The organism is Arthrobacter sp. SLBN-112, from assembly GCF_006715225.1.
In the GTDB taxonomy this organism is placed as follows: domain Bacteria; phylum Actinomycetota; class Actinomycetes; order Actinomycetales; family Micrococcaceae; genus Arthrobacter.
Window position 1 is genome coordinate 341948 of sequence record NZ_VFMU01000001.1, and the last position, 227706, is coordinate 569653.

The following is a 227706-nucleotide window of genomic DNA, read 5'->3' on the forward strand; positions in this document are numbered from 1 at the left end:
AGAGCTGCGCCACGCTGTTTCCCAGTCGGCACCGATGGCGAGGGCCGAGACCACAGGCCGCAGGGAGTCCCTGTATTGGGGCACGGCTGAGGCAGCCACCAGTTCCAGCGAACGCCCGATGCCGGCGCCGGCGTCGAGCATCGCCGCGACGAGTTCGAGCATCATGGCTGTATCTTTCAGTCCGCTGCCGGGCTCAACGGCCGGCCCCTCAGCGGCGGTCTGCTGCGCTCCCGCTCCGGCATGAACCAGGCGGCGGAGCCGGTGACGCGACCGGTCGGGCCCGGTACCCGCAAGCCAGACACCAGCGCCGAGCAGCAGGAACAACGCCAGGCCCGGGGCCCAACCCGGCGTCATGGCACTCCTGCCCCTGCAGCCGCAGAAACAAGCCGGGCGGACCACGCCCTCCCGGCTGCGGTAAGCAGCACGCCGCCGAACAGCGCGGCCAGCCCCAGGGGTGTTCCCAGCAGGGTGGCCAGCGGATCCACGCCCAAGGCGGCGCCCAGCCCAAGACCCATCGCCGGAAGCCAGGTCAGGAGGCGGACTGTGGCTTTGGGGCCGGCGAGAGCGGTCTGCCTGGCCGCGTCCGCATCGTCCTCCGCTTCCAGCTGGGCAGCGAACCGGGTCAGCACGTCGGCGAGCGGGCATCCGCTGGCTTCGGCGATGTCGAAGCAGGCAGCCAGCTCCGACCATGTCTTGGCTTCCCTGTCCCGGCGCGGGAACGCCATGGAAACCGCACGCCGGATGGCCTCCGAAACAGGGGCTCCGGTTGCCGCAGCCGCGCGTGCGGACGCCAGGACTGCAAGTGAACCCCCGGACAGCACCGGGGACGGGAGTGCGAGGTGCTGCCTCTGCCCATCCTCAGCGGTCCCGTACACGGTCCACAGTTCGTCCCACAGCCGCCCCGGTGTTCGTCCGCCCTTGAGCAGCGCCGCCAACTGCTGAACCACCAGGGTCAGGCCGGGTCCCCGCATCCTTGCGGTACCCCTGCCGGCCGGGCTGCCCCAGGGCAGTACCGGGTGTTTCCGGCCGCCGGGCGCCTTCGGGCTTTTGCCGCCGGCTGCGCGCAACCTGGACGCGGCATTCAGGGGCGGCTTGAGGAGCAGCACCACAGCGGCGACCAGGAGCACACAGAGGATGACCGTCACAGGATGTACCCCGGTTCCATCCCCAAACGGGCTGCCAGCGCAGGCCAGCCGGGACCCGGCACACCTGATTCTTCAACAGCCGGCACCACCGTCAAACCCTGGGTGCCGTCATGGATGAGTCCGATGCACACGACTTCCCTTCCCCGCGGCATCCTGCCCACATGGATGACAACGTCCAGGGCGCTGGCCGCTTGGAGCCGTACGGCCTCGGGTCCCAGCCCTGCGAGCGCCCCGAGGGCATTGAGCCTGGCGGGGACTGCCGCCGCCGTATTGGCGTGGATGGTGCCTCCGCCACCGCTGTGCCCTGTGTTCATCGCGGTGAGGAGCTCACGGACTTCCGCGCCCCGGCACTCGCCCACCACCAGTCTGTCCGGGCGCATGCGCAGTGCCTGCCGGACGAGTTCACCCAGATCCACTGCACCGCCGCCTTCAAGGTTTCCGTGACGTGATTCCAGGGCGACCACGTGGGGGTGGACGGGATTCAGTTCGGATGCGTCCTCGATCAGGACCAGCCGTTCCTCCGCCGAACACAGGCCCAGCAAGGTGGACAGCAGCGTGGTCTTCCCGGAACCCGTGGCCCCGCTGATCAGGAAGCTCAACCTCCTGTCCACTATTTTCTCCAGCACCCCCTGCACTCCCGGGCCGAACATTCCGCCGGACCGCAGCTCTTCCATGCTGAAGACCCGCTCCCTGCGGATCCGCACGCTCAGCAGCGTCCCGGACGTGGAAACCGGCGGCAACACGGCGTGGACACGGTAGCCGCCGGCAAGCCTGACATCGACACAGGGTGAACCGTCATCCAGGCGGCGCCCGCCTGCAGCGACAAGCCTGCAGGCCAGGGCCCGCAGCTGCCCCTCGCCGTCGAACAGGACGGGAACCCGCTCGATGCCGCGGCCACGGTCCACCCAGACGGAGCCGGGGGCGTTGACGAAGATGTCCGTGACGGCGGGGTCCCGGGTAAGCTCCTGCAACGGCCCCAGTCCGTTGAGTTCGGCGCTGATCCGCTCCACCGCGGCGAGGGAACCAGCGGTGCCCAACAGCTTGCCGGTGGCCTGGACTGCCGCCGCAACGCGTGAAGGCGTCACGGCTCCCGCCTCAGCCATCATGGACTCCCGTACGGATTCCAGGAGCCCGGAATCGACTGACCTGGCGCCGGATGTTTCCCTGCTGCGCACCGGGCGGCCGGTCTGGCCCGCTTCCAGGATGCGGGCGCTGCGCCGTGAACCCAGGCCTCCAGCCCCCGCTGCGCTGCCCATTTCCCTGGCCGGTGCCGGCGGACTTCCCGGCGCCCGCCTCATGCCATGTCTCCCACCGTCAGGTCCTCGCCAAGCCAATCAAGCACAGAGGCAGCAAAGCTCCGGATATTCCGGCGCTTCCCCAGGTCCAGCAGGCGCCCAGATTCCATGGCTCCCGCAACGGCGCGCAGTTCAGGTATCCGGCCCTGCACCGGCAGCCCTACTGCATCAGCGATCAGGGCACTGTCCAGGGCAGAGCCGGGCCGGCCCCGGACCAGCAGGGCCGCCTCCACCGGCGGAAGCTCCTGGAGCAGGCGCACCGCCGCCACTGCCGCCTTCAGCTGTGCGGGCACCACCATCAGGATCCGGTCGCAGTCCCACGCCACCGTATGGAGCGGCTCTGCACCCCTTCCCACGTCGAGCAGGACCAGTTCATAGCCACGGCGGGCAGCGTCAAGCACACCGGCTGCTGCGGCGGCGGCGACAGGAAGGGGTTGCTCCCGCGTGGCAGGCCAGGACAGGAAGGAAAAGCCTCCCGCGACCGGCAGGGAATCCGAGAGCTGGAGGGGGTCGATGCTTCCCCTGGCCTCAGCGAGGTCCGGCCATCGGAGCCCGGGGTTTTCCTCGGCGGCCAGTGCCAGCTCCAGGCCCCCTCCCCATGGGTCGCCATCAACGAGCAGGACCCGCACCCCCAGCCCTGCTGCCGCCTGCGCTATCCAGATGGCGGCAGTGGTGGCCCCGGCTCCGCCGCAACCGCCCGTGATGCCAAGGACCAGAGCGCCCGGGCCCGGCGACCGCGACCTACTCAGGTGGTCGGCCAGCCAGGCAGCAGCATCCGGCAGCACGGCAACACGTTCCGCCCCCAAGGCAGCCGCGAGGTGCCAAAGGCTGTCCCCCTCACCATCGAGGCCCACCATGACCGCAGGTGTGTGCCGCCGCGGCGGCAGTTCGCGCACGTCGCTGCCCACCAGGACGGCGGACGCCGCTTCCCAATAACGTCCAGCCTCCACGGCATCGGGCACAACGCGCAGGTGCGCACCGGCGGCTGCCACAATACGCTCGACTTCGGCCCGGAGGACGCCGGAGGAGGTCACCAACAGCACCTCGCCCGAACCGCCAGGCAAGGAATCATCAGGTTTTGCGTCGCCCGGCAGCCAGGCCGCGCTCGATGACACCCCGTCCGTTGGCCGCCAGGAAGAGCCGGGGGCCTGTCCCGGTCCGGATAGGGATGCGTTCAGCTGGTGCCTGCTCATGGAGCCACTCTGCCGCGGACACGCAATCCGGTTAAGGGAACCAACCCCGTATGTGGACAACCTGCACCAAGGACACCGCTGACCACACCACCTCAAAGGCAAAGCACACCGAACGGCAGGGCAGAATGGAAGCATGTACCTGCTGCTCGCCGCCCACCCCCATGGCGCGGCGCTCCAGGAACTGACCCAGGCGGGCCACGCCCAGCCGGCCAACCCTGAACCCCGCACCGTGGCACTCACCGACCTTGCCGCCGTCGTGCGCGATCTGGAAGTCCGGCGCCCCGGCGGCCAGCCGCCCCGCTGGATCTGGCACCGGACCCAGGACTGGTACCCCGCGCTGCTCGCGTCCGGGGTGGAGGTGGAACGCTGCTATGACCTCACCCTTTGCGGCAACATCCTGGCCTTCTCCCAGTTCAGCGCCCACACTGACTATGCCCGGAACACGGACAGGGCACCGGTGGAGGATCCGGTGCTTCCGCCAAAGGCGCTGCAGCCACCACGTCCCCCAGCGGACCAGGGCGCACTGTTCGACAACCCCGCAGCGGCACCGTCATCCGGCTGGACGCTTGAGGAGCTCCGGGCTGAATACGCGGCCCAGCAGGCTGCGCTGGCTGGCGTGGGCACGGCGGAAAACCGTCGGAACAGACTCCAGCTGCTGCTCGCGGCGGAATCCGCGGCCGCCATCGTGGCCGCGGAAATGCAGCATGCCGGCGTCCCATGGCGCGAGGACCTGCACGAACAGATCCTGGCCAGCCACCTGGGTCCCCGCCCGCCCGTAAGCCAACGCCCGGTAAAGCTGGAGGCGCTGGCTGCGGAGCTGCGCACCCTGCTCAACTCACCCGGGCTGAACCCGGATTCCCCGCAGGACCTGATGCGTGCCCTGCACCGCAACGGGATCGAGGTCAAAAGCACCCGGAAGTGGGAGCTGAGGGAGTCCAGCCATCCGGCCATCGAGCCGCTGCTGGAGTACAAGAAGCTTTCCCGCCTCCATACCGCGAACGGCTGGGCCTGGCTGGATGCGTGGGTGGACGGCGGGAGGTTCCGCCCGGAATACGTGGTGGGCGGCGTGGTGTCGGGGCGCTGGGCGTCCCGGGGTGGCGGCGCGCTGCAGATCCCCCGCCAGGTCCGCGGCGCGGTGCACGCAGACCCTGGCCACAAGCTCATCGTTGCGGATGCCTCGCAGCTGGAACCGCGCGTCCTGGCGGCCCTCGCGCAGGACTCGTCCATGGCTGAGGCGGCGCGGGACCAGGACCTGTATGCCGGGATTGCCGCCAAGGGCTTTGGCGGGGACCGCGCCAAGGCGAAGATGGCCCTGCTGGGGGCCATGTACGGGGCCACGTCCGGCGAGGCGGGGCGTCTGATGCCGCAGCTGGCACGCATCTATCCGCGCGCCGTGGACTTTGTGGAACGCGCGGCACGGACCGGTGAGGCGGGCGGGACGGTGACCACCAGGCTGGGCCGCAGCAGCCCTCCGCCGTCCGGGCAGTGGTTCCTGAGCCAGCGCTCGGCCACGGCGGAGGAGCAGCGGCGGGCAGAGTCGATCGCCCGGTCCCGCGGGCGCTTCACCCGGAACTTCGTGGTCCAGGGCTCGGCAGCGGACTGGGCGGCCTGCTGGCTTGCAGAATTACGACGGCGGCTGCGCGCCTTGCGGACGGCAGGAACCGGTGGCAGCGGCGGGGGTGTGCGGGCCGAGCTTGCCTTCTTCCTGCATGACGAGGTGATGGTGCATGCGCCGGCGGAGGGCGTCGGGGCCTGCATTGCGGCCATCGAGGAATCAGCGAAGGCTGCGAAGGAGTTGCTGTTCGGCCCCATCCCTGTGGAGTTCCCGGTGAGCATGGCCGTCGTCGACTCCTACGACCTCGCTAAATAGCAGGGCGGGGGCCAGCCATGGTTGTCTGCAACAATGCAAAGTACCCCTGGCGACGCAAAAGTAACCTACCCGGTGGTAGCTATACTCCCCCGGTGACGGACGTTACAGTCGAAGCGGCGACTGAAGCAGACCGGTCCACACGCTGATGCAACGACGCATACCAGGGAGGTCCCCGTCCATGGCGGGAAGATTTGAAATACACCGTGCAGGCGACGAGTCGTACCGGTTGAGGCTCACCGACGCCGAGGGCAACATCGTTGCGGTGTCCCCAACCTTCAAATCCCTCAGCATGCTCCGCGACGGGATCAAGGCCATGCGCGAGAATGCCGCCACCGGAATCGTGGTGGATTTGCGCCAGCAGCAGGCCTGAAAACTAGACCCCTATCGGGTGCAGCCTGGTGCGGTCCCACGGGACGGACCAGCCGAGCTGGTCGAAGAGGCCGCTCAGCACGATGCCGGTAAATCCCCACACCACCACGCCGTTGACGGTGAAGGCAGGGCTGTCGAACGTGCGGCCCGCCCGGTGGACGGTGGCCATGACCCTGTTGTCCGGGTCCAGGAGGTCCCTGACCGGGACGCGGAACACCTGGGCGGATTCGCCGTAGTCCACCACCCGGACCGGCGACGGCGAATGCCACCACCCGAGCACGGGCGTCACCAGGAAGTTGCTGTGGGCCAGGCCCAGGTCCTGGAGCGTGCCCAGGACTTCCACCCCTCCTGCGTCCAGCCCGGTTTCCTCCTCTGCTTCCCGCAGCGCAGCCGCCACCGGCGTTTCGCCCCGGTCGATGCTGCCGCCCGGGAACGCCACTTGCCCGGGATGCGAGCCCAGGGTGTGGGCGCGCTCCAGGAGCAGGACGTCCAGGTCCGCCGGCGCCAGCGGCTTTCCCGACGCCGCCGGGACATCATCAAGCACGCCGAAGAGCATCAGGACAGCGGCCCTGCGGGCACGCTCGGCGTCCACGGTCAGCGCGGCCCAGCGCGGATCAGGCGGCCCGGCCGTTCCGGATTCCGCCCGCCGGACCAGCCGGGCCAGGTCTTCGCGTGCGCTCACGGAGCCCTCGTCTGGGAAGCCATCCGGATCTCCGCGGCCCGGTGCTGTTCCGACAGGTACTGCTCCAGCAGTGCCTCGCTGCCGGGAGCAAGTTCATACTTGAGGAGCTTGGCCGCTTTGACGGGGTCGGTCTCCCCCAGCCCGTAACTGGGGCACCAGGTGGCCACGGGACAGGCCCCGCAGGCCGGCTTCCGGGCGTGGCAGACGCGGCGGCCGTGGAAGATCACGCGGTGGGACAGCATGGTCCAGTCCCTGCGCTCAAACAGCTCCGCCACGTCCTGTTCGATCTGCACCGGGTCCTCGGACTGGGTCCAGCCAAACCGCTTCGCGAGCCGGGCGAAATGCGTGTCCACGGAGATGCCCGGAACGCCGAAGGCGTTGGCGAGCACCACGTTGGCGGTCTTGCGGCCAACTCCGGGCAAGGTGACCAGATCCTCCATCCGCCCCGGGACTTCGCCATCAAAGTCGTCCACCAGGCGCGTACACAGCGCACGGACGTTACTCGCCTTGGCGCGGAAGAACCCGGTGGGCCTGAGGATAGTTTCCAGCTCCGTGGGGTCCGCCTCAGCCAGGGCCCGGGCATTGGGCCAACGCGCAAACAGCACCTTGGTGACCTGGTTGACCGTGACGTCGGTGGTCTGGGCGGACAACACGGTGGCCACCAGCAGTTCGAACGGGTTGCGGAAGTCCAGTTCCGCATGGGCGTACGGATACTTCTCGGCCAGGGCCCGGTGGATGCGCCGTGCCCGCCGCTTCAGCGCCAGGACGGATTCGGACGAGACCACGGGCATTCCCGCGGCCTGCCCGGGTTTGCTGCGGGGCCCTGCCACCGGCGTCAGCCGCGCTCGATGTTGCTGAGGTCGCGCAGGACGCCCAACCGCCCGTCCGTGTGCTGGACCAGGAATTCGTGGCCCCGGTCCTCAAGTGCCAGCACCCAACCGCCGGGTTCGATCACAAAAGCAGGCGCACCCGTCCGGGGATCATAGGCCGTGCGGTGCTGGGCGACGGCGAACCAGAATGCCTCATGGATCGGCTGTCCGTCAGCTTCGTCGTGGCGGCTGGACGGATCCACCGTTGCCCCGATCGGCTGCTCGGCCCGGACCTGCTGGTGCACGGCGGTGGCGGCCGGCGGCTCCCACGCCGCCTGTGGAGCGCCGGCTGCCGGTGCTGCTGCCTGCTGCTGCTCCTCCGCTGCCGGGGTTGGGTCAGGGCGGACGACGTCGGCTGCCTGGGTGGGCGGGCCAGCGTCCGCATGCGGTGTGCCGGCTTCCTGGTCGGAGACTTCGGGGGCCGTTGATACGGGAGCGGTTGGCGCAGGGGCGGAGGCGCCCGCTCCCGCAGCGGCCGCGCCGGCGGTGGCGGTGCCGGTGCCGGTGCCGGCAGCCGCTGCAGTGGCACCCCCGGGACCCGTCACGGGGACGGCAGCGGTAGCGGGCATGTGGGCCGAACGCGCCGGCTCATGGTTGGGGCCGGAAGATCCCGGCTGGACAGCGGAGGAACCTGCACCGGCGCCACCGAACAGGGCGCCGCCTTTGAAGCCGCCCTTTGACTGGTTGGAGCCGGCCTGGTTGGAACCGGACTCCGGCTTGGGAGCTTTGGGGGTCCGCGGCTTCCGCGCCGGGACCGCGGCCTCGCGTGCCACGATGTGGGCCGGCGATTCGGGCCGGTCCTTGAAGTCAGCCGAGAGGTACGGCAGGAAGCGGCCCAGCACGGTGGCGGCGAAAAGGATAAGCGCGCCGATCAGGCCCACCAGCAGGCTGGTGGCATACCCGCCTGCAACCGACAGGAAGAAGAAGGCAAGGGCGAAGGAGGCCACCACGGAGGCGAACTGGTCGATCGAGAGCGAACCCACCCGGATCCTGGTGGCCGGTGCCAGGCGGCGGGCGGCGAACAGTGCGCTGGCAATCAGCGGCAGGATGATGCCCAGTCCCAGGAAGAACAGGTTGTTCAGGTTCCACAGGTTGTACCTGGCGCCGAAGAGGGGAAGCAGGGACGCGACGAACAGGACCAGGGTGGCGGCGAAGACGGCAAGGTCCCGCACCGTGAACGGACCAAGCACGGCCTGGTTGGCGTTCGGGTCGGGCTTCCCGGAGGCGGCCTTCTGCCCTGCAGACTGCCCCTTGGCGGCGTTGCCGGCCGGTGTTGCGTGCCCCGATCCTCCCAGGGCGGATCCCGATCCTCCGGTTTCCGCCTTGGTGTCCGGGCCCGTTCGCTGGCCGTAGCTCTGCTGGTTCATTCTGCTCTCCTTAGCGTGGCGGCACCGGGCCCGGTCCGGACCCGAAAACTGTGCCGTCTTGACATGCGGTCCGGCCCGGCAAGGCACTGTCTGCGCCCCGCCGGGGCGGTCCGAAGTGAAGTCACAATTCCATCTCAGCCTAGTCAACGGCCAAGCTGATCACTAGCTGGAGCAGGTCTCCACGGGTGCCGGGCGAGTCATGAAGACGCCATTCACCGCATAAAAAATGCCGCTCGCGGTGGTGCATGTGACGCCGCACACAGACGATGCGCGGGAAGCATTAGGCTTGATTGCGGAACAGCTCTTTGCGGTATGCCGCCCCGGCTGAAGCCCAATGCCGTGCGAACGGCGGGCCATGCGGTGGCGGCGTCCCGCGCGGCAAAGATCGATGAATGATGAGGTTCACATGTCCCAGGACACCCCCAGCTCCACGGCCACCGTTCCGTCCGCTTCGGCCCAGCCGGCAGGACAGGAAGGCCACCAGGGCGACGCCTTCGAGAACCTGCTCAACGAGACCCGGGCTTTCCCGCCCTCCCCTGAATTCGCTGCCGACGCCGTAGTCACCGCAGCCGAGTACGACGAGGCGAATGCTGACCGGCCGGCGTTCTGGGCCAAGAAGGCACGGGAACTGCTGACCTGGAGCAAGGACTTCACGCAGGCCCTGGACTGGTCGGACCCGCCGTTCGCCAAGTGGTTCGTGGGAGGTGAGATCAACGCTGCCTACAACGCCCTGGACCGCCATGTCGAGGCCGGCAAAGGCGACCGCGTGGCCATTTACTTCGAGGGCGAGCCGGGCGACACCCGCACTTACACTTACGCCCAACTGACCGAAGAAGTGAAGAAGGCAGCCAACGCTTTCGAGTCCCTGGGCGTGGCCAAGGGTGACCGGGTTGCCGTATACCTGCCCATGATCCCGGAAGCTGTCATCACCTTGCTGGCCTGCGCACGGATCGGCGCGGTCCACTCCGTAGTCTTCGGTGGGTTCTCCGCCGACGCACTCCGGTCGCGGATCGACGACGCCGAGGCCAAGCTCGTTGTCACTGCCGACGGTACATACCGCCGCGGCAAGCCCAGCCCGCTGAAGCCGGCCGTTGACGACGCCCTGGCCCACGACGGCCACACGGTGCAGAACGTGGTGGTGGTCAAGCGCAACGGCCAGGACGTGGACTGGAAGGAAGGCCGTGACCACTGGTGGGCGGACACGGTGGAAGCCGCCTCCCCCGAGCACACTGCCGTGGGCCACGATTCGGAGCACCCCCTGTACATCCTGTACACCTCGGGCACCACCGGGAAGCCCAAGGGCATCCTGCACACCACCGGCGGCTACCTCACCCAGACCGCCTACACCCACAGGGCTGTCTTTGACCTGCATCCGGAAACGGACGTCTACTGGTGCACGGCCGACGTCGGCTGGGTCACCGGCCATTCCTACGTCGCCTACGCGCCGCTCATCAACGGGGCCACGCAGGTGATGTACGAAGGCACCCCGGACTCCCCGCACCAGGGCCGCTGGTGGGAGATCGTGGAAAAGTACAAGGTCTCCATCCTCTACACCGCCCCCACCGCCATTCGCACCTTCATGAAGTGGGGCGCGGAGATCCCGGCGAAGTACGACCTCTCCTCCCTGCGGGTACTGGGTTCGGTGGGCGAGCCCATCAATCCCGAGGCATGGATGTGGTACCGCAAGGTGATCGGCGGCGACAAGGCACCCATCGTGGACACTTGGTGGCAGACCGAAACGGGCGCACAGATGATCGCCCCGCTCCCCGGCGTCACCGCCACCAAGCCTGGCTCGGCGCAGGTTCCGCTGCCCGGCATCGCGGTGGACGTCGTGGATGAGATGGGCGAATCGGTCCCCAACGGCCACGGCGGCTTCCTGGTCATCCGTGAACCCTGGCCGGCCATGCTGCGCGGCATCTGGGGGGACCCGCAGCGGTTCAAGGACACTTACTGGTCCCGCTTCGAGAACATGTACTTCGCCGGTGACGGTGCCAAGAAGGACGAAGACGGCGACATCTGGCTGCTGGGCCGCGTGGACGACGTCATGAACGTCTCCGGGCACCGGCTCTCCACCACCGAAATCGAATCCGCACTGGTCTCCCACCCTGCCGTGGCGGAGGCCGCCGTGGTGGGCGCCACGGACGAAACCACCGGGCAGGCCGTGGTGGCGTTCGTCATCCTCCGCGGTGATGCGGTGAACAACGGTGACACCACCGTCCAGGAACTGCGCAACCACGTGGGCAAGGAGATTGGGCCCATCGCCAAGCCCAAGAACATCCTTGTGGTGCCGGAGCTGCCCAAGACCCGCTCCGGCAAGATCATGCGCCGCCTCCTCAAGGACGTGGCCGAGGGCCGCGACCCCGGCGACGCCACCACGCTCTCCGATCCCACCATCATGCAGCAGATCGCCCAGTCGCTGCGGAAATAGCGGCATCAGTAAGACGACGGCGCTGCCCAGCCTGGGCGGCGCCGTCGCCGTATGCTGGGAGCAACCCTGTTACCCGCGATGAAGGAATCCGCCCACATGCTTGCAGCTGCCCGCCACCAGGCCATTGTGGATGCTGTTCAACGCGAGCGGGTGGTGCGGGTGTCGGACCTGGCCGCGCAGCTGGGTGTCTCGCTGATGACGGTGCGGCGGGATATTGAGCAGCTTGAAGAGGGCGGGAAACTGGAACGCATCCACGGCGGTGCGAAACTTCCCGGGGATGCCAGTGCCCATGAGCCCGGTTTCGAGCTGAAGTCCACGCAGCTGACGGCGGAGAAGCGGGCCATCGCCGTGGAGGCGGCGGCCCTGGTCCACGAGGGCATGGCGGTTGGTCTGAGCGCAGGCACCACCACGTGGGCTCTGGCCAAGGAATTGGCCGGAGGGCCGCGGATCACGGTGGTGACCAACTCGGTCAGGATCGCGGACCTCTTCCACCACGCTGCCTCGTCGGGATCAGCCCTCTACGCCTCAACGGTGATCCTGGTGGGCGGCGAGCGCACGCCTTCGGACGCCTTGGTGGGGCCAATCGCCACGGGCGCCCTCAAGCAGCTGCACCTTGATGTCCTGTTCCTGGGCGTCCACGGAATGGATGCCGACGCCGGGTTCACCACACCCAACCTGCTCGAGGCCGAAACCGACCGGGCCTTCGTGGCAGCCTCCCGAAAGACTGTGGTGCTGGCCGACCACACCAAGTGGGGAATGCTGGGCATCAGTTCCATCGCCGCCCTGGATGACGTGGATGAGGTCATCAGCGACGCCGGACTCAGCGAGGAGGCCCGGCGGATCCTGCAGGAGCGGGCCAAGCTGCGTATCGCCTCTGCCTAGTACAGGTTCTTCAGGCGGAGCCGCGCCACATGACGGTCGTCTGCAGGACGCGCGGCGTGCCCGGAAGCCCCTGGAGCTGCGCCAGGACCAGTTCAGCGGCTGTGCTTCCCAGCAGATCGGCCGGCTGGCGCACGGTGGAAAGCTGGGGCCGGCACCGAAGCGCCCAGCTGCTGTCGTCGAATCCGACAATCCCCACGTCTTCCGGCACACGCCGCCCCGCCTCCTGGAGCGCCGTCATCGCTCCGGCCGCAACGGCGTCGGAGGCTGCAAATACACCGTCGATCTCCGGAACCCTGCGGAGCAGTTCCTGCATTCCCTCGAAACCGGCGGCGTAGGTATACAGCGGATACTCCACCACCAACTGCTGATCAAAGCGACGGCCCATGGCGGCCTGGAAACCGGCCAGGCGATCCTTTCCGGAGTCACGGTCCAGCGCACTGGCAATCATGCCGACGCGTTTACGCCCTGTCTCCAGCAGCCTGCCGGTGATGTTCCGCGCTGCCTCCACATTGTCAATGGCGGCGTAGGGCAGCTCCGGGGTTCCTTCAGGATGACCCACAAACGCGGCCGGCAGACCGATCTCCGCGATGGCTGCCGCGATGGGGTCGGAGGCGCGGGCAGAGATGATGACGGCACCATCAACAAGACCGCCGCGCAGGTAGTCCGCAACCCTGCGGCTGTCACGGTCTGAATCGATGATCAACGAAACCAACTGGTAATCAGCCTTGGACAGCACTTCATTGGCCCCGAGCAGGATGGAACCGATGTTGGGATCCTCGAACAAAAGCGAGTGGGGTTCGTGGATGATCAGCCCAATGGCCCGGGACTCCTGCGTGACCAGGTTCCGCGCCGCGTTGTTGCGAACGTACCCTACCCGGGCGATCGCTTCTTCTACGGCTTGTTTGGCCTCGTCGGAGACGTATCTTTCCCCGTTCATGACGCGTGAAACGGTCCCCCTGGAAAGCCCGGCAGCGTCCGCGACATCATTGATGGTTGCGCGGCGGGCACGGGTGCGTGTCAGCGACATATTTGTACTGTAGCGGAGTCTGGACCGCGCGCATCTTCACCCAAGCGTTGACAGAGGGTTGGCCCCGCGCGTAGTCTGTGAACGTTCCCAGATGACCTGCATCACTAAGCATGCGTTATGTCTGGGAACGTTCACAGAGATCGTTGAGACAACAGCGTCCGAGAGCCGGTTCAGTCCGCCGCCTTGCACGCCTGCTGCAAGCCGAAGGAGCCGGGTTGAGCCCCAACAGAACCCCAGTAGCCCAGCTGTCCGGGAATGGACAGCTTATATACGGCTGTGATTACAACCCCGAACAGTGGGACCGCTCCGTGTGGCAGGAAGACGTCCGCCTCATGAAAGAGGCGGGGGTGAACCTCGTTGCAGTAAACATCTTCGGCTGGGCTGAGCTGGAGCCCTCCCCCGGCCGCTACTCCTTTGAACGCCTGGACGAAGTGCTTGACCTGCTTCACGCCAACGGCATCGGAGCCAACCTGGGCACCGGGACCTCCTCTACCCCTGCCTGGCTGACGAAGATGCATCCGGAAATCCTCCCGGAATCTGCAGCGGGCGTCCTGGCGTGGCCTGGAGGGAGGCAAGCATGGTGCCCCAGTTCGCCCCGATACCGCGAGCATGCCCTCCGGCTTGTCACCGAAGTAGTCCAGCGCTACGGCTCGCACCCGGCAACCCGGCTGTGGCATGTATCAAACGAATTGGGCTGCCATAACGCCCTCTGCTACTGCGACGTCTCCGCCGCCGCGTTCCGCCGCTGGCTGGTTGTCCGTTACGGCACCCTGGAGGCACTCAACAGCGCCTGGGGCACCACCTTCTGGTCGCAGCGCTACTCTGCGTGGGAGCAAATCCTGCCGCCGAGAGCCACCGTGTCCACCAACAACCCCACCCAGGTACTGGATTTTCACCGCTTCAGCTCCGACGAACTGCTCGGCTACTACCAGGCCGAGGCGGACCTGCTGAGGAAGTACAGCAGCGTCCCTGTCACCACCAATTTCATGGTCGCTGCCCACATCCGCAACCAGGACTACTGGTCCTGGGCACCGCACATGGACGTCATCGCCAACGACCACTACCTCGACCACCGGCTTGACGACCCCAAAGTCGAGCTCGCCTTTGCCGCCGACACCACCCGTGGACTTGCCCAGGGGCAGCCGTGGCTGCTGATGGAGCATTCCACCTCAGCAGTGAACTGGCAGCCCCGCAACATCGCCAAGACCCCCGGCGAAATGCTCCGCAACTCCCTGACCCACCTGGCCCGCGGAGCGGACGGGCTCTGCTTCTTCCAGTGGCGGGCTTCGGTGCAAGGCAGTGAGAAGTTCCACTCGGCGATGCTCCCCCACGCCGGAACAGACTCGCGCATCTGGCGGGAAGTCAAGGAGCTCGGCCACATCCTCGAGAACCTCGCGGAGGTAGCCGGCACCACCGTGAAGGCCGAAGCCGCATTGGTTTTCAGTTGGGAAGCATGGTGGGCCTACGACCAGGAGTCGCACCCGTCCTCAGACGTGCGGTACCTGGACCAGGTGCATTCCCTCTACAAAGCGCTCTGGGAAAGCGGCATCACAGTGGACGTCGTGGCACCGGGTTCCGATCTCTCCGGCTACAAGGCGGCGTTCGTTCCGGGGCTTTACCTCGTCCGGCACCAGGAGTCCGCAGCCCTGGCAGACTTCGTGAGCAACGGAGGCCATGCCGTTGTCACCTTCTTCAGCGGCATTGTCGACGAGAACGACAAAGTACTGACCGGCGGCTACCCGGGTGCGTTCCGGGACCTGCTCGGCGTCCGCTCCGAGGAATTCCTCCCCATGCCGCCCGGGCAGCTCCTGCCGCTGGATACCGGGGGCACGGCCTCCCTGTGGGCTGAGGCCCTGCGCTTGGAGGGCGCGGAAGCGAAGGCGTCTTTCACCGAAGGCCACCTCGCCGGAACGCCCGCAGTCACCCGCAACCGGCACGGCGCCGGAAACGCCTGGTACATCGGAACCGTGCTCGATCCCCAATCCCTCCGCGAGGTTGTGGCCGGAGCCGCCGCTGAAGCCGGTGTCGCTGCGCAGGCAACCACCGCAGGCCTGGAAGTCGTCACCAGGTCAGCTGCGGGGCGCACTTACACCTTCCTGATCAATCACTCCGACGAAGAGCACAAACACCCAGGGCACGGCTACGAACTCATCGTGGGGGAAGAAGTCTCCACCGCCGTCGTCATTCCTGCCGGCACCGTACGCGTTGTCCGCAGCTCCACCTCAGCACCCCAAACCACTGGCCGCATCACCGGCCTTAAGGAAGATGAAAGTGACTAGACAAACTACAGTTCCGGCAATAGCCACGGGGGCGCCCACAATTCGGAAACGGGCGACTTCCTCGGCCCAGCGACGCGCCGTCCTCCTGTTCGTTGCGCCGTTTGGTGTTCTTTTCCTCGCTTTCTACGCGGTGCCGATCATCTTTGCCGTGGTGCAGTCCCTGCTGACGGTTGAGCGCAAGGGCACGTTTGGACCTCCCCAGCAGGTCTTCGGTGGATTCATCCAGTACCAGCAGGTGTTCCAGAACACCGAATTCTGGGAATCGGTGGGGCGCGTGCTGCTTTTCGGAGTGGTGCAGGTGCCCATCATGCTTGGCCTTGCCCTCCTGTTTGCCCTGCTGCTTGACTCGCCCCTGCTCAAGGGAAAGAAGTTCTTCCGGTTGGCTTTCTTCGCCCCGTACGCCGTCCCGGGCGTTATCGCCGCCATCATGTGGGGCTTCCTCTATTCACCGTCGCTTTCGCCGTTCGGTGCCGTCACCTCACAGGTGAATTTCCTCTCCGCTGACCTGGTCCTGTGGGCCATCGCAAACATCGTGACGTGGGTGTATGTCGGCTACAACATGCTGATCATCTACTCGTCCCTGCTTGCCATTCCCACCGAGATCTATGAAGCAGCAAGGCTGGACGGTGCCAGCAACCTCCAGATCGCCTGGCGGATCAAGATCCCGCTCGTGGTACCGGCCATCATCCTCACCGGGGTGTTTTCCATCATCGGCACGCTCCAACTCCTTGCCGAACCGCAAACCCTCCGCAGCTTCAGCTCGGCCATCAGCAGCACGTTCACGCCGAACCTCGCCGTGTACACAACCGCGTCGGTCCCGAACTACAGCTTGGCAGCAGCGTTCTCCGTGGTGCTGGCGCTGGCCACATTCGTTCTTTCCTTCGTCTTCCTCAAGGCCACCCAGCGGAAGGTTTCCCAGTGAGCGCAGCAACAGCCACCACCACAACCAAGTCCGCACCAGTGACAGCCACTCCGAGAGGACCGCGGCACAGCATCATGTCCCGTGGAGCGGCGATGCTCATCATGGGTGTCTTCACCCTGTACTTCCTCACCCCCATCTGGTGGCTGCTGGTCTCCTCCTCCAAAACCGGAGGGGACATCACCGGCACGGCGCCGCTCTGGTTCACTGCGGACTCCTTCCCCACGTTCTTTGCAAACCTGGGCAACCTCTTCACGTACAGCGACGGGGTCTTCGGACGCTGGCTGGCGAACAGCGCGCTCTACGCCGGGCTAGGCGCCCTGGTTGGCACCGTCATTGCAGCCATGTGCGGTTATGCACTGGCCAAGTACGAGTTCCGCGGCCGGGAGGCGATCTTCAACGTGGTGCTCAGCGGGGTCCTGGTTCCCGCCACAGCCCTGGCCCTCCCCCTGTTCCTGATCTTCAGCCAAGTGAAATTGACCAACACCCTCTGGGCCGTTTTCCTGCCCAGCCTGGTCAGCCCCTTCGGCGTCTACCTTGCGCGGATCTATGCCGCTGCAAGCGTCCCCACGGAACTGCTGGAGGCTGCCCGCCTCGATGGTTCCTCGGAGGCCAGGACATTCTTCACCGTTTCCACCCGCCTCATGGCCCCGGCCCTGGTGACCATCTTCCTGTTCCAGTTCGTCGCCATCTGGAACAACTTCTTCCTCCCCCTGATCATGCTGCGTGACCAGGCCCTGTTCCCGGTCACGCTGGGGCTCTACGCGTGGAACAGCCAGATCAGCCAGATTCCGGAGCTTCGGGTCCTGGTCATTGTCGGCGCCCTGGTGTCGATCCTTCCGCTCATCGCAACGTTCCTCGGGCTGCAGCGCTTCTGGAGCAGCGGCCTGGGTGCCGGAAGCGTCAAATAGCTCCTTCAATTCATCTCCCTTGGTACCGGGCACCCCGTCCCGGTACCCCACCCTCAAATAAGGAATAGAAATGCGCGTGCGTTACGGAAAAGCCACTGCCGCCTTTGCCATTGTCTCGGCGCTGTCCCTTGCGGGCTGCTCAAGCGGCGAAAGCACTTCTGCCACGCAGGACACCAACTCCTGCAAGCCCTCGTCCGGGCCCGTCGAACTGAGCTTCACCACCTGGGTCCCGGGCATGGACAAGGTTGTTGACCTGTGGAACAAAGACCACCCCGACATCAAGGTGAAGGTCCAGACCGGCCCGAACGGCAACTCCGGCACCTACCAGAACTTCTTCAACCAGCTTCAGGCGGGCAACGCCCCGGACCTGGGACAGATCGAATACGATGCCCTGCCGAACTTCCGTGTGCAGGACGGGCTGGAGAACCTTGCGGCCTGCGAAGGCGTGGCGGACGCAAAGGACAAGTTCGTGGACTGGACCTGGGGCCAGGTCACGTTCGGTGAAGACAAGTCCGTCTACGCGATCCCGCAGGACAGCGGCCCCATGGCCATGTTCTACCGGGCTGACCTCTTCAAGGAGGCCGGCATCAAGGTCCCAACAACCTGGGACGAATATGCGGCAGCGGCGGAGCAGATCAAGGCCCGCGGCTCGTACATCACCAATTTCCCCCGCAGTGACGTCAACTGGTTTGCCGGAAACGTGTGGCAGGCCGGGGGACAGTGGTTCTCGAATGCCAATGACAAGTGGGAAGTAAACCTCACCGGCAAGGAATCCGAGAAGGTGGCCAACTACTGGCAGAAGCTGCTGGACAAGGGCCAGGTATCCACGCTGCCCTCCTTCTCCGATGAGTGGAACGCCTCCTTCAACAAGGGCCAGCAGTGGACCTGGGTCTCTGCGGTCTGGGGCGCTTCAACCCTTGCCAGCGGCGCCCCGGATACGGCCGGTAAATGGGCGGTTGCCCCCATGCCGCAGTGGGAAGCCGGTGGAAAGGCTGCCGGCAACTGGGGAGGTTCCTCCACTGCAGTGCTGAAGGGCTCCAAGCACCCGCATGAGGCTTCCAAATTTGCCCTGTGGCTGAACACCGATCCCGAGGCGCTGGCGCTGGCCAACAAGTTGGGCGGCCTTTACCCGGCGGCGAAGTCGGCCAAGGACCTGGATGCCTTCTCGGGCGGAGTGGACTACTTCGGCGGCCAAAAGATCTACGACGTGTTTGCTGAAGCGTCCTCCAACGTGAACCCGAACTTCACCTGGGGCCCCACCATGACCAAGACCTACACCGACGTTTCGGACGGTTTCGGCAAGGCAACCGGCGGCAGCGGCACGCTGCTGGACGCTCTGTCGAACGGGCAGAAGAAGACCATCGAAGCCCTGAAGTCGCAGTCCATCCCCGTCAAGGAGTGACTGCCGGTATAACCTCCCGGCAGTAAAGGTCACCACCTCAGCCGCGCGCGGGGGTGGTGACCTGTCTTGGTAAGTCGGCCGGCACAACCGGTTTTCGTAAAAGGAGAAGATATGGATCCCCTGCACCTCCGTTCCGCCGGTACCAGCCTGGTGATCAGCTTCGACAGCGGAGAAGCCGAGATCATCCATTGGGGCGCGGATCTTGGCAGCACGCTCCCGGATCTCGCCATCCTGGGCGAGCCAGTTCCCCACTCCGCCATCGATGCCACCGTGCCGGCCGGCCTCCTGCCCCAGGCCTCCTCCAGCTGGCGGGGCCGCCCGGGCCTGCGCGGGCAACGCATGGCCGACGGCGTCCCGGGACTCGACTTCTCACCGCGCCTTCGCATCGTGGCAGCGCGCGCAGACGGCACCACGGCGGTCATCACCCAGGCCGACACCGACGCCGGCATCAGCGTCTCGTCTTCCCTGACCCTCCACCACGGCGGCCTGCTGGAACTCCGCCACACCGTCACCAATGACGGCACCACCCCTTACCAGCTGGACGAGCTGGCCACCATCCTCCCCGTGGCCCCGGACGCCGCCGAACTCCTCGACCTGACCGGCCGCTGGTGCCGGGAAAACCACCCGCAGCGCCGCGCCATCCAGCAGGGCACCTGGGTACGGACCGGCCGGCACGGCCGCACCGGCCACGATTCATCGCTGCTGCTCGCCGCCGGCACCCCCGGTTTCGGCAACCGCCACGGCAAGGTGTGGGCCACCCACCTGGCATGGAGCGGCAACCACGAGCAGTTCACGGACACCATTGGCGACGGCCGCACCATGATCGGCGGATCCGAACTTCTGGGACCGGCCGAAGTCATCCTCGGTCCAGGTGCCAGCTACACCACCCCCGCCCTGTTCGCCGCCTACTCGGACCGCGGCCTGGACGGTATCAGCGAGGCCTTCTACAGCTGGTTCCGGTCCCGCCCCCATCACGTGCTGCCGGCCGCATCAACCGGCATGCCCGCCGGAAAGCCCCGCCCGGTGGTGCTGAACACTTGGGAGGCCGTGTACTTTGACCACAACCTGGACACGCTGATCGAGCTGGCAGAATCCGCCGCTGATCTTGGCGTGGAACGTTTCGTGCTCGACGACGGCTGGTTCCGCGGCCGCCGCGACGACCACGCCGGCCTGGGCGACTGGTACGTGGACGAGACCCTGTGGCCCCAGGGCCTGACCCCGCTGATCGACGCCGTCACCTCCCGCGGCATGGAGTTCGGGCTGTGGGTGGAGCCGGAGATGGTGAACCTGGACTCGGACATCGCCCGCGCACACCCGGACTGGATTGTTGGCCCGTCTGCTACAGCCCACAAGGACGGGGGCCGGCTGCCCCTGGAATGGCGCAACCAGCACATCATCGACCTGGTGAACCCGGAGGCCTGGCAGTACATCTACGACCGGATCCACGCGCTGCTCGCGGAAAACAACATCAGCTACCTCAAGTGGGACCAGAACCGGGATCTGACGGAGCACGGCCACGCCGGCCGCCCCTCCGTCCACGAGCAGACCTTGGCCGCGTACCATCTGTTCGACGAGCTCAAGAAGGCACATCCCGGCGTCGAAATTGAAAGCTGCTCCTCCGGCGGTGCGCGGGTGGACCTGGGCATCCTGGAACGGACGGACCGGATCTGGGCGTCGGACTGCAATGATGCGCTGGAGCGGCAGACCATCCAGCGCTGGACCGGTGCCGTGGTCCCGCCGGAACTGGTGGGCAGCCACGTTGGTCCCACCACATCCCACACCACTGCCCGCACGCACGATCTGTCCTTCCGTGCCATCACCGCCCTCTTTGGCCACTTCGGCATGGAGTGGGACATCCGCGGCGTGCAGGGCAGGGAGCGTGAGGAACTGCGGCGCTTCGTGGGGCTGTACAAGGAACACCGGGACCTGATCCACAGCGGCCGCCGGGTCAATGCCGATGTCATGGACGAAGCGTTTCTGCTGCACGGCGTGATCGCAGACGGAGACGTTGCGGAAGGCACGACGGCGGCCCTGTTCGCCCTGGTCAGCACGAGCACCTCCGCCGCCGAGCAACCGGGACGGATCGGCATTCCCGGTCTGGATGCCGACCGCAGCTACCGGGTTGACGCCGTCTTCCCCACGGAGGCCGACGCCGACTACGGGCATACCTTCACACAGACACAGCCGCCGACGTGGCTGTCCGCCGGCGCCGTGGCCAACGGCCGCTTCCTGGCCGAAGTGGGCCTCCCCATGCCCATCCTGAACCCCGAGCATGCCCTGCTGCTGAAGGTGACCGCTCTCTAAACCCGCGTTAAACCCCCATCGATTGCTCCCCACCGGCTCCCAGCCTTCGCAAGCTCAGGCCGGGGCCCTCGCCGGCGTGGGCCCCGTACTTGCCGTTTTGACCGCCCAAAACGGCAAGTACGGAGCAGTCGATGGGGTGGGTGGGCGTAAGAATACGCGGCGGGCAGCGTCAACCGATAGATTTGCAGGCATGACTGAACCCTCCTCCACTGTCGAAACCGGCCGCGGCACCATCCTGGTCATCAATGGCCCCAACCTGAACCTGCTGGGTACGCGGGAGCCGGAGAAGTACGGTTCGTCTTCCCTGGCTGATGTGGAGGAGCTGGCCGTTTCCGCCGGAGAGCAGCACGGCTTCGCAGTGGAGTGCGTCCAGTCCAACCACGAAGGCGTCCTGCTGGACACCATCCACGCCGCCCGGCAGAACGCCGCGGGCATTGTCCTCAACGCGGGCGCCTTCACGCACACGTCCGTGGCACTTCGTGACGCCCTGGCCGCCGTGCAGCTGCCCGCCGTCGAGGTTCACATCACCAACGTGCACCAGCGGGAGGAATTCCGGCACCACTCATACCTGTCGCCGGTCTGTGCGGCGGTGATTGTTGGTGCCGGAGTGTTCGGTTACAAACTCGCCATCGACTACCTGGCCGAGGTCCTGTAGCCGCGAGGCGCTATTTTTGGATGCACTGGCCGGAGGAAACGGGCGCGGACAACGCGGGTGCCCGCTCCGCCACAGGGTCAAGGTCGTTCATGGTGATGGCGAACCCCACCTCTGCATCGGAGGTTGCCTTTGCGAAGATCACGCCGGCAACCTGGCCGTCGGTGGTGAGCAACGGGCCGCCGGAATTTCCCGGCTGCACATCGCCGGCCAGGCGGTAGATGTCCTCCGGCGAGGGGTTGTTTCCATAGATGTCCGGGACCAGGACAGTGGCGATATCCTGCACCGTGGCGGGCTTGGACTGGAAAGGTCCGCCGTGCGGGTACCCGGCGAACGCGGCCTGGCTGCCGCCGGGCAGGTCGCGGCTCAGCGGCAGCGGCTGGGACGGCAGGTTGTCCACGGCAAGGACCGCCAGGTCCCGCTTGGTATCGAAGTAGACCACACGCCCTGGCATCGCACCGCCGTCGGACATCTCTACCACCGGCTGCGACACGCCCGCAACCACGTGCGCATTGGTCACCACCCGGTCCTGAGAAACCACGAAGCCGCTGCCGGTCTGGTTCTGTCCGCATTCGTACGCGGTGCCGGCGATCCTGAGGACCGACTGTGCCGCTTTGTTAAGCGCCGGCGTATTGGTGCTGGTGTTGGGCACCTGGACTGTCTGGCCCTGGTCCAGCCCTTCGATCAGCGTAGGGATGCCGTTGCCGATCACCGTGGAGCGCAGCTGCGCCATGGTGGCCTTGACGGGTGTCGGAGTAAGCCCGTCGATAAAGCGGATCACCTTGGACTCTGCGAGCTGCTGGGACACCACCGGCACGCCGAGGGAGCTGACGCTGAAGGCCAGCATGGACATCACCAGAGCCGAGACCACGAGGTTCAGCGCACCGCCAACCAGCCGGTCCACCGCACGCAGCGGCCGGATCCGCACCACGCCGCGGAGCTGGCGCCCCACCATGGTGCCCAGCCCGTGCCCCAAGGCCATCAGGACGACGGCGGCAGCGATGATGGCGGTAAGCCTCCATCCGGAGTCCTCGACGAAGGTGCTGACGAGGGGGACGGCAAAGAAGGCGGCAATGGCACCTGCAGCAAACCCTGCAAGGCCACCGGCCGTGACCAGGAACCCGTTGCGGAGGCCATAGACCAGGTATGACAGCAGCGCCAGGATCAGGACGATGTCCAGGACAGTCAGGCCGACCACAAAGGCTCCTTATTAACAGTTGAATCCCCATTCTAGTGGCGGACACTGACAAACTTCCGCGGCCTGCGGCGCCGTCCGGCAGACCCGCGTTCAGCTACCGGCAGGCGTTTCGGCTGCCAAGTTCGTCACAGAACGTTGAAAATTCTGAAACAATGGCACAAGCGCCACAGCCGATACTTTTACTCAGGAGATTTCATGGACATCGAGGTACTGCGCCGAGCACCCCTTTTCGCCACGCTCGACGACGACGCATTCCGCCTTCTGACGGATGAGCTGACCGAGGTGGACCTGTCCCGCGGCGCGTCCGTGTTCCGCGAAGGTGACCAGGGTGACCAGCTGTACTTCATCGTCTCCGGCAAGGTGAAGCTGGGACGCACCTCCCCCGACGGCCGCGAATCGCTCCTGGCCATCCTGGGCCCGGGTGAGCTCTTCGGCGAGATGGCTCTGTTCGACCCCAGCCCCCGCACGGCCACCGCCACCGCAGTGTCCGAAACCCGGCTGGCCGGGCTCAAGAACGAGAGCCTGAACACCCTGCTGCGCACCCGCCCCGAGGTTTCGGCCCAGCTGCTGCAGGCCCTGGCCCGCCGCCTGCGCCGCACCAACGACTCCCTCTCAGACCTGGTCTTCTCCGACGTCCCGGGCCGTGTGGCCAAGGCGCTGCTGGACCTGGCGGACCGCTTCGGCCGGCCGGCAACCGATGGCGTCCTGGTGGCACACGAACTGACGCAGGAAGAACTGGCGCAGCTGGTGGGCGCCTCCCGCGAGACGGTGAACAAGGCCCTGGCTGAGTTCGTCCAGCGCGGCTGGCTCCGCCTCGAGGCCCGCGCCGTGGTCATCCTGGACATGCAGCGCCTCCGCCAGCGTTCCCGCTAGGACCCAGCAAAAAAAGTCGGACGCAGCAAAAAGGCCGCCCCGAGTGAAGTGGTCCCCGAAAGTTGGACTGAGATTTGTAGGAACTTACTCTAACTGTGAAAGTTCGGCTTCCTAAGAAGGCTCCGTCCCACATGGGACGGAGCCTTCTTGGCGTAGGCACGTGCCTAGGGGGATGCGACTACGGCTTTTCCTGCTGCTCTCTTGGCTGATCAGATAGCGCTCTCTGCTCCCTTTTAGCAGCTACACCGAGGGGCACGAGGACCGCGATGCGACCAGCACGACCGTAGGAGTACGAAGCGGAAGTCAATGAACATGCTCAAAACCACTCCGAGCAAGATGACGGGTGTTGCCGAGTAGGAACCTACTCGGACCAAGCGCCTCGTTTTGGGTGGCATGTCCTGGAACCTGTCGACCACGCTATTTCCTTTCCTTCCGAAGAACGAAACCGCGCTACTGCTCTATCGATAGGACGATGAAAATTGCCATCACTGCCATCAGGCCAAACACCTGTAGGAAAAGACCTTTGCGCTTAGCTTGATCCACTTTCGTCGTTCGGTACAGAAGGACGAAGCAGACGATGGCTAGGAGCGCTGCGAGTACGGCCCACAACAGTGACAAGTCCATGCCTGAGCCTAACGGTTGGAGCAACTTACAGCTCTCGAAAACTTAGATCCTCATCGGCGGATTAAGCCGCAAGGGCGTGTGCACGGTATTGCGCAGGACTCAGACCATTGAGTTTGGTGGAGATTCTTTCGGTGTTGTACCAACGGATGTATTCGTGCACCGCCGCAGCCAAGGAGTCGGTGTTGAGGAAACGGACGCGGTGGAAGAGCTCTTCCTTGAGGTGTCCAAAGAAGTTCTCCATCACGGCGTTGTCGTAGCAGTTGGCTTTGCGGGACATCGATTGGACCGCGCCGGCATCCGCCAAGAGTGTGCGCCAGGAGTTGTGCTGATACTGGAATCCCTGGTCGGAGTGCACTAGTGGCTTCTGCCCGTCCTCCAAGGTGGCCAAGGCGCCGCGCAGCGAGGCATTGGCCAGCTCTAGATTGGGCGACGTGCCAATGGCATAGGAGATGATCTGTCGGTCAAAAAGGTCCATGATCGGTGAGAGGTAGAGCTTCCGGTCACCGACGCTGAACTCGGTCACATCGGTAACCCACTTCTGATTTGGGGCGTCCGCGTCAAACTGGCGTTTCAGCAGGTTAGGGGCCACGATCCCCTGCTCGCCCTGGTACGAGTTGTACCGCTTCCTGCTTCGGACCTTGCAGACCAGCCGGAGGGAACGCATCAGCTTCAGCACGCTCTTCTTTGCGACCCTCCAGCCTTGCTTGAGCAGTTCGATATGGATCCGGCGGTGCCCGTAGCGGCCATGGTTCTTCGTGAAGATCTCTGTAATAGCGGTCTTCAGGGAAGCCCGCGGATCGGGGCCATTAAGTTTGGCCTGGTGGTAGAAGAACGTTGACCGGGCCAACCCGGCCACGTCCAGGAGAATTTCCAACCTGTGCTCAGCCTTGAGAGCGATGACAGCGCGAACCTTTAGCGCTGTTCCCCGTCCCTCAAGGCGTTTACTTTTCCCAGGAAGGCAACCTCTGCACGCAGGCGTTCGTTCTCACGCCGCAGCCGCTGCAGCTCCGGTTCCTGCTGCGCAGGGGTATCTGGGGTCTTCCTTGGGCGGCCTTTAGGTTTCGGGCGGAGGCCTTCCTCGCCCTCAGCCCGGAACTGCATCGCCCAAACGGCTATCAGATGCGGCGAGGACAGTTCGAGCTCTTTGGCCAGTGCGACCCTGGTCTCGCCGGAAATATATCGCTGCACGGCGTTGAGCTTGAGCTCGAATGAATACACGCGGTTGCCTGGTTTGGTCACAAGAGCAGTATCTCCACGAACGCGCCATCTGTCGTGCAACCGGAGGATCGGCTTCCGACCCACCCCGAGCCTGGTTGCTACAGCTCTGGAGCCCCACCCGATCTCAAACAGCGCCACCGCGGCCTCGCGCTGTTCCTCAGACAACGAACTTCTTCCATGCATAAAACTGCTCCCCGAAAGTCAGAACTGATTTCTCAGTCCAACTTTCGGGGAGCAGTTCAGAGGGGCGGCCTTTTCTGTGCCTGGGAGTGTGTCAGTTCTTGACCACGTCCAGTTCGACGACGGCCCACGACAATGCGGGGAGGTTGAGCCGGAGCTCGGACCCGTTTGCCTTGGCTCCCTGGAGCGGCTTCAGGCCCACTTGGTGCGGGTTCTCCTGGTTGTTGATGGTGAAACGGTCGCCGCCCTCCGGGATTTCGAGCACCTCCGCCCTGACCACCCGCTGCGCGTCGAAGCCACGAAGGCTGACCTCCACGTCCGCGGCCTCCTCCAGGCCGCGGTTGGCCAGGAACAGCGCCACGCGGCCTGTTTCCTCGTTCCACGTGGCGCTGACATCCACCAGGTCCGTGTCGCCGAACCGCGCGTTGTCGTACTTGTCCGAGTCCACGGACAACCGCAGGATCCGGCCCTTGGCCAGTTCTGCCATCCGTGCGAAGGGGTGGAAGATGGTCTGGCGCCAGGCGGGCCCATTCTCCTCGCTGAAGATGGGGGCAATGACGTTGACCAGCTGTGCCTGGTTGGCGATCTTGACCCTGTCCCCATGGCGGAGCAGAGAGTTGAGCAGGGTCCCAACGACGACGGCGTCCGTCACGTTGTACTTGTCCTCGATGACCCTGGGGTGCTCACGCCAGCCGGCTTTGGAGACATTGTGCGGCTGGTCCTCGGTGTCCAGGCCCCGCTGGTACCAGACGTTCCACTCGTCGAAGGACAGGTTGATGTGCTTTTTGTGCTTGCCCTTGGCGCGGACGGCGTCAGCGGTGGCTATAACCGATTCGATGAAGTAGTCCGTGTCCACGGCACTGGCGAGGAAGCTGCCCACGTCGCCGTCGCGCTCCTGGTAGTAGGCGTGCAGCGATACGTAATCCACCTCTTCATAGGCGTGCGACAGGACCGTCTGCTCCCATGCACCGAATGTCGGCATTCCGGAATTCGAGCTTCCGCAGGCCACCAGTTCGATGTCCGGATCCACGAACCGCATGGCCTTGGCCGCTTCCTGGGCCAGCCGGCCGTACTCTTCCGCCGTCTTGTGGCCGATCTGCCATGGACCGTCCATCTCGTTGCCCAGGCACCAGAGCTTGATGTTGAACGGGTCCTTGTGGCCGTTCTTGGCACGCAGGTCGGAGAGGCGGGTGCCGCCGGGGTGGTTGGCATATTCGACGATGGCCCGGGCGGCGTCCACTCCCCTGGTGCCTAGGTTGATGGCTTCCATGATTTCGGTGCCGGCCTGCCGGGACCAGTCCACGAACTCGTGCAGGCCGAAGGCGTTGGTCTCCAGCGTGTGCCAGGCGCCGTCCAGCCGGCGGGGGCGGTCCTCGCGGGGGCCGATCCCGTCCTCCCAGTCGTAGCCGGAGACGAAGTTGCCGCCGGGATAGCGGATGACGGTGGCGCCGAGCTCCTTGACGAGTTTGAGGACGTCCTGGCGGAAGCCGTTGTCGTCCGCTTCCGGGTGGCCCGGTTCGTAAATTCCGGTGTAGACGCAGCGGCCCATGTGCTCCACGAATGAGCCAAACAGCCGGCGGGGCACGTCGGCGATGGTGAAGTCGCGGTCGAGGGTGATCCTGGCGCGGGACATGTGCAAATCTCCTTGGTTGTGCTTGGGGTCTGTGGTGGAAAAGCGAAGGCGGGGTTCAGGTGCCGGCGAGTCCCGTCGTCGCAACGCCCTTGATGATCTGGCGCTGGAAGAACAGGAACATCAGGATCAGCGGCAGTGCTGCGAGCAGGGCCGATGCCATGTTCTGGGCGTACTGGATGCCGTATGCACTCTTGATGGTCTGGAGCCCCACGGGGAGGGTCAGGATGGAGCCGTCGTTGGTGGCGATGAACGGCCAGAGGAAGTTGTTCCAGGCGCCGATGAACACAAAGATCGCGACGGCGGCCAGGATGGGACGGGACAACGGCAGGACCACCTGCAGGAACATCCGCATGCGGCTGGCGCCGTCCATCACCGCCGCTTCTTCAAGTTCGCGGGGAATCTGGTCGAAGAATTTCTTGAGCACGAACACCATGGCGGGGTGGATGACCTGCGGCAGGATGATGGCCCAGGAGGTGTCGATCATGTGCAGCGCCACCATTTGGTAGAACAGCGGAATGATCAGGACCGGCGGCGGGATGATGATGGACGCGATGATCACCACCATCAGGACCTTCTTGCCCCGGAAATCGATCCGGGACAGGGCATAGGCCACGAGTGCGGAGATCACCAGGGTGATGACGGTGATGGCCGCTGACGTGTACAGGGAATTCCAGGTCCACAGCGGGATGTTGCCGTCCTGGAATACCTTGACGAACGCGTCGACGGTAAAGCCCGACGGCGGGATCCAGCTGATCTTCGGAGCGGCGGCATCCGTCTCGCTCTTGAAAGCGGTGGCGGTTGCCCAGGCGAAAGGCACCAGCCAGAGGACGGCCAGCAGCGCGGCGACTGCCAGGACTGCGGCCCGGCCGGGGGTCATCCTGCGGCCGGTCCTCCGGCCGGCGGACCGGCTGGCAGTGGAGGTGGCGGGACGGGTGAGGGTTTCGGTTGCCATGGCTATGCACTCCTGCGGCGGGTGATGAAGAACTGGATGACCGATACAGCCACGATCAATCCAAAGAAGATGTAGGAGATGGCTGCCGAATAGCCCAGCCGGTACCCGGTGAAGCCGGTTTCGAAGATGTACTGCACCACCGGCCTGGTTGCTCCGCCGGGCCCGCCGGCGGTCATCTGGTAGACCTGGTCGAAAATTTTCAGCGAGGCCAGGATCTGGAGGAGCACGATCATCACGGTGGTGGGGGCCAGCTGCGGCAGGGTGATGGAAAAGAACTGCCGCCAGGCGCCGGCACCGTCCAGCGATGCTGCTTCGTAGTGCTGGGCCGGGATGTTCTGCATCGCAGCCAGGTACAGCAGGAAGTTGAACCCCACGGTCCACCACAGCGTGGCAATGACGATGGCCCACATCGCTACGCCGGGGTCATTCAGCCAGGCCACCTTCGGCAGCCCGATCTTCACCAGGGTGTCGTTGATGAGGCCCAACTGCGGGTTGTACATCCAGGTGAAGAACAGGGACACCACTGTGGAGGCCAGCAGGTACGGGGCAAAGTAGGAAAGCCGCCACAGCCATTGCGCAGGCAGTCCGACGTTGACCAGTGCCGCCATGACCAGGGCAACGATTACCAGCGGAATGGTGCTGATGACGGTGAAGTAGAGGGTGTTGCCCAGCGAATGCCACATGTCGGCGTCGGCGAGGGCCTCCGCGTAGTTGGCGAAGCCGATGACGCTGTCGTTGGCGCCGGTAAGCGATTTGCCGGTCATGCTCATGTACAGCCCGTAAAGGAGCGGCCATACCAGGAAGACCAGGAAGAATGCCAGGAACGGCGCGGCGAACGCCCACCCGTTAAGGTTGTCCCTGCTCCCTTGGGACCGTGACCGGGATCCCGCTTGGTTGAACTGCTTTTGGCGCGACAGTCCGGGCAGCGAACCCGCCTGTCCCTCGCTGTCGTGGGATGTTGCTAATGAACTCATTTGGACTCCTATGTCGCTTGGCGGTTCACACCGGGTTGGGACGGGAAAGCAGGGTGTTGGTGCGCCGCACGAAGGCATCCCAGCCATCAGCAGCCTTGTCGCGGCCTAGAAGTACGTTCTGTACGGTCTCGGCAAAGTAGGTCTGCCAGTCGGAGCCTGAGCCGCTGAACCAGGCCTCGGGGTCGTAGGCGATAATGTCGGCCGCGTTGGCATAGTGGATCTGGGGGGTGAGGTCGCGGTAAGCCTGGGACTGCACCACCGGCTGGTACGCCGGGATGTGGCCTGCCTCGGCCCAGGAAAGGGAGCCTTTGAGGATGTCACTGACAAATTTGTAGACATCACGGCGCTTCGCGTCGTCGACGTTCAGCTGCCGGGGCAGCACGAAGGAATGCGAGTCGGCATAGGCCGCTGGCGTGCCGTAAAGCGTTGGAATGGTTGCTGCGTCTACCGGGATGCCTGCCTTCTTCATCGTTGGCAGTTCCCAGACGCCGCTGAAGAGCATCCCCGAGCCGCCGCGGGCGAACTCCGCGATCCCTGTACTGATATCACCGCTCTGCGCCGCAATGGTGTCATCGAAGAGCGATGCCATGAACTCCAGGGACTCGATTGCCGCCTCGTTGTCAGCAACCATTGGCTTGCCGGGAGTCAGCTCCATATCTGCCCCGTGCTGCTTGTAGAGGGTGTAGAAGAGGCGCCACATCTGGGACCCGCTGCCGAGGTACCCAAAGGACAAACCGTGGGCTTTCGTCACCTTCTGCATTTCCCGGGCCATGGCAAGGAAGTCCTCCGGGGAATTCACTTCCTGCAACAGCCCGTTCCCGGCCAGGAGGCCGGCTTTCCCGGCCACATCGCGGTTGTAGAACATCACAAAGGGATGCGAATCCAGGGCGATGGAAAAGATCTTGCCGTTGTTCTGGCTCTTGTCCCAGATCCGCGGGGCAAAGCTTTGGGGCGTGACGCCAAATGCTGCCAGCTGGTCCAGGTCCCATGGGTCAATCAGTCCTCCCGGCGCATAGCCCGGAACCCTGCTGGCGTGCATGATGGCCAACTGGGGCGGACGGCCGCCGGCGGACGCCATGGCGAGCTTGGTGTAGTAGGGCGGGCCCCAAGCAAGAACCGTCGGATGAACCTTGAAGCCGGGGTTGCCGTCGTTAGCCTTGCTGATCATGGCCTGCATCTTGATGCCGTCGCCGCCGGACAACAGATGCCAGAACTGGATGTCCCTGACAGCCGCGGCGGAGGCGTTCCCGCCGCACCCCGCCAAGGCTGCTGCAGCAAATACGCTGCCCACGGCCGCGGTTCCTGATAACAGTTGCCGTCTTGACAGCTGCCTGCCTTCGAAAAACTCAAACTGCTTCACCCGTCACTCCTTTGGATGGGTCCGCTGAAAGTCATTTCCGTGCCACAAACCGTTGTTGCTGCCTTCCTGGAGCCACGCCCCGGAGGGTTTCGGTGTGACGCACGCCTCACATTACATCGATGTAATGGCCACCGCAATGAAATATTGTTAGCGTTCGCAAACTGACCTGCCGCTCTCGCTTAGGAGCCGGAAGGTGTGGCAAAAGATGGAGCGTGGGAGGCCGTACTCTCCCGTTCCACGATCCGGTAATCGATGGCCACAACCCGCTGTGGGCCTTCCCGGTGGCCCATGCGTTCTGTCAGGAGGCGCAATGCCTCCCTGGCCACCTGGCGCTTGTCGAAGGAAACAGTCGTCAGCGATGGCACTGCGTATTGAGCGTCGGCAATATCGTCAAAACCGGCAACGGCCACATCGTCCGGAACCCTGATCCCGCGTTTCCACAGCACGCTGAGTGCTCCGATGGCCATGGAGTCAGTGAAGCAGAACAAGGCCCCGGGAAGCGGGTGCGAGTCAAGATAGGTGGACAGCGCTTTCGCCGCTGTGTCCGGGCTCCATTTTTCGCAGGGGATGATCAGGGAGTCATCCCGGGCAATGCCAAGTTCTTTGAGTGCCGCGTGGTACCCACGGGTGCGGAGGACGGCCGCCGCCGAGCCTCGGCCTTCCGCGGCTCCCAACACTGCGATACGCCGCCTGCCGGTCCTGCCGAGCGCCAGGGTCATGTCACGGGCGGCCGCGACACTGTCCACCCATACGCGGTCGGCCAGTTTCTGGGACACCTCCCCCAGCAGGACCACCGGCGGAAGGGCAACCCCCACTTTGACGGCACTCTCGTCCAGTACCACCGGGTTGAGGATGAGGCCGTCGATCAGGTTGGACCGCGCCCGCGACATCAGTTCGTATTCACGGGCGGGGTCGGACCCCGTTTCCTCGATCTGCACGCTCCACCCCTGCTCGTGGGCTACTTCCACCACGCTGTGCGCGATCTCGGCGGAGTACGGCGTCCCGAGGTCGGGCAAGGCCAGGGCAATGACGCCCGACCTGCCGTTGCGCAGCCCCCGGGCCGAGAGGTTGGGGACGTAATCCAGTTCCGCCATGGCCCGCTCCACCTTGATCCTGGTGGGACCGCTGACCGGGACAATGCCGTTCATGACGTTCGAGACCGTCTTCGGCGAAACCCCTGCGAGGCGCGCTACGTCCTTGACCGTTGCGCGCAACGGCGCCCCCTTGCTCCCGGTGTGCCTTTGCTGACGATTTTACTCCGCCCGCCCTCCCCAGGCTGAACGGAGACGGAGCGTCAGCGTTCGCGCTGGTGGTCCCCCGCCACGGTCTTGGCGGCCTCGACTTCGAGCAGGAGCTTGCCGTCTTCTTCAACCAGGGTTGGCTGATAGACGTGCGGCTTGCGCTTATAGCTCAGATAGGCGATGCAGCCGTTGGCCGCGGCCATCTTCTCGAGCATGATTTCGGAGCCGGGGACCAGCAGTTCACCCAGGGGGCGGCCTACGGTGTTCTCCTGCCCCGCCTCATCGCCCAATGCCGTGGTGTTCCGCTCCTGGATCACCTGTGCGGCGTTGACCCACCGGCCCCACACGCCCTTGCCTTCGAGCAGCGAGGGTTCCTGGCCAAGCGGAACGGTGGCGGCGAAGTAGCGGGTGTCGAACCGGCGGTGCGCAAAATCGGGGCTGCGCCAGTTGACGAGGGACTTGAGCAGATCGGTCCGCAGGGAGAGGCCGCGCTTGCCCAGCAGCTGGGCGAGCGTTTTCTCCTGGTCTGCCACCGCAATGCGTGCCCGCATCCACTCGGGGGTGGAGGTGGCCTCCACCGTGCTGGACATGTCCGGGCCGGCCAGCAGCACGCCCGTTTCTTCGAAGAGCTCACGGATGGCGCCCACCACGTGGCGCCGCGCCAGCCCAACGTCGTCCGTTCCCATCTGCTCAGCCCAATGCTGCGGTGACGGGCCCAGCCAACCCATGGCATCGTCGTCGGCCAGATCAAGGGACCCGCCGGGGAAGGCGAGGACCCCCAGCGGCGAGGAGCCTGGCCGGTAACCCAGCCACGTCTCCAGGCCGGTGGGCGAATCACGCAGGAGGACTACGGATGAGGCGTAGCGCGCGGCCCGGGGGGTGCGCTCGCCGTGTTCGAGCCAGCTTTGCGCTGCCCCTTCAAGGTCCTGGGGAAGTGCAAAAAGGCGTCGTGCGAGGTGTGGCAAGGGAAGTGTCCGGTCTTAGCTGAATTCGGCGACCAGCTCGACCTCTACGGGAGAGTCGAGCGGAAGTACGGCAACGCCGACGGCGGAACGTGCGTGCTGCCCGGCCTCGCCAAGAACACGGCCCAGCAGTTCCGATGCGCCGTTGACGACGGCGGGCTGGCCGGTGAATGTGGGATCCGACGCAACGAATCCCACAACCTTCACGATCCGGGTGATCCGGTCGAGGTCACCGATGACGCTCTTGACGGCGGCCAAGGCGTTGACGGCGCAGACAGCTGCGTAGCGCTGCGCGTCCTCGGGGGAAACGGTGGGCTCGTCGGCGTATCCTTCGGTACCGGCGGACACCTTGCCCGTAGCTTCGAGTTTGCCGTTAATGAACGGGAGCTGGCCCGAGGTGTACACGTGGCTGCCGGAGACTACGGCGGGAACGTAGGAGGCTACCGGGGCGGCCACCTCGGGGAGGGAGATGCCAAGTTCCGCGAGGCGCTGTTCGACGGCGGAAACGGGCGCCGTTGCGGCGCTGGACCGGGCTTCTGCGGGGGTGCTCATGCTACTGCTTCTCCCTCTTGAGGTAGGCGACCAGGCCGTTGCCGTCAGGTCCGGGGACCACCTGGACGAGCTCCCAGCCGTCCTCTCCCCACTGGTCAAGGATCTGCTTTGTGGCGTGGATAATGAGCGGAATCGTCGCGTACTCCCATTTGGTCATGAAAGAAAGCGTAGCCCTTGCCGGTAAAGTGGAAAACATGGCGACTCGCAAGAACCCCTTATTCGACACTGCCACCACACTGGGTAAGATCCTTCTTTTCCTTGGTGTGAGCGCGATTTGCGGTGTCCTCGTGGCAGGCCTGCTGGTCCCTGCCGCGGCCGTCTCAGGCAGCGCGGCAAGCGGTTCCATCGACTTCTTCGATTCCCTTCCGGCAGAGCTGAAGGTTGATCCTCCCAGCCAGACCACCAGGATCCTGGCCGCGGACGGCAGCGAGATCGCCAGCGTCTACACCGAGAACCGCACCAAGGTTCCGCTGGACCAGATTTCGCCGAACATGAAGAACGCCATCATCGCCGTTGAAGACAGCCGGTTCTACGAGCACGGCGGCGTGGATACCACCGGCATCCTCCGCGCGCTGGTGAGCACCGCCCGGGGCAACAAGCAGGGTGCGTCCACCATCACGCAGCAGTACGTCAACAACGTGCTCAACGCCAACCTTGCCGCCGCCGGCGAAGAGGACCAGATCAAGCTCAACGGCGTCAACAAGGGCGTGGGTGACAAGCTCCGCGAAATGAAGCTCGCCATCGCCCTGGAGAAGGAGTTCAACAAGGACCAGATCCTTGAGGGCTACCTGAACATCGTCTTCTTCAACCGTGACGCGTACGGCATTGAGGCCGCTTCCCGGTACTTCTTCAGCACCACCGCCAAGGACCTGACCCTGCCGCAGGCAGCACTCCTTGCCGGCCTGGTGAACAGCCCCTCCGCCTTTGACCCCATCACCAACCCGGAGAAGTCCAAGCAGCGCCGGGACCTGGTGCTGGGACTGATGCTGAACCAGGGAAAGATCACCCAGGCCGAACATGACGCCGCCGTGGCTACCCCGGTGGAGCCCAAGGTGACCCAGCCCAAGCAGGGCTGCGCCTATGCGGCCTCGGCCCCGTACTTCTGCGACTACATCCTGCACCTGCTGGAAAACAATTCGGCCTATGGTGCGGACGTGAAGGAGCGCCAGCGCCTGATCTACGGCGGCGGGCTCACCATCACCACCACGCTGGATCCCAACGCCCAGGCCACGGCCCAGGAGCAGGCCAATGCAGCCGCCGGCGCCAACCCTGATAAGTGGGGCGCGGCCATGGTGTCCGTGCAACCGGGCTCCGGCAAGATCATTTCAATGGCCCAGAACACCACGTTCCTGCCGGGCCAGGGCTTCGACTCCCAGTTGAACTTCAACGTGGACAAGCTGGACAAGGACGGCAACGACCTCAACGGCATGGGCGGCGCCCAGCCTGGGTCCACCATGAAGCCGTTCACGTTTGCCGAGTGGCTCAACGAGGGCAAGACCATGAACACGGTGGTCAACGCTGCCCAGCGCGTCTATCCGGTCGGCTACCCCTGGAAGAACACCTGCGGCAAGATCCAGGGCGCCTACAGCACCGCGCAGAAAAATGCCGGCCTGGACGCCGCGGACGACCTCCAGAACGCCGAGCCCCAGTGGTACAGGCCGTTGACGGTCCTGGAGGGCCTCTACAACTCCATCAACACCGTGACGTTTGCTTCGGCCGCCCAGCTGGACTTCTGCGGCATCCAGAAGATCGTGGACGCCGTGGGACTGCACAGCGGCTTGCCCTCAGCTGACGGCAGCGAGCCGAACCCCAAGGTGAACATGATGACCCTTGGCAACCTGCTGGGTTCCACGCAGACCTCCCCGTTGACCATGGCCAGCGCCTTTGCCACCTTCGCGAACGACGGCAAGTACTGCGAACCCATCGCCATCACCTCGGTCACTGACGCCACCGGCAAGCAGCTCCCGGCGCAGTCCAGCAGCTGCCGTGATGCCATCAAGCCTGAAGTTGCCCGCGGCGTGAACTATGCGCTGCAGGAAGTCCTGAACAGGGGCTCCGGCTCGCTGATCCAGCCGCGGATCTCCACGAAGACCAGCTTCCCCATTGGCGCCAAGACCGGTACATCCAACAACAACGGCTCCACCTGGGTTGTCGGACACACCACCGGCCTGGCCACCGCTGCCTGGTTCGGTGATCCGCTGGGAGCACAGGGCCGTGCAGGACAGAACATCACGGTCAACGGCAAGTTCTACAAGGGCATCGACGGCTACATGATCGCCGGCCCCATGTTCTCCAGCTACATGGCCAAGATCGCCCCGGCGTACGGGACCAACCCGTTCCCGGCACCGCCGAGCAACATGATCAACGGAACAACCACTACCTCGCCTGGAAAGACCACGCCGCAGGCCACCCAGGCCCCCGTACCCGCCCCGCAGGCAACCCAGGCGCCTGCCCCTGCGCCTGCGCCCACGAGCAACGGCAATGGGAACGACAAAAAGGGCAACGGCTAAGCGCCCATGAACATCGACACCCTGGCAAGCCGCGCCCGTGCAATCGGGCGCGGCTTTGCCGTCACTGCGGGCGCCGGCGCCGCGGCCGGGATGGCTGCCTTCGGCTACGGACTGTGGGAGAAGAACCAGTTCGTCCTCCGCGAGGAAACGCTGGCCATCCTGCCTCCCGGCCGCGAACCATTCCGGATCCTGCACCTCAGTGACATCCATTTCGTACCGAGGCAGGACAAGAAGGCTGACTGGCTGGGGTCACTGGCGGACCTTCGGCCGGACCTCGTGGTGAATACGGGCGATAACCTCAGCCATGTCAAGGCCGTGGACCCGCTGCTGGCAGCCTTGAAGCCGCTGCTGCAGTTCCCCGGCGTCTTCGTTCCTGGCTCCAACGATTACTTCGCTCCAAGTCCCAAGAATCCGGCGGCGTACCTGTTGGGACCGTCCAAGGTCAAGCCCAAACCGATCGCGCTCGACTGGCCGCGCCTGCGCTCCGGCTTTGGCATGAGCGGCTGGGTTGACCTCACCAACCGCAACCAGTCCCTGGTCCTCAAGGGCATGCGATTCGACTTCTCCGGGGTTGATGACCCGCACCTGAAGCGGGAGCGATACGCCGGCTGGCCCCGCGGAACTGTCAGCCAGGATGCGAATGACCACCTCCGGGTAGCGGTCATCCACGCGCCGTACCAGCGGGTCCTGGACCACTTCACCGAAAGCGGAGCGGACCTCTTGCTGGCCGGACACACGCACGGCGGCCAGCTGTGCATCCCTGGTTACGGGGCCATCGTATCCAACTGCGACCTTCCCACCTGGCGTGCAAAGGGCCTCAACGACTGGTCAAGCAACGGAAGCACGACGCCGGTCAACGTCTCCGGCGGCATCGGCACCTCGCGCTTCGCACCGGTAAGGATCGCCTGCAAACCTGAAGCGGTCCTGCTGACCCTCACGTCCCCCAACTGACCTGTTGCTCCATCAGATACGGTCCCCAAAATGGGGTTATGAGGACCATATCTGATAGGGCATCCGCATTACGGTCTGCAATAACTGGGCAAGCAGCACGCGTCCCTCAAAATCCGTGTGAAACGGCTCACGCCAATGGCATAGGGTAGTTGCTAGAGGAAACTACATTCGTTTTAGAGCTTGAGAAGCGGGCATGGCCAAGCAGACTCCATTTTTCCGATCCATCAGCCGTCTTTATCCGCATGTCCGGCCCATCATCCCCAGGCTCCTGCTGGGACTCCTCTGCGCTCTCCTGGCCAGCGTGGTGGCCCTGACCATCCCGCAGGTGCTGCGGGTCCTGGTGAACACGGCACTGCAGCCAGGAGGTTCCCCTGAGGCGGTATGGGTGTCGGCCGCCGTCATCCTGGTCCTGGGGATCGCCGAGGCGGGACTGGTGGCCCTGCGCCGGCAGTTCGTCATCAACCCTGCCACCTCGGTGGAAACCCGGATGCGGGTGTCCCTTTATGACCACCTGCAGGACCTGACCGTCTCCTTCCACGACCGGTGGGGCTCCGGCCAGCTGCTGTCGCGGGCCATGACGGACCTGAACTTCCTGCGCCGCTGGATGGCCTTTGGCGCCATCATGTTGGTGGTCACCACCCTGACCGTGATCATCGGCATCGTGGCCATGTTCGCCATGAGCTGGCAGCTGGCCCTGATCTTCCTGGCCGCCGCCGTTCCCATCACGATCAACAGCTTCCGGTTCCGCACCCGGTTCAGCAAGGTTGCCCGCCAAGGCCAGGACCAGGCCGGGGACCTTGCCACGACGGTAGAGGAATCGGTCCACGGCATCCGGGTACTCAAGGCCTTCGGCCGCAGCCGGGAAGCCTTGGAAAACTTCAACCAGCAGGCGGAGGAACTGCGCCAGACGGAGATCGCGAAGGCACGGCACCAGGCGACGTTCACCATGGTGGTCACCCTGCTTCCCGAGCTCGCCCTGGGAGCCGGCCTGGTGGTGGGCGTGATGCTATGCGCCAGCGGCGAGTTGAGCATCGGCGCCCTGGTGGCGTTCTTCGCCACAGCCGCAGTCATGGCCTCCCCCGTGGAATTTTCCGGCATGCTGCTGGCCATGGCACTCACGGCCAAGACCGCCGTCGACCGCCACTACGAAGTGATAGACACGCAGAACACCATCACCAGCCCCGCGCAACCCAGCAGCCCGGACGAACTGGCCGGGGCACTCCGCTTCAACCACGCAATTTTTGCCTTCGAGGACGCACCGGACAAGCCGATCCTCAAGGACATCAACCTGGACATCCTGCCCGGTGAAACCATGGCCCTGGTGGGCATTACCGGCAGCGGCAAAAGTGCGCTGATCCAGCTGGTGCCCCGGCTGTACGACGTCACCGGCGGCGCCATCACCATCGACGGCACAAACCTCCGGGACTTCGATGTCGAGGAGCTGCGCAGGATCGTCGGCGTGGCGTTCGAAGACACCACGCTCTTCTCCAATTCCGTCCGGGACAACGTCCTGCTTGGCGCCCCGGTCCGCACCGAGGATGTCCTGGACGAAGCCCTTGACGTGGCCCAGGCACACTTCGCCTATTCCCTGCCGGAGGGCGTGGACACGCTGATCGGCGAGGAAGGCCTGAGCCTGTCCGGCGGCCAGCGGCAGCGCATTGCGCTGGCGCGTGCCATCGCCGCCCGTCCGAGGGTGCTGGTCCTGGACAACCCGCTGTCCGCCCTGGACGTCCACACCGAAGAACTGGTGGAGGCCCGCCTCCGCGAGGTCCTGAAGGACACCACCACCCTGATTGTGGCCCACCGTCCTTCCACCGTGGCCCTCGCAGACCGGGTGGCGCTGCTGGAGGACGGGCGCATCACCGCCGTGGGAACGCACACCGAACTGCTGGCCCACAACCAGCACTACCGCTACGTCATCGCCAGCCTGGACCGGGAGCCGCGGGACCTGGACTCCGAACTGTCGGCCCTCGAAGACCAGGCTGAGGAAGTGACCCGATGAGCACCGCAACCTTTGGCACTGCCAACGAAGACAACGCCCACCTCAGCAAGAGCGACAGCAGGGCAGTACGACGGCGGTCGCTCGCCCTGCTGCGGTCGCTGATCCGTCCGGTGCGGGTCCGGTTCTGGCTGACCATCGCCATGGTGGTCCTGTCCCAGGCCGCGCGCGTGGCCGGCCCCGCACTGATCGCGTTCGGGATCGACCACGCCCTGCCGGCCCTCCAGGCCGGCAACAACCTCCCGCTGGTGTTCACCGGCATCGCCTACCTTTTGGCAGCCATTGCGACGGCGGGACTCACCGCCCTCTATGTCACCTCCACCGCGCGGCTCAGCCAGGCGATGCTGCTGGACCTGAGGGTGCGCGTCTTCCGCCACACGCAGCGGCTCAGCCTGGAGTTCCACGAAAAATACACCTCCGGCAGGATCATCGCCCGGCAGACCTCGGACCTGGAGGCGCTGCGCGAACTCCTCGACTCGGGCGTCAGCTCCCTCGCTTCCGGAATGCTCTTCATGGCCTTTACCGCCGTCACCATCTTTGCCCTGGACTGGCGGAGCGGCTTGCTGGTGCTGGCTGCCGGCGTGCCGATGTTCTTCCTGTCCCGCTGGTACCAGAAGCACTCGCAGATCGCCTTCCGGGAGTCCCGTGTGGTCTCCGCACGGCTGATCGTGCACTTCGTGGAAACCATGACCGGCATCCGCGCCGTCAAAGCCTTCCGCAAGGAGAAGGAGAACTCGGAGCGCTACGGCAAACTCGCCGAGGACTACCGACTGGTCACCGTCCGGTCCATCAATCTCAACGGCATCTTCCAGCCGGGCCTGGTACTGATCGGCAACGTCTGCGTTGCCGTAGTCCTGTTGTTCGGGGGATTCCGGGTGCTCAGCGGCGACCTGGCAGTAGGCGTGCTCCTGGCCCTCATCCTCTCCACCAAGCGCTTCTTCCAGCCGGTGGACCAGATGGCCATGTTCTACAACTCGTTCCAAAGCGCCCAGGCAGCCCTGGAAAAAGTGTCCGGACTGCTCGAAGAGGTGCCCACGGTCCGGCCGCCGAAGAACCCGGTGCCCCTTCCCAGTGCCACGGGGCGGATCGACTTCAACGGTGTGGAATTCCGCTACGGCGATGGCCCGGTGGTGGTGCCCCGCCTGGACCTGCACATCCCGGCCGGACAGACCGTCGCCCTGGTGGGACAGACAGGGGCCGGAAAATCCACCCTGGCCAAACTCATCGCGCGCTTCTACGACGTCACCTCCGGCACCCTCACCCTGGACGGCGTGGACCTCCGCGACCTGGCCACCACCGACCTCCGCCGGAACATCGTCATGGTCACCCAGGAAGCCTTCCTGTTCAGCGGCTCGGTGGCGGATAACATCGCCCTGGGCCGGCCCGAGGCATCACGCGCCGAGATCGAAGAGGCCGCCAAGGCGGTGGGCGCCCACGAGTTCATCCTGCAGCTTCCCGAAGGCTACGACACCGACGTTAACAAGCGCGGCGGCAGGGTCTCCTCCGGCCAGCGGCAGCTGATCAGCTTTGCCAGGGCCTTCCTTGCGCAGCCGGCAGTGCTGATCCTGGACGAGGCCACCTCCTCGTTGGACATCCCGTCCGAGCGGCTGGTGCAGGCCGGGCTGGCCCGCCTGCTCGCCGGTACGGAAGCGGCACGCAGGACGGCCCTGATCATCGCCCACCGCCTGTCCACGGTGGAGACGGCGGACCGTGTCCTGGTGGTGCACGACGGCCGGATCGTGGAGGATGGCAGCCCGGAGGAACTGATCGGCGGTGGCGGACGCTTCGCTGACTTGCATGGTGCATGGAAAGACTCACTGGTCTGAACCATTTCTTCCGTGGCCCGCCCGGGATTTCGCATCCAGAGCCTGAATCGGCTATCCTTGTAAAGTTGCTTTTGCAGCGGATCGGGATGTAGCGCAGCTTGGTAGCGCGCTTCGTTCGGGACGAAGAGGTCGCAGGTTCAAATCCTGTCATCCCGACCATAACGAAAAGAGGGTCTCCTTGCGGAGGCCCTCTTTTTTCATCTCGATATGGTCACGGCCATCACTGGTCGCCTAACAGAAACAGCCCCGGAGCTTGTGCTCCGGGGCTGTTTCATCGCCTCCTGTTGTTGAGGAAGCTATTACATCGGGTCCGGCCAGTTGCCCGTGTACGCGGTGTACGTGGTGCCACTGTTCTTCTTCTCCTTGACCGGCTTGGACATCGGGTCCGGCCAGTTGCCGGTGGCGACCGATGAACCTGTCGAGTCCGCGAGGGAACCGGCAGACAGGACGGCCGGGGCGGCCGCAGAAAATGCCAGCGCGCCGGCTAGGACGGCTGCAGTTGCGATCTTCTTCAACATAGTTTGGTTCCTCAATACGAGTCGGATTCGTTACAAAGCCAGCACTGTCCTTGTTGACACACATTGTAAAATATTTTCCACAGGGGCTGTCAAGCATTCGCGACGGCCTTAACTGTCCAGAAGGAGGAAACGCGTGGGCAACGGATTCGGAGAGAAGCTCCGGGCAGAGCGCCTCGAGCGTGGACTGACACAGGCCGAACTGGGCAAGGACCTGTATTCACCCAGCTACATATCCCTGCTGGAGACGGGCCGCAGGGAACCCACTGCGGAAGTAATCGAGGAACTGGCCCGTCGGCTGGAGCTTGCACCGAAGGCGCTGGAGGCATGGAGTCAGCCGATATCAATTGGCGACGCTGAGTACGTGCTGGCGGGCCTCTATGCCAGGCAGGCATGGGACCTGAGGGATTATCCCCTGGCAGCCAGCCATGCTGCTTCAGCGGCACAGATCGCGTTGGAAGCGAAGAACACCAGCGCCTGGTGGAACATGACCTACATGCAGGCCGAATGCCTCATGAAGCATGGGGATTTGAAAGAGTGCCAGCAGATTATCGAGCGCCTGATGGAACACCCTATGGCCAGGGAGTCTGTGGGACTGGGAGTGCGGGCCAGGCAGATGCTGGCCACGGTCTACCAACGCCAAGGCCAGTTGTCTGCCGCCGTAGACCAGGCCATGGAGGCCATGAAGCTGTCGGAGCAACTGCCGCAGAGCTCAACTATTATCACTGGGGCTTTGCGGGTCCTGATTGGCGCTCTGGCCGAAAGCGGTCGGCTGGAACAGGCCTGGTCATACTGCCAAACACTTGTGTCGCAAGTCGATGAGAACTCCATGTCACAGTTGGCCGGAGAAGTAGCTTGGGTTGTCGGGAACGTTGCATTCATGCGCCACGACTACGCGGAGGGCGTCAAACACCACGAACGGGCAGCGCGCCTGCTCTCCCCCGCCAACGACATCGAGCTGTGGGCCCGTTTCAATAAAGCCTCCGCAGCGGTCAGGCTTTCCTCCGGGATCGTTGAACCCGAAACACTCTCAGCTATTGAGCGCGCCGAGCTCGCCTTTTCGATCGTAAGTGGCACCAAGAGCGACGAGCTGGAAGTCGCCTTCATCCGTGCCCGCTGGCTGTACCTGACCGGGGACATTGTTGCCGCCGTCGAGAAATTGCGCGAGATCCATGCGGAGCGGGAGCACCTTGCCAAGCACACTGCCGGAGAGGTTTCCCTTCTTTTGGGTAAGTCCCTCAAGGCCGCGGGCGATACCGACGAAGCACTGGTCCATCTTGAGGACGCCCAAAAGGCCTTCGCCGCTGCCGGTGCGCAGGACCGGGTCCAGCAGGCGCTGGACGCGATCCTGGAAATCAAGCTGGCGCAGAAACGCGCAGCCGCTGCCGCCAAGGCCAGTTAAACGAAGCCAGGTAAACCCGTAAAAGCGGGCTTACCTGGCTTCGAGTTTGGCCTAGGAGAATGTCTTTCCAGTGATCTTCTCGTACGCTTCGACGTAACGGCCCCTGGTACGCTCCACGACCTCAGCGGGAAGCGCCGGCGGCGGGGTGTCCGAAGATTTGTCCCAACCGGACTCGGCTGAAGTGAGCCAGTCCCGCACATACTGCTTGTCATAGGAAGGCTGGGCCTGGCCCGGCTTGTAGGTGGCGGCATCCCAGAAGCGCGAGGAATCCGGCGTCAGCACCTCGTCGCCCAGGGTGATCGACCCGGAGACCGCGTCGTAGCCGAATTCCACCTTGGTATCCGCCAGGATGATGCCTCGCTCACGGGCGATCTTTTCCGCCGTCGTGTAGATCTTCAGCGTCAACTCGCTGAGGCGGGCGGCGATGTCATCACCAACCAGGGCGACCACGGCGTCGTAGGTGATGTTCTCGTCGTGTTCGCCGATCAGCGCCTTGGCCGAAGGCGTGAAAATGGGGTGGTCCAGCCGGGACCCGTCCACCAGGCCTTCAGGCAGCGGGATGTTGCACACCGTACCGGAGGCCTTGTATTCCTGCAGGCCCGATCCCGTGAGGTAGCCGCGGGCGATGCACTCCACCGGGAACATGTCCAACTTCTTGCAGATCATGGCCCGGCCCTCCACCTCGGCCGGCACGCCGTCCTCCACGGTGGAGCCGAGCACATGGTGCTCCACGCCCAGCTGGTCGAACCACCAGAGGCTCAGCTGGGTCAGGATGCGTCCCTTGTCGGGGATTTCACTGGACAGCACGTGGTCGTAGGCACTGATCCGGTCGCTGGCCACCACCAGCACGCATTCCTGGCCAACGCGCTGCAGGATGGACTCGTCGGCGGGCTCGTAGAGGTCGCGCACCTTGCCGGAGTAGACGTGTGTCCAGCCGGGCAGGTCAAGGGTCTCGGTGGCGTAGCCGCGGTTCTCTGGGGTTTCAGTCATGGGTCAGGCCTTTGCTTTCACGATGGGCATGGAGCCCGTGGCACCGTACGGTACCTTGATTTCCCCGCGGGCTGCTTTGCGTCCGATGTCCATGCGGAACTGCGAGCCGTCCAGCTTCACCAACTCCACGCCGTCGTACGCTTTCTCGCGTGCCTCCACCAGGTCGCTGCCCAGGGCGACGACGGCCAGCACCCGCCCGCCGGCGGACACCACCTTGCCTTCCTCATCCAGGGCGGTTCCGGCGTGGATGACGTGCACGCCGTCGAGTTCCTCAACCTTCTTGAGCCCGCGGATGCGGTCACCGGTGCGGGGCTTGTCCGGGTAGTTCTCCGAGGCGATGACGACGGCGACGGCAGTTTCCCTGGCCCACCGCAGCTCTTCTGCCTTGTCCAGTTCGCCCTTGGCGGCCGCCATCAGCAGCGCACCGAGGGGGGTCTTGAGCCGGGCGAGGACCGCCTGGGTCTCGGGGTCGCCGAAGCGGACGTTGAACTCGATGACGCGGGTGCCGCGCGAGGTGAGGGCCAGGCCGACGAACAGTACGCCTACGAACGGGGTGCCGCGGCGGGCCATTTCCTTGACGGTGGGCCGGGCTACCCGGTCAAGGACTTCCTGGACCAGCCCTTCGGGGGCCCACTCGAGCGGCGTATAGGCGCCCATGCCGCCGGTGTTGGGCCCTTCGTCGTTGTCGAAGATGCGCTTGAAATCCTGTGCGGGCGAGAGCGCCACGGTGTTCTGCCCATCGCAGAGGACAAACAGGGAAACTTCAGGGCCGTCCAGGAACTCCTCGATGACCACCGAGCCGCCGGCGTCGAAGCAGGACTGGGCGTGCGCCAAGGCTTCGTCGCGGTTGCGGGTGACCACAACGCCCTTGCCGGCGGCGAGCCCATCGTCCTTCACGACGTATGGGGCACCGAAGGTGTCCAGGGCGGATGCTGCTTCCTCGGCATTCGTGGCCACCATGGCCATCGCCGTGGGGACGCCTGCTTCCGCCATGACTTCCTTGGCGAAGGCCTTTGAGGCCTCAAGCTGGGCTGCTGCCTTGCTCGGCCCGAAAACGGGAATCCCGGCTTCGCGGACGGCGTCCGATACGCCCGCGGCCAGCGGCGCCTCCGGGCCCACCACCACGAGGTCCACGCCGAGCCGGGTGGCCAGCTCCGCAACTGCCTCGGGATCGTTGCCGTTGATGTTGTAGGTGGGAACCAGCTTGCTGATGCCGGCATTGCCAGGCGCCGCGTGGACCTCGGACACGTTGGGGTCGGCAAGCAGGGAGCGGACAATGGCGTGTTCGCGGCCTCCGGGGCCAATGACGAGTACCTTCACAGTGTCCAAGGGTACTTTGTGCACCCTCCCCGCTCCTAAGCTGTGTCCTCCCCCGGCCGGTCAATCCGGACTCCCGCCCGCTCCGAACCATAGACATGACAAAGCTGCGAAACAGGATTACAGGCCCGGCAACCATGGCCGCATTGGCAGGCGTGGTGGCAGCCGCCGTCGTACTTGCTGTTGCGGAGCTGACCGGGGCGTTCTTCACCGCCAGGGCTACCCCACTGTTTGCCCTGGGGTCCACCTTCATTGATTTCACGCCGCCCGCCCTGAAGGACTTTGCCATCGCCACCTTCGGCACCAACGACAAGGCGGCGTTGTTCGTCGGCATGGGCCTGACCATCGCGGTGCTTGCCTGCATCCTGGGCGTGGTGGCCTACCGGAAATGGGCGCTGGGCGTCCTGGGCGTGCTCTTCATGGGGGCCGTGATCGTGGCCAGTGTGGTGACCCGCGCGGGGGTGGGCGCCGCCGATTCCATCCCTTCGGTGCTGGGAACCATCGCCGGGCTGGTGGTCCTGCGCCGGCTGATGGTGCCGCTGTGGGGGTTGAAGGCGTGGCCGGAAGCGCCGGCGGATACAGCGTCCGACGGCGGAGAACGGGTTGGGAGCGACGGTACCAGCCGTCGCCGGTTCTTCGCCGCTGCCGGGATCACCGCCCTGGCCGCGGGCATTGCCGCCACCGGTGGGCGGGTGCTGGCTGCCGCGCGCAGCAATGTGGCCAGGGCAAGGGAAGCACTGACGCTGCCGTCGCCGGCAAAGGCCGCAGCCCCTGTACCGGCCGGGGTCCAGTCAACGGTGCCCGGTGTTCCGCCGTGGCTGACTCCCAACGGCGATTTCTACCGGATCGATACGGCGCTGAGCGTGCCGGAAATCAATGTTGACGACTGGGAACTGCGCGTGCACGGGCTCGTGGAACAGGAAGTGACGCTCACGTTCCAGGACCTGCTCGACGCCAAACTGATCGAGTCGCATGTCACGCTCACCTGCGTCTCCAATCCCGTGGGCGGCAACCTGGCCGGCAACGCCAAGTGGCTGGGCCTGCCCATCCGTGAAGTCCTGGCCCGCGCCAAACCCAAGGACGGGGCGGACATGGTGCTGTCGAAGTCCATCGACGGCTTCAGCGCCTCCACTCCGCTGGAGGTCCTGCAGGACGACAGGGACGCCATGCTGGCCATCGGCATGAACGGGGAGCCGCTTCCGCTGGAGCACGGCTACCCCGTCCGGATGGTGGTTCCCGGGCTGTATGGGTTTGTCTCCGCCACCAAGTGGGTGGTGGACCTGGAGATCACCAGGTTCGCCGACAGCAAGGCCTACTGGACCGAGCGGGGCTGGTCCGAGCGCGGTCCCATCAAGACGATGGCACGCGTGGACGTGCCGAAATCCTTCGCGAAGGTACCGGCCGGGAAAGTCGCCGTGGGCGGGACCGCCTGGGCCCAGACGCGCGGCATCACCAAAGTGGAAATCCAGATCGACAACGGAGACTGGACGGAAGCCACCCTTTCCACCGAAGCGTCCACCGCCACCTGGCGCCAGTGGTCCTACGAATGGGACGCCACGCCCGGCCCGCACTACATCAAGGTCCGGGCCACGGACGGGACCGGGGAGGTACAGACGGACCAGCGCGCCGATCCGGTCCCTGACGGCGCATCGGGCTGGCAGTCGGTGATGGTCACCGTGCAGTAGTCCCGTGCAGTAGTCCCCGGCATCTGCGGGACTGGCCCATAGACTGGCTGTATGCCGCACAATCCGCATGCCACCTTCACTGTTGACTCCGCCGTCGAACTGGCCGTGATCGAACGAAGCGGCTTTGTGGAGTCGCGGCACATCGGTTCCGCCGTGCTCCTGTCCGCGGACGGTTCGGTGGTCACCGAACTCGGGGACATCAACACGCCCATCTTCGCGCGGTCCACGCTCAAGCCATTCCAGGCCCTGGCGTCCATGCAGTCAGGGGTTCCGCTGCGCGGCGCCCAAGTGGCCATCGCCTGTGGAAGCCATACCGGATCCCTGGACCACATGGATGTGGTGGCGGGCATGCTCAAGGCGGCCGGAGTCCGTGAAGACCAATTGCAGTGCCCTGAGGCGTGGCCGCAGGATGAGACGGCCCGGAACTGGCTGGTGCGCTCGGAAAAGGGGAAGTCGAGGCTGGCGTACAACTGTTCCGGGAAGCACGCAGCCTTCCTGTGGGCCTGCACCGAAAACGGGTGGGACACCCACAGCTACCTGGAGCCGAACCACCCGCTGCAGCAGCGGGTGCGTACCGTCGTCGAGGAATACACGGGCGAGAAGATCGCCCACCTTGGGATCGACGGCTGCGGCGCCCCGGTGGCGGCTGTTTCCCTGAAGGGCCTGGCGAGGGCCTACTCCCACCTGGCCAAGGCCCCCGGTGACCAGAGCTTCAGCGCCAGGGCCGCCACCATCGCCACCTCGATGCTTGACTACCCCTGGGCGGTGCAGGGCCGCGGCGAAGCCAACACCCTGGTAATGGATGAGCTGGAGGTCATTGCCAAGATCGGGGCTGAGGGCGTCCTGGCCATGGCAACGCCCCAAGGGGTCTCCGTGGCAGTTAAGATCCTTGACGGAAATGTCCGCGCCACCTCGCTGGTGGCCCTCACCCTCCTCGCCGCGGCAGGGGCCGTGGAGATCCCGGGAGTTGCCAGTGCCCTGGAGCGCGTGGTGGAACCCGTGCTTGGCGGCGGCCGCCCGGTGGGCAAGATCAGGCTGGGCCCGGCAGTTTCCGCGCTCCTGGACTGACGCCCCATCCCCCAGCAACACACCGAAGGAAGATTGAAGGCATGGCCGTAGCCCGCCGTCGTATTGACGTCCAGGAAGGCAAAGCAGCACTGAAGGCGTGGCTGGAAGCTGCCCAGCCGGCGTCGGACGTTCCCTTGCCGCGGACGGTCCTGGCCACTGCCGTCAGGTACTCATTGGAGGAGGTGACGGCGCGTGCGCCGGGCAACTCCGTGGAGGTGCGCGTCCCGCCGTTTGGCGTCACCCAGTGCGTTGAGGGTCCGCGGCACACGCGCGGCACCCCGCCCAACGTGATTGAGTGCGACGCCGCCACCTGGCTTGGAATGGTCACCGGCCAGTTGGGCTGGGCGGAGGCAGTCGGGGCCGGCAAGGTGGCTGCGTCCGGCCTGCGCGCGGACCTGTCGGCCCTGCTGCCGCTGTAGCCCTTCCGGTGCGGCTAGCCGCGGCCGATGAAGGGCATCCCTGCCGCGGTGACCACCACTGAGCCCACGCTGGCGGAGGCCGGCATGTTGGCCATCATCAGCACTGCCCGCGCCGCATCCGCCACCGGAAACATCGGCTCCACCTTGCGGCTGCCGTCCGCCTGCAGCGCACCCGAGCCGACGCCGATGGTGTCCATGATCTCGGTGGCGGTGTTGCCGATATCGATCTGCCCGCAGGTGATGCCGTAGCCGCGGCCGTCCAGTTCGATGCTCTTGGTCAGGCCGGTCATGGCGTGCTTGGTGACGGTGTAGGCCACGGTGCGCGGCCGGGGTGAATGCGCGGAGATGGAGCCGTTGTTGATGATCCGCCCGCCCTGAGGTTCCTGCGCCTTCATGGTCCGCACCGCCGCGGCGGCGCACAGCATGGACCCGGTAAGGTTCACGGCCAGGGTGGCGTTCCAGTCCGCCAGGCTGATCTCGTCCACCCCGGCCGCCGGGCCGAACACCCCGGCGTTGTTGAACAGCACGTCCACCCGTCCCCACTGTTGGCGGGCTGCCTCGAAAAGCCGCTCGACGTCGTCGGGCCGGGTCACGTCGCAGGGAACCACCAGGGCGTCGGGGCTGCCATCCGCTGTTTCCTTCAGCTGCGCCTCCCGGCGGCCGGCCAGGACCACGCGGTAGCCGTCGGCCAGCATCTGCCGGGCAACCTCCCGGCCGATGCCGGAGCCTGCGCCTGTGACGACGGCGACGCGTGCTGTGGGAGGGGAAGTGTCCATGCGCTCTCCTGGGCTAAAGCTGGGCCGGCACGGCCGGCTTGTTCAGCGGCCAGCCTATGACGGTCTTGGGCCGCGGCGCAGCGAACGTCCGCACCTTGGAGGTGGTCAGGCGCATGCGGACCAGGGATTCGGCGATGGTCACGGCAGAGGCTACGCCATCCACCACGGGAACACCTGCCCGTTGCCGGATCTGCTCGTCCAGGCCGGCCATGCCGCCGCAGCCAAGGACAATCACCTCAGCCCGGTCCTGGGTTACGGCCAGCATCGCCTGGTTGATGATGGCTTCCACGGCGCGCTCCGGTTCTTCCTCAAGTTCCAGGACTGCCATGCCGCTGGCACGGACTGACGCGCACCTGGCGTCCAGCCCGGCCAGCTTCAGCCGGTCCTCGATGAGGGGTACCGTCCGGTCCAGGGTGGTGACCACCGAATACTTGTGCCCCAGGAACATGGCCGTGCTGGCGGCGGCCTCGGTGATGTCGACGACCGGGACGTCCAGCAGCTCCTGCAGCCCCTCGCGGCCGTGCTCGCCGTATCCTGCCTGGATGACGGCGTCGAAGGGCCCGGGGTGGGACGTGACGGCGTCCATCACGGCTATGGCGGCAAGGTAGCTTTCGAAGTTTCCTTCACAGGAGTCGGCGCCGAACCTCGGGGTGATGCCGACGATCTCCGTGCCGGGAGCGGCCACGCTGCGCGCCGATGCGGCGATCGAGTCTGTCATTGACTGGGTGGTGTTGACGTTTGCGACGAGTATGCGCATGGGGAGGATCCTTGGTCGGGCGGCCGTGGTTGGGCCGTGTTCAGTGGTGGGGCTTAGTGGGTGCTGACGACGGCGATGGCCTCGCCGTCGCGGTCGTCCAGCCTTTGGTTGCGGTCGGCGATGAAGAAGTACAGTGCCGCTGCTATGCCCGCTGCGAAGAACCAGGCGAAGGGTGCCGCGGCAGCCAGCCCGGGTACGAAGGCGATCAGCAGGGCCAGGACGGCCGCCGGAACCATGGCGATGATCGCCCGCGGGTTCACGCCTTTTCGGTAGAAGTACGCGCCTTCCGGTGATGCCGTGTAGAGCTCGGGGACATTGACCTTGCCGCGGCGGATCAGCCAGTAGTCCGCCATGACGACGCCGAACAGCGGGCCAAGCAACGCACCGAGGCCGCCGAGGAAGTACACGATGACCAGCGGGTTGTTGTAAAGGTTCCAGGGCAGGATGACCAGTCCGATGGTGCCCGAGACCATTGCGGCCCTGCGGAAGTTCAACCGCCGGGGGAACAGGTTGGTCAGGGCGTACACGGGGGCGACGAAGTTGGCCATGAGGTTCACGGCGATGGTCAGGATCAACAGGGCAAGGCAGGCAAGGACCAGGAACAGCGTGTTGGGGATGGTCTGGACGATATCCGACGGGCTCTTGATGATGGTGCCGTTGATCTTGAACTGGCCGCCGGCCATGACCACCACGATGGCGCCGAACACGAGCATGTTGATGGGGATGCCCCAGAAGTTGCCGCGGACCACCGCCTTTTTGGAGACCGCTGAGCGGGTGAAATCGCAGAAGTTCAGGACGAACGTGCCGTAGATCGAGACCCAGAGGGCGCCGCCGGCGAAGATGGTGAGCCACATTTCCGGCCCTTCCAGGGCCTTGTTGGAAGACCAGGCGATGCTTCCGCCGGCTTCCACGAAGATCCAGACAGCCATCGCGGCCATGGTGGCGAGGATGACAGGGCCGGCGAATGCCTCGTATTTGCGGATCATTTCCATGCCGAAGCTGACGATGACCAGCTGCACCACCCAGAGGGCCACGAAGGCCATCCATCCCAGCGTGGACAGTCCCAGGATGGAGTCCTGGTCCAGGTCCCCCAGGGCCGGGAACATGGCTACGAGCATCACGCGGAAGACCACGGAAGCGAGGTAGGTCTGGATGCCGAACCATGCCACGGCCACCGCGCCGCGGAGGAGGCTGGCAATCTGGGCACCCCTGATGCCGAAACTGATGCGGCTCATGACCGGGAAGGGGACACCGGTCTTGACCCCCATGAAACCGGAAAGGGTCAGGAGTCCGAACAGCAGCGCGGCACCAATGCCAAGTGCCATCAGGATCTGCCAGCCGCCCAGACCCAGGGCGAACAGTCCGATGGCAAAGGCATAGTTGCCCAGGCTGTGCACGTCGTTGGCCCAGAGGGTGAAGATGCTGTAGCCCGTCCAGCTGCGGCCCGCGCGTTTGGTGGGGGCAAGGTCGGCGTTGTAGAGGGAAGGGCTGATGCTTGTGCCTGAAGCTGCGCTGGCGGTTTCGCACAGGGCTTCAACGCTGCCCGACGGATGGGCTGGAACGGCTGACGTCTCTGTCAGCCCCTGGCCCGCGTCAACGCCCGTGGAGGGAGGGGTTTGCATAGGGTTCTCAATTCTTTGGAGGATTCCGGGTGGTGAGGCCGACGCTTGGTCGTTTCTGTTATTCCACATTGCGGAATCGAGATATTGAATAGTGAAATAATGGTATGACCTGCGTCACTGACGGTCAAGCGGCAGCATCAGTGCAAGCCAGTCACAAACGGCTGCTTTCTGCCGTCCGCCTGATTCTCCGCCCGCATGCCAGCCGTCACGTTGACCGAGCCTCAGACTCTCACTATTCTCATCTAGCAATAATGTTTTCTCGCAATACGAAAAACATGCGCCCGATGCGTTCAAAGATGAAAAGAGGCTGACGTGGCTGCAGGAGAAGATACCTCCCATATCCTCAGCGGGTTGACTAACCAGCTGCCTGATCGTGATCCGGAAGAGACTGCCGAGTGGGTTGAGTCCCTGGACGCGTTGATCAGGGAACAGGGCACCGAGCGTGCCCAATACATCATGCGGAGCCTGCTGCAGCGCGCGGGCGCGCAGAGCGTCGGGGTGCCGATGGTGACCACCACCGATTATGTGAACACGATCCCGGTGGACCAGGAAGCCCAGTTCCCGGGCAACGAGGAGTACGAGCGCCGGTACCGTGCGTACATGCGGTGGAACGCCGCGGTCATGGTCCACCGGGCGCAGCGGCCCGATATCGGGGTCGGCGGGCACATCTCCACCTACGCCGGGGCCGCGACTCTGTACGAGGTCGGGTTCAACCACTTCTTCCGCGGCAAGGACCACCCCGGCGGCGGGGACCAGGTCTTCTTCCAGGGCCACGCCTCCCCCGGCATGTACGCCCGGGCGTTCATGGAAGGACGCCTGTCCGAGGAGGACCTGGACGGGTTCCGGCAGGAAAAGTCCCGTGAAGGCCATGCCCTGTCCTCCTACCCGCACCCGCGCCTGATGCCGCACTTCTGGGAATTCCCCACCGTGTCCATGGGCATCGGCCCGATGAACGCGATCTACCAGGCCCAGAACAACCGGTACCTGCACAACCGCGGCCTGAAGGACACGTCTGACCAGCAGGTCTGGGCGTTCCTGGGCGACGGCGAAATGGACGAGCCCGAGTCCCGCGGCCTGCTCCAGCTCGCCGCGAACGAGAACCTGGACAACCTGAACTTCGTGATCAACTGCAACCTCCAGCGCCTGGACGGCCCGGTACGGGGCAACGGCAAGATCATGCAGGAACTCGAAGCGTTCTTCCGCGGCGCGGGCTGGAACGTGATCAAGGTCGTCTGGGGCCGGGAGTGGGATGACCTGCTCACCCGCGACACCGACGGGTCCCTGGTGAAGATCATGAACGAGACCGTCGACGGGGACTACCAGACCTACAAAGCCGAATCCGGCGGGTTCGTCCGCGAACACTTCTTCGGCAAGACCCCGCAGACCAAAGACCTCGTCGCGGACCTCACCGATGACCAGATCTGGAACCTCAAACGCGGCGGCCACGACTACCGCAAGGTCTACGCCGCCTACAAGGCCGCCACCGAATTCAAGGGCAAACCCACCGTCATCCTCGCCCACACCGTCAAGGGCTACGGCCTGGGCCCGCACTTCGAGGGCCGCAACGCGACCCACCAGATGAAGAAACTGACCCAGGATGACCTGAAGAAGTTCCGCGACCACCTCCGGATCCCCGTCACCGACGAACAGATCGAGAACGACGCGTACCGGCCGCCGTACTACCACCCCGGTAACGACGCCCCGGAAATCAAGTACATGATGGAACGCCGTGCCGCCCTCGGCGGGTCCGTCCCGGAGCGCCGGAACACCCACGCCGAAATCGCGTTGCCGGACGCGAAGTCCTACGAGGTGGCCAAGCGCGGATCCGGCAAGCAGCAGGCCGCCACCACCATGGCCTTCGTCCGGCTCCTCAAGGACCTGATGCGGGATAAGAACTTCGGCAAGCACATCGCCCCGATCATCCCCGACGAAGCCCGTACCTTCGGCATGGATGCGTTCTTCCCCACCGCGAAGATCTACAACCCCAAGGGCCAGAACTACCTCTCCGTGGACCGCGACCTGGTCCTGGCCTACAAGGAATCCCCCGCCGGGCAACTGATCCACCCCGGCATCAACGAAGCCGGCGCCGTGGCAGCCTTCACCGCCGCCGGGACCTCCTACGCCACCCACGGCGTGCCCCTGGTCCCGGTCTACGTGTTCTACTCCATGTTCGGCTTCCAGCGCACCGGCGACGCCTTCTGGGCAGCAGCAGACCAAATGACCCGCGGCTTCATCATCGGCGCCACCGCAGGACGGACCACCCTCACCGGCGAAGGCCTCCAGCACGCCGACGGCCACTCCCCCCTGCTGGCCTCCACCAACCCCGCCGTCATCACCTACGACCCCGCCTACGGCTACGAAATCGGGCACATCATGCGCTCCGGCCTCGAACGCATGTACGGGCCGGACTCGGACGAGAAGAACGTCATGTACTACCTCACCGTGTACAACGAACCCATCGTCCAACCCGCAGAACCGGAAAACCTCGACGTCGAAGGCGTCATCAAGGGCATCTACCTCCTCGCCCCGGCAAAGATCGACGGTCCCCGCACCCAGATCCTCGCCTCCGGCGTCTCCGTGCCCTGGGCCATCGACGCCCAACGCATCCTGGCCGATGACTGGAACGTCTCCGCCGACGTCTGGTCCGTCACCTCCTGGAACGAACTGCGCCGCGACGGACTCGCCGCCGAAGAAGAAGCCTTCCTCAACCCCGGCCAACCCGCCCGCACCCCCTTCGTCACCCAACAACTCGAAGGCGCCACCGGCCCCATCGTCGCCGTATCCGACTACATGAAAGCCGTGCCCGACCAGATCCGCCAATTCGTCCCCAACGAATTCGCCACCCTCGGCGCCGACGGCTTCGGCTTCTCCGACACCCGCGCAGCAGCCCGCCGCTACTTCAAAAACGACACCCACTCCATCGTGGTGAAAGTGCTGCAGCTGCTCGCGGCGAGGGGCGAAGTCGAGGCGGGAGCGCCGCAATACGCGCTGGACCGCTACAAGCTGCTGGATGTCAACGCCGGAACCACCGGCGGGGCAGGCGGCGACGCCTGAGGCCTTGGATCCTCCCCAAAGGGGAGTCGTTGGGCCTATTGACGTGCGGGCAGAGGCGGTCTGTACTTGCCCTGTTACCCGTTCCTGTCGTGAGAAAGAGCAGCGGTGAAGTTCTATGCTGCGGACGCCTTTTTGTGATCTTCTCGGCATTCAGTACCCCATCATGCAGGCGGGGATGGGACCATTCGGCAGCAGCGCTGCATTGGCAGCCGCTGTTTCCAATGCCGGCGCGCTGGGCAGCCTCGGCGGTGCGCTTCGCACCGCCGAGGACCTCCGCGGGGGAATCCGGAAGGTTCAGCAGCTCACGGGGCGGCCCTTCGCCGTCAACTTCACCCAGCCTTGGCTCCAGGGCCATCCCGAATCGTTCGATATCGCTTTGGAGATGGGCGCACCCGTCATCTCCCTGGCACTGGGTGACCCCGCCCGGCTTCCCGAAAGAGCGCACGCGGCGGGGGCCCTTTTTATACAACAGGTCCATACCGTTCAGCAGGCCCGGTCGGCCGCCGAGCGGGGTGCTGACGTGATTATCGCCCAAGGCGCGGAGGCGGGCGGTTTTGGCGGGAGCATTTCCACGTTCGTTCTGGTACCACAGGTGGTCGATGCAGTGACCCCTTTGCCGGTTCTCGCCGCCGGCGGGATCGCGGATGGCAGGGGTGTGGCTGCTGCCATCATGCTGGGCGCTCAGGGCGTCAATATGGGGACGCGCTTCCTGGCGTCAGTGGAAGCATCCATCAGCGAAAGCTGGAAGCAATCCCTTGTAGCCGCCGACTCCCAGGACGCCGTCAAGGTGGAGGTTTGGGATGACATTTTCGCCAAACCAGTCAACGGCGCGTTCGATGTGGTTCCGCGTGCACTGCGCACCCCCTTCATCAACCAGTGGCTTACCAACCGGGCACAAGCGGGTCAGCAGGCAGCCCGTCTCCAGGAAGATATCGGCGCGGGGATCCGGGAGGGCCGGATGGAGGAGTATGTGCCGTTCACGGGCCAGTCGGCCGGGCTGATCGGCAGTGTCCTTCCTGCGGCAGACATTGTGGAGGAGCTGGTAGCCGTTGCCATGGCATCATTGCGGCGGACCGGGGAACTGGATGCATAAGAGACGTCTTACAGTGCACATATGAGAAGCATGGACTCCGCCGGCGCGGCCGGCTTGGCTGGTCGCGCCGTGACCGGACTAATTCTTGCCGCCGGGGCTGGGATCCGGCTCGGTCTGGGCCCTAAGGCATCGCTTCCCTACCGCGGGCGGCCGCTGGTGGAGGCGATCGCCGGGAACCTCCTCGACGGCGGCTGCCGCGAGGTGGTGGTGGTCCTCGGAGCGGGCGCACCGGACGTGGCAGCCACGGCCGAACTGGACCGCTACCGGGTCATCGTCAACCAGGACTGGCACACGGGAATGGGCGGTTCGTTCCTGCTCGGCAGCCAGGCAGCGGATCCGGAAGACCACCTGCTGATCGCACTGGTGGACCAGCCCGGCGTGACGTCCGCAACGGTGGAGCGGCTGCTGGCCCGCCACCGCCCCGGACGGATCACCGCCGCCGCGTACCGCCGCCGGGACGGCCTCGACGAAGGCGGGGACGCCGAACTCCGGAGGGGTCACCCGCTGCTCATCGACGCCTCACTGAGGGACGCGGTGTGCGCGACTGTAACGGGCGACGCCGGGGCACGCGGCTTCCTGCAGGCGCATCCGGAGCTGGTGGATGCGGTGGATTGCAGCGACCAGTCAACCGGTGAGGACGTGGATACTCCGGACCAGTTGCACCTTCTCCGCTGACCCCGGCTGACATCCGCTGATGGTCATGCGTGCACGCGAAGGTACCGTTCAAGGGCATCTTCTCCGGGTGACTTTCCATGTCGAAAGAAGTCAACACTGCCAAGCCTTAGTCCCTCCGGCCAGTGTGGTGGTTCCCAGTCCTGGTGTTCGCTTTTGTAGTGCCGGCCCGTGGGTGAGGTCCAGCCGGGTGGTTCGTTCTTGCCCGCCGGGGTGGGTTTCCAGCCGGTGGTGTGCCGGAGCCTGTGGTGCTTTGGGCAGGGCTGTCCCAAATTGCTGATCCCCGTTGTGCCGCCGTTGGCCCACGCGAGGATATGGTCGGCGTCGTTGTCCAGGGAGTTGTTGCTGCAACCGGGGAACGGACACTTGCCGTCCCGCATCCTCAGCCAGGCCCGCATCGCTTTCGTGATTCGGTAGCTGGTCCTGCCGATCTCCAGCGGCGCCCCGTCCCGCGGATCCACCAACACACGGTGAAACGAATCTGCCCCGTCCGCGACAAGCCGCTGTGCCATCGACGGCGGGATCGGCCCGTACCCGTCCAGCACCGCCGGCTCATCAGTCACCCCCATCAGCGCGAACACCGGGACCGTCACCAAAACCTGGGCCCTGATCGGCGACGGGACCCCCGCGGGGCCGGTACCACTGCCGGTGCTGTTGCTGCTGCCAAGAACCGAATCGGCGAAATTGTCGGCACGCAGCTGGGGCATGCTCCGGGACTCGTGCGGGCCCTGCATCCCACGGGCAACAGCGGTGAGCCGGTTCCAGCCAGCCACAGCCTGCTCCGCCGGGAGGTACGCCGAGAGCCAGGCCATCCCGTCCTGGTCCGGCCGAAAGTCCACCCGCCGGTCCAGTACCGATCTGGCGTGCCGCTTCTCGATCGACTCCGCGTGGTGGCGTTCCCGCCAGAGCCGGGCCTTGGCCTTGAACCGATGCGCCGGCATCTGCCCCACCGGGCACCCCCGCACGGCGTCAGGTGCGTCTGGGTCCAGGAAATGCGCTTCCAACGCCGCCGCACCGGCGGCATCAAGACCGGCCGTTTCGTCGGCCATGGCCACGGCGTGCTGCCACGACAGGCTCCCGGCCCGCAAAGCCTCCAAGGTCCGCGGCAAACCGACGGTCAGGGCATGGGACGTGGCAAGGAACGACCCCGCAGCCCGCGGACCCAACGCCAGCACGCACCCTATCTCCGCCGCGACCGCCATCTCCAGCGCCACCACCGGGGTATCCGGCGGCGCAAGAGCATGGGCAGTCTCCGCGTACCGCACCGCAGCCTTCACCTTTAGCCCCGCGATCCCGGACTCCACCTCACGGGCACCGGCCAGAATATCCAGGCACCCATCAGCCAACCCCGCTAGCGGATCAGTCACCGAAAACGGCAACGACCCCGCCCCATCCACCTCAGCATTGAGCACACCAACAGCGGCGCGGATGTCCTCCAACGCCTTCACCACCGCCGCTTTCCCCATAAACCCATCATGGCAAGGGGGTCTGACATTCTGGCCTGCAAAGAGTTCAGCTCAGTCCTGCACCCTTCGCTCAAGCAACTGCTCCAGTCCCCGTTTGAAGCCAGACCGGCCGCCATGGGCGGGATGCCGGATTTTGGGGACGTTCAGGCCGCTGCGCTGCAGGCTGTGCTGGGCTACGTTGCCCACCGCCACGATGGACCTGATCTCGAAAAGCGCCGCGAGGTCCTGCCAGAAAGGTGTCCCCAGCTTCGTTTCCGAGGGCCTGGGCGTGCGGTTGGACAACGGCTTCCCCGGCTGATGAGGATGCCAGGGAAATGCGCTCCACAGTAGTGGGAGGACATCCACCTCTTCGAGGACCTGCCACAGCACCGTGGCCGTCGGCTCCGCGGCAACTCCCCCAGCCTCGGGCGGCAGCACGTACCCCTTTCCGGGGCCGAAGAGCCCAAAGCTGTTGGCGGGGCCTTCGAGGATGGTCCGGTTGGTGAAAGGGACGCCGGTGATGCGCATGCCCCTGAAGCCGGGGGCCTCCCCTACCAGCAGTAGATCCGGGCGCCTTTCCAGCATTTCCTGCAGGTAGATCTCAAGGTTGCTTCGGCGCAGGGCATTTGCCGGAACCGAATGGTTGAAGAAGTTGTTCGCTGCAGCTCCCGTGTCCACAGCCGCAAGCCGCTCAACAAAATCGTGGACGGAGGCGCTCACCGGCGTGCTCCCTACCAGGCGGCGAACGTTACCAGCGGGGGTGGATGGCCTCGCGGAAGTAGTGGTCGTAGATCCAGCGGACGCCTTCGTCGAAGTCCTTGCCAACGCTGACCGCGGCTGCAGCGGCATTGGCCCGCGCCTGCTCCACGTTGCGGGCACCGGGGATGACGGTAGTGACGCCATCCTGCGCGGCGATCCAGGCGATGGCAGCCTGGGCCGTCGTTGCCCCTTCCGGCACCAGCTGCTCGAACTCGGCCACGGCCTTCAGGCCCAGTTCGTAGTCCACGCCGGAGAAGGTCTCACCGACGTCGAAGGCTTCGCCCTTGCGGTTGTAGTTCCGGTGGTCGTTCTCGGCGAAGGTGGTGTCTTTCGAGTACTTGCCGGAGAGTAGGCCGGAGGCGAGCGGCACGCGTGCGATGATGCCCACGCCTGCGGCCTTGGCAGCCGGGAGGACCTCATCCAGCGGCTTGAGCCGGAAGGCATTCAGGATGATCTGGACCGACGCGGTTCCCTCGTGGCGGATCGCTTCGAGGGCCTCGTCCGTCCGTTCCACGCTGACGCCGTAGTTCTTGATGGCCCCTTCTGACACGAGGGTGTCGAGGGCGTCGTACACCTCGTTGTTGCTGTAGACCGGGGTGGGCGGGCAGTGCAGCTGGACCAGGTCCAAGGTGTCCGTGCCCAGGTTCTTCCGTGACCGGTCAACCCACTGGCGGAAGTTGGCCAGGGTGTAGTTTTCCGGCCGCTGTTCCACCCGCCGGCCCATCTTGGTGGCCACCGTGGCGCCCAGGCCAGGGTTGTCGGCCAGGAACTTTCCAATGGCCTGCTCGCTCTTGCCGTCGCCGTAGACATCGGCCGTGTCAAAGAGGGTGACGCCGGCCTCCACGGAGGCTGCGAGGATGGCCTGCGCCTGTGCCGGGTCAACGTTGCCCCAGTCCGCCCCAAGCTGCCACGTACCCAGCCCCACAATGGAGACGTTCCGTCCGGTCTTGCCTAAAATCCGCTGTTCCATCCCCCGACTATATGCAACGATGCAACCCGCGGTCAGATCCGCCCCGTGCGAACGCCTCCGGGGTCCGCATGTGACCCCGTTGCCCTAGGACGGAACGTGCTCCAGCTTCGGTACCAGCCCCGCCTCCTTCAGCCCCAGGTAGATCCGGTCCCGGGCAATGGGCAGGGACGCGAAGCGCACCCCGGTGGCGTTGCGGATGGCGTTGGCGAGCGCCGGCGCCACCGGGTTGAACGGGCTTTCGCTCATGGACTTGGCTCCCAGCGGCCCCATTTTGTCGTTGGTGTCCGCGAAGTAGACCTCGCTGCGCGGCACGTCCGCAAAAGTAGGAATGTGGTACTGCCGGAGGATGTCCGTGGTGACCTTCCCGGCGTCGTCCACCACCACTTCCTCGTACAGCGTGGCACCCAGGGCCTGCGCGATCCCGCCTTCGATTTGGCCGCGGCACTGCCGCGGGTTGACCACCACGCCGGCGTCGGCTGCCTGCACGCTTTGCAGGATTTTCAGCTCGCCGGTGCCGCGGTTCACCGCCACCCGGAAGCCGTGCACGTTGAACGCGACGGAGCGCGGTGTACCCCCCCAGCGCCCTTCGGCAGCGAGTTCGACGCCGGCTTCCGCGGCCGCCTGCGCAAGTTCCGAAAGGGCCACGGGAGTCCCGTCCACCACCAGGGAATCCCCGTCGAGGACGCACGCCGAGGCCTGGGTCTGCCGGACGCCGGCGGCGAAGGCCCGGATCCGGACCGCCAGCTCCTCCGCTGCGGCGAGGGTGGCCTTGCCGGCCACCACCGTGCCGGCTGAGCCGAACGCCCCGCTGTCGTGCTCCACCAGGTCCGTGTCCGACTGCCGCACCGCCACCCTGGACGCCTGCGTTGAGAGGGCCGTGGCGGCAAGCTGGGCGTGCACCGTGGTGGTGCCGTTGCCGAATTCGGCGGTCCCGACGTCGGCCTGGTACGTCCCGTCCGGCAGGAGCCGGAGGCGGGAATGGGCAAAGTGGCCGCGCGGCGGCACGGTGTCGATCATGGACAAGGCAGCGCCTTCGCCCACCATCCAGTCCGGCCCCAGATCCTCAAGGCCGGCCTGCCGGTAGCGTTCGCGGCCGCGGTCCAGGGCATCCCGGACCAGGTCCAGGCATTGGTCCAGCCCGTAGCTGCCGTAGTGGACGTCTTCCTCCGGGTCGGGCTGCGTGGACAGCATGTGGTCCCCCTCGCGGACCATGTTCAGGCGACGGAACTCCAGCGGATCCATGCCGATGCCGGCGGCCAGCTCATCCATGGCCGACTCGATGGCGAAGATCATCTGGCTCAGCCCGTACCCGCGGAAAGCACCGGCCGGCACGGTATTGGTGTATACCGAATGCGCGTCCACCTTCTTGTTGGCACAGTTGTACACCGCCAGCGATTCGCCGCAGCCGTGGAACATGACGCCGGGACCGTGGTTGCCGTAGGCGCCGGTGTTGGTTACCACGTCCAGCTCCAGGGCCGTCAGCTTCCCGTCCCGGCTGGCCCCGGCCTTCAGCTTGATGGTGAACGGGTGCCGGGTGGTGGTGGCGGTGAACTGTTCGGTGCGGGTCAGTTCCAGCTGGACCGGCCGCTGCAGTTTCAGGGCCGCGAGCGCCACGAGGTCCTCGGTGAGGACTTCCTGCTTGCCGCCGAATCCACCGCCCACACGCCCGGCCACCACATGCACCTTGTCCTCTTCAAGCCCAAAGACCCGGCAGAGGGTGCGGCGGACCAGGAACGGGACCTGGCTGGAGGTGCGCACCTGCAGCCGGCCCTCGGCATCCACCGAGGCGATGGCAGCGTGGGTTTCCAGTGCCACGTGCTGCACCCGCTGGGTTTGGTAGGTCTGTTCATGGATGAAGTCGGCGGCGGCGAAGCCACCGGCCACGCTTCCCAGCTCCGAGTGCAGCTCCGCCACCACGTTCCGTTCCGGCCCTGCAATCCGGGAGCGGGCAGCGTCCTTGTCCCCGTGGACCAGCGGCGCGTTGGGGAGCAGCGCCTCCTGGGGCGAGAGGACGGCCGGGAGTTCCTCATACTCCACCTGCAGCGCACGCACGCCTGCTTCCGCGGCGCCCACTGATTCCGCCACGACGCCGGCCACCCGCTGCCCGATGAACCTGACCACGTCATCGAGCACCCGGGTATCGTCGGGGTCGTCCGTGAACAGCTCGTGCTGGGCAGTGGAGAACAGTTGCTCGGGCGCGTCCTCGGAGGTGAGGACGGCCACCACTCCGGGGACCTCCAGTGCCGCAGCCTTGTCGATGGACACCACCCGGGCATGGGCATGCGGCGAACGCAGGATCTTGAGGTGCAGCAGGCCCTGGAGCAGCTCCTGCGGAACGTCCAGCGTGTACCGGGCCGTTCCGGTGACCACTGCCCGGCTGGCCGGAGCCGGGACGTCGTCACCCAGCCGGCCCGCTTCCGGATCAGGCTGCCCCTCCCCGGCGATGCCGGAGCCCGGCCCCTGGGGATCCGGATGGCCGGCATCCCCGCAGACCGCATCAGCGATGGCGCGGTACCCGGTGCACCGGCACAGGTTGCCCTTGAGGTTCCTGGGCAGGTTCTCCTTCTGTGCATCACTGAAGGTGGCGGCAGTCATCACCATGCCGGCCGTGCAGAAGCCGCACTGGAAGCCCTGGCGCTCCAGGAACTGCTGCTGCACGGGGTGGAGCTGCCCCTCAGCGCCGCCGGCCCCGGCGAGCCCCTCGATAGTGGTGACAGAGTGTCCTTCTGCCCTGGCCGCAGGGTAGATGCAGCTGTGGACCGGGGTGCCGTCCACATGCACGGTGCAGGCACCGCAGTCGCCGCCGTCGCAGCCCTTCTTCACCCCCAGGTTTCCCTGCTCCCGGAGGAACGTCCGCAGGCACTGCCCCGGACGGGGCGCGGCGTCCGCAGAAGTTCCGTTGATCTCGATGGCCATGCTCAGGCCCCTTTCGAAAGAGTTGTGGGCCCGGACTCCGGGATCCCGCCGTTCCGCGGCGGCCAGAAGTCTCCGGACACAGCCAGTCCCGGCGTTCCCTGCGGCGCTGCAAGTTCGGCCCGGATTTCCTCTGCCAGCCGGTAGGTCATGTCGCGGCGCCAGGCCGGCAGCCCGTGGATGTCGTCGTGGTAAAGGTCTGCAGGGATCGCCTCGTCGAGGGCCGCCGTCAAGTGGTCCGCCTCAGGCAGCGCGTCGAAGCGCAGCTGCACGGGCCGCTTGGTGGCGGCGGTGACCGTCAGCACCAGGGAGGCCCCGGCGTCGAGCCTTCCAATGAGCAGCACCCCGGACCGGCCCAAATTGCTCAACGACAGGCGGCGGAAGGCCACGCGGGCGGAAAGGGCCGACGCCGGGAGGCGGACGCTGCGGAGCAGCTCGCCCGGTGCCAGGCCGTTCCTGGCATCACCGGTGATGAAGTCCGCCACCGGGAGGGTGCGGCTGCCGCCGCCGGGAGCCAGGATGGTGGCCACGCCGTCGAGCCCGGCGCAGAGGGAGATGACGGGCCCGGCGGGTAGCGACGTGCAGAGGTTGCCGCCCACCGTGGACATGTTCCACACCTTGAAAGAGGCCACGAAGGAGTCGCAGCAGGCCCGGACCAGGTCCAGTGCAGGCCAGCCGCGGCCCGAAACATCCGGCAGGCCGGGAAGGCTGTACAGCTCCGCGATGGTGCAGGTGGCGGCGAGCTCCATGCCGTCGCCGGTCACCGTGATGGGCGTCCAGCCGGCAGCGCCCAGGTCCAGGAGCCGTTTGAGCGGCTGCGGCCCGAAGGCGTAGCTGCCGTAGGAGAAGAGAACCGTCCCGCCGGCCAGCCAGGCATCGCCGTCGCGCCATTCCGCGGGGTCGGTGGTGCGCACCACCGCCTCAATGGTGTTCATGTCCATGCGATCTCCTGCTTGTCAACGTCTGTGGGCACCGGGGCGGGCGCGGGGTGGGAATGCGTGGGGTGGTGATGGATGGTGCCGGATGTTTCCCGCAGCGGCAGGCAGCTGGCGGTGCGGCTGCGGGCGGCGATGATTTCCGCGGTGATGGACACCGCCACTTCAGCCGGCGTGACGGCACTGAGATCCAGCCCGATGGGTGAGTGCAGCTGCGCGATCCGCTCCGGCGGGACGCCTGCGCTGAGGAGTTCGGCAACCCGCTGGAGGTGGCTGCGGCGGGAGCCCATGGCGCCCACGTAGGCAAGGTCCAGGGCCAGCGCGGTTTCCAGCAGCGGGATATCGAACTTGGGATCGTGGGTCAGGACGGCCACCACGGTGCGGCGGTCCATCCTGCCGGCGGCCGCCTCCGACGCAAGGTACCGGTGCGGCCAGTCGGCCACCACCTGGTCCGCGGCGGCGAAACGGGGCTGCCCGGCAAAGGCCGGCCGGGCATCCACGAGGGTGACGTGGTAGCCCAGCAGCTTGGCGGCCGGGACCAGCGCCGCGCCGAAGTCGTTGGCGCCGAACACCAACATCCGCGGCGGGGCCAGCCGGGACTCCACGAGCATGGCCGGCTCGCCGGAAGGCTGCCCGGCGCCTGTCCGGTCCGGAGGACAATCCCCCGGCTGGCCCAGCCGGACCAGGCCCGTGCAGCCGCTGCGCACCATGGACTCCAGCTGCAGCGCCGGTTCACCGTGCAGCAGGGCTGCCAGCTCCGGGGACGCAGCCAGAGAGAAGGTGGCGGGATCGGAAAGGACGACGGCGCCGCCTCCTGCGCTGCCCAGCATCCGTACCAGGGCCACGGGTTGGTCCGGGCTGGTACCGGAGAGTTGCAGCAGGGCGGTGCGCAGCGGATGCCCGGCCTCTCCGGGCTGGGCGGCGGGCACCGGCTGGATGTGGATGTCCAGCTGACCCCCGCAGGTGAGCCCGGCGGCGAAGGCGTCGGCGGCGCTGAAGCCGAAGGTCTCGAGGCGTGTGGCGTCGTCGTCCATTGCCTCCTGGGCGAGCGCCACCACGGCGCCTTCCACGCAGCCGCCGGAGAGGCTGCCCAGCACCTCGCCCGATTCGGTGACCAGCATGGACGTGGCCACGGGCCGGGGCACGGAGCCGGAAGCGGCCACGATGGTGGCCACGGCGAACCGCCGGCATGCAAGCCGGGGCATCCAGGGGCCGAGCGAAGGGATCAGGTCAAGCATGGCGGCACTCCTTCTTCCGCGCGGCGGTGGTGTCTATTGTCGGTCCTGCAGGGGGCCGGGCCAAGCGTTGGCCCGGCCCCCCCGGCTGTTTGGGGCAAAACTCAGCCGCCCAGCAGGTGGTTGATCGGTCCGCGCGCGAAGTACACCAGGAAACCGATGCTCACCACCCACATCAGCGGATGGATCTTCTTCGCCTTGCCGGAGGCCGACCCGATGACGGCCCAGCTCACAAAGCCGACGCCGATGCCGTTGGCGATCGAGTAGCTCAGCGGCATGGTGACGATGGTGAGGAATGCGGGCAGGGCCACCGTGAATTTGGTGAACTTGATCTCGCGGATCTGGGCCATCATCATCGCGCCCACCACCACCAACGCGGCAGCGGCAACTTCCAGCGGCACCACGCTGGTGAGCGGCGTGAGGAACATGGAACCGAGGAACAGCACGCCGGTGACCACCGACGCCAGGCCGGTGCGGGCACCTTCGCCGATGCCGGCCGCGGAGTCGATGTACACGGTGTTGGAGGAGCCGGAGGTGGCACCGCCCGCCACGGCGCCGAAGCCTTCCACGATGAAGGCCGCCTTCAGCCGCGGGAACGTTCCGTCCTTGTGGGCGACGCCGGCGCTCTTGGCCAGGCCGGTCATGGTGCCCATGGCGTCGAAGAAGTTGGTGAACACCAGCGTGAAGACCAGCATGGTGGCGGCGAGGCCGCCGATCCGGCTAAACGAACCAAAGAGATCAAAGTGGCCCACCAGGCCCAGGTCCGGCGCGGATACCAGCTGGCCGGACAGGACCGGGGTGTTCAGGTGCCAGCCGCCGGGGTTGGTTGCGCTGGCCGGGCCCAGCTTCAAAATGGCCTCGACGACGGCGGCCAGCGCGGTAGTGCCGACGATGCCGATGAGCAGGCCGCCCTGGACCTTGCGGGCCACCAGGATGCCCATAGCCAGGAGGCCGACGACGAACACGAGCGTGGGCACCGAGGTGATGGAGCCGCCGTCGCCCAGCTGGACAGGGGGTCCGCCTGCCGTGGGCCGGACGAAGCCGGAGTCCACGAAACCGATGAAGGCGATGAACAGGCCGATGCCCACGGTTATGGCCGCCTTGAGTTCCTTGGGCACCGCCCGGAAGATGGCGGTCCGGGCACCGGTGACGCCGAAGAGGACAATCAGGATGCCGTTGATCACCACCAGGCCCATGGCCTCGGGCCAGGTGACTTCCTGGATCACCGAGACCGCCAAGAACGAGTTGATGCCCAGCCCGGCGGCAAGTCCGAACGGGAGGTTGGCGATAAGGCCGAAGAGGATGGTCATGACGCCGGCCGTGAGTCCGGTGACGGCACCCACCTGCGCGGCGGACAGCCAGCCCCCGGCGACGTCGGTGGGGGCGTTGTCCGCGCTGAACCCACCGAGGATGAGGGGGTTCAGGATGACGATGTACGCCATGGTGAAGAAGGTGACCAGGCCGCCGCGGAATTCGCGGGCAAGGGTTGAGCCGCGCCGGGTGACCTGGAAGAAACGGTCCAGGAAGGATTCCGGCGGCTGGGGGGTCTGTGATCCCTGCGCCGACGTGCGTGGCGTCCGCCGGGAGGTGCTGGTGGTTGGAGCCGGATGCTCCTCGTGGGAATGGTCCAGGATGGTCATCGAAGCCGCCGGGCCTAGTAGTCAATCCTGGATTCGAGCGTGTTCCAGGTATTGAACGGCTCCAACGGGGCTGGGGCCTGGGGATCGCCCAGTTCCAGCTTGGATACCGGCATCAGGGAGTCCCTGTCCTGGTTTTCGAAGTATTCGTAGAACACGGCGTCGTCGAAGCCCACGGAGGCGGCGTCGTGGCGGTCAGCGGCGTAGACAACACTGCCTACCCGGGCCCAGAGCGCGGAGGCCAGGCACATGGGGCAGGGCTCGCAGCTGGTGTAGAGGGTGGCGCCGCTGAGGTCGAAGGTGCCCAGCTCGCGGCAGGCGGTGCGGATGGCAGTCACTTCGGCGTGCGCGGTGGGATCGTTGTCGGCGGTGACGCGGTTGACGCCGTCGAACGTCTGGCCGTCCGCCGTGACGATCATGGCGCCGAAGGGGCCTCCGCTGTTAAGGACGTTGGCCGTTGCCAGCCGGATGGAGCGGGCCAAAAATTGTTCGGCCGTGACGGTGGTACTCATGATGCGACTTCCTTTTGCCGGGAAGCCTGGTGCTGCGCAGGACCAGTAGAACCAGGTGCGAACGGTTACCAGGCTTCAGCATGTGCTGTGAAGGTTAAGTTGCGCCTGGTAGATAGCTTCCCGGGTTCGGGCGCCCGCCTTTGGCAGAATCGAGATTAGCACCGCTGTGTGGGCCACGCCATAGTTTTCTGGAAATTTAATTTCGTAATGTGAAATCGATGTTTCAGCGTCTTCACGGTCCGGCCGGCCGGGCAGTCACAAAGACTCCCGTTGACGCAGGCGGGGGCGCTTTCCTAGGCTGATCCCACCCGCCCTGCCCTGCAGGCCCCGGGCACCTGGATCAGCAGACAGGGCTTCACTGAGCTGGATTAAAAACCATCAGCGCTCAGAGAAGGACAGCCATGACGCAATCCACCGCACCCGCATCCCGTCTATGGATCAGGAATCCGCAGGCCGCTTTCACCGCCAACAACCTCGATGCCGCAGGTGGCCTGGTGGTCAGTGGCGGCGTCATTACCGAGGTCCTGGCAGCGGGGCAGCAGCCGTCCGCGCCCTGCACGAAAACGTTCGATGCGGGCAGCCACGTGCTGTTGCCGGGCCTGATCAACACGCACCACCACTTCTACCAAACCCTCACCCGGGCCTGGGGTCCGGTGGCCAATGCACCCCTGTTCCCGTGGCTGCAGAACCTCTATCCCGTCTGGGCCCGGCTCACCCCCAAGGACCTGGAACTGGCCGCGACGGTGGCCCTCGCCGAGCTGCTGCTCTCCGGCTGCACCACCGCTGCCGACCATCACTACCTTTTTCCCGCGGGCCTCGAGGACGCCATCGACATCGAGGTGGCGGCAGTGCGCCGGCTGGGCATGCGCGCCACGCTCACCCGCGGATCCATGACGCTGGGAACGGACGACGGCGGCCTGCCGCCGCAGTCCACGGTGCAGCGCCCGGAGGTGGTGCTGGAAGACAGCGAGCGCCTGGTGGGCCGGTACCACGAGCGCGGCGAGGACGCGGTGGTCCAGATCGCGCCGGCTCCCTGCTCGCCGTTCTCGGTGACCAGGGAGATCATGGCCGAAAGTGCGGCACTCGCGGAGCGGCTGGACGTCCGGCTGCACACCCACCTGGCAGAGACCCTCGATGAGGAGGACTTCTGCCGGGAAATGTTCGGGCTGCGGACGGTGGACTACCTGGACAGCGTTGGCTGGCTGACGGACCGCACCTGGCTGGGGCATGGCATCCACTTCAGTGACGCCGAGATCAGCCGCCTCGGCGCCGCGGGGACCGCCGTGGCGCACTGCCCCACCTCCAACATGCGGCTGGCCTCGGGCACCGCACGCGTCCTGGAACTGGAGGACGCGGGAGTTCCGGTGGGGCTGGGGGTGGACGGCTCGGCGTCGAACGATGCCTCCAACATGATCCTGGAGGCCCGGCAGGCCCTCTACCTGCAGCGGCTGCGCTACGGCGCGGATGTTCCGGTGGAGCGGGCACTGGGCTGGGCCACCCGCGGTTCCGCCGCCGTCCTGGGGCGGCCGGGGCTGGGCCAGCTGGCGCCAGGGATGCAGGCGGATCTCGCACTGTTCCGGCTCGATGACCTGCGTTTCTCCGGCAGCCACGACCCCATCGCCGCCCTCCTCCTGTGTGGCGCGGACCGTGCAGACCGGGTGATGGTGGGCGGGCAGTGGCGGGTGGTGGACGGCCGGATTCCGGGGCTGGATGTGGCAGGGTTGATTGCCGAGCACTCGGCCGCGGCACGGCGCCTGGTGAATGGCACCCGCTGAACGGCTGACGCTTTCCCGGCCAACTGCTAGCGTGGCGCCATGACTCCGTCAAAGACGCCGGCCGAGATCCTGGACATCGAGGGTGTTGAGGTCCGGATCTCCAGCCCGGACAAGGTGGTATTTCCCCAGCCGGGGCTGACCAAGCTCGACCTCGTTCAGTACTACCTGGCCGTGGCGGACGGTGCGCTGCGGGGTGCGGGAGGCCGGCCCATGGTGCTCAAGCGGTTTCCCAAGGGCATCGATGCGGAGCCGTTCTTCCAAAAACGGGTACCGGATAACCACCCGCCCTTTATCGACACCACCACGCTGCATTACGCGTCCGGGACCTCGGCCGAGGAGGCAGTGATCCGCGACGCAGCCGGCCTGGCCTGGGTCATCAACCTCGGCTGCCTGGACCTGAACCCGCACCCGGTCCGGGCCGAGGACCTGGAACACCCGGACGAACTCCGGGTGGACCTGGACCCTATGCCGGGCGTGGACTGGTCGCAGATCGTGGACGTGGCGTACGTGGCGCAGGAGGTCCTGGCCGACGTGGGGCTGGTGGGGTGGGCCAAGACCAGCGGTTCACGGGGACTGCACATCCTGGTGCGGATTGCCCCTGAATGGTCCTACCGCGATGTCCGGCTCGCGGCCGAAACGCTGGCCCGTGAAGTGGAGAACCGTACCCCGGGCCTGGCCACCGCACGGTGGTGGAAGGAGGAGCGCGGCGAGAGCGTGTTCGTGGACTTCAACCAGAACGCCAAGGACCGCACCGTGGCCTCTGCCTACTCCATCAGGCCCCTGCCGGACGCCCGGGTCTCTACACCGCTCACGTGGGAAGAGGTGCGCACTGCCCGGCCGGAGCAGTTCACGGTGCCCACCGTCCTGGAGCGGTTCGCGGAGATTGGAGACCCGCATGCCGGCATTGACGGCGCCGTGGGCCGGCTCGACGGACTCCTGGCCCTGGCGGAAAAGCTGGGCCCGGCGGAAAAAGCCCCGCGCAGCGGCAACGGATCCGGGCGCCGGCAGTCGCTGATGCCGCTCATAGAGGTGGCCCGGACCAGGACCAAGCCCGAGGCACTCGCGGCGCTCGATGAATGGAAGTCCGGGCACGCCGCCGTCGTCAAATCCCTGCAGCCTGCCGACATCCTGGTGGACGGGATGCGCGGGTCCAGCTCGCTTTGGTACCGGGTGCGGGTGAACCTGCAGCACGTGCCCGAGGCTGAACGCCCTCCCCAGGAAGACCTCATCGCGGACTATGACCCCTGGGCCGGCAAGCAATGGCCTGGACGGCCGCCGGCCTGACGATGCGGCGAATACCTGGCGACTCGCAAATTCCCTGATGCGCCCACATTTGGGCCGCGCCAGGGAATTTGGGGGCCCTCAGTGAAGATGCGGGTCCTAAGCCCCTGTGATCAGCGCCGGCCGAAGACCGGAAGGGCGCGGAGCCAGCGGGAAAATCCTCCGGCCCTCCGCTCGTGGTCGGCCGGAATGTAGAAGTCCGGGTCACTGGCTCCGAAGGGCAGGTACAACTCCTGGCCCGGCGCCGGAAATTCCACTGCCTGGTTCTGTTCCTGGGGGTTCATCTGCTCCTCCTGTTCCGCATAGCGTTTCCGTATCTCGGAAAATATTTATTGCTATATGAAAAGGATAGGCAGCGGCTTGCCGGGCGTCAATGCCCGCCTGACGCCCGGCATTGACGACCGGCAGTCACAAAATGAATTTTGGCCCTGTGATGTACACCACCGATTTCGAGGGGTACGCTGGTGTCCAACTCGTGGCGCACGTCACGTAACCTGGGAGCAGCAGGCAGGGTCGTAATGAGCTGGCATCAATGGATGCCGGCTCTTTTTTGTTGGGTCGGCTCCACCGGAAACGCGCTCGAAACGCGCGCTTAATTTCAGTGATGGAACCTTGGTTCCACTTACCGGAGATTGGGAACAGACCATGAGCAGCAAGATCATCCTCGGCGAAAACCAGTACGGCAAGGCAGAAGTCCGCGTCGTCAAGATCACCCGGGACACCAACCGCCACGAGATCGAAGACCTGAACGTCACCTCGCAGCTGCGGGGCGACTTCGCCGCGGCCCACCTGGAGGGCGACAACGCCCACGTGGTGGCCACCGACACCCAGAAGAACACCATCTACGCCTTCGCCCGCGACGGCATCGGCTCACCGGAAGCGTTCCTGCTGCGCCTGGGCGAGCACTTCACCTCCAGCTTCGACTGGGTCACCGGCGGCCGCTGGGAAGCAGAGTCCTACGCCTGGAACCGTATCCAGGCACACGGCAGCGAACACGACCACTCGTTCGTCCGCAACGGCCAGGAAGTACGCACCGCGGTCCTGGTCCGTGATGGCGCCACCAGCCACCTGATCTCCGGACTGAAGGACCTCACCGTCCTCAAGTCCACCCAGTCCGGCTTTGTCGGCTACCCCCGGGACCGCTACACCACCCTGCCCGAGACCACCGACCGCATCCTGGCCACCGATGTCTCGGCCCGCTGGCGCTTCAAGACCGGCACCGACTTCAGCGCTCTGGACTTCAACAAGAGCTACGACGACGTCAAGGGCCTCCTGCTCGAAGGCTTCACTGAGAAGTACTCCCACGCACTGCAGCAGACCCTGTTCGACATGGGCGCCAAGGTGCTGGAGGCGCACAGCGAAATCGACGAGATCAAGTTCTCCATGCCCAACAAGCACCACTTCCTGGTGGACCTCTCGCCGTTCGGGCTGGACAACCCCAACGAGGTCTTCTTCGCGGCGGACCGCCCGTACGGCCTGATCGAGGCCACTGTCCAGCGCGAGGACGCCGCGGCAGCCCCGGCCGCCTGGTCCGGCATCGCCGGCTTCTGCTAAAGCACAACACCCATACGGTTTCGACGGGCCCAGCCACCCACCGCATGGCTGGGCCCGCCGGGGCCGCCCCACAGCTTTCACCTTGTTAGCCAGACACCAGTTAGCCAGACGATGACGTCTGCCATGAACCAAGAAAGTCTGCCATGAACACCAAGAAGAAACTGGCCGCTGCAGCCGCCGAAAAAGGTGCACGGCCTTCCCGCCCCGAGGACCAGCGCCTCCCGATCGGAAGCATGTTTGCCTACGGCTTCCAGCATGTCCTCACCATGTACGGCGGCATCATCGCCCCTCCCCTGATCATCGGCGCAGCCGCAGGGATGAACTCCCAGGACATCGGCCTGCTCATTGCGGCCTGCCTTTTCGTTGGCGGCCTGGCCACCATCCTGCAGACCGTGGGCGTCCCCTTCTTCGGTTCGCAGCTGCCGCTGGTACAGGGCGTCTCCTTCGCCGGAGTCTCCACCATGGTGGCCATCGTCCATGGCGGCGGGGGAATCCAGGCCGTCTTCGGTTCGGTCATCGCGGCCTCCCTGATCGGCCTGCTGATCACGCCGCTGTTCTCAAAGATCATCAGGTTCTTCCCGCCCGTCGTCACGGGCACCGTGATCACCACCATCGGCCTCACCTTGATGCCCGTCGCCGCCAACTGGGCCATGGGCGGAAACAACAAGGCGCCCAACTACGGCAGCGTCGCAAACATCGGCCTGGCAGCAGCCACCATGGGCATCGTCCTGCTCCTGAGCAAGGTGGGCAGCGCCGCCATCTCAAGGCTGTCCATCCTGCTGGCCATGGTCCTGGGCACGCTGATCGCCTTCGTCTTCGGCATGGCGGACTTCTCCAAGGTGGGCCAGGGCGAGATTGTCGCGTTCCCCACCCCCTTCGCCTTCGGACCGCCCACGTTTGAGCTTGCTGCCATCATCTCCATGCTGATCGTCATCCTGGTCACCCTCACGGAGACGTCCGCGGACATCATCGCAGTGGGCGAGATCGTGGGCACCAAGGTGGACTCCAAGCGGATCGGCAACGGCCTGAGGGCTGACATGCTGTCCAGCGCCGTCTCCCCGCTGTTCAACTCCTTCACCCAGAGCGCCTTCGCCCAGAACGTGGGGCTGGTGGCCATCACGGGCGTGAAGAGCCGGTTCGTGGTCAGCGCCGGCGGCGTGATCCTGGTGGTACTTGGCCTGCTGCCGGTCCTTGGCCGGGTGGTCGCAGCGGTGCCGACGCCTGTCCTCGGAGGTGCCGGCGTCGTGCTCTTCGGCACGGTGGCGGCCAGCGGCATCCGGACCCTGTCCAAGGTGGACTACAAGAACAACATGAACCTGATCGTGGTGGCCGCCTCCATCGGCTTCGGCATGATCCCCATCGCCGCCCCGGCATTCTACGACAAGTTCCCGTCCTGGTTTGGCACCATCTTCCACTCCGGCATCAGCTCCGCCGCCGTGATGGCCATCCTCCTGAACCTGCTGTTCAACCACCTCCGGGCGGGCAACTCGGACAACCAGTCGGTGTTCGTGGCCGGCACCGAGCGGCTGGTGCGCGCGGAGGACCTCCGCTGCCTGGCCGAAGGCGACCGCTTCGAAAACGGCAGGCTCATCGACTGCGACGGCAAGGAAGTGCCCGTCCAGTCAGCCGAGAAAGCGCCGGAGCACTGACGGATCCCGGAAACGACGACGGCGGCCCACTCCGAAAAGGAGGGGCCGCCGTCGTGCGTGGTTGGCGCAGCCCGGGCAGGGCAGACGGTTCAGGTGCGGTTGAGCTCGCGGGAGATGGCCTCGGCCGCCTCGCGGAGGACGGGTACGGCCTTGTCGGCGAAGTCCTCGTCCACGCGGGAGACCGGACCGGACACCGAAATCGCACTCGGGGTGGGGGCGTTGGGCACTGCCATGGCGAAGCAGCGGACGCCCAGTTCCTGTTCTTCCTCGTCGATGGAGTAACCGCGCTCACGGATGAGCTTGAGGTCGGCCAGGAGTTCGTCCACGTCGCCGATGCTCTTGGCAGTGGGGGTGGGCATTCCGGCGCGGGCCACGATGCCGCGGACAGTATCGTCATCGAGCTGGGCCAGGATGGCTTTTCCGACGCCGGTGGCATGGGTGTGGGCGCGCCGGCCCACCTCGGTGAACATGCGCATGGAGTGCAGCGAGGGAACCTGGGCCACGTAGATCACCATGTCCGAGTCCAGCACGGCCATGTTGGAGGTCTCCCCCAGCCGGTCCACCAGGACCTTCAGCTGCGGCTGGGCCAGGGCGCCGAGCTGTTTGTTGGCGCCCTCCCCCAGCCTGATGAGCCGGGGACCCAGGGCGTAGCGCCGGTTGGGCAGCTGGCGGATGTAGCCGAGCGAGACCAGGGTGCGGAGCAGCCGGTGGATGGTGGGCAATGGCAGGTCCGTGGAGGACGAGAGCTCGCTGAGCGTCACGTCGCCGCCGGCGTCGGTGATGAGCTCCAGCAGTTCGAAGACGCGCTCCACCGACTGCACCCCACCAGAGGCTTTTTCTGCCATTCCGTTGTCTCCTATGGCTCGGAATCCGACAACTCTTATCCGCATCGTGAAAAGAGTTGCTTAGAACACCCAAGATACAGCACGGGCGTTTCCACGGCGACGTGGACCGTCAGTCGCAATCGCAAGGCTTGTATTTCCATAAAGTAGATAATAATATCCATAATACGAAAACATTCAGTTTGAAGCAGCAACAGGCCAAGGCCCTAACAGGAGGACATTCAATGGCGAACCCGAGCCCCGGAAATTCGATCACCCTGCGCGTGGAAGCACCGTCAAGCTTCAGCGCCACCAGCGAGCTGGCCGCAGCCGTGGGAGCCGCCGGCGCCGCGATCACCGCCCTGGACGTGACCGAATCCCACCACGAGACCCTGGTTGTTGACGTCACCTGCAACACCACCGACGACGCCCACGCCACCCGCGTCAAGGACGCCCTGGACGCACTCGACGGCGTCACGGTCCAGCACGTCTCGGACCGCACCTTCCTGATGCACCTCGGCGGCAAACTCGAGGTTGTCCCCAAAGTAGCCCTGCGCAACCGGGACGACCTCTCCCGCGCCTACACTCCCGGCGTCGCCCGAGTCTGCCTGGCCATTGCCGAGGATCCCGCGGCAGCCCGCAACCTCACGGTCAAGCGCAACACCATTGCTGTTCTCACCGACGGTTCGGCCGTCCTGGGGCTGGGCAACATCGGCCCCGCCGCCGCCCTCCCCGTGATGGAAGGCAAGGCTGCCTTGTTCAAGCAGTTCGCCAACGTGGACGCCTGGCCGGTCTGCCTGGACACCCAGGACACCGAGGAAATCATCATGATCGCCAAGGCCATGGCGCCCGTCTACGGGGGCATCAACCTGGAGGACATCGCCGCGCCGCGCTGCTTCGAGATCGAGAACCGGCTGCGCGACGAGCTGGACATCCCGGTGTTCCACGACGACCAGCACGGCACCGCCATCGTCACCCTCGCCGCCCTGGTCAACGCCCTGCGCGTGGTGGACAAGAAACTCGAGGACGTCAAAATCGTGGTCTCCGGCGTCGGCGCTGCCGGGTCCGCCATCATCCAGCTCCTCAAGGCCCAGGGAGCGCAGCACATCATCGCCGCCGGCCGCTCCGGCGCCATCCACTCGGGCGAGACCTACGACGACGAGCACCGCAGCTGGATTGCCGCGAACACCAACGAAGAGGGCTTCTCCGGAACCCTGCACGACGCGCTCAAGGGTGCCGACGTCTTCATTGGCGTCAGCGCCCCGCACGTGATCGGCGAAGAACAGGTGGCCTCCATGGCGGAGAACGCCATCGTCTTTGCCATGGCCAACCCCACCCCGGAAATCGACCCCGTCATCGCGTCCAGGCACGCCGCCGTTGTGGCCACCGGCCGCAGCGACTTCCCCAACCAGATCAACAACGTGCTGGCATTCCCGGGCTTCTTCCGCGGCCTGCTGGACGCCGGCGCCTCGGACATCACGCCGGACATGCTGGTGGCCGCCGCGGACGCCATTGCCAACCGCGTGGCTGACGATGAGCTCAATGCCAGCTACATTATCCCCAGCGTCTTCGATCCCCATGTGGCTGCCGACGTTGCCGCAGCGGTGGCCGCGGCCGCCCGGTCCGCCCGCGTTGCAACGGCTGAACCGGCCGATTCCGCCACGGAACCAGCAGCAGCACTGGCCTCCGCCTGACCGCCCGACTTCCAGCCAAAGGAAAGGACCAGAAATGGCCATCACCGTCACAGATCCCCGGCCCATCGCCCGCGCAGAGGAGATCCTCACGCCCAAGGCACTGGCCTTCATCGAAGAGCTCCACACCCGGTTCGCCGGCACCCGCAACGACCTGCTGGCGGCCCGCGCCGCCAAGCGGCAGCGCGTGGCCGAGACCGGCAAGCTGGACTTCCTGCCGGAGACGCAGGACGTGCGCGACGGCGACTGGAAAGTTGCGCCCGCACCGGCGGCTTTGCAGGACCGACGGGTGGAGATGACCGGGCCTGCCTCACCGGCGAAGATGGCCATCAACGCCCTGAACTCCGGCGCCAAGGTATGGCTGGCGGACCTCGAAGACGCCAGCACCCCCACCTGGGCCAACGTCATCGACGCCATCCTGAACCTCCGCGACGCCGCCCAGGGCACCCTCAGCTACACCTCGGACGAAGGCAAGGAGTACCGGCTCCGCACCGACGCGCCGCTCGCCGTCGTGGTGGCCCGCCCCCGCGGCTGGCACATGCAGGAGAAGCACCTGCTGGTCAACGGCGAACCCGCGGTAGGTGCGCTGGTGGACTTCGGCCTGCACTTCTTCCACATCGCCAAGCAGCTGGTCCTCAACGGGCAGGGCCCGTACTACTACCTGCCCAAGATGGAGAGCCACCTCGAAGCCCGGCTGTGGAACGACGTGTTCGTCTTCGCCCAGGACTTCCTGGGACTGAACCAGGGCACCATCCGCGCCACGGTGCTGATCGAGACCATTCCGGCCGCATTCGAGATGGACGAGATCCTGTACGAACTGCGGGACCACGCCTCGGGCCTGAACGCCGGCCGCTGGGACTACCTGTTCAGCATCATCAAGTACTTCCGCGATGCCGGCGAGGAATTCGTCCTGCCGGACCGCGCCTCCGTGGTGATGACCGCGCCCTTCATGCGCGCCTACACCGAGCTCCTGGTCAAGACCTGCCACAAGCGCGGCGCCTTCGCCATGGGCGGCATGGCTGCCGTCATCCCCAACCGCCGCCACCCCGAAGTCACCGAAGCCGCCTTCGAAAAGGTGCGTGCGGACAAGACCCGCGAGGCGAACGACGGCTTCGACGGGTCCTGGGTGGCACACCCGGACCTGGTGCCCACCTGCCGCGAGGTCTTTGACTCGGTGCTCGGAGACAAGCCCAACCAGGTGGACAAGCAGCGCCCCGAGGTCAACGTCACGGCAGAACAGCTGCTCGATGTCTCCTCCGCCGACGGCCAGGTCACCGAGGCCGGCCTGCGCCTGAACCTCTACGTGGCAGTTGCCTACACGGCCGTCTGGCTCTCCGGAAACGGTGCGGTAGCCATCCACAACCTGATGGAGGACGCCGCCACCGCGGAAATCTCCCGCTCCCAGGTGTGGCAGCAGATCCGCAACAAGTCCGTGCTCGCGGACACCGGCAACACCGTGACCAAGGAACTGGTGGAGCGGATCCTGGCCGAGGAGACCGAGCGGCTCCGCACCGAGTTCGGTGACGAAGCCTTCCGCCGCTACTACCAGCCGGCCAGCGAACTGATCGCGGACATCTGCCTGTCCGAGGACTACACCGACTTCCTCACCACCCCGGCCTACGAACTGGTGGGCTGAGGCATGGCAGCATCACCCAAAACGTCACTGACCGCCGGAGACCTGGCGGCCATCGACGGGCAGCTGGCCGCCACGGACCGGCTGCTGGAGCAGAACTACCCGGGCGACGACGGCTCACGCCAGCCCGTCCACACGGTGTACGTGCCCGCGGACCGGTTCACGGCGTCGTTCGCTGCCGACTGGGGCGGGCAGGCGATGGCGATGGCGGCCGCGCACGGCGGGCTGGAACGCCTCGGTACGCTGCTGGGCCAGGACGCGGCGCTGGCGGAGGCCGTTGCCCCACGCGTGCAAGCCAAGCTGGCCGGCGAGCCAATCGAAGACCTGCGCCTGGACTTTGAAGACGGGTTCGGGGACAGGGGCGACGACGCCGAGGATGCCGCCGCCGTTGCTGCGGCTTCCGCTGTGGCCGGCGCAGTCGCGGCGGGCACTGCGCCCCCGTTTATTGGGATCCGGTTCAAGTGCTTTGAAGCTCCTACCCGCGCCCGCGGTCTGCGCACCCTGGACCTGTTCGTTTCGGGCCTGGCCGCGGTGGGCGAACTGCCCGGAGGCCTGGTCCTGACCCTGCCCAAGGTGACCACCGTGGCCCAGGTCCAGGCCATGGACTACGCTGTGTCGCGACTGGAGGAAGTGCACTCACTCCCGGCGGGCAGGCTCCGCTTCGAGGTGCAGGTGGAAACGCCGCAGCTGATCCTCGGTCCGGAAGGAACCTCGCCGGTGGCACAGCTGCCGCACGCCGTCCCGGGCCGGATCAGCGGCCTGCACTACGGCACGTACGACTACTCGGCGTCGCTGCAGATCGCAGCCGAATACCAGTCCATGGAGCACCCGGTGGCCGACTTCGCCAAGGAAGTCATGCAGCTGGCCGTCGCCGGCACCGGTATCCGGCTCTCGGACGGGTCCACCAACATCATCCCCGTGGGCGACAACGTGGAGAACGCCTGGCAGCTGCACGGCCGGCTGGTCCGCCGTTCCCTGGAGCGCGGCTTCTACCAGGGTTGGGACCTGCATCCGGCCCAGCTGCCCAGCCGCTTCGCCGCAACCTACGCCTTCTACCGGCAGGGCCTCCCGGCCGCCGCGGCCCGCCTGCGCAACTACGTGGAACAGACCGAAGGCGGCGTTATGGACGAACCCGCCACGGCCCGCGCCCTGGCCGCCTTCGTCCTGCGCGGCGTCCAGTGCGGCGCAGTAGGCGCCGAAGAAGTCCTGGCGCTTGCCGGCGTCGGAATTCCGCAGCTCACCGGGCTGGCGCACCCGCGGCTCGCCACCACTTCCAACTCCTAGCTAAGGATCCCTCTTCATGGGCAAGTACTACTCCCCCACCGGCGGACTGCCGCCGCAGACGCACCTGACCACCGAGCGGGCCATTGTCACCGAGGCGTACACGGTGATCCCGAAGGGCGTCATGACGGACATCGTCACGTCCAACCTCCCGGGCTTTTCGAACACGCGCTCCTGGATCATCGCCCGTCCCATCTCGGGCTTCGCCACCACCTTCTCGCAGCTGATCGTGGAGATCGCCCCGGGCGGCGGCGCCCCCAAGGCCGAGTTCGAGGCCGGGGTGGAAGGCGTCATTTTCGTGACCCGCGGCAAGGTCAACCTCACCCTCGACGGCGAACTGCACCAGATGGAGGAAGGCGGCTACGCCTACCTGGCCGCCGGTTCGGAGTGGGGCCTGGAGAATGTCTCGGACGACGTCGTGTCCTTCCACTGGATCCGGAAGGCCTACGAACGGCTCGAGGGCTTCGAGGCCAAGTCCTTCGTCACCAACGAAAAGGACGTGGAGCCCACGTCCATGCCGGACACCAACGACGTCTGGAAGACCACCCGCTTCACGGACTCCAACGACCTGGCCCACGACATGCAGGTGAACATCGTGACCTTCCAGCCGGGCGGCGTCATTCCGTTCCCGGAAACCCACGTGATGGAACACGGCCTGTACGTCCTGGAGGGCAAGGCCATGTACCTGCTGAACAACGACTGGGTGGAGGTGGAGGCCGGCGACTTCATGTGGCTGCGCGCCTTCTGCCCGCAGGCCTGCTACGCCGGCGGTCCGGGCGAGTTCCGCTACCTGCTGTACAAGGACATGAACCGCCAGGTGCGCCTCACCTAACCCAACTCCCCCGCCCAACTGAGTAGCAGCAGGTGTCGTTATGGAGGCCCATAACGACACCTGCTGCTACTTACCTGGGTTATGCAGGGCTACGCGCCCGGGTTGAGGACCACCTTGATGCAGCCGTCCTGTTTCTTCTGGAACTTCTCGTACAGGGCCGGGGCGCCGTCCAGGCCGGAGCGGTGGGTGACCAGGTCCATGACGCCCAGCGGGTCGGCCTCGTCCTCCACGAGTGGCAGCAGCGTATCCGTCCAGTTGCGCACGTTGCACTGGCCCATGCGCAGTTGCAGCTGCTTGTCGAACATGGTCAGCAACGGCAGCGGGCTGGCCGTTCCGCCGTACACACCGCTCAAGGAGACCGTCCCGCCGCGCCGCACGGCGTCGATGGAGGTATGGAGCGCGGCCAGCCGGTCAACACCGCCGGTCTCCATCGCTTTCTGGGCGAGCTTGTCCGGCAGGAGTCCCAGCGCCTGGTGGGCGAAGCCAGCCAGCGGAGAACCGTGGGCTTCCATTCCGACGGCGTCAACCACCGCGTCCGGTCCCCTTCCGTCCGTCATCCCGCGCAGTTCGTCCGCGATGTCCTTGCTGTAGTCGAAGGTCTCCACCCCGTGGCGGGCCGCCATCTCCCGCCGTTCGGGAACGGGATCCACACCCACTACGCGGAATCCCCGCTGTACACCGATCCGACTGGCGAACTGGCCCACCGGTCCCAGGCCGAAGACCCCGAGCGTTCCACCGGGCGGCACGTTGGCGTACTCCACCGCCTGCCAGGCGGTGGGCAGGATGTCCGAGAGGAAGAGGTAGCGTTCGTCCGGAAGCTCCGATCCCACCTTGACGGCACCGTAGTCGGCGTGCGGAACCCGCAGGAATTCGGCCTGGCCGCCGGGAACGGACCCGTACAGCTCGGAGTAGCCAAACAGGGCCGCGCCGGACCCTTTCTCCCGCACCTGGGTGGTTTCACACTGGGACTGCAGGCCCTGCCTGCACATGTAGCAGGAACCGCAGGCGATGTTGAACGGGATCACCACGCGGTCACCCTTGCGGAGGTTGGTGACGCCGCTTCCCACTTCCTCCACAATTCCCATTGGTTCATGTCCGATGACGTCGCCCTTGTGCATGTAGGGCCCCAGGACCTCATAGAGGTGGAGGTCGGAGCCGCAGATGGCGGTGGAGGTGATCCGGATGATTGCATCGGTCGGTTCCTGGATCACGGGATCGGGTACTTCCTCCACGCTTACCGACCGTTTTCCCTGCCACGTCAGTGCTTTCACAGTCTCCCTTTCGCTCTGTCTTGCCCCCGGGTTCTTCAGAGGGCGGCCAGGACGCCCGCAGGCGCCCTTTCTTCGACGCTATCGGTTTTACGCGAAAAAAGTAAGCATGCTGATGAAAACCTTGTGGCCGCCGTCGACTGCTTCTAGCGTAGGAAGGGCAGGGAAGAAGACCACGTGAAAGAGGAACGCCATGTCGCTGTACCAGCCGGAACCGATCGAAATCTCCACCCGCATGCGCCCGGGTGAATGGACGGAGGACAGCTTGGTGGAATTGGTCAACAGCTACCGCACGCGGATCGCGGAAATGGGCGCACCCGCATCCGAGGTGGCCACGGACATCGAGCGGAACGACGACGGCTCAGTCAGGGTTGTGGTGTCGTGGGTAAAACCGGCCATTGCAGGCGACGAGGAATCGGTGCCCGGCGGCCAGCCGCTGTGAGCGGCGGGCGCCGGGGCCGTCAAGGGTTGGGCCGGAGGGCGAGCAGCCGGCCGATGGCACTGGAGCCCAGGTTTTCCAGCAGTTGCCGCGGCCCGTCGTAGACCTCCACTGCGCCGGCCTCGCGCAGCTGCCCGGCCTGGATTCCCCCGCAGGTCACGCCGATGGACGGGATTCCCAGCGCTGCTGCCGCCTTCATGTCCCACACCGCGTCGCCGACATAGACGGCATCTGCGGCATCAACGCCCGCCGCAGCCAGGGCCGCCTCCAGGATGTCCGGCGCAGGCTTGCTTTCCTTGGCGTCGTTCGCGCTGGTGGCGGCATCGATGAAGGAGTCGGCGTCCAGCACGGAGCGCATCACCTGCAGGTCCCGCTCCCGCGCCGAGGACGCCAGCGCCACTGCCAGGCCGCCGGCATGGCACTGGCCCAACAGTTCCTTGGCCCCGTCAAGGGCGCGGAGCGAGGGCCAGTGCGAGGCATACAGGGCGCCATGGCTGGCCATGATGTCCTCGTCCTCGTCACGGTCCCGGCCCGGCGGCAGGAGGTTGTCCACCAGCCGGGCACCACCCATGCCGACGAGCTGGTGGATGGCTGCCATGGGCACATCATGGCCGTATTGGCGGAACGCACCCCACCAGGCGATGGTGTGGATATAGGACGAGTCGATCAGCGTCCCGTCTACGTCAAAGAGGACCCCCCGGCGCGTGCCGCCAGGGGGAGTCGTGGAGTCCGGCATCAGCCCACCGCTGCCCGTCGTACGTCCGGCGCCTTCTTCCGCCGGGCCGCCTCCTCCTTGGCAGAGTTGACGGGGCGGACGCGGTCACGGATCACGGATCCAGCCCCGTCCAGGCTCTTGTCCCGGATGAGGCCAGTGCCGGCGATTTCCCGGGCCATGGCAACGCCTGCCACAGCGGCCCTCTTGGTGGGGAAGGTCACCGAAATGGCCATCAGGTTCCCGCTTCCGTCCATCATCCTGATCCGGTATCCACCATCAGGGGCGTCAACGAGTTCAAAATATCCGGCCATAACTATCACTCCTCCATCAATCACGGCGCTGTGCTTGGGAGCACTCCATGAGGTGTTAGTAAGTATACTTATCTATCCTGCGAAGGAGAAGTTACAGCCCCGGTCCGCGCCGCCTCAGCGCGAATCCGCCCCTTCCGGCGGAATGGGGGTGTCACTGCGCCGAACCGTATCCTGATGCAGCTCCAGGGCGCTAGTCACAAGGGCAAAATGGCTGAAGGCCTGCGGGGTATTGCCCAGCTGCCGCTTCGCTTTCACCGCCCATTCCTCGCTCAACAGCCCCACGTCGTTGCGCAGGTCCAGCAGCCGCTCGAAGAGTTCGCGGGATTCCTCGGGGCGGCCCGCACCCAACAGCGCCTCCACCAGCCAGAACGAGCAGGCCAGGAAGACGCCCTCGTCGCCCGGCAGGCCGTCGTCGCTCTGCTCCGGCCGGTACCGCAGCACAAAGCCGTCCTGGGTCAGCTCACGCTGGATTGCCTCGATGGTCCCCACCACCTTGGGATCATCGGGCGGCAGGAAACCCACCCTGGGGATCAGCAGCAGGCTGGCGTCCAGCTCGGGACGGCCGTAGGACTGGACAAACGTGTTGCGCTCCGCATCGAATCCGTTGGCCATGATGTCCCGGCGGATCTGGTCCCGCAGCGACTCCCAGCGCTCGACGGGGCCCGGCAGGCCGGACTCGCGCACGCCCTTCACCATCCGGTCCGCCGCCACCCATGCCATGACCTTGGAGTGCGTGAAATGCCGGCGCGGTCCTCGCATTTCCCAGAGGCCATTGTCCGGCTGGTCCCAGATGGTTTCGAGATGTTCCATCAGCGCAATCTGCACGTCCCACGCTTCATCCGTGTGCTTCAGCAGTGAGTTCCGCGTCAGCGCCAGGCAGTCAAGGACCTCACCCCACACGTCCAGCTGGAACTGCTCGGCCGCCGCATTCCCGATCCGGACCGGTACCGAGTTCTCGTAGCCTTTCAGCCACGGCAATTCCATTTCCGGCAGCCGCCGTTCGCCATGGATCCCGTACATGATCTGCAGGTCTGCGGGATCACCGGCCACGGCCCGGAGCAGCCAGTCCCGCCAGGCAGCGGCCTCCGCGGTGTAGCCGGCAGCCAGCAGCGCCTGCAGGGTCATGGTGGCATCCCGCAGCCAGCAGTAGCGGTAGTCCCAGTTGCGCTGGCCGCCCGGCTGTTCCGGCAGTGACGTTGTGACGGCGGCCACGATGCCCCCGGTTGGGCCATAGGTCAGGGCCTTCAGCGTTATCAGGGAGCGGACCACGGCCTCCTGGTACTTACCTTTCACGGTGCATTGCGAGGACCATCCGCGCCAGAAGGCAAAAGTGCTGTCAAGGACTGCTTCCGCATCCACGGATACCGGGCGTCCCACATGGCTGGGCGCCCAGGTCAGCACGAACGGCACTTTTTCGCCGGCGTTGATGGTGAAGTCGCTGACCGTGTGCATGTTCTCGCCATGCAGGGGTGCCGGAGTGACCAGGTAGACGGCGTCGGGACCGGCGATCGCGTGCAGCCCGCGCTTGTCCTTGCGCACCCAAGGGATGATGTGCCCGTAGTCGAACCTCATGACCAGCTCACCGTGCATTTTGACGCTGCCGCTGATGCCCTCCACAATCCGGACGATGTCAGCCACGGAATCGCGCGGCGGCATGAAGTCGGTGACGCGCACGGTTCCGTCCGGCGTCTCCCACTCGGTGTCCAGGATCAGGCTGCCGTCCCGGTAGTTCCGGCGCGTGCACGCACCTCCGCTTTGGGGCGCCAGCAGCCAGCGACCGGAGTCCGGCGTGTCCAGCAGCGAATTGAAGCAGGCAGGGGAATCGAACCGCGGGAGGCAGAGCCAGTCGATTGAGCCTTCCTTGCTGACCAATGCTCCGGTTTGAAGGTCCCCGACTACCGCATAATCTTCGATTCGCGCCATGACATTACCCTGCCACAGAGAGCTCCGAAGGGAAGGGGATGCCCAGGTGTAGCCTGAGGCAGATGGCAATCCACATCGGCACCTCCGGCTGGAGCTACGACCACTGGGAGAACGTCCTGTACCCGCCCGGGCTCCCCGTCCGGGACCGGCTCCAGTGCTATGTCGCCGAATTCAGCACGGTGGAACTGAACGCCAGCTTTTACCGGTGGCCCAGGGACACCACCTTCGCCGGCTGGAACAGGCGCCTGCCGCCCGGGTTCAGCATGTCAGTCAAAGCTCCGCGGGGACTCACGCATGCGCGCAAGCTGTATTCACCGGAAGTCTGGGTCGAGCGCATCGCCCGCTGCTGGCATGAGCTCGGGGACAAGCGTGCCGTGCTCCTGGTCCAGCTGCCGCCCCAACTGGAGCGGGACGACACGCGGCTGGACTACTTCCTCGCTGCCCTTCCCCCCTGGATCCGGGTAGCTGTGGAGTTCAGGCACCCCAGCTGGGACTGCCCTGAGGTGTTTGCCCTCCTGGAGCGGCACCAGGCTGCCTACTGCATCATGAGCGGCGCCAACCTGCCCTGCATCCTGCGGACCACCGCCCCCTTTGCGTACGTCCGGCTGCATGGACCGGACCAGGAGCACCTGTACGGGGGCTCCTACGCCGACGCCGACCTCCACTGGTGGGCCGATCGGATCCGTGAGTGGGACGCCGCGGGCATCGACGTCTACGCGTACTTCAACAACGACGGCGGCGGGAACGCCGTGCGGAACGCCCGGACCCTGCGCGGGATCCTTGGCAACGGCTGATGCCTGACGCCGCCCTGTGGCAGAGTGGTTGCATGGACACGGCCCCGCAGAACCCAGCCCAGGACACGGCACGCCTATCCGGGCGGAACACGAAGGGACACACCGCCCTTTCCGGAAGCCAGTTCTTCCGGATGGCACACCGATTGTCGGACGCAGTCAACGACGTCCGGATCCAGATCGCCAAGCGGTGGAAGTTCGTGCCGCAGACCATCGCCTACCAGGGCTACGGCTCCACCACCCGGGTGCGCGTACTGGGCAGGGTACTGCTGACGCAGAAGCCGCTGCCCGGAAGCAAAGCCGAGCACGAGGCCAGGAACGGCAACCAGAACGTCCGCGGGTGGCGGGCATTCACCGGCGTGCCGTTGCAGTTCTCCGACGTCGAAATCACCATCGGCGATGTGGTCACCCACGTCACGGCGGACCGGGGTGGACTGATCGACACCGAGGTGGACGTCCAGCTGTCCCCCGGCTGGCACACCGCGGTGCTGCGGGCTGAGGGAACCGATCCGGCCGAGGCACTGATCCAGGTGATCGCCCCGGGCGTGGAGTTCGGCATCGTCTCCGACATCGACGACACCGTCATGGTCACGGCCCTGCCCCGGCCCTTCCTGGCCTTGTGGAACACCTTCGTGCTCAGCGAACGCGCGCGCATGGCCACGCCGGGAATGGCCGTGCTGCTTGACCGGCTGACCATCGAGCACCCGGAAGCACCGGTCATCTACCTGTCCACCGGCCCCTGGAACGCCGCCCCCACCCTGGCACGGTTCCTAACCCGCAACATGTACCCCAAGGGTGCGCTGCTGCTGACGGACTGGGGGCTCACCCAGGACCGCTGGTTCCGCAGCGGCCAGGACCACAAGCACCGCAACCTGGAGCGGCTGGCCCAGGAATTCCCGGACATGCGATGGCTCCTGATCGGCGACAACGGCCAGCATGACGAGGCCATCTACTCGGCCTTTGCCACCGAAAACCCGGACAAGGTTGCTGCCATCGCCATCCGCCAGCTGTCCGTCAGCGAGTCCGTGTTCGCCGGCGGCCACTCCGAGGACGGCGACCACACCACCTCCCGGGTGCCGTGGATCTACTCACCCGATGGCGCCGGCATCGCAAAGCAACTCACCATGCTGGACCTGCTCAAGGGCTGACCAGCCCTCACGACCGCTGGGCTGTTCCTGCGCTGTGCGTTACTTGGCGCCGGCACCCAGGGGTGCGCCGTCGTCGGGCAATTCACCTTCCAGTAGATCGCTTTCCAGGAGATCCGGCACCGCTGCCTGCGCGATGGCCGCGCCGGCCGCGGCAGCCAGGTCGCGTTCCTCGATGAGCTCCTGGAACCAGAAATAGGAGGCCTTGGGCGTGCGCTCCAGCGTTTCGAAATCCACGTGGAGGAGGCCGAACGGCTGGTTGTAGCCGGCGGACCATTCGAAGTTGTCCAGGAAGGACCACACGTAGTAGCCGCGCAGGTCCAGGGACTCGGCCACGCCGCCGGGGGCAGTGGCGCGCAGGGCGGTTTCAAGATGGTCGGAAATGTACTTCAGCCGGCGCTCGTCCGGGATGAACCGGGTGTTGGTGGACTTGTCGCGGACGATAATGTCCTCGAAGCTCGCTCCGCCTTCGGTGATGATCACGGGAGGCAGGTTGGGGTAGCGCTCCGCCATCTCCTTCAAGGCCACCGCCATGTACTCGGGCTTTACCGGCCAGCCGTAGGCGGTGATGTCCGCTTCCGGCCAGGTTTCGACGTGGAACGGCGTTGCGCCGCTGCCCGTTGCGCTGAGGTCGCTGCCCATGGCCTCCGCCATGCTTGTCGGCACGGTACCGCCGCCGGGTCCCGCCGCCACCTTGGTGGGCATGTAGTAGTTGAGCCCGTAGAAGTCCAGGGGCTGGGAGATGACCGCCATGTCCTCTTCGGGGTGTTCGAAGGAGCTGAAGAACTTGGCGGCCCGGATCAGGTCGGGGTACTTGCCCGTGAGGACGGGGTCCGCGTAGAGCCGGTTCTGGCCCAGATCCATGAGCCCGGCACTGATCCTGTCCAACGGATTGATCGAGTTCGGCACCATGGGCGAGTACACATTGGTCATGCCGATCTCGCCCGGCACTTTCGCCGCGCGCAGGGCCTGGACGGCAAGCCCATGCCCCAGCAGTTGGTGGTGGACGGTGGGGAAGGCGCCGAGGGCCAGCTCCTTGCCGGGCGAGTGCAGGCCAAATGCGTAGCCGTTGGCGCTGACGGTTGCCGGCTCGTTGATGGTCACCCAGCGGGCCACCCGGTCACCGAAAGCCTCGGCCACGAGCGCGGCATAGTCCCCCAGCCGGTAGGCCGTATCCCGGTTCATCCAGCCGCCCGCTTCATCGAGCTCCAGGGGCGTGTCCCAGTGGTAGATGGTGGCCATCGGCGAGATGCCGTTGGCCAGGAGCTCATCCAGGAGCCGGTCGTAGAACCCCAGGCCTGCGCGGTTGGCCGGACCTGTACCGCCCGGCTGGATGCGCGGCCAGGAGAAGGAGAACCGGTAGGAGTCAACGCCAAGCTGCTTCAGGAGCGCCACGTCCTGCGGCATCCGGTGGTAGTGGTCCGTGGCCACCACCGGGCTGTGGTCCTCCACGATGGCGCCTGCCCTGGCGGCGAACCGGTCCCAGCCCGCGGGTCCCCGGCCATCCTCGTCCAGCGCCCCTTCGATCTGGAATGCTGCAGTTGCGACGCCAAGGGTGAACCCCGGGGGGATGAGCGCTGCGAGGTCCTTGGCGATGATGTGCATTGGGTCCAGCCTTTATGTCACGGGAGTCAGGGTACGTCTCAGGATGGCACAGCAGGGGTCTGCTGACGAGCAGACCCCTGCCCCTGCCGGCCATTACTGGGTACCAAAAAGGAACTCCTTGGCGTGCGCCACTGCCTTGCGGAAGGCATCATTGCGCAGGGTCACCAGGTGTTCCGTATCGCCGTCGGACGGTTCCAGGTACCCGGTGTAGCCGGGCCGCAGGACCCAGATGTCCCCGGCCGGCGGGAGGTAGAACACGCCGAAGGAGCGCTGCTGTGTCTCGTCCGCGGTCCAGACCGGGACCACCGCCAGCGCAGCGCCCGTGGCGGGGTTGATCCACTGCGCGCGGGGCAGAGGCTGTTCGTGCGCTTCCGGGTCCAGGAAGGGTGCTGTTCCCTCACCCCAGCGCTGCTCAAAGCGCTCAAAGAATGCAGGAATCAGGTGCGAGTCATAGCGCCGCCAGTCGTTCATGCAGTTTTACGCCTCCTTGGCTGAATGGCCCTGCCCCGGCTCAGGACCAGGGCCCGCTTTCCCACCGCACCGGGGTGACGCGGATGGTTGGTCCGGACGGTCGGCCACTCCTGCGGACTTTCCGGACCGGAATGATGGTGGGCGCCGCTGCCGCCAGCTTCCTGTCATAGTCGGCGCGGCGCACTGGGTCACGCAGCACGTTGAATGCCTGCATGATCCGGAGGAGTTCGTCCCCGTGCCCGGAACTGCCCGTCGTCGCAGGCGTGTCCCCCATTGATTCGGTGTCCGCGTACGAACGCCCGCCGTCCAGGTCCGGATGGTGGCTGCGCATAAGGGTTCGGTACGCACGGGAGATTTCCTGCCGGCCGGCATCCCTGCCTACGCCCAGGATGGCGTAGTAGTCGGGAACTTCAGTCATCCCTGCCTCCTGTTCCGCCGGGCGCCCCTGCGTATGGGGCAGGGGCGCTGGCGCGAAAGCATGGTCCTAGCTCTTGATCTGCTGCTTTTCGCCCTGCTGCGTCTGGATCTCGATCTTGCGCGGCTTGGCCTGTTCGGCAACCGGGATCCGGAGGGTCAGGACGCCCTGGTCATAGCTGGCCTTGATCTTCTCGGTGTCCAGGGTGTCACCCAGGATCAGCTGGCGGCTGAACACGCCACGGGGACGCTCTGAGGCCACCAGCTCCACGTTGGGCTGCGTGGGGTCCTGGCGCTCGGCCCTGACGGTAAGGACGTTCCGTTCAACGTTCAGGTCCAGGGAGTCCACCTTCACACCGGGAAGGTCGAACGCCACCACGAATTCGCCGCCTTCCTGCCAGGCGTCCATGGGCATGGCAGCCGGGCGGGCGGCGGTGCCAAAGACCTGCTGCGTGAGCCGGTCCAGTTCACGGAACGGGTCCGTGCGCATCAACATCATTTCCCACTCCTTAGCTTCCAGGTGTTGGATCTGCGGCTACCCACCGCCCGCTTAATCTATGGTGGTGGATATAGATTTTTTATAGCACTCGTGCGAAACTGAAGCAAGGCACCGGCGGCGCGATTTTTTTGGGAGAGACAATGGCAGATCCTGTTGCAGGACGGGCTGGCCGCTCCCCCGGTTCGCGGGCCCTGTATGCCATCTCGGTGGCAGCGGAGCTAACGGGAACCGGGCAGCAGAACATCAGGCTTTACGAAACCAAGGGCCTGCTGACGCCGTCACGGACAGCGGGCGGCACGCGGCAGTACAGTGACGACGACATAGCCGTGCTGCTGCGGATCGGCGAGCTCCTGCAGGAGGGGTTGAACCTGGCAGGCGTTGCCAAGGTCCTGGAGCTTGAGGCGGCCAACGTCAAACTGCACCGGGCGCTGCGGCGGGCCAAGTCGCGGCCTCAGTGAAAGCAGTATCCCTGCTGGACTTTATTCGTGCGGCGACTCGGCCCTTGACAGCTCTCCGGTGATTGGCTCCCCGGGGATTCTGGCAGTCCGCCACGTGTCCAGCGCGATGACGCCGCCGAGGATCAGCAGCGACAGCGAGAACGACGCCAGCGCATCCGTGGTCCAGTGATAGCCGAGGTACAGCCGGCTGACCACAGCGAGGATGATTCCGATTCCGGCCCCGATGAATCCAAACACTGCTGTGCGCGGGTTCCGGCGCCTGGAGAAGATGAGGTAGGTCCCTACCAGCAGGAAGTCGCAGGCTCCCAGGACGTGCCCGGACGGGAACGAGAACGTCTGGTCCGCGCCGAACAGCATCTGGTCCACAGGTGGCCGGGAGCGCTGGACGATGTGGAGGATGATCTGCGAGATGATCACGCCGGTCAGCATGGCGGACGCGAGGAGGATAGGGCGCCAGGCGTGCTTCGCCGCGAATCCCCAGACAAGGATCACCACCAGCACGATGATGGGCAGTGCGATGGGGCCGAAGAACACCGCCAGGAAGATCATGATGGCAGTAACGGCGCCTGAACGCGTTGTCAGGAGCCAGTCATGCACGGGAACGTCCGCAGCGGACAGGCCGTCGGCCTGCACCACACTGATCAGCGTGGCAATGAAGAGTGCCACCCCCACGACGGCCAGGATGATGGAGGCCCGGTAAAGACCGCGCCGGTCGGCAGGGTCCAGGTAGCGTTCCTCCACCACGAACTTCTCGTGGAAGGCGTGCCACCTGCCCGCCCTTCGTTCAGAGACTGCGGAACCTGCTGATTTCTGTGCCAATGTGCTGCCCGTCCCTACGCCGCGGAAGATGCGTGCCGTGATGAATGCCTAGGGTGAAGATTATCCCGGGGTTGGGCCGCTCACTCCATCACGCGGTCAAAACGAGCCGGTGGTGAACTGCCAGCTCCGGCCGGCCAGCGGGTTTCCGGCCAGGTCCCGGATCCCGGCGGTCCCGCCGGCCAGGGTCACGGTGTACCGGGTCTTGGCGGCCAGGGGCACCTGGGGGTCCAGGATCCACTGGTTGGTGGTGCCGTTGCGGTAGGCCGATGCCGCCACCAGGGCGCCGGTTGCGGAGTTTTTCAGGGTGAACGTGGTGGTGCCCACGCCCTGGACTGCCTCGCTGAAGGTTGCGCTGATGTTGCTGCTCCTGCGGACCAGGAGGGCGTTGCTGCCCGGCGAGTAGCCGGTGACGGTGGGCGCCGGGCCGGTTGTGAACGTCCAGCTGGTGGAGGCCAGGGGGGTGCCTGCGGCATCACGGATGGCCGAGGTTCCGCCGGTCAGGGTGGCCGTGTAGCTCGCGTCCGGGGCAAGGTTTGCTGCCGGGTCAAGGGTGGCGGTCATGGTGGTGGCGTTGTAGGCGACAGTGGCCGCGATGCTGCTGCCGGCCGCATTCCTGAGCACGAAAGTCCCCGCGGACACGCCCTGCACCGCAGTGCTGAAGTTGGCTGCTACGTTCGCACCGGAGGTGACTGCCGTGGCCTTGGGTGCCGGCGAAACGGAGGTGACAGTGGGCACAGGGGCCGGGGCAGGCGCAGGCGCCGCTGCACCGGTGTACAGCAGGCGGTTAGGGGTCCCCGTGGAAGCCCCGGCGATCACTCCGGGAGTGGCATTGGACACCAGGGCTGCAGCAACGTCGGCAGGCGCCAGGGCGGGGTTCTGCGACAGCACGACGGCGGCTGCTCCGGCGGTGTGCGGGGCGGCCATGGAGGTCCCGGACATGGATGCCGTGGCGGTAGTTGAGGTGTAGTAGGCGGAGGTGATGCCCACGCCGGGAGCATAGAGGTCCACGCAGGACCCGAAGTTGGAGAAGGATGCCTGCTTGTCGGCGGAGTCGCTGGCTGCCACGGTGATGGCCCCCGGGACGCGGGCGGGTGAAGCGGTGCAGGCGTCCACGGCGGAGTTCCCGGCGGCGACCACGGTGGTGACGCCGTCGTTGAGGACGGCCTGGATGGCGGCGTCCACCGTGCTGCTGGCTGCCCCGCCCAGGCTGAGGTTGGCCACGGCGGGCGCGCCGGCGGCATGGTTCGCGGCGATCCAGTCCAGGCCTGCCACCACGTCCGAGTTGTAGCCGGACCCGGCGCAATCGAGCACCCTGACCGGTACCAGGGTGGCGCTCTTGGCCACGCCGTACGTGGTGCCGGCCACGGTTCCGGCCACGTGGGTGCCGTGGCCGTTGCAGTCGGTGGTCCCGTTGCCGTCCGCAACGGCGGTCCAGCCTGCTGCCACCCGGCCGCCGAAGTCGGTGTGCGATGCCAGGATGCCGGTGTCCACCACGTACGCGGTCACGCCGGCGCCGGCCGCGGTCCAGGAGTAGGAACCGGAGAGTGGAAGGGCCCGTTGGTCGGCGCGGTCCAGGCCCCAGGGGGCGGGCTGCTCGGTTCCGGAGACCTTGACCGGGGCGTCGGCCTCCACGGACAGGACCTTTCCGGACCTGGCCAGTGCCGCCGCCTGGGCAGGGCTGCCGGTGATGACGGCCCCGCGGATTGCGTGCTCAAAGGTACGGCCGACGGCGAGGCCCTGGCCGCGCAGTCCGGCAACCTCTGCTGCGACGTCAGCAGTGGCGGGGTACTGGACGAGGTACCGGCCGGTTGCGTTGCCGGCGGGGGCCGGGGAAACGGGGGCGGGAGCAGCAGCGGCCGGCAGGGACGCCGCGGAAAGGGCGACGGCGGAGAGCAGCGCCGTGAGGGCAGGCAGCGCGAGGAAACTGGTACGAATTTTGGGGTCCTTCAGATGGCGGGAAAGGGGTGGCTGTACCAAAAGGATAGGAGCCGGAAGCACGCGGCTTCCGGCTCCTTGGATGATCCTTCGCCAACCCTTGGCGGTTCCTGCGGACCGGTATCTATTCCTGGTTTTCTCCGGCGCTGGCGGCGGCCCCCACGTGGTTCCGCCAGCTGTGCTCGGGCTCGAAACCGAGCAGGCGCCGCGCCTTGTCGATGGAGAGCATCGTTTCGTGCTCACCCAGTTCCTTGGTCACCTTGACACCGGGGAAGACCTCGGCGGCCAGGCTGGCGCTTGACCGGCTCATGACCGTGTCCGCATTGGCGATGATGAAGGCTTCGAATCCCGGCTTGGCGTTCTCCAGTGCCCGCACTACTGCCTGCGCGCCGTCCCGGCCGTCGATGTAGCCCCACAGGTTCCATTTCCGCAGGGTGGCGTCGGCGTCGAAGGAGGGGAATCTGGCGTAGTCCGCCTCATCCATGACGTTGGAGAACCGCAGGCCCGTGATGCTCAGCTCCGGATCCCACCGCGTCATTTCCACGGCCATCTGCTCCTCGAGGCGCTTCACCAGCGAGTAGGTGCTTTCCGGCCGCGGCGGGTATTCCTCATCAACCGGGATGTAGGGCGGGTCGATGTCGAACGGCAGGCCCAGCACTGTCTCGCTGGAGGCGTACACCACCTTCTTGATGCCGGCGCGCCGTGCGGCCTGGAAGACGTTGTAGGTGGAGAGCATGTTGTTCTCGAAGGTGGCTGCGTCCGGAAGGATGCCCGGGGCGGGAATGGCACCAAGGTGCACCACGGCGTCGAACCCGTCATGCCGGTCATCGACGCCCAGCAACGCGTCCACTACCTGGCCGTAGTTGCGCAGGTCCACCACCAGCAGTTCCGGGCTGCGGGCGCCCGCCCGGTCCAGGGTGAGGACCTGGTGGCCGTCGTCGGCCAGCCGGCGCACCACGTGCCGCCCCAATTTTCCGCTTCCGCCTGTAACGGCAATTCTCATCAGTGTTTCCTTCTGCTCGAGTGCTTCACCGTGCGGTGTTTCGGTCAGGACGGGGGCTGCGGGGCTGCAAGGAACTTTTCGACGGCGGCGATCGCCAGGGCCGTTATCCCGCCCGGGTCCCCGCTGCCGTTGACGGACACAAGAATGCCCCGGCCCGCGTACACCGAGACTACTTCATGCGTCTGCCGGTGGTAGAGGTCCAGCCTGCGCCTGAAGACGTCAATGGTGTCATCCGCGCGCCCCTGCTCCAGGGCCCGGCGTTGCATGCGCTGCTCCAGTTCCGCGTCGGGTGCCTGGAGTTCGATCACGGCATCCAGCACATGCCCCTGGGCGGCAAGCATGCGGTCGAGTTCCGTTGCCTGGTGCGCTGTCCGCGGATAGCCGTCCAGCAGGAACCCTTGCACCGCGTCGCTCTCCAGGAGGCGGTCCCTGACCAGCGCGTTGGTGAGATGGTCCGGGACGAAATGGCCGTCGTCCAGGTACGTGGCGGCCTGGTTTCCCAGCTCGGTCTGTTGGGTGACGTTGCTGCGGAAAATGTCCCCCGTGGAAACCGCCGGGACCTGGAAATGCCGCGCCAGGTGTTCGGCCTGTGTTCCCTTGCCTGACCCGGGCGGGCCGATAATGAGCAGCCTGGTCATGTTCTACGTCCCTCCGCTGCCGGGTAGCCATTGGTCCAAGGGCCAGCCCGCAGCAGCACCGGCGCCTGCTTCATTGTGCCGGGCATGCCTGGCCCTGCGCCAGCCTTCATCCCGTTCCAGGGCGGCGAATATGGGCTGTGGCGGCCCGGGAATGTATATACTTCTGGTTATCGGTTTAGCAGCAGGCCGTTGGAAAGTTCGTCGATCCAGCGACCATCACCGGCTCCCCACGCAGTTGCGGGGGGTTCGCGTGTTGCCGGCTCGTTTTGACCTGAACGAATGGCACCAAAAAACCGTGGCCAGCGAGTCAACAGCAAAAACTGATACATCGATTACCGAGCACCTGCATGAACTAGTCCTCAACAGCTCCGACGTTGAGGACTTCCTTAATGAACTGGCACAAGTCTCCGCTCGCAACCTCTCCGAACCCGGCGATGAAATGCTGTGCGCCATCGCCCTTCTCCGGCAACGCAAAGCCGCCACGGTGGCCAGCAGCAGCCAGGAGGCAAAGTCGATCGGACGGCTTGAACACAGCTTCAGCGATACCCCGGGCCTGGCGGCTTCTACCGTCCAGGAGATTGTCTACGCCCCGGACCTCGCCACGGACGGCCGCTGGCCGGACTACTCCACGGCCGCAATTGCCCAAGGGGTCCGCTCCGTGGCCGCCGTTCCTTTCCGCCTTGAGGGGGAGACCAAGGCGTCGCTGCTGTTGTACTCCCGCCGCGCGCACCGGTTTGAAGGGCGGGTCCTGAAGTTCGCCGAGGATTTCGTCAGCCAGACCTCGCTGGCGCTCCGCCTTGCGGTGCGGTTTGCCCATTACAGCGAAACAGCCGCGAATCTTCGGGCCACCCTTGAATCCCGCACAGTCATCGACATGGCTGTGGGCATCATCATGGCCCAGAACCGGTGCAGCCAGCAGGACGCCTTTGGCATTCTGAGGACGGCGTCCAGCACCCGCAACACCAAGCTGCACGACGTGGCAGCTGCCGTGGTCAACGCATTGGGACAAGGACCGGCACGGACGCATTACGACGGCTAGTTCCATAACGGACGCGGCGGTCCGCGGCAAGCGTTTCCGCCGGTAGACTGATGCCAACTTTTCGCCTGGGGGCTTGATGGAACAGCAGCGTGTTTGCCTTGTCGTGGAAGATGACGACGATATCTGTGGACTGATCGAAGTGGTCCTGTCACAGGCGGGCTTTGAGGTCCGGACCGTGTGCACGGGGGCTGAGGCCATCGCCGCCGCGGCCGATCCCGCCATTGCCCTGGTGACCCTGGACCTTGGCCTGCCGGACATGGACGGGCACGTGGTGGCCCGCGCCATCCGGGAGGTCAGCAGCGCGCCCCTGCTGTTCCTAACGGCCCGTTCCGAGGGCGACGACGTGCTGGCGGGCATGGCATCGGGAGCCGGCGGCTACCTCACCAAGCCTTTCCGGCCGCGGGAGCTCAGGGAGCTCGCAGGACAGCTGGCAGCGCCGACACCGCCGGTTTCACAGGAGCCACACATAACGGGCAAATCCTGCTGCTAAGTTCGCCTCCTAGAAATGAGGCATGACACCTCAGCAGCGATCAGCACGAAAACCCGGACGCGTCCGCCGGGCGGTCACGGCAGGAGCGGTAGCCTTCACGCTGTCCGCCGGAGGGGCCGCCGCCTGGGCAGTTGACCGGTACGTGGTCCAGCACGTCGAGATCTCCGACGTCTCCGCCTACCAGGCCAGCCAGGCAGGCACGACGGCGGACACCTCCGCCGCGGCCGGCGGCACCGGCGGCGCGGTCACCACAGACACCAGCTACGTCTCCGATTCTTCCAACATCTCGATCTCCAAGGTGACCACCGGCAGTGGTGACAGCACCGTCACCTACTACGCTGCCGACTTCGTCCTGTCCGACGCCACTGCCTTGCAGTCCGCCTTCGCCAACAACAGCTTTGGCGAAAACATCACCGAAAACACGTCCGCCATCGCAGCGGACAACAATGCCGTGTTCGCCATCAACGGTGACTACTACGGCTTCCGCGATACCGGAATCGTCATCCGCAACGGCGTAATGTTCCGGGATGCCGGGGCGCGCCAGGGGCTGGCGTTCTACCGGGACGGGACCGTGAAGGTCTACGACGAAACCGCCACCACCGCAGCCCAACTGGTGGCCGACGGTGTGTGGAACACCCTCTCCTTCGGCCCCTCCCTGCTGGACAACGGCCAGACAACGGCCGGCATCGAGGACGTGGAAGTGGACACCAACTTCGGCAACCACTCCATCCAGGGCGAACAGCCCCGCACCGCCGTGGGCGTCATCGACCAGAACCACCTGGTGTTCGTGGTGGTGGACGGACGGAGCCCCGGCTACAGCGCGGGCGTCACCATGACCGGGCTGGCCGAAATCATGCAGGGCCTGGGCGCCACCACCGCCTACAACATTGACGGCGGAGGCTCCTCCACCATGTACTTCAACGGATCCCTGGTGAACAATCCGCTGGGCCAGGACAAGGAACGCGGCACCTCCGACATCCTCTACATCGGGCAGTAGGAACAGCCATGGTCATCCTGATCCCGGCCTTCGAGCCGGACCGGCAGCTTCCCGCCCTGGTCCGTTCCATCCGCAGCACCAGGCCGGACGTGCCGATCGTGGTGGTGGATGACGGCAGCGGGCCCGCCTTCCGGGACGTGTTCGACGACGTCAGGACACTTGGGTGCCACGTCGTCGGCTACGCCCTCAACCAGGGAAAGGGCTTTGCCCTCAGGGCCGGATTCGGCTTCATCGTGGACAACCTGCCCGGCCGGGACGTGGTGTGCGCCGACAGCGACGGGCAGCACACCGTGACGGACATCCTGCGCCTGGCAGACCGGCTGCGGGCCAACCGGGACCTGGAATGGGGACAGTCCACCCTGGTGCTCGGCGCCAGGAGCTTCACGGGGAAGGTCCCGGCCCGGAGCCGTCTGGGCAACACCGCCACCCGGCTGCTCTTTGCCCTGGCCACCGGCGAGCGCATCCCGGATACCCAGACCGGGCTCCGGGGCTACCCCGCCGCCATGCTTCCCTGGCTCCGCTCTGTCCGTGGAGACCGCTACGAGTACGAGTTGAACCTGTTGCTCGAGGCGCAGAACAACGGGTTTTCCATTGAGTCCATCACCATCGCCACGGTTTACTTGGACCACAACTCCGGCTCGCATTTCCGGCCGTTCGCGGACTCGGCCAGGATTTATGCGCCGCTGCTGAAGTTCCTCGCGTCCTCCTTCACGGCCTTTCTCGTGGACACCGTGGTGTTCATCCTGCTCACCGTGGCCATCGACTCCCTGCTGCTGGCGGTGATCGGTGCCAGGGCCGTGAGCTCCGCGGTGAACTTCCTGGTTAACCGGCGGCTGGTGTTTGAGCGCGGCAGGGACAGTTCCGCCGGTAGAGCGGGCGTCCGCTACTTCGGCCTGGTGGCCGTACTGCTGTCCGCCAACTTCGGGCTTGTCTGGGCCCTTGAAGCCGTCAGGGTGCCGGCACTTCCGGCGAAAGTCCTGGCCGAGGCCGCGCTCCTTGCCGTCAGCTTCGCCGTGCAGCAGCGGTTCCTTTTTACCGGCGGGACCGCCACGGGGATGCCTGGCCGTTCCCGCTCCCGGACTCATATTTCCGCCTAGGGCCCGGCACAGCCCCGGCACAGTTTGGCCGGGCAATGTCTATACCAGCCCACCGTTACCACCCGGAGAACTTCACATGAACCAGCTTCTTTTCATCACCGCGGACCTCGCGGCCATCAGTATCCTCACCTTTGCCCTGTACCTGCGCAGGCACCGCCGCCGTGACCTGGTGGTGTCCTACCTGGGCATGAACGTGGGCGTCCTGGCCGTGGCCACGGCCCTTTCCGGTTCCGCAGCAGGCCTTGGCCTCGGATTGGGGCTCTTTGGGGTCCTGTCCATCATCCGGCTGCGCTCCACCGAACTGGCCCAGCACGAGGTTGCCTACTACTTCTCCGCCCTGGCCCTGGGCCTCATCGCCGGACTGGGAATCGAACCGCTGTGGCTGACCGGATCCCTGATGGGGCTGATCCTGCTGGTGATGTTCATCGGCGACCATCCGCGGGTACTGCCGGCCTACCGGCACCAGACAGTCATCCTGGACCGCGCCATTTCCGAAGACGGCGAACTCCGCGCCCGGCTGGAAGAGGTCCTCCACGGGAAGGTCCACTCGGCCACCATCTCCGAGCTGGACCTGGTGAACGACAAGACCATCGTGGACGTCCGGTTCGCCTACATCCCGACCGCAGTCCCTGCCATGCCCCGCCGCGCCTACGCCGGCCCCTCCCCTGCCCAGACACCCGTCCAAGAAGCCGTCCAAGAAGCCGTCCAAGCACCCGTCCAGGCAGGTGCCGCATGAGCACGCTGGTGGACACCGCCGTCGGCCATCTCGACTTCCTTCCGTCCGTCAGCCTCGAGGAACTCAACGCCCAGGCGGCCCTGCAGACGCGGGTGGACCGGAAGTATGTGGTTCCGCTCGAGGTGGCCGGCCGGCTGCTTGCAACCGTCCGCACCGGGATGCGCGTCCTGGACATGGCCGGCTCCCGCAGCTTCGCCTACGACTCCGTCTACTTCGATACCGCAGCCCTGGACAGTTACCTGCTGGCTGCACACGGCCGGCGCCGACGCTACAAGGTCCGTACCAGGACCTATGTGGACAGCGCACTGGGTTTCCTTGAGGTGAAAACCGAGGGATCGCGTGAGGCAACGGTCAAGGAGCGCATCCCGTACAGCCTTGGCGACCGGGCCCGCCTTACCCCCGAGGGCCTGGCCTACATCCGGGAAACCCTCAGTGCGGCCGGGATTAAAGTACCGGCACTTCCCCTGGAACCGGTGCTGGAGACCCGGTACGACCGGACCACGCTGTACCTGCCGGAGTCGGGCAGCCGCGCCACCATCGATACCGACGTGACCTGGCAGCGTCCCGGGCACCAGCCCTGGGTCCTGCACGGCGCCGTCATTCTGGAAACCAAGTCGGGCTCCACGGCCGGGCCGCTGGACCGGCACCTCTGGGCCGCCGGAGTCAGGCCCTCCCGCATCTCCAAATTTGCCACCGGGATGGCAGCCCTGCGTCCCGGGCTTCCCGCCAACCGCTGGAACAAGACCCTGCGCCGCCTGGCGCTGCGTCCCGTTCCGCCCGCCTGACCAACCCACACCGGCTGCCCCCTGCCTTCCCCCACACCATCAAAGGACACCCCATGAAGAAACTCCGCTCCTACCTGTCCGTCGCCGCCCTGGCACTCTCGCTTGGCCTCGCCGGCTGCTCCGCCGCCGGCACCACCGCAGGCAGCACTTCGTCCGTCGGCGGCACCTCGTCCACCGCTGCAACCGGCGCCACTGCCGCCGTCGCCCTGGATACCGTGGCGGAGGACACGCACTACGACGCCGACGACCTCACCTGGGATGCCGCCAGCGAGGTGGCCGTGACCCTGGCGGACGGCGCCAGCAGCGTTGCCGCGGGGTCGGACGCCGTGAAGGTGGACGGCGACATGGTCACCATCAGCGCCGCCGGCACCTACCGCCTCAGCGGGTCCCTGGCCAATGGCCGCATTGTGGTGGCCGCGGGCGATCAGGATACGGTCCGCATCATCCTGGACGGCGCCAGCATCGCAAGCGCGGACGGCTCGCCGTTCGTGGTCGAGAGCGCCGACGAGGCCATCCTCTACCTGGCGGACGGCACCTCCAGCTCCCTGAGCGACGCCAGCAACTACGCGGACCAGGGCACCGATGCGCCCAACGCCGCCCTCTACTCCAAGGCCGACCTGACCATCGCGGGCAGCGGATCCCTGACTGTGGACGGCAACTTCAACGACGGCATCTCATCGAAGGACGGGCTGGTCCTCGCATCCGGCGACGTCACCGTGAAGGCGAAGGACGACGGCATCGTGGGCAAGGACTACGCGGTCCTGCTGGACGGGGCCTACGCGGTGACTGCCGGGGACGACGGCTTCAAGTCCGACAACGACCAGGACGAGGGCCGCGGCTGGGTGCTGCTCAACGGCGGCACCCTGAACGTCTCGGCAACGGACGACGGCATCAAGGCCTACAACACGCTGACCATTGCGGACGGGACCGCCACCGTGGCCAAGTCCGAGGAGGGCCTGGAGGCACAGCACATCGTGGTGTCCGGCGGCACCACCACCGTCACGTCCAACGACGACGGCGTGAACGCCTCGGGCGGGTCGTCCACCTCCGGCGGGGGCGGCATGGGCGGGGGCGGTATGGAGGTGGGCGACTACAGCGTGGACGTCACAGGCGGCACCCTGACCATCAATGCGCAGGGCGACGGCCTGGACTCCAACGGCAGTGCCGGCATCTCGGGCGGCACCGTGGTGGTCAACGGTCCCACAGCCAACAACAACGGCGCCCTGGACGTCAACGGCGAGCTGAAGGTGACGGGCGGTACCGTGGCAGCGGCCGGGAGTTCCGGCATGGTGGTGACGCCAAGCGACTCTTCCACCCAGTCCGGCCTGCAGGTAGCCCTGGGCTCTTCGGTTCCGGCCGGTACCGTCATCCAGGTGGCTGACTCCTCCGGCAAGGTGGTGGCGGCGTTCACCACCACCAAGGCCGCGGCCTCGCTGGTGTTCTCCTCACCTGACATCGTCAAGGGCCAGCAGTACACCGTCTACACCGGCGGCACGGCCACCACGGCCGCCGGGATCGGCACTGGCAGCCTGGACGGGGCCAAGCAGGTGGGGACGGTGACAGCCGGCCAGTACACCGCGTCCCAGGGCCCGGGCGGCGGTGGCGGGCCGCGCTGGTAGTCCCGGAAAAACAGATGGCGACGGCGGGAACCCGCCGTCGCCATCCGCGTTTGCCGATCGCTACTTCGAAAGGAAACCGAGCAGGGCCTCGTTGACCTCTGCGGCGTGGGTCCACAGCAGGCCGTGCGGGGCGGCCTCGATCTCCACGTACTCGGCGCCCGGCAGGGCCTGTGCGAAAAGCCGGCCGGTGGAGTCGATGGGCAGGATGTTGTCCGCGGTGCCGTGCAGAATCAGTGCCGGAACGTCGATCTTCGGGATGTCGCCGCGGAAGTCCGTGATCCAGGTGGCCTGGGCGGCAACCAAGGCGGTGGCGCCCGCTCCGGCGGCCACGTTCCAGCTGGCATTGACGGCCTCCTGGCTGAGGCGCGGGGTGCCCAGGAAGGTGTCGGAGTTGTAGAAGTTCTTGAAGAAGCCGCCCAGGAACGCGTACGGGTCCGCCGTGACCGCTTCCTTGAGGCCGTCGAACACGTCCTGCGGGACGCCGTCCGGGTTGTCATCCGTCTTGAGCAGGAACGGCTCCAGGGATCCGAGGAATGCGGCCTTTGCAACCCGGGCCGATCCGTAATTGCCCAGGTACCGGGCCACCTCACCGGTGCCCATGGAGAAGCCCACCAGCACGGCGTCACTGAGGTCCAGGGCAGTCAGGAGCGTATTGAGGTCCGCCGCGAAGGTGTCGTAGTCATACCCTTCGATGGTCTTGCTCGATTTCCCAAACCCGCGGCGGTCGTAGGTGATCACGCGGTAACCGGCGTCCAGCAGCGCGGTGGCCTGCCTCTCCCAGGAGGCCCCGTCCAGCGGGTAGCCGTGGATCAGCACGACAGGCTGCCCCGACCCGTGATCCTCGTAGTAGAGCTCGATATCAGTGCTGTTCTCGGTACCTACGGTGATGAAAGCCATGGAGGCGGTCCTTTCGAGGCTGTGGAATCGGTCCGGGCCGGGCAGTGCCTGGCCCTGCAGTTCCTACTCTAGGGGGGTCCGCCCTGCCAATGGCACGACAAAAAACTGCACCTCCGGTCCCGGGTGGTTCCCGGTGCCGGAGGTGCATTTTTGTCAGGCGGTTTTGGCTAGGCCCGGGCAGCCTTGCCGGGCAGCGCCAGCTTGAAGACCTTGGCCCAGGACGACCCCACCTGCTTCAGCAGCGGGCCCGTGGTGTACTTCAGGCCGTAACGCTGGCAGATTTCGCGGACCCTGGGCGCCACCTCGGCGTATCGGTTCGAGGGCAGGTCAGGGAAAAGGTGGTGCTCAATCTGGTGCGAGAGGTTGCCGGTCATGAGGTGCATGAACTTGGACCCCGAGATGTTGGCCGAGCCGATCATCTGCCGCACGTACCAGTCGCCGCGGGTTTCCCCGTCAACCATTTCTTCCGTGAAGGTGTCGGTTCCTTCCGGGAAGTGGCCGCAGAAGATGACCGCGTGGGCCCAGACGTTGCGGACGGCGTTGGCAGTGATGGTGCCGAGCAGGGCCTGCTTGGCGGACCCGGTCAGCATGGCGACGGCGGGGGTGGCCGCGTAGTCCTTGGTGAACTGCGTGACAACCTTCTTGCCCAGCGCCTTGAGGTCCTTGAGCAGGGCTTCCTTGGACTTGGTGCCTTCCTTGTACTCGGTCAGCTCGAGGTCGTAGATGGCGATGCCCCACTCGAAGACCGGCGCCAGGATGGCGTTGAACAGCGGGTTGGCCAGGTTGATGGGCTTCCACGGCTGGTTCTCGTCCATCCGGAGGAGGTTGTATCCGACGTCGTTGTCCTTGCCCACCACGTTGGTCCAGCGGTGATGCAGATCGTTGTGAGTGTGCTGCCAGGACCGTGACGGGGTAACGAAGTCCCATTCCCAGGTGGTGGAGTGGATGTCCGGGTCCCGCATCCAGTCCCACTGGCCGTGCAGGATGTTGTGGCCCAGCTCCATGTTTTCCAGGATCTTGGCCAGGCTGAGCAGGGTGGTGCCCGTAACCCAGGCCGCCTTGTTCTTGCTGACCAGCAGGGCTGCGCGGCCGGAGATTTCCAGGCCGCGCTGGATCTTGATCATCCGGCGGATGTAGGCAGCATCCTCGGCCCCGCGCTTACCCAGGATCTCGTCCCGGATGGCGTCGAGTTCGCGGCCAAGCTCGGCCACCTGTTCATCGCTAAGGTGCGCGGCGGCAGGCGGGCGGACGGCGGGGCTGCCGGATTCCGCGAGCTTGCCCGGGCGCGTCCGTGAGGTGCCCGCGCTGGCTCCTCCGGCGGCAGTGGTCTTTGTGGGTGAGATGACAGACATAGATACTGCTCCTCAGAGTTCGAGGTTGACGGGCCCGGCGGCTGCCGAGACACACGTTTGGATCAGTTGACCTGGTTCGCCGTGGATTTCCCCGGTCCGCAGGTCGCGGACCTGGCCGGCCAGGAGCGGAGTGAGGCAGCTGTGGCAGATGCCCATCCGGCAGCCGCTGGGCATCAGCACCCCGGCGTCCTCGCCGATATCCAGGATGGGGGTGTCGCCGTCGGCTTCCACCTCCCGGTCGGACGCTTCAAAGGTGACCAGGCCGCCGTCGTGTCCTACGCCGGCGTTGAAGGTGGTGTTGAAGCGTTCGATCATGAGGTTGCCGGCTTCCCCGGCAACGTCGACGTCGGTCCCGGGCGCCCGGGTGGTCAGCGCAGCGCGCTTCCAGAGGGCTTCGGCGTCGTCCAGGAAACTGTCGGGGCCACAGGCGTAGGCAGCGCGGTCTTTCCAGTCGGGGCAGATCTCGTCCAGTTCCTCGGTGCTGGAGAAGTCCATGCGGCCCTGTTCGCCGGTGTACCAGTGCGCCAGCCGGAAGTTGGGGAACTGGTCAGCGAGTTCGGCCAGCTCTTCACGGAACAGGCTGTCACCCGGGGTACGGGCGGAGTGGACCAGCACGACGTCGGCGTCCGGACGCCGCGGCACCAGCGTACGGATCATGGACATCACCGGAGTGATGCCGCTGCCCGCGGTGACCATCAGGAGGGGGCGGGGGTGTTCCGGAAGCACGAAGTCGCCCTGCGGCGGAGCCAGGAACAGGACGTCACCGGGTTTGGTGGTACGCACCAGGGTGCCGGAGACCGCGCCGACGTCGGTGACGGTGATAGCCGGGTCTTTTCCGGCCGGGGCGCTGAGCGAGTAGGAGCGCCAGTGGCGGACGCCGTCGAGTTCGACGCCGATGCGCGCCCACTGTCCTGCCAGGTGCGCCTTCCAGCCGCGGCCTGGGCGGAAGAAGATGGTGGCCGACTGGGCAGTCTCCTGGACCACCCTGGTCACCACGCCGCGCAGCTGGCGGGCTGAGTAGACAGGGTTGAACAGCGCGAGGATGTCTTCGGGTGCCAACGGGGTAGTCAGCACGGAGGCCGCCTGGGCCAGCTGTCGTAGCCGGATCATGCGGTTAAGCCTAAGGCGGCGCGAGCCATATTTCTCTCTCTCCGTCGTACGACCGTTCCGCAGTCACACAGTAGTAGGGGTACGGAGCCCCCACACCGCACACTTAAAGTGTAACGGTTGGGTCTCGCAAAAGGTTCCGCGCCCTACCGGCTGCGCCACCCCAGCTTCGGGGCCACGTGTTCCACGATGCTGCCCAGCAACTTGGCGTTGAACTCCACACCCAGCTGGTTGGGGACCGTCAGCAGGAGGGTGTCGGCCGCCTGCACTGCCGTATCGGCTGCGAGTTGCTCCGCCAGGAGGTCCGGCGCACCCACGTAGCTCTTCCCGAACCTGGCGGTGAGTCCGTCAATGACGCCCACCTGGTCGCGGCCGTCCCGGAGCGCGCTGCCGGCGAAGTAGTAGTTGTCCTCCTCGTCCACGATGGGAAGGACGCTGCGGCTGACCGAAACACGCGGGGTGTGGGCGTGGCCTGCCGCCGACCACGCGTCCCTGAACAGCTGGATCTGTTCGGCCTGGAGTTCATGGAAGGGAACGCCGGTGTCCTCGGTGAGCAGCGTGGAGCTCATCAGGTTCATGCCCAGTTCCGCGGCCCACACGGCGGTCTTCCTGCTGCCGGCGCCCCACCAGATACGCTCCGGCAGGCCCGGGGACTGGGGCTGGATGGGGAGGAGTCCGGTGGCACCGCCAGCGTACCGGGGGTCCGCCTCAGCCATGCCGGCCCCCGTGATGGCCTTGCGGAAGACGGCGGTGTGGCGCCGGGCCATGTCCGCATCGGTCTCCCCCGGCTGCGGCCGGTAGCCGAAGGCTGACGCGCCTTCCCGGGCGGGCTCGGGTGAACCACGGCTGATGCCCAACTGCAGCCTGCCGCCGCTGATCAGGTCTGCCGCTGCGGCTTCCTCCGCCATGTACAGGGGATTTTCGTAGCGCATGTCGATGACGCCGGTGCCTATTTCGATGCGGCTGGTGCGGGCGGCGATGGCCGACAGGAGGGGGAAGGGCGATGCCTGCTGCCTGGCGAAGTGGTGGACGCGGAAGAATGCACCGTCCACACCGAGTTCTTCAGCGGCAACCGCCAGTTCGATCCCCTGGAGCAGGGCGTCCGCCGCTGTCCTGGTTCGGGAACCCTGGCCGGGGCCCCAGTGGCCGAATGAAAGGAATCCTATGCGCTCCATACCTTCCCCAACTGCGCGGCCGGCGGCGGCATTCCCTGCTGGCATGATGGCTGCGTGGGCGTTCCGGAAGAAATCGTCAGTATTTTCAAGACGATTGTGCTGTTCGTGCTGGCGGCCGCAGCGGAAATCGGCGGCGCCTGGCTGGTGTGGCAAGCCGTCCGCGAAGGCAAGGATTGGTGGTGGGCCGGCCTCGGCGTGATCGCGCTCGGGGCCTACGGCTTCGTGGCCACCCTGCAGCCCGGACGCGCACTTCGGCCGGGTCCTGGCAGCCTATGGCGGAGTGTTTGTGGCAGGTTCCCTGGCATGGGGCATGGCCTTTGACGGCTTCCGCCCGGACCGGTGGGACATCGCGGGATCGCTGGTCTGCCTGCTGGGTGTCGCCGTGATCATGTTTGCCCCGCGGAGCGGCGGATAGGCCACGGCTAAACTGGCCCGGTGACCAACACTGAGCAGCCGCCCGGACCGGCAGGCCCGCCGCCCCCGCGCGGAAAATTCGCCGAACGGCTGCTGCCCGGAGGCGAGGAACCCGACCCCCGCTTCACGCTTGCCAACGAGCGAACGTTCCTGGCGTGGATCCGGACGTCGCTCGCGCTGCTGGCAGGCGGCATTGCCGTCGAGGCGTTCACGTCCGGCCTCTTCATCGAGCCTGTCCGGAAGGGCCTGGCCGTCCTCCTGCTCCTGCTGGGCATGATGCTCAGCGGCGGCGCCGCCATGCGGTGGCTTCGGGTGGAACGGAGCATGCGCACCAAGGCCCCGCTGCCCCTGCCGCTCTTCGTGCCCCTGTTGGCTGGGGCGGGCGCGCTGGCTGCCGCCGTCGTACTGGTCTTTATCCTTTGGCGCTGAGCCGGTGGCATTCCGCGCACCCAGCCACCATGGCGATCCCGGCCTGCAGCCCGAACGGACGGCCCTCGCCTGGGGCCGGACGATGCTGGCGCTGGTGACGGCGAGCGCCTTCTTCCTACGCTGGCTTCCCACCTACGGGCCGCCCATCCTCATACTGCCGGTGATTTCCGGGGGCGCCGCCCTTGCCATTTACCTCACGCAGCGCCGCCGGTACCAGGCCAGGTCCCACGGCCTGGCAGGCGAAAGCATCGAGGCCGACCTGACAGCGGTGTTCTGGACCGCTGCGGCCGGAGTTGTCCTGGGCGGCCTGGGCATTGTGGTGGTACTGCTCAGCTAGAACATCAGTCAGCTAGAACATCGGCAGGACGAAGCCGGCCAGCAGCGCCACCGAGCCGATCGCCGTCAGGCAGCGCCCCAGGACCGAGGCCGTCCTGCCGGCTTCCTCCGGGGTGGTGGTTTGCCATTGGGTTGGGCGTTTGGGGTGGTAGTAGATGGGCAAGGTGTCGCCCACCGCCATGTCCCTGATGTCATAAGGGGACATTGGGGCGTTGTGCACCTGGTGTTTCCGGTCGAACCAGCGGAACCCCACCCCGGTGTGGTCGGAATACACCACGGCCTCGGCCACGTCCCAGGGGTGCACGAAGCGGCGGAGGAATCCGGTGTAGAAGAGCAGTCCCAGTCCGGCGGGCAGGCACAACCAGGTGAGCACTTCCAGGATGGGACCTGCCATATCGAGCGCAGTGGGCATGAAGTTGATGGTACAGCGCGGGGACTGGTGGCTTCAGCACCTGATCCGTACGCTGAAGGAGACCGGACCGGAGAAAGGGGAAGCCATGAACGATCAGGATATTTTGACGCACATCCAGGCCCTGGTGGAGGAGGAGCACTCGCTGCGCGAGGGTTCCGGGGACGGGCAGGCACCGGACCAGGCGCGCCTGAAGTACGTGGAGGAAAGCCTGGACCAGTGCTGGGACCTGCTGCGCCAGCGCCGGGCCAAGAAGGAATCGGGCGAAAACCCGAACGACGCCGAGCCCCGCCCCATCAGCGAGGTTGAGGGCTACCGGCAGTAATGCGGATCGCAGTAGCGCAGATCATCAGCGGCGCCGACACCGCCGCCAACCTTGAACTGGTGTGGGACTACGCCGCCCAGGCCAGCAATGCCGGCGCCCGGTTAGTCGTGTTTCCCGAGGCGGCGATGCGCGCCTTTGGCCACTCGCTGAAGGACATTGCCGAGCCGCTGGACGGCCCCTGGGCCAGCGAGGTCCGCCGGATCGCCAAGGACCTGGACATCACGATCGTGGCCGGCATGTTCACTCCCGGGAAGGACAGCCGTGTCCGCAATACGCTGCTGGTCACCGGCCCCGGGGTGGAAGCGTCCTACGACAAGGTGCATCTTTTTGACGCCTTCGGCTTTACCGAGTCCAAAACGGTTGATGCAGGGGAAGCGCCGGTGACGTTTGAGCTGGACGGGACCGTATTCGGCCTGGCCACCTGCTACGACGTCCGCTTCCCGGGCCTGTTCACGGCAAACGCCAACGCCGGCGCGCAGGTGAACATCGTGTGTGCTTCCTGGGGCGCCGGTGAGGGCAAGGCGGAGCAGTGGGACCTGCTGGTGCGCGCGCGGGCGCTGGACAGCACCACATTTGTGGTTGCCTGTGGCCAGGGTGATCCCGAAACCATTGGCGCAGGTCCCGCGGGTGCAGCTCCCACCGGAGTGGGCCACAGCGCTGTTGTCACCCCCTTGGGCAAACCTGTAGTGGCACTCGGCGGCAAGCCCGAACTCGCGGTCGTCGACATCGATCCCGCAACCGTGGATGACGTCCGGGCCAAGCTGCCGGTGCTGGCCAACGCCCGCAGGTTCTAACCCGTGAGGCGCCGTTCACCGCTCTGAAACAGAAGGCAAAACAGCGTACGACGGCGTTTCTCACCTTGGACGGCCCAGGTGGCCAGTGATAGCGGGGAACCACCAGGAATTCGTTGCCGCGGGCGGCTGCAGCTAGAGGAGCCGTTTACATTCCCGAAACATGGCGGACACGTGAACTTCACGCAGGAGCAATTTGTGTAACGTGGCCGCAACTTTAAGCGGCATTGGCTGAAACACGCGACGCCAAAAATGGAACCCGGGGAAATGCCCCGGGGCCAAACGGGCCCTGGACCACGATCACGTTGCGAAGGGACCCACCGGTGGAAATCACTGCCCAACACGTCTGGCTGATGATTTCGGCCGCCATGGTACTGCTGATGACCCCCGGGCTTGGCCTGTTCTACGGCGGCATGACCCGCGCCAAGGCCGCACTGAACATGATCATGATGAGCTTCATCTCGGCAGGAATCGTGGGCGTGGTCTGGGTTCTCTGGGGTTACTCGATGACCACCGGCGACGGCTTCCTGGGGCTCTTTGGAAATCCCTTCACCAGCTTCGGCCTGCAGAACCTGATGGGTTCGCCGGACCTCCTCAAGGCCGGTTACAGTGCCACGTTCGCCATCATCACCGTGGCCCTCATCAGCGGCGCCATCGCAGACCGCGCCAAGTTCAGCGCCTGGGCTCTGTTCGTACCCGTGTGGATCACGCTGATCTACTGCCCCCTCGCCTACATGGTCTGGGGTGGCGGCCTGATGAGTGCCGGCGGAGCCGTCACCGCAATCTTCGGCCAGGTGATCGATTTCGCCGGCGGCGCTGTAGTGGAAATCAGTTCAGGAACTGCCGCGCTGGTGCTGGCGGTCATTGTGGGCCAGCGCCATGGCTTCGCGAAGGACCCCAACCACCGCCCCCACAACCTGCCCTTCATCATGCTGGGCGCGGCCATCCTGTGGTTCGGCTGGTTTGGCTTCAACGGCGGGGCCGCAACCAGCGTCGAACAGGCCGGCCTCATCTGGATCAACACCCTGGTGGCCCCTGCCGCAGCCATGCTCACCTGGCTGATCACCGAAAAGGTCCGCCACGGGCACCCCACATCCCTGGGGGCCGCCTCCGGCGTGGTGGCCGGCCTGGTGGCCATCACCCCTTCCTGCGCCAACATCAGCCCGGTGGCAGCAATCGGCCTGGGCCTCGTGGCGGGAGCGGCATGCTGCGTTTTCGTGGACCTCAAGTACCGGTTCGGCCTGGACGACTCCCTGGACGTGGTGGGCGTCCACCTGGGTGCCGGCCTCATCGGCACCCTGTCCCTGGGCTTCATCGCCCTGCCCGTGGACGGCCAGGGCGGCGGCCTCTTCTACGGCGGCGGTGTCCAGCAGCTCATCGCCCAGACAGCCGCCGTCGTCATCACCCTGCTCTTGTCCGGAATTGGCACGGCGGTCATTGCCCGGATCATCAACACCACTGTGGGCTTCCGCGTCAGCCATGAGGCCGAGACCGCCGGCGTGGACCTGTTCGAGCACGCCGAGACCGCCTACGCGTTCGGCGAGATCGGTGCAGGCTTCAATCCCCTCCGTCAGGCAGCGGCGCACATCCCCACCGCTGCGGCTCCCGCAGAACGGCTCGCCAAGGAAGACTCCTTCGCGTAGTTCCTAGTCCGCAAGGATCTTGTAAAGCGCGCGGCGGGTTTCGTCCATCTTCTCGACGGCGGCAGCGCGCTGTTCCTGCGTCACACCAGTGCGGAACTGGTGGATGGCGCCCAGGAGCTTGCCGATGCTCTGGTGGAAGTCCCTGTCCGCACTGTCCGGTTCCGCGTTCCAGGCGTTCTCCATCTCCTCGGCATGCTCCGCCACGTAGGCCCTGCCTGCGTTGGTAAGGACGAACTCAGTGCCGCGCCCTTCGCTCAGCGCCTCGATCAGGCCCTCGTCCACCAGCTGCTGCAGCGTGGGGTAGATGGATCCCGGGCTTGGCCGCCACATTCCGCCGGTCTTCGCGGCGATGGTCTTGATCAGTCCGTAACCATTGGAGGGCGCCTCCGCCAGGAGCGAGAGGATGGCTGCGCGGACATCGCCCCGGCTGGCGCGCCGGCCGCCCCGTCCGAAACCCGGACCAAAGCCGGGCCCGAAACCCGGGCCAAAACCGGGTCCAAATCCAGGTCCGAAACCGGGACCGAAGCCTGGACCGCGGTGCCCATGCGGTCCCCTGTGGCCCCTCCCCCGCTCGAAGCGCCCCTTGCCAAACTCCTTGCCAAACTCGGGGCCCTGATTCCTGTCGTCGAATATGCCTTTCATGGTGGCATGGTCCTTTCCTGTTAAGGTCTTCGCTGCCTTATCGGCGATAGTTAACGATATGTCGGTAACTATCGCTGGTCAATGGTTTTGCGTGACCAAATCCTGACGTTCGGCCCTGTTTCAGCCCTTGGCAGGAGCGTATTCTGTTCCCACCTTCAAGGACGAGGGCTGAGGAATGGTGAAGAGGCGGAAGCGCAGGCGCGGCTTTGGCGTGGCCCTGGGACGAATCCTGGGGTTCATTGCAGCGAGTGTGATGTGCGGCGTGCTGGTGGCCAGCCTGGTGGTCCCGGCGGTGGCAGCCGCGGGGATGGGTGTCAGTTCCTCCATTGGCTACTTCGAACGCCTGCCGGAGGAGCTGACGGTGCAGCCGCCGTCGCAGGCTACGAAAGTCCTGACCTCCGACGGGCAGCCAATCGCAACGTTTTATGCGGAAAACCGTGTGCGCGTGCCGCTGGACCAGATGTCGCCCTTCATCAAGGACGGCATTATCGCCATCGAGGACAGCAGGTTTTATGATCACGCAGGGGTGGATCCGCAGGGGATCCTGCGGGCACTGGTGTCCAACCTGACCAAGGGCGGCGAACAGGGCGCATCGACCATCACCCAGCAGTACGTCACCAATGTCCTGAACGAGGCGCAACTTTCGCAGGACAGGCCGGACGAGGTGGTCCTGAACGGGCAGAAGACCCTCGGCGACAAACTGCGGGAGATGAAACTCGCCGTCACCCTGGAGAAGAAGTACACCAAGGACCAGATCCTCGAGGGTTACCTCAACATCGTGTTCTTCAGCAGCAATGCCTACGGAATTGAAGCCGCGGCGCGCTACTTCTTCAGCACCAGCGCGAAAGACCTGACGCTTCCCCAGGCAGCCCTCCTGGCCGGGCTGGTCAACAGCCCCACTCTGTATAACCCCGCCACCAATCCGGACAAGTCCATGGTGCGCCGCAACCAGGTCCTGTCCGAGATGCTGCGCTTGAAGAAGATCACGCAGGCCCAGCACGATGAGGCCGTGGCCGCACCCATCGAGTTGAAGATCACGCCGCAGCAGCAGGGTTGCGCCAATGCGGCCATGGCGCCGTACTTCTGCGACTACATCTCACACCTGATCCTGAACAACCCCGCCTACGGTGCAACGGAGCCTGAACGTGAGCGGAGGCTGTACCGGGGCGGCCTCACCATCATCACCACCTTGGACAGCAGGCTTCAGGCCGCCGCACAGGCCCAGGTGGACGGGACGGCAGGCGCAAATCCGGACCGCTGGGCAGCTTCGCTGGTAACCGTTCAGCCCGGCAGCGGCAAGATCCTGGCGATGGCCCAAAACACCACATTCCTTCCGCAACCCGGCAAGTTCGATACCAACCTGAACTTCAATGTGGATGCCAGGGACGCGCAGGGCAATGACCTGAACGGCGCGGGCGGATTCCAGCCCGGTTCCACCATGAAGCCCTTCACTTTCGCGGAATGGCTGAACGAAGGCAAAGCGATCACCGCCGAAGTGGACGCCTCGCGCCGGGTCTACCCCCTGGGCTTCCCGTGGAAGGACAGCTGCGGCAAAGTGCTGGGAGCCTACAGCACTGCGCAGGCAAACCCTGCCCTTGGTGCTGCCGATGACCTGCAGAACGCGGAAGAGGGCTTCTACCGACGCATGCCCGTCAACTACGGCCTGTACAACTCGATCAACACCGCCACCTTCGCTTCGGCCTCCCAATTGGACTTCTGCGGCATCCAGAAGATGGTGGATGCCGTGGGCCTGCACAGCGGCCTCGACAGCAGCCCTGTCAACATGCACCAACTGGGCAACCTCCTGGGCGGAACCGGCGTTGCCCCCCTCACCCTTGCGAACGCGTTTGCCACTTTCGCCACGGACGGCCGCTATTGCGCACCCATCGCATTGGCTGACATTACGGATGCGGCCGGGGCGAAACTTCCTGCCCAGGCACCGGACTGCCACGACGCCGTGAAACCGGACGTGGCCCGCGGCGTCAACTCGGTGCTGCAGGATGTCCTGAAGAAGGGCTCCGGCGTCTGGATCAACCCCAAAGTGCATGACAAGGTTCCCACCGCGGCCAAAACCGGCACCTCGAACAACAACGGTTCCACCTGGGTGGTGGGGTACACCACCGGCCTGGTCACCGCGTCCTTCTTCGGCGACGCCCTGGAAGGCCAAAAGCGGGCAGGACAGAACGTGACCATCAACGGCACCTTCTACCCACGCCTCGATGGGTTCATGATCGCGGGGCCACAGTGGGCCAACTACATGCTCAAGGTGGCACCGCTTTATCCCGCTGCCCCGTTCGCGCCGCCTCCCGCGTCGATGATCGGCCCCAACCCCAATTACAAACCCTAGGGCCGGTCAGCTGCTCATCGCCGCCGCTGCGGCACTGGCGGCCGTCTCGAACCGGCCGGGTAGTTCGCAGACTGGGACAGGAAAGGCACGACCGCGGTGCCTTCCATAGGGGTTAACGTCGCCGTGAATGTGGTTCCGGGTAGTGGTGGTGCGGTGGAGTGGTAGGTGTGGCCGGTTGGGGTGCAGGTCGCTACCGTGTGCCGCGGGCCGGCGACTGCTTTTGCGGTCCAACCGGGTATTTCTTTGGTGTGGTTGCAGGCTTCGCAGAGGCCCTGCCCGTTACGGGCGCTGGTGGGGCCGCCGTCATGCCAGGCGGTGATGTGGTCGTGGTGGCGGATCGGGGCGTCGCAGTACGGCGTGCGGCAGGTGATATCCCGGACCCGGAGGAAGCGCTTCAACCCCGCCGGAAAGAACCTTGCCTTGGAGTCCATCGCCACCAACTCACCGGCAACCGGAGCTGTGTAGAGCCGCCGGACCCAGAGCTCCAGGTCGTGCCGGCCGGCAATATCGGCGGGGTCTTCGGTGGTGCCGGTGGCTGCAGGGCTGAGGGCGATGTCCCGGGCGGCTGCTGCGGGGATGGTGCCGTAACCGGGAAGCCGTGCCGGTTCGGCATCGGCCTGGAGGAGGGTGCGGTCGGTCATGACGAGCTGGATCTGAACCCCGCTGATCCCGCCCGGGGTACCGGTGACGCGTTCGACGAGGGTGTCGGCCATGACCTGCCCCCGCGACCTCTCATCCCCAGCCGCGCGTGCCGTGTCGGCATCCTTGGTGAGGGCGGTGTAGGCGGCGACTCCTTGGGCGACCGGCAGCAGCGCGGTCAGGTACGTCATGGTGTCCGGGGCCGGGCGCAGGCTCACGCTCCGTTCGGTGGCCGCGCGTGCGGCCCGTTTCGCCACCGAGGCAGGGTCCCGCCGGTATGCCGCGGCCCGGACCGCGGCCACAATGGCCTTATCTCCCCTGCCGTCCAGGGCACCGGTGTCGGCTCCGAGTTCCTCATCCACCCCCGCCCGGTCCTCAGGGGTGAGGCAGATGGTTTCCCTCACAACCAGCGTCACCCGCCACTCATTCAACAACCCACTCCGGAACGCGGCGAAGGTGTGCGGCATCCCGGTCAGGGTTTTGGCCAGGCCCAGCAGCCGGGACCCCCGGGCCGGGGATTCACCCCGGGCCAGCGCGATCTGCGCCGCGACCCCGGCACCCTGCTCAGCGGCCGGGACCCCGGCAGCGGCCTGCTCCCGCCGCTGCTGACAATCAAACGCCACCGCCGTATCAGCCTGACGCGCACCGGCAGCGCACTTCAGGTCCTCCAGCTCCCGCATCTGCTCGATCATCCCCGCACCATTGGAAGCCAGCGGAACAGAACGCAGCAGGGCCAGCACATCAGCAATCGAAGGCGCAGCAGCCGGAAACCGAAGCTCATCCGTGGCAGCCGGAACAGCACATGCGGAGTGCGGCGGAACAGCAGCCAACAGCCCCTGAGGCTCTGCCTCCAGTACCGCCGCCACCCCCAACACCACTTCCATAACCAAAGTCTTCCACTAAGGCCAGACAACACCAGCCACCCAGAACCCCTATGTGGAAAAACAACTTTTGGCCGCTGCCGTCGCACCCCTCTGGCAGCATGGGGGACGTGAAGATCCTTGAGACCAAGCGGCTTATCCTGCGTCCATGGCAGCCGGACGACGCCGCGTTTGTGCTGGACCTCTACTCCCGCTGGGAGGTGCAGCGCTTCATCGGCAGCCATCCGCGGATCATGACCAGCATTGCCGAGGCCCGGGAGCGCATCGATATCTGGCGCAGGCTGGACCATCCCATCCACGCCGTCTGGGCCGTCCAGCTCAAGGACACGACCGAAAAACCAAAGCAGGACAAGGCCTCCGTCCGGCTCGCCGGGACCTTGCTCCTCAAGTCCATCCCGGCGTCGGGCTCTAAACTGCCCCTCCAGCCTTCGGGTGATACGGAAATTGGCTGGCACTTCCACCCGGACCACTGGGGGAACGGCTACGCCACGGAGGCGTCTCAGGCGGTTCTCAATCTTGCGTTCAGCAGCGGATTGCCGCGGGTTGTGGCGGTAACAAACCCCGCCAACACAGCATCGCAACGGGTTTGCACCAGGATCGGGCTGGTTCACCGGGGGCAGACCGACAAGTACTACAACGCCCGCTGTGAGCTGTTTGAGCGGTGGAACGCCGTCTCCTAGCCTGTCCCCTTCCACAGCCGCTTCCACCAGGAACGCCCCTGCTCCGGCTCGGCAGGAGGTTCCACAACCCGCGCCGCACGCCGGCTGCGCCAGCGCTCCACCTCGTCCTCCACCTCACGGGTCTTGGTGATCACGGGCGGCCCGCCCTGCAGCTGGCGGCGGGCATCGATCACCCGCCGGTTGAAATCCTGCAGGAGATCCCGGACCTGCTGTTCCGTGTATTGGGCGTCCAGCTTGGCATCGAGTTCAGCATCCTCGGTGCGGAGCAGGATGGCAGCCGGGCCCAGGCCGCTGATGTTCTCCCGCTGGATCAAACCCTTGACCCACCAGTCGGGATCGTAGGATTCGCCCAGGCCGGGGATCGGCTTGCCCGCGTACTTGAGGTTGTCGAACTTGCCATGCGCCATGGCGTCCCGGACCAGGTATTCGGCGCGGGCGGCGTCGCTGACTTTCCTGCGCTTCTCCCGCTCCTGGGCGTCGAGGGCATCCAGAGCGGCTTCCTCCTCGGCGCTGATGCCCGCCCCGCGGTACGAGCGGAGCTCCGCCGCCCTTTCCAGGCGCTTCCGGAAATCCCCTGCCGCGCCGCTCATCGCTGCCACCGCCTTCCCTCGGGCTGCCCACCTTCCAGTATTTCAGCGGCGGGCGTGCTCTATCAACGCCCAAAGGTGGGTGGACGACGGCGGGACGTCCCGCCGTCGTCCACTTACCCGGCGCCGTGGCGAAGGTTCGTTACGACCGGTCAGGCGTTGGCGTGCTCCGCGAGGATGCCATCCATCTGGCCCACGGCCTCCTTGAGGCCCTCTTCCATGCCCATCTGCATCATCTGCTCCAGCTGTTCCTCGGACTCAAACGTGGACAGGATGGTCATTCTGGTCCGCTCCCCCGCGGACTCAATGGTGACTGTTGCGTGGGAAATGCCCAGCTCACCCGTGGGATTGCCGTCGTTGTCCGCAAAACCGTCATTGAACTCGAGCCGGCCCGGCGCTTCGATGTTGGTGAACTCCCACCAGCCGTGCGCCTTATCCCCTTCCGGGCCGGTCATGTAGTAGCTGGCCTTGCCGCCCGGCACGAAGTCATGCTTGTAGAAGGTGGCCGGGTAGGTGGGCGGGCCCCACCAGCGCTCCAGCTGCCGCGGGTCCTCGAAGAGCTGCCAGACGCGTTCCACGCCGGCGTCGAATTCGGCAACCAAGGTGAGGCTCAGAGCCTCGGGGTTCTTATCCGTACTGATGACTGTCATGGCAATGCCTTCCTAACCTTCAGCGAGAATGTCTGCCATCCTGGCGGCGCGCTGCCGCCAGATGTGTTCATATTCATCGAGCAGCCGCCGGGCTTTTTGCAGTCCTTCGTGATTGCCCCGCACGATTTGCTCCCTTCCGCGTTTTTCCTTGGTCACCAAGGATGCGCGCTCCAACACGGCCACGTGCTTCTGGACGGCCGCGAAGCTCATGGCGTAGAGGGCTGCCAGGCCCGAGACGGAGTACTCGCCGACAGTGACCCGGCGGACGATGTCCCGCCGGGTGGAATCGGCGAACGCCTGGAAGAGGCGGTCCAGTTCGGTCTCATTCAGCTGATCTACAACCATTTGGTTGTAGATTAGCCCTCGCGTCGACGTGCGTCAATGGGTTTTTGTTCGGCATCCATTCGGCAGCCATCCGGCGTTGGACCCAACGGCCGCGGCTGCCCTGCTGGTGCCGGTATCTTGAACCCCATGAGCATTTTCCTCGCCGGCGCGGGGCCGGATCCGCTGGCATTCCCGGAAGTCTTTGACCGGTTCACACTCAACGTCCGGGAGCATGCCGGCGGGGACCGGCAGGCACGCATTGCTGTCGCAGTGCACCACGGCGATGGAAACCTGCACGAGCTCGTGGCGGCCTACGCGGAACCGCTCCGCGCCAGGATCGAGTGCGAAATAGTGCCCATTCCGCTCCTGACGGGAAAGCATGCCGATGCTGCCGCCTTCGACGAAGTGGATGCCATCGTGGTGGGTGGCGGTTTGACGCCGGCCTACTGGAAGGCGCTTCACCCGCTGGCCGCAGCCATCAGGAGAAAGGTGGCCGACGGCGCGCCCTACCTGGGATTTTCCGCCGGCGCCATGGTGGCATCCCGGCGGACGTTGGTTGGCGGATACCGGATCAACGGGGTGGAAGTATGCGGCCAGGAGTGCTCGGAAGGCCTGGACTCAGTGGATATCCGGGAGGGCCTGGGGCTTGCCGCGTTTTCTGTGGATGTCCACGCGGCGCAGGCCGGGACGCTGAGCCGGGCGGTGGGCGCCGTGGCGGCGGGTCTGATGGAGAGGGCCGTGGCCATAGACGAAAGCACAGCCGTTGTTCTGCCGGCGCCGGGAGACCTGGACTACGACGTCATCGGCAGCGGGAACTGCTGGGACATCCACCGAACCGGAGGGGCCGCCACCGCCGTCGTCGTCCGCTCGGCGACCTGACCGGGCCGGGCCGGAACAAGGCTGGCGCAAACGTACGGGCTATGAGTCGAAGTGGGTGCGGACGCTGCTGCCGGACAGCTGCTCGATCAGTTCCCTGGCAACATCCCGAAGCTTGCGGTTGCGGTTGCTGGAGACCTTGGTGAGGATTTCCATGGCTTCCTCCTGCGAGCACCGGTTCTGCGCCATGATGACACCACAGGCCAGATTGATGGCAGTCCTGCTCTCAAGGGCGGCCTCAAGATCTTCGGCCCGGTTCTCTATGGTGTTGATGCGCACGGAGAGTTGCATGGTGTTGTGCACCGCCCCAGCGAAACCCACTGCCTTGTCGTAGACATCCGCTGTGAACACATGTGGTTTGGTTGCGAAAAAGTTCAAGGCCGCCCTGGCATCACCCGTGATTTCCAGCGGCACGCCAAGGGAGCTGCGCACGTTGTGCTCTGCCAGCTTTTCGTTGAATTCAGGCCACCTCGGATCTTTTGCGACATCATCGATCATGATGGGAGTCATTTCCCGGAGGGCACGGACGCAAGGCCCATCGCCCAACATCTGCTCGATGTGGTCAAGTTCCACGGCACGTGCACTGCTGCCGGCTGCAGTGGTGGGCCGACGACGGAGCTTGAGGGTGACGGCGCACTCGATCGTATCGTCCGCAGCTTCGGAGACCGCGGCGGCAGCCATCTCCGAGAGCCCGGACAGGAAATCCACAATGCCCTCGGCGCCCACCAGGATTTCCTGCAGCTGGCGCACGGACTCGTTATCTGCTGACGTCGACATGGAGCAATCTTACTGTCACAAGGCGCAGGCCGCATGGAGGCGTCAAAGGGTTGGCATATGCTGGAGAAATGCCCCAGCATCTCCCCCTTGACGAGCTCAGCACCGTTATCGCTCGCATCCAGGGACTGTTGTTAACGGAAGAAAAGGTGGGCACCGCGGTGAGCCTCCTGGCCCAGGCGGCCAAGGACTCAGTCCCCGGCACCATTGGCGCCGGTGTCTCCCTGCTGGATTCCAGGGGCCGCCGTACCAGCAGCGGCTACACGGACAGGGTGGTGGAACAAGCGGATGCCGCCCAGTACCGGCACGGTGAAGGCCCCTGTCTGACGGCCTGGGCAGCAGAGACTCCCGTCCTGGTCCAGGACCTCCACGACGACTCGCGCTGGCCGCTGTGGCGGGATTCCGTGCGGGACCTGCCCATCCGGTCTGTGGTCAGCGCCCCATTGATAGCCGGCAAGGAAACGCTCGGCGCCATCAAGCTGTACGCGGCCACCCCATCCGCCTATGACGCGGGGAGCGTGCGGCTGCTTCAACTGTTCGCCGCACCGGCGGCCACCCTCCTGTCGCATATCCAGGGGACCGAGGCTCCGCACAAGATGACGGAGGCACTGCGAACGTCGCTTCACAGCAGGGATGTCATCAACCGCGCCTGCGGTGTCCTGATGGAACGCCGGGGCACAACGCACCAGGCGGCGCTGCAGCAGCTGATGAACCAGGCGCGGCAGGAGCGCACGACCCTGCTCAACGTCAGCGAATCCATCCTGGCCGGGACGCCGGCGTCCGGGATTTAGGCAGCGCGGATGGGTTTTGATCCACACGAACCAGAGCAAAGACGCCGGCTCCGCGCAGCCATCAGGGCAGCAGACATTTCCGTGCCTGAGCTGTGGTTGAAGTACTTTGGCATGTCCGGGGACGCAGGCGAGTACGAGGTGGAGGCCTACCTTCAGGGCCTTCTCTCGCTGCCGCCGGTCCAGCGCGACCTGCTGGCACTGGCTGCGAACGAACTGATTGACGAGCGGCCCCGGCCGCGGGCGCCGTACTCCAATGACTTCACATCCGAGCCGCGGGCCGCAGAAGGAAATGACGACGGCGGCAGCCAGCCAGATGCCGCCCCACCCCGCCCCTAGCTTCCGGCTTCCCGCCAGAAGGACTTGAGGCCCTGTTCGGAACCCCTGCACAGGCGTAGTGTCGAACAGAGGAGATTTCCGGACACAGCATCCGGACATTGAATTCCGGGCCTTCCGCATCGAGAGCAGGAGGCCGACAGCCAGCAGCAACAGTCACTGGCGCAACTAGGGATCGAGGCCCTATGGCCCACAGCGATGCAATCACCACGGCGGACGAGTATCAGGACTTACTGCTCAACACTCCGGAGTTTTCCAAGTTCCTCCTGGGCCTGGCGACCATATCGGCATCGCAGCTGGGGGGTGACGGTGCTCCAGTGGAATGTACGGTCACCGTGGAGCGCGACGGCGCGCTGTCCACCTTTGCCTACAGCAGTGAAGAGGGCCGCCGGCTGGACGAGACGCAATACTCCGTTGGCACCGGACCTTGCCTCACCGCCCTCCGGGAGCAGCACACGGTATTGATTGAAGACCTGGAGCTTGACCAGAGGTGGACCCCGTATACCAATGCCGTTGCAAAGCTGGGTGTCCGTTCGGCCCTGGCAGTCCCCATCCACACGGATCCCCTATCCCAGGCGGCCCTGAACTGCTACGCGCATACCGTCCACGCGTTCGGCCAGGACACCGTCAAGCTGGTGGAGGACCAGGCCGCGTCGATGTCCCGCATCCTGCGGCTCGCCCTGCGGCTCCACGCCCCTGAAGTCTTCCCCGAGGACCTCCGCGCTGCGCTTAGATCCCGAGCGGTAGTGGACGCGGCCATTGCGCTGGTGATGCTCCAGGCCCGCGGCAGCCGGGATGGCGCACTGGAGCTCCTCCAGGCCGCCGCCAAGTCGGGCAACCGCCGGATCCAGGAAATTGCGCAGGAGATCGTGGCAAGGGGAAGCTTCAGCGCTGGTCCGGGTAAGGGGGAAGCATGAATGCCGAATGGACCTGGGGTCCGGACCAGCTGATCGAAGCCGACGAGCAGCGGCATGGAGCAGCACGCCGCTTCCAGGACACCGGCGTTCCACTCCTGAAGTTGTGGACGTATTACTACGGCATCGGCGGGGACGTGGACGAGCTGTCGCTCGACGCCTACCTCAACGAAGCCCTGCACCTCCCCGCGGCCCAGGTGGGACTCGTGAACACTGCCATGACCGAACTGACATCGGATGATGCCGAATGACGGACAACAAGGGACCGCTGCAGGAACCTGGTGGCCTGGCCGGTCCGGACTCCGAACAGTCCTTCCAGCGATTGGTCCTGGAGAGCCGCGACGTCCGTGACTTCCTCGCGGAACTGGCCGTCAGGGCAGCGTCACGGTTGTCCGTACCGGGAAATACCATCCACAGTGGAGTGACCGTCATCCGCCGCAGGAGGCCCCAGGCCGTAGCTGCCAGCGATGCCGCGGCCAGGGCCCTTGACGAATTGCAGAACGGGTTCGGCGATGGCCCCTGCCTCACGGCGCTGCGAAAACGAACTACCCTCCTGGTTCCCAACCTGGCCACTGAAAAGCGCTGGGAGCCCTATGTCAGGGCCGCCCTGGAGCAGGGGGTTTCGTCGATCCTTGCCGTTCCGCTGGATCTCGCAGGGGAGGCGGAGGCCGTACTCAACCTTTACTCCGGCTGCAGCAACGGGTTCTCGGCCGAAGACATCAGCACAGTGGAGGCGTTTGCCCGGCAGGCAGCCGGCGCCATCCGACTAATCCTGCGGATCACCCAACTGAACGAAGCACGGGAAGACATGTCCGCAGCCATGCAGTCCCGCACCGTCATCGACATGGCCATCGGCGCCATCATGGCTGAAAACAGGTGCGCCCGGGACGAAGCCTTCAACATCCTCACCCGGGCTTCCAGCGCGCGCAACATCAAACTCAGGGACGTGGCAGCGTCAGTCATCACCTCGATCTCCGGGGAAGAGAAGATTCCAACCCATTTCAGCGAGTAGGACAGTGTGTCGTCGCTCACAGGTGATGAGAATCACTCGCAATAATTGAGTGTTTCGGTTGAGCCGGCTATTCCCCGTTGGGCACTATGGATAGGCAGGGCCGGGAACATCCGCCCTTGACATCCTGGTGACGCAACGAGGCCCACCGGTGAGCACAGGCCACCGACCCTCAGAGCGCGGACAGGCCATTGACCGGACTTAACCCCGGCTTGATACAGGAAAGTACTGAACAATGACGTTTAACACTGCCGAATCCGTGACCCTGAAGATCTGGGACCGTGCCGCACTCCACGAGACCCTGGATTCCGCGGTTACCGATCTTTCGTCCCGCCACAACACCACCACGTGCCGGATCGCGGTCACCTGCAGCGGCCCCAACACCTTCACGCTGAGCGTGCGCGGCGAAGAGCCGGCACTGGTCCTCTAAGGAGTCCAGCACCAAAGGGAGCGGACGACGCCGGACACCACCCGGCGTCGTCCGCTCTTTTCCTGCCCTTGGAAGGGCGTAGCATTCGTCAGGTACGCGCAGCAGGACGGGGAGGTCAGATGGATACCCAGCACAAGGCCAGCCGCTTCAATCCAGGGTCCCTGGCAGTCCCGGTCATCCAGGCGCCTATGGCCGGCGGACCCTCCACCCCGCAACTCGCTGCGGCCGTCAGTGCCGCCGGCGGGTTGGGGTTCCTGGCGGCTGGCTACAAGACCGCTGCCGCCATGCGCTCCGAGATCGAAGCCGTCCGCTCGCTCACGGACCGGCCCTTCGGGGTCAACCTGTTCGTCCCCCAACCGTCGGTCATCAGCCCTGGGTCCCTGCAGCAGTACGCGGCGTCCCTGGCCGCCGACGCCGAGCGGTTCGGTGTCACCCTGGGAAAGCCACGGCATGACGACGACGACTGGGACAAGAAGCTCGAGGTTCTGCTGGAGCTCGCACCGGCAGTTGTTTCGTTCACCTTCGATGTTCCCGGTGCCGGGGTTGTCGAAGCGCTCCACAAGCGCGGCGCCTATGTGGTGGCCACGGTGACGGATCGCGGGGAGGCGCTCCGGGCGCTTGCCCAGGGCGCCGACGCCCTTTGCGTCCAGGGCCCGGAAGCCGGCGGCCACCGGGGAACGTTCAACGCGGCTGCTCCGCCTACCACGGTGCCCCTGCATGGCATCCTCGAAGAGCTGGCCGATCTTGACGTGCCGCTCATCGCCGCAGGCGGAATTGGGACGCGGGAGGATACGCGGGCTGCGCTCGACGTCGGCGCGGCTGCGGTCCAGGCGGGAACGGCTTTCCTCTTGGCCGATGAAGCAGGAACCAAGGCGGCGCACCGCGCCGCATTGTCGTCGGCCGGGCGCTTCACCACCACCGCCGTCACCCGCGCTTTTTCAGGACGCAATGCCCGCGGCCTTTACAACGAATTCATGCGCCGCCATGACGCGGATGCCCCGTACGGGTACCCGGAGATCCACCACCTGACCACTCCCCTGCGGGCCGCCGCCGCAGCCGCTGGAGAGCCGGACTGGCTGAACCTGTGGGCTGGCATCAACTACCGGCACACCATGGAAGGCCCCGCGGCGGCGGTCCTGAAGAGTCTCGCGCCGTAAGGCGCTGCACCGCCCCCTGCCACGAACGACGGCGGGCCGGCCCCTTTCGAAGCCGGCCCGCAGTGCGTGGGTGGTGCTTTAGAGGGTGGCGGTGTCGATCACGAAGCGGTACCGGACGTCCGAGGCGAGGACGCGCTCGTAGGCCTCGTTGATCTTCTCTGCCGGGATGACCTCGATCTCGGCGCCCAGGCTGTGCTCGGCGCAGAAGTTGAGCATTTCCTGGGTCTCGCGGATGCCGCCGATCATGGAACCGGCAAACGAGCGGCGGCCGCCGATCAGTGCGAAGGCGTTGACGGGGAGCGGCTCGGCGGGGGCACCGACGTTCACCAGGGCGCCGTCGAGCTTCAGCAGGCCCAGGTAGGAGCTGATGTTGATCGAGGCGCTCACGGTGTTGATGATCAGGTCGAAGCTGCCCGCGAGGTCGCTGAAGGTGTTCTCGTCGCTGGTGGCGTAGTAGTGGTCTGCACCAAGCTTCAGGCCGTCTTCCTGCTTCTTCAGCGACTGGGACAGAACCGTTACGTCGGCGCCCATGGCGTGGGCGAGCTTGACGGCCATGTGGCCCAGGCCGCCGAGGCCGACGACGGCGACCTTCTTGCCGGGCCCGGCGCCCCAGTGGCGCAGCGGGGAGTAGGTGGTGATGCCGGCGCACAGCAGCGGTGCCGCGACGTCGAGCTCGATGCCCTCGGGAATGGTCACCACGAAGTCCTCGGTCACCACGACGTGAGTGGAGTAGCCGCCCTGGGTGATGGTTCCATCGCGGTCAACGGCGCCGTACGTGCCGACATTTCCCTTGAGGCAGTACTGTTCCTCGCCCTTCTGGCAGTTGACGCACTCCTTGCAGGAGTTGACCATGCAGCCAACACCAACGCGTTCGCCAACGGCGTGCTTGGTCACGGCCGCTCCCACCTCGGTAACGATGCCTGCGATCTCGTGGCCGGGAACCAGCGGGTACTGCTGCGGGCCCCAGTCGCCGCGGACGGTGTGGATGTCCGAGTGGCAGATGCCGGCGAACTTGATCTCGATCATGACGTCATGGGGACCCACTTCGCGGCGCTCGATGGTGGTTGCCACCAGGTCCTCCGTGGCGGACGGGGATGCATAAGCCTTGACGGTAGTCATGGTTCTCCTGTGATCTGTTGGGGGATTATTGAAATGCTACCGGGGTTGTTCGGATCAAACCCAGGAAAAAGTGGGGCCAACATGGCCCTGTTGTACCTGGTCTTGGGAGTCCTACCTTGGCGGCAGCCAGGGCCACGCCGATGGAACTGCTGGTCAGGGCCGGAGGAGTACCTTGATGGCGCGCCGTTCGTCCATGGCCTTGTACGCCTCTGCCGCCTGGTCCAGCGGGAGTTCGAGGTCGAACACCTTGCCGGGGTTGATCTCACCCTTGAGGATCAGGTCGATCAGTTCGGGGAGGTACTGCCGCACCGGAGCCGGACCGCCGTGCAGGTGCACGTGCGAGTAGAAAAGGTCCCGGCCGGGCAGCGCCACGTCGTGGGACACGCCCACGAAACCGACATGGCCGCCGGCACGGGCGGCGTGGATTGCCTGCAGCATCGATTCCTGGGTACCCACAGCCTCGATAACCGAGTGTGCGCCCAGGCCGCCAGTGAGTTCCTTGATCTTTTTCACCCCTGCGTCGCCGCGCTCCGCCACGATGTCGGTGGCACCAAACTCACGGGCCAGGGCCTGCCGGTCGGCGTGCCGCGACATGGCGATGATCCGCTCGGCTCCCATTTGCTTTGCTGCCAGGACCCCCAAAAGTCCCACGGCGCCGTCGCCCACTACCGCCACGGTCTTGCCAGGTCCCACCTCCGCCGCCTTGGCGGCAAACCATCCTGTACCCAGCACGTCGGAGGCGGCAAGCAGCGACGGAACCATGCCGGCGTCGGGCATGTCAGGCGTTGCCACCAGGGTGCCGTCCGCGAGCGGGACGCGCAGGTACTCGGCCTGGGCGCCGCCCACGCCCTGCCGGTGGACGCAGCCGCTTTGGTAGCCGGAGCGGCAGATTTCGCAGGTGTTGTCCGAGGCAAAGAAGGATCCCACGACGAACTGGCCCGGCCGGACGTTCTTCACGTCGGTGCCAACTTCTTCCACCACCCCCACGTACTCGTGGCCCATCGGCATGGGCTTGGGCAGTTTGTCGGCGCCGCGGTAGGGCCACAGGTCGGACCCGCAGACACAGGCGGCAACGAGTTTGATAACCGCATCCGTGGGCTGCTTGATGGCGGGCCTGTCACGGTCCTCGACGCGCACGTCTCCGGGAGCGTGCATGATGGTTGCTCGCATGCTGGGTCCTCCAAGTGGGGAAAGGCTGAAAGCGGACAATCCCATCAAACCCGGCCCGGGACCCGTTAGCGAGGGTGCTGCTGTAACCGGTTCCGGCAGAACCTCCTTAGGGTTGGACCATCCGTCGTAACGTGTTCCCTATGGATAACCGAGCCGAGGTACGACAGTTCCTGTCCTCCCGCCGTGGGCGCATCACCCCTGAGCAGGCAGGCATTGAACCGTACGGCGGGCGGCGGCGCGTGCCGGGGCTGCGGCGCGAGGAAGTGGCACGGCTTGCGGGCGTGAGCGTGGACTACTACACCCGCCTGGAACGCGGCAATCTCTCCGGCGTTTCGGACAGCGTGCTGGATGCCATTGCCGGCGCACTGGAACTGGACCGCGCGGAGCACGACCACCTCTACGACCTGGCGCGGGCGGCCAACACGCCGACGCGGAAGAGGGCTTCAGGCACGGGCGGTTCCGCTCCCTCGAAGGTCCGCCCGGAACTGCAGTACCTTTTGGACACCATCACCGGGGCGCCTGCCTTCATCGGCAACAACCGGCTGGACATCGTGGCCGCCAACACCCTGGGCTACGCCCTGTATTCGGACATGTACCGCACCCCGGCCAGGCCTGCCAACCACTCCCGCTTCATCTTCCTGGACCCCCGGGCCCACAACTTTTACCCGGACTGGGACCGGGCAGCCAACACCAACGTGGCCATCCTCCGCCGCGAGGCAGGCCGCAACCCGCACGACAAGGGCATCGCCGAACTCATCGGTGAACTGTCCATGCGCAGCGACGAATTCCGCACGCTCTGGGCAGCCCACAACGTCCGCCGCCACTACGCCGGGACCAAGTTCTTCCAGCACCCTGTAGTGGGCCTCCTGGAACTGAACTACCAGGTCCTGGGCCTTGAAGAGGATCCGGGACACACCCTCACCGTGTATCCCGCCACTCCCGGCAGCCCCTCCGAGGAAGCCCTCAAGCTCCTGGCGTCCTGGGCCGTTACCGAGAACATCGCCGAGGCGGCCCGGGGCCAGGTCCGCGCCCTGTAGGCATCCCCCTGCTACAGCGCGCGGTGATACTGGCTGGGCCACCTCTCCTTGGACGGATGGGCTGTGAGCCGGAGCGCGAAATAGGGATCGCGTAGGAGCGCCCGACCAACAATTACTGCGTCCACGGACGATGTCTCGGCGACCTTTCGCAACAGCTCGGGGTCCGAAAGCTGGCCCACCGGGGCCACCGCGATGCCGGCGACATCCTTCAGGACCTCAGCGAACTCCAGGTTGAGGCCCTGCCTATTGGGCGGCGGCGCATCGATGGCCAAAGCGCCCGACGTCACATCGAGGAGGTCGATGCCGAGTGCGGCAAGCCGGACGGCGAAGACGAGGGCCTCATCGATGGTGATCCCGCCGTCGATCCAGTCCGTGGCTGTCAACCGCACGAAGACGGGCCTGTCCTGCGGGAAGGCACCCCGTACGGCTTTGCAGACCCTCAGCGGCAGCCGCATCCGGTTCTCAAGCCCGCCGCCAAACTCGTCAGTGCGGCGGTTTGTTACCGGCGAGAGGAATTGATGGAGCAGGTATCCGTGCGCTGCATGGATTTCGACGACGTCGTAGCCGGCCTCCGCAGCGTTAACGGCGGCCTGGGCAAATGCCTCGACGGTGGCTTCCACCTCGGCGGCCGTCATCGCATCCGGAACGGTCAGCTGCCCGAACGGCGTGGCGGACGGGGCCATGGGAATCCAGCCCCCGTCCTCCACAGGGACCGCCCCGTTCTGCCCCTTCCCAAGCCAGGGGACCATGTGCGAGCTTTTGCGCCCGGCACTCTGCAACTGGACTGCGGCAACGGCGCCCGGATCCTTGATCTGGGCTGCCAGCTTCCGGTGCGCCCCGACTTGTTCCGCGCTCCAGATACCGAGATCGTGCGCCGTCGTCCGATGGCGAGGGCCCACCGCCGTTGACTCCACCATGACCATCCCCGCACCGCCCACAGCCCTGGACCCATAGTGGACCATGTGCCAGCTCGTGGGGACCCCATCTTCCGTGGCCGAATACTGGCACATGGGGGACATCCAGATTCTGTTCGGAATCTTAAGCCCGCGCAGCTTCAACGGGCGCGAAAACTTCTCAATGGCGGTACTCATTTCCAAAGGCCCACTCATCCAACCATTGCATCGGCTTCGCCATGCCGCCCGAGTTCAGCCGGTTCGGCCAGCACTGCGAGAAGGCCAGCCGCGAGGCAAGTCCGCTCGAGCATGCCGTCAATGCTGATCCATTCATGCCGCGCGTGAGCGCCGTCACCGACCGCGCCGAGCCCGTCGAGAACGGGAAGACCCAGCGCCGCTGCGAAGTTGCCGTCACTGGCGCCGCCTACGGACGTTTCGGCGAGCGGGAACCCCAGCACGCCCGCCACCTGCTCTGCCTCTGCAAACAGCCGTGCGGTCTCCGGGGAACGGGCCATGACGGGCCGATTCCAGGCACCACTGACCTTCAAGCCGGCTTCGGGGTTGCGGGGGACCAAACCATCGAGGACCGAATCAATCCGCTGGACCTCAGCCTCGGAGGACACCCGGACGTCGAGGTCTGCGACGGCGGAGCCGGCCTTGACGTTCGTCCGTGTCCCTCCATGGACCAGACCCACATTCACAGTGGTTCCTTTGGCGAGGTCCGCTTCGGCGTGCAGCTGCAGGATTACGCGTGCTATCTCATCGATGGCGCTGGCGCCCACTTCGGGATCCAGCCCGGCGTGCGCTTCCTTGCCTGTGGCCCTGACCTGAAAGATGCCCACCCCTTTCCGCGCCGTCTTAAGCGCGCCGCCGGCGCTGGCTTCGAAGACGAGCACAGCCTCTCCGCGGACTACTTCTGCTTCGATGACGGGCCGCGATGCGGGGCTTCCCACTTCCTCGTCCCCGTTCAGGACCAGCCTCACGTTGGGTCGGGGCAGCCCGAGTTCCTTGGCCGCGCGAAGGGCCCATACGAGTTGCACCAAGCCGCCCTTCATGTCAAAGGCCCCGGGGCCTGAGAAGCGGTCCCCCTCCACAACCACGGGCCAGTCGCGGAGGGTCCCGGCCGACCACACGGTGTCATAGTGGCAGAGGGCGGTGATCCAGCTCTCAGCATCGCTCTCCGACGGATAATCCAGTACCAGGGAGTCGCCCCATGTGCCGCCGCCGACCAGCCGGCGGGAAGCCGGCGGTCCGATGCGGGCCTGAAGCCACTCCTCCAGCCACGCGAGACCAGTCATAAGCAACGCTTTGTCATCAGAGGGGGTTTCGTGGGAAACGTAGGCGGCCAGGTCCCCAACCATGTCCTCCCGCTTCCTTGAAATCCACGATGGCAGGTCTTGAAGGGTGTTCATCGCGCAATGGCCTTACGGTCGAGGGCAAAAAGGTGCTCTTCATCCATTGATATGGACCCGGTTTCGAGTTGCCGGATGGCCGATACAAGTTCCTCGATGAGGGGCAGCTTCAGTCCGTGCTTCGCGGCCATGTCGATGACCGGCCCGTACTGGGTGGGAACCTCGGTGGGACGTTTCCGCACGGCGATGTCCCGCCAGATGCCGGAGCGGGTCTTGGTCTGCGTGGACAGCCACTTGATGAGGTCGTCAGTGGCCTCGGAGTTCTTAAGGGGATCGGCCCCGCGAACGTAGCTGGCAGGGTCGAAGGCGTCGAATCCCTCAAGGCTGATGCCCTCGGCTGCTGCAACATCGAAGACTTCCGCGGCCAGTTCGTTCATGGCAGGCCGGTGCCGGTCGATCAGCTCGCTCATGTCGGCGTCCGCCAGTGCGGTGGCCGTCAGCATTGCACCGAAGCCGAGCTTGGCCCACAGGAAACCGGCGACGTTGCCGGTCACAGTGGGGGAACCCCAATGGCGAAGGTCATGGGCAAGCTGCCGCACCCGGTCGCTTGTGCCGCCCGAGTATTCGCCCAGCGCCATCGCCCCGCTGCCGCCGTCGTTAATGACGCCTGGTTCCAATACGTCGGCAAAGAGATCCACAAAGGCAATGACTGTGCGATCGGCGCCGACGTGCGCGGCGATGGTTGCCTCATTGAGGCCGTTCTGCATGGACGCCACATATCCGTCGCTGCCGAGCCTGGGAGCTATCCAGGCAGCAGCGCTGTCGGTTGCCTGGGCCTTGACCGCCAGGAGGACACGTTCCAGGTGGTCAGGGGCGTCGTCGAGGCCGTACACCGGTACGTCCGCCACCATTACTCCTGAGGGAGTCTTGATCTGCAGGCCATTCTTGCGCATGGCTGTGACGTGATGGATATCGGCGTCAACCAGCTGGACCGGTACTCCCAGCGCGTGCAGGTGTGCGGCTAAAGTGCCGCCGATCGCACCGGCGCCTACTACTGTGTACGTACTATCCGTCATGGTTTCCTATCAAATCGTTGGCCCCGCGGTGGGCCGCTTTGTTCGTGGCCCAGTGGAGGGGAAGGTTCATTGCGCCGGCCGACGACCCGCCGTCGACGCGCACGGTTTCACCCGTGATCCATTCGGCTTCGGCTCCAGCAAGCCAGACGACGGCCCGGGCAATGTCGTCGGGCTCTCCCCGGCGTCCCAAGGGATTACCCGAGACGGCGGCGGCATATTCCTCCGTCACCGGATTGGCGCTGCTGTTCACCGTCACGAAACCTGGGGCGACGGCGTTCACACGAATGCCGTACTGCCCGAGCTCCAGGGCGGAGGCACGCGTCGCCATTTCCAAGGCCGCCTTGGACGTGGAGTAGGGGGCGGCTCCGGGACGGGCGCGCAGGGCCGCGCCCGAGGAGATATTGACGACGCTGGCGCCCCGCCCTGTTTCGATGGCCCGCCGCGCCAGGGCCACCGTCGCCAGCAAGGGGGCCCTGGTGTTGAGGTTCTGCACCGCATCCCATGTGTCAGCGTCCAGGGACAGGAAGGGGGTGGCCGGGTAGATTCCGGCCGAGTTGACCAGTACATCCACGGGAGCGATGGCCCACGATTGGGCGAGCATCTCCCCGGGGCCTGTAGGAGTCGCCAGGTCCACTGCCACGGTGTTTGCGTCCTCAGCGCCGGCTTCCTTGCATGCCTTAGCAGTGGAGGCCAAGGGGGCGGCATTGATATCCACCAGCGTCAGCCGGTAGCCGAGTCCGGCAAACCGGTTTGCGACCTGCCGGCCAATGCCGCTTCCCGCTCCCGTGATGACAGCATGCGGGCTCAATCGAGGACCTTGCCTTTGGTCTCCGGCATGGTCATGTACACCGTCACACCGATGGCGGCTGCCACTGCACAGTAGAGCCATACCAGGCCGCCGAATCCGCTGGTGTTCATCCAGGTGGTGATGTACGGCGCAGTTCCGCCGAATATCGCCACGGCGAGCGCGTAGGGCAAGCCGATCCCGGTTGCCCGCACTTCAGCCGGAAACTGCTCGGCCATGATCACGGCGCAGTTTGCCGAATAGCCCAGGAGCAGGATGATACCGATGACTTCAATGAGCAACAGCATCCAGAAGTTGCCGTTGAGCAGGGTGAAGGCAGGCCAGGAAAAGAGCAGGAAGCCACCCGCGAAAGCGGTCATCGTAGGTTTGCGGCCGATCTTGTCCGAAAGGAGTCCGGCGAACGGCAGGAGGACAAGGAACAGGCCAACAGCGATGAAGTTGGCTAGCAGGGCCTGGCTCAGGGGGATTCCGGTGGCCACGGCCGCATAGGTAGGCATGTAGGAGACCCACATGTAGTAGAGAAGTGTGCCGGCAATCGTGACGCCGAATACCCGCAGGGTGGCCGCAGGATGCTTCACAAACATGGTGAATACGGCATTGCGGCGCTTTTCACCAGCCGTTTCTGAGAGGTTCTTGGCGTTGACGAACGACTCCGTTTCCTCGACAGAGGATCGCAGCCACAGGCCCACCAGGCCCAGGAGTGCAGCTACGATGAACGCCAGCCGCCATCCCCAGTTGTCCAACGCGTCCTTGGACAATGTGCTGGTGATGATCGCCCCCATGCCGGAGGCGAGCAGAACTCCGGCGCCAACTGACACTTGCTGCCAGGAGCCAGCGAAGGCGCGCCGGCGGGGCGCGGCGGATTCGACCAGGAATGCCGAGGAGGAGCCGAACTCGCCTCCCGCTGCGAAGCCCTGGACCATCCGGGCCACCACGAGGATGACCGGTGAGAGGAGCCCCACGGCTTCATAGGTGGGTGCGAGACCAATCAACGCAGTGGCTCCGGCCATAAGGCCAATGGTCAGGACCAGGCCCTTCTTCCGTCCGTGCCGGTCTGCATATGCGCCCATGAGCGCCGCACCAACGGGCCGCATGACGAATCCCACTGCGAAGATGGCGAGCGTCGCCAGGAGGGCAGCAATGGGATCGCCCTTGGGAAAGAAATGATGGGCGAAGATCGATGAGAAGGTGGTGTAGACGGCCCAGTCCACCCATTCAACGGCATTGCCGATGCTCCCAGCGACGATCGCTTTGCGGCCCTGTGGGGAAAGTTTGGTTTCGTGGACTCCGGCCACGTTCAGCTGTTGTGTCATGAGACAGACGTCCTCGTTGTGAGTCGGGAGGCAACGTGGGTTGCCAGTTCTGCGTGGGTGGTGATCCACACGTCGTTGTGGGATCGGATGTGGTCCATGAGCTCCGCCAGGACCATCAGCCGTGAACGGTGGCCGATGATGTGGGGGTGCATGGTGAGCTGGAAGACTCCGCCCTCGGCATAGGCTGCGTCGAACTCGTCCTTCCAGATCTGGAGGAGCTGGCGGGGCGGCATGTAGGGACGAAGACCGGTGAAGCGGTCCATCATCAGGTAGGGCGCGTCATCCCGGATCCATTCCACCGGGATCTCCACAATCCCGGTAGGCGCACCGTCAGCGAGCAGTTCGTAGGGTTCGTCGTCCGCCATGAGCGATGAGTCGTAAAGGAACCCAAGCTCACGAATGACATCGAGGGTGGACGCGGAGAAGTCCCAGGATGGGGTCCGGATACCTACCGGCCGGGTTCCGGCCTGGCGCTCCAGAACGTCCGTTGCCCGCCCGAGCAGATCCAGTTCCTGCTCATGGCTCAGCAGGGTGTTCCGTTCGTGGATCCACCCATGCACGGCCACTTCGTGCCCCTGTTCCACATAGGTGGGTACTTCATCGGGACGGAGAAGCGCGCATACTGCGGGGACATAGAAGGATGCGGGAGCCTCGTAGCGGCTGAGGAGTTCCAGAATCCGCGGCACTCCCGCCCGGGCTCCGTACTCCCCCTGCGCCATCCGCCCCGGTGAGGTCTCGCCGTCCCGCAGTGACGGAGTTTCGTGATCGGAGTCGAAGGACAACAGGACGGCCGCTGCCGCACCGTCCTTCCAGCGCAGGGCCGGGTCCGGATGGACAAGGGACTGGCCGGCACGGACCTTGTTCACGTGCGCTCGCCACTCATGTTCGGGCCATTGCCACGACGGGACGTTGTTCACAGTGCGCTCCTTTTCATTTCTTAGGTGCTGATGGTCCGGCTACCGGGAAAAGGGGCCGATTCAGTCTTTGGCAGGGGAATTCTTTGAAAGTGATCCAGCTCTCATTTACCAAGTTAGAGGAAATCAAAGGGAAGAACAAGGGCTGATGGGAAAATCATTCAAATATAGCCCAGCAGATGGGTTTTTCTCTGTTCCAGGTCCGCATGAACGGGTAGTCTTGACTTAGTAACACGGGACTATCACAACGGCGGAGGCTCACCATTCCACTCATGGATGACACGGACCTGGACATCATCGCTGCCCTCCAGGTCGCGCCCCGTGTCCCGGCGAATGCTCTAGGCGAAATCCTGGGAGTACCCACCAGCACCATCACCCGCAGGTTCAACAGGCTTCAGAATGAGCGGCTCATGAAGGTGATCGGCAGATTTGCGTGGCCGTTGGTTCTCTCTGGAAACCCCCATCAGCTCTGGATCTGCTGTGAACCGGGGCGCGCAGCAGAAGTGGCAGAAAAGCTCAAAGCCTTTCCCGAGATCCAGTTCGTCATGACCACTTCCGGCACCGGCGATGTCTATGCAGACCTGTTTCCCCTGCTCGGATCAGATATCAATGACCTCATCAGCAATCGGATTCCTTCATTGCCGGGCATCAGGTCGATCGAAACGCGACTGGTCCTGGACTCCCGCCGGGTAGGCCAGAACTGGCGGTTCCAGCGGCTGACGGATGAGCAGAAGGACGCGCTGGCAGCCCACGAGGTTCCCGTTAACCAGCCTGCGCTGGCATCAATGGACGAACTATCAGATCTGGAGTTCGGCACGATGTGTGAGCTGGGACGCAACGCACGTGCATCTGCCGCGGAAGTGGCACGCACCCTGAATGTCAGCAGTTCCTCCGCCTACCGGGCCATCCAGATGCTCCTGGGCACAGGCTCCATTTCGCCGCGCGTCGAGGTGGAGCCCAGCGCCGTCGGCTTTCCCCTCGCCGCCGTGGTCTCGCTGCAGGTCAAACCCAAATCAATTGCGGACGTGTTGGATCAGCTCAGCGGCCACGAATCTGCCCGCATGATCTCGATGGTCACCGGGCAGGCGCCCGTGGTCTTTCACGGAGTCTTCCGCGATCCACGGAGCCTGGCGGATTTCATTACCGAAGACATCGGCGCGCTGCCCGGCATCCAGACCATGGACACAAGTGTGGCGCTGAACGTTAGGCGCCGCTACTGGATGGACCGGGACGGCGCATTCATCGGCGACCAGGTTGAGGGGCTGCTGCGGCGTTAGCGCGTTCAGTGGCAGGCCTGCCACACGTGGCGAAGGCGGTCCAGTCACATTAATTCGCGTTGCGGATCTTGTCGCCGTGGGTCCGCGTTTGTCGCCCGGATGGCGCCATAAGTAGCGCCGTTTCCCAGCGTTTAGCGTCCATTGCGCGCTTCTGGCCAACGCCGTGGCCGCCGTGTTTAGGTGTTTCCACGGCACCGGCCAGGCCGTAAGCAGAACCCAAGCACCAGCCAGAAGCACGCGCACACCGCCGCGCAGGCGGTCCCACCCACCTCCCACGCCCACCCGGGCACACCACCCGGGTGCCGTCGTCGTACCCGGAATCTTTCCCCGAAAGGAACACCATGTCCTTCCCAGCACCCAAGCCCCACTCCAGCCCCGGCTCCCCTGCCTTCACCCGGCGCCGTGCCCTGGGCGCACTCCTGGCGATTCCTGCCGCCGGCCTGCTGTCCGCCTGCGGTGGAACCGCCACCGCAGGCAGCCAACGCATCAGCCAGGCCGCCCTGGAACCTTTGGCTGCCTCCGTGCCGGCCGGGACCACCATCAAGGTGGGCGATCCCAGCATCAAAGTGGCGCTGGAACTGTCCGGGCTGGCCAAGGAACTGGACGGCTTCACGGTGGAGTTCGCCAACATCTCCGGCGGCCCGCAGACCACCGAGGCGTTCCGGGCCAACGCCCTGGACGTGGGGTCCGTGGCGGACATTCCGCCGATCCACGCCACCTGGACCGGCCTGGACGTCCGCATCATCGCAGCCGGCTACCGGCAGGACGCCGTGAACCATCCCATTTACGAACTGGGCATCGCGCCCGGAGCCGGCATCAGCAGGCTTGAGGACCTGCGCGGCAGGAAGGTTGCGTACAGCCCGGGCCAGGCGCAGGGCGCCTTGGTCCTGCGCATCCTGGACAAGGCCGGGCTCAAGCAGGAGGACGTCAAGCTCGTGGAGCTGCCCAGCACCGGCGACGCCTATGCCACGGCACTGGCCAGCAGTCAGGTGGACGCCGCTCCCCTGGGCGGGGTCCAGATCAAGCGCTACCTGGCCAAGTACAGGGCCGACGGCGCCACCACCCTCCGCCACGGGCTGCGGGATGACCCGAGCCTCCTGTACTCCCCCGCCAAAGTCTTGGCCGATCCCGCGAAGGCCGCTGCGCTTGCCGCCTACGTAAGGGTCTGGGGCAAGGCCCAGCGCTGGACCGAGGACCACCCGGCCGAGTGGCTGGAGGGGTACTACGTCAAGGACCAGGGCCTGTCCCGCGAGGACGGCCAGTACCTGATCGATGCCACCGGCAAGCGCGACCTGCCCACCGCCTGGGCCGAGGCCATCACCCGGCACCAGGAAACCATCGACCTCCTGGCCCGCGAGCAGAAGAAGCCGCAGTTGACGGCGGCCGACCTGTACGACACCAGGTTTGAAGCCATCGCCGGCACCGCATTCGCTTCCGCCGGAAAGGCAGGTGCCGCATGAGCGCCGTCCTGGACCGTCCCGTGCTGGCCCCGCACCAGGATCCGGCATTGGCCGGGGCGGCAGACGTGCGGCCAACAGGGAAGAGGCTGGGGCCCGGACGACGCCGGCAGCTCGCCTGGGTGGGCCCGTCCGCTTTGCTGCTGCTGTGGACAGCCTCTTCCGCGACAGGGCTCCTTGACCCCAGGATCCTGTCCGAGCCGTGGACCGTGGTGGCCACCGCCGGTGAGCTCATCGCGGACGGCCGGCTGCAGGAGAACCTTGCCATTTCCGCCCAGCGCGCAGGCCTGGGACTGTTCTTCGGCATCCTGGTGGGCGCCGTGCTGGCGCTCCTGTCCGGGCTGAGCCGGGTGGGTGAGGCCCTCATTGACGGTCCCGTGCAGATCAAGCGCGCCATCCCAGGGCTGGCCCTGATTCCGCTGCTGATTTTGTGGTTCGGCATCGACGAAACCATGAAGGTCCTCACCATCACCCTGGGTGTCTTTGTCCCGGTCTACCTGCAGACGCACGCGGGCCTGCGCGGCATCGACCTGCGCTACGTCGAGCTCGCCCAGACCGTGGGCCTCAGCCGCGCCGCCTTCATCCGCAAGGTGGTCCTCCCCGGCGCCCTGCCCGGCTTCTTCCTGGGCCTGCGCTTCGCCGTCACCGGAGCCTGGGTGTCCCTGGTGGTGGTGGAACAGATCAACGCCACCAGCGGCATCGGCTACATGATGGAGCTCGCCCGCACCTATGGCCAAACCAACATCATCGTCCTCGGACTGGCCGTCTACGGCATTCTCGGCCTGATCTCCGACGGCGCCGTCCGCTTCTTCGAACGAAAGGCCCTCTCATGGCAGCGCACCCTGGCGGGCTGACCGACACCCGTCCCGCCGGCACTGCGGCTTCCGCAGTCTCGGTTCGCGGCCTCATCCGCGGCTTCGGTCCCAAAGGCGTCCTAAACGGTGTGGACCTGGACATCGCCCCCGGCGAGTTCGTGGCCCTGCTGGGCCCCAGCGGCTGCGGCAAAAGCACCCTGATGCGGGCCCTGGCGGGGCTGGACCACGAGGTCCTCGGCAGCGGGGTGATCAAAGTCCCGGACCGCGTCTCCGTGGTCTTCCAGGACTCCCGGCTGCTGCCCTGGGACACAGTGCTGGGCAATGTCACCCTCGGCGTTCGGGAGCACGACGCCAGTGCCCGGGCCCGTAAGGCACTCGCCGAAGTGGGCCTCGCCGGCCGTGAAAAAGCGTGGCCGCACCAGCTGTCCGGTGGTGAACAGCAGCGCGTGGCGCTGGCCCGGTCGTTGGTTCGCGAACCCCAGCTGCTGCTGGCCGACGAACCGTTCGGCGCCCTGGACGCGCTGACCCGCATCAAAATGCATGGGCTGCTCCAGGACCTGGTGGCCGCCCACCGGCCCGCAGTCCTGCTGGTCACCCACGACGTGGACGAGGCCATCGCGCTTGCAGACCGGATCGTGGTCCTGGACCACGGCCGCATCGCCACCGTCCGCCCGGTGTCGCCGGAGATCCGCTCGTCCACCAACGCCGCCGGGCATGAAGCCCTCCGCCGCGACCTGCTGGCCGCGCTGGGTGTCTTTACTGCAGCGGGCGTCGAGCCAACCCACACTGCTGAACCCGCCGCCGTCGGCCATTAACCCACCCCTACCCGCAAGGAGCCTTCCCATGACTGACCAGACCCCTTCCCGGCGCCAGCTGCACCTGAACGCCTTCCTTATGAGCACGGGCCACCACGAAGCCTCGTGGCGGCTGCCGGAGAGCGACCCGCACGCCGGCACCAACGTGGAGCACTACCAGCACCTGGCCCGCACCGCCGAGCGCGGCAAGCTGGACTCCATCTTCTTTGCCGACTCCCCCGTCCTGTTCGGCGAGGTGGGCCGCCGGCCGGCCGGCAAGCTGGAGCCCACCGTGCTGCTGACGGCAATCGCCGGGGCCACCGAACGGATCGGGCTGATCGCCACCGCATCCACCACCTACAACGAACCGTTCAACCTGGCCCGCCGCTTCGCCTCCGTGGACTGGGCCAGCGGCGGCCGTGCCGGCTGGAACGTGGTGACCACCGCCGGACCGGACGCCGCCCGCAACTTTGGCGTGGACGACCAGCCTGCCCATGCCGTCCGGTACGAACGTGCCGCCGAGTTCATCGACGTGGCACAGAAGCTGTGGGACAGCTGGCAGGACGACGCCGTCCTCGCGGACAAGGCAGGGGGCGTGTGGGGCGATGACGAAAAGATCCGGACCATTGACCACGAGGGCAGGCACTTCAAGGTCCGCGGCCCGCTCAATGTCCCCCGCTCCCCGCAGGGGCACCCGCTGATCGTCCAGGCGGGTTCATCCGAAGACGGCAAGGGCCTCGCCGCCCGCTATGCCGACGCCGTCTTCACCGCCCACCAGACCCTCGCCGACGCCCAGGAGTTCTACCGGGATCTCAAGGCCCGTACCGCCGCTGCCGGCCGTGACCCGGAGACCATCAAGATCCTGCCCGGCATTGTGCCCGTCATCGGTGCCACCGAGGCGGAAGCCCTGGAGCTGGAACGGGAACTGGACCGCCTGATCAAGCCGGAGTACGCCCGGATTCAGCTGGCCAGGACGCTGCGCGTGGACCCGGAGGACCTGCCGCTGGACCGCCAACTGCCGGACAACCTGCCCAGCGAGGATGAGATCGAGGGCGCCAAGAGCCGCTACACGCTGATCGTGCAGCTGGCCCGCCGGGAGCAGCTCACGGTGCGGCAGCTGATCGGCCGCCTGGGCGGCGGCCGCGGGCACCGCACCTTCACGGGCACCCCCGTGCAGGTGGCGGATGCCATCCAGGAATGGTTCGACGGCGGCGCGGCGGACGGCTTCAACATCATGCCGCCGGTGCTCCCCTCCGGCTTGGAAACCTTTGTGGACCAGGTGGTGCCCATCCTGCAGGAGCGCGGCCTGTTCCGCACCGAATACACGGGCCGGACCCTGCGGGAGCACTACGGCCTGACGCGGCCGGAGAACCGGTTCAGCCGGCAGGCGGCCACAGTCGCGGCGGCAGCCGTGTGATTCGAGGACTTCCGGAGGGTATTCCCTAGACTGGCAGCTGAACGTTGATGCCAGGAACTGGATAAAGGAGCAGAAATGAGCGGAGTAATCGTTGTAGGTGTGGACGCCAGCCCGTCGGCACGGAAGGCCGCGGAAGTGGCGCTGGGGCTGGCGGACTCGCTGGGGGCATCCCTTCATGTGGTGACCGCCTTTGACGTCGAGAACGCCGAAACCTTCGGGGTGGGCTCAGACAAGGTACGGATCTCCAATGCGGACAGCTCGGAGACGGTGGCAAAGTCCCTCGGCGCATCGCATCCGGGAGTGGAAATCACCCACTTCGCTGCGCGCGGCAAGCCTGCCGATTCGCTCATCAAAGAGGCCGTCCGCCTGGATGCCCGGCTGATCGTGGTGGGAAACCGGCGGATGCGCGGCATCGGCAGGCTCCTGGGCAGCGTCGCCAACAGCGTGGCGCACAACGCCCCGTGCGATGTCTACATCGCCAACACCTACGACGACTGACCTGACTCCCGCAAAAGGAGAGCGGACGACGGCGGGACCTCCCGCCGTCGTCCGCTCCCCTTTGCGCAATGGCCTGGTTAGGCGCCGTACTCCTCATCGGTCACGTGGTCTAGCCAGGTGACCACCTCGCCGTTTTCGTCGGCTTCGTGCATGGCGACATGGGCCATGTACCGCTCCGGGGTGGCCCCGTGCCAGTGCTCCTCGCCGGGCTCGATGTAGACCACGTCGCCGGGACGGATCTCCTGGACCTCCCCGCCGCGCCGGGCCACCAGCCCGATCCCGTCCGTGACGTAGAGGGTCTGGCCCTTGGGGTGGCGGTGCCAGGCGGTCCGGGCGCCGGGCGCGAACCGGACGTGCGCGCAGCCGATGGCCGACTGCTCGTCAGGGTTCCGGATGCCGTCAATCTGCACGGTTCCGGTGAACCATTCCTTGGGGCCGGCTCCTGTCTGGCCGCCGCTCTTGGTGTACTTCATGTTCTCCTCCTCAGGGATGGGTTACGTGGTCTGGCGGGCCGCGGCCCGGGATGTCAGGTATGACAGGACGGCGGCGATGGAAAGAATGGCCGCGGCGGCCAGGAATGTGGCCTGGTAGCCCGCAGAGTCGAACAGCACGCCCCCGAGCGTGGCTCCGATGGCGATGGACGTCTGGACCACCGCGACCATCAGGCCGCCGCCGGCTTCGGCGTCATCCGGCATCGCCTCCGCCAGCCAGCTCCACCAGCCGACGGGCGCGGCCGTGGACATCAGGCCCCAGAGGCCCAGCAGAACCACCACGGCGGCGATCCAGCCGCCGGCGGGAACGAGCACTGCGGCAATGGCCGCCATCAGCACCGGAATGATGATCAGCGTCCGGTACAGGCCCTTGCCCAGGAACCGGCCAATGAGCAGCGTTCCGGCAAAGCCCGCCACGCCGATCACCAGCAGGACGAGGGACACCGTGGCAACGTCCACGCGCGTCACGGTCTCCAGGAACGGGCGGATATAGGTGAACAGGACAAACTGGCCCATGAAGAAGGACCCACACGCAGCCATTCCCCAGGCGACCGGCCGGCTCTTGAGCCCGGCGAAAATCCCGAGCACGTTGCCGGATGCCCGCTTCTGGACCTTCATCGACGGCAGGCTGATCCACTGCCAGGCCAAGGCAAGCACCGCTATGGGCACCAGGCAAAAGAACGCGCCGCGCCAGCCGATGAGCGAGCCAAGGTAGCTTCCCAGGGGTGCGGCCAGGACCGTGGCCAGGGCATTGCCGCCATTGAAGATTGCCAGGGCCCGCGGCACCTGGTGCGCCGGCACCAGCCGCATGGCCGTGGCTGCCGACATGGACCAGAAGCCGCCAATGACCACGCCGATGAGGGCGCGGCCCACCATGAACAGCAGATAACCGGGTGCGGTGGCCACCAGCGCCCCGGAGACCGCCATCAGCCCCGTCAGGCCCAGCAGGAGTGTTTTGCGGTTCATGCTGCCGGCCAGGGTGGAAACCGAGAGGCTGGTCAAGACGGCGAAGACACCGGAAATCGCGATCCCCTGCCCCACCATGCCTTCTGAAACCTGCAGTTCGGCGGCCATGGGCGTGAGCAGGCTGACGGGCATGAATTCGGAGGCGATCAGCGCGAAGACGCACAGCGACATCGCGAAGACACCGCCCCAGTGGGCCGGGTGGTGCCCGCGGGCGCCTGCTTCCTGCGGCTCGCTGGAATTGATGACTGTTGTTTCGGGTGGCATGTCCTCCATCAAACCGTGCTCCCGGCACCCTAGCGAGGGCCCTGCTGAAACGGGTCTTGGCAGACCCCCCTTACGCGCCCTCGCCGCAGGACAACTGGGCCTCCCGCCGTCGTCCGTTTCCTGTCCCCTGTCTTCTGGTTTTCACCCAAGTTGCCCTTGGTCTTGTATCGACGGGGTGTGTAGGCTTGGCGAAGTCAAGCAATGGCGGCCGTTTCGCATTATGCCTCTATCAGGCCTTATTGGGGCGTGAGAAAGAGCAGGACAGCGTGGCCAGAGACCGCATGATCCAGCATGATGAAACAGTCACAGAACACCTGCAGGACCTACTGCTGGAGTCAGTCGACGTCGAGGCGCTGCTCAGCGAGCTCGCAACTGTTTCAGCCGCCACCCTCTCGGTTGACCACGAGGTGATGTGCGGGGTGACGCTGATGCGTCGGAAGAAGCCGACCACGGTTGCGACGAGTAATTCCCGTGTTCCGGCCCTGGACGAGCTGCAGTACGGGAAGGGCGAAGGGCCCTGCCTGACGGCGCTTCGGGAACTGACAACCATCCATGTTCCTGACGTGCGCGAAGACACACGGTGGCCCCGCTACACTGCGGCTGCCTGGGCAGAAGGCATAGGCTCCATCCTGGCCGTCCCGCTCCCGCTCGAGGGCGAAGCGAACGCCGCACTTAACGTCTACTCCGCGAAGACCCATGCCTTCAGCGGGGAAGCCATCGAAAAAGCGGAAGCGTATGCGCTGGAAGCGTCCAAATCCCTGCGCCTGGCTGTCCGGATCGCCCAGTTGGTCGATGACCGCGAGAACCTTATCGCGGCAATGGAATCAAGGACCACCATCGACGTCGCCGTCGGGGCGATCATGGCCCAAAACCGGTGCAGCCAGGAGTCGGCCATCAAGATTCTGCGCATCGCCTCCAGCTCGCGCAACGTCAAGCTCCGTGATGTGGCAGCCGCCGTTGTCGCTTCGGTGGCTGATGACCCGAAAGTCCTTACGCATTTTGATGACTGACAGCAGACTTGCCTGACTGGGGGTTCCTTTTCAGGTCCTTGTCCAGTTCACGCAGGCAGTAATCCTTGAACCAGTACCTGATGCCCCGCGGCAGCTTTGGGTAGGCCACGGACAGGATCCCGAATGCGCGGTTGAAGCGACGCTCGTGCCGATCGCTCCAGGCCAGTCCGAAGTCCTTCCGCAACTGCTCCGGAAGGAGCCCCGCGGTGAGGAACCTGGCCGGGGGGATGATGGCGCGGTACCAAAGGGCCGTGTGCTTGGGAAACAGCAGGCCGCGGCCAACCCGCACCCCGGGGTACTCCGCCCGGAGGGTGGAGATATGTTCTGCCCAGTAGTGGCCGAACTCTATACGGTCCTTCGGCCACATGCCCGGGGGAAGCTGCAGGGCGGTACCGATCCGCGCATAGTCCCGGTACATCGCGTCCGCGGCTGCGTCGTCCAGCTGGCCGTAGATCTTCTCGATAATGGTGAGTGCGGTGTCGTAGAGCGTGGCCACCACCCAGAGCTGCAGTTCCGGATCGTAGGCGCTGTATCCGGCGGAGGCTTTATCTGCCGGGCGCTGCACCGGCACGTGGGCCCGGTTTACCCTGCGGCGGACCTCGTTCACCTGCGCGTCGTTGCCATAAACAACCGCGTAGACGTAGGTGAGGGTGCCCTTGAGCCTGTTGACGGGGCGTTCGGTGAACGTGCTGTGTTCCGCCACGCCCCTGCCGATGGCCGGATGGGCAAGCTGCAGCAGGATGGCTCGACCTGCCCCAGCAAGCAGGATGCCTTCCGCACGGTAATCGGCAAATTCCTGCACCATGTCAACAGGGTACCGTCACCGCAGGTGCGTGGGACCGGACCTTTGGCCCGTTGACATGGGACGCCATCGCTTCCCCATACCCGGCTACCCGCTGGCCGGCCGCAGCGAGGTGGCGCGGCATGCCCAGGCGGGGCAGGGCTAAAGGACCTGCCTCTCCCCTCCCCCGCCGGCAGCCGTGCTACCGCTCAAGTGTTACCGCTCCAGCAGGGACACGTCGCGGACCGCGCCCTTGTCCGCGGACAGGGCCATGGCAGCGTAGGCGCGCAGCGCGGCGGAAACCTGGCGATCCCGGTCCTTGGGCTTGTAACCGCCGTTGACCTCCAGCTTTTCGCGGCGTTCGGCCAGGATCTCGTCGGAGACCTCCAGCTGCAGGGAGCGCTGGGAGATGTCGATGCTGATGATGTCGCCGTCCTCCACCAGGGCGATGGCACCGCCGGAGGCAGCCTCCGGGGAGATATGCCCGATGGACAGGCCGGAGGTTCCGCCGGAGAAACGGCCATCGGTGATGAGGGCGCACTTCTTGCCCAGGCCGCGGCCCTTGAGGAACGAGGTGGGGTACAGCATTTCCTGCATGCCGGGGCCGCCGCGCGGGCCTTCGTAGCGGATGACCACTACGTCGCCTTCCTTGATGGTCTTGTTCAGGACCTTTTCCACTGCCTCGTCCTGGGACTCGCACACCACGGCCGGGCCGGAGAAGGTCCAGATGGACTCATCAACGCCGGCGGTCTTCACCACCGCGCCGTCGATGGCCACGTTGCCGCGGAGCACGGCCAGGCCGCCGTCCTTGGAGTAGGCGTGCTCCACCGAGCGGATGCAGCCTTCGGCGGCGTCGGTGTCCAGGGAGGTCCATTCATTCGACTGGGAGAACGCGGTGGAGGAGCGGACGCCGCCGGGGGCAGCGTGCCACAGGGCCTTCGCTTCCTCCGTGGCCTTGCCGCCGCGGATGTCCCAGTCGTCCAGCCAGCCGTCCAGGTCGGCGGAGTGCACGGAGTGGACGTCCTTGTGCAGGAGGCCGCCGCGGTTCAGCTCGCCCAACAGGGCGGGAATGCCGCCGGCGCGGTGCACGTCCTCCATGTAGTAGGTCTTGTCCTTGGCAACGTTCGGGGCCACCTTTGCCAGGCAGGGCACCTGGCGGGACTTGGCGTCCATCTCGGCCAGGCCGTAATCCACGCCGGCCTCCTGGGCCGCGGCCAGCAGGTGCAGGATGGTGTTGGTGGAGCCGCCCATGGAAATGTCCAGGGCCATGGCGTTGTCGAAGGCCTTCGCAGTGGCGATGGAGCGCGGCAGCACGGAGTCGTCGTCGCCGTCGTAATAGCGCTTCACGAGCTCGACGACGGTGCGGCCGGCTTTCTCGTACAGCGCCTTCCGCGCGGTGTGGGTGGCCAGCACGGAGCCGTTGCCGGGCAGGGCCAGGCCGATGGCCTCGGCAAGGCAGTTCATGGAGTTGGCCGTGAACATGCCGGAGCAGGAACCGCAGGTGGGGCAGGCGTTCTCTTCGATGAGGTTGATGTCCGCATCGGAGATGGACTCGTCCACGGCGTCGGCAATCGCGTTCACCAGGTCAAGCGAGCGCACGGAACCGTCAGTCAAGGTCACGCGGCCGGCCTCCATGGGACCTCCGGAGACGAAGACCACCGGGATGTTCAGGCGCAAAGCAGCCATAAGCATGCCGGGGGTGATCTTGTCGCAGTTGGAGATGCAGACCAGGGCGTCGGCGCAGTGGGCGTTGACCATGTACTCCACGGAGTCGGCGATCAGGTCGCGGGACGGCAGCGAGTAGAGCATGCCTGAGTGGCCCATGGCGATGCCGTCGTCCACGGCGATGGTGTTGAACTCGCGCGGCACGGCGCCGGCGGCAAGGATCGCGTCGGAGACGATCCGGCCCACGGGGGCGAGGTGGGTGTGGCCGGGAACGAATTCGGTGAAGCTGTTGGCCACGGCGATGATCGGCTTGCCGATGTCAGAGTTGGCGACGCCGGAAGCGCGCAGCAGTGCGCGGGCGCCGGCCATGTTGCGGCCGTGGGTGACTGTTTTTGAGCGGAGTGCAGGCATGGTTACCATCCTGCTGGCTCGGGTAGCTGTGCGGAAGACAGCGCTGATACTAGTAGTAGGAGTACCAGAGTAATAGTATTTGTGGGTGAGTGATCCCGGGCGGCGCAAAGAACTTGGCCTCTTCCTGCGGGCCCGCCGGGACCAGGCGCTGCGGGCCGACTACGGCCTGCCGCCGATCGGCCGCAGCCGGGAGCGGGGGCTCCGCCGCGAAGAGGTGGCCTTCCTGTCCGGCGTCAGCGTCACCTGGTACACCTGGCTTGAACAGGGCAGGGACATCAGCCCGTCACGCCAGGTCCTGGAAGCCATCAGCCGCGCGCTGCATCTTTCCACCACCGGCCTGGGCTATGTCCTGTCCCTTGGCGGCTACGCATCCGCCGCCCCTGCCGGCCCCGCGGCAGACACGGCCCCACCCCATATCCAGCGGTTGATGGATGCGCTGGATCCCAACCCGTCCTTTGCCCTGTTCCCGGACTGGGGCGTGGCCGGCTGGAACAAGGCCTATGCTGCGCTGTACCCGAACATCGCCACGGTGCCACCGGCGGACCGGAACCTGCTGTGGCTGGTGTTCACCGATCCCTACGTCCGGGACCTGCTCCCGGACTGGGACACCACCAGCAAGCGCTTCCTTGCGGAGTTCCGGGCCGAAACCGGTCAGCGGCTGGGTGACCCGGACATCCAGTACCAGGTGGAACGGCTCAAGGAGGCCAGCCCGGAGTTCCGGCAGGGCTGGGACCTGTACGACATCCTGGGCTTCGAATCCCGCGAGCGGCTCTTCCACCACCCTGCAGTGGGAGTCCTCCAGCTCGAACACCACCAGGTCTCCCCCTCCGACCGCCCGGACCTGCACATCGTGGTGTACACGCCGGCCCCGGGCAGCGATGCCGCAGCGCAGATGCAGTCCCTGATGGCGGCAGCGGAATAGCCAGGCCCGCGCAAGACGAGCCTGGCTATCCAGGGATTGGACCCAACTGGTCCTAGGCCGGCACCCCCTGCCGCACAACGGCCGGCTTGAACTGCGCACCCGCGCCCGGGAATACCGGCACGTCAATCCGCGCGTGGGTGTGGACCTCGGTGACCGTGGCCTTGGTGTGAAGCGCAATCTGTTCCATGGTGGTCACCCACATTCCGTCCATCGACTTCACCCGCTCGATGAGCTGCTCCAACGCAACTGCCTTGGACGGCCGGCCGGAGATGAACGGGTGGTTGGTCAGCACGAAGCAGCTGCCCTGGGAGTGGTGGGCCTCGGCTTCCAGGGTCCACATCTCCAGGACCTTGGCCGGACTTTCGATCACGCCGCTGCCCGTCACGCCGGGGTAGAACGCGTACTGCTCCCAGTCGTCAAGGGTCCAATCCACCGGAATCTCCACGATGTCCCGGGGATCGTCCGCGGCGACGGCGAAGCGGTAGGGGGCGTCGCCGTCGAGCAGGCTGGAGTCATAGAGGAAGCCGCGGTCCGCCAGCAGCCCCGGGGAGTGCCAGTTCAGTTCCCACCAGGGTGCCCGGTAACCCACCGGCCGGACTCCCGCTACCTTGGCCAGGGCTTCCAGGCCGCGGTCAATGTAGCTTGCCTCGGTGGCCGCATCGATGCCCTGCATGGGCTCGTGCAGGTAGCCGTGGTGCGCCACCTCGTGCCCGCCATCAACGATCCGCCGCACTACGTCAGGGTAGGACTCGGCGGTGAAGCCGGGGATGAAGAAGGTGGCCTGGATGTCCTGGCGGGCCAGGATCGCCAGGAGCCGCGGCACCGCGACCTTCGGCCCGTAGGACTGGTGGCTCATCAGCGACATCCGCCGGGTGCTGGCGGGATCGTGGGCGATGGTGCAGGACTCGGCGTCCACATCGAAGGTGAAGGACGCTGCGGCCTTCACGCCGTCCGGCCAGGTGATGGGGTGCTGTGCGTCCGCGATGGCGGGCTGGTTCACGGTTATTCCTTTCGGCGGGCGCAGTGCGCCCGCCAGGTGTTGAGGGAAGAAGGTGGGGTTGCCTAGAGGGCGGGGAGGGCAGGCGAGCTCTCCGCCGCCGTGCCGTCTGTTCCGGGAGCATCATCCGCCTTCCGGGAGGCGCGGGGTTCCAGGGCCAGGTAGCGGATGTGCTGCCGCGGCCCGAGGATGGCGTACACCCCGGCGCTGGTCAGTCCGCCGGCCAGCCAGGACAGGTCCCAGCCGCCCAGGGCCACGGCGATGGGGCCCTGCATGATGGGGATCAGTCCGTACATGAACAGCCAGGTGGCGAAGATGCCGGCCAGGAGGGCAATGACGCCCGCCCAGTTGACGCCGGGCAGCCGCTTGGTGCCCACGCCGTCGAACAGGCGCTCCGGCTCACCGGGCCAGCGCTTGTCCAGCCAGAAGTAGTGCACCAGCATGATTCCGCCCCAGGCGGCAACCCAGGCCACCAGGCCGATCAGCCAGGCGTCAAGCACTGCGGCGAAGTCCTCCTGGAAGATGAAGAAGACGACGGCGGCGAGCGAGAAGACGCCGACGAACAGGTTGAGCTTGCGGCGGCTGATGGAGATGTCCAGGGCCTGGGTGGCCACGGAGAAGGTGTAGATGTTCAGGATGTTGGTGGCGATGGGGCCGTGGAGCACCATCAGCAGCACCGGCAGGGCCATGGCGCCGAAGTTCAGGACGATCAGCTTGCCGGGATCGATTTCGCCGCTGTTGGTGGCCAGGCTGGCACCCAGGACACCGAGCCACACGACGGGGATGAACTGGCCCAGCACGGAGGCCAGGTAGACCTTTTTCTTGGGGACGCTGGTGCTGACGAAGCGGGAGTAGTCCGCGGCGTAGGTGAACCAGGTGATGCCCCAGCCAATGCCGATGGCAGTCATGACGGCGCTCATGGCGGCGATCCGCTCCGAGCCTTCGAGGATGGCGCCGGCGGGTCCGGCGTAGCCCCAGTCAATGTCCATGCCGAACCAGGCCACGGCGGACATGACGGCCAGGATGAGAATGGTGGGCGGTACGGTCCATTTTTCGAAGGCGGCGATGGCCTTGTAGCCGAACCAGGCGATGGCAACCTGCAGGGCCATGATGAAGGTGGCGACGCCGATCTTCCAGCCGTAGTTGGGGGCGTCAGGGTCAACCCAGCCGAGGGTTCCGAAGAGCGCCATGACCAGGTCCAGGATGATCCAGGTGTTGACCGCGCACCAGCCGATGACCAGCAGGGCCTGGATGGCAGCCGGCAGGTAGTTGCCGCGCCGGCCGAATGCGGCGCGGGCCAGGACCATGCCGGTGGCGCCGGTCTTCTGGCCCAGGAGGACGAAGCAGCCAAAGAGCAGCATGCCGATCAGGTTCCCCAGGACCAGGACGGTGACGGTGTCCGCCAGTCCGAGTCCCAGCTGGATGCCGAGTGCCCCCAGCACCCAGTTGATGGGTGCCAGGTTGGCGCCCGCCCAGATCCAGAACTGGCCGGATACCTTGCGTGTTCGTGCTGATTCAGGGATGGGTTGGAGCCAGGCTTCGTGGTCCACGACGTTGTGGTCCTGCGTGCCCTGGCCGGGTTGGCCGTGCGTGGCTGGTGAAAGCTTTTCTTGCATGGGGGCCTCCGTGAGGTGAATAAGTACCAAAAGGCTATGTGGCCCCCATCACAAGCAACAAGATACGATGTGTCGAACAGATTCTCCTACTACGTTACGGAACGTCGTGTCAGTGTTTCTCGGCGAAATACTCGCCCACCCCGCCCTTGCTGCCGCCGACCCCCTGGTCCATCCGCTGGGCGCGGTGGCCGACGCGCAGCCGGTCCGCTGGGTCCACTCCAGCGAGGTGCTGGACATCGCTCCCCTGCTCCGCGGCGGCGAACTGCTGCTCTGCGGCGGGATCACGCTGGCGACGGCAACGCCGGCCAAACGTGAAGACTACGTGCGCGAACTGGCCCAGCGCGGCATTGCGGCGCTCGCCATCGAGACCGGCGGTGCCCTGCCCGAGATCCCGGCCGACATGCTTGCGAAGGCCGAGGAATTCGGCCTTCCGGTGGTGGAGCTGCGCAAGGTGGTGCCCTTTGTGGGCGTCATGCAGGCCATCAATTCCATGCTGGTCAGCGAGTCCGTGGGACACCTGCAGCAGGCCGACGCCGCCACGCGCGCCATGGCGGCCGAACTGGCCCACGGTGCTTCGCTCGACAAAATCCTGGGCGTGCTGGCAGGCATCACCGGTTCCGCCGTGACGCTCACTTCCCCGTGGGGAGTCAACATGGGGAGCGCGGCGCCAGAGGATTGGGGGGACGACGGCGACACGAAGGCAGGCGGGCAGGACGCGTTTTCCGGGGTGGCCGGCGAAAAAGTGGTCAGCGTGGACATCCCCGTGCGCGGGGTCCTCATGGGCCGGTTGGAGGTGCGGGTGCCGGATGCTGCGGACCTGGCGCTGGCGCAGGTGGCAGGCGAACGCGCCGTGGACATCCTGGGCCTGGCACTGCTGCAGCACACCCCTCCCGGGCTGCATGCCCTGGCCGGCGCCGAACTGATGCGGGCTGTGCTCCACTCTGCCCCGGAGTGGCGCCTTGAGCAGCTCGCGCCGGCTGCCGGTTTCCCCATTGACTCCCCGGCTGTGGCGGCGGCAATCCACGCGGCATCGCCGCAGGAGTTGCGTGGTGCCGTCGAAACCTTCCTGAGCTCACAACGCATTCCGTGCGCTGCGTACCTGGACGACGCCGAACTGGTGGTCATGATCGGCCTGCCCTGCGCGGACACTGCCGGTGAACGGCGGCAGCTCCTGGAATCGCTCCGCGGGCTGGAAGGGGACCATGACGCGGTGATCGCCGTCGGCCCCGTGGCAGGCGGGGTGGCCGACGCTGCCTGGTCCCTGGCCGAAGCCCGCCGCACCCTGGAGGTGCGCCAGATCCGCCGCCGGAACGCCTCTGCGCGCAGGCGGTTTCCGGCCCGCGGCCTGGTGGTGGTGGACGCAGACGACGCCGCCGTGGAGAGCCTCTCCCTGACCTGCCTCGACGGCTCGGCGCGCGAGGCGTTCGTCAACCGGCACCTGCGCGGAGTGTTGGAGCATGATGCGCAGCGGCAGTCCCAGCTACTGGAGACCCTGCAGGTGTGGCTGGACTCAGGCTGCAACACGGCACAGTCGGCACGGGAACTGCACCTGGAGCGGCAGTCAATGCATCACAGGCTGCAGCGGATCTTCGAGCTGTGCGGCGGTGATCCGCGCGGTACCGGGCGGCTCGCGGCGCTGCACCTGGCGGCCCGGATGGCAGGGCTGCCCTGACCTGCGGACCGCTGCGTTGGCCGTGGGGGCACCCATTAGCGTCCGCCTCGTTCGAGGTCGGCTAGTTCTGATTCGAGTTGCTGGGTCAGGTTGCGCAGGCGGTGGATGTGTTCTTGGGAGACGCGTCCGGGCTGGCTGGTGACTTGTGCGTCGACGTCGAAGACGGTGTTGGGGCTGTGCCAGACGTTGAACCATTCGAGGCCGTGGCCGAGGGCGTCCCGGGTTACGCCTTGGAGCAGGAGTAGTGGTTCGCGGGTGTTGATGTCCAGTTTCCGCGCCAGTTCGGGGTCTGAGGACACTGCCTGGACCTGACGGGGACCGCCCGCGGGGTGATACCCGTGGTCGCGCATGAGGCTGAGAAGCGATGCGTTTTCGAGCAGTTCTACGGTGAAGTGTGGGAAGAAGTCGCGCGGGACCCAGGTCCGCATGAAAGCAACGGGAAGATCGTCGAGGTAGCGAACCCGCTCGATTTTCCAGGTGTTGGTGGTGTTGAGGGCCTCGATGCCTGCCTGGGGCGGCTCGGATGGTTCTACGGTGAGGACGTGAGTGCGCAGACGCTGGCCGTGCGCGGCAGCCTGTTCATCCAGGCCGCCCGCGCGCTGGACGTGCCGGCGGAGGACGGGCGTTGCGGCTACTACGCTGCCGCGGCCGCGCTGGCGTCGGATCAGGCCGAGGTCGGCAAGGCCTGACAGGGCCTGGCGCACCACGCTGCGGGAGACACCGAACTGCCTTTGCAGTTCCTCTTCGGTTGGCAGAGAGGCGCCTGGGGGCAGCGCAAGGTCCTCGATCTGCCGGTGCAGAATGTCCCGAATTTGTGCATGCAGCGGGCCTCCGGCTTCCCGGTCCAAACCGCCGCTGCGTCCTGCCGGCCCCGATCCTGTGTCTGCTGGTACCAAACTCACGCTAACTCCTCTGCCGCTGTGCAAATCTTAGCCCTCCCGCTGCTCCCCATCGCTGAGCAGCGACATCGTCCCGTCTTGACGTGACCTACACCACCCATTATTGTACGTATCAAAGGTACGTACAACTTCGGGTTCTCAGATCGCAGGAGATGCCGTGAACCAGAAGTCCCGAGTCACCTGCTTGAGCCCGCATCGGTGCGTGAGCGAAGTGAAAGTACCTGCAAGTGACAGTCGGATACGTGAGTTTCAAATCCCCCCCGAATTGGAGAATCCATGCGCGACCCGCGCTCGGTGCGTTGCACCTACTACCTCGAGTCCGAGATTGATCCCGCGAAGGCCGCGGCCATCATGGCGGGCGAGCAGTCCAGCGGCACCTTCCTGCCGGTACCCGGCGAATCGGCCCGCATCCGGGAACGGCACGCCGCCCGGATCTCGGATGTTCAGGAGCTTGGTTTTTGCCGGCCTTCCCTGCCGTCACGGGCCAACCCGGAAAAAGTCCGCGCTGCATTGGTGACCGTTGATTTCCCCATGGAGAACGTCGGAACCGACCTGGCCACCCTGCAGACCGCCATTGCAGGCAACCTCTTCGAGCTGGGTGATCTGTATGCCTGCCGGCTCCAAAACATCGAGCTGCCGGAGGACTTCGTGGCCGCCCACCCAGGCCCGGCCTTCGGCATCGAGGGGACACGCAAACTCATCAGTGACGTTCAGGGCGTGATGGTCGGCACCATCGTCAAACCCAATGTCGGGCTCTCCGAAGAGGAGTTCCGCCTGGTGGTCCGGGATCTGGCGATGGCGTCCATTGACCTGATCAAGGACGACGAGCTCATGACTGATCCGGCGTACCTGCCGCTGGAACGCCGGGTCGCGGTCGCTACCGAGGAAATCCGCGCCGCCGAGCAGGTAACGGGCCACTCCACCATGTATGCCTTCAACATCACCGGTGACCTCGCCGGGCTGCGCAAGCGGCACGACCTGGTTGTTGAAGCCGGCGGCACGTGCGTGATGCTGAACATCCCCGTGATGGGGCTCCCGGCTCTTGCCCTGCTCCGCAGCTTCGCCGAAGTACCGATTCACGGCCACCGCGCCGGCCTCGCCGCCTCCATGCGGTCCAAGGCCCTGGGCATGGACTACCGGGTCTGGCAGCAGATGGCCCGCCTTGCCGGCGCCGACCACCTGCACGCCAGCGGGCTCGGCAGCAAGTTCTACGAACTCGACGACGAAGTCGCGGCGAACATCCGCAGCCTGCTCGAACCCCTCGGGCAGACCATTGCACCGTTGCCTGTTTTGTCCTCAGGGCAGAATGTCACCACTCCCGGCCCCACCTTCGACGCGGTCGGTTCCACGGACCTGATGATGCTCGCCGGCGGCGGCGTCGCCGCCCACCCGGACGGTCCCGGGGCCGGGGTGCGGAGCCTGCGCCAGGCGTGGGAAGCAGCCGTGGAAGGGGTTCCGTTGCAGACTGCAGCCGCCAGGCAGGCGGAAACTGGAGATGACGCCCTGTTGCATGCGGTCCAGACTTTCGGGAAGGGCGCCTGAGATGCCAGCCTTTGGTTTCGTCGCCGACGACCTCACCGGAGCCGCCGACGTCCTGGCCCAGTCACACCGCTACGGCCTGGAAGCTGCCCTGGTCATCGGGGACGGTCCACTGCCCACGGACACCGACGTCGTCGGGTTCGCAGGACCGGCCCGCTCCCTGTCGGGAACAGCGTTCGACAACCTGGTCACCCGTGACCTTGCCGGGATTGCGGCCCTGAACCTGGACGTGCTGCTGTACAAGGTGTGCTCCACCTTCGACAGCTCCACCACTGTCGGGAGCATCGGCCGCGGGATCCAGCTGCTCCATGAGCAGTTCCCCCTGCACGGCCCCATTCCCGTGGCGCCGGCCCAGCCGGGCTTCGGCCGGTACACCGCCTTCAGTAACCACTACGCTACCTACGCCGGCAAAACCTACCGGCTGGACCGCCACCCGGTCATGTCCCAGCACCCGTCCACCCCCATGGCCGAGGCGGACCTGCGCGAGGTCCTGGCCGAACAGCTCGGCGGCACCCAGGTGCCCGGGGCGATCCACCTGCCCGCCTATGAGGACGGCACCTTCAAGGACGCCTGGGCGGAGCGGCGCCGGGAACCCGGCGCGCAGGCCTTTGTCGTCGACGCCGTGGACGAACACCAGATGGACGCCATCGCAGAAGCCCTCACCCGGGAAGAACACGGCCACGGCCCATCCATCGTCGTCGGATCCGGCGGCATCATGGCAGCCCTGGCACGGTCAATCTCGGACCAGCCTCCGCGCACACCCGGCCCGCAACGCCCGTCCGGACCGGCTCTGGCCGTCAGCGCTTCAGCGTCCAGCACCACAGCCGAACAAATCAACGACGCCATCGCCAATGGTTGGGAGGACGTTCCCGTGCCTGCCGAACTGCTCCAGCGCGATGGCACCACCCTCGCGGCAGCCCTCGACGAACGCGTTTCCGCGGCCCTCCGGGGAGGCAGGAACGTCATCGTTCACACCACCCGCGGATCGGCGGACCCCCGCTACGAAGCCGGTAAACCGGTGGACGCCGGCTACGTTGGCACACTGATCGGCGGCATCGCCGCCAGGATGGCCACAGCCGGCCTCACCCGGGATATCGCCGTTTGCGGCGGCGATACCTCCAGCCATGCACTCATCGCCATGGGCGTACGCCAACTCCGGGTGACCGACCAATTCGTCACAGCCGGCCCCATCCTGAAAGCCGACGGCGCCTCCGCTGTCGGAGGGTGCAGGCTCCTGCTCAAGGGCGGACAGGTCGGCCCCACCGACATCCTGCGCCGCTTCGCCGGCCAACTCCCCACCTGACACCCCCAACACAATCCTCCACGCATCACTAGAACCAACGAAAGGCGGCCCCCATGCGGGCAGTAGTTAAGAACGCAGCAGAACGAGGCGTCACCTACGTCACTGACGCCGGCGACCCCAAGGCAACAGAAGGCACTGTCGTCATCGAAGTCGGAGCCGCGTCCCTGTGCGGCACCGACCGCGAGCTCTACGATTGGACCCCCTCCGCCCAGGCGTTCAACCTCAACCTCCCGGTCACCCTCGGGCATGAAGGCGCAGGAACCATCGTCGAGGTCGGAGCTGGCGTCACCGGACTGCAGGTTGGCGACCAAGTCGCCCTCGAAAGCCACCTCACCTGCGGACAATGCTTCCCCTGCCGCACCGGCGACGCGCACACCTGCGAACGCACTGGAATCCTGGGCATGCACATCGACGGCGTCTTCGCCGAGTACGCCGCTGTACCGCAAGACATCTGTGTCAAGCTCCCTGCCGGCCTGTCCCTCGAGTCCGGAGCCCTGCTCGAGGCAGCCGGCGTGGCCGTGCACGCCATCCAGCGCGCCAATTACTCCGTGGCAGGCCGGGCGGTGCTTGTCAGTGGCGCAGGACCGGTCGGCCTCGTCGTCGTGAACCTGGCACTGCTCATGGGCGCCAGCCATGTCATCGCCGTCGACCCCAACCCCTACCGGAGGGCCCAAGCCGAAAAGCTCGGCGCGACCGCCATGCACCCCAACGATGGCATCATCGAACGCTGCCGCGAACTGACCGGCCGCCGCGGCGGTTTCGACGTCGGCTTCGAATGCTCGGGAGCGCCCGGCACCCTGACAACACTCTTCGAAGCCGTCCGCCGTGAAGCCACCGTCATCACCGTCGGCCACCCCAGCCGCCCCGCCGAAGTCGACATCGCCGCCTACATCAACAAAAAAGGCATCACCCTTCGCGGCATCTTCGGACGCCGGCTCTGGGAAACCTGGGAACAAAGCCTGCTGCTCCTGGACTCCGGGAAGCTGGAGCTCGACTGGCTCATCACCCACCGCAAAAAACTCAGCGAAATCGACGAAGCCGTCGAACTGCTCACCGGAGACGCCTGCAAAGTCCTGCTCATCCCAGGCCTCGGCTAGACACACCCCCACCCCCGCGCACCCGCCCCGGAACGCGTGGACCCAAGCAACCCAGCCATTCACAGGAGAAATCAATGTCGATTCCCATCAAGAAAGCCCTGGAAAAAGTCCCCGGCGGCATGATGCTGGTGCCCCTTTTCATCGGCGCCATCATCCACACCCTCGCCCCGGACGCCGGTAAGTTTTTCGGTTCCTTCACGGGAGCCTTCTTCACCGGCCTTCCGCCCCTCCTGGCCGTGTTCTTCGTTTGCCTCGGCGCAACACTCGAAGTTAAATCAACCCCCTACATCCTCAAAAAGGGCGGGGTGCTCCTCGGCTCAAAGATTGCCTTCGCCATCCTCATAGGCGTCATCGCCGGACGCTTCCTCGGCGAAGCGCCCATCGAAACCGGAATCCTTGCCGGCCTCTCAACCCTCGCCCTCGTCGCCGCCCTGAACGACACCAACGGCGGCCTCTACATCTCCCTGATGGGACAGTTCGGCCGCAAACGCGATGCTGGAGCCTACTCCATCCTCTCGCTCGAATCCGGCCCCTTCCTGACCATGGTCACCCTCGGCATCGCCGGCCTCGCTGCCTTCCCCTGGCAGGCACTCGTCGGCGCGATCCTCCCGCTGGCACTGGGCATGCTCCTCGGAAACCTGGACAAGAACATGCGGCATCTCCTGGCCCCGCTGGTGCCGGCAATGATTCCGTTCCTGGGCCTGGCCCTCGGCCTGACCATCAACCTCAACGCCGTCGTTGAAGCAGGACTGCTCGGCATCGCACTTGGACTGTTCGTGGTCTTCGTCGGCGGCGCAGTGCTGCTGCTCGCCGACAAACTCACCGGTGGTGACGGCGTGGCAGGCCTCGCCGCGGCAACCACAGCCGGAAACGCGGCCCTCGTCCCCGCCATCATTGCCACGGCCAACCCCGTCTACGCGCCGGCCGCGGAACACGCCACAGTGCTCGTGGCAGCCTCGGTCGTCGTCTCCGCAGTGCTCTGCCCAATCGTCACCTCAGCATGGGCCCGCCGGGTGCAGAAAAAGGAGGGCCTAGCGGACGCAGAAGACAACTCGGCCGAGCAGGAGGCGCTAGCCCCCAAGCATGCAGGTAGTACCCCAGAACTGACCTAGCAGTACTGAAGGAAAAGGGCGGGGCGTGCACACGGGTGCCCGCCCCGCCCATCCTTATATACCCGGACCTGGTGGACGGAAACGCCAAATCCACCGGAAGGAACACCATGAATGCACACACTCAGCTAGTGAAAGTCCCATCCCCCGGCGCGCAAAGTCGCCTACTCAGCTACCGCAACTGGATTCACCTGAACCCGGGCGACAGGGTGATCGTCAAACGGACCGGATGTGCACCCGAACATGGCACGGTGGATGACGTCGGCGAAGACGCCTCATACTTTTGGGTCTGGATTGACGGCCAAGGCAGAACTCTGATCTTCCACGGAGACGGATCGATCATTCACAAACTCCTCCACTAGCCTCAGCCGACATAACTAATAAAAGGCATAGGCGTCTCGAAACCCTGGGATACGAGACGTCTCACAGGCTGGGTCACTGTGACGATTGCCGTATCTTATTTTTCGCGGAATCGTCAGAGTTCTTCCACCGTCCGATTCTCGCAACTATGTCTCGAAACCTTCTGGTTGAATCGCTGAACAGGCGGACCTTCTTGCCGCTGGAGTCCGGCGCGATGACCTTTACATTGATCACGGCGTGTCCGGGACGCGAAATTCACGACAACAGTTCGATCGGTCCATCGACGCGCTGATCGATGGCGACACCTGTTCATCACTAGGCTCGACAGGCTCGGACGTTCCACACAGAATATGCTCGCCTTCGCCGATGAACTCCGCAGTCGAGGAGCGGGCCTGCGCGTTCTAGAGCACGGTAGAGGCGATGGCGACACTGCGATACACGCGACAGGCAATGACGGGAGCGTGGCCCAGAACTACCAGGGTGGCGTCATTCACTGGAGCCCAAGCGGCTCCTACAGCACCTGGGTGTAGGGACTGGATGCTGCCGTTGGGGACGGCGTTCCGCGTGCTTGGAGGGCGGCTGGCACGGCAACATCAGGTTTCCGGACGGCCACCCAGGCGGGTGGTGACCTTGGCGGCGGCGGACACGCAGGCCTCGCCCAGGCTCCCGAACTGTTCCTTCGACACCCGGAAGCGGGGCGCCGGGATCAGGACGGCAGCCACCACGTCGCCGCGGTGGTCGCGGACGGGGGCGGCCACGCCCACCTCGTCCATGGACGATTCACCATAGTTTCCCGCCCATCCCCGCTGCGCCACGTCCTGGAGCCTGGCTTCGTAAGCCGCCAATCCGGCGTCGTCCAGTCCAGGGAAGGTGATGGTTCCGCTGCGCAGCAGCTCCCGCACCCGCTCGGCCGGCAGGGTGGAGAGGAACACCTGGACCGAGGCGCTCATGGCGTCCCGGTAGCGCGCGCCAAGGGGCGTGGTGTGCTTGATCTGGTGGTGGCTGGCGATCTGCTCCACGCAGATGGCCTCGTCCCCGTTCCACAGCATCAGCGCACTGGTCTCCCCTGTCTGCTCGGTCAACTGCCGCAGGACCGGGTATGCCACGCGGCGCTCTTCCATCTCGGCCAGCAGCGGTCCGGCGACGGCGATCAGGCCCAGGCCCAGCCGGAACCGCTTGGTCTCAGGGTCCCGCTCCACCAGGTTTTCCTGCTCGAAGGTGGCCAGGATGCGGGAAACGCTGCTCTTGTGCATGCCCACGCGGTTGGCGATTTCGGTGACGCCCAGCAGCGGTTCGTCCGCCGTGAAGGTGCGCAGGACGGCGATGGCATTGACGACGACTGAGGCGCCTTTGGCGTCCGTCCCGCCGTTGGTGCCGGTGCCGCTGCCGTTGCTGTCGGAGGTTGTTGCAGGAGTCATGGTGGACACCATCTTTCCTCATGCGCGGGTATTTGGCCGGGACGGCGGAAGCGGCGCCACGTGACCGTGGCGCCGCTTCCCGGTGGTGATGGTTAGCCCTGGATGATGTTGTGCTCCGGGCCGAACGGGAACTTGGTGATGTTCTCGACGGTGTTGTCCTCACCGATGACCAGGATGTCGTGTTCGCGGTAGCCGCCGGCGCCGGGCAGGCCGTCCGCCACCGTGATCATGGGCTCCATGGACACCACCATGCCCGGTTCCAGCACGGTGTCGATGTCCTCGCGCAGTTCCAGGCCGGCTTCACGACCGTAGTAGTGGCTGAGGACGCCGAAGGAGTGGCCGTAGCCGAAGGTGCGGTTGGCCAGCAGGCCGTGGCTGGTGTAGATCTCGTTGAGCTCGGCGGCGATGTCCTTGCAGACGGCGCCGGGCTTGATGAGTTCCAGGCCGCGCTTGTGGACCTCCACGTTGATGTTCCACAGCTCCAGGGACCGTTCGTCCGGCTGGCCCAGGAAGAGGGTGCGCTCCAGGGCGGTGTAGTAGCCGGAGGTCATCGGGAAGCAGTTGAGCGAGAGGATGTCGCCCTGCTGCAGCTTCCGGGTGGTGGCCCAGTTGTGCGCGCCGTCGGTGTTGATGCCGGACTGGAACCACACCCAGGTGTCGCGGACCTCACGGTGCGGGAACGTGCGGGCGATTTCGTGCACCATGGCTTCGGTGCCGACCAGGGCCACCTCGTACTCGGTGATGCCCTCGCGGATGGCGTTGCGGATGGCTTCGCCGCCCAGGTCGCCGATGCGGGCGCCGTGCTTGATGACCTCGATTTCCTCGGCGGACTTGATCATGCGCTGGCGCATGGCGTCCTGCGAGACATCCAGGAGTTCTGCCCCCGGGAAGGCTGCGGCGATCTTCTCGCGAGTCAGGCCCGGGAGGAAGTCGTCCTCGACGCCCAGCCGGGAGGCCTTGACGCCGCGCTGGCGCAGGGCCTCCTGCAGGCCGAAGAAGAAGTTGTCGCGGCGCCAGTCGGTGTAGACGATGTTCTCGCCGTAGGAGGTGCGCCACGGCATGCCGGCGTCGATGTTCGCGGTGACGGTGACGGAATCGTCTGCCGTAACCACCAGGGCGTAGTTGCGGCCGAACGTGGTGTACAGGAAGTCGGAGTAGTACTTGATGCCGTGGTAGCTGGTGAGGATGACGGCGTCCAGGTCCTTGGCGGCCATGATCCGGCGGAGCCCGCCCAGGCGGCGCTCGAACTCTGCGTCGGAGAACGTGAGCTTGCCCTTGGAGCCGATGTGGAGGACCTTGAGGCGCTCGAGTTCGGCGATGGACGAGGCGTCATCGGCAGTGATAGTCACAGGGGTGGTGCCTTTCTAATGGATGCAGCTGCTGCCAGGGCAGGGGGTGCTGCAGTTGGTGTTGTGGAAGAGGTTGGTTTAGGGGCCTCTGGTTGCTCAGAGGTGTTTGAGGGGCTTCCGCGACGTTTCGGCGGCGAACAGCACAGCCACCAGGGATACGGCGGAGGCGGCCACCAGGTACCAGCCGGGGGCCAGCTTGCTCTGCGTCAGGCCGATCAGCAGGGTAGCCATGAAGGGCGCGGTGCCGCCGAAGAGCGCGTTGGAGAGGTTGAAGCTGACGGCGAAGCCGCTGTACCGGACCTTGGTGGGGAAGAGTTCGGCAAGGAAGCTGGGCAGGGTGCCGTCGTTCAGGGTGAGCATCCCGCCCAGCAGGATCTGGACCAGGACGATGACCAGGAAGTTGCCGGTGTCCAGCAGCATGAAGGCCGGAACGGTCAGGAGCATGAACAGCACGGAGGCAGTGATCAGCATGCGCTTGCGGCCAAACCGGTCTGACGCGATGCCGGTCAGGAAGATGAAGCCGATGTAGCTGGCCAGGGCGATGGTGGTGGCCAGGAAGGATTCGGTGGGCCCGAAGCCCAGTTCCTCGGAAAGGTAGGTGGGCATGTAGCTGAGGATGACGTAGAAGCCGACGGCGTTGAGCAGCACTGCGCCGCAGGCGATGACCAGCTGTTTGCGGTAAGTCCGGAACATGTCCAGGGCAGGCGCTTTGGGTGCTGATTCTTCCTGGTCAGCCAGGGCGCGGAAGGCAGGAGTGTCTTCGAGCTTGGTGCGGATGTAGCGGCCGATCAGGCCCATGGGGGCGGCCAGGAGGAACGGCAGCCGCCAGCCCCACTCGTGCAGCTGTTCGGTGCTGAGCACCGAGCTGAGGAGCGCCGCGATCAGTGAGCCCAGGAGCAGGCCCGCTGCGGTGCTGGCCGGCACCACCGCGGCATAGAGTCCGCGGCGGTTGGCCGGCGCGTATTCCACCAGGAAGGCTGAGGCGCCTGCGTATTCGCCGGCTGCCGAGAACCCTTGGACCACACGGACCAGGAGCAGCAGGAGCGGAGCCAGCATGCCGATGGTGGCGTAGCCCGGGATGAGGGCGATGCAGAAGGTGGAGACGGACATGATGACGATGGAGAGTGACAGGGCTTTGCGCCTGCCCAGCTTGTCGCCGATATGGCCCCAGAAGAAGCCGCCCAGGGGACGGACGAAGAAGGAAATGGCAAAGACGCCGAAAGTTGCCAGCAGTGCGGTCTGCCGGTCCGCTTCGGGGAAGAAGACCGAGGAGATGACGGCCGCGAGGTAGCCGTACACGGCGTAGTCGAACCACTCGACGAAGTTGCCGATGAAGCTCGCGGTAACCACCCGTCGTCGTACGTCTTTGCTGGGCACCGTATTGTCCACGCCATGCCCTGCCCGGGCAGGAGCATTGTCGTCATTGGCAACGACTCCTGCGAGGGGTGAGGTTGATTCTTTACTCAATGGAACCACCAGTGAAAGTAGGAGTTGCATCTGTTGCAACGTGGTTGTTTCAAGATAGGTCGTGACGCGCACCACAGTCAATAGCTCCGGCGCAGATTCTTTCTCCTATTTTGTCCGGTCGCAGTAGCCGCGCGGAAGACCATAAGGAGGAGTTCTACCGCTAGGCCATGTTGCGCACATTGCAACAGGGTTGAAACAAATGGACGATGCCGAAAACGGGTCCTAAGACACGGGCCAAAAACCCCGCCCTGCCGCATACTTGCGCCATGGACGTTGCAGCGCGAAAACCGGACCGGATCCTGCTCGCGCTGGTGGGCGTGGTGGTGGTTCTGGTGGTTGTTGCGCTGGCGGTCGTGTTCACCCGGGGTGAGCCGGCCCCGCTGGATCAGTCCAGCCCCGCCGGAGTGGTCCAGCAGTACAGCAAGGCGGTGATCGACGGCGACATTCCCACCGCCCAGTCCTTCCTCACGCCGGGTGCCCGGAGCAGTTGCCGTGGATCGTATCCGGGTGAACCCCGCCCCGCCCGCGTGGTGTTGATTTCGACGACGGAGCGCACCGATTCTGCCACCGTGAGGGTTTCGATCGTCCAGTCATCCCAGGGCGGACCGTTCGGCCCGTCCGAGTATGAGATGGAGGAAGCCTTCTTGCTCCTGAAAGTGAATGGGAAGTGGATGATTGACCAGCCGCCGTATCCCCTGACGGCCTGCTCCGTAGTTCCGGCCAAGCAATGACGGCGCCGGCAGCCCCAGCAGTCCGCGCGCCGGCCAGCGGCCTGGCAACCCTCCGCCGGCTGATCCTGTATGTCCTGCTGTTTGCTTTGGTGGTTATCACGGCGTCAGGCCTCAGCGGACTGCTGGGACGCCTTTTCCGTACGGCGTCAGTCCTCATCCAGGGCGACGTGGCCGGCCTGGCCCTGTCCCTGGCCTTCACCCTGATCGGCGGCCCGCTTGCGCTCCTTCTGTGGTGGTTCGCCTGGAGGCGGCTCCACGACGAGTCGGAGCGGACAGCCGCCGGCTGGGGGCTCTACCTAACCGGGATGTATGCAGTCTCCCTCATTATTGCCACCACATCGCTGCTAAGTCTGGCAGCTGCCTTGATTGGCATGGAACGAAACGACTGGTCGTCTTCGTTGGCCAATAGCCTTGTCTGGGGAGCCATCTGGTGGTGGCACCGGTGGATGTGGAAGCACCCGCACAAATCCCCGCGGCATCTCGAAGATATCCGGGTGCTCATCGGGTGGGTCTTTGGCTTGCTCCTGGGTGCAGGCGCGGCAATTGCCGCGCTGAGCACACTGCTGGACGCCGCAATCCGCGGCTTCATGTCCACCGCCACCCTGGAACCCTGGTGGTTTCCCATCCTGAGGTCCCTCATTTGGGCAGCCGGCGGCGCGGTGGTGTGGTGGTGGCACTGGTTCAGGGAAGGCGGGCGGCGCTTCCAGACAGCACTGGTGGACGTCACCATCATCGCCGTAGGAATCTTCGTCGCCGGTATCACCGCGTTGGCCGGGCTGGGCCTCATCCTGTTTGTCCTCCTGCGGCTGGCGTTCGACCGCAGCGAGCCGCTGAACCTCCTGCTCGAACCGCTCGCCCCGGCCATCGCGGCCGCCGTCATCGGGGCTCTGGTGTGGCGGTACCACCGCACCGAGTCCGTCCACCGGTCCACGCGGACCCGCCGTGCCAGTCTCCTGGTGACGTCGGCGGTGGCACTGGCGGCAGCGGCTTCCGGTGTGGGGGTAGTGGTGAACGCGTTGCTGGCCGCCGCGGTATCGCCGCTGGCTGGCAGCGCCACGCGCACCCTTCTTCTGGGCGGCATCAGTTCGCTGGTGGTGGGAGGCCCGGTGTGGTGGCTGGCCTGGAACCCGAGGCAGCAGCCGCGGACGGCGGACGACATTCCCCCCGGCCGGCGCCTCTACCTGGTGGCGTTTTTCGGTGTCAGCGCGGTGGTGGCGCTCATTACGCTGCTGGTCATTGGCTACCGGCTGTTCGAATTCCTGCTGGGCGATGTTTCGGGTGGAGGCCTCCTGGACCGTATCCGGGCACCGCTGGGGCTTCTGGTGGCCGCGGGGCTGGTGGCGGGTTACCACTTTGCGCTGTGGCGGCACGACCGGGCACTGCTTGCTGCCGCGGCCCCGGTGCACCAGCGGGTGATTGACCAGGTCACGCTGATCAGCGGTTACGCACAGGAGGGAGTGGACCCGGAGGCTTTGGCGCGCGGCATCAGTGATGCCACCGGCGGCGCCAAGGTGACCACGTGGCTTAGGGCGGACGACGACGGCGCCGGGCTTCCGCCGTCGTCCGTCCTTCCAGGCGGGGTTGCGGAGGTCATCCGGCAGGTGGCAGCGGCCCTGGAGGGCGTGACGGCCCGGCACGTCCTGGTGATTGCGGGGCCGGGGACGCGGCTGGAAGTCGCCCCGCTGGTTGCCGCCGAAGGCGTGGCCGTCCTGGGCGGCGCCGCGCCTGGCCGGGTCCTACGGCCCTAGCTGGTCCACAGGCGGAAGCTTAGCGTTGGTGCTGGCAAAGGAGGCCGGCGATGGCTGCTCGGGGAGTCGCGAAGTGCAGCGGTACTGTCCCGGGGAGGAACAGCCGGCGCTGGGCCGGTTGCGTGGCGGCGGCCCTGCTCGCCGTGGCCGGATGTTCCTCCGGAACCACCACTCCGGGCAGCAGCCCCGCCGTCAGCACGGAGCCGGCCCAAGCATCACCAACCACGGGTTCGGGTTCCGCGGCGTCGCCGTCCAAGCCCTTCTCTGATGCGGAACTCGCGGCCATCATCAACGCAGTGGGCCGGATTCGGAACCTGCCATACCCTGTCGCCCACGATTCGACTTCCCTTAGAAGCGGCACCATAAGCGGGTCCTTTCCCCCGACCAGGATGGAAACGATGCCCGGGGACTGCCTCGTCCTCCTCCCCCAGGACCCCTTCACCCGGTGGGCGGACAAAGAAATCGCTTTTGCGGAAGGCATCATGCCTCCTGTGGGCGGTCAGTCCACTCCGACGAGCACTGTCATGATTGTGCTGCGGAGCGCGGAAAGGGACGCTATCGCCAAGGCTGATTTCGGCTACCCGGATGACTTGGTGTCCCGCTGCAGCCAGTTCGACCTGACCTATACGGCGTCCAGCCAAAGCTCCACGTATTCCCTCCACCTGATTGCAGCTCCCACGGTCGCGGAAAAGCAGCACGCCTTCATGCAGGTCACCAAGCCGAAGGGCCCGGGTGACTTCGGCTCCGTGGGGCTGCGCGTCCTGGACGGCACGCTGTCCGTCACGCTCAGCCTCGCAGTGGCAAATCTTAACTCGGAGTCGGACGCGAAGCCGGCCCTTGATGCCATGTCCGGACTTGCCAGGGAGCTCATTGACCAGGCGCGGAAAGGCGCTCCATCACTGGCAGCGGCGCCGCCAAACTCGCTCGCGCCGGACCAGATGGTGGCCCTCTTCAAGGGCATCACCGGCCCAAACGGGGAGCCGGTGAGCCTGCCCCAGGCCAGGGTGCTCGCCTCGCCTCCCGGTTCCACTCCCACTGGCTTTTCACGGCCGCCCGACACTCCATGCTCTTTCAATGAGGAGTCCTACATGGCCTCGCTGCTCGGGTCTGTAGCCGGGCAGGGACAGATCCACGGGGTCAGCAAAATCGACTACACGGACTTCACTGTCATCAGCATGCCCTCCGCAATGGCGGCACCATATCCTTTTGACGCCCGAGCGGAGCGACTTCGGGGCTGTACCACCATTGAGGAACAATCGTTCGGCGGCGGCAGCCGACCCTGGTCATCGGTTTCCGCCCTTACCACCACCATCGCAGCCGACTCCAGCTACGCCGTGGCTTATCAGCTCTCCGACGGGACCGGGGAGTGGCACGTCCAGAGCGGAGCGCGCCGGGGGACCTTGTCTATCGAGGCGAGCAGCAGGACGGCTTCACAGTCCGAAACGCAGGCCAAGGCGGACGCGCAGGCCGCTTTCTTCGGCGCTGTTTTCTCACGTGCCGGGAAGTGATTTGGAGGTGCGGGAAGCGGGGGGTATGGAAACCATCCTCAAGATTTGCCAAGTTTATCCCGCTAGTGGATTAATCCTCTTCCTTTGGCTTTGCGGGGTGCCTAGTGTGGCACACATGTTTGCCAAGGGGGATAAATGAAAAGCACCGCTGAAGGTCCTCAGGACGCCGCAAACCAGGACACGCAGCAGGTGGCAGCGCCGAATTCCATGGACTCACAAGGCAACGTTGCCGAGTGGACGTCTGACTTCCTTCTCACACTCAAGAGTCCCATCCGCTTCATCCGGGCCGACTGGCCCTAAGCGCGGACCGCGCCGCCCGGGGACGGGCCACCTGGACCACCGGTATGACTCCTTGGAGCCATGTGCCCAACACGGCCAGCACACTGGTCCAGGTCGTTACCCGCCGTTTCAGGCCCGCCCGGGTTCGCCAAGCGCGTGCTCCCTGACCTTAAAAGCCAAGCGTCAGCTTGAGGCGTCCCGCTCGATTTCTTCGGCGAGGTCTTCCACCTCTTCGGGGCGGGCTTCAATACCCGCTTCCTCGAAGCGCTCCTCGAGGACGTGTGTCACATCGTCCTGGACATGGCCAAGCTGGATGTCATGGCGGACATCCTCGGCGATACTTTCAGGCGTCTCATGGTGCTCGGTTCCGGCCACGATCTCGTCGTTGCCGTCAAAGGGGTCATTGGCGCCGCCAGCTCCGGAATCAGTCATACTCCATCGTTACCCTTCGCTGTCCGGCAGTAAACGGGCGGCAGGAGTCAATGGAAACGGACGACGGCGGGCGTGTCCCGCCGTCGTCCGTTTCCGTTGCCTGTCAGGGGACGTCGGCGAGAATCCCGTCAATCCGGGCCAGCAGGCCCGGCCAGCCGTTGCCCATGCCTTCGAAGGCCTGCCTGCCCGTGGGGGTGTCGAGGCGGAATCCGGCGTGTTCGTGGTGGAGGATCGTCCCGCCGTCCGCCGGCTCAAGCCGCCAGGTGATGGTGGTGTCAAGCATGCCCTCCGAGAAGAGGAAGCTGATGGACTTTCCCGGGTCCACGGTGAGGACCTCGCACTGCTGGTGGCCCCATGCGTCCATGTCCATGGTGAAGCGGTGGCCCACCACGGGTGCGATGTCGCCGGGCGCCCACCAGCGGGCCAGCAGTTCCGGCGTGGTCAGTGCGGCCCACACCGCCGTGGCGGCGTACGGAAAGCGGCGTTCCAGCCGGATGGCGTTCTCGGTCATGACGGATTCTCCTCGTCCAGAAGGTCTCCCAGCGCGTCCAGCCGCTGGTTCCAGTAGTGCTCGAAGTGCTTCACCCAGCCGCCGATCTCGGCAAGCCCGGCAGGCTGGAGGTGGTACACCCTGTTCCTGCCCTGCCGTTCCTCCCGCACCAGGCCCGCCCCGCGGAGCACGGCAAGGTGTTCGGACGCGGCCGGACGGCTAAGGTCCAGCAGGCCGGTGAGTTCCCCAGAGGTCCGGGGACCTTGGCGGAGCTCGTCCAGGATGATGCGCCGCGCCGGGTTGGACACGGCGGCAAAGACATCGGGAAGCACCACACCAGTGTAGGTCGGAAATTTCCGACGCATCAATGGCTAGTGCGGTTGCGCGGGGTTGGACACGGCGCTGGCCCGCCGCCCCAACCTGTAGCCGGCCCAAAAGGCGAGCAAGAGCAGGCCGGCACCGGCAATGGCAAGGCCTACCTGGGTTCCCTGGGTGACAAAGGCCGCTCCATTGGCGCCGAACGGCGTGTTGCTCAGCGGCGCGTATGCAAACCAACCGGTGAAGTCGCGGTTGAGATAGGCGATCAGGCAGCCAAACAGCACTGCCGCGACACCCAGCAAGGGTACGACGACGGCAGGAACCTTGCCGCGTTTGGACACTGGGCGCTCTTCAGGCGTTGCATTCTCCCCCATGCAGGCGAGTTTAGCCGCGGACGCCTACCTGCCGGAGAGCTGGGGCTGGTAGTACTTCCGCCACTTCAGAAACATCTGCCTCTCCTATTGCCGAGAAAACGCTTTCTCGATAAGGTCCTTGTCAGCGCTCACAAGCATCCGGCGGCAAAGCGGCCCCGGACCGGGGCGCAGTTCATTCCAATGACGGAAGAGAGAACATGCGAAAAAGCAGTACGCACTTATCCATGTCTGCAGCCATCGCCGTGGCAGGAGCCCTCCTCATCGCCGGTCCGGCAGGGGCTTCCCCAAACCCGGCGGCGGATCCCACCGCCCAGACCACCCAGACACCCCTTGAACGCCAGGTACTGCCAGCAGGAAACGGCTGGGCATCCGAAGGGACAGGAACCACCGGAGGGTCGGCAGCAGAGGCCGCCAACGTTTACGACGTCTCCACCAAGGCAGAACTCCTGACCGCCTTCGCCGCCGGAAGCCAGGCCAAGATAATCCGGATCCACGGCAGCATCAATGCCAACACTGCGCCGGACGGCTCCACGCTCACCTGTGAAAGCTACGCCGAAGGCACGGGCTACAGCCTTGCGCAGTACCTCCGCGATTTTGACCCCGCCACCTACGGGCGGGACCAGGAGCCGGCAGGTCCACAGGAGGACGCCAGGCGCCTGGCCGCCGCCAAGCAGGCCAAGACCATCCGGTGGGACATTCCCAGCAACACCACGATCGTTGGCGCCACGCCGGACAGCAGCATCACCGGCGCAGCCCTGCGCATCAATGGTGCCGGGAACGTCATCGTCCGCAACCTCACCCTGAGGGATGCGGCGGACTGCTTCCCCGCCTGGGATCCCACTGACGGCACCGAGGGAAACTGGAACAGCGAGTACGACCTGCTGCAAGTCATCAACAAGGCCACGCACGTCTGGATTGACCACTCGGCTTTCACGGACGCCCCCAACCTGGACAGCGCCCAGCCGCTGTACTTCGGCCGCCCCTACCAGGTGCATGACGGAGCCGTCGATGTCACCAACGGCTCGGACCTGGTGACCATGTCCTACAACCGGTTCTCCGAGCACGACAAGCTGCTCCTGATCGGCTCCACCGATTCACCCACGCGCGGAGACCCCGGCAAGCTGCGGGTCACCATCCACCACAACGTCTTCCATAACGTGGGCCAGCGCGCCCCACGCGTCCGGTTCGGCCAGGTGGACGTGTACAACAACCACTTCGAGGTGACCGAGGACAGCAAGATCCCCTACGAATACAGCCTGGGCGCCGGATTCAGCTCCCACCTCTACGCAGAGGCGAACGCCTTCACGCTTCCGGCCGGCATTGACGCTGCGGACATCATCGGCCGCTACAAGGGAACGGCCATCACCACCATCGCCAACGCGGTCAACGGCAAGATTACCGACCTTCGCGCGGAGTACAACGCGGCCGCAGCCCCCGCCGACCAGCTGGCTGAGGATACGTCCTGGAGCCCAACCCTGCGTACCCAGGTCCACCCGGCCCAGGCCGTGCCGGCGCTGCTCAAGGACTCCACCGGACCGGTCTTCACGGCCGGAGGCGACCTCTGATGGCTGCCATCCTGCCCAGCCGCCGCACCGTCCTGACGGCACTGGCACTCACCGCCGGGGCCGCTGCCTTCCCGGGAACGGGCATGGCGAACGCACTCTCCCAAGCCGGCGCCGACCCCACCAAGCCGCGCACCAAGCCCGTCATCTTCGTGGTCGGGGACTCGACGTCGTCGGCCTACCAGCAGTCCGAGCGTCCCCGCGCCGGCTGGGGACAGGCCCTGCCGCTCCTATTGGGCCCGCAGGCAAGCGTCTTTGACTATGCGTGGTCCGGCGCCTCCTCCAAGAGCTTCGCCGACGCCGGACTGCTGGACCGGGTGCTGGCCCTGATGCAGGCGGGTGACTACCTGCTGATCTCTTTCGGCCACAACGACGAAAAAGTGGCGGACCCGGCCCGCGGAACGCTCCCCGACACCACCTTCAAGGAGTACCTGGGAAGGTACATCGACGGGGCCAGGGAGCGCGGGGGCATACCTGTGCTGGTCACGCCGGTGGAACGCCGCCGCTTCGACTCGTTCGGCAATGCCAAGGACTCCCACGGAGCGTATCCGCAGGCCGTCCGGGAGCTCGCCGCCGCATCCGGCACTCCCCTGGTGGACCTCACGGCGTCCTCCAAGGAACTCTGGCAGCAGCTGGGGCCGGAAGGAACCAAGTCGCAGTTCCTCTTCCTGGCTCCCGGTGAGCACCCGCAGTATCCGCAGGGCTCGGAGGACAATACACACTTCCAGGCTGCCGGGGCGGTAGCCGTGGCCCGCCTGGTGGCGCGCGAACTGCAGTCCAAGGAGATCGTGCCGCCGGGCTACTTCCTGAACATCGACGCGGTCGCGGACCCCCTGCTGGACATGTACTGGCCCGCCGAGCGGCCCATCGACCTTCCGGTGACGCTCGACGTCGGCCCCGGCCGGACGTTCGCGACAGTTCAGACGGCCGTTGATTCCGTCCCTCCGGGCAGCCTCCAGCGGACGGTCATCAGGATCCAGCCCGGCACCTACCGGGAGGCCGTCCGGGTTCCGGCGGACAAGCCGCGGATCTCCTTCATCGGTCAGGGCGGGCGGCCGGAGGACGTGCTGCTGGTCTTCAACAACGCGTCCGGCACGCCCAAGCCGGACGGCAGCGGGAACTTCGGCACCTCCGGCAGCGCGTCCGTCCGCATTGACGGGCCGGACTTCGTGGCGCGGAACCTGACCATCAGCAACGATTTCGATGAGGCCGCCAACATGGGGATGAAGGACCGCCAGGCCGTGGCGCTGCACATCACCGGGGACCGTTCGGCGCTGTCCAACGTCAGGCTGCTGGGCAACCAGGACACCCTGCTGGTGAACTCACCGGGGACAGGCGTCCAGGCCCGGTTCTACTTCGAGGGCTGCTACGTGGAGGGCGACGTGGACTTCATCTTTGGCCGCGGAACTGCCGTCTTCAGCGGCTGCGAGATCAAGTCGCTGGACCGCGGCTCCACCACCAACAACGGATATGTGACCGCGGGCAGCCAGGACCTGTCCATCCCGTACGGCTACCTCTTTGACCAGTGCCGGCTCGTCTCGGATGCCGCGAGGGATACCGTCCATCTCGGCCGGCCGTGGCATCCCAGCGGTGACCCGAAAGCCGTTGCCCAGGTCCTGGTGCGGGATTCCTGGCTGGGCGCGCATATTTCCGGAACGCCGCGGACGGACATGAGCGGCTTCTCCTGGCGGGAGGCACGGTTCCACGAGTACAACAACCGCGGCCCGGGCGCGCAGGTTACCCCCGACCGTCCGCAGTTGCCCGGGGCCGAGGCGGGCAAGTACACGGTCAGGAAGTACCTGCAGGGAACGGACGGGTGGGCGCCGCAGCTCGCCGGTACCGGGGCGGACTGCAGCGCGGTGCCGGCGGAGGTGGCTGCCTAGGGGCTGAGGGGATGCCCGGTTCCGGGATGGAGCCGGGCACTTCCCCTGCCGAGGGGCGGGACAGGGTGCCGGACCCGGGGTTAGGCTTGGCGGATGTTGACCATTGGAACCATCGTCCTCGGCGTCAACCACGTTGCCGCCGCCACCAAGTTCTGGCAGGAGGCCATCGGCTATGTCCCCCGGGAACCCGGTGACGACACGTGGGTGACCCTGGTGCCGGCGTCGGGCCCGGGCGCGGCACTGTCCCTCATGCTCAGCGAAACCCCGGTCCAGGCCTATCCGCGGATCCATCTGGATCTGTACGCGGATGACCAGGATGCGGAGGTGGAGCGGTTGGTATCCCTCGGAGCCAAACACGTGGACTGGGACATGTACCCGGACGACCCCGACTTCGTGGTCCTGGAGGATCCGGACGGAAACCGGTTCTGCGTGATCGACAAGAGTCCGCAGTAGCCGCCGCCGGGAACAAGCCCGCCGTCCAGGCCGTTGGCACCCGTACGACACGTGCCGCACTCCAAGCGGCAGCAGCGACGGAAGGGGACCTCATGGTCAGGGCTATCTGGAACGGAAAAGTCATCGCCGAGTCCGCGGACACCGTGGTGGTGGAGGGCAACCACTACTTCCCGCGCGACGCCGTCAACGCCGGCTACCTGCGGGACAGCGACAAGAACACCTTCTGCCCATGGAAAGGCCAGGCCAGCTACCACACGCTGGAAGTGGACGGCCGGCGGAACGACGCCGCTGCCTGGTACTACCCCGACCCCAAGGACAAGGCCAGGCACATCGAGGACCGGATCGCCTTCTGGCGCGGTGTCACCATTGAGGACTAGCAGGAATACAGGAAGGACGACGGCGGGTGGGCACCCGCCGTCGTCCTTTCTTGGTCACTTGCTGTTGCTACTGGCGGCGGGTGGCCGGACTAGGAGTTCCGGCCGCCCGCTGGCCTGGTCAGCGCCGATTTTTGCGGGGCTTTACAACGTTGAGTTCGCCGCTTTCATGCTTTGCTTTTTTGTCAGCCCGTTTTTCGAGGATTGACTTGCCGACTTTCTTGGCGGCGCTGCTTTTGGGGGATTTTCCGGACATCGGAATCACGCCTTTCCTTGCTTGCGTACCCGCAACGCTACGCGCTTTTATTTTTTTGGCTAGCCCTCTGAAGTACCGGGATCTCGGCTGATCTGCACCAGAAATCGGTGAGCTGTTGCGCAAGCATTTCACCTTGGCGGTGCCCCGCCCGTGCCGCGGCCGGACGCAGGGAAAAGTCCATCGCATTGGCGCCGAATAAGTGTTCAGCTTCTCCGTCCGGGAAGACCGTTTCCACCCTGCTCCCGCGCGCCCGCAGCTCCTCCACCTGCGCGGCGAGTTGCATGCCCCACTCCAGCGGCATCCGGGTCCTGCCGCCGAAGGGCGAGAGCACCAGGACTCGCGCGAACCCCGACGCAAGGTCCGCGTTCTCGTTGCGCCGGTAGCCGCCGTCGATATAGCGCCTGTCCCCGATCCCGTAGGCGAACCCGCTGGCACAGCTGGCGGCGACGGCGTCCACCAGATCCACGCCACTGCTGCTGTCGAACACTGCCGGTTCGCCGCTGTGGGCATCGACGGCCGTGATGAACAGCTTGTGGTTCGGCCAATTTCGGATTGGCAGCCGCGCGGCCACAGTCTCGCGCCAACGTGCGGTCGGGTCATGGGCCGCGGCCAGATCCATGGCCAGCACCCCCATCCGGCGGCGCATGTCCCCCGCGTCTTTCGATGAGGCGATGATCCTGCCCGTCCGCTCCAGGTGGTCAGACACCGGCCTGGAAGGAGCGGGTCCAGTGGTGGATCCTGGCGAAGCCGTCGGGTGCGGGTCCAGGACTGCGGCATAGAGTTCAGTGGCCGCAGCACCGGCGATCTGGGCCGCGGCGGTGGACCCGGCCGAGGTGCCGATGACCAGGTCCGCGTCCGTCACATCCAGGTTGGCCTCGGCCAACCCGGCGAGGACACCGATCAGCCACGCATTGCCGGTTGATCCGCCGCCGCCGAGGACCAGCGCGCGCCCAGAGGCCGCTGTTGAGGTGGGGTGCGGAGTTGAAGAGGGTGTTGAGTTCATGGGAGTCGCCTTTCGCGAATAGCGTGTTCGGCGCTCCCGGCGGCGGCTACGTCAGCCGCGCGATCGTGGACTGCGGGGAGCACCCATTGCGGATACAGCATTCATGGGTCTCACCTCCTGCGGTCGGGTCACGATCACGGGAATCATGGCACAGCGGAGAAGCTGGGTGCAACAGGTAAATTTGAGGCGATGATTTCCATAGACCGGGACAGCCCCACGCGTGACGACGTCCACCTCCTGCTCAGCGAGCACCTGGCAGACATGTTTGCTACCTCCCCGGCCGAGAGCGTCCACGCCCTGGACCACTCGGCGCTGTCCGCCCCCTCGATCACATTCTGGACGGCCCGGGAGGACGGCAACCTGCTGGGGTGCTGCGCCCTCAAGCTCCTGGGCTCCCCCACCGGCCCGGCAAGGCACGGTGAGATCAAGTCCATGCGCACCACGGCAACCGCGCGGGGACGTGGCGTTGCCACCCTCATGCTCCGGCATATCCTGGACGAAGCCCGGGCCCGGAACCTTGAGCACGTCTATCTGGAGACGGGAACCGAGGACTACTTCGCGCCCGCACGCCGCCTTTATGCCCGGCACGGTTTCACCGAGTGCCCGCCGTTCGCCGACTACGTCCTGGACCCCAACAGCGTCTTCATGGAGCTTCGCCTCTAGCAAGGCACATGCCCGGCACATAAGGAGGCGGACGACCGCTTGTGGGCACCCGCCGTCGTCCCTCCTGCGTTTGGGCGCGTTCTGGTCACCCCTGCCGGGCTTTGCTGGCACACTGGGCCAATGAATGAGGCGCTCCCACCCACCCGCCGGCCCGGCATACGTGCTGCAATGTTCGTTGACTTCGATAATGTCTTCACCGGCCTGCAGGCCATCGATCCGGAGGCGGCGAAGCGTTTCGCGGAGGACCCCAAGCATTGGGCCGAAGCACTGTCAGCTGGCGACTCTGGCAAGAGCGCCCGCCGCTTCCTGATCCGCAACTGCTACCTGAACCCGACGGTGTACTCGAAGTACCGGACCTACTGGACCCGCGCCGGATTCCGCGTGATCGACTGCCCGTCACTGACACAGCGGGGTAAAAGCAGCACTGACATCAACCTGGTACTTGATGCCATGGACGCGCTCTCTGGAAGCGTCGGCATCGAAGAGTTCTTTCTCGCTTCTGCGGATGCGGACTTCACATCGCTGATACAGCGGTTCCGCGCCGCCGACCGGATGACCACGGTGATAGCGGCCGGCGCCGTGGCCTTTGCGTACCGGGAGATGGCGGACCACGTGGTGGAGTCCCACGACTTCGTTGCCATCCTCAACGGCACCGCGGGCGAACCCATTCACGCGGTTGCCCCCGGGAATCAACGCCAGGCCCCCGCCGCAAGCAAGACCAAAACAAAGGCGGCTTCGCCGGGTGTCCGGGAGGTGCTGGAGTTCGTCCGCGCCGCCCCGGGTCCGGTAGTCGGTGCGATGGTTGCTCACCGTGCCCTCGCAGCAGATCCTTCCCTGAAGACGGACTGGGGCGGTTTTGGACGATTTGGAACGTGGGTCTCACAAATTGGCAAGGACATCGAGTATTCGTCGGTGCAGGGCGGCTGGGTTTGGGACGCAAAGCGGTTTTCACTTGAAGATCTTCCGGCTCCTGCTGACAAGCAGCCCGGCGTTGAAGAGCAAGTTACGCGGGTAACGGATGTCCCGGCCCTCTCGGCCGCCCAGTTCCGGCAAATCTTCCAGTCCATGGCGGCCCGGCTCGGCGAGCATCCGGCCAACCGCACCGAGCTGTCACGACAGGTTCGGGATGATTGCGTCAGCGCGGGCGAGCCCGTGTCCCGTAACGCCGTGAGTTTCGTGCTGCAGGGCCTCTCCTACGCCGGCTTCCCGCTCAGTGATGAGGCAACGTCAGCCCAGCTGGCAATTGCCTGGACACGGTACGTTGAGGAACTGTGCCGGGTTGCGTTGTTGGAGTTCGACGCGGCTGAGCAGCTCGCGGTCCGGCGTTGGGCCAGCGGCGGGCTGTTGGATACCTAGCATCTCCACAGCCGAGGACTGGAAACCTTACACGGCCACAGGCAAGCCCGCGTCGAACCGACGCACCGAACGGAGGCGGACAACGGCGGGTGGGCACCCGCGGTCGTCCGCTTCAGTTTGCCAGGTGTCTAGAACTGTCCGGTGGGGCCGGTGTCCTTGACTTCGCCGCGCCAGCCGCCGGTTTCGGTACCGCGTGATTCGATGAAGTCCTTGAACTTCCGCATGTCCGCCTTCACCTGCATCTCGTCGATCTTCAGGGCCGCGCCGGCTTTTTCGGTGGCGGTTTCCGGCGCCCATTCGAAGTGGACCTTGACCTTGGTGTGGTTGGCATCCAGCGGCGTGAACCTGATGATTCCGGCGTGGGACTTGCCGTCGGTGCTGCGCCAGGCGATGCGGTCGTCCGGCTCCTGGTCGACTATTTCGGTGTCGAATTCGCGCTGGACACCACCCACCTTGGTTACCCAGTGGTTGGTGGTGTCGGTCAGCTGGGTTACGGATTCCACGCCGGACATGAACCGTGGAAAGGATTCGAACTGGGTCCACTGGTTGTACGCGGTGTGCACCGGTACAGCGACGTCAACGGTCTCTTCTACGTGTTCCATCTGCTGCCTCCTCGAGACGGACGGCTGCAACAGCGGACTGGCAGGGCTTGCCATCCTGCCAGTCAGGCAGCCGCCACCCTTTCACCATAAATCCGCCGGCTACCGGGGTCCAGACCTCCACAAAGAAGCGGACGACGGCGGGTAGGCCCCGCCGTCGAACGCTTCCGTTGGGTGCCTACCCGCTGAAGGGGACCTTTTCCCAACTCAGCACATCGGTGCCCGGGACGCTGTTGCCCGCCACCGCGAACCGCACGTAATCGACGGCATTGCCGGCGCCATCCACGGTGATGCGCTGCAGGTTGTCAGCGGCAGGCGAGGCGTAGATGTCCAGCCACGGGGAGCCCGCGGCGAGGGGCTGGTCCTCCGCGAAAACGTGGCTGTCGCCGTTGACCAGGTAAACGGGAGCATCGAAGCGGTTGGTTTCGTCCACGATCGCGTGCACGATCTCCCGGAAGCCGGAAACTGTAGCCGGGTCGGCGGGGGCGCCGGCGAGCAGCGACGGATCGAACATGTCCGCCTGCTGCATGAGCACTACGGCTCGGTTATTGCTGTGCCTGGCGTCGGCGAAGGTCTGGTGGATCTGGGCGATGACGGCGTCCGTCCGGTGCTCCACCTCGGCGAGCTGCTCCGGGGTGGGAGCTGTCTTGCCCAGGCCGGTCCACGGCAGGAGGGAATTGTTGCTGCCCTGGACGTTCAGGACGGAGAAGGCCACCCGGTTCTTGGTGAAGCGGACGTCCTCCGGGAGGCCCAGGTTCTCCTGGGATGTCACCGGCATGGTGGCACCGAGCGTCTTGCCGGGTTCGTTGAAGAAGACTTCCCTCAGCTTGTCCAGGCGTTCCAGTGGGTTGTAGGCGCCGTTGTTGGTGCGGTGGCAGTCCACCCACTCGTTGTCGCCGGGGGTGTAGACCAGCGGGTGGGTGAAGGTGTCGAACTGGGTCCGGATGTAGGAGAAGTACTCATCCGAGCAGACGGAGGAGCCGTTCTTGATATCGCCCACGTGTGCTACAAACTTCAGGCCCTTGTCCGCGTTGAGGTCCTGGATGCGGGATGGGAACTTGGCAATTTCGTCGGCCCCGTAGGGGATGTCGCCGATGGCGGCGAAGGTGAAGGCCTCCTTGTCATCTGCTGGGCTGTCGGCTGCCCGGGCAGGCTGGGCCGCAAGGAGGCCGAGTGCCAAGGCGAGTGCCGCCGTCGTGGTTTTTGTGACGGCGACGGCGGCAAGGTTGCTTTTCACGAACACGGAGTACTCCTGGTACGTCGGGGATGACCGCCCGGCTTTGGGGTGTGCCGGGCGAGGGGCTGCGTGAAAAGACTCAGGGACGCGCCGAAACGATGCAGGGCGTGCTGGTTGCCGGTGGGTGAACGGAAGGGGAAGGGACAAAGGGCTCGGAATATCAACGTCCGCGCCTACCTACAGGGCGCGAGCGGCAGCGGAAAACGCGCAACCTGCGCCACACTCTGCCGGCAAGCAGCTTGCTGCGCCCAGGCATGGTCGAGTGACTCCTAGGCAACGAGATAGTCAAAGATCAGTGTCTCCAACGGGCTGCTTCCGTCCGGCAGGAAACCTGGTGGCCAGAGCGTTGGTTCCCGGTCCAGTTGTTCGGCGTTGTATTTGCGGCCGGAGGGCGAGACCCAGCCGGGCGGCTCATTCGCGGCTGCCGGGCCCGGGCTCCAGCGGGTTCGATGCTTAAGCCGATGATGCTTGGGGCACAGCTGGCCCAGGTTGCTGATCCCGGTGCTTCCGCCTCGCTCCCAGGCTCTGAGATGGTCGGCTTCGTTGTCCTGGCTGTGGTTGCTGCAGCCGGGAAAGGTGCATTTTCCATCGCGCATCCGCAGCCACCGCTTCAGTGATTCCGGAAGCCGGTAGCTGGTCCGGCTGATTTCCAGCGGCGCCCCGTCCCGCGGATCCACCAGCACCCGGTAGAAGGAACCGGCGCCTTCCAAGACGAGTTTGCGTGCCATCGATGCCGGGATGGGTCCGTAGTTGTCAAGATCTGCGGGTTCGTCCGTGGCGCCAAAGAGGGAAAGGACCGGCACCGTGACCAGGACGTCCGCTTTGAGGGACGGCCCGGCCCCGGCATTCTTCCCTGGCGTGCCCAGCAACAATCGGGCGGCCTCGTCGACCTTGATTTGGGTGAGGGTCCGCGGTTCGTCCGGTCCCTGCAGGCCACGGGCCAGGGCAGTGGCCTTGTTCCAAATGGCGCAGGCCTTGTCTGCAGGAATATATAGCGAAACCCACGCCATCCCGTTGCGGTCTGGGGAGTACTCCATCCGTCGGTCTTCCACGGACTTCGCGTGCCTGATTTCGAGGGATTCGGGATGGTGGCGTTCCCGCCAGGCACGTACCTTCCGCCGGAAGCGGGCTGGAGCCAGCTCCCCCGCCGCGGCACCCCTGGCTGCGTTCGGCGCCTCGGAGTCCAGGAAATGCGCCTCCAGAGCTGAGGCGGCGGCTTTGTCCAGGCCCGTGGTTTCATCGACGATGATCCGGGCGTGCTGCCAGGAAATCTTCCCAGCCTGCAAGGCATCCAGTGCGGCCGGCAACGTTGCGGTCAGCGCGTGCGCCTCGCCCAGCAACGCGGCTGCGGCCCGTTCCCCAACGGTCAGGACGCACGCCACCTCCGCCACCTGGCTCATTTCCCGTGCAGAGGACTCATAAGGGCTTTCAGCCGGCGGCTCGAGGGCATCTGTTGCCTGTGAATATGTAGCGAGAAAGTGGACCTTTGCCGCTGCGGCGGCAGCTTCGATCCGGGCTACAACACCTAAGCCTTCCAGGCACGAATCAGAGAGGTCGCCCAGCGGATCGTGATCATCCCGATGAGCACCAGCCGAATCTTCTGAAGACCGGCCAAGGACTTCAACCAGCTCGTCCGCCAGCCCCCTTATGGAGGTAACGGCAGCGGCCAACCCGGCACTGCCTCTTGCGTCCAAAACCGCTCCGGTTTCCATACCTAAAGCTTGGCAGGAGGGTGTGACATTTTGATTCCGGCACCACCATGGCGCCCCGGACCGCACCGCTGCCGGGCTGCCGGGCTGCCGGAACCAGGTTTTACATCCTGGAAACGCAAAACCTGTTCGCAAACGGAATTGCAGAGTACATTAGATGCAATTGCACTTGCAGAGTGATCTGCGTTACATGGCAGGCCTACCGTGAACCCCAGCGCTTTCCCAGAGCAGGCATCCGAGCAGTCCGTAGAACTGGATACCAACGCCTCCGGCATCAGCTCCCACGCCTGGCTCGGCGACGCCCTGCCTGATGTTCCGCTGACCAAGGCCCAGAGCCGGGTGGTGGAGGTCATCCGCCGCAACCCGCAGCTCTCCTCCTACGCGGACATCGCCGAGATCGCCCAGCGCGCAGATGTGAACAACTCCTCCGTAGTGCGAACTGCCCAGCACCTGGGCTACCGGGGCTGGCCTGATCTCCAACGCGAACTCCGCTCCCGCTACCTGGTGATGATCTCCACCGAAGACACCCTCACCGAGCACGGCGAAACCCGCAGCCCGCTGTATGAGGCCATCAACCACGACATTGAAAACCTCCGCCTGACGCTTGACTCCAACAACCCGGAGGAAGCCGAGGCCGCCATTGCCGCGCTGGCGGCAGCCAAGTCCATTACCGTCGTCGGCATTGGCTCCTTTGCCGGACCCGCCAGCGTCATGGCCCATCTGGGGTCCACCATGGGTTATCCCATCAGCCTGGAAAGCCGCGCCGGCCCGCACCTGGCATCAAGCACCAACAGCCTTGGCCCCGGCGACGTCCTGGTGGTCATCAACATGTGGCGCTCGGTCAAACAGATCATCATCGCCGCAGAAGCCGCCAAGCAGGCCGGTGCCACCGTCGTCGCCATCAGCGACCTGCGCCGCGGCCGCCTGGCCACGGCAGCTGACCACCTCCTGGTGGTGGCCTCCGAAGGCATTTCCTTCTTCCAGTCCGTCACCGCCGCGAACTCCCTGGTCTACGGCCTGCTCGCCGGCATGGAGGCAGCGCACCCGGACCGCAGCCGGGCCACCATCCGCCGCACCCAGCAGCTCTGGAAAGACCTGGACATCTACCTCGACTAACTGCGCTGCACAACAGAACGACGCACCCAGAACCACCAACAGCCACCCAGGAGTACCCCCTATGAACGAGCCACAAAACCGCCGCGTTGCCGTCATCGGCCTCGGCGCCATGGGCGGAGCCATGGCCGCCACCCTGCACAAGGCAGGCTGGGACGTCACCGGCTTCGACCCCTCGGAAGCCGCCCGGAAAGCTGCCGAAGAAACAGGCATCAACACCACGGACTCCCTGGCCACCCTGACCGGAACCCCCTACGCCGTCCTCTCCCTCCCCGCCGCCGGCATCGTGGAAACCACCGTGCCGCAGCTCCTGGCCAGCCCGGGAACCGTCGCCATCGTCGACACCACCACCTCAGAGCCTGCCACCAGCAAGCACATGGCCGAACTCGCGGAATCCCACGGGGCTGCCTTCATCGACGCCCCCGTTTCCGGCGGCCGCGACGGCGCCGCAACCGGCACGCTCAGCGCCTTCGTCGGCGCCACGGATGCCGCGCTGAAGGCCGCCGAGCCCGTCCTGCTGGCGCTCACGGGCGGCAACTTCAGCCACATCGGCGGCCCCGGCAGCGGCAACGTGGTCAAGCTCCTCAACAACGTCCTGGCGGCCGCCAACCTCGCCTCCGTGGGCGAGGCCCTGGGCGTGGCCAAGGCGTACGGCATCGACCCCGCCACGGCCGCGGCCAGCATCAGCGGCGCCTCCGGCGGCAGCAAGGTCTCGGCCACGATGTACCCCAACTGGGTCCTCACCGGCAGCCACGATTCCGGTTTCTCCATGGGCCTGATGGCCCGGGACGCCGCCCTGGCCGTGGACGTCGCGGCGCAGATCGGTGAGAAGCCCTTGCTCCTGGCCGCCGTCGCCAACCAGTGGCAGGACGCCCTGGCAGTGCTCGGACCAAAGGCCGACTTCACCGAAATCGCCCGCACGGTGGCTCCCGCCATCACCCCGGCCGGCGCCCCCGGCACCCCATCCGCCGCATAGGCCTCACAATCCCCAAAAGGAACAGCATCTTGAGTATCACCACAGCACCCACCTCATCCTCCGCGGCCACCGCCAGGGAAGTCCTGGACGCCGCCTTCCCCTGCGGCCTTGGCGCCTTCGTTGACGGCCGCGTCGCCACCGGCAGCGGAGACAGCATCACCCTCACCGCCGCCGCCACCGGCGAGCCCTTCGCCACCTACGCGGACCCTGGAGCCGAGGGTGCCAACGCCATCCTGGAAAGCGCGACGGCGGGAGCCGCCGTGTGGGGGCGGCTGAACGGCTTCGAGCGGGCCGCCATCCTCCGCAATGTCAGCCGCGCGGTGGAGCAGCATGCCGAGGAACTGGCCATCCTCGAATCGGCCACCACCGGCAAGCCCATCCGCGACGCCCGTGCAGAAGCCGCCAAGGTGGCCGAAATGTTCGGCTATTACTCAGGCTGGGCGGACAAGCTCACAGGGCAGACCATTCCCGTCCCCGGCAACTGGCACACCTACACCGAGCGCGTGCCGTGGGGTGTCGTCGTCGCCATTACCCCCTGGAACGCTCCCCTGTTCACCGCCGGCTGGAACTCCGCCGCCCCGCTCGCCGCGGGCAATGCCGTGATCATCAAGCCCAGCGAATTCACCCCCGCGTCCTCGGTCCGGCTCGCCCAGATCGCCCATGAAGCAGGACTGCCGGCAGGGGTCTTCAACGTTGCCGCCGGCCTGGGCCAGACGGTCGGGGCGGCATTGACCACGGACAATCGCGTGGGCAAGGTCAGCTTCATCGGCTCCGTCCCCACCGGCCGCCGCGTCGCCGTCGCCGCGGCCCAGGCCGGCATCCCGGCCCTGCTGGAACTTGGCGGCAAGAGCGCCAATATCGTCTTCGCCGACGCCGACCTGGACCGCGCCGCGGACGGCGCCGTCTCCGCCATCTTCTCCGGAGCGGGCCAGTCCTGCGTGGCCGGGTCCCGGCTCCTGGTGGAACGGAGCGTACACGCAGAATTCGTGGAGCTGGTGGCCGCCAGGGCAGCAAAGCTCCGCGTCGGTGACCCCCTCAGCGCTGACACCGAGGTAGGCCCCATCATCACGCCACAGCAGTTCGCCACCGTCACCGGCCTGATCGAGGCAGGAATGGACGACGGCGGCCGTCGCCTCACCGGGGCCACATTGCCGGAGGCGCTGAGCGGCTCAGCCCTGAAGGGCGGGCACTGGGTGATGCCGACCCTGCTGGACGGCGTCACGCCCCAGAACCGGCTGGAAACCACCGAGGTCTTCGGCCCGGTGGTGGGCGCGGACGCGTTCGATACTGAAGCCGAGGCCATTGCCCGGGCCAACAACACCAGTTTCGGCCTGGCCGGCGCGGTATGGACTTCGGACGTTTCCCGCGCGCACCACGTGGCCCGCGAGGTCAAGGCCGGCACCTTCTGGATCAACTCCTACAAGACCATCCACGTGGCGGTGCCGTTCGGCGGCTTCGGAGATTCCGGCCACGGCCGTTCCTCCGGCCCGGGCGTGCTGGACGAGTACACGCAGACCAAGGCCGTCTGGGTGCCCACACGCGCCGCCGGTTCCCCCTTCCCGTCCCTGTCCTACTAGGAGACCCATGGAAACGACTGACACAACCCCCGCGGCCGGTGCGCTGCGCACTGCCCTGGCGGACGGCGTCGAACGCTGGAAACCCAAGGTGGAGGCGCTGGCCAAGGACATCCACGGTTTCAAGGAAGTCTCCTTCGAGGAGGTGAAGTCCGCGGAGGCCATCACCGCGCTGCTGGCCGAGGGCGGCTTCGACGTGGAGCACGGCACCAGCGGCCTGCCCACCGCCTTCACGGCGACTGCCGGCAGCGGCGACCTGGTGGTGGCGCTGTGCGTGGAGTACGACGCGCTGCCTGGTATCGGCCACGCCTGCGGGCACAACCTGATCGCCGGCGCGTCCGTGGCTGCGGCCCTGGCGCTGCAGCCGTACGTGGACCCGCTTGGCATCACGCTCAAGGCCATCGGCACCCCGGCGGAGGAGCACGGCGGCGGCAAGGCGCTGATGCTGGAGGAGGGAGCGTTCGACGGCGTGGGGCTGGCGTTGATGGTCCACCCCGTCCAGGACGGGGTCACCTACAACCCGGCCGGCACCAGCGCCCAGGCTGTAGGCCGGTACAAGGCCACGTTCACCGGCAAGGCGGCCCACGCGGCGGCCGCCCCGCACATGGGCGTGAACGCCGCGGATGCGGCCGTGCTGAGCCAGGTGGCGATCGGCCTGTTGCGCCAGCAGATCCCGTCCGACCACCGGATCGCCTGCTTTGTGGCCGAGGCCGGGCACGTCACCAACATCATCCCGGAGAAGGCCGTGGTGGAGTTCGAGTGCCGTGCCTTCACCCTGCGCGAATTCGAGGCGCTGCTGGTGCGGGTGCGGCGCTGCTTTGAAGGCGCTGCGCTGGCAACCGGGACCACGCTCGCGTTCGAGGACACTGAGCCGCTGTATGAGCCGCTGATCCAGGACGACGACCTGGCAGCGCACTGGACCGCGGCGATGGGTGATTTTGGCAAGGACACCTCGCCCGCCGCGGGCCTCAGCGGCGGTTCCACTGACATGGGCAACATCTCCCAGGTCATCCCGTCCCTGCATCCGTGGCTGAGCATTCCGGGTGCGGACGTTCCCATCCATTCGCATGCGTTCGCCGCACTGGCGGACAGTCCACAGGCGTACGGGGTGATGTTCGAGGCCGGCACCGCGCTCGCCTGGACCGTTGCCGCGGCTGCCTCAACCCCCACCCAACGTCAACGCTTCACCCAAGCGGCGTACCGCCGTCGTACGTTCACCCAGGAAGGCGCATCATGAGCACTGTCAAATCAGCCCCGACCGATAAGGCCGGCACCAGGCTGACCATCCCCATCGCCGCGCTGGCGTTCGTGATTGCCCTCGCCGTGCAGTTCATTGGGCAGGCGAAGATCGACCTGGGCATCGGCGCCATCATCATTTTCCCCATGGTGTGGGGCCTGATCCTGGGCTTGCTGGTGTCCATCCAGAAGTTCAAGCCGCTGGGCATTGACCTGCAGCGGGTTGCGGCGGCGCTGGTGGGCGTGGCCGTGCTGCTGCTGGTGGCGCGGCTGGCATTCAACATCGGCCCCAGCCTGCCCACCCTGCTGAAGGCGGGTCCGGCGCTGCTGCTGCAGGAGGTGGGCCACCTGCTGGGCACCATCGTGCTGGCGCTGCCGCTGGCCGTGCTGCTGCGGATGGGCAAGGCCACGGTGGGTGCCACGTTCTCGCTGGACCGTGAACCGTCCTTCGCAATGGTGTCCGAGAAGTACGGCCCGGACTCGGACCAGTACCGCGGCGTGCTGGCGATGTACGTGTTCGGGACGCTGTTCGGCGCCGTGTTCATTACGCTGCTGACCTCGCTGGTGGCCAACTGGAAGATCTTTGATCCGCTGGCGCTGGCCATGGGTGCCGGCGTGGGGTCCGGTTCCATGATGGCTGCGTCCGTCGCGAGCATCACCGCCGCCTACCCGGGCGACCAGGAAGCTGTCCTGGGCATGGCCGCCGTATCCAACCTGATCACCACGGTGCTGGGCGTGTACGTGGGCATTTATGTTGCGCTGCCGCTGGCGGACAAGTTCTACCGGGTGCTGACACGGAAGCAGGAGAGCCGGGAGGTTGTGGGTGCTGGCGCTGGTTCTGGCTCTCCTGCCGCTCCGGCCCGCAGCGCTGCCGATGTGGAGCGCGAGGCCGCGCAGGCGGAGGAGAACCGTCGGTTCCGTGAGCGGGTGGCCGAGTCCTCCGCGGCGATCAAGCTGCCGCTGTGGCTCTCACTGTCTGTGCTGACGGTTCTGGGTATCGGGACGGCGTCGATCGCAGCGAAGGGGTTCAGCCTGACCATCGTGCTGGGGTATGTGGTCCTGCTGGCGCTGGTCCTGGTGGGCATCGCGCTGGCGAAGGTTACCCGGAAGATCTCGGCGATCGTGTTCGTCACCACCATCGGCGCATACATTTCGAGCCCGTGGTTCTTTGGGGCCGAGGCGCTGAACGCGGCCGTCAAGACCGTGGACTTCCTGTCCATCGCCACGGTGATGCTGACCCTGGCCGGCCTGTCCCTGGGCAAGGACATCCCGCTGCTGAAGAACATCGGCTGGAAGATCATCCCGGTGGGGCTGGTGGCCATCACGGCTTCGTTCCTGCTGTCCACGGTGATCGCGGAGTTCGCGCTGGGGCTGTGGCACTGAGTTAGGTTTTGCGGGTCGCCGCTGTTGGGTGGCTAGGCGGAGCGGACGACGGCGGGTGGGTACCCGCCGTCGTCCGTTTTTGTTCGCGCGTGGGATGGGGGGTTCATACTGACGTGCCTTGTACTTCCTGCCGTGGGCAAAACGTTCATCGCCGCCACGTGGCCTTGCGGTGAACGGGAGGCAAATACGGAAGGGACCCGCCAGTTGCCCGGGAACAAACACTTGGCAAACTGCAGGCGAACACCCGGACGGAAAGCCCAATCCGCTACTGGCGGGTAGGAATACTCGAATCATGAACACTTTCACTCGACGTCAAATGCTGAGATCCGCAGCGGTGGTTGCGGCAGCAGGAGGCAGTGGCTCGCTTTGGGCCGGGACCGCCGCTACCAGCGCCGCCGCTGGTACGGGGGCCTTCGCCCACGGTGTTGCCTCCGGCGACCCGTTCCCTGACAGCGTCCTGCTCTGGACCCGGATCACGCCGTCCCCTGAAGCCCAGCCCGGCAGCGGAATGGGGCCAGAAGTCTCCGTGGGCTGGGAAGTAGCGGCTGATGCGGAGTTCAAGAAGGTAGTCGCCCGGGGCACCGCCAAAACCAGCCCGGCCAGGGACCATACGGTCAAGGTGATTGCGGCCCGGCTCTCCCCCGGCACGAGTTACTGGTACAGGTTCATCCTGGGGCAATCGGTTTCCCCCGTGGGCCGGACCCGGACAGCCCCTGCCACCGGAGCCCCCGTGGACCGGCTGAAGTTTGGCGTGGTGTCATGCGCCAACCTGCAGGCGGGCTATTTTTCCTCCTACCGCCACCTCGCCGCCTGCGGAGACCTCGACGCCGTGCTTCACCTCGGTGACTACCTCTACGAGTACGGCCCCGGCGAATACCAGGCACGCGACATCGTGGTCCGTCCCCACGACCCCGCCCACGAAATGACGCAGCTCGCCCATTACCGCCGCCGGCATGCCCAGTACAAGACCGATCCGGACCTGCAATCGCTGCACGGCGCCGCGCCGTTTATCGTGACGTGGGACGACCACGAATCGGCCAACGACGCATGGAAGGGCGGCGCGGAAAACCATATGGAGGGAACCGAGGGGGTGTGGACCGAACGTTTTGCCGCGGCACACCAGGCCTACGCCGAATGGATGCCGGTGCGCTACGAATCTGGCGGCCAGATCTACCGGCGGCTGGATTTCGGATCCTTGGCCAGCTTGTCCATGCTCGACTTGCGCTCCTACCGCGACCATCAGGCCGCCAATGCTGCCGACCCGGCTGTCGACAGCCCGGACCGCAGCATCACGGGCGCCGCACAGATGGACTGGCTCCTCAGCAACCTCAAGTCCGGCGGCCCGCAGTGGAAGCTGGTCGGCAACCCGGTGATGATCACGCCGGTGCGCGTCCCGTCAACGCTGAGCACCGCGGAACTGGGCGGGGTGCAGAAGCTAATGGGCGGAACCACCATCGACGGGGCCCAAATCAATGTGGACCAATGGGACGGCTACGAGGCGGACCAGCACCGCGTCATCAGCCACCTGAGGGACAACGGGGTCAAAGACACCGTGTTCCTGACCGGCGACATCCACTCAGGCTGGGCCTGCGACATCCCGGCCGATCCATCCACTTATCCCGTGACAGGGGATTCCGTGGCAGCTGAACTCGTCTGCACTTCAGTGACGAGTGACAACCTGGACGACATCCTCAATGTGCCGCCCCGTACCGCCTCCGTCGCCGTCGAGAACGCCCTCAAGGGCGCCAACCCGCACGTGAAATACCTCGATTTCGACTCGCACGGCTATTCCGTCCTGGACGTCACGCCCGGCGGGGTGCGGATGGACTGGTACGTCCTCGCCGAGCGGACTGCCGCCGGCTCGGGATCCGCGCTGTCCACCTCGTTCAACGTCAAAGCCAGCACATGCAAAGTAACGCCGGCTTCGGGAGGCCTTTCATGAGCTCATCAACCCATCCGACGACGCCGGGACGCCGGCAGTTCCTGAAGCTCGCCGCTGCAGGAGGTGCCGCCGTCGTGCTATCCGCCGCCCCAGGGACGGCCTGGGCCGCACCCGCGGCCGAACGGACGCGGAGCTACGTGCTGGTGGTGGACGGCTGCCGGCCTGACGAGATCTCCACCACGCTGACTCCGCGGCTGGCCGGGCTCCGGGCCGGCGGCACCAACTTCCCGGCAGCCCGGTCCCTCCCCGTTATGGAGACCATTCCCAACCACGTGATGATGATGACGGGAATCCGTCCGGACCGCTCCGGCGTCCCTGCCAACTCCATCTTCGACCGCGGGGAAAATGTGGTCCGCGACCTCGACCGGCCCACCGACCTGCGTTTTCCAACCATCCTGGAGCGTCTGCAGGAACGCGGACTGACCACGGGGTCGGTACTCAGCAAGAAGTACCTTTACGGTATTTTCGGAACCCGGGCCAGTTACCGCTGGGAACCCCAGCCACTCCTCCCGGTGACCGGCCATGCTCCCGATGTGGCCACTATGGACGCCCTGCTGGCGATGGTCAGCGGCCCGGACCCGGACTTCGTGTTCACCAACCTGGGCGATATAGACCGGGTAGGGCACTCCGACATCACCGGCACCACTCTGCGCGCGGCACGTGAGGCCGCACTGGTAAATACGGACCAGCAGGTGGGCCGCTTCATTGACCACCTCAAGAGCACCGGAAAGTGGGAATCGAGCGTGATCATGGTGCTTGCCGACCACTCCATGGACTGGTCCATTCCAACCAACGTGGTTTCCGTCGACCTGATCCTGGAGTCCCGCCCCGACCTCCAGGCCAGCATCAGGATTGCCCAAAATGGAGGGGCGGATCTGCTCTACTGGACCGGCCCCGAAGAGGATCGCCCTGCGGGACTGGCCGCAGTGGAACAGCTCGTGAGTGCGCATGAGGGCGTCCTGTCCGTGAACAAGCCCGGAACCCTCCGTCTCGGGGCAGAGGCGGGAGACCTGGTGGCATACTGCGGCGCGGGCTGGCGCTTCTCCGATCCCTACGCAGCCTCAAATCCGATTCCCGGCAACCACGGACATCCCGTCACGGAACCTATCCCCTTCTTCATTTCCGGCGGCAGCCCGAAGGTAGTCACCGGGGTTTCATCGGATCCGGCCAGGACTGCCGACGTAGCGCCGACCATTGGCGCGATCTACGGACTCAACGCACCCCCCGGCGGCTATGACGGAGCTTCCCGGGCAGGAGCACTTCGGCTTTGACCGGCTGACGGCATGGCACGCGGCTGCACAGCCGCGTGCCATGCCGTCACTCCTGGCGGAACGCCGATATGCCCGTGATCCGTTGGCCCAGGATAAGTGTGTGGACCTCGTCGGTACCTTCATAGGTGCGCACTGACTCAAGGTTGTTCGCGTGCCGCAGCGGCGAGTAGTCCAGGGTGATGCCGTTGCCGCCAAGGATGGTGCGCGCTTCGCGGCAGATGGCAATGGCCTCGCGGACGTTGTTCAGCTTTCCCACGGAGATCTGCACAGGCTCCAGCGTCCCGGCGTCCTTCAGACGGCCGGTATGAAGTGCCAGCAGGGTCCCCTTTTGAATTTCCAGCATCATATTCACCAGCTTTTCCTGCGTGAGCTGGTAGCCGGCAAGGGGCTTTCCGAACTGGAGCCGGTCCCGTGCGTACGCCAGGGCGGCCTCATAGGAGTCCCGCGCGGCGCCAATAGCGCCCCAGATAATCCCGTAGCGGGCTTCGTTAAGGCAGGAGAAGGGGCCCCTGAGTCCCCGCGCGCCGGGCAGGAGCGCCGTGGCTGGCACCCGGACCTCATCGAGGCTGATGTCACATTGGATTGAGGCCCGCATCGACAGCTTCGAGCTGATCGGCGTCGCGGTGAAGCCGGGGGTGTCCGTCGGGACAATGAACCCGCGGATACCGTCCGCGGTATTGGCCCAGATGACCGCGATCTGCGCCACGGAGGCAAGGCCAATCCAACGCTTTGCACCCGTAATGACCCAGCCACCATCCCCGTCGGGTGCGGCGAAAGTTGCCATGCTGGAGGGATCCGAACCGGCAGTGGGCTCCGTGAGCCCGAAGCACCCGATCTTCTCGCCCCGCGCCATGGCTGGCAGGTGCTCGTTCCGCTGCTCCTCGGACCCCCACTTGTGAATGGCACTCATGGCCAGGGACCCCTGGACACTGACGAACGTCCGAAGTCCTGAATCCCCGGCTTCCAATTCCATGGCAGCGAGGCCGTATTCGACTGCGCTGCGGCCAGGGCAGCCGTAGCCCTTCAGGTGCATCCCGAGAACCCCCAGCTTCCCAAGTTCGGGAACAAGTTCGAGCGGGAAGTGCGCGTCCTCGTACCAGCCGGCGATGTTGGGCCGGATCCGTTCATCCACAAAGTCCCGGACAGAGTCGCGCAACTGCAGCTCCCCCGGGGTCAGGAGGCTGTCGAGGTTCAGCACATCGTCGAGTACCAGGGCGGGGGCAGTTACGGTCACGATTGGTTCTCCTGGAGTTCAAGGGGCGGGTTGGCGGCGGTCCTGGCGTGACTGGCACTGGACCGCCGGCGATCTCCGACCACTGTGCCAGTCCGATTGCGGCAGATCCAATACCAAATAATGATTCCGCTGATGCCCGATATGCATCAATGGGCAGCTCAGTCCGGCGAGGGAAGCACCTCTTCCGAGAGCCGAAGAACCTCGCGCAGCGCTGGGCTGGCGTTGTCCTTCCGCCAGACAAGCCGCAGCTGGATCACGTCAGCCGGATCGTCGAGTGGAAGAAACACGACACCCGGGTGGCTGAAGTTCTCCGGCACGGATGAAACCGTCAGCGCAACACCGATTTCGGCGGCAACGAGCGCCATCAGCGTCTGCGAATCCGGTGCCACCTGGACGATCTCCGCAACGTACCCCGCGGCACTGGAGAGCCGCCGAAGATGGTCATGGAGGATGGCGCCAGGATGCTCCGGCAAGGTGACGAAAGGCTGCTCCGAGAAGTCCGCCATGCACACCGAAGCGCGGCCGCTCAAGGGGTGGCTTTCATACAGGGCCACCACGAGCCGCTCGTTGGCCACGATCCGCGAGTCGAGGACGGCAGGAATGAAATTCCAGCGGCCCAGTCCCACCTCCATGGCCCCGCTCATGACCTTGTCCATGGCCGGCAGGGCGAAGTTGGAACTGGACAGCTCGAAGTCGATTCCGGGGTGCACCTCCCGGACCCGCTTGGCGAGCCTGCCGACCATCACATGCGAGGAGACGCCGGCAAAGGCTACCCGCACGCGCCCGGTCTCGCCGCGGCCCACAGATGCCACAGCGAGGCGGCCGCGACGACAGCCTTCCAGTATCTCGCGCGCCGGGCCGATGAACGCCTGGCCCGCTGCGGTCAGTTGGACCGTCCGCGTGCTGCGGATAAAAAGCGGCGCCTTCAGTTCATGCTCAAGCCGCTGGATGGACCGGCTCAGCGGGGGCTGGGCCATATGGAGCCGGCGCGCGGCCCTGCCGAAATGCAGTTCCTCGGCCACGGCGAGAAAGGCCCGGATCTGGTGTATTTCCACTCCCGGTCAGCTCCTGGGCGGGTAAACGTCGTTGTTCATACGCTCCAACATAGCGAAGGACGACAGAAGATTGATGGCCTGCGGGTATCAGTCCGGCACCAAATGCGTATTGGACGCGAATGAGTCCGCTTGCGAGGGTAGGTGATGCAGACCACAAAGCGGAGGAACTTGATGTCACAACCGACCAACAAACCGGTGCCCGGCAGGCACGGCCATCCCCCTGCAGGCTACGAGTCCCCCGGCGTGGACGTCCTCGGCCGCGCCAGCGCCGGTCCCCTCGCCGGCGTTGTGGTGGCGGATTTCAGCAGGGTGCTCGCCGGCCCGTACGCAACCATGCTCCTGGCGGACATGGGCGCCACCGTGATCAAGGTGGAGGGACCCGGCGGTGATGACACCCGCACCTATATGCCTCCGGTCCGGGATGGCGAAGCCACCTTCTTCCTGGCCGTCAACCGCAATAAGCATTCCATTGCCCTGGACCTGAAAAACCCGGAGGACCTGGACGTAGCACGTTCCCTCGTCCTCAGCGCTGACGTGATGATCGAGAATTTCAAGCCCGGCAACATGGCCCGGCTGGGCCTGGACTACGCCGCCGCTGCTGAATTGAAGCCGGACATCATCTATGCCTCCATCACCGGCTTTGGCACGGGCGCCGGCGCACACATCCCGGGATACGATCTGTTGGTCCAGGCTGCCTCAGGAATGATGAGCCTGACCGGAGACCAGGACACCCAACCGTACCGGGCGGGCATCGCCCTTTTCGATGTCATCACAGGCCTGCACGCCGCCATCGGCATCCTCGGGGCCCTCCATCACAAGGACCGGACCGGTGAGGGCCAGCTGGTGGAGCTGAACCTGCTGACCTCGGCCCTGTCCGGCATGGTGAACCAGTCTGCGGCATATGTGACCGGCGGTGTTGTACCTGCCAGGATGGGCAACGAGCACCCCAGCATGTATCCGTATGCCCCAATGAAGACCGGCGACGGCACGATCATCATTGCAACCGGCAATGATGCCCAGTTCGTCCGGCTGTGCGGGGCGCTCGGCATTCCCGGGGTGGCCAGTGATCCAAAGTTCGCCACTACGCTGCAGCGCAACGCCCACCGGAACGAGCTGCGCGACATCCTCCACGCCCGGCTGGCCACGCAGTCAGCGGCGCAATGGTTCCGGGAGCTCTCTGCGGCGGGGCTGCCATGCGCCCCGATCCAGGACGTCCGCGGCGGCGTTGATTTCGCGGAACAGCTGGGGCTTAACCCGGTGGTGCTGGCCGGCGATGGTCCGCGGAAGATCCCCACCGTCCGGCATCCGGTCGAATACTCCCGTACGCCGGTGGACTACTCACTTGCGCCCCCGGAACTGAACGAAAGCTCCGGGCTTATCCGGGAGTGGCTGCTGCACAGGAAGACGCTGGCCCATGCCTGAGGCGTTCCGGACCCGTGTCTGCCCCAGGTGGTCGGACCAGGACCTCAACGGACACGTTAATCATGCCGCCGTGGTGACGCTCCTGGAGGAGTCAAGGATCAAGTGGCGTTCGGGGATGCCGGGAATCGACCGGGCCCAGGCAACCCCCACGGTAGTGGCGAGCCTCGAACTAAACTATCGGCGGCCGGTCCACCACGGGGAAGACCTTGAGGTTGAACTCACCGTCAGCAGAATCGGCTCGAGTTCATTCAGCCTCGAATTCCGGGGCAGCCAGCACGGCGTAGTCGCCGTAAACGGCCGAACCGTGCTGGTTTCGGTCCGGCCGGACACCGGCAAGTCCAGGCCATTGGCGGAACACGAGCGCCGCTGGCTCACTCGTTTCCAGCCCATGCAAGAAAATACGGACCCGCCTGGAACGCGGGTCTCCCACCACACACCCTTGGAGCTGACTCAATGACACCGGAAACGGCTGCCGACCCCACCGACTTTTACTTCATGGACGAATTCCTCAGCGCCGAGGAACGGGCGCTCCGGCTGAAGGTCCGCAGTTTCGTCGATAAAGACCTGCTGCCGGTCATCAACGGCTATTGGGAACGTGCCGAGTTTCCCTTCGAACTTGTTCCCAAACTCGCCGCACTCGGCATCGTCGGAACAACCATCCAGGGCTACGGATGCCCTGGGCTAAGCCGACTTGCCGCCGGAATCGTGGCTGCGGAGGTCTCCCGGGGCGATGGTTCAGTAAACACCTTCCTCGGTGTCCAGTCCGGACTGGCGATGGGGACCATCAACATGCTCGGCAGTGAAGAGCAAAAAGAACGCTGGCTTCCCGCCATGGCGACCCTGGGCAGCATCGGCGCCTTCGCCCTGACCGAACCCGATCACGGGTCTGATTCGGTGGCGCTTGAAACCAGCGCGCGGCGGGACGGGGACAGCTACATCATCACCGGGCGCAAGCGCTGGATCGGCAATGCCAGCATGGCCGACGTCGTGATCATTTTTGCCCGGGACGAGGCGGACGCCAAGGTCAAGGCCTTCGTGATGGAGCGTAACGACGACGGCAGCTTCCCGAACGGGTACTCCACCGAGGTCATTACCGGCAAGATCGGCAAGCGGGCCATCCTCCAGCCGGACATCACCCTGGAGAACCTGCGGATCCCGGCGGCCAACCGGCTCACGGAATGCTTCTCGTTCAAGGACGTCACCCGTGTCCTGACTTCCACGCGCAGTGGCGCATCCTGGGAGTCCTACGGCCACGCGATGGCCGCCTACGACATCGCGGTGAACTACGCGAAGACCCGGCAACAGTTCGGCAAACCGATCGGCAGTTTCCAGCTGGTGCAGAACAAGCTGGCCAACATGCTCGCAGAACTGACCGCCATGCAACTCATCTGCTTCCGCCTTGCCGCCCTGGCCGAGGACGGCCGGATGACCGGGCCCATGGCCTCCATGGCCAAGATGCACACGGCCAGGAAGGCCCGCTGGATCTGTTCCGAAGCACGGGACATGCTCGGGGGCAACGGCATGCTGCTGGAGAACCACGTCGCCAGGCACATGACCGACATGGAGGTCGTGTCCACCTACGAGGGCACAGACTCCATCCAGTCCCTTCTCGTCGGCCGGGAGATCACCGGCCTCTCCGCCTTCAGCTAGCTCCCGGCCAGGCCCGGGACGCTTTGCCTCAGCACGGCACCACACAGGTCCATAAAGGTTTACAAGCAAAGGAAAATCCATGAGCAATTTCACCAACAGGGTGGCAGTAGTCACCGGCGGGGCGCAGGGAATCGGCGCGGCCACCGCACTGAGGCTGGCCAGCGGGGGCGCCATCGCCGTCGTCCTGGACCTCAACGAGGAAGGCGCCAAGGACACCGCACGGCGCATCTCGGACCACCCCGACGTTCTCGCAGCAGGCGGCAAGGCCGTTGCCGCCTGCTGCGACGTCACAAACGAGGCAACCGTGCACGGGGTGTTCGACGACATCCACCGGGAGTTCGGCCGGCTCGACATCCTGGTGAACAACGCCGGCATCACCCGGGACAACATGTTCTTCAAGATGGAGCGGCAGGATTGGGAGTCGGTCCTGGCCACCAACCTCACCAGCGCCTACCTTTGCACCCGCGCTGCCCAGCGCTACATGGTTCCGGCCAAGTACGGCAAGATTGTTTCGCTGAGCAGCCGCAGCGCACTGGGCAACCGCGGCCAGGCCAACTACTCGGCAGCGAAGGCCGGCATCCAGGGCCTGACAGCGACGCTCGCCATCGAACTTGGCCCGTTCAACATCACGGTCAACGCCGTGGCACCGGGCTACATTGCCACCTCGATGACGGCCGCAACGGCAGAGCGGGTGGGCGCCAGCCCGGCTGAACACCAGCAGGCCGTGGCGGAGCGCACTCCGCTGGGACGGGTCGGCCAGCCGGAGGAAGTGGCCGCCGCCGTGGCGTTCTTCGCCGGCGACGACTCCTCTTACATCTCCGGCCAAACCCTCTACATCAACGGCGGGGCCCGCTGATGCCCGAGGCATTCCTGGTCGGCGGCGTCCGCACCCCGGTAGGCCGTTACGGCGGCGCGCTCGCCTCAGTGCGGCCCGACGACTTGGCCGCACTGGTGCTGCACACCGCCGTCGCACGGGCCGGCGTCGACCCTGCCATGCTCGACGAAGTCATCCTGGGCTGTGTGAACCAGGCCGGGGAAGATAACCGCAACGTTGCGCGGATGGCCGCGTTGCTGGCCGGGTTCCCCCACGCAGTCCCGGCGGTGACAGTCAACAGGCTGTGCGCCTCGGGCCTGACCGCTGTCAGCATGGCGGCGCAGTCGGTGCGCAACGGTGACGCCGACATTGTGCTGGCTGGCGGCGTGGAATCGATGACCCGCGCCCCCTGGGTAATGGCCAAGCCCGGGAAACCCTATGCCAAACCGGGGGAACTCGCGGACACCTCAATCGGTGCGCGGTTCGTTAACCCGCGGATGGAATCCGGCGCGCTGTTCTCCATGCCGGAGACGGCCGAAGAAGTGGCCGGCCGGGAAAACATTTCCCGCGCCGACGCGGACGGGTTTGCGCTGCGCTCGCATTCCCTGGCTGTGGCGGCGATTGATGCGGGCCGGTTCACTGACGAGATAGTTCCTGTTCCGGTCAAGGGCAGCCGGGGGGAAACCAAGGTGGTGGACACGGATGAGGGACCCAGGCGCGGGTCAACGGCGGAATCCCTCGCCGCCCTCCAGCCGATCGTGACGGCCGGTGGAGTGGTCACGGCCGGCAACTCCAGTTCCCTTAACGACGGCGCCTCCGCTGTGTTGGTCGCCAGCGGCGAGGCGGTGGAGCGGCACGGCCTCACCCCGAGGGCGCGCATCATCACCAGCCAGGCTGCCGGTGTCGCCCCGGAGGTGATGGGCATCGGCCCGGTACCTGCGACCCAAAAGGCGCTGGACAAGGCCGGTTGGAGTCTGGCTGATGTGGGCGCGATCGAACTGAACGAGGCGTTTGCGGCGCAGGCTCTGGCCTGCATGCGGCTGCTCGGCATGGATGCGGGAATCGTCAACAACGACGGCGGCGCGATCGCTTTGGGGCATCCCTTGGGCTCCTCCGGATCAAGGATCCTGATCACGCTGCTGGGCCGAATGGAACGCGAAAACGCCAACCGCGGCCTGGCCACTATGTGCGTAGGGCTGGGCCAGGGCGTCGCCATGCTGCTCGAAAGGGTTTAGATGAGAATCTTCAAAGACGCCGCAGAGCTGGCCGGCATGACCGGGCAGGAAATCGGGGTGAGCGGATGGCATTGCCTGGACCAGGCCCAGATCCAGGCTTTCGCGGACGCCACGTTGGACCAACAGTGGATCCACACGGACCCGGAGCGGGCAGCCGGCGGCCCGTTCGGCGCTACCGTCGCCCATGGCTACCTCAGCTTGTCCATGCTCCCGTACCTGGCGGGCCAGGTGTACCGGGTTGAAGGGGCCTCGATGATCATCAACTACGGCCTGAACAAGGTCAGGTTCCCGGCGCCGGCCAGGGCCAACTCACGCATCCGTGACCGGCTGACGCTGGCCTCGGTGAGTGAGACAGCCAATGGCCGGCAGCTGCAGTTCCATCACGTGATCGAGCTGGAAGGCTCGCAAAAGCCTGCCTGCATCGCAGAGACTGTCTCCCTGCTTCGGAGCTGAACTCTTCTTGACGCTTGCACCACCAACCGAACAACGACGTTACGGCCGGGCCTGCCTGCAGGCTCTACACGAGGGAGAAACTTAATGGTCAACGATAACCCAAACCTGAAATACGCCACCGCTGACCCGGAGGGCGTGGCAGCGGAGCTGGAGGTGACGCCGGCTGAACTGCGTCGCACCTCCATTTCGTCCTTCCTTGGTTCTGCCCTGGAATACATGGACTTCACGCTTTATACCCTGGCGGCGGCGCTGGTCTTCGGGCCGCTCTTCTTCCCCAACACGGATCCGGCAATGGCGCTGCTGGCCAGCTTTGCCGCCTTTGGTTCCGGGTTCCTCGTCCGGCCACTGGGCGGGATCTACTTCGGCTACCTTGGCGACAAATACGGGCGGAAATCAGTCCTGGTCATCACCGTAGGGATGATGGGGATCGCCACCCTGGGAATGGGGCTGTTGCCCACATTTGCCCAGATCGGGGTAGTCGCTCCAATCCTCCTGGTGCTCTTGCGGCTAATCCAGGGTTTCGGCGCGGGCGCCGAACTCTCCGGGGCCTCGCTGCTGCTGGTGGAATCCGCCCCTTCCGGCAAGCGCGGTTTCTATGGGGCCGTGGTGGCACTGGGAACGGCGACCGGTGTGCTCCTGGCGAGCGGACTGTGGCTGCTGCTCTCGCAGATGCCGAAGGAGGAATTCCTCGCGTGGGGCTGGCGCCTTCCCTTCCTGCTGAGTGTCGGTACCACCCTCGTGGCGCTGTACCTTCGGCGCAGCGTGAGCGAATCACCGGTTTTCGAGGTGATCAAGGCGCGGCGTGCGGCGGCGCGGCTGGAGGCCAAGCAACAAAGCGTCTGGCGTGACGTTGCGGATTCCAAGAAGGCCTTCCTCGTCTCACTGGGCATCAAACTCGGCGAAAACGGTTCGGTCTACCTCGTGAAGGGCTTCCTCATCGGCTGGACGGTGTCGGTGGTGAAAATGGATGCAAACCTGGTGACTGCCGGCGTCACGCTTGGCTCCGTTTTGGGCGTGCTCACGGTCCTGCTGACCGGAAAGCTCACTGACCGGTTCGGTCGGCGCAAGGTATGGCTCTGGCTCTCCGGGTTCCAGTTCGCCTTCACGATCCCCGCGATGCTGATGATCGAAACACGCAACCCCGTGCTTGTGGCCCTGGTCTTCGTCATCTTCGTTGGCGGCCCGCTGCCCAACTTGTATGGCGTTGAGTCAACCTGGCTGGTGGAGATGTTCGGTTCCAAACGCCGCTTTTCCTTCATGACCACTGTCAAGGAAATCGGCGCCGTCCTGTCCGGCGGCCTGGGCCCCATCCTCGCCGCCACCGTCGTTGCTGCGGCTGGGCCGGGCTGGATACCGGTTGCCGCAATCCTCATGGCTTATGCCGCGATTGGCATTGCGGCCGGCTTCTTCGCTCCGGAAACGAGGGGCCGGGACCTTAATGCGGAGGCCGACGCCTTCTAGGCCCACGGAGCGGACGACGGCGGGTGGACACCCGGCGTCGTCCGCTCTCGTTTGTGCGGGACGGGGGTTCAATTCCACCGCCTTGTCGGGCGGTCTTCATTGGAACGAATGCAACATGACGGCAGCCATTAGCGGGTCGCGTGTGAATGCCGCTCCCCGGATGTAAGTTTTGCAACACCAGCTTTGAAACTGCTGACGGGCACGTGGTGGTGTCCGGTTACAGGGAACTTACTGGGGGTAGGACATGGAATTCGCGGAGAAACTTTCAGCCTTGGCGGCAAAGGTGCGTCAGCAGCGGGGTGCAATCCAGACAGAAGAGGCAACCAAGAATGCCTTCGTGATGCCGTTCATTTCGACAATTCTCGGCTACGACGTATTCAATCCTCTGGAGGTTGTCCCGGAATTCATCGCCGACGTGGGGCTCAAGAAGGGTGAGAAGATCGACTACGCCATCGTTAAGGACGGCGAAGTGCAGATCCTGATTGAGTGCAAGAAGTCCACGGAGCCCGTGAAGATCGAGCACGCCTCGCAACTGTTCCGCTACTTTGCCGTCACCAATGCACGGATCGCGATCCTTACTAACGGCGAGATTTACCAGTTCTTTACCGACCTCGACGCAGCAAACCGCATGGATGTCAAGCCTTTCCTGGTACTGGATTTGAACGACATCGACCAGTCACTTATCCCTGAACTGCAGAAGCTGTCCAAGGACGTTTTCGACCTGGACTCAATCATCAGCGCCGCCGGCGAACTGAAATACATCGGCGAGCTGAAGCGAACCCTGGCTGCACAGTTCAAGGAGCCTGAAGATGAATGGGTCAAGTTTCTGACAGCCAGGGTTTATTCCGGGCCGTACACACAAAGAGTGCGGGAGCAGTTCACAACGCTGGTCGGAAAGGCCACAAAACAATTCCTCAATGACCAAGTGAACGAGCGGCTGAAGAAAGCTTTGGGCAATCCTGGATTTCCGCAAACCGAGGACACAGCCGCACCCTTGGCGGTCACCAGCGCCCCGGTAGCCGAAGCCGATCTTGCCGAAGCCGATGGCCTGGAGACCACGCTTGAGGAAATCGAGGGCTACCAAATCGTGCGCGCCATTGTCTGCAGCGAGGTCAAACCGGCACGCGTGGCCCAGCGTGATGCCAAGTCCTATTTTGCTGTGCTCCTGGACGACAACAACCGCAAGCCCATTGCACGGCTGCACTTTAACCGAACGCAGAAATACATCGGCATCTTCGATGACAGCAAGGAAGAGACTCGGGTACCTATCAATTCCCTTGAGGAGATCTACGAGCACACGGAAGCACTGCGGGCGACCGTAAAAAGCTACCTCTGATCTTTCGCGGGGGGCCACCCGGCCCCGTACCCACCAGCGCCAAAGCCTTCATCTCCTCGGGACATAAGTGGCCGTTGGATGTATCCGCCGTGCCAGTTCAGTTGAAATTGGCAACTTGGAATTCGACTCCACCTCGCAGCCCGGCTCAAACCTCCGCCACCGGCGCCGCGAATTGGGCCTCGTACAGCCGCGCGTAAGCGCCACCGGCGGCCAGCAGTGAACCGTGCGTCCCCTGCTCCACGATCTGGCCGTTCTCCATCACCAGGATGAGGTCGGCGTCGCGGATCGTGGACAGCCGGTGCGCAATGACGAATGACGTCCGGTCGGACCGCAAAGCACTCATGGCCTTCTGCACCAGCACCTCGGTCCGGGTGTCCACCGAAGACGTCGCCTCGTCAAGGATCAAAACAGAGGGCCGGGCCAGGAACGCCCGGGCAATGGTCAGCAGCTGCTTCTCACCAGCGGACACGTTGGCGCCCTCGTCGTCCAGCACCGTGTCGTACCCCTCGGGCAAGGACTTCACGAACCGGTCCACATAGGTAGCCGTTGCCGCCTCCAGAATCTCGTCCGAAGAAGCAGTAGGCCGCCCGTACGCGATGTTGTCCCGGATGGTCCCGCCGAACAGCCACGTATCCTGCAGCACCATCCCCATCCGTGAGCGCAGGTCGTTCCGGGTCATGGTGGTGATGTCCACGCCATCCAAAGTGATCCGCCCGGCATCCAGCTCATAGAACCGCATCATCAGGTTCACCAGCGTGGTCTTGCCCGCCCCCGTCGGCCCAACAATCGCCACAGTCTGCCCCGGCTCCGCCACCAGCGACAACCCACTAATCAGGGGCTTGTCCGGTGAATAAGAGAACGACACATCCTCAAACACCAGCCGCCCCCGCGCCGCACCGTCCGGGCTCTGCAGGGAGGCCCCCACAGGATCCGCCGACTGCTCCTCCGTGTCCAGCAGCTCGAACACCCGCTCGGCGGACGCCACGCCGGACTGCAGCAGGTTGGCCATGGACCCCAGCTGCGCCAGTGGCTGGGTGAACTGCCGCGAGTACTGGATGAATGCCTGCACGTCGCCCAGCTGCATCGCCCCGGACGCCACCTGCAGGCCGCCCACCACGGCAATCCCCACGTACACCAGGTTCCCGATGAACGTCATCGCGGGCATGATCAGCCCGGAAATAAACTGCGCGCCGAAGCTCGCCTCATACAGCTCAACGTTCTTCTGCCGGAACCGCTCCCCCACCTCGCGCTGCCGGCCGAACACCTTCACCAGCGCATGCCCCGTGTAGGTCTCCTCGATCTGCCCGTTCAGCTCGCCCGTGTTCTTCCACTGCTGCACGAACAGCTTCTGCGAGCGCTTGGCAATCAGCGCAGTGATGCCCAGCGTCAGCGGAATGGTCACCAGCGCTATCAGCGCCAGCGTGGGCGACAGGATGAACATCATCACCAGCACGCCCAGCACCGTCAGCACCGACGTCACCGCCTGGCTGATGGACTGCTGCAGGCTCTGCGAAATGTTGTCCACATCGTTGGTGACTCGGCTGAGCAGCTCGCCGCGCTGGATCGAGTCGAAATACCGCAGCGGCAGCCGATTGATCTTCGCCTCAATCTTCTCGCGCAGCCCGAACACGGTCCGCTGCACCACGCCGTTCAGCACATACGCCGTCCCCCACATGAACGCCGACCCGAGCACATACAGCACCAGCGCCCACGTCAGCACGCTGGCCAACGCGCCGAAATCGATCCCCGTCCCTGGCGTCAGCGTCATGGCGCTGAGCATGTCCGCGTTCTGGTTCTCCCCCGCCGCCCGCAGCTGCGCGATCAGCTGCGCCTGCGTCACGCCCGGCGGCAGCTGCTTGGACACCGCCCCGGCGAAAATCAGGTTGGTGCCCTCGCCCAGCAGCCGCGGCCCGATCACCTGCAGCACCACGCCCGCCACGGCCATGAACAGCACCAGGATCAGCCACGCACGCTCCGGCCGCAGCGTGGCCAGCAGCCGCTTGGCCGAGCCTTTGAAGTTCATCGCCTTCTCGGCCGGGACATTCATCCCGGCAAACGGGCCGCCCCTTCCCGGTCCACCGGCCGGGCGGGGAATGCGTACGACGTCGGCACTTGCAGTTTTGGACGCAGGCCCGGCCTTGGTGCCGGCCTCGCGCGTGGGTTCCGGGCTCATACCGTCTCCTCCGCTGCCAGCTGGGACGAGACAATCTCGCGGTACGTCTCGGACGTCTCCAGCAACTCATGGTGCGTTCCGTGCGCAACGATCCTGCCGTCGTCGAGCACTAAGATCCGGTCCGCATCCACGATGCTGGACACGCGCTGGGCGATGATCACCAGCGTGGCGCCGGCGGTGCTGCGCTTCAGGGCCTGGCGCAGCCTGGCGTCGGTGCCCGTGTCCAGGGACGAGAACGAATCGTCAAAAATGTAGAGCTCGGGCCGCTTCACCAGGGCCCGTGCGATGGCCAGCCGCTGCCGTTGCCCGCCGGAAACGTTGGTGCCGCCCTGCGAGATGGCCGCGTCCAGCCCTTCCTCCATCTGCTCCACGAAGTCGCGGGCCTGGGCGATCTCCAGCGCCGTCCACAACTCGTCCTCGGTGGCGTCCGGGTTGCCGTACAGCAGGTTGCTGCGCACGGTGCCGGAGAACAGGTAGGGCCGCTGCGGCACCAGGCCGATGTGCCCCCACAGCAGGTCCGGGTCCAGCTCGCGGATGTCCACGCCGTCGATCAGCACCGCCCCGGAGGTGACGTCGAAAAGCCGCGGCATCAGGTTCACCAGGGTGGTCTTGCCGGACCCGGTGCTGCCGATGATCGCCGTCGTCTGTCCTGCCTTGGCGGTGAAGCTGATCCCGGAAAGGACCGGCTGGTCGGCACCAGGGTAGGCGAATCCGACGTCGCGCATTTCCAGCTCGCCGCGCCGCTGCCTGCCTGCCATGGCCGCGCTGGTGACCGGCTTCTCGGGCGGCCGCACGCTGGACTCGGTGCCCAGCACCTCGCCGATCCGGTCCGCGGACACCGAGGCGCGCGGGATCATGACCGCCATGAAGGTGGCCATCATGACGGACATCAGGATCTGCATCAGGTAGCTCAGGAACGCGATCAGGGTGCCCACCTGCATGGACCCGTCCTCGATCCGGAACGACCCGAACCAGATCACCGCCACGCTGGAGACGTTCAGGACCAGCATGACCACCGGGAACATGAGGGCCATCAGGCGGCCGGCGCGCAGGGCAACGTCCGTGACGTCGGTGTTGGCGCGGGCGAAGCGGGCCGTTTCCATGTCCTCGCGCACGAATGCCCGCACCACGCGGATGCCGGTGAGCTGCTCGCGCAGGACGCGGTTCACGGTGTCGATCCGGGCCTGCATCTTGCGGAACAGCGGCACCATGCGCGTGACGATCAGGCCGACGGCGATCAGCAGCACCGGGACGCACACGGCAATGAGCCAGGACAACTGGGCGTCCTGCCGGATGGCCATGATCACCCCGCCGATGCTGAGCATGGGCGCGGCGACCATGAGTGTGGCGGACATCAGCACCAGCTGCTGGACCTGCTGGACGTCATTGGTGGACCTGGTGATCAGGCTGGGAGCGCCGAAGCGGGTGACTTCCTGCTCGGAGAACTGGCCCACGCGTTCGAAGATGTCGCCGCGCAGGTCCCGGCCCAGCCCCATGGCGGCCTTGGCGCCGAAGTACACGGCGATGACGGCGCAGACGATCTGGGCCAGCGTGATGAGCAGCATGAAACTGCCCGTGGACATGATGTAACCGGTATCGCCCCTGGCCACACCCTGGTCAATGATGTCCGCGTTCAGCGTGGGCAGGTACAGCGACGCGATGGACTGCGCCAGCTGGAAAACCACGACGGCGGCGAGCAGCGGCCGGTGCGGCCGCAGGTATTCGACGAGCAACTTCCAGAGCAAGGCCGGGCTCCAACCTGACGGAGTGTCCACAAACGTGTGGTGCGAAGGTCAGTGTACGTCCGGAAACTGCGAACGATCACTGCTTCTGGAGGGAAATTGGGACGGTTCACGGAAGGCGTAGTTATGATGCCTGCAGCGCCCGTTTGCAGGCAAGTCTGCCCTTCAGTGACTGCCGGAATGCACATATCGCGCGTTCTCTCCGGCCGGCTCGCCCAGCTAGTTCAGTTCGAGCACGTGCAGGCCCAGCCATAGCACCAGCGTGTCCTCAGGCTGGTCCAGATCCACGCCGAAGAGGTCGCGCAGGCGCTTGAGGCGGTACCGGAGTGTGTTCTGGTGCAGGGACAAGGCTGCCGCCGTCCTTGCGGAATCGCGGGAGCAGTCGAGGTATGTCCGCAGCGTCAGGGCATATCCGGTGCCGAAATCGGCGTCGTACTGTCTGATTTTCCGTGCGGCAGCGGACAGAAGGTGCGGTGCCGCACGGAACGTCGCGGCCAGCTCCAGGAGGGTGAGGCGGCTGCGGACCTCCCCGGCGCTGGCGTACGTTCCCCGCGACCCATCCGAGGAGAGCATGAGCAGGACAAGGTCAGCGTCGTGCCGTGAACGGCTGATGTCTGAGACGGTGTCGACGGCGGGACCTGCCGCGGCCCGCAGCTCAACCCCGAGCGAGGCTCTCGCCCGATCGTTGAGCCGCCGGACAAGGGTTGCGATTGAGCCCAGGGATGACGTGGCTGCCGCCGGGAAGATTGCATAGATGGTGGGGCCGACCTGAACGCACTGGGCACCCTGGCCGTGGGCTTCGCACTGCGTGGTCACCAGGTCCACAACGCGGACCAGTGTGGTCTCGGCTGCCTGGCCAACCTCCGGCTGGAAAGCGACGACGGCGAAGGGGCCGGAGTGCCGCAGCCCCAGCTGTTCTGCCACCAGGATGGCGTCGTCACCTCCTTCGAGCAGCCTGCGGAGGAGTTCCGCCCGCTGCTGGCGTGCTAGATCATGGCTGTTGCGGGCGCGGAGCATGTGGAGCGCTGCGATATCCGCGGCGCGCTCCAAGGCCTGTTCGGCATCTCCGTCCAGATCTCCATGCACATCAACAACCCAGATTGACCCCAACGGCTCCTTACCTGCCCGGACCGCTATCGCCATCCTGTCCATGGCGGGCCGGACGCCTTCGATCCGGACTGCCCCGGAGGAACGGAACACCGACGCGTACTGGCCCGCGTTCTCGGGCAGGTACGGAACCTGCCGGCCAAGGATTCCCCGGCGCCGGTCCTCATCGATGGGCTGGTCCTCAAGCGTGGAGTACGCCAGCACCTGTTCCTGCAGGTTCTCGATGGTGGTTGCCCCGCCCACCATCGCCGCGATGGCATTTGCCAGCGCGAAAAGGTCCCCCACTCCCAGCGGTTGGATGGGGTTGCCGGCATCTGCCGAGGCGTTGAGGGCAGAATCCAGCAGCGCATTCAGGTGGCGCCAGCCCACTTCGTCGTCCACCACCAGGAGGGCAATCCCGGCATGGTCCGCCACCTCTGCAAGGGGTTCGATGTCCTGGCGGAGTTTCTTGAGCACCACGGCCGCAAAGCCGGCCTCCGCCGCATCCCGGATCACGCCGGCAGTGCCCGGGTCCGCGGGGTGCCGCCCGATCCCGAGCAAAATACCTCCCCGCAGCCCTTCAAGCGGGATGAACGGGTCATAGAGCGACGGACTCACCAGAGACAACCTGGGCGGCACCGCCCTTGAAAGCAGGACCAGTCCCGTGTTCTCAAGCAACCGCAGCAGGTCGGCCAGGTGGATGCCGTCGTTGAGGTGAGTGGTCTCGCTCATGACGCCAAAGCCTTCCACCTCTAGTGCTGGAACACAACAAAGTGCGCCAAGCTTCGTTGGAGACACCGAAGCTGTAGCCAGCCGGCACAGCAGATAGTTGACGCATGTCACTTACTCTTGATGCCGGCCCGGGCGCCGTCCAGGCCGCAGAATCAGCAACCGCAGCAGCATCCAGGGCCGGTGTCCTGGTGGTGGATGAACACGACCGCGACCGGCTCCGCGACGTGGAGGCACTGCTCATTGCCATCTGGGGCATGTCCCCGCACGGAGCACCCATCCCCTTCGACCTCTTGCGCAGCATTTCCCACGCCGGCTGCAATGTATCCGCCGCCTACAACCAGTCAGGGCAACTGTGCGGAGCAGCGGTGGGCATCGTCTCCCCCGGCGGGCGGTCCACCTACTCGCTGATTGCCGGCGTGCTTCCCGGCACCGGCGACAAGGGCGTTGGTTTCGCCCTCAAACAACACCAGCGGGCCTGGTCCCTGGCCCGCGGCATCGACACCATGACCTGGACCTTTGACCCGCTGGTCAGCCGGAATGCCCGCTTCAACCTCACCAAGCTTGGAGCGTACGCATCAGAGTATGCCCGCAACTTCTACGGCGAGATGCAGGATGACATCAACGCCAACGACGAAAGCGACCGCCTCGTAGCGGTATGGCCCCTGACCTCGCAACGGACCCTGGACGCGGGGCTCGGGATCCAGGCGGAAATCGAACTCCCGCCTGCCCACCTGGCCGGCGTTCTCGAATACGGTCCCGACTCGCTGCCTGTCCTCCTGGAATCGGGTGGAGCCCTGTGGTGCCGCGCTCCGGGAGACATCGTGGCACTCCGCAGCTCGGACCCCGGCGCCGCTGCCCAGTGGCGCGTACTCCTCCGGGAGATCTTCGAAGCCGCTTTCGCCTCCGGCCGCCAGGCATCCGGCGTCACACGCGGCGGCTGGTACCGGCTGACCGCCCCAGACCAGGCCTAACCCCACCCCCAAAAGGAGTACGTATGCGCATCACACCCCGTGCTGTAACCGCCCGCACAGCCGTCCTGGCCGCCGGCGTCGCCCTGGCCACAGGCCTGGCAGCCTGCTCGGCAGGCACAACACCTGCCGGCAACGCCAACACCTTTTCGGGAGGCGCCGTGGACCCCGCGGCCGCTGCCGCCCTTCCCGATCGCTACAAGAGCGCAGGCGTCATCAACGTCGCCTCCGACATTCCCTATCCACCCATGGAGATGTTCGACGATAACCAGCAGCTCACGGGCCTCGACTACGACCTTGCCCAGGCCCTCGGAGCCAAGCTCGGCGTGCGGCTGGAGCTCCGGACCCAGGCGTTCGACAGCATTATTCCTTCGCTGCAATCGGGCAAGAACGACATCATCATGTCCGGGATGAACGATACGTCCAAGCGCCAGGAGACCCTGGATTTCGTGGACTACTTCCACGCAGGCTTCTCGATCCTGGTGCCCGAAGGCAATCCCGGAAACATCACCGCCGTCCTGGACCTCTGCGACAAGGACGTCGCCGTGCAGAAGGCCACCGTCCAGGCCGAAATCCTCCGGACCTACGAGCAGCAGTGCCTGGACAAGGGATCCCAACCGATCAGGATTTCCGAACTCCCATTGGAGACTGACGTCCAAACTGCCGTCCGTTCAGGAAAAGCCGCCGCCGACGTCGTCGATTCGGCAGCGGCAGCCTACGCCGCCACGACCGCGGGCGGCGGCAGGATCTTCGACCTGGTCAAGGACCCTGCCAACCCGGCCGGATACAACCCGGTCTACACCGGCATCGGCGTGCTCAAGAAGGACGCGGAACTCTCGAAAGCGTTGCTCGCTGCCCTCCAGTCGCTCATCGCCGACGGCACTTACGACCAGATCCTGGCCAAATACAACCTTTCCGACTACACCGTCAAGGAAACAGGACTGAACCTGGGCGGTACCAAGCCATGAACCCCGCGGTCACAACCCCCCGCCGGCAAACTGCTGCCCCCGGAACCGCGCCTGCGACCGGAGGCGGCCAGGACGACGTCGTGGCCGTTCCGCTCCGGCACCCCTGGCGCTGGGTGGGAGCGGCGCTGCTCGCCTTAACCGCTGCCGCGCTGGCGTCGTCGCTGTGGACCAACCCGAACATCGACCACGGCACCATTGGCACCTTTCTGTTCCATCCCCGGATCCTCGGGGGCGTGGGCCTGACGATTGTCCTCACCGTTGTATCCATGGTGGTGTCCACGGTCCTGGGCGTGTTCCTCGCAGTGATGCGCCTGTCCAAAAATCCCGTCATGAACGCCTTCGCCTGGTTCTACGTCTGGGTCTTCCGGGGCACCCCCCTGCTGATCCAAGTGGTCTTTTGGGGTTATCTGGGCCTGCTCTATTCACAAATCTCGCTGGGCATTCCCTTTACGGACTTCACCGTCTTCTCCATGGACACGAACACCCTGGTCCCCGCCTTCACGGCCGGCCTGCTGGCCATGACCCTGAACCAGGCCGCCTATTCCGCGGAAATCATCCGCGGCGGAATGCTCTCTGTCGACGCCGGCCAGCACGAAGCAGCCTCTTCCCTGGGAATGTCCCCGGCCTTCACCCTGTTCCGGGTGGTCCTGCCCCAGGCCATGCGGGTCATCATCCCGCCGATGGGCAATGAGACCATCTCGATGCTCAAAAACACGTCCCTGCTCTCCGTCATCGCCGTGCTCGAGCTCTACACCGTGGCCACCCAGATCTCTTCCCAGAACCTGCGCCAGGTGGAACTCCTCATTGTTGTCAGTTGCTGGTACCTCTTCCTCACCTCCGCATTGTCCGTTCCCCAGTACTACCTGGAACGCCACTACGGCCGCGGCAACGCCCGGCAGCAGGCTCCCACTCCGCTTGCCAGGATCAGGGCCATGCTCGGCAAGCAGCCAACCGGCCCGGCAATGGCCCCGAAAGCACCGAAAGGACACCAGTCATGACCGAGGCACTGGCCTCCCCCAGGCATCCTGACCAACGCCCCGCCGCGCAGCCGCTCCTCGTGGCCAGCAACGTGCGGAAGCACTACGGCGGCGTCGAGGTCCTCAAAGGCATCTCCCTGACCGTCAACAGCGGGGAGGTCATGTGCCTCCTTGGCCCCTCCGGGTCAGGCAAGTCCACCTTCCTCCGGTGCATCAACCACCTGGAAAGGATCGACGGCGGCCGGATCTCCGTTGGCGGTGACCTGATCGGGTACTCGCAGCGCCGGGACAGGATCTTCGAGATGAGCCCCCGCGAGGTTGCCAGGCAGCGCCGCGGCATCGGCATGGTGTTCCAGCGCTTCAACCTCTTCCCCCACATGAGTGCCCTTGAGAACATCTGGGCCGCCCCGGTGGGAGTCAAAAGGGTCCCCAAGACGGAGGCCGTGAGGCGCGGGATGGAACTGCTGGACAGGGTGGGGCTGGCCCACCTGGCCAACGCCTATCCCGCACAGCTTTCGGGCGGGCAGCAGCAGCGCGTCGCCATCGCCCGCGCGCTGGCCATGGATCCCCAGCTGCTCCTGTTCGACGAGCCAACCAGCGCCCTTGACCCCGAGCTGGTGGGAGACGTCCTGGACGTCATGCGCACCCTGGCAGCGGACGGCATGACCATGATCGTTGTCACCCACGAGATCGGCTTCGCGCGCGGGGCCGGCGACAGCGTGGTGTTCATGGACGGCGGCGTGGTGGTGGAGTCCGGTGCCCCCGAAGACGTGCTGGACAACCCGCAAAACCCCCGGACCATCTCCTTCCTCGAAAGCGTGATGTAGTCCCGCTTCGTCCCTCCCCTCCGCACCGTCCTCCCCCTCCTGAATTGTGAGTCTTGCCTTGAAGATCTCCCGCGCCACCATCACCCTTATCGACCTCCCGCTGCTGGAACCGTTCGTGGTTTCCTACGACAGCTACGCCTCGATGCCCAGCGTCATCCTTACCTTGGAGACCGACGACGGCCTGACTGGCTACGGCGAAAGCGTCCCGGACGGGCACATCACCGGAGAGACGCCCACCGGAACGGTTGAAGCACTGCGGACGGAACTGGTTCCCGCAGTGCTGGGACTGGACCCCCGCGACATCACGGCCGTGCACCAGCACCTCAACAAGGCGCTTAAAGGCTGCGGAGCCGCGAAGGCCGCCGTCGACATTGCCTGCTGGGACCTGGCCGGGAAGGCGGCCAACCGCCCCATCTACAGCCTGCTGGGGGGACGCCGCCCGGAACAGCCCACCATCGCCAGGGTCATGAGCATCCTTGCCCCGGAGGTCCTGGCCGAACAGGCGGTCCAGGCGCGAAACCAGGGTTACCGCCACCTCAAGATGAAGCTCGGTGGCGGTGACGGCCTGGATGTTGAACGCGTCCGGGCTGTCCGCACAGCGATCGGCACGGACCTCGCCATCCGGGTGGACGTCAACCAGGGGTGGGCCGATCCCGCCACCGCACGTGAAATGATTCAGGCCCTGGAACCGTACGGAATCGATTGGGTGGAACAACCGCTACCCGCCGACGATATCGACGGTTTCAAGCTGCTGCGCCAGGCCACCGGCGCCCGCCTCATGGCTGACGAATCAGTGGTTGATGCCGCCGACCTGGTCCGGTTTGTCCGCGACCGTTCAGTGGACATGGTCAACCTCAAACTCATGAAGAGCGGTGGGATCACACCCTGCCACCGCCTGGCCACGCAAGCCGAACTCGGCGGCCTCAAGGTCCAGATCGGTTCGATGCTGGAAACCAGCATCGCCTCAGCCGCCGGATTCCACTTGGCCCTTTCCCACCCCAACATTGTGTCCACTGAACTGTCAGGACCAGTGAAGTTCGCCCGGGAGCCCGGCAACCTGGCCTACGTCCTGCCCGAGGTCCAGGTGGGTGAGGGCCCGGGGCTGGGCGTGGACGTGGACCTTGATGTCCTGGCCGACCTGACGGTCAGTGCATGTGGGGTAACTGCGTGATCAGTGACGCTGCGCGGCGCCGTCTTCACGGCATCTGGAACCACCTCCACCAGCACCCGGAGCCGAGCATGGAGGAATTTGCCACCTCCGATTACCTGGCCGGCCTGCTCACGAGGGCAGGCCTGGAACCCCGGAAATTCGGCACGTTCCCCGGGTTCACGGTGGATGTCGGGGAGGGCGTTCCCAGGATAGGGCTCAGGGCGGACATGGATGCGTTGGTGCAGGAGGTGGACGGGCGACCCACCGTGGTCCATTCGTGCGGCCATGACGCGAACATGGCGATCGTGGCTGCCGTCATGCTCGAACTCGCGGAGCAGGCGGGGCCGATGGACGGCGCTGTCCGCGCCATCTTCCAACCGGCGGAGGAGGCTGGCAACGGTGCGGAACGTGTGGCGGCACTTGGTGTCACGGACGGGCTCGAGTACCTCTTCGGTGTGCACCTGCGTCCGCAGCAGGAGCTCCCGGCACCCTGTCTGGCACCTGCCATCTCGCATGGCGCCTGCCTTTTTGCCACCGGCACCATCACTGGTGAAGACCACCATGGCGCGCGGCCCCACCTGGGGGCGAACGCCGTCGAACTTGCGTTTGAAGTCTCGGCAGGGCTGCGGCGCCTAAAAATCGATCCGCAAGTGCCGAGTTCCGCCAAAATGACAATGCTGCAGGCCGGCGGAAGCAACCTCAACGTCATCCCCGGCAGCGGGCACTTCGGAGTGGACATGAGGGCCCAAACGAACGAGGCCATGGACACGTTGCGGACCGGGCTGGCGGAGGTGTGCCGCTCGGTGGCCGCTGCCGCCGGGGCCGACATCCGCCTCGACTTCCGCGACGAAGTGCCTGCTGCAGTGATAGGTCCGGAAGCCGAGGCTGCCCTGGCTTCGTCGATCACGGCAACACTCGGCAGCGGGTTCCTGCGTCCCAGGATCGTGATCTCCGGGTCCGACGACTTCCACTTCTACACCCGGCGGAACCCTGCACTTCAGGCCGCCATGCTGGCCGTCGGCGCGAACGTCCAACCCGGACTGCACCACCCGGGCATGACCTTCGACGGCGATGCGATGGAACGTGCCGTTGCTGTCCTTTTGGCGTCCTGCCGTCAGATGGCCGGATACGGGTCAGCCCGCGCGTCGAACCGCCGCCTGTAGTCCGTGGGGGTGGTGGAAAAGGCGGCTGCGAAGTTCTGGCGCAGGGTGACGGCGTTGCCGAATCCGCAGTCGGTGGAGATCTGTTCGATCGACAGGTCCGTGGTTTCGAGCAGCCGCCGGGCGGCGTCGAGCCGGCGGGCGCGGATCCACGCGGCAGGTGTGGTCCCGGTTGCGGCCCGGAAGGCGCGGACAAATGTGCGGCGGCTCAGGTGCGCCTGGGCCGCCAGCCTGTCGATGGTTAGCGGCTCCCCCAGGCGGGCCAGCACCCATTCAAGCAGGCGCGAAATCGGGTCGTCACTTGAGCCCGCCGGCACCGGATGCTCGATGTACTGCGCCTGTCCGCCCTCCCGGTGCGGCGCGATGACCAGGCTGCGGGCCACCTGGTTGGCTGCCTCCGCCCCCAGGCGGGCCCGCACGACATGCAGGCAGGCATCCAGCGCGGAGGCAGTGCCGGCGGAGGTGAGCACATCACCGTGGTCGATGTAGAGGACAGACTGGTCCAGCGGGACATCCGGGTGCCGCGCAGCAAGGGAGTCGAATGCCTGCCAGTGCGTGACGGCCGGACGCCCGGCGAGCAGTCCGGCGTCGGATACGGGGATCGCGCCAAGGCACAACCCCAGAATGGGCGCCCCGCGCCCGTGTGCCTCCTGGAGCACCTGCCGCAGCGAATTGCCCAGCATGCGCCCGTCGTCGAACCATGAAGGCACCACCACGATGTCCGCTTCCTTTGCGGCCGCCGGTCCTTCCATCTCCCCCAGCCGGTATCCCTCAGCGGTGGTGATCCCGCCTTCCTGGTCGGAAAAAAGAACCGTCGTCCAGCCGGCAAGGCCCTGCCGCGCCACCTCATCGAAAACCATCTGCGGAACAGAGAGGTGGAACATCGTCACCCCGTCGAAGGCATACACGGCGATCCTCATGGCGCCCCTTCCCGTACTTTTGGCCCGAATCCATCGTACGTTCGCCTTCGTGCCACTGTTGACCTACATCCGGAACGGGAAGACTGGAACGGCCGCCAACCGGCAACCGAATCAAACGCCAGGGAGAACCAAGACCAATGAGCAACCCCCGCCGCGCCCTCATCCTCATCGATGTGCAGCAGCAGTACTTCAGCGGCCCCCTCGAAATCCAGTACCCGCCGCACCAGGAGTCCCTGCCCACCATCGCCAAAGCGGTGGACGCCGCCACGGCCGCCGGCATTCCCATCGCCGTGATCCAGCACTCCGCCGGCGAAGGCGCGCCTGTGTTTGCTCCCGGCACACCTGCCTTCGAGCTGCACCCCGAGATCGAACGCCGCAAGACCGGCGAATGGAAGTCGTTGGTCAAGCAGTACGGCTCGGTTTACACAGGTACGGACCTCGCCGAATGGCTGCGGAAGCACGACGTCGACACGGTCACCTTGGTGGGCTACATGACCAACAACTGCGTGCTCGCCTCCGCCGTGGAGGCAGAGTTCCTCGGCTTCAGCACCGAAGTCCTCTCCGATGCCACGGGTGCCATCAACCTCGCCAATGACGCAGGTTCCGCCGACGCAAAAACAGTGCACACCACGCTGCTGGCGCTGCTGAACTCGAACTGGGCAGCAGTGGCCGACACCGGCACCTGGGCCAACGCCCTGAGTGCGCAGCAGCCACTCACCGGCAGTGACCTCGGCAGCTCCGCCGTGGCCGGACTGGAACTGGTTCCGCAAACCTAGCCAGCGTCCCCGGCTTCCCGCCTGTCCTTCCCGGCGGGAAGCCCGGGAACACCGGCAGCAATCGCGGCGTTGCATCCACGGGAACCAGCCCAAACGAATGTCAAGGACTTTTTAGATGAAGTGGATTTTTCTCGCCGGCGCCATCCTGAGTGAGGTGACAGCCTCCCTCTCATTGAAAGCGGCCCTGGATAATCCTGCCCTCTTCATCGTGGTGGTTCTCGGCTATTCCGCCTCCTTCGCATTTCTCGCCGGAGTCCTCCGCAAAGGCCTGGGCCTCGGTGTTGCCTACGGCATCTGGGCTGCCCTGGGCGTGACACTCACCGTGCTGCTGGCGGCCCTCATCTTCGGCGAAGCGCTGACCCCGGTGATGATGATCGGCGTCGCCATGGTGATCGGCGGGGTGCTCTGCGTTGAACTCGGATCGCACAAGGAGCCGGCGGAGGAACCTGCCAAAGAAATGGTCAACTCATGATGTGGCTGCTGCTGGCAGCGGCAATCCTCACTGAAGTCAGCGCCACCCTCCTCCTGCGGGTCGCTTCCACCGGTAAGCGGCGCTGTTACGTACCGGTCGGCGTCGGCTATGTCCTGGCGTTCACGCTCCTCACGCTGACCCTGGACCAGGGCATGAGCCTCGGCGTTGCCTACGGCATCTGGGCCGCAGCCGGCGTCGCACTCACTGCCCTGGCCAGCCGGGTCTTCTTCAAGGAGGCCATCACCCCCGTCATGATGCTCGGCCTCGGACTCATCATCGGCGGCGTCCTGCTTATCGAACTTGGCGCAGTGCACTAAGCGTGATGTGCTGCATAACGGCGAGCACCACCCTCAGGGAATCAGGTTTTCCGCCCGGTAGCGGTCAAAGAGTGCGGTGAACGAGTCCAGCGTCCGCCGGTACCCCGTGAACCCGGCATCACGGCTCTTGCCCATGTCCGTCACCACCTCGATATTGCGCCCCAGGTCACCGTCCGTGTGCCACCAGGACGCCACCCGGTCCAGCGCCGGTTCGCTGAGGTTGTGCTTAGCGGCAAGCTGCCGCCACTGGTCTTCGCGGCCCGCCATGGACTGCTCAAGGGGACGGGGCTGACCCTGGTATCCCTCCCACTCAACGCCGAAGTAGGCTGCGAGTTTCGGCCACATCCAACGCCAGCGGAATACATCGCCGTTGACGAGGTTGAACGCCTCATTAGCGGCTGCGGGAGTGGTGGAGGCCCAGAGCATGTGCTCGGCCAGCAGGCCTGCATCCGTCATGTCGGTCAGGCCGTTCCATTGTGTCTCGGATCCCGGGAAGACGAACGGCTCGCCGCTTTCCCGGCACAGGGTGGCCTGCGCGGCGAGCGTGAGGCCCATGTTCATGGCATTGCCCACCGCGTGCCCGATCACGGTATGTGCACGGTGCACGGACCAGGTGAAGGCCTTCTGAGCCGCCGCCGCCCAAAGTTCGTCCTCCTGGGCATAGTAGAAGTTGGGCACCTGAAGCCGCGGTTCCTCCTCGTGGAAGGGCGTGTCCGGCATTTCTCCGGCCGCGTACGCCTCGAATGGTCCGAGATAGTGCTTGAGGCCGGTCATCAGGGCAACGTGGGCCACCTCTTTTCCCCGCAGTGCTGCGAGGAGGTCACGGACCATGCCGGCATTGACGGCGATGTTCTCTTCCTCCGTGGTCCGCCGGGACCAAGCGGTGAAGTAGACATGTGAGGGGTTCTCCGGACCAAGTACGGCGGCCAGGGAGGCAGCCGAGGTCAGGTCTGCGGAGAGCCACCTGACGCCGGCGCGCTCGGCTCCGGGCCTGCGCGACAAGGCAAGGACCGCCCAGCCTTGTCCAACCAAGGTATCCACCAGGGCAGACCCCGCGATTCCAGTGGCTCCGACCACGAGGGCCGTCCGTCCGTTGCCTGCTGTTCCTGCGCCAATGGTCATAGTGCTCCTTCTCGTGGGTGCTGCGTGGGCCGGGACGTATATTCCGACGACGGCCCCCTAGCGACAAGCCGCAGCCTTAGGCAGATATTCCGCACCTATGCGGTGGCCGCTCCGGAAACACCAGGCCTGGCGTGGACGGGCGGGTTGCCGCGCCCATGCCGGGTGTTCTTCAACGGCCTCCCACCCATGTTCAAATGGGAAGGTTGAACCGGCCGCCCGAGTCCGCTCCACGGCCTCGGCCACATGGAAGGAAGCACATGACCGATCCCCAAGAGCATCCCCCGGTCCCCACTCCCGGGAGCGCCCAAGGCCTGGACAGCAAGGCTGAGGGCGGGTGCCCGGTGGCCCATGGCAGCGCCACGGCCCAGGGCAGCGAAAGCGAAAACCCGGCGATCGATTCCCCGCAGCCCAAGGGGCACCGGCCGCGGACCAACCAGGACTGGTGGCCCAACCAGCTGGACCTTTCCGTGCTGCACGCGCACGGCAAGGCGAGCAACCCGCTGGACCCGTCGTTCAGCTACCGTAAGGAATTCCAGAAGCTCGACGTCGAGTCCCTGAAGCGTGACATCACCGAGGTCCTGACCACGTCGCAGGACTGGTGGCCGGCGGACTTCGGCCACTACGGCGGCCTGATGATCCGCATGAGCTGGCACGCGGCCGGCACCTACCGCGTCCACGACGGCCGCGGTGGCGCGGGCGACGGCGGCCAGCGGTTCGCGCCGCTGAACAGCTGGCCCGACAACGCCAACCTGGACAAGGCCCGGCGGCTGCTGTGGCCGGTCAAGCAGAAGTACGGCCAGAAGCTCTCCTGGGCCGACCTGCTGGTCCTGGCCGGCAACGTTGCCCTGGAATCGATGGGCTTCAAGACCTTCGGCTTCGCCTTTGGCCGCGAGGACGTGTGGGAGCCCGAGCAGATCTTCTGGGGCCCTGAAGACGCCTGGCTCGGCGACGAGCGCTACGTGGGCGAAGGCCAGATGTCCGAAGACGTCGGTTCCACCGAAATGGGCCTGATCTACGTCAACCCCGAAGGCCCCATGGGCAACCCGGACCCCGTGGCCGCTGCCGCCTTCATCCGCGAGACGTTCAAGCGCATGGCGATGAACGACGAAGAGACCTTCGCGCTCATCGCCGGCGGCCACACCTTCGGCAAGACCCATGGCGCCGGCCCCGCCGATGCTCACGTGGGTCCCGAACCGGAGGGCGCCAACCTTGAGGCACAGGGCCTGGGCTGGCTCAGCACCTACGGCAGCGGCAAGGGTGGGGACACCATCACCTCGGGCCTTGAGGTCACCTGGACGGACAAGCCCACCCAGTGGAGCAACCGCTTCCTGGAGATCCTGTTCGAGTACGAATGGGAACTGGTCAAGAGCCCCGGCGGCGCCCACCAGTGGGTTGCCAAGGACGCCCCCGAGATCATCCCGGACGCCCACGATCCCGCCAAGAAGCACCGCCCCACCATGCTGACCACGGACCTGTCGCTGCGCTTCGACCCCGTCTACGAGGAAATCGGACGCCGCTTCCTCAAGAACCCGGACGAGTTCGCCCTGGCCTTCGGCAAGGCCTGGTACAAACTGCTGCACCGTGACATGGGCCCGGTTGGCCCGCACATGCTGGGTCCCTGGGTTCCCGAGGCGCAGCTGTGGCAGGATCCCGTTCCCGCCGTCGACCATGAACTGATCGACGAGCAGGACATCGCTTCGCTGAAGGCCAAGCTCCTGGACTCCGGCCTGACCATCCCGCAACTGGCAGGCACGGCCTGGGCCTCGGCTGCCACGTACCGGAAGACGGACCGGCGCGGCGGTGCCAACGGTGCCCGGATCCGGCTGGAGCCGCAGCGCAGCTGGGAAGCGAGCGAGCCTGGGCAGCTGTCCACCGTCCTGCAGGCCCTTGAGCGCGTGCAGGAGGAGTTCAACGCCGCGCAGACGGGCGGCAAGAAGGTCTCCCTCGCTGACCTGATCGTCCTCGGCGGCGCCGCCGCGGTGGAAAAAGCCGCTGCCGGCGCCGGCTTCCCCGTCACCGTGCCGTTCCGCCCGGGACGCACCGATGCCGCGCAGGAGCAGACCGACGTCGAATCCTTCCAGTACCTGCAGCCGCGGGCAGACGGATTCCGCAACTACCTGCGGCCCGGCTCGAAGCTCCCGCCCGAAACCCTCCTGCTGGACAAGGCCTACATGCTGGACCTCTCCGCACCGGAGATGACGGCGCTGGTGGGCGGCATGCGCGCCCTGGGCACCAACGTGGGCGGTTCCAGCCACGGCGTGCTGACGGACAAGCCGCAGGTCCTGACGAACGACTTCTTCGTCAACCTGCTCTCGCCGGGCACCAAGTGGAAGGCATCCGAATCAGAGGAGAACGTCTACGAAATCAACGACGCCGCCACCGGCGAGCTGAGGTGGACGGCCACCCCGGTGGACTTGGTGTTCGGCTCCAACTCGCAGCTGCGCGCCCTTGCCGAGGTCTACGCCAGCGAGGACGCCGGGGAGAAGTTCGTCAACGACTTCGTTGCCGCTTGGGCCAAGGTCATGGAGCTGGACCGCTTCGACCTGAAGTGACCAAGGTGAACTGAACCGCCGGGTCAGGGCCGGCTGCAACTGCAGCCGGCCCTGACCCGGGCTGCCTTGCGCGGCCGGCAGGGCGCGGGGCACCGTAGGATCTTGTGATGGCCCAGCTCATTGCCCCAAACGTCAGCTTCCACCGGTCCTGGCTTGAAGCAGCCGCGGAATTTGGCGGCGCCCGGCAGGACGGTGCGGGCGCCGACGGCTGGTCCCTGGACGATCTCAAGGACGCCCAGGTCTTCGGCCGCTTCGTCGATGCCCTCGTCAACGACTCACTGCCGGAAACCGTGCGCAAGCCCGGCTTGGTGCCCTGCACCTACCTTTGGATTGTCGACGGCGGCACGTTCCTCGGCTCGCTGGCCATCAGGCACGAGTTGACCGACTACCTCCTCAATGAAGGCGGGCACATCGGCTACAGCGTCAGGCCCACTGCCAGGCGGCGGGGCCATGCAGCGCAAGCCCTTGCAGACGCGCTTCCCGTGGCGCGGTCACTGGGGATCGAACGGGTTCTCCTGACGTGCGACGAGGACAACGCCGGATCGCGGGCAACCATCGAGAAGAACGGTGGCCGGTATGAGGACACGCGCAACGGCAAGCGCCGCTACTGGATCAATAACCCCTAGCCAGGCGTATTTGCCGCCACAGGTCTGACAGACTTGCCCGGTGATCACTGAACATGCCCTGCTTCCCGTCATCCCTGGCCAGGAGGAGCAATTCGAGGCCGCGTTCCGCCAGGCCCGCCCCATCATTGCTTCCATGCCTGGTTTTCTGTCGTTGTCGCTGTCCCGCTCGATCGAATCCCCCGGCACCTACCTGCTGCTGGTCGAGTGGGAGAAGCTGGAGGACCATACGGTGGGTTTTCGCGGTTCCGCGGATTACCAGCAGTGGCGGAGCCTGCTGCACCGGTTCTATGAGCCGTTCCCGGTCGTTGAGCACTTCGAACACGTGAGCTTGGCAGGCCGCTGACACGGCCGGAACATGGGGGAAGCCCCCGCGCGAGTCTGGCTCCAGCGCGGGGGCTTCTTGCTTCCCTGCCGGGGGAAATGGCGGGCAAGCACTTAAAAACTACCGGTCAGTAGGTTGGCCAAACTGCCAAATCGGCCACCTTCGGCCAATCTTGAGCCAACCTTGAGAGGGACTCAATGACCTCTTCAGGGAATCTCAGTCAGCCGGCCCCGCCGTGGCGTCAGGATCTTCCTCGGGTTCAAAGGTGTTGGGCTCGGCGCCATCGGATATTCCCACGCCGTCCTTGCCACCGGGGATCCCGGCGTCGGGATTGCCCTTGCCTGCTACGGACTCTCCCTGCGGCTCATCCTCGGGCAGTGAATCAGGTGAATTGATGGACATCGCTCCTCCTTCTATGGCTGGGCCTCCACGCTAACAGCCCCCACGGCAAAAGACGCCGGTAACGGGGGCATCACTTTTGCAGACAAACAGGAAACATCAAAATCTCACACCAATCTCCCAAATTATCTTGACTTCGAACGTTTAGCGCTGTTACAAACTTTGTAACACCGGCAGCACGCCATTCCCCACGCCGCCAGGCTTCAGGAACCGAACTACTCAAGCATTTTTTGAATCGATACAACCATGCGTGGACGGAGTCCACCCTCATCAAAGGAGATGAAAGTGTCAGCAAAGCGCCCCACCTTCCCATCAAGGTTCAATAGGCCAGTGGCTTGCTCCCTCGCTGTGGCCGCGCTGGCCGCAAGCGCGGGACTCACGCTGTCCGCTCCCGCAGCCAATGCCGAGCCCAGCAACTACCGCTTCGACTTCGGCGCGGGTCCAGTCGAGCAGGGCTACACCGGGGTCAGCGCAGCTGACGCGTACAGCCCGGAGATGCGCTACGGCTTCAACACCCCCGAACACGTGGTCAACGTCCCGGCAAAGGGCAGCGGCGCGGGCAGTGATGCCGTCCGTTTCCTGGAGTTTGGTACCAAGAGCAGCAACACGTTCAACGTGGACCTGAAGGAGGGCCTGTACAAAGTCACGGTCACTTTGGGCGACACCTCCCGGGCCAGCATCGCGGCTGAAGGAGTTTTCCAAGCCATGAACCTCACCGGCAACGGTGCCACGGATTCCTTTGAGATCCCGGTGACGGACGGCCAGCTGAACCTGCTGGTCACCGAGGGCAAGGTGGGAACGGCCTTTACCCTGAGCTCGCTGGAGATTGAAAAGGTGTCCCGCCATCCGGAGATGGACCCGACCATCTGGGTGGGCGGCGACTCCACGGTGGCCAACTACTACCCCTTGGAAACAAGCGTCCAGGGCGGCTGGGGCCAGATGCTCCCGCAGTTCGTTGACCCCGAGGCTTTCGACATCCGCAATATGGCCACAGGCGGCCAGATCGCCCGCGGCTTCCGCAACGACGGCCAGTTCGAGGCCATCCTGCAGTACATCAAGCCCGGCGACCTGTTCCTCCTCGAAATGGGCATCAACGACACCGCCGCGAAGAACGCCACCACCGAGGCCGAGTTCAAGGAGATCATGCGGGACATGGTCCGCCAGGTGGCCGCCACGGGCGCCACCCCCGTCCTGGTCACGCCGCAGGGCCGGGCCACCGACTTCGTGGACGGAATCCACAGTTCGGTGGACCGCTGGTACCGGCACTCCACGGTGGCCCTTGCCCAGGAGGAAGGTGTGCCGCTGGTGGACCTGAATGTCCTGTCCTCCGCCTACTTCACAGGGATCGGGCCCGACGCCACGCTCGCCCTGTTCATGACCGGCGATACCCTGCACCCCAACCGGGCAGGTGCAGCGGAACTGGCCCGCCTGGTCACCGCTGACCTCACCAGGCAGGGCCTGCTGGGCGGGGCCGCCTGACGGGACCCCCAAAAGGAACCACGACGGCGGTGTGCGGCACCCATGGCTTTGGAACCATGGTGCCGCACCCCGCCGTCGTCCTTTCCTGTCCTGTTTAACTGCCCGCTTCCGCGGCCCGCTGCTGCCTCAGGACGTAGCGCTGCAGCTTCCCCGACGGCGTCTTGGGCAGCTCCTCAACGAAGTGGATGCGGCGCGGGTAGGCGTGGGCGGCGAACTGCGTCTTCACCATGGTCTGGAGTTCGGTCACCAGGGCGTCACCGCCGGTGGTCCCGGCCGCCAGGACAACGTAGGCCTCCAGGACTTCTCCGCGCAGTTCGTCGGGGGCGCCCACCACGGCAGTTTCCAGGACCGCCGGGTGGGTGGCAAGGACGCTCTCGACGTCGAAAGGGCCAATCCGGTATCCGGCCATGATGATCACGTCGTCATCCCGGGAGGAGAAGAAATAGTAGCCGTCCGCGTCCACCATGCCCGCATCACCGGTCAGGTACCACTTGGCGTCCGCGCTGAACCTTTCGGCCGTTTTGTCCGGGGCGTCCCGGTACCCCTTGAACCACATCATGGGGCTTTCGGCCACGTTGACGGCAACCCTGCCCAGTTCACCCGGCGCGGCCGGTTCGTCGGCATTGTCCTTGAGGACGGCGCAGCTCCACCCCGGCAGGGGCCGGCCCATGGATCCGGGCCTGAGCTCCGTCCTCACGTCGTCATGCCAGGCGTTGATGATCATCATCCCGTGTTCGGTCTGTCCGTAGTGGTCCCGGACGGGAACGCCCAGCACCTCGCGGGCCCAGCTGATCACTTCGGGGGTCAGCGGTTCGCCGGCGGAGGAGGCACGCCGAAGCCGGAAGGGTCCCGTTCCGGCCTCGGTTTTTGCGCGCATGGTGCGGTACACCGTGGGAGCAGCCGCGAAGTTGGTGACGGAAAACGCCTCCAGCACCTTGAAGCTGAGTTCCGGCGAGAACCCCGGCCGCAGCAGGAGGTTGCGCCGTCCTGCCGCCATGGGCCCTAGAATCCCGTAGTACAGGCCATATGCCCAGCCGGGATCTGCGGCGTTCCAGAAGACATCCTCTTCACTGACGTCCAGGCCCACTTCGACGTATTGGCGGAAGGCGGCCAACGCCCGGACGGGCACCGGCACACCCTTGGGGGCACCCGTGGTGCCGGACGTAAAGATCAGCACCAGGTCACCGTCACCGCCCACAGCTTCGGCCGCGATTCCCGGTTGCTGCCTGGCCAGGAGCGGCGTGAGCGCCAGGTCCGGACTGGATGCTTCTGCACCGGCAACCACCACGGCGGCAGTGGTTTCCTGGATCTTCGCCCGCTGGTCGGGGTCCGTAACCACAGCCTTTGCGCCGGACGCTGTGAGGCGAAGTTCGATGGCAGGCCACGCGAAGGCAGTGAACAGCGGAACATGGACAGCCCCGCGCCGCCAAATGGCCAGGAGCATGACCACCAGGTCAGCCGATTTGCCCATCAGGGTGGCCACCGCATCTCCGGGACCCACCCCCAGCTCGGCCAGGGCGGCGGCTCCCCGTTCCGAGCGTTCCCGGAGCTCGCCGTAGGTGGTGTCCTCCGCGGAGAGGTCGGCGGCAACCACCGTGAAGGCAACATTGTTGGGATCGTGGCTGTCGCACAGGAGTTCGGCCGCGCAGGCATCAGGAGCACCGTAAGTGGCAAGAAGGGCATCAACGGCTGGAACCGGACGGGACATTCATTCTCCTTTGAACAATGCGATCTGGGGCAGTGGAATAAACCTACTACTCAGTCAGCCCGTGGCCCCCGGCGCCCGGATGATGCGCCGCTGCGTGGCCGCGGCGATGGCGGCCGTACGGTTGTCCACGCCGAGCTTGCCGTAAATGTGCACCAGGTGGGTCTTCACCGTGGCCTCCGAGATGAAGACCTGCTTGGCGATGGCGCGGTTGGACAGGCCGGTGGCCAGCAGTTCCAGCAGCTGCACCTCGCGCGGGGTGAGGGAGGTGCCGGGATTGCTGATCCGTTGCATCAGCAGGGCAGCGGCCCGGGGCGCCAAGGCAGTGCCACCCGCCGCGGCCTGCAGGACGGCCTGCCGCAGCTGTTCCGGCGGCGCGTCCTTGAGCATGTAGCCGCTGGCCCCGGCCTCCACCGCGGCCAGGATGTCCGCGTCGGTGTCGTACGTGGTGAGGATGAGCACCGGCGGCGGTGTGGCGAGCTTCCGGATCTGTGCGGTGGCCGTGACCCCGTCCATTCCGTCGCCCATCTGCAGGTCCATGAGGACAACATCCGGCGCCTCGCCAAGTGTCCGCAGCCGTGCCAGTTCCTTCAGCGCAGCAGCGCCGTCAGCGGCCTCGGCGGCTATGGAGATGCCCTCGAATCCGGTGAGCATGGCCCTCAGTCCGGCACGGACCACGGGATGGTCATCCACCAGCAGGACGCGCACTTCAGCCACGCGGTCCCCCGTCCAGGGGCAGCCGGATGGCCACCACGGTGCCCTCTCCTGGCGCGGATTCAACTGCCAGCGAGCCGTTCAGTGCGGCGACGCGTTCCCGCAGTGAGCGCAGCCCGAACCCGCTGCCGTCCGCTGCGTCCGCGGCACCGGCCGCAGCGGCGGGATCAAAGCCGGTGCCGTCGTCGTAAATGTCCATGGTCACCTCGCTGCCCAGGAAGGCAAGGGTGACGACGGCGGTGGCGGCCCGGGCGTGTTCGCGGACGTTCGCGAGGCTTGCCTGCGCCGCCCGCAGCAGGGTGACGCGGACCGGCTGGGGCAGCTCCTGCGGCTCGCCGTCCACCTCGAGCCGGCACCGCAGCGCCACTCCTGCGGCCGCGGCGCCGGTCTCCGTGGTGCCGCAGAGCCGTCGCAGGGCCTCCACCAGGGTGCTCCCCTCCAGCTGCGGCGAGGACAGGCCGCGGACAAAGCTGCGCGCCTCCGCAAGGTTGTCCGCAGCGGTCTGCTGCACCAGCGCCACTCGCTCGGAAGCCGTGGCTGTGTCACCGTCCGTGAGCGACTTCTCCGCCGCCCGCCCCAGGAGAACGATGCTGGACAGCCCCTGCGCCAGGGTGTCGTGGATTTCCCGGGCCAGCCGCTCCCGCTCCGCCAGCACCCCGGCCTCATGCTGGGACCTGGCCAGTTCCTCCCGGGTGCGGCGCAGTTCGTCCGCCGCACGCCGCTGGTTCTCGGCCTCCCGGTACAGGGCCGCATAGGCAAGGCCGGTAATCACCGAGAAAACCGCGCCCAGCACGGGCCCGACGACGGCCGCCGCGTGCGGCACCGGAGCACCGCTGGCAGCCCACTGGGATGCGGCCACCGCCGCGGTCATCAGCGCGATCGCCGGCAGCGCTGCGCGGCGGGGCAGCAGGTGAAGGTGGAGAAAGAAGATGGGGAAGGCCAGCCAGGCGAAGTCGGCGCTGCCCGCGAGCAGGAACGCCCACAGGCCCGTGACCAGGCCGAGCCACAGCAGCCCGTAGCGGCGCGGGTTGAACCTGCTGCGGGCTTCGGCATGGCGTTTTTCGAGGACCGTTCCGGCCAGGTACACAGCGGCCAGGACGATCGCGCCGCCCGCCCACAGCCAACGCAGCGGCCCTCCGGCCATCAGCATCCGGACCAGTGCCACAGCCAGCAGCACGGCGAACCCCGTGTGCAGGGTGACCCGCAGGACCCGGAGGATGGCCGCCGACGAGGCATTTTCCAAGGCATTCAACGGCCCCTTCGCCGGGATGCCGCCGGCCTTTTCCAGTGTTTGCGGCAGGGGCGTGGCAGGCATTCCCTCAGCTTATGCCGGGACCGCCCGCAGGGGATCAACCGAAAGGTTGACTCCCGGCTCAACCCTTCCACGCGTGGAGATCAACCGTCCCCGCGATGCCCCTCCATGCCGTTCCCGGGAAAGTGGAAGGACAGAAGAAACCACCCCTGCTGAGAGAAGAAACAACGTGTTCCTGGCAATCCGCGATATCCGCTTCGCCAAAGGCCGGTTCGCCATGATGGGCGGCGTCGTAGCCCTGATCACCCTCCTGCTGGTCATGCTGTCCGGGCTGACCGCGGGCCTTGCCGAGCAGTCCACGTCCGCCATCGGCAAGCTGGGTGCAGCCGGCGCCAAACCGGTGGACACCATCGCTTTCGGCGCCCCCGGTTCGGCCACCCCCAAGGCGTCCTATACGGAAAGCTCCGTGACCGCCGCCCAGGTGGAGAGCTGGCGGAACCAGTCCGGCGTCGAGTCCGCCGAGCCGCTGGGAATCACCCAGACCCGGGCCCAGACGGCCGGTGGTTCAGGAAGGGCCAACGTGGCGGTTTTCGGTGTTTCACCCGGCAGCCGGTTGGCGCCCGTCGAGGTATCCACCGGCACTGCCGTGCTGGGCACAAGCGTTGCGGAGGCCCTGTCCGTGGGCCAGGGGGACACGGTGTCCTTTGGAGGCGTGGAGCTTTCCGTCGCCGCCGTGGTGCCGGACCAGTGGTATGCCCACACCAGTGTGGTGTGGACGGCGCTGCCCGCGTGGGCTAAAGCAGCGCACGTGTCCGACGGCGGGCAGTTGGCTACGGTCGTCGCCGTCACCTACGGGGACGGGGCTACGGTGGACGAGGCTACTGCCAACGCAACCGCGCATACGGTCAGCGAGTCGCGCACGGGATCTTTCCAGGCACTGGGCTCCTTCAAGAGCGAAAACGGCTCCCTGACCCTGATGCAAGCGTTCCTGTACGGGATCTCATCGCTGGTGATCGTGGCCTTCCTGACCGTCTGGACCATCCAGCGCACCCGGGACATCGCGGTGCTGAAAGCCATGGGCGCCCCCGGTTCCTACATCCTGCGCGACGCCATGACCCAGGCCGCCATCGTCCTCGTCGCTGGAGCTACCGTCGGCGGATCCGTGGGCGTGGCCGCCGGCTCCCTGGCCGCCCAGGCTGCCCCGTTCCTGCTGAACGTAGGCACCACGGTGCTTCCCGTCGTCGGGATTGTTGCCCTGGGCCTGGCGGGCGCCGCCCTGGCCGTCCGCCGCGTGACCAAGGTCGATGCGCTCCTGGCGCTCGGCGGCAACTAACTCCTCCCTCCCGAAAGGAACACCCTTATGTCCTCCATCCCCGCGCCCCTCAGCCTGGTCAACGTCACCCTCGAATACCCGGACGGCGGCGGAACCACCACGGCCCTGGACCGGGTCACCCTGACGGCACAGGCCGGGCAGCTCGTGGCGCTTGTGGGGCCGTCGGGCTCCGGCAAATCCAGCCTCCTGGCCGTTGCCGCCACCCTGGTCCGCCCCACCCGCGGGCAGGTCACGATCGACGGCACCGACACCACTGCCCTCAAGGACAAGGAGCTCACCGCCCTGCGCCGCGGCAAACTGGGCATCATCTTCCAGCAACCCAACCTGCTGCCCTCGCTCACCGCCGTCGAACAGCTCATCATCAGCGACCACCTGCGCGGGAAGCCTGCCAAGGCGGCACGGACCAGGGCAGCGGAACTGCTGGACGTTGTGGGCCTCTCCGCCAGCGCCCGGAAGCTGCCGCACCAGCTTTCCGGCGGGCAGCGGCAGCGGGTGAACATCGCCCGGGCACTCATGGGCAGTCCCACGGTGCTGCTGGTGGACGAGCCCACCGCCGCGCTGGACCACGAGCGCAGCGCCTCGATCATCGCCCTGCTGCGCCAGGTGACCACCGAATTCAGGGTGGCAACGGTGATGGTCACCCATGACACCGAGTTCGTGCCGCTGACGGACGCCGTGGCCACCATGCGGGACGGCCGGCTGACGGTACCGGTCCCGGCCCTTACCCCAAGTGGTGCACCGTAAATGCCGTCAGGAACCCCACGGAAGCGGTCAGCCCGGTGAGGTTGTGGTGCTCTTCGAAGGCCTCGGGAATCATGGTGTCCGCGAGCATCGCCAGGATGCCGCCGGCCGCAACGGAGGTGATGAAGGCGACCAGCTCGTCCGGCGCGTTTTCCAGCGTCACGTATCCCAGCAGCGCGGCCAGCCCGCTGAGGACTGCGATGCCGCCCCAGAGCCCGAACACATAACCCCTGCTCCGGCCGGCCTTCTTCATGCCGGCCGTACCGGACAGTCCCTCCGGCACGTTGGAGATGAAGACGGCCGCCAGCATGGCGGGACTCACCGCTCCCCCGGCCAGCAGGCCGACGCCCAAAACCACTGATTCCGGAACGCCGTCCAACAGGGCGCCCACGGCAATGGCCGTGCCACTGCCCGGGTTGTCCTTCTCGGAGGGCTGCTGGTCTCCGGACCGCTTGCGGTGCTTGGCGCCGGCCCGCGCCAGGACCATATTGGCGCCCACGTACACCACCGCCCCGGCCAGGAAGCCCGCCACCGTGGGCCACAGTCCGCCGCCCTTCACGGCCTCGTCCACCAGCTCAAAGGCAAGCGCCGAGATCAGCACGCCGGCGCCAAAGGCCATGATCGTGGACACGATTTTGGACGGGATGGACCACCGCCAGGACACGGCAGCTCCCAGGACCAGGGCTGCACCGGCACCGGTGCCCCATAACAGCGACATCAACCAAGTAGGCATACGTCTTCCGTCCCCAGTGCGGCGGAAATGAAACGAAGGGCAGCAGTGCACCCCGTCACGGTCCGCGCGCCGAATTGATGCGATCTTGAGGCAAACCTTGCGATCCCTAGACCTTACTGGTCCACGCTGAAGCCATAGGACAAAACCAGCTTGTGGGGAGCAGGAAGTCATGGGAAGCAGAACAGCGTTGGACAACGAAGTCACAACCGTGGGAGGCGTGCTGACGGACAAGCAGCCGCTGGATTTCCACACGTTGGGGCTCGCCGGATGCATCGACCGGCTCACCGCACCCCTGCGGCAGCGCGGGACCGCGGTCCACTGGGATACTCCGCACTGGGGCGTCGAGATCCCGGCGGACTGCGCGTCCCTCCTGTACCAGTCCGCCCGCGAGGTGCTCAGCAACGCGTTCAAGTTCTCGTCCGCATCCACACTGAACATCCAACTGGCGGCCGTTGACCACGGCATCCGCCTGGTAGTGGCCGACGACGGCACAGGCTTTGACAGCAACCTCGCCACGTGCGGGCGGCACCACGGGTACGGCCTGCGGCTCATGGCGGTGGCCGTGCAGGAAGCCGGCGGTGCGATGGACATCAGTTCCACTCCCGGCCAAGGCACCAGCGTGACGGTGACACTGCCGCTTGACTGACCCGCCGGCGCACCATGCCGGCCAATAGACTCGGATGCCCGCCGTTGCTGGGACGGCGGGCATCCGTACGCCTTATGAAGACCGCGGGGAATCAGCGGGAGAGCTTGGCGGCGTCCGGCTCCAGGTCGCCGATATGACCTGGAGCATTGGCGGCCAGGACCCTGGCCACGAAGGCCGCATATTCCTCCATGTAGTGGCCCAGGAACTTGGCGGTTGACTCATCCTTGACCGCGCCGTCGTCCCCGAAAACCGCGGGATCGTACTTGACGTACGCCTCCGGGGCGTTCAGCTGCGGTGCGTCCAGGAAGCTCAGGACGGCGCGCATGGAGGACTGCATCACAGCGGTGCCGATGCTGCCGGGGGAAGCGCCGATGATGCCGGTCGGCTTGCGGGCAAAGGAGTTGGTTCCCCAAGGACGGGAGCCCCAGTCGATGGCGTTCTTCAGGGCTCCCGGGATGGAGCGGTTGTATTCCGGGGACACGAACAGAATCCCGTCCGCGGCCTCGATGGCTTCCTTGAGGGCACGGCCTTCGGGCGGGAAATCGGCGTCGTAGTCGTAGCTGTAGAGCGGGAGGTCCTTGATGGGGATCTCGGTGAATTCCAGGTCCTCCGGGGCGAGTTTGATCAGGGCCTTGGCCAGGGTCCGGTTGATGGAGCCGGCCGCCAGGCTGCCCACGAAGTATCCAATCTTGTACGTTGCCATGCGTGATCCTTTCCAACAGCCGGGCCGCGCCGGCTGGCTTGGTTTGGGCTGGAAATAGTGCCGTACCCAGGCCCGGTGGCAAAGAAACGGCTGTTGGTGCTCACTGCGCCACCAGTCCAGCACAACAAGCCCGGCCGCGGCCAGAGGGGGTGGAAGGTCCTTGACAGGTCCGGGAGCGGGGCGCTGAATGAGGGGTACCGCGATCCACCGCCACGAGGAGCAGCCATGACTGAAAATCGTTCAAGGGACGACGACGACCGGGTCCACAACCAAGCGCCCGCCGAAGGCGATCCGGACGTGGACCCCACCGACATCCGCGTCCACACCCAGGACCCGGCCGAGGGACCGGACGACGACGGGGACGCCAAAAAGTAACTCCCTCCCGACTTCTGCCTGACACCACCCCCTTGCATGCACGCCACTGGTCTACTACGTTGTAGTTCCATCGAGAAAGCGCTTTCCCGCTTCGGCGGGGACTTCTTCGCGCAGCAATCACCAGTGGAATTGGATGACATGACGGACAGCACCCTCATCAGGTGGATCGACGGACAGGCACCAGCAGAAATCAGCGGCGGAACCACGTGGGGCATGCCGTTCCCGCGGGGGACCGTGCCCGGCACGGAGGCTCTGGCCGTTGCCAACAGCAGCGGCACAATGCTCCCCAGCCAGGCCTGGCCATTGGCAACATGGCCGGACGGCTCCTTGAAGTGGGCGGGTATCGCGCTCCCGGCCACGGACACGCCGTCGGGCAGCTACCACGTGACGGCCGACGGCGGCACAACCTCCGCCGCCGGCCAGCCGCCGTCGTCCGACATGTCCGTCACGGTCACCGAAAGTGCCGACGCGCTCACCGTGGACACCGGAGTCCTGCAGATGGTGATCAAGCGCAGCGGGTCCACCCTCTTCAGCAGCCTTTCCCGCGACGGGCGGGAAGTTGCCCGGGATGCCCGGCTGGTCAGCCTGCTGCAGGACAGCGTTTCCGAGGGTGCGGGAAGGGTTGACCGGGACGCGTTCACCGGCGGCGTCACCGCCGTCGTGCTGGAACAAAGCGGTCCCGTGCGTGCCGTAGTACGGCTTGAAGGCAACCACCGCCCGGATGCGCCGGAGAGTGGAAGGCCGGACTGGCTGCCGTTTGTGGTCCGTTTCCACTTTCACGCCAACGCCCGCAGCGTCCGAATGGTGCATTCGTTCATCTGGGACGGCGACGCGGACCGTGATTTCCTGGCCGGGCTGGGGGTGCGGTTCACGGTCCCGTTGGAGGCTGAACTACATGACCGGCACATCCGCATCGCGGGCGCCGACGGCGGCTTCCTTGCCGAAGCGGTCCGCGGCCTTACCGGGCTCCGCAGGGACCCGGGAGAGCAGGTGCGGGAGTCGCAGATCGCCGGCCGCCCCACTCCCCCGGCCGACACCTGGAATCCGGAAGTCTCAAACCGTCTTCACCTGATCCCCAGCTGGGGCGACTACACCCTCAGCCAGCTCAGCGCTGATGGATTTGAGCTGCGCAAGCGCACCGCCGCCGGCCACGGGTGGGTAGGGATCTCCGGGGGCACCCGCGCCGCCGGTTTCTGCTCCCTGAGCGATAGCCGCGGCGGCCTGGGTGTGGGGATCAAGGATTTCTGGCAGTCCCACCCGGGCCAGCTGGACATCCGCGGCGCGGGCACGGACGAAGCATCACTGACCGCCTGGCTTTACTCCCCCGAGGCGCAGCCGATGGACCTGCGTTTCTACCATGACGGCCTGGGGCAGGACACATTCGGGGAACAGCTCGAAGGCCTGGAGATCACCTATGAGGACTACGAGCCGGGCTTCGGCAGCCCCACCGGAATCGCCCGGACGCATGAGCTGACCCTGTTCGCCTACGAAGCCACCCCGACCACCGAAGGCCTCGCCGCCGACGCTGCGGCCGCCTCCACCCCCGCCCTCCTGCAGGCCGCACCGGAATACCTGCACGCGGCTGGCGTCTTCGGCGACTGGGATCCGGTGGACCGCAGCACTCCGACGCGGGCACGGCTGGAGGACCGGCTGGACTTCCTGTTCGATTTCTACGCCGGCCAGGTGGAACAGAGGCGCTGGTACGGCTTCTGGAACTACGGCGACGTGATGCACACCTACGACTTTGACCGGCACGTGTGGCGGTACGACGTAGGCGGCTACGCGTGGGACAACTCCGAGCTCTCCCCCGACCTCTGGCTCTGGTACTCCTACCTGCGCTCCGGCCGGGCGGACATCTTCCGGTTCGCCGAGGCTATGACACGCCACACCGGCGAGGTGGACGTCTACCACCTGGGCCCCTGGAAGGGCCTGGGTTCCCGGCACAACGTCCAGCACTGGGGCTGCAGCGCCAAGCAGCTGCGGATCAGCACGCCCGCCTACCGCCGCTTCTACTACTACCTCACCGCGGACGAGCGCACCGGGGACCTGCTCACCGAACTGGTGGACAGCGATCAGAACTTCCTGGGCCTCGACCCGGTCCGCAAAGTACGGCCCGACGCCGCCACCTACCGTCCCAACCGCGACGCACTCGGCGTGGGCCTGGGGACGGACTGGGGCTCACTCGCCGCCACGTGGCTGACAGACTGGGAACGCACCGGCAACCCGCGGTCCCGGGACCGGCTGCTGGGCACCATGGCGGACATCGGCAAGCTCAAGTACGGAT

211 protein-coding genes, 1 tRNA gene and 3 pseudogenes (2 of these 215 only partly in view) are annotated in these 227706 nt (G+C 65.8%); 116 read left to right on the forward strand and 99 right to left on the reverse strand.

Annotated features, from left to right (window positions below; all coding sequences use genetic code 11):
• The 4 genes in view from FBY33_RS01660 to ssd are tightly spaced (at most 38 nt apart) and all read right to left on the reverse strand, a layout consistent with a single transcriptional unit that may run on beyond the window.
• Positions 1-354, reverse strand: the 5' portion of a protein-coding gene (locus FBY33_RS01660) for a type II secretion system F family protein (RefSeq protein ID WP_142029008.1). Its footprint begins 249 nt before the window's first position; only the first 354 of its 603 coding nucleotides appear in the window; the start codon lies at positions 352-354; its stop codon lies beyond the left edge, outside the window.
• Entirely contained in the window at positions 351-1145 is a 795-nt protein-coding gene (locus tag FBY33_RS01665) for a type II secretion system F family protein (protein ID WP_142029009.1), read from the reverse strand. Before FBY33_RS01665 ends, FBY33_RS01660 begins: the two co-directional genes overlap by 4 nt.
• Complete coding sequence (locus FBY33_RS01670; protein ID WP_442858307.1) at positions 1142-2401, reverse strand: TadA family conjugal transfer-associated ATPase; 1260 nt, start codon at positions 2399-2401, stop codon at positions 1142-1144. The genes FBY33_RS01665 and FBY33_RS01670 overlap by 4 nt, the downstream gene beginning before the upstream one ends.
• A 38-nt stretch (positions 2402-2439) precedes the next feature.
• Positions 2440-3633, reverse strand: a complete 1194-nt coding sequence (ssd, locus tag FBY33_RS01675; protein ID WP_442858308.1) for a septum site-determining protein Ssd — start codon at positions 3631-3633, stop codon at positions 2440-2442.
• 133 nt (positions 3634-3766) lie between these two features.
• Between ssd and FBY33_RS01680 the strand changes: the two genes are divergently transcribed.
• Positions 3767-5503 carry a bifunctional 3'-5' exonuclease/DNA polymerase gene (locus FBY33_RS01680; protein ID WP_142029010.1) on the forward strand — a complete coding sequence of 579 codons (1737 nt, stop codon included), beginning with the start codon at positions 3767-3769 and terminating at the stop codon, positions 5501-5503.
• Positions 5504-5681: 178 nt separating this feature from the next.
• Positions 5682-5873, forward strand: a complete 192-nt coding sequence (locus FBY33_RS01685) for a YegP family protein (RefSeq protein WP_082566611.1) — start codon at positions 5682-5684, stop codon at positions 5871-5873.
• A gap of 3 nt (positions 5874-5876) precedes the next feature.
• Here FBY33_RS01685 and FBY33_RS01690 read toward each other — a convergent pair whose 3' ends face one another.
• Genes FBY33_RS01690 through FBY33_RS01700 form a run of 3 tightly spaced genes read right to left on the reverse strand, consistent with a single transcriptional unit; the run spans position 5877 to position 8790 of the window.
• Entirely contained in the window at positions 5877-6554 is a 678-nt protein-coding gene (locus FBY33_RS01690; protein ID WP_142029011.1) for an NUDIX hydrolase, read from the reverse strand.
• On the reverse strand, positions 6551-7345 hold the full coding sequence (nth, locus tag FBY33_RS01695; protein ID WP_142029012.1) for an endonuclease III: 795 nt from the start codon (positions 7343-7345) through the stop codon (positions 6551-6553). The genes FBY33_RS01690 and nth overlap by 4 nt, the downstream gene beginning before the upstream one ends.
• 44 nt (positions 7346-7389) lie before the next feature.
• Positions 7390-8790: a hypothetical protein gene (locus FBY33_RS01700; protein ID WP_142029013.1), complete on the reverse strand. Its 1401-nt coding sequence runs from the start codon at positions 8788-8790 to the stop codon at positions 7390-7392.
• 406 nt (positions 8791-9196) lie between these two features.
• On the opposite strand from FBY33_RS01700, the gene acs reads away from it, so the two are divergent.
• On the forward strand, positions 9197-11218 hold the full coding sequence (gene acs / locus FBY33_RS01705; RefSeq protein ID WP_142029014.1) for an acetate--CoA ligase: 2022 nt from the start codon (positions 9197-9199) through the stop codon (positions 11216-11218).
• A 96-nt stretch (positions 11219-11314) separates the two neighbouring features.
• A complete protein-coding gene (locus FBY33_RS01710; RefSeq protein ID WP_142029015.1) occupies positions 11315-12100 on the forward strand; it encodes a DeoR/GlpR family DNA-binding transcription regulator in 786 nt (261 codons plus the stop codon).
• A 10-nt stretch (positions 12101-12110) separates the two neighbouring features.
• Here the strand turns inward: FBY33_RS01710 and FBY33_RS01715 are convergent, their stop codons facing one another.
• Positions 12111-13127, reverse strand: a complete 1017-nt coding sequence (locus FBY33_RS01715; protein ID WP_142029016.1) for a LacI family DNA-binding transcriptional regulator — start codon at positions 13125-13127, stop codon at positions 12111-12113.
• Between the two features lie 215 nt (positions 13128-13342).
• Between FBY33_RS01715 and FBY33_RS01720 the strand changes: the two genes are divergently transcribed.
• From FBY33_RS01720 to aroQ, 6 genes are all read left to right on the forward strand, one after another.
• Positions 13343-15406, forward strand: coding sequence for a beta-galactosidase (locus FBY33_RS01720; RefSeq protein WP_142029017.1), 2064 nt, complete (start codon positions 13343-13345; stop codon positions 15404-15406).
• On the forward strand, positions 15393-16328 hold the full coding sequence (locus FBY33_RS01725) for a carbohydrate ABC transporter permease (protein ID WP_142029018.1): 936 nt from the start codon (positions 15393-15395) through the stop codon (positions 16326-16328). Before FBY33_RS01720 ends, FBY33_RS01725 begins: the two co-directional genes overlap by 14 nt.
• A 74-nt stretch (positions 16329-16402) precedes the next feature.
• The gene (locus FBY33_RS01730) at positions 16403-17236 is read left to right on the forward strand and encodes a carbohydrate ABC transporter permease (RefSeq protein ID WP_142032439.1); all 834 of its coding nucleotides are present in this window, start codon (positions 16403-16405) and stop codon (positions 17234-17236) included.
• Between the two features lie 70 nt (positions 17237-17306).
• Positions 17307-18638 (forward strand): ABC transporter substrate-binding protein, encoded by a 1332-nt coding sequence (locus FBY33_RS01735; protein ID WP_142029019.1) that lies wholly within the window; start codon positions 17307-17309, stop codon positions 18636-18638.
• 111 nt (positions 18639-18749) lie between these two features.
• A complete protein-coding gene (locus tag FBY33_RS01740; RefSeq protein WP_142029020.1) occupies positions 18750-20942 on the forward strand; it encodes an alpha-galactosidase in 2193 nt (730 codons plus the stop codon).
• Positions 20943-21132: 190 nt separating this feature from the next.
• Complete coding sequence (aroQ, locus tag FBY33_RS01745; RefSeq protein ID WP_142029021.1) at positions 21133-21597, forward strand: type II 3-dehydroquinate dehydratase; 465 nt, start codon at positions 21133-21135, stop codon at positions 21595-21597.
• Positions 21598-21607: 10 nt separating this feature from the next.
• Here aroQ and FBY33_RS01750 read toward each other — a convergent pair whose 3' ends face one another.
• The gene (locus FBY33_RS01750) at positions 21608-22792 is read right to left on the reverse strand and encodes a MarP family serine protease (protein WP_142029022.1); all 1185 of its coding nucleotides are present in this window, start codon (positions 22790-22792) and stop codon (positions 21608-21610) included.
• 195 nt (positions 22793-22987) lie between these two features.
• On the opposite strand from FBY33_RS01750, the gene FBY33_RS01755 reads away from it, so the two are divergent.
• A complete protein-coding gene (locus tag FBY33_RS01755) occupies positions 22988-23665 on the forward strand; it encodes a Crp/Fnr family transcriptional regulator (RefSeq protein ID WP_013602309.1) in 678 nt (225 codons plus the stop codon).
• 685 nt (positions 23666-24350) lie between these two features.
• On the opposite strand, the gene FBY33_RS01760 is transcribed toward FBY33_RS01755, so the two are convergent.
• The 10 genes from FBY33_RS01760 to FBY33_RS01800 form a co-directional block, all read right to left on the reverse strand.
• Positions 24351-25163 (reverse strand): IS3 family transposase, encoded by an 813-nt coding sequence (locus FBY33_RS01760; RefSeq protein ID WP_235010310.1) that lies wholly within the window; start codon positions 25161-25163, stop codon positions 24351-24353.
• Between the two features lie 38 nt (positions 25164-25201).
• Positions 25202-25528 (reverse strand): helix-turn-helix domain-containing protein, encoded by a 327-nt coding sequence (locus FBY33_RS20580; RefSeq protein ID WP_235010312.1) that lies wholly within the window; start codon positions 25526-25528, stop codon positions 25202-25204.
• Between the two features lie 253 nt (positions 25529-25781).
• The gene (gene arfA, locus FBY33_RS01765; RefSeq protein ID WP_142029023.1) at positions 25782-27320 is read right to left on the reverse strand and encodes an arabinosylfuranosidase ArfA; all 1539 of its coding nucleotides are present in this window, start codon (positions 27318-27320) and stop codon (positions 25782-25784) included.
• Positions 27321-27375: 55 nt separating this feature from the next.
• Positions 27376-28272: a carbohydrate ABC transporter permease gene (locus FBY33_RS01770; RefSeq protein ID WP_142029024.1), complete on the reverse strand. Its 897-nt coding sequence runs from the start codon at positions 28270-28272 to the stop codon at positions 27376-27378.
• Between the two features lie 2 nt (positions 28273-28274).
• Complete coding sequence (locus FBY33_RS01775; RefSeq protein WP_235010321.1) at positions 28275-29246, reverse strand: carbohydrate ABC transporter permease; 972 nt, start codon at positions 29244-29246, stop codon at positions 28275-28277.
• A gap of 25 nt (positions 29247-29271) precedes the next feature.
• Positions 29272-30606, reverse strand: a complete 1335-nt coding sequence (locus tag FBY33_RS01780) for an extracellular solute-binding protein (RefSeq protein WP_142029025.1) — start codon at positions 30604-30606, stop codon at positions 29272-29274.
• A 179-nt stretch (positions 30607-30785) separates the two neighbouring features.
• Positions 30786-31820: a LacI family DNA-binding transcriptional regulator gene (locus FBY33_RS01785; RefSeq protein ID WP_142029026.1), complete on the reverse strand. Its 1035-nt coding sequence runs from the start codon at positions 31818-31820 to the stop codon at positions 30786-30788.
• A gap of 80 nt (positions 31821-31900) precedes the next feature.
• Entirely contained in the window at positions 31901-32812 is a 912-nt protein-coding gene (locus FBY33_RS01790; protein WP_142029027.1) for an NUDIX hydrolase, read from the reverse strand.
• A 15-nt stretch (positions 32813-32827) separates the two neighbouring features.
• A complete protein-coding gene (locus FBY33_RS01795; RefSeq protein ID WP_142029028.1) occupies positions 32828-33361 on the reverse strand; it encodes a RidA family protein in 534 nt (177 codons plus the stop codon).
• Position 33362: 1 nt separating this feature from the next.
• Entirely contained in the window at positions 33363-33518 is a 156-nt protein-coding gene (locus FBY33_RS01800) for a DUF4177 domain-containing protein (RefSeq protein WP_009359196.1), read from the reverse strand.
• A 37-nt stretch (positions 33519-33555) separates the two neighbouring features.
• Between FBY33_RS01800 and FBY33_RS01805 the strand changes: the two genes are divergently transcribed.
• The 5 genes from FBY33_RS01805 to FBY33_RS01825 all read left to right on the forward strand — a co-directional run bounded on the left by FBY33_RS01805 (position 33556) and on the right by FBY33_RS01825 (position 40806).
• Positions 33556-35871 carry a transglycosylase domain-containing protein gene (locus tag FBY33_RS01805; RefSeq protein WP_142029029.1) on the forward strand — a complete coding sequence of 772 codons (2316 nt, stop codon included), beginning with the start codon at positions 33556-33558 and terminating at the stop codon, positions 35869-35871.
• 6 nt (positions 35872-35877) lie between these two features.
• Entirely contained in the window at positions 35878-36822 is a 945-nt protein-coding gene (locus tag FBY33_RS01810; RefSeq protein ID WP_142029030.1) for a metallophosphoesterase, read from the forward strand.
• Between the two features lie 193 nt (positions 36823-37015).
• On the forward strand, positions 37016-38824 hold the full coding sequence (locus FBY33_RS01815; RefSeq protein ID WP_142029031.1) for an ABC transporter ATP-binding protein: 1809 nt from the start codon (positions 37016-37018) through the stop codon (positions 38822-38824).
• Entirely contained in the window at positions 38821-40647 is a 1827-nt protein-coding gene (locus tag FBY33_RS01820) for an ABC transporter ATP-binding protein (protein WP_142029032.1), read from the forward strand. Before FBY33_RS01815 ends, FBY33_RS01820 begins: the two co-directional genes overlap by 4 nt.
• Positions 40648-40729: 82 nt before the next feature.
• Positions 40730-40806 (forward strand) — tRNA-Pro (locus FBY33_RS01825).
• Between the two features lie 140 nt (positions 40807-40946).
• On the opposite strand, the gene FBY33_RS01830 is transcribed toward FBY33_RS01825, so the two are convergent.
• Complete coding sequence (locus FBY33_RS01830; protein ID WP_142029033.1) at positions 40947-41165, reverse strand: hypothetical protein; 219 nt, start codon at positions 41163-41165, stop codon at positions 40947-40949.
• Between the two features lie 133 nt (positions 41166-41298).
• Here FBY33_RS01830 and FBY33_RS01835 point away from each other — a divergent pair, with 133 nt between their 5' ends.
• The gene (locus tag FBY33_RS01835) at positions 41299-42564 is read left to right on the forward strand and encodes a helix-turn-helix domain-containing protein (RefSeq protein ID WP_142029034.1); all 1266 of its coding nucleotides are present in this window, start codon (positions 41299-41301) and stop codon (positions 42562-42564) included.
• Positions 42565-42615: 51 nt separating this feature from the next.
• Here the strand turns inward: FBY33_RS01835 and FBY33_RS01840 are convergent, their stop codons facing one another.
• Both FBY33_RS01840 and purD read right to left on the reverse strand, forming a co-directional pair.
• The gene (locus FBY33_RS01840) at positions 42616-43554 is read right to left on the reverse strand and encodes a phosphoribosylaminoimidazolesuccinocarboxamide synthase (RefSeq protein WP_142029035.1); all 939 of its coding nucleotides are present in this window, start codon (positions 43552-43554) and stop codon (positions 42616-42618) included.
• A gap of 3 nt (positions 43555-43557) precedes the next feature.
• Positions 43558-44874: a phosphoribosylamine--glycine ligase gene (purD, locus tag FBY33_RS01845; RefSeq protein ID WP_142032443.1), complete on the reverse strand. Its 1317-nt coding sequence runs from the start codon at positions 44872-44874 to the stop codon at positions 43558-43560.
• A gap of 95 nt (positions 44875-44969) precedes the next feature.
• Between purD and FBY33_RS01850 the strand changes: the two genes are divergently transcribed.
• From FBY33_RS01850 to FBY33_RS01860, 3 genes are read left to right on the forward strand one after another with little or no spacing between them, the layout of a single operon-like run.
• Positions 44970-46556: a molybdopterin-dependent oxidoreductase gene (locus tag FBY33_RS01850; RefSeq protein WP_142029036.1), complete on the forward strand. Its 1587-nt coding sequence runs from the start codon at positions 44970-44972 to the stop codon at positions 46554-46556.
• Between the two features lie 51 nt (positions 46557-46607).
• Positions 46608-47624: an asparaginase gene (locus FBY33_RS01855; RefSeq protein ID WP_142029037.1), complete on the forward strand. Its 1017-nt coding sequence runs from the start codon at positions 46608-46610 to the stop codon at positions 47622-47624.
• A gap of 41 nt (positions 47625-47665) precedes the next feature.
• Positions 47666-48043 (forward strand): sterol carrier family protein, encoded by a 378-nt coding sequence (locus tag FBY33_RS01860; RefSeq protein WP_142029038.1) that lies wholly within the window; start codon positions 47666-47668, stop codon positions 48041-48043.
• A 14-nt stretch (positions 48044-48057) separates the two neighbouring features.
• Here the strand turns inward: FBY33_RS01860 and FBY33_RS01865 are convergent, their stop codons facing one another.
• The 3 genes from FBY33_RS01865 to FBY33_RS01875 are packed head-to-tail and all read right to left on the reverse strand — an operon-like array spanning position 48058 to position 51198.
• Positions 48058-48819 carry an SDR family oxidoreductase gene (locus FBY33_RS01865; protein ID WP_142029039.1) on the reverse strand — a complete coding sequence of 254 codons (762 nt, stop codon included), beginning with the start codon at positions 48817-48819 and terminating at the stop codon, positions 48058-48060.
• A 13-nt stretch (positions 48820-48832) separates the two neighbouring features.
• Positions 48833-49576 carry an aspartate/glutamate racemase family protein gene (locus FBY33_RS01870; protein WP_142029040.1) on the reverse strand — a complete coding sequence of 248 codons (744 nt, stop codon included), beginning with the start codon at positions 49574-49576 and terminating at the stop codon, positions 48833-48835.
• A 53-nt stretch (positions 49577-49629) separates the two neighbouring features.
• Positions 49630-51198: an NCS1 family nucleobase:cation symporter-1 gene (locus FBY33_RS01875; RefSeq protein WP_142029041.1), complete on the reverse strand. Its 1569-nt coding sequence runs from the start codon at positions 51196-51198 to the stop codon at positions 49630-49632.
• A 312-nt stretch (positions 51199-51510) separates the two neighbouring features.
• Between FBY33_RS01875 and aceE the strand changes: the two genes are divergently transcribed.
• The 3 genes from aceE (at position 51511) to nboR (ending at position 56020) form a co-directional block, all read left to right on the forward strand.
• Entirely contained in the window at positions 51511-54252 is a 2742-nt protein-coding gene (aceE, locus tag FBY33_RS01880) for a pyruvate dehydrogenase (acetyl-transferring), homodimeric type (protein ID WP_142029042.1), read from the forward strand.
• 115 nt (positions 54253-54367) lie between these two features.
• On the forward strand, positions 54368-55345 hold the full coding sequence (locus FBY33_RS01885; RefSeq protein ID WP_142029043.1) for an NAD(P)H-dependent flavin oxidoreductase: 978 nt from the start codon (positions 54368-54370) through the stop codon (positions 55343-55345).
• A 21-nt stretch (positions 55346-55366) separates the two neighbouring features.
• Positions 55367-56020 (forward strand): nicotine blue oxidoreductase, encoded by a 654-nt coding sequence (gene nboR / locus FBY33_RS01890; RefSeq protein ID WP_235010325.1) that lies wholly within the window; start codon positions 55367-55369, stop codon positions 56018-56020.
• A 23-nt stretch (positions 56021-56043) separates the two neighbouring features.
• On the opposite strand, the gene FBY33_RS01895 is transcribed toward nboR, so the two are convergent.
• The 8 genes from FBY33_RS01895 to FBY33_RS01930 form a co-directional block, all read right to left on the reverse strand.
• The gene (locus FBY33_RS01895) at positions 56044-57483 is read right to left on the reverse strand and encodes an HNH endonuclease signature motif containing protein (protein WP_142029044.1); all 1440 of its coding nucleotides are present in this window, start codon (positions 57481-57483) and stop codon (positions 56044-56046) included.
• A gap of 51 nt (positions 57484-57534) precedes the next feature.
• Positions 57535-58182 (reverse strand): uracil-DNA glycosylase, encoded by a 648-nt coding sequence (locus tag FBY33_RS01900; protein WP_142029045.1) that lies wholly within the window; start codon positions 58180-58182, stop codon positions 57535-57537.
• A 28-nt stretch (positions 58183-58210) separates the two neighbouring features.
• Positions 58211-59191, reverse strand: coding sequence for an aldo/keto reductase (locus FBY33_RS01905; RefSeq protein ID WP_142029046.1), 981 nt, complete (start codon positions 59189-59191; stop codon positions 58211-58213).
• Positions 59192-59275: 84 nt separating this feature from the next.
• Positions 59276-62107, reverse strand: coding sequence for a molybdopterin-dependent oxidoreductase (locus FBY33_RS01910; protein ID WP_142029047.1), 2832 nt, complete (start codon positions 62105-62107; stop codon positions 59276-59278).
• A gap of 2 nt (positions 62108-62109) precedes the next feature.
• Positions 62110-63045: an FAD binding domain-containing protein gene (locus FBY33_RS01915; protein WP_142029048.1), complete on the reverse strand. Its 936-nt coding sequence runs from the start codon at positions 63043-63045 to the stop codon at positions 62110-62112.
• On the reverse strand, positions 63036-64277 hold the full coding sequence (locus FBY33_RS01920; protein WP_142029049.1) for an XdhC family protein: 1242 nt from the start codon (positions 64275-64277) through the stop codon (positions 63036-63038). The genes FBY33_RS01915 and FBY33_RS01920 overlap by 10 nt, the downstream gene beginning before the upstream one ends.
• Positions 64278-64378: 101 nt before the next feature.
• Complete coding sequence (locus FBY33_RS01925; protein ID WP_142029050.1) at positions 64379-65914, reverse strand: NCS2 family permease; 1536 nt, start codon at positions 65912-65914, stop codon at positions 64379-64381.
• Positions 65915-65928: 14 nt separating this feature from the next.
• Complete coding sequence (locus FBY33_RS01930) at positions 65929-66423, reverse strand: nucleoside deaminase (RefSeq protein WP_142029051.1); 495 nt, start codon at positions 66421-66423, stop codon at positions 65929-65931.
• A 401-nt stretch (positions 66424-66824) separates the two neighbouring features.
• On the opposite strand from FBY33_RS01930, the gene FBY33_RS01935 reads away from it, so the two are divergent.
• Both FBY33_RS01935 and ligD read left to right on the forward strand, forming a co-directional pair.
• Positions 66825-68198, forward strand: a complete 1374-nt coding sequence (locus tag FBY33_RS01935; RefSeq protein WP_142029052.1) for an 8-oxoguanine deaminase — start codon at positions 66825-66827, stop codon at positions 68196-68198.
• Positions 68199-68237: 39 nt separating this feature from the next.
• Positions 68238-69482 carry a non-homologous end-joining DNA ligase gene (gene ligD / locus FBY33_RS01940; protein WP_142029053.1) on the forward strand — a complete coding sequence of 415 codons (1245 nt, stop codon included), beginning with the start codon at positions 68238-68240 and terminating at the stop codon, positions 69480-69482.
• A 110-nt stretch (positions 69483-69592) separates the two neighbouring features.
• On the opposite strand, the gene FBY33_RS20425 is transcribed toward ligD, so the two are convergent.
• A complete protein-coding gene (locus FBY33_RS20425) occupies positions 69593-69763 on the reverse strand; it encodes a hypothetical protein (RefSeq protein ID WP_200831297.1) in 171 nt (56 codons plus the stop codon).
• A 361-nt stretch (positions 69764-70124) separates the two neighbouring features.
• Here FBY33_RS20425 and pucL point away from each other — a divergent pair, with 361 nt between their 5' ends.
• On the forward strand, positions 70125-71033 hold the full coding sequence (pucL, locus tag FBY33_RS01945; protein WP_142029054.1) for a factor-independent urate hydroxylase: 909 nt from the start codon (positions 70125-70127) through the stop codon (positions 71031-71033).
• Between the two features lie 143 nt (positions 71034-71176).
• Positions 71177-72682, forward strand: coding sequence for a nucleobase:cation symporter-2 family protein (locus tag FBY33_RS01950; protein ID WP_142029055.1), 1506 nt, complete (start codon positions 71177-71179; stop codon positions 72680-72682).
• 89 nt (positions 72683-72771) lie between these two features.
• On the opposite strand, the gene FBY33_RS01955 is transcribed toward FBY33_RS01950, so the two are convergent.
• On the reverse strand, positions 72772-73527 hold the full coding sequence (locus FBY33_RS01955) for an IclR family transcriptional regulator (protein WP_142029056.1): 756 nt from the start codon (positions 73525-73527) through the stop codon (positions 72772-72774).
• Positions 73528-73748: 221 nt separating this feature from the next.
• Between FBY33_RS01955 and FBY33_RS01960 the strand changes: the two genes are divergently transcribed.
• Genes FBY33_RS01960 through FBY33_RS01975 form a run of 4 tightly spaced genes read left to right on the forward strand, consistent with a single transcriptional unit; the run spans position 73749 to position 78940 of the window.
• Positions 73749-75197: an NAD-dependent malic enzyme gene (locus FBY33_RS01960; RefSeq protein WP_142029057.1), complete on the forward strand. Its 1449-nt coding sequence runs from the start codon at positions 73749-73751 to the stop codon at positions 75195-75197.
• A 34-nt stretch (positions 75198-75231) separates the two neighbouring features.
• Positions 75232-76830, forward strand: coding sequence for a malate synthase A (aceB, locus tag FBY33_RS01965; protein WP_142029058.1), 1599 nt, complete (start codon positions 75232-75234; stop codon positions 76828-76830).
• Positions 76831-76833: 3 nt separating this feature from the next.
• Positions 76834-78111 (forward strand): DUF6986 family protein, encoded by a 1278-nt coding sequence (locus FBY33_RS01970; protein ID WP_142029059.1) that lies wholly within the window; start codon positions 76834-76836, stop codon positions 78109-78111.
• Positions 78112-78127: 16 nt separating this feature from the next.
• The gene (locus FBY33_RS01975; RefSeq protein WP_142029060.1) at positions 78128-78940 is read left to right on the forward strand and encodes a bifunctional allantoicase/(S)-ureidoglycine aminohydrolase; all 813 of its coding nucleotides are present in this window, start codon (positions 78128-78130) and stop codon (positions 78938-78940) included.
• Positions 78941-79029: 89 nt separating this feature from the next.
• On the opposite strand, the gene FBY33_RS01980 is transcribed toward FBY33_RS01975, so the two are convergent.
• A complete protein-coding gene (locus FBY33_RS01980) occupies positions 79030-80211 on the reverse strand; it encodes a zinc-dependent alcohol dehydrogenase (protein ID WP_142029061.1) in 1182 nt (393 codons plus the stop codon).
• A gap of 190 nt (positions 80212-80401) precedes the next feature.
• Here FBY33_RS01980 and FBY33_RS01985 point away from each other — a divergent pair, with 190 nt between their 5' ends.
• Entirely contained in the window at positions 80402-80650 is a 249-nt protein-coding gene (locus FBY33_RS01985) for a hypothetical protein (protein ID WP_142029062.1), read from the forward strand.
• Between the two features lie 19 nt (positions 80651-80669).
• On the opposite strand, the gene FBY33_RS01990 is transcribed toward FBY33_RS01985, so the two are convergent.
• From FBY33_RS01990 to FBY33_RS02000, 3 genes are all read right to left on the reverse strand, one after another.
• Entirely contained in the window at positions 80670-81383 is a 714-nt protein-coding gene (locus FBY33_RS01990; RefSeq protein WP_142029063.1) for an HAD family hydrolase, read from the reverse strand.
• Entirely contained in the window at positions 81383-81673 is a 291-nt protein-coding gene (locus FBY33_RS01995) for a hypothetical protein (protein ID WP_142029064.1), read from the reverse strand. Before FBY33_RS01995 ends, FBY33_RS01990 begins: the two co-directional genes overlap by 1 nt.
• 114 nt (positions 81674-81787) lie before the next feature.
• A complete protein-coding gene (locus FBY33_RS02000; RefSeq protein ID WP_268815882.1) occupies positions 81788-83614 on the reverse strand; it encodes a glycoside hydrolase family 15 protein in 1827 nt (608 codons plus the stop codon).
• Positions 83615-83658: 44 nt separating this feature from the next.
• On the opposite strand from FBY33_RS02000, the gene FBY33_RS02005 reads away from it, so the two are divergent.
• Complete coding sequence (locus FBY33_RS02005) at positions 83659-84390, forward strand: DUF72 domain-containing protein (protein ID WP_142029066.1); 732 nt, start codon at positions 83659-83661, stop codon at positions 84388-84390.
• 32 nt (positions 84391-84422) lie between these two features.
• Entirely contained in the window at positions 84423-85535 is a 1113-nt protein-coding gene (locus tag FBY33_RS02010; protein WP_442858309.1) for an App1 family protein, read from the forward strand.
• Between the two features lie 39 nt (positions 85536-85574).
• Here the strand turns inward: FBY33_RS02010 and FBY33_RS02015 are convergent, their stop codons facing one another.
• The 4 genes from FBY33_RS02015 to FBY33_RS02030 form a co-directional block, all read right to left on the reverse strand.
• Complete coding sequence (locus tag FBY33_RS02015; protein ID WP_142029068.1) at positions 85575-87137, reverse strand: glycoside hydrolase family 1 protein; 1563 nt, start codon at positions 87135-87137, stop codon at positions 85575-85577.
• Positions 87138-87230: 93 nt separating this feature from the next.
• A complete protein-coding gene (locus tag FBY33_RS02020; protein ID WP_142029069.1) occupies positions 87231-87608 on the reverse strand; it encodes a hypothetical protein in 378 nt (125 codons plus the stop codon).
• A gap of 40 nt (positions 87609-87648) precedes the next feature.
• On the reverse strand, positions 87649-88026 hold the full coding sequence (locus FBY33_RS02025; RefSeq protein WP_142029070.1) for a J domain-containing protein: 378 nt from the start codon (positions 88024-88026) through the stop codon (positions 87649-87651).
• 66 nt (positions 88027-88092) lie between these two features.
• Entirely contained in the window at positions 88093-88518 is a 426-nt protein-coding gene (locus FBY33_RS02030; protein ID WP_142032447.1) for an Hsp20/alpha crystallin family protein, read from the reverse strand.
• Positions 88519-88661: 143 nt separating this feature from the next.
• Between FBY33_RS02030 and FBY33_RS02035 the strand changes: the two genes are divergently transcribed.
• A complete protein-coding gene (locus tag FBY33_RS02035; RefSeq protein ID WP_142029071.1) occupies positions 88662-88979 on the forward strand; it encodes a MerR family transcriptional regulator in 318 nt (105 codons plus the stop codon).
• Positions 88980-89000: 21 nt separating this feature from the next.
• On the opposite strand, the gene FBY33_RS02040 is transcribed toward FBY33_RS02035, so the two are convergent.
• The 4 genes from FBY33_RS02040 to FBY33_RS02055 form a co-directional block, all read right to left on the reverse strand.
• Positions 89001-89798 carry a phosphatase PAP2 family protein gene (locus FBY33_RS02040; protein ID WP_142029072.1) on the reverse strand — a complete coding sequence of 266 codons (798 nt, stop codon included), beginning with the start codon at positions 89796-89798 and terminating at the stop codon, positions 89001-89003.
• Positions 89799-89894: 96 nt separating this feature from the next.
• On the reverse strand, positions 89895-91796 hold the full coding sequence (locus FBY33_RS02045; protein ID WP_235010327.1) for a S8 family serine peptidase: 1902 nt from the start codon (positions 91794-91796) through the stop codon (positions 89895-89897).
• Between the two features lie 61 nt (positions 91797-91857).
• Positions 91858-92736 (reverse strand): NAD-dependent epimerase/dehydratase family protein, encoded by an 879-nt coding sequence (locus FBY33_RS02050; RefSeq protein ID WP_142029073.1) that lies wholly within the window; start codon positions 92734-92736, stop codon positions 91858-91860.
• A gap of 44 nt (positions 92737-92780) precedes the next feature.
• The gene (locus FBY33_RS02055; protein WP_142029074.1) at positions 92781-93374 is read right to left on the reverse strand and encodes an adenylate kinase; all 594 of its coding nucleotides are present in this window, start codon (positions 93372-93374) and stop codon (positions 92781-92783) included.
• A gap of 295 nt (positions 93375-93669) precedes the next feature.
• Between FBY33_RS02055 and FBY33_RS02060 the strand changes: the two genes are divergently transcribed.
• The 7 genes from FBY33_RS02060 to FBY33_RS02090 all read left to right on the forward strand — a co-directional run bounded on the left by FBY33_RS02060 (position 93670) and on the right by FBY33_RS02090 (position 100137).
• A complete protein-coding gene (locus FBY33_RS02060; protein ID WP_142029075.1) occupies positions 93670-94413 on the forward strand; it encodes an ANTAR domain-containing response regulator in 744 nt (247 codons plus the stop codon).
• Positions 94414-94489: 76 nt separating this feature from the next.
• Entirely contained in the window at positions 94490-94903 is a 414-nt protein-coding gene (locus FBY33_RS02065; protein ID WP_142029076.1) for a response regulator transcription factor, read from the forward strand.
• Between the two features lie 22 nt (positions 94904-94925).
• A complete protein-coding gene (locus FBY33_RS02070; RefSeq protein ID WP_142029077.1) occupies positions 94926-95900 on the forward strand; it encodes a phosphodiester glycosidase family protein in 975 nt (324 codons plus the stop codon).
• 8 nt (positions 95901-95908) lie between these two features.
• Entirely contained in the window at positions 95909-96997 is a 1089-nt protein-coding gene (locus FBY33_RS02075; protein WP_142029078.1) for a bifunctional glycosyltransferase family 2/GtrA family protein, read from the forward strand.
• Positions 96998-97073: 76 nt separating this feature from the next.
• Entirely contained in the window at positions 97074-97733 is a 660-nt protein-coding gene (locus tag FBY33_RS02080) for a DUF4956 domain-containing protein (protein WP_235010334.1), read from the forward strand.
• Entirely contained in the window at positions 97730-98518 is a 789-nt protein-coding gene (locus FBY33_RS02085) for a polyphosphate polymerase domain-containing protein (protein ID WP_142029079.1), read from the forward strand. Before FBY33_RS02080 ends, FBY33_RS02085 begins: the two co-directional genes overlap by 4 nt.
• Positions 98519-98571: 53 nt before the next feature.
• Positions 98572-100137: a carbohydrate-binding domain-containing protein gene (locus FBY33_RS02090; protein ID WP_142029080.1), complete on the forward strand. Its 1566-nt coding sequence runs from the start codon at positions 98572-98574 to the stop codon at positions 100135-100137.
• A 60-nt stretch (positions 100138-100197) separates the two neighbouring features.
• Here FBY33_RS02090 and FBY33_RS02095 read toward each other — a convergent pair whose 3' ends face one another.
• The 4 genes from FBY33_RS02095 to FBY33_RS02110 form a co-directional block, all read right to left on the reverse strand.
• Positions 100198-101034 carry an alpha/beta fold hydrolase gene (locus FBY33_RS02095; protein WP_142029081.1) on the reverse strand — a complete coding sequence of 279 codons (837 nt, stop codon included), beginning with the start codon at positions 101032-101034 and terminating at the stop codon, positions 100198-100200.
• A gap of 167 nt (positions 101035-101201) precedes the next feature.
• A complete protein-coding gene (locus FBY33_RS02100) occupies positions 101202-102386 on the reverse strand; it encodes a fatty acid desaturase family protein (RefSeq protein WP_142029082.1) in 1185 nt (394 codons plus the stop codon).
• A 12-nt stretch (positions 102387-102398) separates the two neighbouring features.
• Positions 102399-103496 (reverse strand): ferredoxin reductase, encoded by a 1098-nt coding sequence (locus FBY33_RS02105; RefSeq protein ID WP_142029083.1) that lies wholly within the window; start codon positions 103494-103496, stop codon positions 102399-102401.
• A gap of 143 nt (positions 103497-103639) precedes the next feature.
• Positions 103640-104668: an LLM class flavin-dependent oxidoreductase gene (locus FBY33_RS02110; RefSeq protein WP_142029084.1), complete on the reverse strand. Its 1029-nt coding sequence runs from the start codon at positions 104666-104668 to the stop codon at positions 103640-103642.
• Between the two features lie 81 nt (positions 104669-104749).
• Here FBY33_RS02110 and FBY33_RS02115 point away from each other — a divergent pair.
• The 3 genes and pseudogenes from FBY33_RS02115 (at position 104750) to FBY33_RS02125 (ending at position 105848) form a co-directional block, all read left to right on the forward strand.
• Positions 104750-105083: pseudogene (locus tag FBY33_RS02115) on the forward strand (YnfA family protein).
• Between the two features lie 20 nt (positions 105084-105103).
• Entirely contained in the window at positions 105104-105511 is a 408-nt protein-coding gene (locus FBY33_RS02120) for a YidH family protein (protein WP_142029085.1), read from the forward strand.
• 4 nt (positions 105512-105515) lie between these two features.
• Positions 105516-105848, forward strand: a complete 333-nt coding sequence (locus FBY33_RS02125; protein WP_142029086.1) for a DUF202 domain-containing protein — start codon at positions 105516-105518, stop codon at positions 105846-105848.
• Between the two features lie 12 nt (positions 105849-105860).
• Here the strand turns inward: FBY33_RS02125 and FBY33_RS02130 are convergent, their stop codons facing one another.
• A complete protein-coding gene (locus FBY33_RS02130; protein WP_142029087.1) occupies positions 105861-106259 on the reverse strand; it encodes a hypothetical protein in 399 nt (132 codons plus the stop codon).
• 85 nt (positions 106260-106344) lie between these two features.
• On the opposite strand from FBY33_RS02130, the gene FBY33_RS02135 reads away from it, so the two are divergent.
• The 3 genes from FBY33_RS02135 to FBY33_RS02145 all read left to right on the forward strand — a co-directional run bounded on the left by FBY33_RS02135 (position 106345) and on the right by FBY33_RS02145 (position 109015).
• Positions 106345-106581, forward strand: coding sequence for a DUF2630 family protein (locus FBY33_RS02135; RefSeq protein WP_142029088.1), 237 nt, complete (start codon positions 106345-106347; stop codon positions 106579-106581).
• The gene (locus FBY33_RS02140) at positions 106581-107375 is read left to right on the forward strand and encodes a carbon-nitrogen hydrolase family protein (protein WP_142029089.1); all 795 of its coding nucleotides are present in this window, start codon (positions 106581-106583) and stop codon (positions 107373-107375) included. Before FBY33_RS02135 ends, FBY33_RS02140 begins: the two co-directional genes overlap by 1 nt.
• A gap of 320 nt (positions 107376-107695) precedes the next feature.
• Positions 107696-109015 carry an ammonium transporter gene (locus FBY33_RS02145; RefSeq protein ID WP_142029090.1) on the forward strand — a complete coding sequence of 440 codons (1320 nt, stop codon included), beginning with the start codon at positions 107696-107698 and terminating at the stop codon, positions 109013-109015.
• Between the two features lie 3 nt (positions 109016-109018).
• On the opposite strand, the gene FBY33_RS02150 is transcribed toward FBY33_RS02145, so the two are convergent.
• On the reverse strand, positions 109019-109657 hold the full coding sequence (locus tag FBY33_RS02150; protein WP_142029091.1) for a PadR family transcriptional regulator: 639 nt from the start codon (positions 109655-109657) through the stop codon (positions 109019-109021).
• A gap of 175 nt (positions 109658-109832) precedes the next feature.
• Between FBY33_RS02150 and FBY33_RS02155 the strand changes: the two genes are divergently transcribed.
• Positions 109833-112004, forward strand: a complete 2172-nt coding sequence (locus FBY33_RS02155) for a transglycosylase domain-containing protein (RefSeq protein WP_142029092.1) — start codon at positions 109833-109835, stop codon at positions 112002-112004.
• Between the two features lie 14 nt (positions 112005-112018).
• Here FBY33_RS02155 and FBY33_RS02160 read toward each other — a convergent pair whose 3' ends face one another.
• Positions 112019-113527, reverse strand: a complete 1509-nt coding sequence (locus FBY33_RS02160; protein WP_235010342.1) for an HNH endonuclease — start codon at positions 113525-113527, stop codon at positions 112019-112021.
• Between the two features lie 98 nt (positions 113528-113625).
• Here FBY33_RS02160 and FBY33_RS02165 point away from each other — a divergent pair, with 98 nt between their 5' ends.
• Entirely contained in the window at positions 113626-114204 is a 579-nt protein-coding gene (locus FBY33_RS02165; RefSeq protein WP_200831298.1) for a GNAT family N-acetyltransferase, read from the forward strand.
• Here the strand turns inward: FBY33_RS02165 and FBY33_RS02170 are convergent.
• The 3 genes from FBY33_RS02170 to FBY33_RS02180 form a co-directional block, all read right to left on the reverse strand.
• Positions 114201-114794, reverse strand: a complete 594-nt coding sequence (locus tag FBY33_RS02170) for a J-domain-containing protein (protein WP_142032454.1) — start codon at positions 114792-114794, stop codon at positions 114201-114203. The genes FBY33_RS02165 and FBY33_RS02170 overlap by 4 nt on opposite strands.
• Before the next feature lie 149 nt (positions 114795-114943).
• Positions 114944-115441, reverse strand: a complete 498-nt coding sequence (locus tag FBY33_RS02175) for an SRPBCC family protein (protein WP_142029094.1) — start codon at positions 115439-115441, stop codon at positions 114944-114946.
• A gap of 12 nt (positions 115442-115453) precedes the next feature.
• On the reverse strand, positions 115454-115786 hold the full coding sequence (locus tag FBY33_RS02180) for an ArsR/SmtB family transcription factor (protein WP_142029095.1): 333 nt from the start codon (positions 115784-115786) through the stop codon (positions 115454-115456).
• Positions 115787-115912: 126 nt separating this feature from the next.
• On the opposite strand from FBY33_RS02180, the gene FBY33_RS02185 reads away from it, so the two are divergent.
• A complete protein-coding gene (locus FBY33_RS02185; RefSeq protein ID WP_142029096.1) occupies positions 115913-116644 on the forward strand; it encodes a Type 1 glutamine amidotransferase-like domain-containing protein in 732 nt (243 codons plus the stop codon).
• 39 nt (positions 116645-116683) lie between these two features.
• Here the strand turns inward: FBY33_RS02185 and FBY33_RS02190 are convergent, their stop codons facing one another.
• Complete coding sequence (locus FBY33_RS02190) at positions 116684-117418, reverse strand: GAF and ANTAR domain-containing protein (protein WP_142029097.1); 735 nt, start codon at positions 117416-117418, stop codon at positions 116684-116686.
• Between the two features lie 68 nt (positions 117419-117486).
• Between FBY33_RS02190 and FBY33_RS02195 the strand changes: the two genes are divergently transcribed.
• The 7 genes from FBY33_RS02195 to FBY33_RS02225 all read left to right on the forward strand — a co-directional run bounded on the left by FBY33_RS02195 (position 117487) and on the right by FBY33_RS02225 (position 122049).
• A complete protein-coding gene (locus FBY33_RS02195) occupies positions 117487-118206 on the forward strand; it encodes a GAF and ANTAR domain-containing protein (protein ID WP_142029098.1) in 720 nt (239 codons plus the stop codon).
• A gap of 9 nt (positions 118207-118215) precedes the next feature.
• Positions 118216-118542, forward strand: coding sequence for a hypothetical protein (locus FBY33_RS02200; RefSeq protein WP_142029099.1), 327 nt, complete (start codon positions 118216-118218; stop codon positions 118540-118542).
• A gap of 182 nt (positions 118543-118724) precedes the next feature.
• Positions 118725-119456, forward strand: a complete 732-nt coding sequence (locus FBY33_RS02205) for a GAF and ANTAR domain-containing protein (protein WP_142029100.1) — start codon at positions 118725-118727, stop codon at positions 119454-119456.
• Positions 119453-119704 (forward strand): hypothetical protein, encoded by a 252-nt coding sequence (locus tag FBY33_RS02210; protein WP_142029101.1) that lies wholly within the window; start codon positions 119453-119455, stop codon positions 119702-119704. The genes FBY33_RS02205 and FBY33_RS02210 overlap by 4 nt, the downstream gene beginning before the upstream one ends.
• A complete protein-coding gene (locus FBY33_RS02215; RefSeq protein WP_142029102.1) occupies positions 119701-120465 on the forward strand; it encodes a GAF and ANTAR domain-containing protein in 765 nt (254 codons plus the stop codon). Before FBY33_RS02210 ends, FBY33_RS02215 begins: the two co-directional genes overlap by 4 nt.
• A gap of 232 nt (positions 120466-120697) precedes the next feature.
• A complete protein-coding gene (locus tag FBY33_RS02220) occupies positions 120698-120892 on the forward strand; it encodes a hypothetical protein (RefSeq protein ID WP_056329973.1) in 195 nt (64 codons plus the stop codon).
• A gap of 119 nt (positions 120893-121011) precedes the next feature.
• Complete coding sequence (locus FBY33_RS02225) at positions 121012-122049, forward strand: nitronate monooxygenase (RefSeq protein WP_142029103.1); 1038 nt, start codon at positions 121012-121014, stop codon at positions 122047-122049.
• Positions 122050-122127: 78 nt separating this feature from the next.
• Here FBY33_RS02225 and FBY33_RS02230 read toward each other — a convergent pair whose 3' ends face one another.
• Together FBY33_RS02230 and FBY33_RS02235 are read right to left on the reverse strand one after the other, a co-directional pair.
• The gene (locus tag FBY33_RS02230) at positions 122128-123168 is read right to left on the reverse strand and encodes an NAD(P)-dependent alcohol dehydrogenase (protein ID WP_142029104.1); all 1041 of its coding nucleotides are present in this window, start codon (positions 123166-123168) and stop codon (positions 122128-122130) included.
• Positions 123169-123321: 153 nt separating this feature from the next.
• Entirely contained in the window at positions 123322-124338 is a 1017-nt protein-coding gene (locus FBY33_RS02235; RefSeq protein WP_142029105.1) for a zinc-dependent alcohol dehydrogenase family protein, read from the reverse strand.
• A gap of 140 nt (positions 124339-124478) precedes the next feature.
• Between FBY33_RS02235 and FBY33_RS02240 the strand changes: the two genes are divergently transcribed.
• Positions 124479-125375: a helix-turn-helix transcriptional regulator gene (locus tag FBY33_RS02240; protein ID WP_142029106.1), complete on the forward strand. Its 897-nt coding sequence runs from the start codon at positions 124479-124481 to the stop codon at positions 125373-125375.
• An 11-nt stretch (positions 125376-125386) separates the two neighbouring features.
• Here the strand turns inward: FBY33_RS02240 and FBY33_RS02245 are convergent, their stop codons facing one another.
• From FBY33_RS02245 to FBY33_RS02265, 6 genes are read right to left on the reverse strand one after another with little or no spacing between them, the layout of a single operon-like run.
• The gene (locus tag FBY33_RS02245; RefSeq protein WP_327436736.1) at positions 125387-126484 is read right to left on the reverse strand and encodes an NADH:flavin oxidoreductase/NADH oxidase; all 1098 of its coding nucleotides are present in this window, start codon (positions 126482-126484) and stop codon (positions 125387-125389) included.
• Positions 126481-127629, reverse strand: a complete 1149-nt coding sequence (locus FBY33_RS20430; protein WP_235010356.1) for a M20 family metallopeptidase — start codon at positions 127627-127629, stop codon at positions 126481-126483. The genes FBY33_RS02245 and FBY33_RS20430 overlap by 4 nt, the downstream gene beginning before the upstream one ends.
• 47 nt (positions 127630-127676) lie before the next feature.
• The gene (locus FBY33_RS20435; RefSeq protein ID WP_200831300.1) at positions 127677-128696 is read right to left on the reverse strand and encodes a ketopantoate reductase family protein; all 1020 of its coding nucleotides are present in this window, start codon (positions 128694-128696) and stop codon (positions 127677-127679) included.
• Complete coding sequence (locus FBY33_RS02255) at positions 128686-129504, reverse strand: SDR family NAD(P)-dependent oxidoreductase (protein WP_235010358.1); 819 nt, start codon at positions 129502-129504, stop codon at positions 128686-128688. The genes FBY33_RS20435 and FBY33_RS02255 overlap by 11 nt, the downstream gene beginning before the upstream one ends.
• Positions 129501-130814 (reverse strand): MFS transporter, encoded by a 1314-nt coding sequence (locus tag FBY33_RS02260; RefSeq protein ID WP_142029109.1) that lies wholly within the window; start codon positions 130812-130814, stop codon positions 129501-129503. The genes FBY33_RS02255 and FBY33_RS02260 overlap by 4 nt, the downstream gene beginning before the upstream one ends.
• Positions 130811-131731, reverse strand: a complete 921-nt coding sequence (locus FBY33_RS02265) for a polysaccharide deacetylase family protein (RefSeq protein WP_142029110.1) — start codon at positions 131729-131731, stop codon at positions 130811-130813. The genes FBY33_RS02260 and FBY33_RS02265 overlap by 4 nt, the downstream gene beginning before the upstream one ends.
• 269 nt (positions 131732-132000) lie before the next feature.
• Between FBY33_RS02265 and FBY33_RS02270 the strand changes: the two genes are divergently transcribed.
• The 6 genes from FBY33_RS02270 to FBY33_RS02295 all read left to right on the forward strand — a co-directional run bounded on the left by FBY33_RS02270 (position 132001) and on the right by FBY33_RS02295 (position 137986).
• Positions 132001-133005: an Lrp/AsnC family transcriptional regulator gene (locus tag FBY33_RS02270; RefSeq protein ID WP_142029111.1), complete on the forward strand. Its 1005-nt coding sequence runs from the start codon at positions 132001-132003 to the stop codon at positions 133003-133005.
• Positions 133006-133346: 341 nt separating this feature from the next.
• Positions 133347-134465, forward strand: a complete 1119-nt coding sequence (locus tag FBY33_RS02275) for an ABC transporter substrate-binding protein (protein ID WP_142029112.1) — start codon at positions 133347-133349, stop codon at positions 134463-134465.
• A complete protein-coding gene (locus tag FBY33_RS02280) occupies positions 134462-135316 on the forward strand; it encodes an ABC transporter permease (RefSeq protein WP_142029113.1) in 855 nt (284 codons plus the stop codon). Before FBY33_RS02275 ends, FBY33_RS02280 begins: the two co-directional genes overlap by 4 nt.
• Complete coding sequence (locus FBY33_RS02285; RefSeq protein ID WP_142029114.1) at positions 135292-136092, forward strand: ABC transporter ATP-binding protein; 801 nt, start codon at positions 135292-135294, stop codon at positions 136090-136092. Before FBY33_RS02280 ends, FBY33_RS02285 begins: the two co-directional genes overlap by 25 nt.
• A gap of 28 nt (positions 136093-136120) precedes the next feature.
• Positions 136121-137488 carry an LLM class flavin-dependent oxidoreductase gene (locus tag FBY33_RS02290; RefSeq protein WP_142029115.1) on the forward strand — a complete coding sequence of 456 codons (1368 nt, stop codon included), beginning with the start codon at positions 136121-136123 and terminating at the stop codon, positions 137486-137488.
• Between the two features lie 75 nt (positions 137489-137563).
• On the forward strand, positions 137564-137986 hold the full coding sequence (locus FBY33_RS02295) for a universal stress protein (RefSeq protein WP_142029116.1): 423 nt from the start codon (positions 137564-137566) through the stop codon (positions 137984-137986).
• A 77-nt stretch (positions 137987-138063) separates the two neighbouring features.
• Here the strand turns inward: FBY33_RS02295 and FBY33_RS02300 are convergent, their stop codons facing one another.
• Both FBY33_RS02300 and FBY33_RS02305 read right to left on the reverse strand, forming a co-directional pair.
• A complete protein-coding gene (locus FBY33_RS02300; protein ID WP_142029117.1) occupies positions 138064-138459 on the reverse strand; it encodes a (R)-mandelonitrile lyase in 396 nt (131 codons plus the stop codon).
• A 21-nt stretch (positions 138460-138480) separates the two neighbouring features.
• On the reverse strand, positions 138481-139707 hold the full coding sequence (locus FBY33_RS02305) for an MFS transporter (protein ID WP_142029118.1): 1227 nt from the start codon (positions 139705-139707) through the stop codon (positions 138481-138483).
• Positions 139708-139988: 281 nt separating this feature from the next.
• On the opposite strand from FBY33_RS02305, the gene FBY33_RS02310 reads away from it, so the two are divergent.
• Positions 139989-140717 carry a GAF and ANTAR domain-containing protein gene (locus FBY33_RS02310; RefSeq protein ID WP_142029119.1) on the forward strand — a complete coding sequence of 243 codons (729 nt, stop codon included), beginning with the start codon at positions 139989-139991 and terminating at the stop codon, positions 140715-140717.
• Here FBY33_RS02310 and FBY33_RS02315 read toward each other — a convergent pair.
• Together FBY33_RS02315 and ilvD are read right to left on the reverse strand one after the other, a co-directional pair.
• Positions 140698-141522 (reverse strand): oxygenase MpaB family protein, encoded by an 825-nt coding sequence (locus FBY33_RS02315; RefSeq protein WP_142029120.1) that lies wholly within the window; start codon positions 141520-141522, stop codon positions 140698-140700. The two genes, FBY33_RS02310 and FBY33_RS02315, sit on opposite strands and share 20 nt — an antisense overlap.
• 192 nt (positions 141523-141714) lie before the next feature.
• The gene (gene ilvD / locus FBY33_RS02320; protein ID WP_142029121.1) at positions 141715-143574 is read right to left on the reverse strand and encodes a dihydroxy-acid dehydratase; all 1860 of its coding nucleotides are present in this window, start codon (positions 143572-143574) and stop codon (positions 141715-141717) included.
• A gap of 85 nt (positions 143575-143659) precedes the next feature.
• On the opposite strand from ilvD, the gene FBY33_RS02325 reads away from it, so the two are divergent.
• Entirely contained in the window at positions 143660-144496 is an 837-nt protein-coding gene (locus tag FBY33_RS02325) for a helix-turn-helix transcriptional regulator (protein WP_142029122.1), read from the forward strand.
• Positions 144497-144548: 52 nt separating this feature from the next.
• Here FBY33_RS02325 and FBY33_RS02330 read toward each other — a convergent pair whose 3' ends face one another.
• Both FBY33_RS02330 and FBY33_RS02335 read right to left on the reverse strand, forming a co-directional pair.
• Positions 144549-145496, reverse strand: a complete 948-nt coding sequence (locus FBY33_RS02330) for a polysaccharide deacetylase family protein (protein ID WP_142029123.1) — start codon at positions 145494-145496, stop codon at positions 144549-144551.
• 62 nt (positions 145497-145558) lie between these two features.
• Positions 145559-147109 (reverse strand): purine-cytosine permease family protein, encoded by a 1551-nt coding sequence (locus tag FBY33_RS02335; protein ID WP_142029124.1) that lies wholly within the window; start codon positions 147107-147109, stop codon positions 145559-145561.
• A gap of 106 nt (positions 147110-147215) precedes the next feature.
• Between FBY33_RS02335 and FBY33_RS02340 the strand changes: the two genes are divergently transcribed.
• A complete protein-coding gene (locus tag FBY33_RS02340) occupies positions 147216-148781 on the forward strand; it encodes a PucR family transcriptional regulator (protein WP_142029125.1) in 1566 nt (521 codons plus the stop codon).
• Positions 148782-148816: 35 nt separating this feature from the next.
• Here FBY33_RS02340 and FBY33_RS02345 read toward each other — a convergent pair whose 3' ends face one another.
• Positions 148817-149683 carry a GntR family transcriptional regulator gene (locus FBY33_RS02345; protein WP_235010360.1) on the reverse strand — a complete coding sequence of 289 codons (867 nt, stop codon included), beginning with the start codon at positions 149681-149683 and terminating at the stop codon, positions 148817-148819.
• A 273-nt stretch (positions 149684-149956) separates the two neighbouring features.
• Between FBY33_RS02345 and FBY33_RS02350 the strand changes: the two genes are divergently transcribed.
• The 5 genes and pseudogenes from FBY33_RS02350 to FBY33_RS02375 all read left to right on the forward strand — a co-directional run.
• Complete coding sequence (locus FBY33_RS02350; protein WP_142029126.1) at positions 149957-151222, forward strand: RuBisCO large subunit C-terminal-like domain-containing protein; 1266 nt, start codon at positions 149957-149959, stop codon at positions 151220-151222.
• Position 151223: 1 nt separating this feature from the next.
• Entirely contained in the window at positions 151224-152522 is a 1299-nt protein-coding gene (locus FBY33_RS02355) for a four-carbon acid sugar kinase family protein (protein WP_142029127.1), read from the forward strand.
• A 53-nt stretch (positions 152523-152575) separates the two neighbouring features.
• Entirely contained in the window at positions 152576-153619 is a 1044-nt protein-coding gene (locus FBY33_RS02360; protein ID WP_142029128.1) for a zinc-dependent alcohol dehydrogenase, read from the forward strand.
• Between the two features lie 74 nt (positions 153620-153693).
• Positions 153694-154731, forward strand: a complete 1038-nt coding sequence (locus FBY33_RS02365; RefSeq protein ID WP_142029129.1) for a 2-keto-3-deoxygluconate permease — start codon at positions 153694-153696, stop codon at positions 154729-154731.
• A 528-nt stretch (positions 154732-155259) separates the two neighbouring features.
• Positions 155260-155522: pseudogene (locus tag FBY33_RS02375) on the forward strand (recombinase family protein); the annotation flags it as partial.
• Positions 155523-155681: 159 nt separating this feature from the next.
• Here the strand turns inward: FBY33_RS02375 and FBY33_RS02380 are convergent.
• The 3 genes from FBY33_RS02380 to FBY33_RS02390 form a co-directional block, all read right to left on the reverse strand.
• Complete coding sequence (locus FBY33_RS02380; protein ID WP_142029131.1) at positions 155682-156518, reverse strand: IclR family transcriptional regulator; 837 nt, start codon at positions 156516-156518, stop codon at positions 155682-155684.
• An 80-nt stretch (positions 156519-156598) separates the two neighbouring features.
• Positions 156599-157855, reverse strand: coding sequence for an aminopeptidase P family protein (locus FBY33_RS02385; RefSeq protein WP_142029132.1), 1257 nt, complete (start codon positions 157853-157855; stop codon positions 156599-156601).
• A 96-nt stretch (positions 157856-157951) separates the two neighbouring features.
• A complete protein-coding gene (locus FBY33_RS02390; RefSeq protein WP_142029133.1) occupies positions 157952-159322 on the reverse strand; it encodes an MFS transporter in 1371 nt (456 codons plus the stop codon).
• A 266-nt stretch (positions 159323-159588) separates the two neighbouring features.
• On the opposite strand from FBY33_RS02390, the gene FBY33_RS02395 reads away from it, so the two are divergent.
• Together FBY33_RS02395 and FBY33_RS02400 are read left to right on the forward strand one after the other, a co-directional pair.
• Positions 159589-160053 (forward strand): hypothetical protein, encoded by a 465-nt coding sequence (locus FBY33_RS02395; protein ID WP_142029134.1) that lies wholly within the window; start codon positions 159589-159591, stop codon positions 160051-160053.
• Positions 160050-161801 (forward strand): DUF5671 domain-containing protein, encoded by a 1752-nt coding sequence (locus tag FBY33_RS02400; RefSeq protein WP_142029135.1) that lies wholly within the window; start codon positions 160050-160052, stop codon positions 161799-161801. The genes FBY33_RS02395 and FBY33_RS02400 overlap by 4 nt, the downstream gene beginning before the upstream one ends.
• 19 nt (positions 161802-161820) lie before the next feature.
• Here the strand turns inward: FBY33_RS02400 and FBY33_RS20585 are convergent, their stop codons facing one another.
• Positions 161821-162090, reverse strand: coding sequence for a hypothetical protein (locus FBY33_RS20585; protein ID WP_235010376.1), 270 nt, complete (start codon positions 162088-162090; stop codon positions 161821-161823).
• Positions 162091-162199: 109 nt separating this feature from the next.
• On the opposite strand from FBY33_RS20585, the gene FBY33_RS02405 reads away from it, so the two are divergent.
• Positions 162200-163309 (forward strand): hypothetical protein, encoded by a 1110-nt coding sequence (locus FBY33_RS02405; protein WP_235010378.1) that lies wholly within the window; start codon positions 162200-162202, stop codon positions 163307-163309.
• 135 nt (positions 163310-163444) lie between these two features.
• A complete protein-coding gene (locus FBY33_RS20305) occupies positions 163445-163609 on the forward strand; it encodes a hypothetical protein (protein ID WP_160141935.1) in 165 nt (54 codons plus the stop codon).
• A gap of 162 nt (positions 163610-163771) precedes the next feature.
• Here FBY33_RS20305 and FBY33_RS02410 read toward each other — a convergent pair whose 3' ends face one another.
• The 4 genes from FBY33_RS02410 to FBY33_RS02425 all read right to left on the reverse strand — a co-directional run bounded on the left by FBY33_RS02410 (position 163772) and on the right by FBY33_RS02425 (position 165202).
• Complete coding sequence (locus FBY33_RS02410; RefSeq protein ID WP_142029136.1) at positions 163772-164020, reverse strand: hypothetical protein; 249 nt, start codon at positions 164018-164020, stop codon at positions 163772-163774.
• Between the two features lie 103 nt (positions 164021-164123).
• On the reverse strand, positions 164124-164531 hold the full coding sequence (locus FBY33_RS02415) for an SRPBCC family protein (RefSeq protein ID WP_142029137.1): 408 nt from the start codon (positions 164529-164531) through the stop codon (positions 164124-164126).
• On the reverse strand, positions 164528-164842 hold the full coding sequence (locus FBY33_RS02420) for an ArsR/SmtB family transcription factor (protein WP_200831301.1): 315 nt from the start codon (positions 164840-164842) through the stop codon (positions 164528-164530). Before FBY33_RS02420 ends, FBY33_RS02415 begins: the two co-directional genes overlap by 4 nt.
• A 39-nt stretch (positions 164843-164881) precedes the next feature.
• Positions 164882-165202 (reverse strand): hypothetical protein, encoded by a 321-nt coding sequence (locus tag FBY33_RS02425; protein WP_142029139.1) that lies wholly within the window; start codon positions 165200-165202, stop codon positions 164882-164884.
• 224 nt (positions 165203-165426) lie between these two features.
• Here FBY33_RS02425 and FBY33_RS02430 point away from each other — a divergent pair, with 224 nt between their 5' ends.
• The 4 genes from FBY33_RS02430 (at position 165427) to FBY33_RS02445 (ending at position 169477) form a co-directional block, all read left to right on the forward strand.
• Positions 165427-166767, forward strand: a complete 1341-nt coding sequence (locus FBY33_RS02430) for a pectate lyase family protein (RefSeq protein WP_235010380.1) — start codon at positions 165427-165429, stop codon at positions 166765-166767.
• Positions 166767-168647 carry a pectinesterase family protein gene (locus FBY33_RS02435; RefSeq protein WP_142029141.1) on the forward strand — a complete coding sequence of 627 codons (1881 nt, stop codon included), beginning with the start codon at positions 166767-166769 and terminating at the stop codon, positions 168645-168647. The genes FBY33_RS02430 and FBY33_RS02435 overlap by 1 nt, the downstream gene beginning before the upstream one ends.
• Before the next feature lie 93 nt (positions 168648-168740).
• Positions 168741-169100 carry a VOC family protein gene (locus FBY33_RS02440; RefSeq protein ID WP_142029142.1) on the forward strand — a complete coding sequence of 120 codons (360 nt, stop codon included), beginning with the start codon at positions 168741-168743 and terminating at the stop codon, positions 169098-169100.
• Between the two features lie 92 nt (positions 169101-169192).
• Entirely contained in the window at positions 169193-169477 is a 285-nt protein-coding gene (locus FBY33_RS02445) for a DUF427 domain-containing protein (RefSeq protein ID WP_142029143.1), read from the forward strand.
• 118 nt (positions 169478-169595) lie between these two features.
• On the opposite strand, the gene FBY33_RS20310 is transcribed toward FBY33_RS02445, so the two are convergent.
• A complete protein-coding gene (locus FBY33_RS20310; protein WP_160141877.1) occupies positions 169596-169739 on the reverse strand; it encodes a hypothetical protein in 144 nt (47 codons plus the stop codon).
• A gap of 28 nt (positions 169740-169767) precedes the next feature.
• Positions 169768-170733 (reverse strand): patatin-like phospholipase family protein, encoded by a 966-nt coding sequence (locus tag FBY33_RS02450; RefSeq protein ID WP_142029144.1) that lies wholly within the window; start codon positions 170731-170733, stop codon positions 169768-169770.
• A gap of 189 nt (positions 170734-170922) precedes the next feature.
• Between FBY33_RS02450 and FBY33_RS02455 the strand changes: the two genes are divergently transcribed.
• Both FBY33_RS02455 and FBY33_RS02460 read left to right on the forward strand, forming a co-directional pair.
• On the forward strand, positions 170923-171396 hold the full coding sequence (locus FBY33_RS02455) for a GNAT family N-acetyltransferase (protein WP_142029145.1): 474 nt from the start codon (positions 170923-170925) through the stop codon (positions 171394-171396).
• Between the two features lie 120 nt (positions 171397-171516).
• The gene (locus tag FBY33_RS02460; protein WP_142029146.1) at positions 171517-172752 is read left to right on the forward strand and encodes an NYN domain-containing protein; all 1236 of its coding nucleotides are present in this window, start codon (positions 171517-171519) and stop codon (positions 172750-172752) included.
• 128 nt (positions 172753-172880) lie between these two features.
• Here FBY33_RS02460 and FBY33_RS02465 read toward each other — a convergent pair whose 3' ends face one another.
• The 3 genes from FBY33_RS02465 to FBY33_RS02475 form a co-directional block, all read right to left on the reverse strand.
• Positions 172881-173354, reverse strand: coding sequence for an SRPBCC family protein (locus FBY33_RS02465; RefSeq protein WP_142029147.1), 474 nt, complete (start codon positions 173352-173354; stop codon positions 172881-172883).
• Between the two features lie 175 nt (positions 173355-173529).
• On the reverse strand, positions 173530-174594 hold the full coding sequence (locus FBY33_RS02470) for a hypothetical protein (RefSeq protein WP_442858310.1): 1065 nt from the start codon (positions 174592-174594) through the stop codon (positions 173530-173532).
• A gap of 263 nt (positions 174595-174857) precedes the next feature.
• The gene (locus tag FBY33_RS02475; RefSeq protein WP_142029148.1) at positions 174858-176300 is read right to left on the reverse strand and encodes an HNH endonuclease signature motif containing protein; all 1443 of its coding nucleotides are present in this window, start codon (positions 176298-176300) and stop codon (positions 174858-174860) included.
• A gap of 249 nt (positions 176301-176549) precedes the next feature.
• Between FBY33_RS02475 and FBY33_RS02480 the strand changes: the two genes are divergently transcribed.
• From FBY33_RS02480 to FBY33_RS02510, 7 genes and pseudogenes are all read left to right on the forward strand, one after another.
• Positions 176550-177413: a MurR/RpiR family transcriptional regulator gene (locus FBY33_RS02480; RefSeq protein WP_142032462.1), complete on the forward strand. Its 864-nt coding sequence runs from the start codon at positions 176550-176552 to the stop codon at positions 177411-177413.
• A 55-nt stretch (positions 177414-177468) separates the two neighbouring features.
• Positions 177469-178386: pseudogene (locus FBY33_RS02485) on the forward strand (NAD(P)-dependent oxidoreductase); the annotation flags it as partial.
• A 29-nt stretch (positions 178387-178415) separates the two neighbouring features.
• The gene (locus FBY33_RS02490) at positions 178416-179963 is read left to right on the forward strand and encodes an aldehyde dehydrogenase family protein (RefSeq protein ID WP_142029150.1); all 1548 of its coding nucleotides are present in this window, start codon (positions 178416-178418) and stop codon (positions 179961-179963) included.
• Between the two features lie 7 nt (positions 179964-179970).
• On the forward strand, positions 179971-181197 hold the full coding sequence (locus tag FBY33_RS02495; RefSeq protein ID WP_142029151.1) for an amidohydrolase: 1227 nt from the start codon (positions 179971-179973) through the stop codon (positions 181195-181197).
• On the forward strand, positions 181194-182579 hold the full coding sequence (locus tag FBY33_RS02500) for a DUF3100 domain-containing protein (RefSeq protein ID WP_142029152.1): 1386 nt from the start codon (positions 181194-181196) through the stop codon (positions 182577-182579). The genes FBY33_RS02495 and FBY33_RS02500 overlap by 4 nt, the downstream gene beginning before the upstream one ends.
• 292 nt (positions 182580-182871) lie before the next feature.
• Positions 182872-184521 carry an alkaline phosphatase D family protein gene (locus FBY33_RS02505; protein WP_142029153.1) on the forward strand — a complete coding sequence of 550 codons (1650 nt, stop codon included), beginning with the start codon at positions 182872-182874 and terminating at the stop codon, positions 184519-184521.
• Complete coding sequence (locus FBY33_RS02510; protein ID WP_142029154.1) at positions 184518-185792, forward strand: alkaline phosphatase family protein; 1275 nt, start codon at positions 184518-184520, stop codon at positions 185790-185792. The genes FBY33_RS02505 and FBY33_RS02510 overlap by 4 nt, the downstream gene beginning before the upstream one ends.
• Before the next feature lie 46 nt (positions 185793-185838).
• On the opposite strand, the gene FBY33_RS02515 is transcribed toward FBY33_RS02510, so the two are convergent.
• Both FBY33_RS02515 and FBY33_RS02520 read right to left on the reverse strand, forming a co-directional pair.
• Positions 185839-187026, reverse strand: coding sequence for an acyl-CoA dehydrogenase family protein (locus FBY33_RS02515; protein ID WP_142029155.1), 1188 nt, complete (start codon positions 187024-187026; stop codon positions 185839-185841).
• Positions 187027-187184: 158 nt separating this feature from the next.
• A complete protein-coding gene (locus FBY33_RS02520; RefSeq protein WP_142029156.1) occupies positions 187185-188081 on the reverse strand; it encodes a LysR substrate-binding domain-containing protein in 897 nt (298 codons plus the stop codon).
• Between the two features lie 171 nt (positions 188082-188252).
• Between FBY33_RS02520 and FBY33_RS02525 the strand changes: the two genes are divergently transcribed.
• The 8 genes from FBY33_RS02525 (at position 188253) to FBY33_RS02560 (ending at position 196452) form a co-directional block, all read left to right on the forward strand.
• Positions 188253-189503, forward strand: a complete 1251-nt coding sequence (locus FBY33_RS02525) for a CaiB/BaiF CoA transferase family protein (protein ID WP_142029157.1) — start codon at positions 188253-188255, stop codon at positions 189501-189503.
• On the forward strand, positions 189496-189960 hold the full coding sequence (locus FBY33_RS02530) for an acyl-CoA thioesterase (protein WP_142029158.1): 465 nt from the start codon (positions 189496-189498) through the stop codon (positions 189958-189960). Before FBY33_RS02525 ends, FBY33_RS02530 begins: the two co-directional genes overlap by 8 nt.
• Positions 189957-191153, forward strand: a complete 1197-nt coding sequence (locus FBY33_RS02535; RefSeq protein ID WP_142029159.1) for an acyl-CoA dehydrogenase family protein — start codon at positions 189957-189959, stop codon at positions 191151-191153. Before FBY33_RS02530 ends, FBY33_RS02535 begins: the two co-directional genes overlap by 4 nt.
• Before the next feature lie 79 nt (positions 191154-191232).
• Complete coding sequence (gene fabG, locus FBY33_RS02540; protein ID WP_142029160.1) at positions 191233-192009, forward strand: 3-oxoacyl-ACP reductase FabG; 777 nt, start codon at positions 191233-191235, stop codon at positions 192007-192009.
• On the forward strand, positions 192009-193202 hold the full coding sequence (locus tag FBY33_RS02545) for a thiolase family protein (RefSeq protein WP_142029161.1): 1194 nt from the start codon (positions 192009-192011) through the stop codon (positions 193200-193202). Before fabG ends, FBY33_RS02545 begins: the two co-directional genes overlap by 1 nt.
• Positions 193203-193655, forward strand: a complete 453-nt coding sequence (locus FBY33_RS02550; protein WP_142029162.1) for a MaoC family dehydratase — start codon at positions 193203-193205, stop codon at positions 193653-193655.
• An 84-nt stretch (positions 193656-193739) separates the two neighbouring features.
• The gene (locus tag FBY33_RS02555; RefSeq protein ID WP_142029163.1) at positions 193740-195116 is read left to right on the forward strand and encodes an MFS transporter; all 1377 of its coding nucleotides are present in this window, start codon (positions 193740-193742) and stop codon (positions 195114-195116) included.
• 244 nt (positions 195117-195360) lie between these two features.
• The gene (locus FBY33_RS02560; RefSeq protein ID WP_142029164.1) at positions 195361-196452 is read left to right on the forward strand and encodes a type I restriction endonuclease; all 1092 of its coding nucleotides are present in this window, start codon (positions 195361-195363) and stop codon (positions 196450-196452) included.
• A 145-nt stretch (positions 196453-196597) separates the two neighbouring features.
• On the opposite strand, the gene FBY33_RS02565 is transcribed toward FBY33_RS02560, so the two are convergent.
• The 3 genes from FBY33_RS02565 to FBY33_RS02575 all read right to left on the reverse strand — a co-directional run bounded on the left by FBY33_RS02565 (position 196598) and on the right by FBY33_RS02575 (position 202185).
• Entirely contained in the window at positions 196598-198625 is a 2028-nt protein-coding gene (locus FBY33_RS02565; RefSeq protein WP_142029165.1) for an ABC transporter ATP-binding protein, read from the reverse strand.
• Positions 198622-200370: an ABC transporter ATP-binding protein gene (locus FBY33_RS02570; RefSeq protein WP_142029166.1), complete on the reverse strand. Its 1749-nt coding sequence runs from the start codon at positions 200368-200370 to the stop codon at positions 198622-198624. The genes FBY33_RS02565 and FBY33_RS02570 overlap by 4 nt, the downstream gene beginning before the upstream one ends.
• Positions 200371-200586: 216 nt before the next feature.
• Complete coding sequence (locus FBY33_RS02575) at positions 200587-202185, reverse strand: PucR family transcriptional regulator (RefSeq protein WP_142029167.1); 1599 nt, start codon at positions 202183-202185, stop codon at positions 200587-200589.
• A gap of 104 nt (positions 202186-202289) precedes the next feature.
• Here FBY33_RS02575 and FBY33_RS02580 point away from each other — a divergent pair, with 104 nt between their 5' ends.
• The 6 genes from FBY33_RS02580 to FBY33_RS02605 all read left to right on the forward strand — a co-directional run bounded on the left by FBY33_RS02580 (position 202290) and on the right by FBY33_RS02605 (position 208238).
• The gene (locus FBY33_RS02580; protein ID WP_142029168.1) at positions 202290-203156 is read left to right on the forward strand and encodes a hypothetical protein; all 867 of its coding nucleotides are present in this window, start codon (positions 202290-202292) and stop codon (positions 203154-203156) included.
• A 23-nt stretch (positions 203157-203179) separates the two neighbouring features.
• On the forward strand, positions 203180-204121 hold the full coding sequence (locus FBY33_RS02585; RefSeq protein ID WP_142029169.1) for an ABC transporter substrate-binding protein: 942 nt from the start codon (positions 203180-203182) through the stop codon (positions 204119-204121).
• 80 nt (positions 204122-204201) lie between these two features.
• Positions 204202-205119: an amino acid ABC transporter permease gene (locus tag FBY33_RS02590; RefSeq protein WP_235010384.1), complete on the forward strand. Its 918-nt coding sequence runs from the start codon at positions 204202-204204 to the stop codon at positions 205117-205119.
• Entirely contained in the window at positions 205116-205925 is an 810-nt protein-coding gene (locus FBY33_RS02595) for an amino acid ABC transporter ATP-binding protein (RefSeq protein WP_142029171.1), read from the forward strand. Before FBY33_RS02590 ends, FBY33_RS02595 begins: the two co-directional genes overlap by 4 nt.
• A gap of 58 nt (positions 205926-205983) precedes the next feature.
• Positions 205984-207096, forward strand: a complete 1113-nt coding sequence (locus FBY33_RS02600; protein WP_142029172.1) for a mandelate racemase/muconate lactonizing enzyme family protein — start codon at positions 205984-205986, stop codon at positions 207094-207096.
• Entirely contained in the window at positions 207093-208238 is a 1146-nt protein-coding gene (locus tag FBY33_RS02605) for an amidohydrolase (RefSeq protein WP_160141936.1), read from the forward strand. The genes FBY33_RS02600 and FBY33_RS02605 overlap by 4 nt, the downstream gene beginning before the upstream one ends.
• Here FBY33_RS02605 and FBY33_RS02610 read toward each other — a convergent pair.
• Positions 208190-209155 (reverse strand): GlxA family transcriptional regulator, encoded by a 966-nt coding sequence (locus FBY33_RS02610; RefSeq protein WP_142029174.1) that lies wholly within the window; start codon positions 209153-209155, stop codon positions 208190-208192. The two genes, FBY33_RS02605 and FBY33_RS02610, sit on opposite strands and share 49 nt — an antisense overlap.
• 137 nt (positions 209156-209292) lie before the next feature.
• Between FBY33_RS02610 and FBY33_RS02615 the strand changes: the two genes are divergently transcribed.
• The 3 genes from FBY33_RS02615 to FBY33_RS02625 all read left to right on the forward strand — a co-directional run bounded on the left by FBY33_RS02615 (position 209293) and on the right by FBY33_RS02625 (position 210720).
• Complete coding sequence (locus FBY33_RS02615; protein ID WP_142029175.1) at positions 209293-209931, forward strand: isochorismatase family protein; 639 nt, start codon at positions 209293-209295, stop codon at positions 209929-209931.
• Positions 209932-210046: 115 nt separating this feature from the next.
• Positions 210047-210403, forward strand: a complete 357-nt coding sequence (locus FBY33_RS02620) for a DMT family transporter (RefSeq protein WP_142029176.1) — start codon at positions 210047-210049, stop codon at positions 210401-210403.
• The gene (locus tag FBY33_RS02625; RefSeq protein WP_142029177.1) at positions 210400-210720 is read left to right on the forward strand and encodes a DMT family transporter; all 321 of its coding nucleotides are present in this window, start codon (positions 210400-210402) and stop codon (positions 210718-210720) included. The genes FBY33_RS02620 and FBY33_RS02625 overlap by 4 nt, the downstream gene beginning before the upstream one ends.
• A 33-nt stretch (positions 210721-210753) precedes the next feature.
• Here the strand turns inward: FBY33_RS02625 and FBY33_RS02630 are convergent, their stop codons facing one another.
• The gene (locus tag FBY33_RS02630; protein WP_142029178.1) at positions 210754-211842 is read right to left on the reverse strand and encodes an SDR family oxidoreductase; all 1089 of its coding nucleotides are present in this window, start codon (positions 211840-211842) and stop codon (positions 210754-210756) included.
• 257 nt (positions 211843-212099) lie between these two features.
• On the opposite strand from FBY33_RS02630, the gene katG reads away from it, so the two are divergent.
• The 3 genes from katG (at position 212100) to FBY33_RS02645 (ending at position 215363) form a co-directional block, all read left to right on the forward strand.
• A complete protein-coding gene (gene katG, locus FBY33_RS02635) occupies positions 212100-214394 on the forward strand; it encodes a catalase/peroxidase HPI (RefSeq protein WP_142029179.1) in 2295 nt (764 codons plus the stop codon).
• A 107-nt stretch (positions 214395-214501) separates the two neighbouring features.
• A complete protein-coding gene (locus tag FBY33_RS02640) occupies positions 214502-215020 on the forward strand; it encodes a GNAT family N-acetyltransferase (protein WP_142029180.1) in 519 nt (172 codons plus the stop codon).
• Between the two features lie 40 nt (positions 215021-215060).
• Positions 215061-215363: an antibiotic biosynthesis monooxygenase family protein gene (locus FBY33_RS02645; RefSeq protein WP_142029181.1), complete on the forward strand. Its 303-nt coding sequence runs from the start codon at positions 215061-215063 to the stop codon at positions 215361-215363.
• Between the two features lie 195 nt (positions 215364-215558).
• Here FBY33_RS02645 and FBY33_RS02650 read toward each other — a convergent pair whose 3' ends face one another.
• The gene (locus FBY33_RS02650) at positions 215559-215744 is read right to left on the reverse strand and encodes a hypothetical protein (protein WP_142029182.1); all 186 of its coding nucleotides are present in this window, start codon (positions 215742-215744) and stop codon (positions 215559-215561) included.
• Between the two features lie 327 nt (positions 215745-216071).
• On the opposite strand from FBY33_RS02650, the gene FBY33_RS02655 reads away from it, so the two are divergent.
• Positions 216072-217220 (forward strand): rhamnogalacturonan acetylesterase, encoded by a 1149-nt coding sequence (locus FBY33_RS02655; RefSeq protein WP_235010397.1) that lies wholly within the window; start codon positions 216072-216074, stop codon positions 217218-217220.
• Between the two features lie 94 nt (positions 217221-217314).
• Here the strand turns inward: FBY33_RS02655 and FBY33_RS02660 are convergent, their stop codons facing one another.
• Genes FBY33_RS02660 through FBY33_RS02670 form a run of 3 tightly spaced genes read right to left on the reverse strand, consistent with a single transcriptional unit; the run spans position 217315 to position 220954 of the window.
• Positions 217315-218928 carry an AMP-binding protein gene (locus FBY33_RS02660; RefSeq protein WP_142029184.1) on the reverse strand — a complete coding sequence of 538 codons (1614 nt, stop codon included), beginning with the start codon at positions 218926-218928 and terminating at the stop codon, positions 217315-217317.
• 54 nt (positions 218929-218982) lie between these two features.
• Complete coding sequence (locus tag FBY33_RS02665) at positions 218983-219642, reverse strand: response regulator (RefSeq protein ID WP_142029185.1); 660 nt, start codon at positions 219640-219642, stop codon at positions 218983-218985.
• Positions 219635-220954 carry a sensor histidine kinase gene (locus tag FBY33_RS02670; RefSeq protein WP_200831302.1) on the reverse strand — a complete coding sequence of 440 codons (1320 nt, stop codon included), beginning with the start codon at positions 220952-220954 and terminating at the stop codon, positions 219635-219637. The genes FBY33_RS02665 and FBY33_RS02670 overlap by 8 nt, the downstream gene beginning before the upstream one ends.
• A 166-nt stretch (positions 220955-221120) precedes the next feature.
• Between FBY33_RS02670 and FBY33_RS02675 the strand changes: the two genes are divergently transcribed.
• Positions 221121-222224, forward strand: coding sequence for an ABC transporter permease (locus FBY33_RS02675; protein ID WP_142029186.1), 1104 nt, complete (start codon positions 221121-221123; stop codon positions 222222-222224).
• 27 nt (positions 222225-222251) lie between these two features.
• A complete protein-coding gene (locus tag FBY33_RS02680) occupies positions 222252-222968 on the forward strand; it encodes an ABC transporter ATP-binding protein (protein WP_142029187.1) in 717 nt (238 codons plus the stop codon).
• Here the strand turns inward: FBY33_RS02680 and FBY33_RS02685 are convergent.
• Positions 222946-223698, reverse strand: coding sequence for a ZIP family metal transporter (locus tag FBY33_RS02685; protein ID WP_142029188.1), 753 nt, complete (start codon positions 223696-223698; stop codon positions 222946-222948). The genes FBY33_RS02680 and FBY33_RS02685 overlap by 23 nt on opposite strands.
• Positions 223699-223867: 169 nt before the next feature.
• On the opposite strand from FBY33_RS02685, the gene FBY33_RS02690 reads away from it, so the two are divergent.
• Positions 223868-224344: a sensor histidine kinase gene (locus FBY33_RS02690; RefSeq protein WP_142029189.1), complete on the forward strand. Its 477-nt coding sequence runs from the start codon at positions 223868-223870 to the stop codon at positions 224342-224344.
• A 91-nt stretch (positions 224345-224435) separates the two neighbouring features.
• Here FBY33_RS02690 and FBY33_RS02695 read toward each other — a convergent pair whose 3' ends face one another.
• A complete protein-coding gene (locus FBY33_RS02695; RefSeq protein ID WP_142029190.1) occupies positions 224436-225047 on the reverse strand; it encodes an NADPH-dependent FMN reductase in 612 nt (203 codons plus the stop codon).
• A 225-nt stretch (positions 225048-225272) separates the two neighbouring features.
• Here FBY33_RS02695 and FBY33_RS20440 point away from each other — a divergent pair, with 225 nt between their 5' ends.
• Positions 225273-225422, forward strand: coding sequence for a hypothetical protein (locus FBY33_RS20440; RefSeq protein WP_200831303.1), 150 nt, complete (start codon positions 225273-225275; stop codon positions 225420-225422).
• A 138-nt stretch (positions 225423-225560) separates the two neighbouring features.
• Positions 225561-227706 carry the 5' portion of an exo-rhamnogalacturonan lyase family protein gene (locus FBY33_RS02700; protein ID WP_142032466.1) on the forward strand. The gene runs 497 nt beyond the window's last position, so 2146 of the gene's 2643 nt are visible here — the first part of the coding sequence; it begins with the start codon at positions 225561-225563; its stop codon lies off the right edge, out of view.

Excerpts from the sequence above, each read along its gene's own strand:
- FBY33_RS02500 (WP_142029152.1), top strand. The coding sequence starts at position 181,194 with ATGAGCACTGTCAAATCAGCCCCGACCGATAAGGCCGGCACCAGGCTG.
- FBY33_RS02205 (WP_142029100.1), top strand. The coding sequence starts at position 118,725 with ATGGCCCACAGCGATGCAATCACCACGGCGGACGAGTATCAGGACTTA.
- FBY33_RS02690 (WP_142029189.1), top strand. The coding sequence starts at position 223,868 with ATGGGAAGCAGAACAGCGTTGGACAACGAAGTCACAACCGTGGGAGGC.
- aceB (WP_142029058.1), top strand. The coding sequence starts at position 75,232 with ATGGCCATCACCGTCACAGATCCCCGGCCCATCGCCCGCGCAGAGGAG.
- FBY33_RS02615 (WP_142029175.1), top strand. The coding sequence starts at position 209,293 with ATGAGCAACCCCCGCCGCGCCCTCATCCTCATCGATGTGCAGCAGCAG.
- FBY33_RS02010 (WP_442858309.1), top strand. The coding sequence starts at position 84,423 with ATGGACACGGCCCCGCAGAACCCAGCCCAGGACACGGCACGCCTATCC.
- FBY33_RS02685 (WP_142029188.1), bottom strand. The coding sequence starts at position 223,698 with ATGCCTACTTGGTTGATGTCGCTGTTATGGGGCACCGGTGCCGGTGCA.
- FBY33_RS02695 (WP_142029190.1), bottom strand. The coding sequence starts at position 225,047 with ATGGCAACGTACAAGATTGGATACTTCGTGGGCAGCCTGGCGGCCGGC.
- FBY33_RS02185 (WP_142029096.1), top strand. The coding sequence starts at position 115,913 with ATGAGCATTTTCCTCGCCGGCGCGGGGCCGGATCCGCTGGCATTCCCG.
- FBY33_RS02170 (WP_142032454.1), bottom strand. The coding sequence starts at position 114,794 with ATGAGCGGCGCGGCAGGGGATTTCCGGAAGCGCCTGGAAAGGGCGGCG.
- FBY33_RS01810 (WP_142029030.1), top strand. The coding sequence starts at position 35,878 with ATGAACATCGACACCCTGGCAAGCCGCGCCCGTGCAATCGGGCGCGGC.
- ligD (WP_142029053.1), top strand. The coding sequence starts at position 68,238 with ATGACTCCGTCAAAGACGCCGGCCGAGATCCTGGACATCGAGGGTGTT.
- FBY33_RS02660 (WP_142029184.1), bottom strand. The coding sequence starts at position 218,928 with ATGTCCCGTCCGGTTCCAGCCGTTGATGCCCTTCTTGCCACTTACGGT.
- FBY33_RS01815 (WP_142029031.1), top strand. The coding sequence starts at position 37,016 with ATGGCCAAGCAGACTCCATTTTTCCGATCCATCAGCCGTCTTTATCCG.
- FBY33_RS02280 (WP_142029113.1), top strand. The coding sequence starts at position 134,462 with ATGAGCGCCGTCCTGGACCGTCCCGTGCTGGCCCCGCACCAGGATCCG.
- FBY33_RS01990 (WP_142029063.1), bottom strand. The coding sequence starts at position 81,383 with ATGCCGGACTCCACGACTCCCCCTGGCGGCACGCGCCGGGGGGTCCTC.
- FBY33_RS02295 (WP_142029116.1), top strand. The coding sequence starts at position 137,564 with ATGAGCGGAGTAATCGTTGTAGGTGTGGACGCCAGCCCGTCGGCACGG.
- FBY33_RS01925 (WP_142029050.1), bottom strand. The coding sequence starts at position 65,914 with ATGACCATCCTGGACCATTCCCACGAGGAGCATCCGGCTCCAACCACC.
- FBY33_RS01800 (WP_009359196.1), bottom strand. The coding sequence starts at position 33,518 with ATGACCAAATGGGAGTACGCGACGATTCCGCTCATTATCCACGCCACA.
- FBY33_RS02440 (WP_142029142.1), top strand. The coding sequence starts at position 168,741 with ATGTTGACCATTGGAACCATCGTCCTCGGCGTCAACCACGTTGCCGCC.
- FBY33_RS01755 (WP_013602309.1), top strand. The coding sequence starts at position 22,988 with ATGGACATCGAGGTACTGCGCCGAGCACCCCTTTTCGCCACGCTCGAC.
- FBY33_RS02175 (WP_142029094.1), bottom strand. The coding sequence starts at position 115,441 with ATGACAGTCATCAGTACGGATAAGAACCCCGAGGCTCTGAGCCTCACC.
- FBY33_RS01895 (WP_142029044.1), bottom strand. The coding sequence starts at position 57,483 with ATGGGGAAAGCGGCGGTGGTGAAGGCGTTGGAGGACATCCGCGCCGCT.
- FBY33_RS01935 (WP_142029052.1), top strand. The coding sequence starts at position 66,825 with ATGACGCAATCCACCGCACCCGCATCCCGTCTATGGATCAGGAATCCG.
- FBY33_RS02015 (WP_142029068.1), bottom strand. The coding sequence starts at position 87,137 with ATGCACATCATCGCCAAGGACCTCGCAGCGCTCATCCCCCCGGGGTTC.
- FBY33_RS02100 (WP_142029082.1), bottom strand. The coding sequence starts at position 102,386 with ATGTCTGTCATCTCACCCACAAAGACCACTGCCGCCGGAGGAGCCAGC.
- FBY33_RS02210 (WP_142029101.1), top strand. The coding sequence starts at position 119,453 with ATGAATGCCGAATGGACCTGGGGTCCGGACCAGCTGATCGAAGCCGAC.
- FBY33_RS02305 (WP_142029118.1), bottom strand. The coding sequence starts at position 139,707 with ATGCCACCCGAAACAACAGTCATCAATTCCAGCGAGCCGCAGGAAGCA.
- FBY33_RS02530 (WP_142029158.1), top strand. The coding sequence starts at position 189,496 with ATGCCTGAGGCGTTCCGGACCCGTGTCTGCCCCAGGTGGTCGGACCAG.
- FBY33_RS02285 (WP_142029114.1), top strand. The coding sequence starts at position 135,292 with ATGGCAGCGCACCCTGGCGGGCTGACCGACACCCGTCCCGCCGGCACT.
- FBY33_RS01710 (WP_142029015.1), top strand. The coding sequence starts at position 11,315 with ATGCTTGCAGCTGCCCGCCACCAGGCCATTGTGGATGCTGTTCAACGC.
- FBY33_RS01930 (WP_142029051.1), bottom strand. The coding sequence starts at position 66,423 with ATGAGTACCACCGTCACGGCCGAACAATTTTTGGCCCGCTCCATCCGG.
- FBY33_RS01875 (WP_142029041.1), bottom strand. The coding sequence starts at position 51,198 with ATGCAAACCCCTCCCTCCACGGGCGTTGACGCGGGCCAGGGGCTGACA.
- ilvD (WP_142029121.1), bottom strand. The coding sequence starts at position 143,574 with ATGCCTGCACTCCGCTCAAAAACAGTCACCCACGGCCGCAACATGGCC.
- FBY33_RS02495 (WP_142029151.1), top strand. The coding sequence starts at position 179,971 with ATGGAAACGACTGACACAACCCCCGCGGCCGGTGCGCTGCGCACTGCC.
- FBY33_RS02310 (WP_142029119.1), top strand. The coding sequence starts at position 139,989 with ATGATCCAGCATGATGAAACAGTCACAGAACACCTGCAGGACCTACTG.
- FBY33_RS02445 (WP_142029143.1), top strand. The coding sequence starts at position 169,193 with ATGGTCAGGGCTATCTGGAACGGAAAAGTCATCGCCGAGTCCGCGGAC.
- FBY33_RS02055 (WP_142029074.1), bottom strand. The coding sequence starts at position 93,374 with ATGACCAGGCTGCTCATTATCGGCCCGCCCGGGTCAGGCAAGGGAACA.
- FBY33_RS02405 (WP_235010378.1), top strand. The coding sequence starts at position 162,200 with ATGCCCGGGGACTGCCTCGTCCTCCTCCCCCAGGACCCCTTCACCCGG.
- FBY33_RS02290 (WP_142029115.1), top strand. The coding sequence starts at position 136,121 with ATGACTGACCAGACCCCTTCCCGGCGCCAGCTGCACCTGAACGCCTTC.
- FBY33_RS02230 (WP_142029104.1), bottom strand. The coding sequence starts at position 123,168 with ATGACTACCGTCAAGGCTTATGCATCCCCGTCCGCCACGGAGGACCTG.
- fabG (WP_142029160.1), top strand. The coding sequence starts at position 191,233 with ATGAGCAATTTCACCAACAGGGTGGCAGTAGTCACCGGCGGGGCGCAG.
- FBY33_RS01915 (WP_142029048.1), bottom strand. The coding sequence starts at position 63,045 with ATGGACATGAACACCATTGAGGCGGTGGTGCGCACCACCGACCCCGCG.
- pucL (WP_142029054.1), top strand. The coding sequence starts at position 70,125 with ATGAGCAGCAAGATCATCCTCGGCGAAAACCAGTACGGCAAGGCAGAA.
- FBY33_RS02165 (WP_200831298.1), top strand. The coding sequence starts at position 113,626 with ATGGGGGACGTGAAGATCCTTGAGACCAAGCGGCTTATCCTGCGTCCA.
- FBY33_RS01685 (WP_082566611.1), top strand. The coding sequence starts at position 5,682 with ATGGCGGGAAGATTTGAAATACACCGTGCAGGCGACGAGTCGTACCGG.
- FBY33_RS01850 (WP_142029036.1), top strand. The coding sequence starts at position 44,970 with ATGACAAAGCTGCGAAACAGGATTACAGGCCCGGCAACCATGGCCGCA.
- FBY33_RS01885 (WP_142029043.1), top strand. The coding sequence starts at position 54,368 with ATGCTGCGGACGCCTTTTTGTGATCTTCTCGGCATTCAGTACCCCATC.
- FBY33_RS01805 (WP_142029029.1), top strand. The coding sequence starts at position 33,556 with ATGGCGACTCGCAAGAACCCCTTATTCGACACTGCCACCACACTGGGT.
- FBY33_RS02465 (WP_142029147.1), bottom strand. The coding sequence starts at position 173,354 with ATGGAACACGTAGAAGAGACCGTTGACGTCGCTGTACCGGTGCACACC.
- FBY33_RS01670 (WP_442858307.1), bottom strand. The coding sequence starts at position 2,401 with ATGGGCAGCGCAGCGGGGGCTGGAGGCCTGGGTTCACGGCGCAGCGCC.
- FBY33_RS02435 (WP_142029141.1), top strand. The coding sequence starts at position 166,767 with ATGGCTGCCATCCTGCCCAGCCGCCGCACCGTCCTGACGGCACTGGCA.
- FBY33_RS02575 (WP_142029167.1), bottom strand. The coding sequence starts at position 202,185 with ATGAGCGAGACCACTCACCTCAACGACGGCATCCACCTGGCCGACCTG.
- FBY33_RS02240 (WP_142029106.1), top strand. The coding sequence starts at position 124,479 with ATGGATAACCGAGCCGAGGTACGACAGTTCCTGTCCTCCCGCCGTGGG.
- FBY33_RS02565 (WP_142029165.1), bottom strand. The coding sequence starts at position 198,625 with ATGAGCCCGGAACCCACGCGCGAGGCCGGCACCAAGGCCGGGCCTGCG.
- FBY33_RS02505 (WP_142029153.1), top strand. The coding sequence starts at position 182,872 with ATGAACACTTTCACTCGACGTCAAATGCTGAGATCCGCAGCGGTGGTT.
- FBY33_RS02610 (WP_142029174.1), bottom strand. The coding sequence starts at position 209,155 with ATGAGGATCGCCGTGTATGCCTTCGACGGGGTGACGATGTTCCACCTC.
- arfA (WP_142029023.1), bottom strand. The coding sequence starts at position 27,320 with ATGTCCCGCGCCAGGATCACCCTCGACCGCGACTTCACCATCGCCGAC.
- FBY33_RS01715 (WP_142029016.1), bottom strand. The coding sequence starts at position 13,127 with ATGTCGCTGACACGCACCCGTGCCCGCCGCGCAACCATCAATGATGTC.
- FBY33_RS02155 (WP_142029092.1), top strand. The coding sequence starts at position 109,833 with ATGGTGAAGAGGCGGAAGCGCAGGCGCGGCTTTGGCGTGGCCCTGGGA.
- FBY33_RS01910 (WP_142029047.1), bottom strand. The coding sequence starts at position 62,107 with ATGGCCATCGAGATCAACGGAACTTCTGCGGACGCCGCGCCCCGTCCG.
- FBY33_RS02360 (WP_142029128.1), top strand. The coding sequence starts at position 152,576 with ATGCGGGCAGTAGTTAAGAACGCAGCAGAACGAGGCGTCACCTACGTC.
- FBY33_RS01950 (WP_142029055.1), top strand. The coding sequence starts at position 71,177 with ATGAACACCAAGAAGAAACTGGCCGCTGCAGCCGCCGAAAAAGGTGCA.
- FBY33_RS02580 (WP_142029168.1), top strand. The coding sequence starts at position 202,290 with ATGTCACTTACTCTTGATGCCGGCCCGGGCGCCGTCCAGGCCGCAGAA.
- FBY33_RS01855 (WP_142029037.1), top strand. The coding sequence starts at position 46,608 with ATGCCGCACAATCCGCATGCCACCTTCACTGTTGACTCCGCCGTCGAA.
- FBY33_RS01995 (WP_142029064.1), bottom strand. The coding sequence starts at position 81,673 with ATGGCCGGATATTTTGAACTCGTTGACGCCCCTGATGGTGGATACCGG.
- FBY33_RS02670 (WP_200831302.1), bottom strand. The coding sequence starts at position 220,954 with ATGCCTGCCACGCCCCTGCCGCAAACACTGGAAAAGGCCGGCGGCATC.
- FBY33_RS02075 (WP_142029078.1), top strand. The coding sequence starts at position 95,909 with ATGGTCATCCTGATCCCGGCCTTCGAGCCGGACCGGCAGCTTCCCGCC.
- FBY33_RS02090 (WP_142029080.1), top strand. The coding sequence starts at position 98,572 with ATGAAGAAACTCCGCTCCTACCTGTCCGTCGCCGCCCTGGCACTCTCG.
- FBY33_RS02625 (WP_142029177.1), top strand. The coding sequence starts at position 210,400 with ATGATGTGGCTGCTGCTGGCAGCGGCAATCCTCACTGAAGTCAGCGCC.
- FBY33_RS02450 (WP_142029144.1), bottom strand. The coding sequence starts at position 170,733 with ATGAACTCAACACCCTCTTCAACTCCGCACCCCACCTCAACAGCGGCC.
- FBY33_RS01865 (WP_142029039.1), bottom strand. The coding sequence starts at position 48,819 with ATGGACACTTCCCCTCCCACAGCACGCGTCGCCGTCGTCACAGGCGCA.
- FBY33_RS02620 (WP_142029176.1), top strand. The coding sequence starts at position 210,047 with ATGAAGTGGATTTTTCTCGCCGGCGCCATCCTGAGTGAGGTGACAGCC.
- FBY33_RS02270 (WP_142029111.1), top strand. The coding sequence starts at position 132,001 with ATGGATGACACGGACCTGGACATCATCGCTGCCCTCCAGGTCGCGCCC.
- ssd (WP_442858308.1), bottom strand. The coding sequence starts at position 3,633 with ATGAGCAGGCACCAGCTGAACGCATCCCTATCCGGACCGGGACAGGCC.
- FBY33_RS02510 (WP_142029154.1), top strand. The coding sequence starts at position 184,518 with ATGAGCTCATCAACCCATCCGACGACGCCGGGACGCCGGCAGTTCCTG.
- FBY33_RS20305 (WP_160141935.1), top strand. The coding sequence starts at position 163,445 with ATGAAAAGCACCGCTGAAGGTCCTCAGGACGCCGCAAACCAGGACACG.
- FBY33_RS02355 (WP_142029127.1), top strand. The coding sequence starts at position 151,224 with ATGCCAGCCTTTGGTTTCGTCGCCGACGACCTCACCGGAGCCGCCGAC.
- FBY33_RS02050 (WP_142029073.1), bottom strand. The coding sequence starts at position 92,736 with ATGAGAATTGCCGTTACAGGCGGAAGCGGAAAATTGGGGCGGCACGTG.
- FBY33_RS01870 (WP_142029040.1), bottom strand. The coding sequence starts at position 49,576 with ATGCGCATACTCGTCGCAAACGTCAACACCACCCAGTCAATGACAGAC.
- FBY33_RS01960 (WP_142029057.1), top strand. The coding sequence starts at position 73,749 with ATGGCGAACCCGAGCCCCGGAAATTCGATCACCCTGCGCGTGGAAGCA.
- FBY33_RS01770 (WP_142029024.1), bottom strand. The coding sequence starts at position 28,272 with ATGGCAACCGAAACCCTCACCCGTCCCGCCACCTCCACTGCCAGCCGG.
- FBY33_RS01830 (WP_142029033.1), bottom strand. The coding sequence starts at position 41,165 with ATGTTGAAGAAGATCGCAACTGCAGCCGTCCTAGCCGGCGCGCTGGCA.
- FBY33_RS02080 (WP_235010334.1), top strand. The coding sequence starts at position 97,074 with ATGAACCAGCTTCTTTTCATCACCGCGGACCTCGCGGCCATCAGTATC.
- katG (WP_142029179.1), top strand. The coding sequence starts at position 212,100 with ATGACCGATCCCCAAGAGCATCCCCCGGTCCCCACTCCCGGGAGCGCC.
- FBY33_RS01840 (WP_142029035.1), bottom strand. The coding sequence starts at position 43,554 with ATGACTGAAACCCCAGAGAACCGCGGCTACGCCACCGAGACCCTTGAC.
- FBY33_RS02110 (WP_142029084.1), bottom strand. The coding sequence starts at position 104,668 with ATGGAGCGCATAGGATTCCTTTCATTCGGCCACTGGGGCCCCGGCCAG.
- FBY33_RS02150 (WP_142029091.1), bottom strand. The coding sequence starts at position 109,657 with ATGAAAGGCATATTCGACGACAGGAATCAGGGCCCCGAGTTTGGCAAG.
- FBY33_RS02025 (WP_142029070.1), bottom strand. The coding sequence starts at position 88,026 with ATGACTGAAGTTCCCGACTACTACGCCATCCTGGGCGTAGGCAGGGAT.
- aroQ (WP_142029021.1), top strand. The coding sequence starts at position 21,133 with ATGACTGAACCCTCCTCCACTGTCGAAACCGGCCGCGGCACCATCCTG.
- nth (WP_142029012.1), bottom strand. The coding sequence starts at position 7,345 with ATGCCCGTGGTCTCGTCCGAATCCGTCCTGGCGCTGAAGCGGCGGGCA.
- FBY33_RS01905 (WP_142029046.1), bottom strand. The coding sequence starts at position 59,191 with ATGGAACAGCGGATTTTAGGCAAGACCGGACGGAACGTCTCCATTGTG.
- FBY33_RS02005 (WP_142029066.1), top strand. The coding sequence starts at position 83,659 with ATGGCAATCCACATCGGCACCTCCGGCTGGAGCTACGACCACTGGGAG.
- nboR (WP_235010325.1), top strand. The coding sequence starts at position 55,367 with ATGAGAAGCATGGACTCCGCCGGCGCGGCCGGCTTGGCTGGTCGCGCC.
- FBY33_RS02640 (WP_142029180.1), top strand. The coding sequence starts at position 214,502 with ATGGCCCAGCTCATTGCCCCAAACGTCAGCTTCCACCGGTCCTGGCTT.
- FBY33_RS01795 (WP_142029028.1), bottom strand. The coding sequence starts at position 33,361 with ATGAGCACCCCCGCAGAAGCCCGGTCCAGCGCCGCAACGGCGCCCGTT.
- FBY33_RS02650 (WP_142029182.1), bottom strand. The coding sequence starts at position 215,744 with ATGTCCATCAATTCACCTGATTCACTGCCCGAGGATGAGCCGCAGGGA.
- FBY33_RS02335 (WP_142029124.1), bottom strand. The coding sequence starts at position 147,109 with ATGCAAGAAAAGCTTTCACCAGCCACGCACGGCCAACCCGGCCAGGGC.
- FBY33_RS02300 (WP_142029117.1), bottom strand. The coding sequence starts at position 138,459 with ATGAAGTACACCAAGAGCGGCGGCCAGACAGGAGCCGGCCCCAAGGAA.
- FBY33_RS01975 (WP_142029060.1), top strand. The coding sequence starts at position 78,128 with ATGGGCAAGTACTACTCCCCCACCGGCGGACTGCCGCCGCAGACGCAC.
- FBY33_RS02395 (WP_142029134.1), top strand. The coding sequence starts at position 159,589 with ATGGACGTTGCAGCGCGAAAACCGGACCGGATCCTGCTCGCGCTGGTG.
- FBY33_RS02365 (WP_142029129.1), top strand. The coding sequence starts at position 153,694 with ATGTCGATTCCCATCAAGAAAGCCCTGGAAAAAGTCCCCGGCGGCATG.
- FBY33_RS01725 (WP_142029018.1), top strand. The coding sequence starts at position 15,393 with ATGAAAGTGACTAGACAAACTACAGTTCCGGCAATAGCCACGGGGGCG.
- FBY33_RS02190 (WP_142029097.1), bottom strand. The coding sequence starts at position 117,418 with ATGTCGACGTCAGCAGATAACGAGTCCGTGCGCCAGCTGCAGGAAATC.
- FBY33_RS01735 (WP_142029019.1), top strand. The coding sequence starts at position 17,307 with ATGCGCGTGCGTTACGGAAAAGCCACTGCCGCCTTTGCCATTGTCTCG.
- FBY33_RS02180 (WP_142029095.1), bottom strand. The coding sequence starts at position 115,786 with ATGGTTGTAGATCAGCTGAATGAGACCGAACTGGACCGCCTCTTCCAG.
- FBY33_RS02030 (WP_142032447.1), bottom strand. The coding sequence starts at position 88,518 with ATGTTGATGCGCACGGACCCGTTCCGTGAACTGGACCGGCTCACGCAG.
- FBY33_RS02275 (WP_142029112.1), top strand. The coding sequence starts at position 133,347 with ATGTCCTTCCCAGCACCCAAGCCCCACTCCAGCCCCGGCTCCCCTGCC.
- FBY33_RS01820 (WP_142029032.1), top strand. The coding sequence starts at position 38,821 with ATGAGCACCGCAACCTTTGGCACTGCCAACGAAGACAACGCCCACCTC.
- FBY33_RS02350 (WP_142029126.1), top strand. The coding sequence starts at position 149,957 with ATGCGCGACCCGCGCTCGGTGCGTTGCACCTACTACCTCGAGTCCGAG.
- FBY33_RS20425 (WP_200831297.1), bottom strand. The coding sequence starts at position 69,763 with ATGAACCCCCAGGAACAGAACCAGGCAGTGGAATTTCCGGCGCCGGGC.
- FBY33_RS01775 (WP_235010321.1), bottom strand. The coding sequence starts at position 29,246 with ATGAGTTCATTAGCAACATCCCACGACAGCGAGGGACAGGCGGGTTCG.
- FBY33_RS02245 (WP_327436736.1), bottom strand. The coding sequence starts at position 126,484 with ATGAGTGGGCCTTTGGAAATGAGTACCGCCATTGAGAAGTTTTCGCGC.
- FBY33_RS01970 (WP_142029059.1), top strand. The coding sequence starts at position 76,834 with ATGGCAGCATCACCCAAAACGTCACTGACCGCCGGAGACCTGGCGGCC.
- FBY33_RS01955 (WP_142029056.1), bottom strand. The coding sequence starts at position 73,527 with ATGGCAGAAAAAGCCTCTGGTGGGGTGCAGTCGGTGGAGCGCGTCTTC.
- FBY33_RS02215 (WP_142029102.1), top strand. The coding sequence starts at position 119,701 with ATGACGGACAACAAGGGACCGCTGCAGGAACCTGGTGGCCTGGCCGGT.
- FBY33_RS20435 (WP_200831300.1), bottom strand. The coding sequence starts at position 128,696 with ATGACGGATAGTACGTACACAGTAGTAGGCGCCGGTGCGATCGGCGGC.
- FBY33_RS02680 (WP_142029187.1), top strand. The coding sequence starts at position 222,252 with ATGTCCTCCATCCCCGCGCCCCTCAGCCTGGTCAACGTCACCCTCGAA.
- FBY33_RS02225 (WP_142029103.1), top strand. The coding sequence starts at position 121,012 with ATGGATACCCAGCACAAGGCCAGCCGCTTCAATCCAGGGTCCCTGGCA.
- acs (WP_142029014.1), top strand. The coding sequence starts at position 9,197 with ATGTCCCAGGACACCCCCAGCTCCACGGCCACCGTTCCGTCCGCTTCG.
- FBY33_RS02595 (WP_142029171.1), top strand. The coding sequence starts at position 205,116 with ATGACCGAGGCACTGGCCTCCCCCAGGCATCCTGACCAACGCCCCGCC.
- FBY33_RS02220 (WP_056329973.1), top strand. The coding sequence starts at position 120,698 with ATGACGTTTAACACTGCCGAATCCGTGACCCTGAAGATCTGGGACCGT.
- FBY33_RS02545 (WP_142029161.1), top strand. The coding sequence starts at position 192,009 with ATGCCCGAGGCATTCCTGGTCGGCGGCGTCCGCACCCCGGTAGGCCGT.
- FBY33_RS02260 (WP_142029109.1), bottom strand. The coding sequence starts at position 130,814 with ATGACACAACAGCTGAACGTGGCCGGAGTCCACGAAACCAAACTTTCC.
- FBY33_RS02555 (WP_142029163.1), top strand. The coding sequence starts at position 193,740 with ATGGTCAACGATAACCCAAACCTGAAATACGCCACCGCTGACCCGGAG.
- FBY33_RS02235 (WP_142029105.1), bottom strand. The coding sequence starts at position 124,338 with ATGCGAGCAACCATCATGCACGCTCCCGGAGACGTGCGCGTCGAGGAC.
- FBY33_RS02380 (WP_142029131.1), bottom strand. The coding sequence starts at position 156,518 with ATGGTGTCCACCATGACTCCTGCAACAACCTCCGACAGCAACGGCAGC.
- FBY33_RS02550 (WP_142029162.1), top strand. The coding sequence starts at position 193,203 with ATGAGAATCTTCAAAGACGCCGCAGAGCTGGCCGGCATGACCGGGCAG.
- FBY33_RS02630 (WP_142029178.1), bottom strand. The coding sequence starts at position 211,842 with ATGACCATTGGCGCAGGAACAGCAGGCAACGGACGGACGGCCCTCGTG.
- FBY33_RS01860 (WP_142029038.1), top strand. The coding sequence starts at position 47,666 with ATGGCCGTAGCCCGCCGTCGTATTGACGTCCAGGAAGGCAAAGCAGCA.
- FBY33_RS02160 (WP_235010342.1), bottom strand. The coding sequence starts at position 113,527 with ATGGAAGTGGTGTTGGGGGTGGCGGCGGTACTGGAGGCAGAGCCTCAG.
- FBY33_RS02460 (WP_142029146.1), top strand. The coding sequence starts at position 171,517 with ATGAATGAGGCGCTCCCACCCACCCGCCGGCCCGGCATACGTGCTGCA.
- FBY33_RS20440 (WP_200831303.1), top strand. The coding sequence starts at position 225,273 with ATGACTGAAAATCGTTCAAGGGACGACGACGACCGGGTCCACAACCAA.
- FBY33_RS20585 (WP_235010376.1), bottom strand. The coding sequence starts at position 162,090 with ATGATGGCCGCGAGTTCCGCATCAGAGAAGGGCTTGGACGGCGACGCC.
- FBY33_RS02585 (WP_142029169.1), top strand. The coding sequence starts at position 203,180 with ATGCGCATCACACCCCGTGCTGTAACCGCCCGCACAGCCGTCCTGGCC.
- FBY33_RS02560 (WP_142029164.1), top strand. The coding sequence starts at position 195,361 with ATGGAATTCGCGGAGAAACTTTCAGCCTTGGCGGCAAAGGTGCGTCAG.
- FBY33_RS01985 (WP_142029062.1), top strand. The coding sequence starts at position 80,402 with ATGTCGCTGTACCAGCCGGAACCGATCGAAATCTCCACCCGCATGCGC.
- FBY33_RS01740 (WP_142029020.1), top strand. The coding sequence starts at position 18,750 with ATGGATCCCCTGCACCTCCGTTCCGCCGGTACCAGCCTGGTGATCAGC.
- FBY33_RS01700 (WP_142029013.1), bottom strand. The coding sequence starts at position 8,790 with ATGAACCAGCAGAGCTACGGCCAGCGAACGGGCCCGGACACCAAGGCG.
- FBY33_RS01680 (WP_142029010.1), top strand. The coding sequence starts at position 3,767 with ATGTACCTGCTGCTCGCCGCCCACCCCCATGGCGCGGCGCTCCAGGAA.
- FBY33_RS02020 (WP_142029069.1), bottom strand. The coding sequence starts at position 87,608 with ATGAACGACTGGCGGCGCTATGACTCGCACCTGATTCCTGCATTCTTT.
- FBY33_RS02455 (WP_142029145.1), top strand. The coding sequence starts at position 170,923 with ATGATTTCCATAGACCGGGACAGCCCCACGCGTGACGACGTCCACCTC.
- FBY33_RS02135 (WP_142029088.1), top strand. The coding sequence starts at position 106,345 with ATGAACGATCAGGATATTTTGACGCACATCCAGGCCCTGGTGGAGGAG.
- FBY33_RS02195 (WP_142029098.1), top strand. The coding sequence starts at position 117,487 with ATGCCCCAGCATCTCCCCCTTGACGAGCTCAGCACCGTTATCGCTCGC.
- FBY33_RS02415 (WP_142029137.1), bottom strand. The coding sequence starts at position 164,531 with ATGACCGAGAACGCCATCCGGCTGGAACGCCGCTTTCCGTACGCCGCC.
- FBY33_RS02535 (WP_142029159.1), top strand. The coding sequence starts at position 189,957 with ATGACACCGGAAACGGCTGCCGACCCCACCGACTTTTACTTCATGGAC.
- FBY33_RS02140 (WP_142029089.1), top strand. The coding sequence starts at position 106,581 with ATGCGGATCGCAGTAGCGCAGATCATCAGCGGCGCCGACACCGCCGCC.
- FBY33_RS02475 (WP_142029148.1), bottom strand. The coding sequence starts at position 176,300 with ATGGAAACCGGAGCGGTTTTGGACGCAAGAGGCAGTGCCGGGTTGGCC.
- FBY33_RS20430 (WP_235010356.1), bottom strand. The coding sequence starts at position 127,629 with ATGGTTGGGGACCTGGCCGCCTACGTTTCCCACGAAACCCCCTCTGAT.
- FBY33_RS01730 (WP_142032439.1), top strand. The coding sequence starts at position 16,403 with ATGTCCCGTGGAGCGGCGATGCTCATCATGGGTGTCTTCACCCTGTAC.
- FBY33_RS02085 (WP_142029079.1), top strand. The coding sequence starts at position 97,730 with ATGAGCACGCTGGTGGACACCGCCGTCGGCCATCTCGACTTCCTTCCG.
- FBY33_RS02425 (WP_142029139.1), bottom strand. The coding sequence starts at position 165,202 with ATGGGGGAGAATGCAACGCCTGAAGAGCGCCCAGTGTCCAAACGCGGC.
- FBY33_RS02430 (WP_235010380.1), top strand. The coding sequence starts at position 165,427 with ATGTCTGCAGCCATCGCCGTGGCAGGAGCCCTCCTCATCGCCGGTCCG.
- FBY33_RS02400 (WP_142029135.1), top strand. The coding sequence starts at position 160,050 with ATGACGGCGCCGGCAGCCCCAGCAGTCCGCGCGCCGGCCAGCGGCCTG.
- FBY33_RS02105 (WP_142029083.1), bottom strand. The coding sequence starts at position 103,496 with ATGATCCGGCTACGACAGCTGGCCCAGGCGGCCTCCGTGCTGACTACC.
- FBY33_RS02070 (WP_142029077.1), top strand. The coding sequence starts at position 94,926 with ATGACACCTCAGCAGCGATCAGCACGAAAACCCGGACGCGTCCGCCGG.
- FBY33_RS02065 (WP_142029076.1), top strand. The coding sequence starts at position 94,490 with ATGGAACAGCAGCGTGTTTGCCTTGTCGTGGAAGATGACGACGATATC.
- FBY33_RS02410 (WP_142029136.1), bottom strand. The coding sequence starts at position 164,020 with ATGACTGATTCCGGAGCTGGCGGCGCCAATGACCCCTTTGACGGCAAC.
- FBY33_RS02315 (WP_142029120.1), bottom strand. The coding sequence starts at position 141,522 with ATGGTGCAGGAATTTGCCGATTACCGTGCGGAAGGCATCCTGCTTGCT.
- FBY33_RS01920 (WP_142029049.1), bottom strand. The coding sequence starts at position 64,277 with ATGCTTGACCTGATCCCTTCGCTCGGCCCCTGGATGCCCCGGCTTGCA.
- FBY33_RS02525 (WP_142029157.1), top strand. The coding sequence starts at position 188,253 with ATGTCACAACCGACCAACAAACCGGTGCCCGGCAGGCACGGCCATCCC.
- FBY33_RS02035 (WP_142029071.1), top strand. The coding sequence starts at position 88,662 with ATGGCAGATCCTGTTGCAGGACGGGCTGGCCGCTCCCCCGGTTCGCGG.
- FBY33_RS02095 (WP_142029081.1), bottom strand. The coding sequence starts at position 101,034 with ATGGCTTTCATCACCGTAGGTACCGAGAACAGCACTGATATCGAGCTC.
- FBY33_RS02130 (WP_142029087.1), bottom strand. The coding sequence starts at position 106,259 with ATGCCCACTGCGCTCGATATGGCAGGTCCCATCCTGGAAGTGCTCACC.
- FBY33_RS02200 (WP_142029099.1), top strand. The coding sequence starts at position 118,216 with ATGGGTTTTGATCCACACGAACCAGAGCAAAGACGCCGGCTCCGCGCA.